Consider the following 176,257-nt stretch of genomic DNA (forward strand, 5'->3'; position numbering starts at 1 on the left):
GCAACATCGTCGTAAGAGTGTCCCGGATTGATGATATAGGCCGCAAGGAGAACGTCAAATTCTGCGCCTTTCAGTTCGATGCCCCGCCAGCGCAAAGCGACCGCCGCGCGTTTTGCATCAAACACCCATTTCTTTTTCGACTCGTCTTCGGCCCACTCTTTAAAACGGTCCGACTGAACAGCTGTCTCTTCCGGGATGAAGAAAGCGCCATGTTCGTTGACGATCGAAAAACCGAGGATCGGCGCCTCATGATAATTGTCGCCGAGCTGTTCGACAACGAGTGAAGCCGGTGACGCAAACAAATCATCCGTGATGTCTGTTTTGATCGTGACGTTGATCTCTTCAAACTGTTCTTCTTCTTTTTCTCCCGGCTCTTCGCCAATCCTTTCGAGCAAAGAGTTAAAACCGAGATCTTTAAAAATCTTGACGACCGCTTCCCTGTCAAAACCTTCGTATCCGAGGGAATCGAGGGTGACTTCAAGCGGCGCTTCTGTCGTAATTGTCGCAAGCTCTTTGCTCATCAATGCCTGTTCTTTAAATTCTTCAAGCTTTTCTTTCAGTTTTTTTCCGCTGACTTCGTCTATTGACGACAGCAGCTCCTCTACTGTATGGAACTGTTTCAAAAGCTTGATCGCCGTCTTTTCGCCGACGCCCGGCACACCTGGAATGTTGTCTGATGAGTCTCCCATCAGCCCTTTCATGTCAATGATTTGTTCAGGTGTAAGTCCGTACTTTTCCCGGACATGTTCCGGCGTATAGTATTCAACATCTGTAATGCCCTTTTTCGTGATGGCGACCGTCGTTCCTTCTGTAGCCAGCTGTGTCAGGTCTTTGTCGCCTGAAAAAATCTTCACTTCAAATCCGTCTTTTTCCGCTGACTTGGCAAGGGTGCCGATAATATCATCGGCCTCGTAGTTTTCAAGCTCATACCTTGAGATTTGATAGGCGTCGAGGAGCTCGCGGATAAACGGCAGCTGCTCGGACAGCTCGGGCGGCGTTTTTTGTCTGCCGCCTTTATATTCTTTAAACGTTTTATGTCTGAATGTCGTTTTCCCCGCATCAAAAGCAACGAGCATGTGGGTCGGTTTTTCTTCTTCAAGCATCTTCATTAAGATCGTGGTAAAACCGTACACAGCGTTTGTATGTATCCCTTTTTCATTGCTGAGAAGAGGCAGAGCGAAAAACGCGCGGTAAGCCAGGCTGTTTCCGTCAACCAATACTAGTTTTTTTCTTTCAGTCATCTTTATCCTCCTAAGGAGCCGATTCGTCAGCTTCCATTCAACTTCGTGATCATATTTGCTTATTTTATTTTAGCAAAGTTCATTTTGAAAGGAAAATGAGAGTGATTTCGCAGAAAAATAAAAAAAGGGACGCGCTGTTGATCGCGTCCGTCCATATGGCTCCTTGGATGAAGGGGTTCACTAATGATCCTATCAGCCAAGTTTTAACCATATATATAAAAGTTGTTAAGCCTTTGTAAAGTTTGCTAAATGAAGCTACTCGGATGCGCGTTTTAAGCGGACCGTGAATTCGGTGCCTTTCCCCCGCTCGCTTTCGACGTCGATTTCACCGTCGTGGGCTTCGACTAAATGCTTGACGATCGCAAGGCCGAGACCGGTTCCTCCTGAATTTCTGCTCCTGTCTTTATCGATCCGGTAGAAGCGTTCGAATATTCTCGGGATTTCGGACCGCTTGATCCCGATGCCCGTATCCTTCACTTTGACTTGCACTGCATTTTCCAGTACATCAGCCGAAATCGTTACGTTTCCATCTTCAGGCGTATATGTGAGGGCATTGTTCACCAAATTTAAAAAGATCTGCTTTAGTCTGTGCGGATCCCCAGAAGCAACGGCTGGCATCTCCGGCTTTTCCAGGGTCAAGGTGATTCCTTTTTCCTCCGCTTTATTCTTCAAAAGCATCCCAATTTCAGCGAGGATTTCACCAATATTGCAATTTTGAATATTCAAGGTGAAGTTCTGCTGTTCGATTTTCGACAGATCCAACAGGTCCTGGATCAACGTTTGCAGACGGCTGCTCTCTTTTAAGATGATCGATAGAAATTGCAGCAGCGTCTCCCTTTCGTTCATCGCTCCGTCTAAAAGCGTCTCGGTGAACCCTTTGATCGATGTAATCGGCGTTTTCAGCTCATGGGAGACATTGGCGACAAAGTCCTTCCTCATTTCTTCAAGCTGCTTTCTTTCCGTCATATCATGGAACACGAGAACGATGCCTTTCCACTCATCATTGATGCCGATAATTGGAACTCCGTCGACTTCAAAATACCTTCTTTCAATTTTGATCGGCAGTTTAAACATTTTGCGGACCTTTGTTTCCGTCATAAAAATTTCTTCGATGAGATTAATGATTTCTTCGTGTTCGAGCACTTCGTGATAGAAATGGTAAAGAAGCTGATCGGCTTCTACGTGAAATTGCTTTTGATAAGCGCGGTTCACAAGGTGAATATAACCCTTTCCATCGATTAAGATCAGACCGGAGTCGATATTTTCGATGACGGTTTGCAGACGGTCGCGCTGCATTTCCTGTGCTCTTGTCATGTCCTGCAGGTTCTGCGCCAGCATATTGATGGACTGGCTTAGCATCGTTTCATCTTCGTTGAAAGTTCTTGCTTTATAGTTTCCTTTGGCAAGCTCAATCGCTACTTGTGTCGCAGACTCAATCGGATTCGTATATTGAGAGGTTATTCTCGCCCCAAGCCCGGCGATGATTAAAAAGGCCGTTCCAAGGCTCACGCCGAGGAGAATCCAGATCTTTTGATTGATATCTTGCAATGAATCGACAGGAGTGCTGATCAGAATATATCCATTCACATTCCCGTCTTCTTTCAGCGGCTGCACGTAACGGTAAACGGACTCGTCATCCGGATTGATTCTGAAGCCTCCTCCTTCACCGTTTAAATCCGACTCAAGCGCTTCTTTGATAACGGATTGATCTTCTGCACGGCCCCCAAAATGAAAAAGAACCTGACCTTTTGTATCAACCAGCGATACATGACTGTCCAGTTCACGGCTTGCCTTCTCTAAAATGGCTCCTTGCTCCGAAGACTTCATGTTTTCACGATTTGCCAATGAAGCGACCAAAGCGGCTTCTTTTTCAATATGGCTGCTCAGTTTGGCATCGTATGAGGAGTGAAACAAGTGAACGAGCAGAAAACCGAGTGAAGCAAATACGAGAATCAAAAGCGTCAGCAGGGCAGCTAAAAGCCGGGTCCGGAATTTAATCATTCAGCTTCGGCTCCTCCATTTTGTAGCCAAGACCTCTGATTGTTTTAATGTATTCCGGTTTTTTCGTATTTTTTTCGATCTTATCGCGAAGATGGCTGATATGGACATCGACGATGCGCGTATCGCCCGCGAAGTCGTAGTTCCAGACAGCGTTGAGGAGAAGGTCTCTCGTCAGCACCCTCCCTTTATGCCTTCCCAAATATAAAAGGAGTTCGAATTCCTTAGGCGTTAGCTCGAGGCGTTCGTTTTGAAAGTAAACCTCATAATGTTCTGGAAGTATTTTCAATTCTCCTATGATCAGCTCGCCTGCATCCGGTTCTTCCGTCTCCTCCGGATGAACGGACAGCGTCTGTGTTCTTCTTAAAATCGCTTTGACCCTTGCCGTCACCTCTCTCGGGCTGAACGGCTTCGTCATATAGTCATCGGCACCCAGCTCGAGACCGAGCACCTTATCAAATTCATCATCCTTAGCGGTCAGCATCAAAATCGGATACATCAGCTTCTTCTGTCTGAGTTCCTTGCATACTTCAATGCCGTCCATTTTAGGAAGCATCAGATCGAGCACGATCAGATCCGGCTTCTCTTCAATCGCCTTTAATAAGCCGGCCTCTCCGTCCATGGCCGTCACCACATGATAGCCCGACCGTTCAAGGTTATATTTTAGAAGGGTAACAATCGATTCCTCATCATCTACAACTAATATCTTTTTGCTCATGACATGCCTCCAGGCTTCAGATTTCCCCGACATCTCTTTCTCTATCTTTTGTTAAATAAACGTTTTCACTCCTATTTTAACGAAAGCCTATCCGTTCGACAATTTGATTTTTCAGTGTTTTGCATAAAATCTCTCTTTTTCGGCAATAAACCGCTGTTTTAAGCGATGGAATGCTTCCAGAAAAAAGAATGAAAATGTCCGGGCAGATGATTATGATTAGGTATATGCTGACAGCCCGTGTTTATGTCTTGATTTTCATATGGTTTTATGTAAAAAAAGATCGCATTCAAAAACAGGAAGGCTTGTATAAAGCCTTCCTGCTGTTTTCATTATGATAATACTTTCATGACGTTTTTGACTGATTCAACGGATCGATCAAGCTGACTTCTTTCTGTTTCAGTCAGTTCAAGTTCAATGATCTGTTCAAGACCGTTTCCGCCGATAATCGTCGGAACGCCGAGGTAAATGCCTTCATAGCCGTATTCGCCTTCAAGGTAGGCAATAGTCGGCAGCACGCGGCGCTGGTCTTTTAAGATTGCTTCAACCATTTCTGTCAGGGAAGCGGCTGGCGCATAATACGCACTTCCGTTTCCTAACAGGTTGACAATTTCTCCCCCGCCTTTTCTCGTTCTTTCAACAATCGCATCGATCCGGTCTTTCGGAAGAAGCGTTTCAAGCGGAATGCCGCCTGCATAAGAGTAGCGAACGAGCGGAACCATATCGTCCCCGTGTCCGCCCAGTACAAAACCTGTAATGTCTTTGACGGAAAGGTTGAGCTCCTGAGCGACAAACGTTCTGAATCTTGCCGTATCCAAAACTCCCGACTGGCCGATGACCCGCTCTTTCGGGAAGCCCGATTCTTTATAGACGGCGTATGTCATCGCATCCACAGGGTTTGTCAGAACGACGATGATACAATCAGGTGAGTATTTAACAACTTCCTTCGTTACGCTCCTCATGATCTTTTCATTTGTAGCCACGAGGTCGTCCCGGCTCATTCCCGGCTTTCTTGCGATTCCCGCCGTGATGACGACGATATCTGAGCCGGCCGTATCTTCGTAGTTTGCCGTTCCTGTAATATTCGCATCAAATCCTTGGACAGGGCTCGCTTCCAGCATATCGAGCGCTTTCCCTTTTGTAGGGTTTTCAAGCTGCGGAATGTCGACTAGCACGACGTCAGCCAATTCTTTTTGAGCCGTTAAAAACGCAGTTGTTGCACCTGTAAAGCCCGCTCCGATGACAGATACTTTATTTCGCTTCTTTCCCATGTTTTCTACCCCTTTTAATTGTTGTTGTTTTACCCCAAAACAGCCGTTTAAGACATATTTTTGATAAGCTCATCACCGAATTCAGAGCATTTAACTTCAGTCGCGCCGTCCATCAAACGAGCGAAATCGTATGTGACGACTTTGGATGCGATTGTTTTCTCCATAGATTTAATCACAAGGTCGGCAGCTTCATTCCAGCCCAAATGCTCAAGAAGCAGCACGCCGGATAGGATGACTGAAGACGGGTTTACTTTGTCTAGGCCAGCATATTTTGGAGCTGTACCATGTGTCGCTTCAAAGATGGCGTGTCCTGTCTCATAGTTGATGTTTGCTCCAGGAGCGATGCCGATTCCGCCGACTTGGGCAGCAAGCGCATCTGAAATGTAGTCCCCGTTCAGGTTCATTGTCGCCACAACATCAAACTCGGCAGGGCGGGTCAGGATCTGCTGAAGGAAGATGTCAGCGATGCTGTCTTTGATGATGACTTTGCCGGCCGCTTCAGCTTCGCTTTGCGCTTTGTTTGCAGCGTCTTTGCCGTCTTTTTCAGCGATGCGGTCGTATTCGGCCCATGTGAATACTTTATCGCCGAATTCTTTTTCAGCCACTTCATAGCCCCAGTTTTTAAAGGCGCCTTCCGTGAATTTCATGATGTTTCCTTTATGGACGAGCGTTACAGATTTGCGGCCGTGCTCGATTGCATACTCGATCGCAGCTCTGACAAGCCTTGACGTTCCTTCTTCAGAAACCGGCTTGATACCGATGCCTGATGTTTCAGGGAAACGGATTTTGTTAACGCCAAGCTCGTTTTTCAGGAATGAAATCAGCTTTTGAACTTCTTCAGAGCCTTTCGCGTATTCGATGCCGGCATAGATATCTTCAGTATTTTCGCGGAAGATGACCATATCCGTATCTTCAGGGCGTTTAACCGGTGAAGGAACGCCTGTGAAATAGCGGACAGGACGCAGGCATGTAAACAGGTCAAGCTCTTGTCTTAGCGCTACGTTTAATGAGCGGATTCCGCCGCCTACAGGAGTTGTTAAAGGACCTTTAATCGCGATCAGGTATTCGCGGATCGTATCAAGCGTTTCTTCAGGAAGCCATTCGCCTGTTTTGTTGTACGCTTTTTCCCCGGCGTAGACTTCTTTCCAAGTGATTTCCTTTTCGCCGTTATACGCTTTCTCCACAGCCGCTTCAAGAACCCTTGAAGCCGCTCTCCAAATATCAGGACCTGTTCCGTCCCCTTCAATAAACGGGATAACCGGGTTGTTTGGAACGTTTAATACTCCGCCGGAGACTGTAATTTTTTCGCCTTGTGCCACAATAAAACCTCCCATAATATGTAATTCTTCAATATAGAAAAACATTTGTTTCCCCCGTTTGGCGGGGGACAAACATGTTTTTTCATAGATTCATGAAATCGTTGTTTCCTAAGAAAGCCGTTAAGAGGCCGGCCGAACAAAGCTCGAACAGCCTCCTTTCAAACGGTCAGCTTCTGTCTTCAATCGGAATGAACGTCTGCATGTCAGGGCCGGTGTAATCAGCCCGCGGACGAATCAGTCGGTTATTTTCATACTGTTCGAGAATGTGAGCGAGCCAGCCTGATACCCTGCTGATCGCAAAAATCGGCGTGAACAGATCATGGTCGATTCCTAAGCTATGATAAACCGACGCAGAATAAAAGTCTACGTTTGGCGGCAGTTTTTTCTGAGACGTGACGATTTCCTCAGTCCGCTCTGAAATCTCATACCATTTGCTTTCACCCGTTAAATTCGTCAAACGTCTGCTCATTTCCTTCAAATGTTTTGCGCGGGGATCTCCCTGGCGGTATACGCGGTGGCCGAACCCCATGATCTTTTCTTTCTTTTCAAGCTTGGCGTGAATATATGAATCTACGTTTTCAACCTCGCCAATCTCTGAAAGCATTTTCATAACTGCTTCGTTTGCTCCGCCGTGAAGCGGACCTTTCAAGGCCCCGATTGCGGCCGTGATCCCTGAGTAGACGTCTGAAAGCGTCGCGACGCATACTCTGGCTGTGAACGTAGATGCGTTCAGCTCATGATCCGCATGCAGAATCAAGGCTTTGTCAAACGCTTCCACTTCAACAGGTGAAGGTTCTTTTCCATTCAGCATGTAGAGAAAGTTGGCGGCAAAACCGAGTTCCGGATTCGGCTCAATCGGCTCGAGCCCTTTGCGGATTCTTGAAAAAGCAGCGACAAGCGCAGGCATCTTCGCTTGGAGACGCACCGCTTTTCTGTAGTTTGCTTCCGCATCCATTTGATCTGCTTCTTCGTCAAACAGTCCGAGTAAAGAAACGGCTGTCCGAAGAGCTGCCATCGGGTGGACTTTTCCATTCGAGTAGGATTTGAAATGGTCAATCACTTCTTTGGGGATACCGGCATTTTCAGAAAGCTGTTTTTTAAGCTCTGCGAGCTCCTCTTTGTTCGGCAGCTTTAAATGCCAAAGCAGATAAACAACTTCTTCAAAGCTAGCTTTTTCTGTCAAATCATCGATGTTATACCCTACATATGTAAGAGTATCATCAATAATTGAACTTACTGATGATGTAGTGGCGACTACCCCTTCAAGGCCGCGTGTTGCTGTCATACTCATCTCTCCCTTTTTTTAAAAATTTCCCCTTTTAAAATTAAACCAAAACCTAGGAGCAAAAACAACGCATGTTGTATACATCTTCTTCAACCCAAAAAGAAAATGCTTACATTAAATCGTTTTTCAAATAAAACAATCGTGCGTTTCTATATACCGTTCGATACTCCGATATGCTTAATAAAGATTAAGCATATTTATATTATAAACAATAATCTGATAAATTTGTAGGTTTTTGATCAAAAATGCTTTCAAAGCCTTATAAATCAAGGGTTCGTAGTTATTTATTATCAATCGACAGCTTTGTAGAATCATGTATTCTTCTGTATCTATTTGAGGGAGGTTTTGGGAAGGGATTTTTATTAAAAGTGGACAGACGTATTCCTCCAGTTCTTTCATACTAATCGGTTTATGATTTTCACCTATAATAAATTTATAAACAAAAGAAAAAGAGATAAAATCTTTTACTTGTTACTTTACAGGAAATCCCCTTCATCCGTTTTAAAACAAACGGGGGGAGTTTTTATGAATGAAAAGTTATTATCATTATTTTGACTGATGTTCCCTTTTAAAAGAATCAGGTATGATCGATAAAGAAAACGTTTTCAAAGAAAGGGGAATGCCACATGCCTTATCGTATGAAACGAGTGTTGCTGCTTCTTGTCACTGGATTGTTTTTGAGTTTGTCTGCAGTCACTTCTACTGCCTCGGCTCAAGCAGGCGGATCGTTTTTTGACACTTTTAACAGCTATAACTCCGGTGTATGGCAGAAAGCAAATGGTTATTCGAATGGAGGTGTGTTCAACTGCACTTGGCGTGCAAATAACGTATCAATGACATCATTAGGTGAAATGCGTTTGGGGCTAACAAGTCCATCTTATAACAAGTTTGACTGCGGGGAAAATCGCTCTGTTCAAACATATGGATATGGACTTTATGAAGTCAGAATGAAACCAGCTAAAAACGTAGGGATCGTTTCATCGTTCTTCACTTACACAGGTCCAACAGATGGAACTCCTTGGGATGAGATTGATATCGAATTTTTAGGAAAAGACACAACAAAGGTTCAGTTTAACTACTATACGAATGGTGTAGGAAACCATGAGAAGCTTGTGGATCTCGGATTTGATGCATCCAATGCCTATCATACGTATGCGTTCGATTGGCAGCCAAACTCGATTAAATGGTATGTCGATGGGCAATTAAAACATACCGCGACGAGCCAAATTCCGACTACGCCAGGAAAGATCATGATGAACTTGTGGAATGGTATTGGTGTCGATGACTGGCTCGGTTCCTACAACGGTGTAACACCTCTATACGCTCATTACGACTGGGTGCGTTATACAAAAAAATAATGTCAAAAATGATAAGAGCCTGCAGCCTCAACCTAACCAGGCTCTTATGATTGTAATGAGGAGTTGTTGGCATGATTAGTCTTTTATACAATCTTATCGAGATGATGACAGCCCTCTTCCTGGGTTTGCTTTTTTTGCTTCTTTAGTTCTCTTTCTTTTGTGAAAATGACATCTCATATCCTTCAATTTTTTGATGGTTTCCTCAATTTCTTTCTGTTTTCTATCAATTTTTCTTTTTCGTTCATTAAAATCACTTGCTGTCGTCCGCGCCGCAATCATATCCGACGTCTCAGTTAGCAGAAAAAATAAACTCTCCGGCACTGAACAGCACTCGCAATTCGACAGCCATCATAATAAAGGATGCGATAACTGATGCAAGCGTTTCAGCCCGAAAGAGACGATAGATCATTTTTTCTTTTTATCCAAGCTTACCTGCTGAAGACTCCACAAATAAAAACCCACAAATTCGAAATAAACGGTCATATTTCCCCACACAGGTTTTTGACAAACTCAGCCCTCTTTTATAGAGGGCCTTATTTTTTTGCACCAGCTGACGTCTATTTACAGATTTTTAGGAGTTTTAACTGCGTTATGTATGTTTATTTTTAGTTGCGAACGTTTTTTTCAAACTAAAAAACCCCCTGAAACAGGGGGAGCTGGCCCGCATTTCTAAGATGTAAAATGCTGGACGGCCTGCATGACAAGATAGGCGATCCCGGCACCGATGAGCGGGCCGACGGCAACGCCTTTGAATAAAGCGACCGCTAAAATCGTTCCAAATACAAGAGCGGTGGTGATATGCGGGTCTTCCGCGAGCAATGTGATCCCGTTTTTGGCGATCAATGCTACGAGAATGCCCGCCCCGAGTGCGATCCATGCGTAATATGATTTCATCGCTTCGCCAAGCTGTTTAAAGCCGATCTCTCCAGTGGCAATCGGCACAAGGACCGCTATTGTAATAACGGTAACTCCCCAGTTAATCCCTTTGGATTGGATGGCCGGAAACAGCTTTTGATCGAGGCCGGTCAGCTTGATCAAAAGCAGGACGGATACCGCGATGATCAACGACTGATTTTTCGCGATTAATGCGATGGCCAAAAGCAGGATCAAAAATAAATTAGCTTGAGTAAACATGCTGTATTCAACTCCATTTTTTTATGACCTTTCTCATAATAACAGGACTCAAGAATAAAATGAAATAAGGACATGCTTTCTAATATCAGGAGGATGCAGAATTGAATCAATCCTATCTCACAGCTGCGCTTCGGGCAGTGTATGTGCTGTTTTTGACCGCTGCTTGCGGAGCGGTCGGCTACTACTCTTTTCCGTTAACCTATCCTTTTGTGATTGCGCTTATTCTCGCCATCATGATCAACCCTTTTGTGGAATGGCTCGATAAGCGGACCGGGCTCCCGAGAGGCGTTAATGTCGGCATCGTGCTATGCGGCTTTTTGATCGCCGGAGCCGGCTTTTTGACACTGGTCGTTGCCGAGATTGTCTCTGGAACGGCTCATTTGGCTAAAATACTCCCCGTCCAGTTTAATAAAGCCGCTCTTTATATCGAATCGTTTTTTACGAATCAAATCATGCCGCTGTATAATCAGCTTGCCGCTTTTTTTGACGGGCTCGAAGCCGCCCAGCAGGAATCGATCATTACACAGGTCCAAAATTTGGGCAGTGAACTCGCATCAGGCACCGCTTTGTTTCTTTCAAAAATTCTTGAGATGGTGCCCCTCTTTTTCGCCTTTCTGCCGAATATGGCGGCCGTGCTGATCTTTTCGCTCCTGGCCACTTTTTTTATCAGCAAAGATTTGCATAAAATACAAAACAAGGCGCGGTCTGTTCTTCCTGATCGGCTGATCTCGGGTGCAGCGGCTGTCTATGCGGAATTGAAAAGAGCGCTGGCAGGCTTTGTGAAGGCCCAGCTTACCCTTGTGGCGATGACGATGGTGCTGGTGTTGATCGGGCTTTCTGTGTTGAAGGTTAATCATGCTGTCGCCATCGCTTTTCTCATCGGGCTGGTCGACCTGCTGCCGTATTTGGGAGCGGGGTCTGTATTTGTGCCGTGGATCGTCTATTTAGCAGCGTCCAAGCAGCTGCCGCTCGCGATCGGCCTCGGAGTCCTGTACATCGTCGTGCTCGTCTTCAGGCAGCTGGCCGAACCGAAGATTTTGAGCCGGTCAATCGGACTTCACCCTCTGGGAACATTGATCGCGCTGTTTGCCGGTTTCAAATTGTTTGGCTTTCTCGGATTGATCATGGGTCCCGCCCTTCTCGTTCTCATTCAGGCTCTCTTTACAACAGGTATTTTTAAAGACGTATGGCAGTTTATTAAAGGAAATGAAAAATAAGCGGCAGCCTGCTTTTTCCAATGCGGGCCGCCGCTTATCGGGTTATTTGATGATGTTGATCCGCCTGCCTTCAGACATCCTCTTCAGCTTGCGGGATATGAACGGTTTGAAACGGCTGCGCGTTGCCGGCAGCAGCAGCAGTAAACCGATGATATCCGATAAAAAGCCGGGCAGCAAAAGCAGCATGCCGCCTATGAAAATACAAAGCCCGTCCAAAATCGCATCCCCAGGCATTTTTCCGTACTGAAGATCGCGCTGAACTTTGTAGTAAACTTCGATTCCTTGTTTTTTGGCGAGAGCGGCCCCGAGAAATCCCGTCAAGATGATCAGCAAAACGGTCGGCAAGACACCGATCCAATTAGCGGACAAGAGGAACAGACCGATTTCACTCGCTGGAAAAATGACGAGAAATAATAAGAAAAACTTCATTGTCTTCACCTCATAATTCTAATATGGAAGCGAACGGCCGCCCTGTTTTGCTTGTGCCGCCTGCAAAAAAAGAAGGGAAAAGCTTCCCTTCTTCTTCAATAAGCGATTAAAGTACGCTTGCACGTCCTTTGTAAACAGCTCCGCGGGCGGAGTCGACCGTAATGTCTTCTCCCTCTTTGAGAATGGAAGTCGCATTTTCCATTCCGACGATGACAGGGATGCCGAGGCTCAAGCCTACGACTGCCGCGTGGCTGGTTAAACCGCCTTCTTCAGTAATCAGCGCAGCCGCTTTTTCAAGGGACGCCATCATGTCACGATCCGTGCTTTTTGTAACCAAAACGGCGCCATCTTTCATTTTTTTATCCGCTTCTTGTGCATTTTGAGCGATGACCACTTCACCAAACGCGGATTTGCGTCCGATTCCCTGGCCTTTTGCGACCACGTCTCCGACAACATACACTTTCATCAAGTTTGTTGTGCCGGCTTCACCGACAGCTCCGGCCGTGATAACGATCAAGTCGCCGTGGCGTACGATGCCTGTGTCGAGAGATTTTTGCACTGCTTTTTCAAGCATTTCGTCAGTGGAGCTGTGGTTTTGTCCGCTTGTTGCGAAAACACCGAAGACTAGAGACAGTTTTCTTGAAACCGCATCATTTACCGTAACTGCGACAATCGGCGCCTGCGGGCGATATTTGGAAATCATTCTCGCCGTATGACCGCTTTCTGTCGGTGTGACGATGGCATTCACGTCAAGGTTGATTGCCGTATGCGCCACAGACTGGCCGATGGCATCTGTAATTGACATGCTGACTTGCTTGCTTCGTGCAGAAAGGATCTTTTTATGGTTGAGCGCTTCTTCTGAACGGGAAGCGATATTGTGCATCGTCTGAACGGCTTCAACAGGGTAATTTCCCGCAGCAGTTTCACCTGAAAGCATAATCGCGTCAGTTCCGTCAAAGATCGCATTGGCAACGTCGCTCGCTTCCGCGCGTGTCGGACGCGGATTGCGCTGCATGCTGTCGAGCATTTGGGTAGCCGTGATAACAGGCTTGCCAAGCGCATTGCATTTTTTGATCAGTTCTTTTTGAACGAGCGGCACTTCTTCAGCAGGGATTTCAACACCAAGGTCTCCACGTGCGACCATCAGACCGTCTGATACTTCAAGAATGGCATCGATGTTGTCAACGCCTTCCTGGTTTTCGATTTTTGGAATGATTTGAATATCTGCCGCATTGTGCTCTTCAAGAAGTTCGCGGATTTCAAGAACATCCGACGGACGGCGCACAAAAGATGCCGCGATAAAATCAACACCCTGCTCGATACCGAACACAATGTCGTTAGCGTCTTTTTCCGTAATTCCCGGAAGATTGACGCTGACGCCCGGCACATTCACGCCTTTTTTGTTTTTCAGCGTTCCGCTGTTCATTACTTTCGTGACGATTTCACGCTTGTCCTTGTTGACATCTGTGACTTCAAGTCCGATCAGTCCATCGTCAAGCAAAATCGTTGAACCAATTGATACATCGTGAATCAACCCATCATATGTAACTGAGATTTTTTCAGGCGTACCGATGACTTCTTCCATTGACACGATCAGCTGAGAACCCGCTTCCAGTTCGATTGAACCGCCTTCCATTGTGTGCGTGCGGATTTCCGGACCTTTCGTATCAAGAAGGATACCGATATCTTTTCCCAGCTTGCCGGCTGCTTCGCGAATGTTTTTAATTCTTGCGCCGTGCTCTTCGAAATCTCCATGGGAAAAGTTCAAGCGCGCCACGTTCATTCCGGCTTCCATCAGCTGGGTGAGCTTTTCAACAGTTTCGCTGGCCGGCCCAATTGTACAAACTATTTTAGTCTTTCTCATATTGCTTCCTCCTCGGGTTTTACACTAGATTGACAGTTCTTGAGACAAGCGGTACATGCTTTGATCAATTGTATGTTTATGATCGAGTATTTCAATGATATCATGATGCACAAGCTGGTTATTTTGAATTCCGACACAGCGTCCGCCTTTTCCTTCAAGAAGCAGTTCAACCGCAAATGCCCCTAGACGGCTTGCCAATACACGGTCTGCTGCAGTCGGAGAACCGCCGCGCTGGATATGTCCAAGCACCGATACTCTAGTTTCGAGATTTGTGGCTTCTTCAATTCTTTTGCCGAATTCAACGCCGCTTCCGACGCCTTCCGCCACAATGATGATGCTGTGTTTTTTGCCGCGCTCATGCCCTCTTTTCAGCCTTGCAATAATTTCTTCCATATCGTAGTCAGCTTCAGGGATCAAAATGGATTCCGCGCCTCCTGCCAAACCTGACCATAAAGCAATGTCCCCGGCATGGCGGCCCATTACTTCAATCACGTATGTACGTTCGTGGGATGTAGCTGTATCCCTAATTTTATCGATGGCATCGATAACGGTATTTAACGCCGTATCAAATCCAATCGTCAAATCTGTTCCAGGGATGTCATTGTCGATTGTTCCCGGCACTCCGACACAAGGAAAACCGTGTTCTGTCAGCTTTTTCGCTCCCATATAAGAACCGTCTCCGCCAATGACGACTAATCCTTCTATACCATATTTTTTTAAATTCGCTATTCCTTTTTCCCGTCCTTCTACCGTTTTAAACTCAGGACACCTTGCTGTATATAGCTTCGTTCCTCCGCGGTGAATGATATCTCCGACAGAACCGATTTCAAGCTTTTCTATTTTTCCGCTGATTAAACCTGAATACCCGTTGTAAATTCCGTATACTTCTACGTCATGGTAGATCGCTTTCCTGACAACCGCGCGGACCGCCGCGTTCATTCCCGGGGAATCTCCGCCGCTCGTCAATACTCCGATACGTTTCATCTTTTTCACCTCGAAAACATATATAATTTACCTTAACACGTTCATTGCCGCTAAAACAATGAAAAAGGGATGAAAATTTTCCGAAAATCCCTATAAAACCTTACTCATTATACAATTAAACAAAAAGTTTTTAAATAAATTTTAAGCAAACTCTTTGAAAAATCGCGGGTGAAAGACACAATCCTTTCACTTTTCACCTTTATCCATAAAAAATAAACGTGAGCCAAAGGCCTCACGTTTATTTATTTTATCCAACAAATTGGTTTTCAGTCGAAATTTTCCCAATTGATTTATACTTGTTATATCTTTGTTGAATCAGCTCGTTCTTATCCAGTTTCAACAAGGGTTTAAGCTCGCTTTTCAGCGCTTCATCGATGTAGGCGGCCTGCTGCTCTACATCGCGGTGTGCTCCGCCTCTTACTTCTTTTATAACATGATCTATAATATCCAATTCTTTAAGGTCCGGAGCGGTGATTTTCATTGTTTCTGCCGCTTTTTTCGCGAGTCCTGAATCCTTCCAGAGGATAGCAGCCGCTCCCTCGGGAGAGATCACCGAATAAGTTGAGTTTTCCAGCATCAATAAGCGGTTTGCGACGCCGAGCGCAAGCGCTCCCCCGCTGCCGCCTTCCCCGATGACGATCGAGATGACCGGCACAGAGAGTCCCGCCATTTCAAAAAGATTCTTGGCAATTGCTTCGCTTTGCCCCCGCTCTTCAGCTGCTTTTCCAGGGTATGCTCCTTTTGTATCAATAAAGCAGATGATCGGCCTGTTAAATTTATCGGCCTGCTTCATCAGCCTGAGCGCTTTGCGGTAGCCTTCCGGATGCGGCATTCCGAAGTTGCGGCGGATGTTTTCTTTTGTATCCTTGCCGCGCTGTTGGCCGATCACTGTCACAGGAAGGCCCCGGAACTTGGCAATTCCGCCGACAATCGCTTCATCATCACCGAAATATCGATCTCCGTGGCATTCAAAAAAATCGGTAAAAAGATGTTCGATATAATCGAGCGTTGTCGGACGGTTCGGATGCCTTGCAATCTGGACTCTGTCCCAGGCTTTCAGATTTGTATAAATGTCTTCTTCAAGCCTTTCAAGACGAGCTTCAAGCTTCGTAATTTCAGAGCTTAAATCCATATCGGAATCCTGTGTGAACCTTTTCAATTCGGCGATCTTTTCACGCAGTTCGACCACCGGTTTTTCAAATTCTAATTCTCCAGCCACTCGAGATCACCTCCAGTTTGGTGCATTTTCAAAATGCTGCCGAGCGTTTTTTTCATGTCTGCTCTGTGAACGACGGAATCAAGCTGTCCGTGCTTTAACAGAAATTCCGCAGTCTGAAAATCCTCAGGCAGTTCTTCACGGATGGTTTGTTCGATAATTCTTCTTCCGGCAAAGCCGATCAGCGCGCCCGGCTCGGCAAGGTTGTAATCGCCGAGGGATGCGAAGCTTGCGGATACACCGCCTGTTGTCGGATGTGTCATCACCGAAATGATCAAGCCCTGCTCTTCACTGAACAGCTTTAAAGCGGAGCTTGTTTTAGCCATTTGCATCAAGCTGAGAAGGCCTTCCTGCATTCTCGCACCGCCTGATGCGGTAAAAATAATGAAAGGCACTTTTTCTTCTCTTGCCTTTTCGATCGCCAGCGTAATTTTTTCGCCTACGACAGACCCCATGCTTCCCATTCTGAAAGATGAATCCATCACGGCAACGACTGCCGGAGATCCGTCAATCGTCCCTTTTCCGGTGACAACCGCTTCATTCAGCGATGTTTTTTCCCGGTCTTTTTGCAGTTTCTCAAGGTATCCTGGGAATTCCAGCGGGTTTTCAGACATCATATCCTGATTGAATTCTTCAAAGGAGCCATCGTCCAGCAGGCTTTTTATACGCTGCTTCGCGTTCATTTGAAGATGGTAACCGCAGTTCATGCAGACCCTTAAGTTTTTATCCAGCTCTTTTGTGAGCATGATTTTTTTGCAATCCGGGCATTTTGTCATGATCCCTTCCGGTACATCTTGCTTTGCTGATTCCGCGGGAACGGAAGCGTATTTTTTTTTCTTTTTGCTGAATATATCTTTTAACAAAAGATTACCTCCCTTTTCTGAAGGGTTTTCTTCATGTATGCCTGTCCTGTTTATAGACTAGAACATCACTATACCGAAACTATTGTACTTTTTTTGTCAAACGGTGTCATCCTCAATTCGACATTTTTGACCGGCAAACAGCCGAATCGCACTTGATGCGGTTAGAGACTGACAAATTGATATATCAGCCTTGAGAGCGGATACAAAAGTCCGGAAAAGCGATTTGAAAAAATTTTTTACAGCCCGCATATTCCCTTACAAGTGTCCCCAATAAGAGGAAAAACTGTACATCATATTCGAGAAACAGCGCGTGACGGCTCTTTAGGCCAGAGCAATCACGCGCTGATCACAAAAATGGAGTTTTATTTTCCTTCAATTACTGCAAGCTTTCTTGTCTTTTCAGCGACTTCTTCAGGATCGACATCGATTCGTGCAACACCTGTTTCCATCGCGGCTTTCGCTACCGCTTTGGCAACGGCCGGTGCGACCCTTGGATCGAACGGAGCCGGAATGACATATTCGGGGCTCAGCTCTTCGTCGGAAACGAGTGATGCGATCGCCTCAACCGCGGCGATTTTCATTTCTTCGTTAATATGTGTCGCGCGGACGTCGAGCGCCCCGCGGAAGATGCCGGGGAATGCGAGAACGTTGTTCACTTGGTTAGGGAAGTCAGAGCGTCCCGTTCCAACGACGCTTGCTCCGGCTTCATGCGCTTCAGCAGGCATGATTTCTGGATTTGGATTCGCCATGGCGAAGATGATCGGTTTGTCAGCCATGCTTTCAACCATTTCTTTTGTCAAAGCGCCTTCGACGGAAACTCCGATAAAGACATCGGCGTCTTTGATCACATCTTTGAGCGATCCGTCTATGCGGTTTTTGTTCGTATATTTTGCGACTTCATCTTTAACAGCGTTCATGCCGTTCGGACGGCCTTCGTAAATCGCGCCTTTCGTGTCGCACATGATGATATCGCGCACGCCGAAATGATAAAGAAGCTTGATAATGGCAATTCCCGCTGCTCCGGCGCCGTTTGCCACGACTTTGACGGAAGACATCGATTTGCCGGACAGCTTAAGCGCATTGACGAGACCGGCTACCGTAACGATTGCAGTACCGTGCTGGTCATCGTGAAACACCGGGATTTTTGTTTCTTTTTTGAGGCGTTCTTCAATGACAAAACAGTTCGGCGCTGCAATGTCTTCAAGATTGACGCCGCCGAATGTCGGCTCAAGCAGCTTGACCGTCTCAACAATTTTGTCGACATCAGATGTATTTAAACAGATTGGGAATGCGTCCACACCGGCAAAGCTTTTGAAAAGAACCGCTTTTCCTTCCATAACCGGAAGGGCGGCTTCAGGGCCGATATTGCCGAGACCGAGTACTGCCGTTCCGTCCGAGACGACTGCTACCATGTTTCCCTTCATTGTATAATCGTATACTTTGCTGTTATCATCGTAAATCGCTTTGCAGGGCTCAGCCACACCCGGAGAATATGCAAGGCTTAAATCATCCGCATTGCGAACCTGCACTTTTGATTTTGATTCCAATTTGCCCTGGTTTACTTTGTGCATATGCAGCGCTTTTTCTTTCAATGACATGTTAACAAACACTCCTTCAAGGGAATTTTGCCAAAAACTTTGCTTCGTTTTCTGCTTAAGATTCTTGTAAGACGAACCCTAGAATCTTAAAAATGATAACACAATTGACCGCCTTTTTGATCAAAAATGCTCAAAATACCTGCTATCTGAGCACAACATTTTTCTCACCTACAACGCTTTTCAGCCTGTAGAGGGCAGAGTGGTCAGCCTTGATGTTGTAGCTTTCCGGCAGCTGCATCGTTTGTTTCCGTTTTTCATAATAGACGCAGACCGGCGTTTCCCCTTTGTGTTCAAGCAGGATGCTGCTGATTTTCTTAAAGATATCGTGGGTGTGCTGACTTTCCTCCACTTTAATATAGACGGACGGCTGCTTTTTAGCATGAAGCGATTCGACAAGCGATGCCCCGGCGATGATCAGCTGGCGCTTTTCATTCCTTGTCTCAAGACGTCCTTCTGCAAAAAGCGATACGCCTTCTTCCAGGATCGGGGAAAGCTGTCTGAACTGTTCAGGAAAAACAACCGCTTCGATTTCCCCGCTTTCATCGCTCAGCTCCAGAAAAGCCATCGTCTGTCCCGTTTTTGTACGGATCGTCTTCATCTTCGTCAAAAGTCCGCCCAAAGCCGCCTTTTTACGGTTGGAGGCGAGCAGCTGAATAATCGGCAGCGCACCTGCACGGTCCAGCTTCTTGCGGTGAACGCTCAGCGGATGGTCAGAAAAGTAAATGCCGAGCGTCTCCTTCTCGTGTGCCAGCAGGTCGACGAGCGGCATTTCTTCCGTCTCGGCGTACTTCGGCTTAATTGTCAAGCCTTCATCGAGAAAGAAGCCGAGCTGATCATTGTCTCCTGCAAACAATTCGGCATGCTCCAGCGCGACATCGACAGAAGCGAGCAAAGTGGCCCGGTTTTCACCGAATTCATCCATTGCTCCGGCAAAAATTAAAGCTTCAATCGTTTTCCGGTTCACGCTTTTCACAGAAGTCCTGACACAAAAGTCAAACAAATCTGCGAACGGCTTTTCTTTTCTCGCCCTGTAGATTTCTTTCACAGCCGAAATACCGACGCCTTTAACAGCCCTTAAACTGTAGCGCAGCGCCCCGTTTTCCACGACGAACGGATAGCCGCTCTTATTAATGGAAGGACCTAAAACATGCAGCCCTTTCCCTTTCGCTTCATAGATGTACTGAGCAAGCTTTTCCTCATTTCCGATCGCACTCGTCAAGAGGCCGCACATAAAGTAGAGGGGGTAATGCGCTTTTAAATAAGCGAGCTGGTAGCCGATCATGCTGTATGCAACCGCATGACTCCGGTTAAAACCGTAATTGGCGAATTTTACAATCAGATCGTATACTTCATTAGCCGCTTGTACGGAATACCCTTTTTTCAAGCATCCACTAATAAAATGATTTCTCTCTGTATCGAGAATTTCCTTGTTTTTTTTGCCGACCGCCCTTCGCAAAAGATCGGCTTCTCCAAGCCTGAAACCCGCCATCCGCGATGCGATCATCATGATCTGTTCCTGATAAACGATCACGCCGTATGTATCTTTCAAAATCTCGGCCAAATCCTCGTGCGGATAAGACACGGCAACCCGTCCGTGCTTTCGTTCGATATACAGCGGGATATTTTCCATCGGGCCCGGGCGGTACAAGGCATTGACAGCGACAATGTCTTCAAGGCTTGATGGCTTGAGCCTTTTTAAAACGTTTCTCATGCCGGCTGATTCGAGCTGGAAAATACCTGTCGTATCTCCTTCTGACAGCAGCTTAAACGTCTGTTCATCTTCATAGGGAATCGCCGAAAAATCGATGGTGACCCGCTCGCTTTTTTCGATCAGCGTTTTGATCGATTCAATGAGCGTTAAATTGCGCAAGCCGAGAAAATCCATTTTCAATAGTCCCAAGTCTTCGAGATAGCCCATCGAATATTGCGTTAAATATACACCGTCATGTCCTTCCTGTATCGGTATGATATTCGTCAGCGGCTCCTCGCTCAACACGACGCCCGCCGCATGAATGGACGTATGCCGCGGAAGCCCTTCGATTTTCTGAGCCGTTTTAAATATGTCCTGAAGCTTCTTGGACCCGTTCAGGCGCTTGTCCAGTTCAACAGAAAGAGCTCTCGCCTCTTTCAGCGTCACTCCAGGTTTGGACGGAATCAATTTCGCCAGCTGGTCGGCTTCTTTCGGACTGATGCCCATCACCCTGCCGACGTCCCGGAGCGCCGCTTTTGCGGCCAATGTACCAAACGTGATAATTTGCGCTACGTGCAGTGCCCCGTATTTATTTTTCACGTATTGGATGACTTCATCCCTTCTCGTATCGGGAAAATCGATATCGATATCGGGCATGCTGATGCGCTCCGGATTTAAAAACCGTTCAAACAGCAATTTGTGCTTGATCGGATCGACATCTGTGATAAACAGCGTATAAGCGACGAGAGAGCCGGCCGCCGACCCCCGCCCCGGCCCTGTGATAATGCCGTTGTCGTGGGCGAACTTCATGAAATCCCAGACGATCAAAAAATAGTCGCTGAACGCCATGTCGCGAATCACTTTCAGCTCATACTCAAGCCGTTCGACATACTCCCTCGGAGCGGCATCGAACCGTTTTTCCAGTCCGAGAAAGCAAAGCTCAGCCAAATAATCGTCAGCATTCTTGCCGGAAGGCGCCGGATATTTCGGCAGGCGCGTCTGGCCAAGGCTCAGGTCCACCTGGCACAGATCCGCGATTTTGACTGTATTCTCCAACGCGTCCGGACGATCCCTGTAAATGTCAAGCATTTCAGCGGGCGGCTTGAGCTCAAGATGCAGATCTCCTTCGGCCTTCATGTCTTCGTTCAGCTTCTCGCCCGCTTTAATCGCTTTTAAACACGTATAAGCTGCCGCATCCTCTTTTTCGATGTAGCGTACATCGCCGGTTGCGGCAATCGGAATTCCCGTATGTTCGCTGAGCTCCAGAATGCGTTCAGAAAGAAGCGGGTCGCCCTTGTACGGCTGATACGACAAATAAAAGCTGCCCTCTCCGAAGATCGAAAGACAGCGGAGGGCGGCGTTCTTCGCCTCTTCGATCAGCCCTTCTTTCAACAGCGCTTCAACATGGCTTGTCCCGCCCGTTGTCAGCGCAATGAGCCCTTCATGATAACTTTTGAGCCATTTTTCTTTGATGCCGGTTTTTGATTTCGACTGCAACACGCTGCTGATTTTCAGCAGGTTTTGGTAGCCTTTGTTTGTTTTCGCCAAAAGAACGAGCGGATATGAAAGCTGTTCTTTTTCATCTGTTAAAACTGAGGCTGTAAGCCCGATAATCGGCTTGATGCCGCGTTTTTTGCATGATTTATAAAATTCCACCGCCCCGTACATGACCTCATCATCCGTCAGCGCCATTGCGCTGTAGCCCAGCTCTTTGGCTTTAGCCGTGAGGTCCTCTACGGAAGCGGCGCTGTTTAATAAGCTGTAACCGCTGTGTACTTGCAGGTGAACAAAAGGCATTTCTGTCACCCCTTCCTTTTTCGAGCCGTCTCTTTTCATTATATGATGGGATCGAATGAGAAACAAATGTTCTTTCTTTGATCAACAATCATACTTGTCTTTCTTTATCCATATAGTGTGATAAGGTGAGGTGATCGGAATGGATCCTGAACAGCCCTTTTTTCCAAACTTTATCAGCTGTTATTTTATTGCGCTAGGAGTGCTTCTCGGCGGTTGCTTAATCGGAGGGATCGGCGCCTATCTGTCGGGACAGCCGCCTTTAACGATTATTACAAGCCTCGCAAACCGTCTAAAAATCTGGGCGCTGGTTGCGGCAATCGGCGGCACGTTTGACGCGGTCTACAGCTTTGAAAGGGGCATTATCGAAGGCAATACGAGAGACATCGTAAAACAGCTTCTCCTGATTCTTTCGGCGATGGGAGGAGCGCAGACCGGTTATCTGATCATCAATTGGCTCACACAGGAGCATATTTCCTCATGAGAATCCCTCCTTATTATAAAAAACCGGGTTGGCAGCGTTTTTTTGCGGGAATGATGTGCGGAGCCATCATCAGCTGGGTCGTGTTCCTGTTTACATACGGCACCTTTCAGGAGAAGCAGGTCGTCTTGATAAGAGAACAGAAAGAGCGCATCAATGATTTAAATGACCAGATCACCATTTACCGGGAGGACCTTCATAAGCTGAATGAAGACAATAAAAGAAAACTGCTGATTCAAAGCGTCGACGTCAAGCTGATCAACGGCAAGCAATACAAATTGTCACAGCCCGACATGATGAACTTTGAAGAGCATATCCGGGATAATATTTCCGATGTCATCACAAAGGATATCGAAAGCGTCTACCGGACGAAGGAGCTTTTAAAGCGGACGATTGAAAATAAAGAGTATACGATAAACGATAAAACGTACAAAGCGAAAGTCACCGAACTGACGATTTATACACGGCTTTCCGTTGAAATCAAAATCTCTTTTTCCGAATAAAATTATGGATTTTTTTTTACGATTTACATGCATTCGTCGCTTTTTTCCATATTTTAATTTAAACTGACAGTAAGCGATATGTAAGTTTTTTTAAAAAGGGAGGAAAGCAGAATGTACATTTACAGTTACCATCAGCTGGCAAGAGATAAAGTCAACCGGATCAAGCTGGGCTACTCGGCTTATGCGGAAACCGAAAGTCTCGCGTCCCTTATCAAAAGAGAGTTAAGAGCCCAAAACATCCATGTTTATGAGGATGTAACAGATATCGGATCATGGTTTATACCTGAATAAGCAGCAGCTGTGATGCGTAAAATGATCTGCTTACACTTTGCTGCTTACTTTTTCGCAAAATATAATGCAAACGCTTGCAGTTGAACTGCACAAAAAAAGAGGGACTTCCCCTCTTATTTGTTTTCTTTGCATATGCGCTCCAAGTCAGCGATGACAAGATCGGTGTCTTTCCAGTCATAGATGGAAGCACCGGCTGCGAGCGGATGGCCTCCGCCGTTGTATTTTTTAGCGACTTCATTGACAATCGGCCCCTTTGAACGAAGCCTAACCCTGATCTGGTCGGCTTCCTCCACAAAAAACACCCATGCTTTGATTCCTGAAATATTGCCGAGCGTGCTGACAAGCTGTGAAGCTTCAGACGGCGTAATATTGTATTGATGCAAAATGTCACGGGTGATGAATACCGACGCCACACCGTTTTCGGACAGAGAAACATTCTGGTAAATGTAACCGTTCAGCCGCACAACATTTAATTTCGTCTCATACAATTGATTAAAAAGCGCCTGAGAATTAAAAGGATACTCAATCAGCTCTCCGGCATATTTCAATGTCTTTTTTGTCGTGTTCGGAAATAAGAAGCGCCCTGTATCCCCCACAATGCCGGCATAGATCAGTTCGGCACCCTTTGTCGGAAGCGTCCATCCCGCTTGTTCTTTACCCGCTAAATACAGTTCGTAAATCATCTCGCTCGTCGAGCTCGCATTCGTATCCACCCATAAAAGGTCGCCGTATTGGTCTTCATTCGGATGATGGTCGATTTTGATCAGCTTGTCGCCCATGTTGTAGCGCGAATCGGAAATTCTCGCTTGATTGGCCGTGTCACAGACGATGACAAGTGCATTTTCATACACCGGGTCTTCAATCGCATCCGGGGTGTACAAAAAAGCGAGGGAAGGCTCGGGCGTTCCGACCGCGAAAATATTTTTTTCAGGATAGGTTGCCCTCAGGATTTCCGCAAGGCCGCATTGGGATCCGTAGGCATCGGGATCCGGTCTCACATGTCTATGTATAATGATCGTGTCATATAATGATATGGTTCTGATGATTTCTTTTTTCATGACGCGCCCCTTCTTTACTTTGTTTTTAACCATTAAATCATAATCTGTTGTTGGTGGAAAGTGAAAGTTATGACTTTTTATTGTAGAAAGCGAACCCGATTATGTATACAATGGGTTTGTAAAACTTACAATGGAGGATGTCGATTATGCCGTTTTTTGTTTTTTTCATTGTGTTTTCAGCGATAGCTTATGGGTACTTCAAAGTAAGGTATGTGCGCACCAAAAAAGCGATTGAACGGGAATACTATTCGGCCAAGTCAAGCATGAGTCTGGGCCTGTTTATCATGTTCTTCGGCGCCAATCAGCTGCTTTTAAACCGCGGCACGCTGGCTGTCGTCATCGGCGTTATTTTTATGCTGACCGGGCTCGGGAGCATGTGGGCCGGCTACAGAGCCTATAAGCACTATGTCCCTTTGCTTGCGAAAGAAAACGAACGGGAAAACGCATAAGCGAAAAGAGGGACACTGGCCGCGTCCCTTAGCTTCTTTCCATCAGCTGAACCATCATCATCGCTTTGCCGACGAGAGCACCCTGGTGAAAAACTTCTATATCCATTTTTCCGAACTTTCTCCCGGCTTCGAGAATGTTCGGTTTTATTTCAATGACAGACTCCATTTGCACAGGCTTTAAAAAATAAATCGTCATGCTCTCTATCACGAGTTCGCCTTTTTTGCGCGACCGCAAAAAACGGTTTGCAGCTTCGGTCAAAATCGTCGTAAACACGCCGTAGGAAATCGTTCCCAAGTGGTTTGTCATTTGCGGCGTTACTTCGTATTGATAAACCGGATCCGGCTTGTTTTTGTCATTGTCCGATTCTTTGAAACCGCCGGTCACAATGTCATCGAGTTTTTCGCCGACCTGAGGCTGCTTCTGAATCATTTGAAGCGCCTTTAATACGTCCTGCCTGCTGATCATGCCGATCAGCTTTTGCCGCTCGTCAACGACGGGAAGCACTTCGATTCCTTCCCAGACCATCATCTGCGCCGCTGAAGCGACTGACGTTTTGCCGATTACTGTAATCGGGTTTTTCGTCATGACTTTTTCAATCAATACAGAGCGGTCATATCCGGCAACATCTTTTGAAGTTAAAATGCCGTGGATTTTCATCTGCTCGTCAACGATGGGAAAACGTCCATGCCCCGTTTCAAAGTTTTTCTCATACCATCTTTCGAGCTTTTCATGAGGGGATAAGCAGACCGTTTTTTCCAAAGGGGTCAAAATATCCTCGACAAGCACGACCTCTTTTTTGATGAGCTGGTCATAAATCGCTCTGTTGATCATCGCGGCTACAGTAAACGTGTCATAGCTTGTAGAAATGACCGGGAGCTCGAGCCTGTCGGCAAGCTCAATAATCTCCGGCTCCGTATCAAAACCGCCGGTCACCAGCACGGCAGCACCCGCTTCCAAAGCCTGGCGGTGCGCATCGATTCGGTTGCCGACAATCAGCAGGTTGCCCGCCCCGGTATATCTCATCATCGCATCAAGCTTCATCGCTCCGATGACGAATTTGTTGAGCGTTTTATGAAGCCCTGCTTTTCCGCCAAGCACATGGCCGTCAATGACATTGACCACTTCAGCGTATGTCAGTTTTTCAATATTCTCTTTTTTCTTTTGCTCGATCCTGATCGTTCCGACCCTTTCGATCGTGCTGACAAACCCTTTATTCTCGGCTTCTTTTATCGCTCTGTAAGCAGTTCCTTCACTGACTTTCATTTCCTTCGCAATCCGCCTGACGGAGATTTTTTCGCCGACGGACAAAGAATCAATATATTTTAAAATCTGTTCGTGTTTTGTCGCCAATCGTTTCACCTTCATCCTCTGACTGCTAGATATATTTATTATAAATGGTTGTGCAATTGAACCGCAATCCGCCTTCGCAACATCATGTCCGTCTAAGAGCGATCATTCTCCATCAGAAGAAGCGCTTTTTCAAGCCATGAGCAATAGCCGTTTTCCCGCTCCAGCGCCCGGGTCAATACAAGGTAATGGCCGAAATGAGGCGAGCGGAAAGTTATCGATTCACCCGCTTCGCGCTTCAATTCTTCGAGCTTATTTTTTAAAAAAACGGCTTTCTCCTCCCGCTTTTGAAGCTGATCGGCAAAAAGCCTTTTCGCTTCATCACGTTCCATCGAAGAGATAAAATAAGCTTTCAGCATAAATTCATCTTTTACCGTATCGGGGACCGGTTTGAATTCCGTAAGCCATCCGTGAAGTTCACGCTTTCCGGCCTCTGTGATGGAATACATTTTCTTTTCTAATTTTGAGCCTTGGATCACCGTTTCATATTCAATAAATCCTTCATCAGTCAGCTTTTTCAGCTCGGGATAAATCTGACTGTGCTTGGCGCTCCAAAATTGGCCCAATTCGGCTTTAAAGCGGCTTGTCATATCGTAGCCGCTCAAACTCCCGTGATCAAGGAGCCCCAAAATCGCGTATTTCAATACCCTCATAATATCCTCCCAAGAACAATCCGATTCCTATATTATATCATCATTAACATGTTTTGATAGACATATAACCGGTTCAACCGAAAAAAGGACCCGGATTCGGGTCCTCTAAAAACAAGTTTATTTAAATTCGATTGACTCACCGACCTCAAGCACTTTTCCGACGCCGCCGGGAAGGCTGTCCGCAAATGCATGCGGGTCCTGTTCGATGACGGGGAACGTCGAGTAGTGAACCGGTACAACCTGTTTCGCCCTGAGCCATTCTGCGGCCAGTTTGGCATCCTCCGGGCCCATCGTAAAATTATCGCCGATCGGCAGGAAAGCGAGGTCGATATGATTTAATTCACCGATCAGCTTCATATCTGAGAAAAGCCCGGTGTCTCCTGCATGAAAAATCGTCCTTCCTTCCACAGTCAAGAGGATTCCCGCCGGCATGCCGGTATAGACGATCTTTTGGCTGTCTTCTTCCGTATAAGCCGATCCGTGGAAAGCCTGCGTCAGCTTGACTTGGCCAAAATCGAACTGATGGGAGCCGCCGATATGCATCGGATGGACATTCAGGCCTTTCCATCCCAGATAGACCGCGAGTTCATTCGGAGCTACAACGAGCGAATGATTTCGCTTGGCGATTTCGACGGTATCGCCGACATGATCGTTATGACCGTGGGTCAGCAAAATAACATCCGCTTTAACCTCTTCCGGCTTTAAATCGGTTAAAGAATTTCCTGTAATAAACGGATCGAAGATCAACTGATGATTTCCCGTTTCAACTGTTACCACTGAATGACCATGATATGTCACTTTCATCATATCCACCCCTGTTTTTTAATTTCGCACGTCTAAAGAGAATGACGGTTAATCACATTCAAGCCGCCTGTCGCTTCAATGACTGTTCCCGTAATGTAGTCGGAATGTTCATCGCATAGAAAAGTGATGATCCTTGCGATATCTTCACCGGTTCCCGACCTGCCGATCGGCGTTTCCTCATCAAGTGACGCCCTCGCTTCTGAAATCGAGGCCTCTTTCATATCCCCGACGATGTTGCCTGGACAAACCATGTTGGCTGTGATGCCGGAGCCCGCTTCTTCAATGGCGATCGTTTTTGTTAAAGAAGCCAGCCCCACTTTCGCCGCTCCAAAAGCGGAACGATGCAGCCAGCCCGGCGCATGGTCGGCCCCCTGAAATCCGTATGTGATGATGCGGCCGAACCGCTGGCGCCTCATCACCGGAACAACCGCTTTAAACAGATGGAAGACAGAGCTTAAGTTTCCTTCAAGCATGTCATACCATTCATCATCAGTATAATCTGCAAGCTTTTTTCGTTCAAATATGTATGGGCCGGCATTATTGATCAGAAGATCAATTTTTCCAAATCGCTCAAGTGCGGCATTCACCATCCGGAGCAGGTCTTCTTTCTTGGTGACATCTCCCTTTACAAACTGTAAACGGTCAAGGGATGACCGCCATTTTTCTTTTAGGCGGCTGACAGCTTCTTCGTCCTGCCTGTAATTCACCGTCACTGAGTAGCCTTTTTCAAGCAGGGCTTCCGTCACTTTACGCCCCAAACCTTTTGAACCGGCAGTAATTAACGCATGGCGCACATCTTTCCCTCCCAGGCATTGGTTCTCGGTATTCGCAAATGATTGCATGTATCTACCTATACTTTACTACAAAAGCCAGAGTATATCACATGTGGAGCATCGGGAAATTTGCAATCGCCGCTGGACAGAAGAAAGCTGAAGCCCGCTGTTACGGGCTCCAGCTTTCTATTGTTTATCTGCATCAGCTAACGGCTGTGCGTCATCGTGCGCGACAAATCCGCTGAAATAGGCATCAGAGATTTGCTGAACGGTTTCTTTATCGCCGTCGGCATCATACATGTATGCGTGTTTTGACTGATCTTGTTTCATTGCCACACCCCTTTTCGATTCACAAATCTATTTTGCGTATGAAGCCGCACAGTTATGAATCGAATCGGGAAGTGTTAAAAATTGTTCAAACAATGCTTCGCCTTTTGAATGGCTTCTTCCACCTTTTTGAATCCCGTCCCGCCTTCACTCATCCTTTTTTCGACGGCATGGTGCGGGTCGAGCACGATGTAGACGTCTTCTTCAAACAGTTCGCTTGCCTTTTCGAACTCTTCAAACGGCAGGCCGCTGAGATAAATGCCTTTTTCGATACAAGTGTAGACAAGCTTCCCGACGACTTCGTGCGCCTCTCTGAACGGCATGCCCTTTTTCGCCAGATAGTCGGCAAGTTCGGTGGCATTTGAAAAATCCTGCTCCGTTGCTTTTTTCATCATATTTTTGTTCACTGTCATCGTTTTCGTCATGCCGGCAAAAATCTCAAGGCTTCCTTCGACCGTTTTCACAGTATCAAACATACCTTCTTTGTCTTCCTGCAAATCTTTATTGTACGCTAACGGGAGCCCTTTCATAATCGTCAGGAGGCCGATCAGATCACCGTATACGCGTCCGGTTTTCCCGCGGATAAGCTCTGCCATGTCCGGGTTTTTCTTTTGCGGCATCATGCTGCTCCCCGTAGCATAAGTGTCATCAAGCTCAATGAATTTAAATTCCTGCGAACACCAAAGAATGATTTCTTCGGAGAATCTTGACAGATGCATCATCAAAATGCTGCTCGCGCTTAAAAATTCAAGGATGAAATCCCTGTCGCTGACGCCGTCCAAGCTGTTTTCATATATCGAGTCAAACCCGAGCAGACCTGCTGAATATTCACGGTCGATCGGAAATGTCGTTCCGGCGAGCGCCCCGCATCCAAGGGGGGACTTGTTAATCCGCTTGAATGAATCATGATAGCGTTCTTTATCGCGCTCAAGCATCCAGAAGTAAGCGAGCAAATGATGCGCGAACGAGATCGGCTGCGCCCGCTGCAGATGGGTGTATCCCGGCAGTATCGTCTCCACATGTTCTTCCGCTTTTTCGATAAGCACGTGTTGAAAAGCCGTAATCAGCTCGATGATATGCTCTGTGTGCCCTTTTAAATACAGGTGCATATCCGTCGCCACCTGGTCGTTTCGGCTTCTGGCCGTATGAAGCTTTCCGCCGAGTGGCCCGATTTCGTCAATGAGCATTTTTTCAAGGTTGAGGTGAATGTCTTCGTAATCGACTGAAAAATCGAGTTCGTTTTTTTCCGCTTTGTGCAAAAGGGATGTCAGGCCTTCTTTTATTTTGACCGCTTCTGCTTCGGTTAAAATGCCGCATTTTTCAAGCATGGAAGCATGAGCGAGAGACCCTGCGATATCTTCTTTCACGAGCGTTTTGTCAAAGTGGATCGATGCGCCGAACTCATCGACCCATTTTTCCGGTGTTTTTTGGAACCGGCCTCCCCACAGCTTTTTCATGCTTTAATCTGCTCCTTTTTTTGGACGATGCTGTTTACTTTCGTCGGCAGTCCCCACAGCTCGATAAAGCCGACGGCAGCGTGATGATCGAACGCATCGTCTTTTGTATACGTCGCCAGTTTTTCATCATACAGGGAGTATTCGGATTTACGCCCTTCAACGATCGCATGGCCTTTGAACAGCTTGACGCGGACGACGCCCGTGACATGCTTCTGCGTTTCTTTCAGGAAACCGGAAAGCGCGTCTTTAAGCGGAGAAAACCACAGGCCGTTATAGATCACTTCAGCCATTTTTTGTTCGATCAGAGGTTTGAAATGCGCCACTTCTTTTACTAATGTCAAATCTTCAAGCTCTTTGTGCGCCTTAATCAAAGTCATCGCGCCCGGGCATTCGTACACTTCGCGTGATTTGATGCCGACAAGGCGGTTTTCAACATGGTCGATGCGCCCCACTCCATGCGCGCCCGCCAGTTCATTAAGCTTTAAAATCAAGTCTGACAGCGAGTAATGAGCGCCGTCAATGGAAACCGGAATGCCCTCTTCAAAAGCGATTTCGATCACATCGGGGGTATCCGGTGTTTTTTCAAGCGGCTTCGTCAAATCATAAGCCCCTTCAGGAGGCGCCGCCCATGGATCTTCCAGAACTCCGCATTCATTGCTTCTGCCCCACAGGTTCTGGTCAATTGAATACGGGCTGTCAAGATTGATCGGAATCGGAATGCCGTGCTTTTCTGCATACGCGATCTCTTCGTCGCGCGACCATTTCCATTCGCGCACAGGTGCCAGCACCTCTAAATCCGGATTGAGCGATTTAATGGACACCTCGAAGCGCACTTGGTCATTTCCTTTGCCTGTGCAGCCGTGAGCCACGGCTTGGGCGTTCTCTTTTTCAGCCACTTCGACCAGTTTTTTGGCGATCAGCGGTCTGGACAGAGCTGATACAAGCGGGTACTTTCCTTCATAAAGCGTATGGGCCTGGAGGGCGGTCAGTGCAAACTCTTTCGCAAATTCTTCTTTTGCATCGATAACATATGAATTAGAAGCCCCGACTTGAAGCGCTTTTTGCTGAACAAATGCGAGATCCTTCCCCTCCCCGACGTCAAGGCAGCAGGCCACTACATCATATCCCTGTTCCTGCAGCCATTTTATCGCGACAGAAGTATCAAGTCCTCCTGAATATGCTAAAACCACTTTTTTCTTTTGCGTCATTTTGAAAAACTCCTCTCATCTCGGTGCTCTTTTTTGTATAAAAATAAATTTTATTTAATAAAAATACATTTAATATGTATACACTTTAACAAGGAAGTCTGGTTTTTTCAACCTTTTTATAAAAAAAACTTCATTCATTTTTTATGAATGAAGTTCAGTGCATATTCAGCGTTCAGCCGGAGGGCTTTCCGGCTTTATTTTTTCATATCTTTTCTCAGTTCTCTGATGACATGGGCAAGCTCAGGCACAATCAGCTTTGACATTGCAAGCTTAACCGCCCCGCTTGAACCCGGTGTTGCAAACACGGCTTTATTTTGAATAACACCCGCTGCAGCTCTTGAAAGGATCGCAGCCGCTCCGATATCCTCTGTATAACTCAGCATGCGGAATATCTCCCCAAATCCCGGAATTTCTTTCGAAAAAAGAGGAACGATCGACTCGATTGTTACATCTCTAGAGGCAATGCCCGTCCCTCCGTTTAATAGGATGGCATCGATACGGTCATCAAGACAGCCTTCCAGCACGGCTTTTTGAATCATTTCCTTTTCATCCTTTACAATCTCATAGGAAACGATCTCATGACCGTCTTCCGCTAAAAACTCTTTCATAAGCCGGCCGCTTTTATCTGTGTCTTCCGTTCTTGTATCGCTGACAGTAATAACTTTGCAGTTGACGCGGTCCGGCGCTTCTTTTTTATGTTCCTCAACACTCATGGCTAAATAGCCTCCTTTATACAGTCTTTTTTCATTATAAAGGGGAAGATGCATAAAAAAACAGCCTTCCTTGTAAAGAGAAGGCTGTTTTTTTATTTTTAGTGAGCCAGTCTAACGACGTCTCTTGCAATCATCACTTCTTCATTCGTCGGGATGACGAGGACTTTTACAGGTGAATGCGGATAGCTGATAAACGCTTCTTTTCCACGGACGTTATTCAACGCAGGATCCCAATAGACACCCATGAATTCCAAACCATGAAGAACGCGCTCTCTGACTTCAACGCTGTTTTCCCCGATGCCGGCAGTGAAAATGATCGCGTCTACTCCGCTCATTCTCGCTGCATAAGAACCGATGTATTTATGAATTCTGCTTGCGAATACTTCAAGGGCTGTTTCCGCACGTTCATTGCCTTCTTTAGTTGCTTCGACAATATCGCGCAAATCGCTTGAGAATCCGGAAATACCTAAAAGACCGCTCTTTTTATTGAGTGTGTTCAGGACTTCGTCAGCTGTTTGACCCGTTTTTTCCATAATGAACGGGATAAGCGCAGGATCGATGTTTCCTGAACGCGTACCCATCGCCACACCTGCAAGCGGTGTGAAGCCCATTGATGTATCGATTGATTTGCCGCCTTCAACAGCTGCGATGCTCGCGCCGTTTCCAAGGTGGCAGGAAATCAGGCGAAGTTCTTCAATCGGACGGCCGAGCAGCTCTGCCGCGCGTTCAGTCACATATTTATGAGATGTGCCATGGAAACCGTATTTACGGATGCCGAATTTCTCATAGTATTCGTATGGCAAACTGTACAGATAAGATTGTTCCGGCATTGTTTGGTGGAATGCCGTATCAAAAACGGCCACGGCAGGAACATTTGGAAGTACTTCTTTAAACGCTTTAATTCCGACAATATTAGCCGGGTTATGAAGCGGTGCGAGTTCTGAAATCTCCTCGATCTCATGGATCATTTCATCCGTCAATAAAACGGAGTCGCTGAACTTTTCGCCGCCGTGTACGACGCGGTGTCCGATTCCGTCGATTTCATTTAAATCTTTGATAATGCCGAATTTTGTGAGTTTATCCAGCAGCATTTTTACGGCTACGGAGTGATCCGGAATATCTGTTGTTTCGGTCTTTTTTTCGTCGTTGACGGAAATCGTGAAGATGCCGTTATCCAGCCCGATTCGCTCAACAAGGCCTTTTGTTAGTACTTTTTCGCTGGGCATTTCGAACAGTTGAAATTTCAATGATGAGCTTCCAGCATTGATTGCAATAATTTTGGACATAAAATGACGCTCCTTTTTACCTATAGTCCGGTGACATTATGTTCAACCCGGATCATAAAAAATATGTATAAAATCGTTCTTAGTAAATTCAAAAAATATCTGCCTTTCTCATTTAAACACTCAAAAGAGTGCATTTCAAGTCACGATCCGACATGTTAACGCTTTCACAAAGAAATTATTATTTTCTGAATATAAAAACAGATCAGAGAATATATCTTCTCTGATCTGCTTATCTTTTTTCAGCTTGAAACCAGTTGTCGAGTTTGGCTGTCATTTTCAGCATCGCATCCTGATTGGCGAATGACGGAACTTGTGCAAGCAGAACTTGTTTAGGCGCTTTCGCCTGTTCGCCATGCTTTTGTAAAACCAAAATGCTCTTCGCGTGTGCCTCATCTTTGAAAATCGACAGCGGAAGCTGAAGCACTGCATTAATATACGCATTGTCCTTTAAAAAGGTACGCAGCTTTTCGCTTTGGCTGCTTTCGAACAATTGGTTCGGAATCATAAAAAATAAATAGCCGCCCGGTTTCGTATAGGTCAAGCTTTGCTCAATAAACAAATGGTGTGAAAAAGAATGGCCTTCATCTGCCTTTAATTCGAAAGCGCGCGCGCTTTCGTCATCAGGATAATATCCGACGGGAAGATCGCAAATGACCGCATCGGCAGGCTCCATAAAAATCGGCTGCAGGCTGTCCTGGTTAAAAAGCTCGATTTCCTTTTCCTGCAGGTTTGCCTGGACATAGGCGAGCTTGATCAGAACGTCATCAATCTCTGAGCCGAACGCTTTTCCGGCTTCACCGGCAAGCTGGTTCAAGACGGCAAGCAGCAGGTTTCCAGTGCCGACCGCCGGATCAAACAGCGTCAATTCTTTTTTGGGTCCGATGAATTTGTTCACCAGATATCCGATAAATAAACCGATTGTATCGGGCGTCATCTGCCGGTTCGGATGGGGAATATCTTTCTGGCCTTTCAGGATGGCAAGCTGGAAGGCTTTTCGGATCGCCTCATGGCTGCATTCTGAAAAACGCGCACGGCCGAGCAGATCCTTCACCTTTTGTTCGGCTTTTTCGGAAAGCCCGCGGTCCGCGGACCCTGTAAAGAATGCCTCTCCTGCTTCCGCCAATCCTTCTATGTAAGGGATCTGCAGGTCACGTGCGATGATTTCCGCTCCTTTGTCAAGCCATTCATAAATCGTTTCGACTGGATAGTTTTGCATGATGATGTCTCTCCTTATCAAAAAATCAAAGCCATGAAAAGAGCTCCGGCAAGATGATCACCTGGAGCCCTTTTATGAGTTGAATTTACTTAACGAGTGATTTGGCAGCTTCGATGGCTTTGTCATAGTCCGGGTGGTTTGTCGCTTCGCTGACGTATTCAGTGTAGACGACTTTTCCGTTTTCATCTAACACAAATACGGCGCGGGCAAGCAATCTCAATTCTTTAATGTAAAGCCCGAATGCTTCCCCAAAAGACATTTCCCTATGATCTGACAATGTTTCCACATTTTCAATTCCGTTTGCTCCGCACCAGCGAGCCTGTGCAAACGGCAGATCCGCGCTGATCGTATACACTTTCACTGAACCGAGGCCTGCGGCTTCTTCGTTAAAGCGGCGGGTCTGCGCGTCACAAACACCTGTATCGATAGACGGAATCACCGAAATAACGGCTGGTTTGCCTTTAATGTCTTGAAGCGTGACTTCCTCAAGCGAATTGGACAAAACAGTGAAATCAGGCGCCTGGTCTCCGACTTTCACTTCTGAACCTACCAGTGTCACCGGGTTTCCTTTAAATGTAATTGAAGCCATCATCATTCCTCCTTCATTTATGTATGACTCTACTATAAAAGAGTTTAGGACAAACTGCAAAGCTTAAGTCCGGCCGAGACAAAAAAAGTTAACTGCTGCAGGAACAGTTAACTTCTGTGGCCGGAAAGCCGAAGCTTTTAAAATGGAGGCGTCTGGTTTTGGCGGTTCATATTTTGCTTTTGCTTATCGTTTTTCTTAAACATATGCTGAATCCGTTCGATCGTTTGCGGGGCTGCGTCTAAAATCTTATCGATGACGTGCGTGTTTTCATCCAAATGCAGGATTTTAACGCCTGATGATCCGACAATCAAAAAAGCAATCGGCGTAATCGATACGCCTCCCCCGCTTCCCCCGCCAAACGGGAGCTTCGATTCTTTTCGTTCACGATCTCCATCGCTCGCTTTGGATTCGGCCGGTTTATTTCCGCCGAACTCGCTTCCGCCAGCCGCAAAACCGAATCCCACTCTGGAGACGGTTAGGATGACGCTGCCGTCAGGTGTTTCTACAGGATCTCCGATAATGGTATTGACATCGATCATTTCCTTTAAATTTTCCATTGCGGTTTTCATCAAACCTTGAATTGGATGTTCAGCCATATTCCATTCCTCCTATACTGATGAATCATTCTTTGTTGAACCTGACAGATTTTTTGGCAGCTTAAATAAGCCGCGCATTTTCCCTTTCCAGTTCATCACGATTCTAAATGCTGCGGTTATAGCATGGCCAACGCGAAAATGGAATATACATGTCAGATGCGTTTTAGAGGAGCGACTGTTAAAGACTGGAATCACTTCGTATTCCGGCTGGCTGTCAAAGCAAAAAATCTGATGCAAGAGAGCCATCGTGCCGGCTTTCAGAGACCAGGCGCCTCCCGTGACGATTCCGGTTAAAGCGGCATCAGGAAAGCCGAGGACTGAGGTCCATTCGAGCTTCGTGATGTGAATCCGCTTCATAAATCGGCGGATAAGCGGCTGCAGATTGATGACCTGTTCCACCAATTTTTTGATTTGCTTCGTATTATCGAACACTTCCCGATAGCCGACTTTTCTCCTCTTTTTATCGTTTTTTAGAGCCGTATTCGTCTGTTCTTTTACATCAACGGTCATATCCTGCTGATTGATTTTAATCACCGGAATTTCCTTTTTGAAGCGCAGAAGCCCAAAACCTGTTCGAACTTTAAAGGTCAGCCGGTCGTCATCGTCTGTATGAAGATATTCGATCGCGATGCGGATTTTCATCATCATTAACGCTGCCAAAAGAAGGAATACTCCCGCAATCCATATGTAAATCATGATTTCACTTCCTCTTATACTAATCATTATAGGAAGAAATTTGAAAAAATAAACATAGACGGAGCTTATTCCAGGCAGCAAAAAAACCCGGCTGTCTTTCAGCAGCCGGGTTTGATACGCTCAGTCTTTTTTTCGATACAGCTTTTCATGAATAACCGCCGTGTCCGCAAAGAAATCGTGAATCCCCTGTTTCTTTGGCGAAAATGCAGCAACGAGATACGTAATATACAAACTGTTGATATAGCGGCCGATAAGCTCCCTAAACAAGATCACATCCCATGTCAGCCCTTTTTCCGGGACAAGCGACACGACCCTCAGCCCGAATACCATCTTGCCCAACGTCTGTCCGAAATACTTCGTCATCAGGACGAAATAAGCGAAAAATACTGCCGCCGTTACAAAAGAATAAAGCGAAAAGGTGAAAAACCCTGATTCTTTAGGGAGATTCAGCAGGCTGAAAACAGGTGAAACCGCTAATTTGTTGATGCTGCCGACAACAATCCCGTCAAGCAGAAAGGCAAACAGCCTGATCCAAAAACCGGCATATGCATGCTCTACATGCGGGGCCGATTCTTCCCTGGAAACACCGGCGTCCGGTGATAATTCATTATGATCCTTTCCATCATAAGTCACATCCATTTTTTCGGTCCCCTCCTATTTAGCGTATAAATACATGAGTCTCGGTGCGCCGGATTGAGAAATTGCTTCTTTAATGTTTAAGAAATCGGCTTCGCTTTTAAACATCTTATTTGCAGTCATCGAAAAGAGCGACGCAAGGCCGGCCGATTCTTCATAGCTGACAACAGACGCTCCGGCAAGGTTTTTGTGGTCTTTTTTCATCGCTTTGACCGCATCCTCATAGTAGCCGAGCTCATCAATGAGATGGTTCTGTTTCGCCTGGCGGCCGTCATAAACGCGTCCGTCGGCAATTTTTTTCACGTCATTTTCGGACATGCTGCGTCCTTCGGCTATAACATCGACAAATCCTTCGTACGCGTCATCGACCATTGACTGCATGATTTCTCTTTCTTTTTTCGTCATATCGCGCGTCGGTGACATGATGTCTTTAAACTCACCGCTTTTGATCGTTTCCGTTTTCAATCCAAGCTTTTCTGCAAGCTTGCTGTAGTTAAGGCTTTCCATGATGACCCCTAGTGAACCCGTCAGCGTGTCCGGCGCTGCAAAGATTTTGTCGGCAGGCGTTGAAATGTAATAGCCTCCAGATGCAGCCATCGAGCCCATTGATACGTAAATCGGTTTTTTCGTATCTTTTTTGATCTCTTCAAGCTTCTTATGTATTTCGGCGCTTTCGTATACTCCGCCACCCGGAGAATTGACGCGCAGAATAATGCCCTTTACAGCAGAGTCGTCTTTTGCTTTTTCAAGCATTTGCAAAAACGATCTGTGGTTATAGCCTTCAGAGCTGAACAAGCCAGAAGCGCCGCCATTGTCGGAAATCGTTCCGTTCACTTCAAGCACGGCGATTTTTCTTGAGCTGTTTCCTTCTTCAAGCACCGTTTCTTCCTGGGTGTCATTAAGGCCAAACTGCATCTTTCCGTCATTCCCCATCGTGTCAAATACTGCTAGCAAAAGGCTCACCACCGCAGATAACGCAAAAACGCCCAGCGCGATGACAAGTGCGATCCATCTTTTCGCATTCATTTTGTCTGTTCTCCTCCTTTGAATAAAAAAAGCTGCATGTCTTAGTACGTATATGAAGAGAAAAAGTTCAGTATGATGCCGCTTCATATACAAGAAGTTTTTGGACATGGTAAACTAAGGGTCACAGGTCATTTTAACATACATGTTAGATGGCAGAAAAATCTAAACTTAACAGACAAAGGGGAGAATGATTGTGACAGACCGCCGGAACATTTATTTCTTTTACAAAAAAAGCGAAGAAACCGACGAGCAGTGCAAAAAACTGAAACAACTTGCAGAAGAACACGGATTTCGCGTCGTTCACCATCACAATGAAGCCAATATTATCGCAAGCATCGGCGGGGACGGGACATTTTTGCAGGCGGTTCGAAAGACGAATTTCAGGGATGACTGCCTGTACGTTGGCGTGGCCAAAAAGGGGAAAGCTCATTTGTATGCGGATTTTAATATACATGATACCGATAAAATGATTGAAGCGACAAACTCTGAACAAATCGAGGTCAGAAAATATCCGCTGATCGATGTAACCGTTGACGGGACAAGCTTTCGATGTCTGAATGAGGTATCCATCCGTTCAAGCATTATTAAAACATTTGTGATGGACGTCTATATTGATGATCTTCACTTTGAAACATTCCGCGGGGACGGAATGATCGTGTCCACTCCGACCGGAAGCACCGCGTATAACAAATCGGTTGAAGGGGCCGTCGTTGATCCGCTGCTTCCATGCATACAGGTGACAGAGCTCGCTTCATTGAACAACAACACATACAGAACGCTCGGATCTCCGTTTATTTTAAGTGCGGATCGAAAGCTGACATTAAAAATCGTCCAAGACGGGAACGACTATCCGATCATCGGCCTTGATAACGAAGCCTTCAGTACGATGCATGTAAAAGAAGTCGAAGTCAGCCTCTCAGGCAAGATGATCAAAACCATTAAATTAAAAGACAATTCGTTTTGGGAAAAAGTAAGGCGCACATTTCTATAATTTTGAAAACCTTTTCATTAATAAAGAGCGGGATGTTCTTCCTGCTCCTTTTTGCGGTTGTTTATCACGAAATTTTCATTTCCGCATTCATGCCGGGCAGCAAGCACTTTGGCGGACGAATTTAATATCGACACATCGGATTGCCTCAAAAGTGCTCCTCCTTCCGGTTTTTATATATCGTATTACAAGTTGTATTACGCATCCTTTTTTCTATAAATCAACAGATTAAAAAGAAAAAGGCTGGTGATCGTCTGACCAACAGCCTTTAGCCGATTATTTGCTCCACTTTTTAAAATCCTGATTCAGTCTGATCAAATAAGTTTCCAATGTGCTCAGTTCTTCTTTTGTCCAGTCTTGAAGAACCTCCGTGTATACATGATAGCGAGCCTTTTGCACTTTTTTCAGAGTATCAATGCCCTCCGAAGTCATTTCTACAAGGCTGATCCGGCCGTTGTTGGGATCGGGAAAACGCCTGATGAGCTTTTTCCGTTCCAATGCTGCAACCTGTCTGCTCGCTGTCGAAAGATTCAGCATTAAGGTTTCAGCCAGCGAGTTGATGGCAAGAGGACTTTGCTTATCAAGCTCGCTTAACAGCAGATATTCCGAGCGGTCCAGACTTCCGAACCGCGGACTGTAGGCCGTCGTCAGACGGACTAAAAGCGCGATTTCCTTCTCGATGTTTCGGAGTGAGTCATGCCCCAAAGGATATTCCCCCCCTCTTGTGTGGTTATTCAGCTTTTGTTTTAAGAACGATTTCCCGTTGTCTTAGTTCAAAGCGCTTAATTTTCGCCGATGGCGTTTTCGGCAGTTCTTCGATGAATTCTATCTCCCGGGGATATTTATAAGGGGCCGTCATGGCTTTTACATGGTTTTGCAATTCCTTTGTCAGTTGTTCATTTCCGCGGGATCGATCCTTTAAGACAACATATGCTTTCACGATCGATCCCCTGATTTCGTCAGGGCTTGCCACCACAGCACATTCTTTGACCTCAGGATGCTTGATCAGTGCATCTTCAACTTCAAACGGGCCGATTGTATATCCTGAACTGATGATCACATCGTCATTGCGGCTTTCAAACCAGAAATAGCCGTCTTCATCCTTTCGCGCCTTATCCCCTGTTATAAAGTAATCTCCTCTTCTTTGGCGGAGCGTTCGTTCTGGATCTTTGTAATATTCTTTAAAGAGTGCCGGCGTGCTTAAGTGGACGGCGATATCGCCCGTTACGCCCGGCGGACAGCTCTTTCCATTCCCGTCTATAATATCAACCAGGTTTCCAGGCGTCGGTTTTCCCATGCTTCCAGGCTTGATTTTCATTCCTTTTAAAATCCCCACCAACAGCGTGCTTTCCGTTTGTCCGTATCCGTCCCGCACATCAATATGAAAATACTTTTTAAATGTATCAATGACTTCCCTGTTCAACGGCTCCCCGGCCGAAACAGCGCTGTGCAGAGAAGACAGGTCAAAGCGAGACAAATCATTGACTTTCGCAATGAATCGATACTCTGTCGGCGTACAGCACAGCACATTGATTTGATGGCGCTCAATCAGCTGCAAATACGTTTCCGGCGTAAATTTCCCGTGATAGATAAAGCCGGCTGCACCGCTGCCGAGCACTGCTAAAAACGGGCTCCATACCCATTTTTGCCAGCCCGGCCCCGCTGTTGCCCAGACGAGATCCCCTTCTGAAATGTCAAGCCATGCGGAAGCTGTCGTTCTTAAGTGAGCATAAGCCCAGCCGTGTGTATGTACAACTCCTTTTGGCTGACCGGTCGTGCCTGATGTGTAAGATAAAAATGCGATGTCATCGCGAGAGGTATCAGCCGCTTGAAAATCCGCGGCAACGGCCTGATTCATTTCTTCAAGCAGGTTGATCCACCCTTCTCTGCTTTCTCCGACGGCAAATAACGACAGCTCATCTTTTGCTTGAACATCTAGAAAAGCATCAAGAAATGCTGAATATACGACGGCTCCTTTGACGCCGGCATGCTTGATCCTGTAATCCAAGTCTTTCGCCCGGAGCATTTCGGAACATGGGATGACCACCATTCCGGCTTTTAAAATGGCCATGTAGACGGCATACGTCTCCGGGATCCGCGGCATCATCACGATAAGCTTGTCACCTTTTTTCAGTCCAGAACGGGTCAATATGCTGCCGATTTTGTAAGCCCTTTCAATTAATTTTTCATAAGTCCAAGACACTTGACGTCCTGATTCATCTTCCCAGATCAAAGCGGTTTTATCACGGGAAGATTTAAATTTTTCAATTTCATCAACCGCGTTATACTTCTCCGGCGCAATCAAATCTTCTCTTCTCAACCCATCCATCTCCTTGTCTTGTGCCATCTTTTTATTATACATAATCCTTTCATACAATTGTATTCCGAAATGCCTATTTTGCAGAACATAAAAAAGAGTGGGGATTAAACCCCACCCATTATCCATTGCTTTTTAATTTTAATTATTGTTGTGTTCCACCCATTTGCTGTTGAGCGAAAGAAACTAAACGCTTAGTGATTTCTCCTCCAACTGAACCGTTTGCACGAGAAGTAGTTTCTGCTCCAAGGTTAACGCCAAATTCAGAAGCGATTTCGAATTTCATTTGGTCGATAGCTTGAGCAGCACCAGGAACCAATAGTTGGTTAGAACTGCTTTGTCTGTTGTTTTGAGCCATGTGTTCTCACCTCCTTGTGAGTATAGATTGTGTAAAAACACATGACTTCATACAAAGAATGTTTGGTAATTGTATGCAAAAACAGACAAAGGCGTTTGATCGAATATTCCTTTAGAAAAAGTCCGCAAATTGATCTTTCGTTTCCGCTTTGCTGCTCAAAACAATCGTTTCTGTGTTCTCCACAGCTTCGTTGATGAGCGGTTCGAAATCTGTGTAGCTTTCAAAGTGTTCGATTTTTTCTTTTTTCGGACGCGTTTTCGGCGCAGAAGGCGTGAAGATCGTGCAGCAGTCTTCGTACGGACGTATGCTGATATCGTACGTATCGATTTCCTTCGCTTTTTCGATGATTTCCGTCTTATCCATGCCGATTAAAGGGCGCAAAACCGGCGTGCTCGTGACCGCGTTGATGGCATACATGCTTTCGAGCGTCTGGCTTGCCACCTGGCCGAGGCTTTCTCCTGTAAAAACGGCAAGCGCGTTATGTCGTTCGCGCAGTTTGTCGGCGATCTGCAGCATCAGCCTTCTGGTCGCCGTCATGGAATAGTTTTCGGGAATCTGCTTTTGAATGAGCTCTTGGGTTTTCGTAAACGGAACGATATGAAGCTTGATGTCTCCGCCGAAAGCCGTAAGGCGTTTAGTGAGATCAATCACTTTTTGCTTGGCCCGTTCGCTTGTATATGGCGGGCTGAAAAAGTGAACAGCTTCGATCTCAAGCCCGCGCTTCATGGCATAGAACCCGGCAACAGGGCTGTCAATTCCGCCGGATATCATAAGCATCGCTTTTCCTCCGCTTCCGACCGGCAGTCCGCCCGCACCTTTTTCATCCCGGAATGTCAAATACGTAGCATCTTCCCGAATTTCGATCCGCAAATGGATGTCCGGGGAATGAACGTCAACGGTAAGATCATCGGTGTTGCGCAAAATGTGTCCGCCGATTTCGGCATTCATCTCATTTGTATTTAATTCAAACTGCTTGTAAGCCCTTTTTGTCGATACTTTAAAGGTATCTCCGGGCTTGTATTGTTCTTGAACAGACGCGAGCGCCGTCTCTTTAATGCTTTCCAGATCTGTCCGGCACTTCACGGCAAGACTGAACGATTGGATGCCGAAAACGTTTTTCAGACGGGCCATTACGGCTTCCGCGTCTTCTCCGTTTAATACGAGAGTCATTCTGTCACGTGTTGACTCATAACGGACGTTGCGGAAATCGCGCAAGACCATTTTGATATTTCTTTTCAGGCGATCGACAAAAAGCTTTCTGTTCTTTCCTTTTGTTGAAATTTCGCCAAATCTGATTAAAATATAGTCTTCATTCATTGTGTCTCTACCTCATAATTCCTTTTAGTTTGTGTAAACTTTCTTTTAAGGCCGTCATAAACGGGCCGACAATCTCCTGATTGTCCCGGTATGTCATACTGATTCTGATGCTGCTTGCCGCTGCATCTTCACCTTTTCCCATTGCTAAAAGCACCTTGCTCGGCTTATGCTGTTTTGAAGAGCATGCTGATGTCGTCGATACGAAAATACCCCGCTCTTCTAGCATATGCAAAAGGACCTCGGCCTTCAATCCCGGCACGGAAAAATTAATGATATGCGGCGCGCTGTTTTCTTCCGGCGTATTTAATATAACACCTTTTAGCTCTTTTAGCTCCTTGATAAAAGCCAATTTTGCCGCCTTTATTTCTTCTATATAATGGTTATAATCCTGTTTTGACATATTGATCGCTTTTGCAAGCGTAACAGCGCCGGCGGTATTTTCAGTTCCGGCACGCCTGTTGTTCTGCTGTTCTCCTCCGGAAATCAAAGGAAAAAGCGAAATCCGTTCGTTCAGAATGAGCGCTCCTGTTCCTTTTAAGCCGTGAAATTTATGGCCCGATATCGTACAAAGGTCAATGTCCGCCCCGGAGATGTCCAGCGGAACCTTGTTAATGCCTTGAACGTGATCAACGTGAAAGTATGCCCTTGTGTTTTCTTTTACGATTTTGCCGATGTCTTCCACAGGCTGGATGACACCTGTTTCATTGTTGACGTGCATGATGCTCACCAGAATCGTGTCTTTGCGGAGCGCTTGTTTCAGATCTTCAAGCGAAACAAATCCGCGGCTGTCGACAGGAAGATATGTAACCTCAAAGCCGAAGGCTGTCTTCAGCTGCTCCAAAGATTCCGTCACAGACGGGTGTTCAATGGAGGAAGCAATAATATGTTTTCCTTTTTGCATATGTGCCAAAGCAATGCCTTTCAGCGCCATGTTGTTGGCTTCTGAAGCCCCGGACGTAAACACGATATCATGACTTTTTAGCGAAAGCGCCGTTTTGATCTGTTTCCGCGCTTCTGAAAGCAATTGATCCGCTTCAATGCCGTGGCGGTGCAGTGACGACGGGTTGCCGAAGAAGCGCTGATTTACTTGTTCATAAATTTGTAATAATTCAGGATATGGTTTTGTTGTTGAACTATTATCAAGATAAATCATGATCTACTCCTTTAAAAATGAACGTTCTTTTTCATGACTGTATATGTTATCATATCAACTTGTAATTGAAAATTAAAAATAAATGTTTGACTTCTCTGATTTTTAAAATATAATAGTCTTTGGACTTTTGTCATATTATATCACGAAAATAAATTGACAGAAAATTTAAACAACAAACCAGGAGGTTCTTTTTAATGAAAACTTCACTATCCGCTAAGGAAACGACGGCGATTGGACTTATGCTGTTCGCCCTCTTTTTCGGAGCGGGAAATATGATTTTTCCTCCCCAGCTCGGTCAAGCTGCCGGAGAGAATGTTTGGCCGGCTATCATCGGATTCTTGCTGACAGGCGTCGGTCTTCCGCTGCTCGGCGTCATCGCGGTTGCTCTAAAAGGGAGTGCAAAAGGCCTAGCTGACAAAGCCCATCCGGTCTTCGGCACGATATTAATCGTCAGCATTTATTTGACGATCGGACCTTTGTTTGCTATTCCGAGGACAGGAAATGTTTCATACGTGATAGCGGTGGAGCCGTTTTTAGGGAAACATTCATCAAGTCTTTATCTGTTTATCTTTACCCTGATATTTTTCGGAATCACTTATTTCCTGGCTTTAAACCCAAGCAAGCTTGTTGACCGCATCGGTAAAATTTTAACACCGATATTATTGACTGTAATCGCAATATTAGTCATCAAAGCGTTTATCACCCCGATGGGCAGCATCGGCTCTGTGACAGAGGCCTATCAATCCGCACCTCTGTTTGTCGGATTTTTAGAAGGATATAAAACGATGGATGCGATCGCTTCAATCGTATTTGGAATTGTCGTTATTACCGCGATTAAAGACCGCGGCGTTACAAATCCAAAGTCAATCGCCGCTTCATGCATCAAAGCGGGGATCGTCGCTGCAGTCGGTCTCGGACTCGTTTATGTTTCTCTCGCTTATTTAGGGGCGACAAGTGTTGAAACCGTCGGTTCGCTCAACAACGGCGGCGAAATATTGTCCAAAGCTTCCGCGTATTTATTCGGCTCGCTTGGAAATGCCGTGCTCGGTATCGCGATCTTGTTCGCCTGCCTGACGACGAGCGTCGGACTCGTTTCCTCTTGCGGAGAGTATTTTTCAAAGCTGATTCCGAAGCTCTCTTACAAAGCTGTTGTCATCATCGTGACGCTTTTCAGCCTTGTGATTGCCAATTTCGGACTGACAGAAATCATCTCGTTTTCAGTTCCGATTCTGTCGGCGATTTATCCGCTTGCGATCGTCGTCGTTTTGCTCTCTTTCATTGACAAGCTGTTTGCTGAACGACGCGAAGTCTATATCGGTGCCCTTATCCCGACTGGAATTTTAAGCATCATCGACGGATTAAACGCGGCGAAAATTCCGCTGGGTCCGGTAAACGATATCTTAAAAGCGAACATCCCGCTGTTCAGCATGGGTGTCGGCTGGGTCATTCCGGCTGTTATCGGCGCGGTGATCGGTTACATTGTGACATTTTTCATCGCTTCGCCGAAAGACAAATTAAAGAAAGTCAGCTGATCTTTGAAAAACCGGCTCTGTTTTTAAACAGGGCCGGTTTTTTTATTTTTCATTGCAGCTATAGACAAAAAAACCCGACACGCCTTTTCACGTGCCGGGTTTTTGCTCTATTCAGGCTGCTTCGCGTCCGCTGCAAGCCGGGCAACTGCTCCCGGCGATGCTTTTTCGACCGCTCTGGCGGCAATGTCGTAAGCCTCTTCATACTGATATGCATAAAAACTTTTTTCTGCTTCTTTGAGCTGTTCGGAAAGAATCCGGTCCTGGCTTCTGAAGCGGTTGCCATATTGGATGATGCGTTCGATCAGCAAAACCATTTCAACCAGTTCATCCGTCTTTGTTTTCACTTCTGTGACAAGCTGTTCCGCCTCTTGAAGGCGTTCGTTCACCGCATCCATGTTCAGCGGCAGCTCATTCAGCTGTTCTGTCACTTTCTGCACAGTCGTCTGCGACTGCCGGATCTTTTCGGTTATGGCTTCCGGAATCCCTGGAACATTGCTTTTCTCCAGGCTCCGAGCCGTATCCTTGATCGTCTGCTTTAATTGCTTGAGAAGCTCTCTTGCCTGAAGCTCTTCTTTTCTCAGCATTTGCAGCATGTCCCTGTATTCGTCATGCTCCCGTTGAGCGGCTTCCATCTGCTTTTCGATATCCGCAAGCTCTTCCTTTAACAGCGAGTAGGCGACATGTTTCTGATCAAGCCTTTCTTTCACTTGTTCGAACTGCTTTTCGATCATTTCAAGGCGCTTTTCGTATGACTGCTGTTTCTCCAGTTCTCCGGTTGTCAGTCTGTAGCCTTTCTTGACGAGTTCGGTTTCAGCTTCGGTATCCTTTTTGGAGGCTTCAAGCTTTTCCAATGCAGCGGCAAGCTCAGGCACTTTCCCCAAAATTTCCTGCCCTGCTTCGACTTCATGCTCCAGCTGGTTATACAGCGTCTGGATCGTTTCATCAATCATCTGCACGATTGCGGCGGCTTCTTCTAAATCAAGTTCGTCCAAAAGCGCACCTTCAGCACGCTTCAATTCTTTCAAAAGGTTTTCGAGCTCCTTCTCCACTTGAATATGATCGAGCTTGTACCCTTTATCGATCATTTCCTGATAGCCGGCTTTCAATTTGGCGAGTTCCTGCGGAACGGTCTGCTTGCAGCTTGCAAGCAGTTTCGGCACATCGTCTATGTATGATTGAAGCTCTTCAAGCAAACGGTCTTGGGCGAGCAGCACCTTTCTGGCTTCTATATAATTTCCGCCTTCTGTTTCCTCTTCAAACTGTTTAATGCCTTCCCACACGGTATCGAGGTCGGTTTCAATTTTCTCATAGAGGTCTCCGTACAGGTGACTGTATGCCAAAAGGTTTTTCCGCACTTTTGTATACCGTTCTTTTACCTCTTCGATTTCTTTGCGGTTCTGCTCTTCGCTCGAGACAAGATCGGCGATTTCCTTTAAGATGTCTTCAATGTTGGATTCAGCCGCTGATAAAAGATTCTCAATATGCGCGAGCACCTGTTTCGATTTTTGAAAACGGTATTTGTCGGCGCAATCCTCGGCTTCAAACAGAAGCTCTTCGACTTTGGGCATATGCGAGGTGACGATTTCATCCCATTCCCGGCGCCACCTTTCAAAGAATTCCTCAGTCTGCCCCGTCATTTTCAGATGCTTGATTTTTGACATCTCTTCCACGATCGATCGGTTCATGATTTCGATTTTCCAAGCTTCTAAACGGTCGATCTCTTTATATATATTTTTTCTGAATAAGTAGCCCGTAGCGAATAAGATTAAAAATAACGCCAGTAAGCCAATGACAAACTCCATAATGAGCCCCCTTGCTGTTTATCTGTTCTGTCAGGGTATGTATTTGAAATTGTTATGTAAAAATGAAGTTAAACTATCGTTTTCATTGTTCTTATGATACCATGTAACCAACATTTTTTGAGCAGAATTTTTAATTTTTTTACATCAAAGTGACAACATCTGACTATTTTTTTACGGGGTGACATCATGCTGAAACGAGACGGTCATGTTCATTCTCCCTTTTGTCCGCACGGATCAAAAGACGAATTCAGATATTATATAGAAGAATTATGCAAAAAAGGCTTCCGATCCGTATCCTTCACCGAGCATGCGCCGCTTCCGCCTTCATTCATGGATCCGACCCCGGAGAAAGACAGCGCCATGCCGATCTCCGAGCTGGACCGCTATATTGAACGGCTGACCGAACTGAAGGAAGAATACAAAGGACAGCTCGACGTTTTAATCGGTCTTGAAGTCGATTATATCCGCACCTTTGAACACGAAACGAAAGCTTTTCTCGATCAATACGGCACGCATCTTGACGACAGCATTCTTTCCGTTCATTTTTTGCCGGCCGGATCATCGCACATCTGCCTTGACTACGATGAAAAAGCGTTTCAGCAGCTGATCGGCTGCTACGGCAGCACAGAACAGGTCTATCTCGCCTATTATGACGAAATTTATTCTTCTATTGTATCACCGCTGGGAGCATTTAAGCCAAAACGAATCGGCCACATCACGCTGGCGAAAAAATTTGTGAAGCTGTTTCCGTATTCGATGTCAGAAAGCGTCAGAAAATCGGTCTCCTCCTGTTTGGATGAAGCCGCAAAGCGCGGATACGAACTTGACTTTAATACGTCCGGCCTCCGCAAGCCTTATGCAGGCGACGTCTATATGGAAGAATGGATGATAAAAGAAGCGGAACAAAAAAACATCCCGCTTGTCTTTGGGTCTGATGCCCACCAAGCAGAGGATGCCGGATTTGGTTACGAACATTTTGAGAACCGCTTGGCTAAATAACGGCGGCTTGCCAACCTTCTCTGTACAACAGACTGAGAAGCCATGTTTTGACTTCCTTGTAATACGCCTGATAAAAGTACGGCTCGTGCGGCTGTACATACAGCACTTCTGAAATATATTGAGGCTGCAGATAAGGCATCATTAAAAGCGACTTCAGCTGAATCATAAAATGGGAAAGGGGAAAACGGGAAAATTCGTTGTCCTCATTTCCCTTTTCAATGATCAGGTGGAGAATGTACTTTTCTTTTGTTAAATATGTCGACATCACTTCGCGATTCAGTGTGGAATCAATCGTGACTTCGCGATAAACAAACCGAGTTAATTGACGGTGCTCATGCTGATACGATAGAATATCAAAAACCAATTGAAGAAGGCAATCCGTTGCACCTGCATCCGGAAGGCGTTCATAACCCTTTTCAAGGACTCTTAAATAGCCTTCATAAAAACGGGATATCAAATGCTCCATTAAACCGCCTTTTCCATTAAAATAATAGGAGATGTGGGCGACATTGACATTGGCTGCTCGGGCAATTTCGCGGACGGATGTTCCTGAAAAACCTTTTTGGTTGAACAGCTCCACGGCAGATTCGATGATCCTGTCCTTCGTGGTTGAAATAGCGTTTGATCCCATCTTGTTTCACCCCTTCTTACTTAAAACAATTCCACTTCAAGCGGAATTGTTCCTGTAAAAAGTGCTCGACAAATAGCATCACGGCAAGCGTGTTTTTGCCATTTCAAAGAAAAAGCGAGGGAAATTATCATGTTTCATGTCGAAAAAACAGAAGGCAGCAAAGAAAAAAAATACGAGCTTCTCCTCAAACAGATCGATGCGCTGACAGAAGGCGAACCTGATATGATCGCCAATACAGCAAACGCCTCCGCTCTTTTATATCAATCATTGGAAGACATCAACTGGGCGGGTTTTTATTTTGCCAAAGACGGCGAGCTTGTGCTCGGTCCGTTCCAGGGACTTCCTGCATGCGTAAGAATCCCGTTCGGGAAAGGCGTCTGCGGCACCGCTTATACAAACGGCCGGGTCGAGCGCGTTGAAGATGTGAACGCGTTCCCCGGACACATTGCGTGTGATGCGGCATCCCAATCCGAAATCGTAGTTCCGCTTGAAGTTGACGGGAACATCATCGGGGTGCTCGATATCGACAGCCCGATTAAAAACCGCTTCGATGAAACAGATGAGTATTATTTGAAAAAGTTCACAGAGATGCTTGGAGAGCGTTTAAGCGAAAAGAGCCGGTAAATCCGGCTCTTTTTTAATGTGTCATAAACCTGTTTTTCCCGTTTCGCTTTGCATTGTACAGCGCGACATCCGCCTCTTTAAAAAGGCAGGTTAAAGATTTCGGACGATCCTGAGACCAATTGGATACCCCGCACGAAATCGTCACCTTTGGATCAGTGCATTCCCTGACAAGCGTAATCAGCCTCTCAGCAAGCATTTCACCGGTGTTCAGCCCTGCTTTCGGCAAGTATACCGCAAGCTCTTCTCCTCCCCACCTTGCTGCGACGTCCTGGTCGCGGATGTTTCGCTGGATCACCCTGGCGACTTGAATGAGAATATCATCGCCTTTCTGATGGCCGTACGTATCGTTAATCTGTTTAAAATCATCGATATCAATCAATACGAGTACGCCGCTCTCATCCGCTTTCATACTGTACCCGATTTTTTCATCGAAATAGCTTCTCGAGTAAAGCTCTGTCAAACGGTCTGTTTGAACAAGATACTTCAGCCGGTCACGCAGCATCAAATTCGACACGGCGAGCGTGGAATGCCTGATCAGCGTCTGAAACAACTTAAACATTTCAAATGAAAAAGAGCAGACGTTTTTTTTCAATACGATGACAAATCCTTTGTTTTCATTATTCTCCAGCATCGGAACGCCCATTAATGAAGCATAACCGTCATTTCCAAAAAACGAAGAACCGTTTCCGACAAATACCCCGTTTTCCTCTGAAATCTTTTCTTTAACATAGCGGATGTATGGAAGGGCCGCATCCGTCTGAAAAAAACTGGTGCTTCCCGGCAGCAGGGTTTCCTCGTCCAAATGATTTTTATAAAAAAAGCCCACCTCTTCGGCGCCAAATGAACTGATCAGCCTTTCGGACAAACTCTTCATCATATCAGGGAGGCGTTTCGTCCGGTTCAGCTGATGCGATGTTTCATTAATCAGCTCCAAATTTGAAATCATATTCTGCGACTGTTCGTAAAGCCGGGAATTTTCAAATGCTTTCCCTGCCGCATTCGAAATAATGCATATATCCGCTGCCGTATCGGCAGCCCCTGGTCCAAAAGCCTTCAAAACGCCATACGTTCCCTGCCGGCCTTTAATCGGAATGTAAACTTCCGATTCATTTTTGCTCTTCGCCTGTCCTGATAAGTATGCCTCTAAGGCGAAAGAATCGGTCGATTCGCTTTGCACATCTAACTCTATCGCAGGAAGGCTGATGTATTGGTCCTCGTCGTATGACAAGAAAAGACAATATGCCAAAAAAGGAAAAACATCCCTTAAACTTTCAACCATTGTCTTGAGCACCTGCTCCTGATCCATCAGCTCATGCAGCAGCGCCGTCTTTTCATAAATCTTTGTTTTATTGAGCTCCTCATGAAATAATGCATCAAGTTTCAGACAATGCATTAAAAACAGGCGGATGGATTCAGCAAGACGTTCTGGTACTTTATAATTCTTTAGACACAAAAGTTCTATATATTTGCTGTTTTCTTCTATTGTTATAATGATATAATAATCATTTACTCTGCTGATCTGGCCGCTTTGGCCGTTCGCTCCCTGCGGTCTTGAAGAAGGACGCAATGTAAGTGATATAAACGAAAAAAATGACTCTGCTGCCGCTTTTAGCCAGGCAACAGAGTCATCGTACGAGACGGCCGGCTTTTTTAAAAGAAATTGGAACAGCTTCTGATGAAAAGACAGATATAGGTCTTCAGTTTGTTTGTTCATGGTCATCACCTTAAAAAAATCCGTTTTATGTATTTTATTTTTCTGATTATATCATAAAAAACAGGACTTTATACTTATTAACGATTCGGGCTCTTTGGGACAGTCCAAGAATGGTTGACTTTGCACAGCGGACATTATATAATCTTCTTTGTGTGAAATAATGCAGCCTTTTTGTTCTGCTTCTGTGTTTCATTTTGTTCCTTATCTATTAAGGTGTATCGTGTAACTCTTTGCTGCTGGAGCGAGGATACATGAAAACAAAATGGACATGGCTGAATTGAACAGATGGGTTTTATTTTCACAAAAATAAAACCAAAGGAGGAGTCACATTATGGCTCGCTATACAGGTCCAAGCTGGAAATTATCCCGCCGTTTAGGCATCTCTTTGAGCGGTACGGGTAAAGAATTAGAAAAACGTCCTTACGCACCAGGTCCTCACGGTCCGGGACAGCGTAAAAAACTATCAGAATATGGTTTGCAATTGCAAGAAAAGCAAAAGCTTCGCCATATGTACGGTGTGAACGAACGCCAATTCCGCAACCTTTTTGACAAAGCTGCGAAAATGGCTGGTAAACACGGTGAAAACTTCATGATTCTTCTTGAAGCACGTCTTGACAACATCGTTTACCGTCTTGGCCTAGCGCGCACTCGCCGCCAAGCACGCCAATTGGTAAACCACGGTCACATTCTTGTTGACGGAAGCCGCGTTGACATTCCGTCTTACCAAGTTAAACCTGGCCAAACGATTTCACTTCGTGAAAAATCTCAAAACCTTTCTGCAGTTAAAGAAGCGGTTGAAGTGAACAACTTCGTTCCTGAATACCTGACTTTTGACGCTGAAAAGCTTGAAGGTTCACTAACTCGCCTTCCAGAGCGTTCTGAGCTTCCTGCTGAGATCAACGAAGCATTGATCGTTGAATTCTACTCTCGTTAATAGAAAATGCTCTTTAAAGAGCATTGGCAAAAACCCTGGAATTGTTGATATATCAGCGATTCCAGGGTTTTTTGTTGTATTCTTCTTCCCCCGTTGATTCGGGGAGATTGCGGGCTGTTGATAAGCCGGGAATAAAACGGACCCAGCTCATAAGCGTCAAGTTTTTAATAGATGATTTTTCTTGCAAGATACCTCCTCACAAGCAAGATATGACAAACGTCTCCTTTTCTCTTATGCATATATTCGGTAAAATCAAATCGTTGGTTAAAGAATGAAAACGGAGGAGTGACCAACAAATGCTTATGTTTTTTGGTAAGTTTCTCTTGTTCTACTTGTTCTGTTTAGCTGCATTCGCCATTTTCAAAGTCATGTACTACAATATCAGCAAAAAATGGGTTGCAAAGACTGAAGATGGCACTAAACTGAATTGGGCTTTGAATGTCTTTGTTAAACACGGTAAGAAAATGGACAGCAACGACTGCTTTGTGATGGGGGTGTTAGCGGGATGGTGTGCGATTTATTTATAAAAAACTCCCGGAAGGCTTCGATGAGGGCCAAGATCCGTCTCGCGATACGAGGGGCATGAACTTCAGTGACTGCTTTTGTTTTAGCCTCGCCCATTTGACTGTCTCCGGTATCTCAAAACCATCTTGAATCGTCACTGAAATTGATATGCCAAACAATCTTCGGAAATACGGGCATCTCTCATTAAAAATCAAGTTAACAGTCGTTCCCCTTCGGTCTTCTTCAGACTATAAAAAACCCCAATCGCCAGATGATTGTCTAACAATTGGGGTGCAATTTACGATACATTTACTTTTGGATCTGGTCCATATTGATTTTCTTTTGTTTCGCCAGCCTGACAGTAAAAAATCAGCAGAATGACAGCACCGATAATCGGCAACAAGCCAATTAAAATCCACCAGCCGCTTCTTCCGGTATCATGCAGCCTGCGGACATTGACAGCCAAAGAGGGCACCAAAACAGCCAACTGATAAATTAAGATCAGGACGTACCCGAGGAATCCACCGCCATACCCGATGATATATCCTACTTGATATCCATCATATCCTTCCGCTGTCATGATTCCTGAAATAAATAAACTTACGATCATTACTGTTAAGATAAATAAAATAAAACATATGATACCGTTAAACAAATGAAACAACCAATATTCCTTTCGTCTTGCTCTCCCTTCAAAATTCGCATAATTCCTCAAGCCTTTCCAAAACCACTTCATACAAGTTACTCCATTGTCAAATCTATAAATTTGCGAAAAACATATGAATTATACCATAAAATATCATTATCGACCATTTACTTGAAGGATGCTCCCAAGTCATCTTAGAGGAACATTTTTTTAATTGGAATTTGAGCTTGTGCCTTTTCAAAATTTCAGTTCTCATTTCACCATTGCTTCTGTATAATATGAATCATCCATTTCGCCTCTGTAGCTCTAGAAGGGAAGAGCGCCGTAAAACATTGTAGGAACGGGTCGCAAGGCAAGGGTTTCAGAAGCACCGAAAAGCAAATAGCTGAGACAGGTGGAATTCCTGTCGGTGAAAGTCCGTAGGGAAGCGTGTTCTCCCCTAGCCTATGCTTACGAGTGAGTGCGGGTTCGAATCTCGACGGAGGCATTGATCTTTGTTCTCGAGGAAGAAGTCAAAAAACAGACAGAAGTTCACTGTCTGTTTTTTACGGCTTTGACCTGTCATATATTAAAATGTGTAAGATTCGCCGTCATCCGGCACAAAAACACGTGAAGACATTCCTTTTTCCTGAATGAAACTCTTCAATTCTTCCCGTGATAAAGTCCAATGGTTGACAGCTTCCATATGACTGGAAATGATTGTGGCGTCAGGAGCGGCTTGATAGACTTCAGCAATATCCTCTTTCCCCATGACGAGAGACCCTCCTTCAAAGAATTGATTGTCTCCTCCGTTAACGACTATGATGTCCGGCTGATGCGCAGCGATTTCTTCCCGGACACCTTCATACCAAACCGTATCCCCTGCTACATACAGCGTTTTCTCCTTTGAGTGCTTGAAGACAACGCCGCACACTTCTCCGGCAAGCTTTTTTATCTCTCCTCGTCCATGCTCGCCTTTTGTCTTGATTAATTGAATCCCCTCAAACACCGTATCTTTTGTTAAAACCACTGTATTTTGAAAACCTGCTTTTCTCACTTCCTCAGCATCTGCTTCATTTTGGACAAACAGTTTGATTTCTTTCGGCAACAGATCTTTGGCAGCATCGTCAAAGTGATCTAAATGCAGATGAGTGACGATGACTGCGTCGGTATTCTTGACGAGCTCGTCGGTTGGCACAGGCAAGGTGACTAAAGGGTTGTTTTGATCTTGTCTTGCTGAGTTCGGAAAAGGAGGATAAGTGCCTTTCTCAGCCAGCATCGGATCTATTAAAAATGTTTTGCCAGCATATTTAACGGTTAATGTTGCATTTCGAATTTGTTGAATATCCATGGTTATCATGCCTTTCCTTTTATTTACGATTAGTTTATACTATGACCGATCATCATTTAAATAGATATAGTCAAGTCTTTTTAGCATTTGACTTGATTTTTGAAAAACGTTCTTTTGAGAGGATTTGATGAAATGCTGGATCATACAGACAGGCAAATCATAGAGGAATTATCAAAAAACAGCCGGATGACCATGAAGGAATTAGGAGAGAAAGTTCATTTGACAGGGCAGGCGGCTTCCTCAAGGGTTGCAAAATTAGAGGATCAAGGAGTGATTGAAGGTTATACCATAAAAGTGAATCAAGACAAACTCGGGTGTTTTATTCACGCTTTTATCAATATCTATACAAAAAGCACTTATCATAAGCCTTATCTTTCGTTTATCAAAGCACAGCAGAAATACATCATTCAAAACTATAAAATCAGCGGGGACGGCTGTTATCTTCTCGAATGCAAGTTTCCGTCAAATCAACTGTTGGATCAATTTTTAACAGACTTAAACCATCATGCAAATTATAAACTGTCGATCGTTATTAATAAAACGGGCGTGTGAAGAATCCGCCGTCCGCTTTTTTCATAAAAAAGAGGGCCCTAAAGACCCTCTACTTCAGCCGCTTTGCTGCATTTTCCGTCTGATTCAATTGATTGTATCCGTCAGCTGACTGCTGCGCCTCTTGTTTTCGTTCCGTTTCCAGCTGCTTGTTGTAATCTTCCATAAACTTTTCTTTCGCCGCAATGAACAGGTTCATGCTACATTCCTCCCTCTTCAACGATGGAAATGCTCTACCTATTACATCTATATTTTTGACATTTCCTGAATGAACATACATGAAACATACGGACACAAAAAAACCCTTGCCGTTTGGCAAGAGCTTTTTGATTATTTATAAGTCAGCAGGAAGTATTTCTTTTTACCGCGGCGAATGACGGTAAACTGTCCTTCGATGCGGTCGTCGCCGGTGAGGACGTCCGCAACATCGGTGCGGCGCTCGCCGTTAACGTATACCGCGCCGTTTGTGATATCTTCGCGCGCCTGGCGTTTAGACGGAGACAGCTTGGATTGGACGAGCACCTCAACAAGAGGCAGTTCATCCGCTTTCTCAAGTTCCATGGAAGGAACCCCTTTAAAGCCGACCTTCACTTCTTCAGCAGTCAGCTGTTTAATATCTCCGCTGAAGAGTGCTTTTGAGATGTTGACGGCCTGCTCAAACGCTTCACGGCCGTGTACAAGAACGGTCACTTCTTCGGCGAGGCGCTTTTGCGCTTCGCGTTTTTCAGGCGCCGTCTCTGCTTTTTCAGCGAGATCTTCAATTTCTTCTTTGGACAAGAAAGTGAAGTATTTTAAGTATTTCACGACATCCCTGTCGTCGGTATTGATCCAGAACTGATAAAACTCATATGCCGATGTCTTCTCTTTATCAAGCCAGATCGCGCCGCCTTCCGTTTTTCCGAACTTCGTGCCGTCTGCTTTTGTCACAAGCGGAATCGTCAATCCGAAAGCTTTTGCATTCTCTTCAGATTTGCGGATAAGCTCGAGGCCTGACGTGATATTGCCCCACTGGTCGCTTCCGCCGATCTGCAGCTTGCATTCCTGGTTTCTGTACAAATTCAAGAAATCGAGAGACTGTAGGATCATGTAGCTGAATTCAGTATAAGATATGCCCGTCTCGATTCTGGAGCTTACCGTATCTTTGGCAAGCATGTAATTGATTCCAAAGTTTTTGCCGACATCGCGCAGGAAATCAATGACGTTCATTTTGCCGATCCAGTCATAGTTGTTCGCCATAATCGCCGGATTTTTTTCAGCTTCAAAATCCAGGAAACGCGAAAGCTGGTTTTTGATTTTCTGCGACCATTCGCGGACGATTTCTTCATTGTTCAGCGTGCGCTCCGCTTTCTTTCCGCTCGGATCGCCGATCAGGCCCGTCGCTCCGCCTACGAGCGCAATCGGACGATGTCCGGCCAGCTGAAAGCGGCGAAGCATTAATATCGGCAACAGGTGTCCGATATGCAGACTGTCAGCTGTCGGATCAAATCCGGAGTATAAGCTGATTTTTTCTTTATCCAGCAGTTCTCTCAAGCCTGCTTCATCGGTTTGCTGCTGAATCAGTCCCCTGAAGGACAAATCATCAAGTAAGTGTGTCATCATCATTTAGCTCCTTTTTTCCAAAAATAAAACGCCCCTTCGCAAAAACGAAGGGACGATAAAAATCGCGGTACCACCCTGCTTAAAAGAACGCATGGCCGCGCTCTTTTCACTCTCAATGATAACGGAAAAGCTTCCGTTCTTCTGCTACACAAAGCCCGGGAGGCTTTTTTCGCAAAAGCGGTTCGTGAGTGTAATTCAAACCATCCATATGTGCTGATTTTCACCGGCCATCAGCTCTCTAAGACAGGGAAGGATGCGTTTTACTGATCTCAGTCTTCACCTTTTGAATATTCGACTAAATCTTTTTTAACATAATATTTTTGCATTGTCAATGAGACATCAGTCTTCCATCGATGAGAGATCGCCTGCCGGAAGGTTCAGCTCCCAAGCTTTCAGGACGCGTCTCATGATCTTTCCGCTTCTTGTTTTCGGCAGTTTATCCTTGAATTCGATTTCCCTTGGCGCGGCGTGTGCGGCCAAACCTTGTTTCACGAACTGCCTGATTTCTTCTTTTAACGAATCTGACGGTTCATAACCGTCCCTCAAGGCGATAAATGCTTTAATAATTTCACCGCGGACGGGATCCGGTTTGCCGATGACGCCTGCTTCAGCGACAGCTTGATGTTCAACAAGCTTGCTTTCCACTTCAAACGGGCCGACGCGCTCGCCCGATGTCATGATGACATCGTCGATCCTTCCCTGGAACCAGAAGTATCCGTCTTCATCCATGTAGGCGGAATCTCCTGACACATACCAATCCCCCGGCATAAAATAGGAGCTGTATTTTTCAGGATTGTTCCAGATTGAATGCATCATCGACGGCCAGCCTTTTTTAATGGCGAGATTTCCCATTCTGTAAGGAGGCAGTTCATTTCCCTGGTGATCGACGATTGCAGCCTCTACGCCTGGAATCGGCTTGCCCATCGATCCCGGTTTAATTTCCATGCACGGGTAATTGCAGATGAGCTGCGCTCCTGTTTCGGTCATCCACCATGTATCATGAATCCGGTTGCTGAAGACTTTATGCCCCCATCTGATGACTTCAGGATTTAACGGCTCCCCTACGCTTAAAATATGCCGTAATGAGCTCAGATTATATTTGTTCACGAGATCGTCGCCAGCACCCATCAGCATCCGAAAAGCCGTTGGCGCGCTGTACCATACCGTCACTTCCATTTTTTCAATCGTTTCGTACCATGCTTCGGGACTGAATCTGCCGCCTACGACGACATTCGTTGCTCCATTCAGCCACGGACCGAAGATCCCGTAGACCGTTCCGGTAACCCAGCCTGGATCAGCCGTGCACCAATAAATGTCATCATCGTGCAGATCAAGAACCCATTTGGCTGTTTGATAATGCTGAATCATTGCTTTGTGGACGTGGAGAACCCCTTTTGGCGCGCCGGTCGAACCCGATGTATAGTGAAGCAGCATCCCGTCTTCCTGATCCATCCATTCAATCTCAAGATCAGTATCTGCTTCCGCCGCTTTCGCGTAATAATCGATGACAGACCCTTCTTCCTTTACGCCTTCTCCAACGACAATGATTGATTCAAGATCCGGAAGTTCGCCGGCCGGCACCCGTTCAAGCAATTCCGGCGTCGTCACGATAACCTTCGCTCCGCTGTTTAAAAGCCTGTCTTTGACAGCGCCTTCCATAAATGCTTCAAACAACGGCCCGACGATCGCTCCCAATTTGACAGCGCCGAGAAGAATAAAATAAAGCTCGGGTGATCTCGGCATAAAAACAAACACACGGTCTCCCTTTCCCACATTGGCATGCTGCTTTAAGACATTCCCGGCTTTATTCGTTTCATTTTTCATCTCTCTGAAGGTGTACTTTTCTTCGCGGACCGGATCTTTGTAGTAAAATGCCACTTTATTTTTCAAATTTGACTCAGCGTGGCGGTCGATCGCTTCATAAGCTGCATTGATTTTTCCCGTTTTGTGCCATGAAAAATGTTTTTCGGCATCCTTCCAGTCAAATGTCCGGTATGCTTCATCATAGTCTTTCAAGTTGTAGTTTCCCTTTTCTGCTGGCAACGCTTTCAATTCCATGCCCATCCCCCTTTGTTCGCTCATCAAAATATATTATAGTATAGATTTTTTATTTTCTCAATTTTTAAAAAATACTCTTCCATCCTATGAAAACGCTTAATATTTTGGTATGTTATGTATAAAAGACTTCAACTAAGATGTAAGGCGGTGGATACGTGGAGCATCACAAAACTTATCATGCCAAAGAATTGCAGACCGAGAAAGGCTCCGTGCTGATAGAGGGCCCTATCAGTCCCGAAAAACTCGCACAATATGAATTTCACAACGAGCTTACAGCCTTTCGCCCATCTCAAAAACAACATGAAGCATTAATCGAAATCGCAGGGCTTCCCGAAGGACGGATCATCATCGCCCGTTTCCGGCAAACCATTGTCGGCTATGTGACATATGTTTATCCAGACCCGCTTGAAAGATGGTCTGAAGGAAACATGGAAAATTTAATTGAGCTTGGAGCCATCGAAGTCATTCCGGCGTTCAGGGGTCACTCTGTCGGGAAGACGCTGCTTGCGGTCAGCATGATGGATCCACAGATGGAAAAATATATCATCATCACGACTGAATATTACTGGCATTGGGATCTAAAGGGGACTAATAAAGATGTTTGGGAATACAGAAAGATGATGGAGAAAATGATGAATGCCGGAGGGCTTGTCTGGTTTGCGACAGACGATCCGGAAATCAGCTCCCATCCCGCCAACTGTTTAATGGCCCGCATCGGAAAAGAGGTCAGTCAGGAGTCGATCGAGCGTTTTGACAGACTCAGATTCCACAATCGTTTTATGTATTAAGGGAGCAAAGGGGACCTGAATATGATTGTTGAAAAAATCATGAAACGGGATGTTGTGACACTTTCCAGAACGGATACGATTGAAGAAGCGATCAAACGCATGCGAACATTTCATATTAAACACCTTCCCGTCATCAATGAACGGGGAACGGTCATAGGCATCGTCACGGACAGGGACGTCAAAACAGCAAGTCCGAGTATTTTTGCCCAAAACAGATCTCACGAAGATTTAAAAAAGCCGGTGGAACTGATTATGTCAAAAGAAGTGATCACCGGTCACCCGCTTGATTTTGCCGAAGAAATATCAGCTATTTTTTTCGAACACGAAATCGGCTGCCTCCCGATCGTAAAAAACGGGAAGCTTGTCGGCATTGTGACAAAATCCGATTTGCTTCATACGTTCGTCCAGCTGACAGGAGCCCATTTTCCAGGCTCCCAAATCGAAATCAAAACCGATCATATCGCCCGTAGCCTCGCTGATATCAGCGCCATTTTCAGCAGGCGCCAAATCGCCATATTGAGCGTGCTCGTATATCCCGGTGATGAAGATGATTCGAAAATACTCGTGTTTCGCGTTCAAACGATGAATCCCGCCTCTATCATCAAAGACGTGAAGTCCAAAGGGTATCAGGTTCTTTGGCCGGCTGTTCAAAGGGATTTGCCATGAAGGACAGCGTATTTATTTTTTCTCCCTCTTACCAAACCTATCAATTTCATCAAGATCACCCGTTTAATCAGCTGCGAGTCTATGTAACATACGATCTTTTGAATACGGTCGGCGCATTTGAACCGGGAGAAACGATTGCTCCGCGCATAGCGACAGAAGCCGAGCTCGGCCTTGTTCACACAGGCGATTATATCAAGGCTGTCCAGCTTGCAGGGGCGGGAAAACTCCCGGCAGCCGAAAGCGAAAACTACGGGCTTGGAACAGAAGATACCCCTGTCTTTGCCGGGATGCACGAAGCCGCCTCCCTTTTGGTGGGCGGAACACTGACAGCTGCAGACTATGTCATGACGGGCAAAGCAAGACACGCCCTCAATCTCGGAGGCGGGCTTCACCACGGATTCAGAGGAAGAGCTTCAGGATTTTGCGTCTATAACGACAGTTCAGTTGTGATACGATATTTGCAGAAAAAATATCATGCGAAGGTTTTATATATTGATACGGACGCCCATCACGGCGACGGGGTGCAGTTTACGTTCTATGATGATCCTTCCGTGTGTACCGTCTCGATTCATGAAACCGGCCGCTACCTTTTCCCGGGAACGGGGCAAGTACAGGAAAGAGGTCATGGCGAAGGCTACGGCTACGCTTTTAATATCCCGCTCGATGCCTTCACAGAAGATGAGTCTTTTCTTGAATCCTACCGGACGGCTGTTTCTGAAATAGCCGAGTTTTTCAAACCGGACGTTATTTTGTCGCAAAACGGAGCTGACGCGCATTACTACGATCCGCTGACACACTTGTGCACGACGATGAAGATTTACGAAGAGATTCCAAAGCTCGCTCACGAACTTGCACACACCTATTGCAACGGAAAATGGATCGCTGTCGGCGGAGGCGGGTACGACATTTGGCGCGTCGTACCGAGGGCATGGGCAAGAATCTGGCTTGAAATGAAAGGAATGAAACCTGAGGATAAGATGCCTGAAAAATGGCTGAAAAAGTGGGGGAAGCAGGCATCTGTCCGACTTCCTGCCAACTGGTCCGACCCGGCAGATTTGTATCCTTCGATTCCAAGAAAATCCGAAATAACGGAAAAAAACGCCCAAACCGTTGCCAAAGCTCTTTATCCGATTCGCTCTGCCAAGCGCGCCACTTAATGCAAAAAATCCCGGCGTACAGAAAAGGCCTTGCTTTTATGCAAGACCTTGCTTTCTTCTCACTTATTTTTTTGCGATGACAATTTCGACGCGCCTGTTTTCCTTCATATGGCTCTCTGTGCGGTTGTCCTTGACCGGTTTTGTATCGGCATAACCGATGGCAAGAAAACGTGAAGAGTCGAGCTTTTCTTTCGACGTAAAGTAGCCGATCACAGTGCTCGCCCTTGCCGCAGAAAGCTCCCAATTGGATGGAAAACGGTAAGTCGAAATCGGGCGGCTGTCCGTATGCCCCTCCACACGGATCGGGTTGGACACTGATTTGAGAAGGACGGCGATTTTATGCAAAAGCGGGTGAGCCTGGTCTTTCAGATCCGCTTTTCCCGAATCAAACAAAACCGCTTCCTGAAGGACGAGGATGATGCCCCGTTCATCACGCTTGGCCGCTATCAAACTTGACAGTTCATTTTTTTCAATATAGTCGTTGATTTTCTTTAATAAATCTTCTTGGCTTTTAGCCGTTTTTTCAGCCTTCTGATCGTCCGCGTTTTCTTTTTTCAGCTCTGCGGCGGATTTGCCGTCGGCCCTGTCTTGAAATGAACCGACTGCTGCTTTAAATTTGTTTAAATCGATTTGCGACATCGAAAACAGTAAAATAAAGAACACGAGGATGAGCGTAATCAAATCCGAAAACGTGATGATCCAGTTTGACGATTTGCGCCCCTGCTCGCGCTTTCTTCGTTCATGTCTAAGCTTCATGAGCCCTGTCCTTTTGTTTTATATGATCCGCCCGCTTTTTTGCCCATTCTTCTTTTGAACTGAAAACGACAAGCTGGCTTTCCAGATTTCGCGGATTTCTTCCCGACTGGATGCCGATGATGCCTTCGATCATGACCTGCTTCTTAAAGATTTCATTCTCAGTCTTTTCTTCAAGCTTTGCGGCGATCGGTATAAACAGCATGTTGGCTAAAAGGGATCCGTAAAGCGTCGTCAAAAGGGCGATCGCCATATTCGGACCGAGCGTTTCCGGCTTGTTCAGGTTTTTGAGCATCATGACGAGTCCGACAAGGGTTCCGATCATTCCCCATGCAGGGGCAAATTCCCCCGCTTTTTCAAAGATTCTTCTTCCCTTTCTGTGCCTTTCTTCCATCGCGGCGATTTCCGAGTTCATCACATTGCGGATCGTCTCCTCGTCCCATCCGTCGATGGCAAGAAGCAGACCTTTTTTCAGAAACGGGTCTTTCATTTCATTGATATTGGCGTCCAATGATAAAATTCCTTGTTTGCGCGCCTGTTCAGACAGGCTGACAAAGGTTTTGACCAAGTCGCGTACATCGTCTTCTTCCGAAATAAAGACCTGCTTCAGCACAGCCGGCGCTCTTTTTAAATCTTTCGGGGAAAAGCTGATGAAAACAGCTGCACACAATCCGCCCGTCACGATAAAGAAAGACGTCAAATCGATAAATGAATAAAAACCGGAAAGCCCCGCTCCAGAGACAACGCCGATTACTAAAATGAAAATACCCAAAATCAAACCGACCGGTGTCAGATAATCAAATCGTTTCATTTTTTCATAATCTCTCCAGCTCATGGAAAAGAAAGCAAGCAATTCACGAAAAAAGCTGTGAACACTTGCTTTCTTTCTCGTTTATTTAATCATGATCATTTTGTTGATTGTCTGAGTTCAATGCGATGCGGCAGCTGGACAATATGCTCTTCGACTTCCTCTTTGTTCATCAGCTTTGTCAGAAGTCTCATCGCTACGGCACCGATATCATACGTCGGCTGGACGACAGTCGACAGCTGCGGCCGAACCATTAATGAAAGCCTTGTATTGTCAAAGCCGATCACTTCAAGGTCATCCGGAATAACCAGTCCTTTATCCTGTGCTGCGTGAATAACGCCGAGTGCCATTTCGTCTGTCGCTGACAGGACGGCCGTCGGTTTTTCATCCAGCTTCATTAGCGCCTCCAGCGCTTCCATTCCTGAATCGTACGTATAATCGCCTTCTGCGACATACTCTTCTTTAAATGTCAGCCCCTTATCCTCAAGCGCTCTTTTAAAGCCTTGAAGTTTTTTCGCTTGATTGACCGGCTCAGTCATAGGTCCTGATACAAACGCAAGGCGCTTATGGCCTTTTTCAATCAGCATGGTAGCCGCATCATAAATCGCCTGTTCATAATCGATCGCAACGGACGGCGTTTCCCCTTTTTCTTCAACAGATGCCGCAAGCACGATCGGAACTGGTGACCGCTTAAACTCCTCCACATGCTCTTCAGTGACATTTCCGCTCATAAAGACGATACCGTCAACTTGTTTTCCCAGCATCGTATTCAAAAGATGAAGTTCTTTGTCCATATTCTGGTCGGAGTTGCTCAAAATAATATTGTACTTGTACATCGTTGCGATATCTTCGATTCCCCTCGCCAGCTCTGAATAAAAGATGCTGGAAATATCGGGAATGATCACGCCGACAGTCGTCGTCTTTTTGCTTGCAAGACCCCTTGCCACGGCATTTGGACGATAGCCAAGACGCTCGATGGCTTCAAGCACCTTCTTTCTCGTCGTCGGCTTGACGTTCGGATTTCCGTTCACAACCCTGGAAACGGTTGCCATACTTACATTTGCTTCGCGTGCTACATCATATATTGTCACATTACTCATTTTTACCACTCCTTCAACTGGGTACACTTTTCTTTTCCTATAGCATAAACATTTTCATGTAGAGAAATGTCAAAATGTAAAACTTTATGTAAAATAAACAGAACTCAAGTTTACATTATTTTTCATAACCTGCCAAAACAAAAGGGGCTCTCTGAAATTATACACGGTTTTACCTAATATGAAAACGTTCCCTTTATTTTTATAATTAATTTAAATAAGAATAAACAGCTTTTTAATTAAAAATAAGACATTTTTTCGACAATTTTTGATGACAACTAAAAAAAGGACCGCTCGAAAGCGGTCCATAAACGAATCTTATGCTTTTACTTGAACGAGCGGCTTCAGTTCATTTAACCATTTTTCAAATGTCGGGATATCCATTTGCTGAGCAGAGTCGGAAAGCGCGACAGAAGGATCAGGGTGAACTTCGGCCATGACGCCGTCAGCTCCGATCGCAAGCGCTGCTTTTGCTGTCGGAAGCAGCAAGTCGCGGCGTCCGGTAGAATGAGTGACATCCACGAATACAGGAAGGTGAGTCTCCTGCTTCAGGATCGGCACAGCTGAGATATCAAGCGTATTTCTAGTCGCTGTCTCATACGTTCTGATTCCGCGTTCGCAAAGGATGATTTGATCATTGCCCTGTGACATGATGTACTCCGCTGCATTGATGAATTCCTTCAGCGTTGCGGCAAGTCCGCGCTTCAGCAGAACCGGCTTCTTCACTGAACCGGCGGCTTTTAAGAGCTCGAAGTTTTGCATGTTGCGGGCGCCGATTTGGATAACATCAATGTAATCAATGGCTTCTTCAATATGCTGCGGATTCACGATCTCACTGATGACGGCAAGATCATACTCATCAGCAACACGCTTTAAGATTTGCAGGCCTTCAACACCGAGGCCTTGGAAGTCGTACGGGCTTGTACGGGGTTTGAAGGCTCCGCCGCGAAGCAGTTTCAAGCCTTGCTTTTTAGCTGCGGCTGCAACTTCGGCTACTTGCTCATAGCTTTCAACCGCACACGGACCGACGATAAATCTTTGTTCTCCGTCGCCGATCTTTTCGCCTTTCAAATCAACGATCGTATTTTCAGGCTTTTTCTTGCGGGAAACGAGCAGTGCTTTGCTGTGATCGTCTTCCTGAAGCTCAAGTCCAGCTTTGAAAATCTCTTTGAAAATATGCTGGATCGTCGAGTTTTCAAACGGTCCGTCATTATTTTCAATAATTTCGTTCAGCATCGCTCTTTCTCTGACTGGATCGTAGCGGTTGATGCCTTGCGCTTCCTTCGCTTTTCCAATCTCCTGAACGATTCTTCCTCGCTCATTAATCAGCTTTAATATTTGCAAGTTTAATTCATTCGCCTGCTGCCTCAGCAAATCAAGTTCAGTGTTGCTCATGTTATCCATCCTTTCTTTTTAACTTCACCCTCTATGAGAATAAGAATGATTCAATTGATTAGGGTTTATTATAAACAATGTTTCTTAAAATGTCACGAAAAAATTCTTTATTACCAAAACGCTTTTAAGCGATAAAGCATTATATGCGGTTTATCCCTTGCTGTGCGGGTGTTTGTCGGAAGAATAAAAAAAAAAGAATCTCGTTTGATTCTTTAACTTGATAACCTGTATATTCTCTGTATTGCGGTTTCGACGCTAAAAACCCTGTCATTCAAGGCAGCCGCCTTATCATCGGCATGTTCGACAATGTTCTCCGTAAATTGTCCGATGTTCTCGATGATCGTTTTCGGGAGCCTCTCCTGCCCTCTTTTCAGTTCATCTATATCTGTTTCAAGCCGATTCAGCCGCTTGTCCATTGCGTTTAAGCGGTTTTCTACTTTGTTTAAGCGCCCGTCTATTTCTTTGAAGCGCTTGTCGATTGCGTTAAAGCGCTTATCTACTTCAACGAAACGTGCGTCCACTTCATCGAAGCGCTTGTCGATCTCAACGAAGCGTGCGTCCACTTCATCGAAGCGCTTGTCGATCTCAACGAAGCGTGCGTCCACTTCATCGAAGCGCTTGTCGATCTCAGCGAAGCGTGCATCCACTTCATCGAAGCGCTTGTCGACCTCAACGAAGCGTGCGTCGATTTTGTCTAAGCGCTTGTCGATTCCATCAAGACGCTGATTGATCGGACTCAATTCTTCTTTTAGAACGGATTGAAGCATGTCCTTTAATTCAGTGTTCAACTCATCACCTCCTGTTTTATTAATTATAACGTACAACCATGGATCAAACGATACATTATCCTAAAAAGGCATTTCCATGAGGCAAAAGCATCATAACAACATAGAAAACGGCCAAAACGCTATACGTCTTGGCCGTTTTTACCTGCGGATTATCTGCTGTTTTCCGCAAGTGCTTGAGCTGTAATTTGCGAATGGGAGGCGTGCCATTTCACGTTCCCGTTTGTAAAAATGAAGGCTTGAGGACTTTCGTGTTTAATTCCGTACTGCTCAGCGATATAGTTTGACAGCGGTCGGCTTTCCTGCACTTTTAGATAATAAGCCGGTATGTCTTCATGCTGATTGGCGAATGATTCAAATTCTTCAAACGCGCGCCTGCTGATCGGGCATGTCACACTATGTTTCAAAAAGATAAATGTATCGTTGTTTTTTGGAAGCTTTTTAAATTCATCCTCTGTTTGAATGAGCTGTTTCGACACGGTGATCTCCCTTTCCTCCATTATTTCTGGACGGTATCCGCTGTTTCCCTTGCTTCATCTTCTATTTCATTTTTGGCTTCTTCAGCCTGTTCTTCGATTTTAGTCGATGCTTCTTCCTTTAGTTCATCAGCTTTTTCAGCACCTTTGTTTCGCAAGTCTTTGACTTTATCCATGATCTGTGAAGACTGGTCGGCAACAAGCTGTGAAATCGAAGATGTCTTCTCTTTGGCGATGCTGACGTACTCAGAACCTCTCTCCCTCGCTTCGCTTGTGAGCTTTCCGGTCTTATCTTTTAAAACGACAGCCTGATTTCCGAGGTCATCGCGAAGCTCTTTCCCTGACTTCGGTGCTAAAAATAAAGCTGCGGCTGCCCCGATGATTCCGCCTACAAACGTGCCGATTAAAAAATCTTTAGTATTCATTCCATCTTTACTCATAAATTATTCCTCCTTCATCTTCTTTTGTTTCCATCTATTCCAAATTTCCAAAGCTGCATTGCTCCAGCTGACAACTTGAGAAATTTTTTCACGGTTTTGCTCTGCGGCTGATGTGACGGACTCTGAAACCTGCTGAATGGAGCTGTTAAACTGCCTGACCGATGTGCCGACTTCCTGAACGGCATCCACGACCGTATTCAGCTTCAAAGATTTTTCCTGAATATCATCAGCGAGCCGGTTCGTCTTATTCAGGAGCTCCGTTGTTTCAGCTGTGATGCCTTTCATTTGTCCTTCAACACCTTCCAGCGTTGCGGCAACATGATTGAGTGTGACTTGAAGCGATTTTAATGTTTTTGATAAATAGATAACCAGAATAAGAAAGCTGACAGCGATGAGTGCGGCGCTTAAATATAGAATAATAATCATCTTATCCTCCTCGAGCTAAGGTCTTACAATTGATGTATACCCAATTGTTTAAATCGTAAACCTTTATATTTACTTTTTCTACACGCACAGGAGAATTCCTTTAACAGAAACTCCCGGCTCCATATGTACAAAAAAGCAGCGGATTGACTCACACTGCCTTTTTCTCATTATGCTAATACATTTTCATATGCTTTTAAATACTTTTGAATGTCACCTGCGCCCATGAAAATTAACACTGCATTTTCATGCTCCTTTAAAATCGATGTGTCATTTTCATCGATCAGCTTCGCCTGCGGGATTTTCTCCTGCAAATCGCCGATCGTCAGCTTTCCTGCATTTTCCCGGGCAGATCCGAATATATCGCAAAGATATACGTAATCGGCTTTCTTGAGGCTTTCGGCAAACTCATTCAGGAACGACTGCGTACGCGTAAATGTATGCGGTTGAAATACTGCGACAACGTCCCGTTCCGGATACTTCTGTCTGGCTGCTTCAATCGTCACCGTGATTTCAGTCGGATGATGGGCATAATCGTCAATCAACACTTGGCTGCCGGCATGTTTTTCGTTAAATCTGCGTTTAACGCCGCCAAAGGTTTGCAATCCTTCTTTAATGATATCGACATCGACCTGTTCATAATGGCAGAGTGCAATAACGGCCAAAGCGTTCAGAACGTTATGGCTGCCGTATGCCGGTATATAGAAGGTATCGTAGAATGTGTTCCTGACGAAAACATCGAACGTTGTGCCCTCGGTATTTTTGATGACATTTCTCGCCTGAAAATCGTTTTCCTCGGCAAAGCCGTAGTACACGACTGGAACGTTCGCATGGATTTTCATCAAATACTCGTCGTCGCCGCATGCGATAATTCCCTTGTTCACCTGTAATGCCATCGTTTGAAATGCGTCAAATACATCATCGATATTCGCGAAATAATCGGGATGATCAAAATCAATATTAGTCATGATCGCATAATCAGGCTGATAGCTCAGAAAATGCCTTCTGTATTCACAGGCTTCAAGCACAAAGTACTCGCTGTTTTCGCAGCCTTTTCCAGTTCCGTCTCCAATCAGATAAGATGTCGGTTTTGCTTTCTGGATGACATGGGATAAAAGACCCGTCGTTGACGTTTTGCCATGTGCCCCTGTCACGGCAATACTCGTAAATTTCTTCAGATAGTCACCGAGGAATTTATGATACCGCACGACTTGCAGGCCTTCCGCTCGCGCTTTTTCAATTTCAGGATGGGTGTCGGGAAAAGCATTTCCGGCAATAACAATCATTCCCGGCTTGATATTTTCCGGATTAAACGGATATATCGGGATATTTCTCTCCTCTAAAGCGGTTTGTGTAAAAATGTACTTTTCGATATCCGATCCTTGGACATTATATCCATTATCATGGAGAATTTGGGCAAGCGGACTCATACCTGTCCCTTTTATTCCGACAAAATGATAAACAGTCATAATTGTACCTCCAACAAACGTCTATCTGCTTCCCAGTATATGACGCTTATTTCAATTTGCAACCTAAGCTCGGCCGCATCGTTTTCTTCAAAGTCATCATTATATTCAGTATCAGACATTTTCAAGAGTGAATAAACCTCCTGCGTAAAGGATTTTTTTGAACCCTTTCACGGAAGTGCTCTTAAAAACGGATTAAAACGCCGCTGCCGGCGCTTTAATATGCGGCGCTCTAAAAAAAACACGCCCATCTGCTATCATACCATGTTTAGCCGAAAAGTGAACTACTTTCTATTAACTGTTCCAGCTCGGCCTTTGTAATCAGGACTTCTCTCGGCTTACTTCCTTTCGCCTCAGAAATCATGCCTTCCCTTTCCATCATATCGATTAATCTGGCAGCTCTGTTATAGCCGATGCGAAAGCGCCGCTGCAGGCTTGAAGTGCTGGCGCTGTTTTGTTCCACGGCAAATTCGCACGCTTCCAGAAACAGTTCATCCTGATCAAATCCGGCCGGATTTTGTCTGACCAATTGTTCTTGTTCAAATAAATAGTTCGGCTCCTGCTGCTGTCTGACATGTGAAACGACACGGTCAATCTCCCGGTCGGAAACAAAGTTACCCTGCAGGCGGACCGGTTTGCCTGAACCGTTCTCCAGGAACAGCATATCCCCTTTTCCAAGCAGCTTTTCAGCTCCCGCCATATCGATAATCGTTCTTGAATCGACGGCGCTTGATACAGAAAACGCTATTCTTGTTGGTATATTGGCTTTAATCAAGCCGGTAATGACATCAACTGAAGGCCGCTGCGTCGCGATCAGAAGATGGATACCGCACGCTCTTGCTTTTTGTGCGATTCGGCAGATGCTTTCTTCCACTTCATTCGGAGCGACCATCATTAAGTCGGCAAGTTCATCAATCACGACAACAAGATAAGGAAGTTTTTCACCCATGTTCTGTTCCCGGACTTTTTCATTAAATCGTTCAATTTCCCGAACACCGGAATGGGCAAATAATTCATAGCGCCGCTCCATTTCTTCGACAACCCATTTTAATGCAGCAGTTGCCGCTTTGGCATCTGTGATGACAGGACTGACGAGATGAGGAATTTTATTATACGGAGCAAGCTCCACCATCTTAGGATCGATAAGCAGAAGCTTGACATCCCTCGGCGCCGATTTGAACAGCAGACTGACTAAGATCGTGTTGATGCATACGCTTTTCCCTGATCCCGTAGCCCCGGCAATCAACCCGTGGGGCATTTTTTTCAGATCTGCCACGACGGGCTTTCCGGAAATGTCGAGTCCGAGGGCTGCGGTCAGAGGGGACGGATTCGTTCTGAATTCCGAACTTCTGATCATTTCGCGCAAATAAACCATTTTACTATGCAGATTCGGCACTTCAATTCCGATCGTATTTTTTCCCGGAATCGGCGCTTCGATCCGAATATCTTTCGCTGACAGGCTGAGTTTAATATCATCTGACAGATTTGTAATTTTGTTGACTTTCACTCCGGGTTCAGGATGCACCTCAAATCTTGTCACAGAAGGCCCCTGGGTGACATGAACGACATTTGCTTTGACATTGAAGTTCTCAAGCGTGACGTCCAACAGCTCGCGCTGCTCGTGTATCCAGGCCTGATCATCCTGCTTTTGCGCCGGAGGCACATCAAGCAAAGACATATTCGGGAACTGATACCCTTGAGGCGCTTTTTCTTTTTGTTTATCTGATGCAAGCATCATGACATTAAACGGAACAGAGCCTTTCTTCGATCCCGGAGAAGCTCCTGTTTCCCGTTTCCGCGGAGCCTCAGGCCGCCCCTCAACTGTCCCTGTACTCTCCCGGTCCTGTTCGCTGTTTTCGGGTTCACCCGCGCTTGACGCTGTCTCTTCCGGTTCCGGTGAAAATGATGCATGCTCATGTCTCCAGCCAGCCTGGCTGCTTCCGCTTGTTTCTTCACGAGCGTCAGCCGGCGTGTTGGAATCTGTCCGGTTTTTGTTATCGGAAGGACCATCGCTCTGGTCGGATACTTCAGAACTGCGGCCAGTGTACTGCTTTTCTGGAATTGAAGCTTCCGGGTCAGGCAGCATTTCGTCCGAGCCGTTAGTCTCCCCATGTTCTTCTACGATGGTCTCTGCATCCTCTGCAGTTTCCTTCTCTTCTCCGGTTTCCTCGATCTGATCCAAAAGCTTTTCGATTTGTTCCGGCGTTTGCTCGGCGGGAATTGCTTCTTCTTCCGTTATGTTCCATGATGCGGTGGCTGTCTCTTCTTCAGCTTCATACCGCAGCGCTTTCTCTTCGGCAAGCCCGCCGCCTTCTGTCATTCGCTCTCGGCGGATTTCCGTTTCTTCCGGAATATGTGTTGAGACAGAGGTTTCCGTTCGTTCGGATTCATGCCGCAGCGCTTTCTCTTCGGCGAGCCCGCCGCCTTCTGTCATTCGCTCTTGGCGGATTTCCGTTTCTTCCGGAGTATGTGTTGAGACAGGGGTTTCCGTTCGTTCGGATTCATGCCGCAGCGCTTTCTCTTCAACGAGCCCGCCGCCTTCTGTCTTTTGCTCTGGGCGGAATTCTGTTTTTTCCGGAATATGCGTTGAGACAGGGGTTTCCGTTCGTTCGGATTCATGCCGCAGCACTTTTTCTTCAGCGGCTTCGCCACCTTCTGTGATTTGCTCTCGGCGGAAATCCGTTTCCTCCGACATATGTGGAACATCTTCAAATTCGGCTCGCCATGTCGGATTGCGACTCTCGCTTTTAGTCAGCGGACGGCCGTTCTTTTCAGTTTGCAAGGAAGGTTCTTCTCGTACCGGCTGCTTATTTCCGGCAACCTTCTGCTCTTTTTCAATTTCTTCGTTAAACAGCGTGACACGCGCTTCCATTTGTTTGTTTGCACGATATGTATAATTTTCCGGTTTGACTCTTTTCTGTTCATGAAAGCCGTAAACCGGTGACGGGATGACGGACGGCCTAAAGGGTTTTTTCGCCGCTTTCTCTTCATGATGATAGGAATTTCCGGGTTTCGGCTGAGAAGCTGTGTGCCGGCCTGCCGGGCGGCGGGTCCTTTGTTCGCGGCTGTCATCCTTTTCCCGCGGCCGCGAGTTTTGATCAGGTATAACCGGGAAGCGGAATTTCCCTTTTGGATATTCATATAAGACTTTTGCGTCGGAAATTTGCGGCATTTCTTCGTCTTTCTCTATAAATGAATCCGCCTCAAACTCTTCTATGTGCTTTTTTTGTTTTTCATTATCTTCATCATCGCCTAAAAACAGGCTGAACATTTTATTAAACCAGCTCATGAATCATCACTCTCTAACTCCCTTAAATTTTTCGGGGACGGTTTTAAGTATACCACTGCTTCCCCACCCAGAAAAGGACAAGTCCTTCTCATGTGTCCGCCCTCCGAATAAAAAAGCCGCCAAGTTTGTCTACCCAGCGGCTTCTTTTTTACATCTATTCGAAAGTTTTGTTCATTTTATGCCGTTAAAATGTAAAAGCTTCTCCTGCTTTACGGCTGTCATCAAGGACAAGAATGCCTTTTTCCTTCGGCGCGTCTGGGAGGTTCAGTTCCTTGGCAGAACAAATCATACCGCTTGACGCCACTCCGCGAAGTTCCGCATCTTTAATAATCATACCGCTCGGCATCACGGCTCCAACTTTGGCTACGACGACTTTTTGGCCGGCTTCAACATTAGGAGCTCCGCAGACGATTTGCAGCGTCTCGCTCCCTGCATTCACTTTGCAGACACTCAGTTTATCGGCATTCGGATGCTTTTCTTTTTCTTCGACATATCCGACCACAAACTTCGGAGAAAGATCGACGGTCAGCTCATCTTTCAAACCGTTGCGGACCAGGATTTCATTCACATCCTGGACAAAGGATTCGGAAAGCGCAACAGCTCCGCTTTCCTCAATGCTTAAATATGAGGAGACATTAAAAATGTTATAGCCTCCTGTTTCCTTTGTGTCTTTATGAAAAATTTTCACGACGTCTCCGCAGCGCTCAAAAGCGATCTCTTCGCGCGGAATATCGTTCAATGAGATGAGTAGCGTATCGCCTACGCCTTCTGGATTATAAAATGCGTTCATGAGAAAAATTCCTTTCTATCATTTCTTTTTAGGGCGGTTTTTAGCCAGAATAAAGATCGGTTCAAGCTTTCCATCCTCATAAAGGAAAGAAAGCGCAGTGATCGGCACTGTTCCGTTTGCAAAAAAGCTCATCGACATTTGCCCGAGAATATCGTATCCGGCATTGTTGCGGATGTCGGCAATAATCAGCACATCCTGGTGCGGGATTGACACCGCCAGTGTCCCTTCCGCGCTTTTCTCATACTCTGCGAGAATCGATTCGTTCAACACCCTGCTGGCGTCATAGCCGTCATTTGCTCTGAAAAAGTAGAAGTGATTGCCGGCGACTGCGTCTTCTTTGACAACGGTTTGGAGCGAGCGAAGGTTAAAGGAAGCCGTTTCCCGAATCCTTTCCTTTGTCCAGCCCTCTTTTTCAAGCATTTTTTCGTCGATCAGCCGGTATGTGTTGCCAAGATCGAGCGCGTAGTATATTCGTGTTTCAGCCGTGTGGCCGTCAAAAATCAAGGGAACGCCTGCGCTGGATTTCTCGGGAAAGGAAGTCGAGCGGATGACGGGATAGATGAGACTTTCCCGCCCTTCCATTTCCTGCGACTGGCCTTTCATGGCATTGAGTGCTTCCTCAGTATAATAGACGACTTCGTCAATCGCATCATCTTTTTTCTGCTCCCATTTGGCGATGATCCCCGGGAGTTCGAGTGTAATGCCTTTTCCTGTATTTTTATCCTCGATTCTCAAGGTGTCTTTTTCCCTGTCGAAATGAAAGGACCAGTTGTCATTTTGCAAACGTTTTTTTAATATATCGGAAAGTTTCCTTGACGTCATTTTCATAGAGGAACTCTCCTTTCGGCTACTTATTCAGGGAATCTGTCAAAAATTGCTCGATTTCCTCTTTCGTTTTTCGGTCTTTGCTGACAAAGCGGCTGATTTCGTTTCCTTCTTTAAATACGAGGAAGCTCGGGATTCCGAAAATGTCCCACTCCGCGCACGTATCAATAAATTTGTCACGGTCAACATAATAGAATGTAAATTCCGGATAGTTCGCCTCAAGCTCGGGCAAAAACGGTTCTACAAAACGGCAGTCCGGGCACCAGTCAGCCGAAAACATCAACAAGGATAAATCGTCTTTCACAACTTTTTGCAGTTCTTCATTCGTCTCGATCGTTTTCATCACTCAACGCCTCCAATATATGTTCTTATCATCCATTCGGATCATACCAGACAACCGGCTCCATATCCAGCCTTTTGCTGTCCACCTGCTTTTTTAAAAGATGGACGATTCTTTATGTATCTTACCCGTTTTAAAAAGGGAAAATCTTAACGATCCGATCCTCTTTCATATCATAAGCATAATTTTTTTGCTTTATCAAGCCATTCTCGTTTAACATGGTAAGTAATAGGGTAAAAATATCCGTTAAGGCGCCTTGCGCCGTGATCCCATGACAGTCAGGAGGAGCATGTATGGAATTTATCGTTTATCTTGCCGGAGAAATACATAGCAATTGGCGTGAAGAAGTGAAGGAAAAAGCAAAATCGCTCAAGCTGCCGATCACGTTTGTCGGACCGATGGAAAATCACGACCGCTCCGACAACATCGGTGAAGAAATTATGGGCAAGCAGGCTGATTCGATCGCGAAAGATGATGCAGCCTCGGATTTGAATAATTTTCGAACTTCCGTTTTAATGAACAAAGCGGATGTGGTCATCGCTCTTTTCGGGGAAAAATACAAGCAATGGAACACGGCGATGGATGCTTCATACGCGATTGCCAAAGGCAAGCCGCTGATCATCATCCGTCCTGAGTCACTCCATCATCCGTTAAAAGAACTGTCAAACAAAGCGAACATTACCGTAGAAACTGTCAATCAGGCGATTAAATCGTTGTCGTACGTATTTGAAAGCCGGTAGCTGTATCATCAAAAAGAGACCCTGTGCGTAAAGCGGCACAGGGTCTCTTTGTTCAATCATTTCGTAAAATCGACTGTACGGCAGAACTGTCGCAAGCTTTGACAAGCTTGAGCAGCAATTCTTTTGCAGCAAGGTAGTCATCAACGTGGATAATGGAAGCAGATGTATGGATATATCTTGAACAAATGCCGATCACGGCCGAAGGAACGCCTTCATTTGAGATGTGAACACGACCGGCATCGGTTCCTCCAGGGGAAACAAAATATTGATACGGGATGTCATGAGTCTCTGCCGTATCCAGCACAAAATTTCTCATTTCGCTGTGCGTCACCATCGTCCGGTCGAAAATCCTTAACAACACCCCTTTGCCGAGCTGGCCAAATTGATTTTTGTCGCCGCTCGCATCGTTTGCCGGACTTGCATCAAGCGCGAAAAACAAGTCAGGCTGTATCATATTGGCCGCAGTTTGCGCGCCTCTTGTGCCGAGCTCTTCCTGAACGGTCGCGCCTGAGTAAAGCGTGTTCGGAAGTTCTGCTCCTTGCAGTTCTTTCAGCAACTCAATGCTGAGTCCGCAGCCGTAGCGGTTATCCCATGCTTTCGCCATGATCTTCTTTTCATTTGCCATCGGGGTAAACGGACAGATCGGCACGATTTGCTGGCCTGGTTTGACACCGATGCGTTCGGCATCTTCCCTGTCATCCGCACCAATATCAATCATCATGTTTTTGATATCCATTGGACGTCTCCTCTGCTCATCTGTTAAAAGATGAGGAGGCGTGCTCGCGATGACGCCGGGGATCGGCCCGTTGTCCGTATGGATTTCCACCCGCTGAGCCAATAAAACCTGGCTCCACCAGCCGCCCAGTGTTTGAAACCGAAGCAGTCCGTTGTCTGTGATTGATGTCACCATAAATCCCACTTCATCCATATGGCCGGCCACCATAATTTTCGGACTGCCTTCAGGTCCATGTTTAACGCCGAACACACTTCCCAGTCTGTCCTGGAGGATCTCATCAGCATATTTTTCAAGCTCTTTTTTCATGAAACGGCGGACTAGATGTTCATTTCCCGGGGCGCCGGGGAGCTCCGTCAGCGTTTGAAAAAGCGTTCTCGTTTCCTGATTCATCTGTTTCCCTCTTTTCTTATGTATCTCTCTACATTTTACATAAGTGTGCGATGTGTTTCCAGAAGAGAGCCCATCCTTAACACGGACGGACATGTTCTGTATAATGAAAAAAACAAGCTTTGGAGGTGCTGAAAAGATGAAACTGCGCCATTTTCTTCTTGGGGCCGGCATCGGCATTGCCGCGGCCGTTGTTGTCAAACAATATGTCATGCAGCCTTACATTTCTTCTGAAAAAGCGCTGCGCATCGTCAAGTCCGCTTTTAAACAGAGAGGCCCGATCGACGGTTCATGGATATATACCGTTCCGGAAGCCTATACCGTAAACGGCGAAACCGTCATGGTGTACAAAACAGGCATTACACGTTCTGCTTTCGGAGAGCTTGAACAGTACGAAGTCATGGTTGATGCGAAGACAGGCATGATCGTAGATGTGATTGATACCGCAGCATAGCATCAAAAAAATGCGGCCTGAAATGGCCGCATTTTTTATATGGCGCGAATCGGCCGGTAGACCGGATGCCACATCGCATCCTGCACAGCTTGAATCACATCGCCCGGCTCATTTTCTGCAACTCCGTCTTTTATGGCTGCTTTAATGACAGCCGTTGCTACTGTTGCGGAAACCGTGCGCAAATCCTCAACCTCCGGAAGGAGCGCTGCGCCGGGCCGGCCGGTGTCAACCATACCCGCGATCGCAGCTGCGCTGGCGTAAAACATGTTGTCCGTAATCAGCCTTGCTTTTGATACGAGCGTTCCGAGACCGAGACCGGGGAATACAAAGGCATTGTTCGCCTGGCCGATCGCATAACGGGTGCCGTTGTAATCGACAGGCGCAAACGGGCTTCCTGTGGCGACGAGCGCCCGCCCTTCCGTCCATTTGATCAAATCTTCTGGTCTTGCTTCAGATAACGGCGTCGGATTGGACATCGGAAATATAGCCGGCCGTTTCACATGCTTTGCCATTTCTTTTACGATTTCTTCTGTAAATGCGCCCGATACAGTAGAGGTTCCAATCAAAATGGTAGGCTGCACTTGTTTTACCACCTCAAGCAGATCGATTGTATCCCCCGGGCCGTTCCGGCTAAAGTCTTTGACCTCGTCGGCAGGCCGTGCATACGGCTTTTGAATGTCCTGCAAGTCGTTCATATCATCTGTCAGCAAACCGTTCCGGTCAACACACCAAAAACGGCGGTATGATTCCTCTTCCGACACCCCCTCTTGAACAAGAGCGGCGCGAATTTGCTCTGCGTTGCCGATCCCGGCCGTCCCCGCTCCGAATATGACCACTTTATGATCTTTCAGGGGCATTTTCGATATTTTGACGGCCGCAAGCACCGCTGCAAGGGTGACTGCTCCTGTGCCTTGAATGTCGTCATTAAAGGTGCAAATTTTGTCTTTGTATTTTTTTAAAATCTGACGTGCATTTTGCGTTCCGAAATCTTCCCAATGCAGCAAAACGCCCGGAAACGTCTCGGTTGCGATTTGAACGTATTGATCAATAAACGATTCATAACGCTCGCCTCTGATTCTTGAATGCTGATTCCCGACATAAAGCGGATCATTGAGAAGCCTTTCCTGGTTCGTCCCCGCATCAATGACAACGGGAAGGACCCTGTTAGGATCGATGCCCGCAGCCGCAGTATAAACGGCAAGCTTTCCGATCGAAATGGCGATGCCTCCGACTCCCCAATCCCCGATTCCGAGAATCCCTTCAGCATCAGTGGCCACGATCAAATCGATCCGGCTTTTTTTAGCGGCCAGATTTTCAAATGCCGTTTTCATGCCTTCAGGGTCATTAACCGACAAAAACAGCCCCCGCGGCTTTCTGTATTCATGGCTGTATTGCTGGATTGCCGTTCCGACAGTCGGGGTATAAACAATCGGCAGCATTTCTGTCATATGGTCGTTCAGAAGCCTGTAGAACAGCACTTCATTTCGGTCATGAAGCGCCGTTAAATAGACGTTTTTGCTCAAGTCATCAGGTTGTGATTGGAACTGTTTATACGCCCGTTTTGCCTGTTCTTCAAGCGTCAGCACCTTGGGAGGAAGCAATCCTGTCAAGCCGAGAGCTTCCCTTTCCTCCGGAGGGAAGGCAACCCCTTTGTTCAGCAGGGGCGTTGCAAGGACTTCAAATCCTCTTAATTGCGTCTCGATCACTTGTTCATTCAGATTATTGTGGCTCACCCGTCGTCTTCCTTTCAAAAGTTAGTTATCCTTAGGATGGATAACTACAAAGCAAACCATTCACCAAAATAGCTTAGCGCCTTTCTCTCTTTACTGACTCTGCAATCTCGCCGTTTTCATCCCATTTTAATGCCCTATAAATGGCGTCATGGTAAAAAATGTACCAGGCGTTTTTCTCGGCGGCTTTCGCCTGCCATGCTTGCTTCGCCGCAATCGATGTCATCGGATAATCGTCGTACGCCAGCACCCAGAGAGGATTCTGATGGGCATGCGTCGGCATAATATCAGCCATATGAAGGGCCGTTTCGCCGGCATCCTCAAGAACGATCACGGAATGACCGTCGCTGTGGCCGCCTGTATGATGCATCGTAATTCCCGGCAAAACTTCAAGCTTCTCATCGAAGGTCCTCACTTGATGCTGAACTGCTTCCCAGTTTTCTTTCCAATATGTATTTTTCGAGCGGATATTCGGATTTCTCATCTCTTCCCATTCGATCGCAGACGTGTAAATCGCTGCATTCGGAAACACGGAAACAAGGCTTTCTCCCTCATAGCGCGTCAATCCGCATGCATGGTCAAAATGGAGATGTGTCATCAGAACGGCGTTGATATCTTCCGTTGAGAGCTCGAGTGCTTTTAACGAGTCAGCAATTGACGATTCTTCGGTGACCCCGTAATTTCGTTTCTGCTTATCCGTCAGTTTGCCGCGTCCGATACCGGAATCGATCAGCAAATTTGTGCCGTCTTTCTGAACAAGTATAGGGTCTGTTCTCAGTTCGATCTGATTTTTCTCATTGGCCTCATACTTTTTAGACCAAAGCGGCTTGGGCACAACGCCGAACATGGCGCCTCCGTCCATATGTGTAACGCCTCCGTTCAGCCATGTCAGCTTGATTCGTCCGATTGTTAAAGTTTCCATGATCATCCCTCCTTCTCCTATCGTAGCAAAAAACGCAACCCGAAGCTTCATTTGAAAGCAAAAAAACAGACCGCCGGAAGCAGTCTGTTTTTTATGTTCGCCATTCAGCTTCTACTCTGTAGATCGGCTGGCCTTTAGCGGCGAACTTTTCTTCGTATTCGGTCATCACGTTTCCTTGAAAATCGCTTTGATGCAGATCAAGGCTGACGAACGTCAAAACGAGTCCGTATTCGGAAAAACTGGTAAGGGAGTACTCAAATAATCCTCGGTTATCGGTTTTGAAATGAATCGCTCCCTTGCCTCCGAGCACCTGCTCATACTTTTTCAAGAACGCTTGATTGGTCAGACGGCGCTTTGCATGGCGTTTTTTCGGCCACGGGTCGGAAAAATTCAAATAGACCCGGTCGACCTCCCCATCTGCAAAAACGTCTGAAAGCATATTGGCATTAATGTTCAAAAGCTTTACATTCGGCGCCTCTGTCTGCTTTACTTTATCAACAGCGGTTACGATGACGCTTTTAAATAATTCGATTCCGATATAGTTTACATCCGGATTTTGCAGGGCCATTCCTGAAATAAATTGCCCTTTTCCGGTTCCTACTTCGATGTGGATCGGGTTGTCATTTCCAAAAATGGAATGCCATTTCCCTTTACATTGAGACGGCTCGCTGATCACAATATGAGAGTTTTCAGCCAGGTAGTCATCCGCCCAAGGCTTGTGACGCATTCGCATGTACTTACACCTCTATTTGTTATATCGTCTTACAACATACCATGAAATCCCGGAATCCCGCAAGGCCTCTTCCAAAGCAAAAAAGACCGAAGATCGGCCTCCGGGTCTTTCGCGTATAAATTACAGCTTTCTGAACATTTTAATCCATATACTCCGAGAATGAAGGGAAGTGCCAATATTATGGGCTTAAATCAGCAAAATCAGATTCATCTATTAAAAGATATTCTCTCAGACCATCAGGCAGACTGCACCGGAACCGTCGCTGAGTGCGAACAGATGGAGCGGATTATCAAGTCTTTAATGGCAAATACGAATCTTGACGCCGGCCTAAAAGGCGTCCTCGAAGACATTTATTTGTACAGCCAGAGGGGAAAATCGTCCGCTTCAATCAACAGCCACATTCAGGAACACCAGGATCATCTCACACAATGGGTGGAAGATATCGGCTCATTTTCATGAAGCTCCGGCGAGACGCTTCATTAATGCGTGAAGCTGTTCCAGCCCTTGGTGAAAGCCTTCCTGATTGCCTTTCGCTTCTTGCCAGAGTGTTGTCATTGCTTTTTCCGCCAATACGTACCAAGCCATTCTCAGCCTGAGATTGTCCGTTAACGAAGAGCCGTAGCGTTCGAGCCAGCTTCCCCATTCCCGCTCTTCAACGTAATGATAAAGAAGTGGCCCCAGATCGATCGCGGGGTCTGCAATCATCGCTCCATCCCAATCGATTAAATAAAGCTGGTTCTGATCTGTAAGAAGCCAATTGTTATGATTCACATCGCAGTGACAGACGACCTTTTCTCCGGACTGTACATCATCGAGATGGTGCTCCAGATACAAAAGGGCTTGGTCAAGCTGCGGTATCGGATATTGCCGGGCCTGGATAAACTGCTTCAATTGAGTGATTACAGAGCTTGGCTGAAAAGGCTGCTTGCCGAGTCTCTTCAGCATGTCTAAAAGCTCTTTGGAGCTGTGAATTTTCCGAAGCATCTCAGCCACCGCCTGGCTGTTCATATCCTTCGGCTTCAGTTCTCTTCCCTTGAGCCAGTGCTGTGCTGTAATCACATCCCCGTTTTCCATTCGTTTTGTCCAAACGAGCTTAGGAACAATTCCTTCCGCGGACAGGACAGCCAAAAAAGGAGAGCTGTTGCGCTTTAAAAAAAGCTGCTGTCCATTATGTTCTGCATAATATGCGTCTCCTGTAGCTCCTCCTGCGGGGGAAATCTCCCATTCGCTACCTAGTAATTGTCCCAACCAGTTCATATCGATTTTCAACCCATCATTTCATTAAAAGATTTTAAAAAGCATCTGCTCCCTAGAGCGGGCAGCAAACCGCTTGTATTGTCGTCTCTTTATATTCAAATAAAAAGACGGCTATTGAGAGTCATTTGTGCTAAACAATAGCCGTCTTTTAAATTTTAGCGCTAGACGCCAAACTTCGTCAAGCAAAACTAAAAAATCCCTTTTGGTTCGTATAGAACATAGGTTCCGATGCCGTTTAGCCGAAGCCTTTTTTCCGCTTGAACCTTCCCATTGAAGAACGTAAAAGGATCGCAGTGCAGCAAGTACTGTTTCTGGGCGGGCAGCTCAAGCGTTTCCTTTTTTGCAGACGGACAATGCACCACTATGATTTCGTTCCAGGGATCAAATGCTGCAATGTTCTTCAGCTTGTAGGCCGTCACTTCTCCTGTACCGCTCATAAAAGAAAGATGTTCCTTGACTTCCTCCTCTTTTTGCAGACGAAAAGCGGGATGGCTTCTCCGCAGCCTGATCAGCTGGCGCACATATTCGACGTCCTCGCAAAGCTCCGCCCGCTTTTCCCAATCGAGCCTGTTGATGCCATCTCCCGACCTGTAGCTGTTGCTGTCCCCATTCTTTGTTCGGCAAAATTCCTGCCCGGCATGAAGAAATGGAACGCCTTGCGAAAGCAGGACGATCGACAGCGCGAGCCTTTGCCTGAGCCGTTTTGTGCAGGCATCTTCTTCCGAACAGAAGGCCATCTTATCCCAAAACGTATGATTGTCATGGCACTCCGCATAATTGATTGACTGTGGCGGCAGCAAGAATCCCGGTGAGCCGGCAATTCCATGTTGAAGCTCAGCTTTTTTTCCAGTGTCCCCTAAAGCATATCCACGGTCACCGAGCTCAAATGTACTCCCTTTGACTGCGTTTCTGAACCGATCATTAAAAAAGCCGACCGCCGGAACTTTCCCGGCATTTTGCAATGTTGCTTTTTGCCCGCTTTCAAGCGGGGTATTTAAATCCCAGCCTTCTCCGAACAGGAGCGCGCCCGGCTTCACATTCTCGGCAAGCTTACTGATTTGGCGGACGGTTTCAATATCAAGAATGCCCATTAAATCAAAACGAATTCCGTCGACATCATATTCTTCAAGCCAATAGCGGACAGAATCGAGAATATATTTTCGCACCATCAGCCGCTCAGATGCAATGTCATTTCCGACGCCTGTTCCGTCGGCTGGAAAACCGTATTCATTATGTCTGAAAAAATACCCGGGAACCGTTTTTTCAAAAGGGGATGTTTCCCTCTTGTACACATGATTATATACGGCATCCATGATCACGGAGAAGCCGTGTTTGTGCAGCGTCTGAATCATCGTTTTCAGCTCGGTGATTCTGCTTTTGGGGTTCTGCGGATCGAGCGAATAGCTTCCTTCAGGCGCATTAAAATGAAGGGGGTTATAGCCCCAATTATAGGATTGGTCCGGAGACAGCTCGTCAACTCCGGCAAAATCGTGAAAGGGCAGAACCTCGATATGGGTGACGCCGAGCTCTTTCAAATAGGCAATTCCCGTTGAGAAGCCGCCGGACGTTTCAGTTCCGTCCTCTGTGAAAGCAAGATATTTGCCTTTATGGCGCATACCGCTGTCTTCATGAATCGAAAAATCGCGGATGTGAACCTCATATATAATCGCATCACACGGACTGTGAAGGCTTGGCGCACGGTATTTTTTCACTTTGACTTCCTCAGGATCTATTACAACGCCCTTTTCCCCGTTTACCGTAACAGCTTTCGCATAAGGATCGACTGTCAATAACGGCGTCCCGTTTACATAAAGCTTATATAAATAGGACCAGCCGTTCAGATCGCCTTCGACCGTTACCTCAAAAACACCCTTTTCTCTGCGCATCATTTGAAAAGTATTTGTTTGAAGCGAATCAGGGCTCTCCAGCTTGATCGCTGCCGTACTCGCGGTCGGCGCCCATACCTTAAATAAAGTACGCTCTTTTGAATAAAAAGCACCGAGACGGCCGTCATAAAAAAAAGCCTTGTCAAACGCCGCACTTCGGGTAACAGAACCAATTTGCAGGTCTGTCCAGACGCTTTCTTCACAGCATACTTTATGAACTCTTCCGAATGGAACGGGGCGGCTGCTTTCGAGAACATACTTGAATTTCTCCTCAAGCTCCTCCGTCGCTTTTACCGAAAGCTCTATCTTCCCTCCTTGATCATCTTCAAGCAGAAAAGGGGGGCTGCAGCTTGACGCGCGGCTCTTCGGAACTAAAACAGTGATCGTTCTCATTTCATCGAGATAAGCTTCAAAGGGGCGGCTGATACCCGGCATATCAGTCTCTCCTTCATTCGAAAGATTTATGCTCTTAACCGAAGAGATTCGGTCCCTGTTTTTATGAAAACGGGCGCCCAGCCGATCACCTCTCCATCCGCTTGAAAGAGCACCCGCTCATTCGTATGAAAATAAATTTCTTTCGTCTTAAACGCCGTAACACCGTTTTTACCGATGTGTTTGCCGAATATCATTGCAAACAAGAGGCCGGCTTTTTTCAATACGGAGCGGTCTTCAATAATGATCACGTCTAAAAACTCATCCCGCGGATTCGCGTTCGGTGCAATCTTCATGTCTCCGCCATAGTAGGGGTGATTTGAAACCGACGCAAACCAGATTTTTTTAAACGTACGCTTGTCATCCCCATTCTCATACGAAAGAACAAACGGTTTAAACGTAAACGCCGTAACAAAGAAAATCAGCGGCTGAATCAAATGATTCAGCCTGAGAGCAGCCGTCCATTTCGGCAAAGCAGTCATCTTTTTGACGGCGCAGGCATCAAATCCTAGGCTGAGATGATTGGCAAAATAGAGTTCGTTTTCACTGTCTTTCGTATGAAAGCTTCCGAGGGCATAGGTCCGGGTCAGCGATTGCCCTTTTCGCTTCATTTCTTTAATGACATTCGATTTTTTCACGGCAAAGCCGCGTTTAAAATCATTATTTAAGCCCGACGGGATGACGCTCAGCTGAATATCCCGCAAGCTGACTAAGCCGTTGAGCACTTCATGGACGGTTCCGTCCCCGCCGATCACCAGCAGACGCTTCAGCCTGTCATCCTGCATCGTTGATATTTGCCTTGCCAACACTTCAGCATGCCCGGGATGCTGGGTCATAAATGAGCGGTACGATATATTTGCCTTTTGAAGGTCTTTCTGCAATGATTTCCATACTCTGAAGGCCGTCGCATTTCCCGCCTTTGGATTTATGATGATATACCAATCGCTCATGATTCCATTCTCCATTTTATAGTATGAAAAAGCCGGGATAACGTTCTGGCGGTCAGCTCAGCCATTCCTGTCTCCGCATCGAGTCGGAGACGCCGTGCGACAACAGAATTTTCGCCGTTTTCAGCTGCTGGCTTTTAATCGGGGCGAAGTTCTTTTGCTGCTTCTCCAGCCACTCTTTCCAGTGTCTTTTGTCGCAAATGCTGATACCGTAAGGAGGTTCCGGATAATCGATATACGATGTCCGGCTGACAACGACTTTGCGCACAGGCAGTTCAATCCCCGATCCCTTTAACAAGCCGGAAAGAACCGTGCCTGTCCTGAGAAGCTCAACAGCCGGATTTAACAGGGACCGTTCTCTTCCTCTTACCGTTTTTTCTTTCCAAAAACGATCTTTGGAACCGATAAATGCGCTGTCCTTCTCGCCTTCGAGAAATGATATACAGTAGATCTCAAGAGGTGTGAGAATCAAGACGCTGAGCTCTACCGCAGCCTGATTCACCTGCAGCACCGGCCGATACATGATGAAATATGAATCCGGCAGCTGCTGTGCCAAAATGTGCAGGATTTTATCGCTTTTTATTTCCCGGGAAAGCCTGGATATGTCAGAGATTGTCGAGCTTGCCCATTTCAGCTGAAACTCGTACACGTATTCTTTGAAAAACGACACGAGTTCCTCCCCTGCCGCAGGAATTCTTGCAATCAAGCTTTCATCCGTTTCTCCATCCAGTCCGTTAAACCATTCATCGGCTTCTTTTCCTTTATTAATATCGGATGCTTCTTTTTTTCTCTTTAATGTAAATGTCTTCTTTCTTTTTCCGACCGCTTCATCATCGGCGGCTTCTTTATCGTAATGAAGGCTGTCTTTCTTTTTCTCAGCCATCTCTTTAATTGACTGCCAGCGCTGCTTTTTCAAGCGGATAAACTGGTTGATATAATGATAAGGATCCTGTTCATACCTTGAAATGCAGTCCTGTATTTTAATAATCTGTGCCATCTGCGTTCATCTCCGAATCTTGCTTTTCTGCAGCCGGCCGTTCACCGAAATGGAAAACGGCTTGATGCTCATATTTGGGAAGCCTGTCTAAATGAGTTTGAAAGATGGTGAAATGCCCGGCCGTAAAAGACACCGCGTCTTCAAGAGGCTCCAGGCGGCCGTTAAAAGAAGCCGATCCATTCCACTTTCTAGCAACCGTCATATGTGGATGAAAAGGCCGTTTTTCAATTTCAAATCCCGCCGCATCTGCAGCATGCTTCACCCGTTCCCTCACTTGAAAGAGAGCGTCTGAGTATTCCGGTTCCGCATGAAGAATTCTCGGCTCCGACGGCTTGCCGAAGGTTCCGAAACGTTTCAAGGCAATCTGAAACGGAGCCGTCTCAGCGGAGATCAGCTTGAGGCTGTCAGCAAGCATAGCCAGCTGCTCTTCTTCAGCGGAGCCGAGGAACACGAGGGTGATGTGGTAGTCCAAAGGATGCACCCATCTATGAAAAGAAAATTCCGGACGGCTGCTGACTGTTCGATAAAGCGGCTCACTAAGCTCCGCCGGAATTGGAATTCCAATAAAGTAATGCGGTTTGACTGACATATGTATGGCTTCCTCCTCATTCGTCTTCTCTATATTTTAACAAAAAATATAAGGACTTATAACCTCTCTATTTTCCACTTTCCGAGGCCTTATGATAGGATAATGACAGAATCATGTTTTTTGGAAAGGGTGCACAGCCGTGAAAGCCGTTCACAATATTGCAGAATTAATCGGGGAAACGCCCCTTGTCAAGTTGAACCGCGTTCAGCCCGAAAACGCAGCCCAAGTTTATATCAAGCTTGAATCTTTTAATCCGAGCGGAAGCGTGAAAGACCGCGCGGCCTACCAAATGATTGTGGATGCCGAAGAAAAAGGCCTGCTGAAACCGGGTTCAACCATCATCGAACCGACGAGCGGAAACACCGGCATCGGCCTTGCGATGAACGCTGCGGCAAGAGGCTACAAAGCCATTCTTGTTATGCCTGATACGATGACAAAAGAGCGGATCAACCTTCTGAAAGCGTACGGAGCTGAGGTCGTCCTGACGCCGGGGGATGAAAGGATGCCGGGCAGCATCAAAAAAGCGCAGGAGCTTGCTCGGGAAATTCCGGGCAGCTTTATTCCGATGCAGTTTGATAATGAAGCCAATCCGGAGGCTCACCGGAGATCAACCGCTCTGGAAATTGCCCGGGCAATAGAAGAAATCGGCAAACCGCTTGCCGCATTTGTTGCAACAGCAGGAACAGGGGGAACGATTACCGGAACAGGCGAAAAGCTGAAAGCGTTATTTCCGGGGATAACCGTTCATGTGGCAGAACCTGCAGGGTCGCCTGTTTTATCCGGGGGCAAACCGGGAAAGCACAAGCTTGTCGGGACAAGTCCGGGATTTATTCCAAACATTTTAAACGAAAACGTCTATGACGAAATCTTAAAGATCAAGGACGAAGAAGCCTATGAGATGACGCGCAGATTGGCGCGGGAAGAAGGAATCCTTGTCGGCCCTTCTTCTGGGGCCGCTTGCTTCGCCGCTGTTGAAACAGCTAAGAAGCTCCCTCCCGACAAAGTGGTCGTCTGTATGACAGCCGATACAGGAGAACGCTATTTATCAAGCGATTTATTTCAATTTGATTAAGAGAGAAAAGCCTGGTTTCTGTTGTGAAATCAGGCTCAGATTGTTGAAAAAATCCCAAAGCTAAGAGACGTTTTGGGATTTTTTCATCTTTTTAGCGTGAACCGCAACCCTTGCAGTCTAGGAAGGCCGAGCATTGGAGCTGGTTTTCACAGGATTGTGATGACGGCAGTGTTCAGGCAGGACGACGCCTGCTCCGTTAGCCGCCGTTTCTCTTTTGTTCGTGAGCACCGACTTAGCAGGCCTGACAACGAATGCGAGGGTCTGACGACACGGAAAGAAGCGGATAAAACGCCCGTAACCGAAAAAGAACAAAAAATAAAATGAATAAAACCGTTTCCTCACATGCAGCAATTCCTTTTCCTGCTTCAAAAAGCCCCTCTCCTGAAAACAGCAATGTTTAACAGCAAAAAAGCCGCTCTAGAGAGCGGCCGTCTTCGTTATGCTACACATGCATTCCTGTCCTGGCATCGTTGTGATCCGTTATATATTCAATCCGCTTGAAACCGCAGTCCTTTGCATTTTGATATAGAAGCTCCAGTTTTTTTTGATCTTTGCAGTATATCGTGACAAAACTCGAATCGGCTGTAAGCACAATCAGCTCGCAGCTGCTTTTCATATATGATTCATATGTGCTGACATCTTCAGGATGGCCATCCTTCGGAAAAGCCTTCAGATCGGCGAAGATGAGATAGTACCTTGCGTCTTCCAGCCTTTTTTTAAATGCTTCTCCTGTCATCACCTGCGGATCTTGAGGAAAAAGATTTTCATCTGACAATTCACCGTTTTCTACGAGATAGCATTCGCCATCGGCAAGCAGCCAATTGAAATCGGCCGGTTCAACCGGCTTCAGCATATCGAGAAGAAAGCGCCCGTACCCGTTCGGGATTTCAAATAAAACGCCTCGCTTATGACTCATGTCATCACTCTCTTTGCTACTTCGCCAATTCATAAATGGCCTGTGCATATATCGATACAGCCTTCAGCAGATCATCAATTTCCATATACTCGTCTTTCTGATGGGCAACGTCGGGACGGCCTGGAAACAGCGGTCCAAATGCCACGCCGGCTCCCAGTGACCGTGCATATGTCGCCCCTCCGATCGAAATTAATTGTGCCGTTTCCCCTGTCTGCTCCTCATAGACCCGCTGCAGCGTTTGGATCAGCTCATGGTCTTTTGCTACATGATGGGGCTTGCTGTCTTTAAAGCTCACCAGCCGGGCGCCCTTTATTTGCGAAAGCCCGGATTTCACCCGATCGCTCTCTTCAGTCACAGGATAGCGGATGTTAATATGGGCTTCTCCGCCTTTTTCCTGTTCATACTGCAGCCGGCCGACATTCAACGTCAACTCTCCACTGATGTCATCGCGGCAGCCGATGCCGATTTTTTTCCCTCTCGTATCTCCGGCAAAAGCCCCGCTAACCGTTTGAACAAACTGGAGCCCGGCTCTGTCAAGGGATTGGGTATGTAAAAACTCGGACAAAATGAGGCCGGCATTGACACCGTTATTAGGCTCCATGGCGTGAGCTGATTTGCCGTACACGGTTAATGTCAGTCTACTGTCTTCTTGAAAAATACGCCCTTCTGCACGCTTTTCTTTTACAAACCGGACAAATGACTCTTCAAAACCTGATGGGGCAGACCCCTCCAGGACGGCTTCGGCGTCATCAGGCACCATGTTCAGACGCCGGCCGGACCGGAAAGTCTCCAATGTTAAGTCCGCACCTGTTTCCGCTTGATCAGTTTCAATTTTTAAAGCCGCGTCAATCAGGCCTTTTTCCGCATAGATAATCGGAAAATCAGCATCAGGCGCAAAACCGGCCGAAGGCATCTCTTCGTGTTTAAAATAATGCTCCACACAGCGCCAGTCGCTTTCTTCATCAGTGCCGATAATCATTCTGATTCGCTTTGATAATGGGAGGCCGGAGTCTTTGACAATTTTTAATGCATGATACGCGGCCATTGTCGGCCCTTTATCATCAAGCGCTCCCCTTGCATAGATGCGGCCGTCTCTAATTTCTGCAGCAAACGGATCGCTCGTCCAGCCATCTCCGGGCGGAACGACATCAATATGGCAAAGCACGCCGATGATCTCCTCGCCTTTCCCCCATTCGATATGGCCTGCATACCCGTCAAGATTTTTGACCGTAAATCCGCTTTCTTCCCCTTTATTCAAAAGCGCTGTCAGGCATTCTTGAATTCCTTTTCCAAACGGCCGACCCGGACCCGCCGTCTCTTCATCAAGGACGCTGTTGATTTTTAAAAAACCTTGAATATCCTCTACGATCTCATTCCGTCTTTTTGACACTTTCTGTTCCCAGTTCATAATTTCGCCCCTTCTTTTTTTAGTTTAGCCAAAAACCCTTGCAAAAACACCCGATAACGAATAATATAGATATTGTTTTGCTATAATGTTCGTTATTGGAGGAAATGATGTTTAACATAAAAGAAAACCAAACCACAGTCAAAAAAGAAATTCTCGCCGGTATTACAACCTTCTTTACAATGGTTTATATCGTCGTGGTCAACCCTAGTATCCTATCCGGTACAGGCGTCCCGTTTGATCAAGTGTTCACTGCCACAATCATTGCTGCCGTCGTCGGAACGCTTTGGATGGCGCTTTCCGCCAACTTTCCGATCGCGATTGCACCCGGGATGGGGCTGAATGCGTATTTTGCAGTGTCAGTCGTCGGCTCGTCCAACGGCGAAATTTCTTACCAGACAGCGTTCAGCGCTGTTTTCGCGGCCGGTATCCTCTTTATTATCTTATCGCTAACACCTCTTAGAAAACAACTGATCGAAGCCATTCCGGCTAATCTAAAATACGGGATTACCGCCGGAATCGGCTTGTTTATCGCTTTTGTCGGTCTGAGAGGAGCCGGAATCATTACCGCCAATGAATCCAATTTGGTCGGACTCGGCAATCTGCACTCGCCCGGAGTGATCCTGGCACTAATCGGCTTGGCTTTCTCCGTCGTTTTGATGGTCATGAATGTGAACGGCGCTCTATTTTTCGGTATGATCTTAACCGGCCTGATCGCCTTTTTTACCGGCCAGCTTGAGTTTACCAAAGGGATTCTGTCAATGCCTCATCTGCCGGAAAAACTGATCGTCACAAACCCTTTCGCCGCTTTTGGAGATGTCGTCCACTACGGCCTTTATTCGGTTGTCTTCTCGTTCCTGCTCGTCACGATTTTTGATACGACAGGAACGATGATCGGTGTCGCCGAACAAGCCGGACTCATGAAAAACAACAAACTGCCGAATGCAAGAAAAGCCCTTCTTGCCGATTCGACAGCAACGACGATCGGCGCAATGTTCGGGACAAGCCCGACGACCGCTTATATCGAATCATCCGCAGGGGTGGCCGCAGGCGGAAGAACAGGGCTTACGTCTTTAACAGTCGCTGTGCTTTTCGGAGCGGCGCTGTTTTTCAGCCCGCTTGTGAGCGCGGTCTCCGGGATCTCAGCGATTACGTCGCCGGCATTGATCATTGTAGGAAGCATGATGATCGGCGCTGTCACCAACATTCGCTGGAAAGAGCTTGACGAAGCATTCCCGGCCTTTCTCGTCATTTTGACAATGCCGCTGACATCATCTATTGCGACAGGCATTTCCCTCGGGTTTATTTCTTATCCGATTGTCAAAGCCGCGAAAGGCAAATGGCGCGAAATTCATCCGCTTGTCTTCGTGTTTGCCGTTCTCTTTTTCATACACCTCTTCTTTTTGGAAGGGCATTAAACGACTGAACCCCGTCTTTTTTAAAAAGACGGGGTTTTCAGCATCAGGCTGAGCGCGATGACGAGGCAGCACCAGATCAACCCCGGATAGAAAAACCAGTCAATGGAATTCCGCCTGGCTTCATAAAAAGCGTCGCTTTCTTTGTCTGCCCCCAGCAAAAAAACGCGTTCCATCACCTTGTCAAAATGGACGGACAACAGACTTCGATAAGCGAAGGCAAAAACCAGGAGAGCGCCCGCTTTCATCCAGATCGGTCCAACCATGATCAGCGCCGTAAAAATGCCGATCATTTGCATAACCTGTCTTTTATAGTCCGGATGGCGCAGCATCACTTTAAAAAAGATTTCCTTAAGGCCATTTTGCACTGTACGGGCTTTAAAGATGTTCCGAGATTTTTTAAAGAACAACCGCGGCCTTTTTGCCCCTCGTTTCCCCTGCTTCGGCACGCTTCCATCCAGGTTCAGCGACAGGAAAAATTTTGCGAGTCTCAGCTTTCTTCTGTTATCAAATTCAACCTCTTCATAAAATAGATACATGTTGCCGAGAGTGCCGCAGGCGGTCTTCAGCGCGGCCACAGACAGCACCATGCCGCTCAAGATTACAACCGGCCAGGAAAACAACAAAACAACTGCACAAGCCGACAGCCACACGAAAAAGATCAGTCCGGCGTTCAGCACCCGGTGTTTCAGCTTGTACTGCCATCCGATGTTCCGCCTCTTCAAGACGGTGATCAAGGAATTGAGACAGAAATAAAAAAAGAATACGGCGAGACAAGCGGGCAGTTCAATCCCAAATTGTCTGACGAACAGAGGAGTAAACACGGCCGCCGCCAACAGCCATTTGCAAAACTGGATAAACAGACAATATAAATAGCCGCACCTTTTCATGTCCAGCACGAGTGTCTTTTTTTGCAACAAATAAAGCTGATCAGCTTCCATTAAAAATGTCCTCACAGACCCAAACAGCGTAAAAACGGCCGGAGCAAGCACAATCAATCCGGCCTGCCATCCGTTATCAAACGACCCTCCATTCAGCCATTTGATATATTGATAAACGCCGATTCCAGCCGCAGGCAGTACAATATACAGCGCAACCGTCCAATCGATGACCAGTTTGATGATCCGGAGCTGATAAAGACAGTCCGCTTTCAGCCTGCTGATAAACAGAGCCCGGCCGCTCATGCGGGCGCACCTTTTACAGCAAAGTAAAAGCAGTCAAGCAGCGAGCCACCCGAAAGGCCGGTTTTCTCCTGCAGCTCTTCGAGCGTACCTTCCAGCATCAGACGGCCATTTGAAATCAGCAAAAAACGGTCACAGATCTTCTCGGCGGTATCCAGCACATGCGTACAAAGCAAAATACCCGCTCCCCGCTTCTGCTCTTCTTTCAGCATATCCAAAAAGAGGCGGCTTGCGATCGGATCGAGCCCGATAAACGGTTCATCGATAATATATAGATCAGGCTGCATGAGAAAAGCATGGATCAGCATCAGCTTTTGCTGCATCCCTTTCGAAAAGCTCCCCGGATAATCATGAAGCGCATGCTCCAGCGAGAATCGCTCGATGAGCCGATTCGCCCTCGGCAAAAACGAGGACTCGTCCTCCTGCAAAAACGTCCCTAAAGCCGTGATATGCTCCCATAAAGTCAATTCGTCGTAAAAACTGGGCTGTTCAGGTATGTATGCATAGTTTGACGTTTCAGCCCATTCAACCTGCCCGGCCATATGCCTTGTTAAACCGAGTATCGTTTTAATTGTCGTGCTTTTCCCCGCTCCATTCGGTCCGATTAATCCGACAAGCTCGCCTTCCCCCACAGTAAACGATATATTTTCGATCGCCGATTCCTTTTCTTCATAACCGGATTTCTCAATATGCACTTTTAATTTCATTATCTTTACCACCTCTCTTTTACTACGTATGAAGCTAGAAAAAGTTTAAAATTTTTTTGGCAAAAAAACGTGATCGTACTGCATGTTCTGCTCACGATTTTCATTTTTTCATTAATTTGGCTCCGGCTTTTTTCTGGATATTTGGCAAAGAGATCGTGTATAATATTTATTGATCATTTTCAAGAAATGGTCGCTAACCGTCCATGCTGCATTTTGGAGTCGTAAGTTGTGGTAGTCAAGTCCATTCGATCATACGATAGGGAGTGGTTGTTTGAAACCTTCAACAAACCGAATGCTAACCAGGATCAAATCAGTATACATGTTCATTCAAGAAAAAGGACTCGTTACAACCCAGGAACTGGTTGATGAATTTGGCACTACACCGAGAACAATCCAGCGTGATCTGAATGTGTTGGCATACAACGATCTAGTACACAGCCCCAGCAGAGGCAAATGGGAGACTACAAGAAAAAAAGTGAAAATCTCCTCATAGTAATATTCTGAAAAATTGAACTTTAGCGCTGAATATCATATAGGACAGCCATCAAACATAAAAAGCATCAAACCCGATGAAGTTTGATGCCCCATAAACCAGCTCTACAGGCACTCGACGAATCAGAGTGTCTTTTTGTTTTGCAATGCGGCAAGCTCGTGCTCAGAGAGCTCTCTGTATTCCCCCGGCAAAAGCTCTCCATCAAGATCGACATCCCCCATTTTCAGCCGCTTTAAATAGATGACGTCACGGCCGACCGCCTTCAGCATTCTTTTAACCTGATGAAATTTTCCTTCCGTTATTGTCAAAAGCAGACGTTCCACGCCGTTTTTGCTTGCCAAAAGCGACGCTTCAGCCGGTTTTGTGACATATCCTTCACCGATATCGACCCCTTTTTCAAGCTGATCGAGAGCCGCCTGATCAATCGGCTTATCGACATGTACTTCATACGTTTTAGGCACGTGTTTTTTCGGCGATAGAAGCTGGTGTGCCAACTGGCCGTCATTCGTTAAAAGCAGCAGCCCCTCGGTATCCTTGTCAAGCCTTCCGACCGGAAACGGCTCAAACCTCAGCAGCTCCGGATCGAGCAAATCAACAACCGTTTCCTGGCGGCTGTCTTCTGTCGCTGACAGCACGCCTTGCGGCTTGTTCATCATCAAGTAAATAAATTCCTGATAAACGACGGGTTCGCCGTAAACCGTGATGTCGTCTGATTCCGGGTCTACATGCTCTTTTGCGTCTTTGATCAGTTGATCATTCACGCGTACCGCCCCGTTTTTCAGCATTTTTTTGACTTCTTTTCTCGAACCGTAGCCGCTGTTTGACAACAGTTTATCCAATCTCATGAAGACACTCCCTTTTTTTACATAAAAAGAAAAGCCCTTTTTAGGAGGCCTTTCTTTTGAAAAAGCGATTCAACCGCTGACCGAACATTTTTTCGAGTAGTTTCACACGGTAAGCCAAGTACAGATAAACCGATCCACCGACCGCGGTTGTGATGAAAATGACGACAGCAGATTTGATCTGCCCGCCTTCATATGAAATAAACAGACTGAGTAGCGCCTGAACAAGCAGCAACATGATGCCCATGACCGCCGTCAGGATCAGCATCAGCAAAAACCGTTTAAACAGTTTGCGATACGAATAGCCGGCATGACGTTTAATCATAATAAATCCGTACAGGAGTGACGCTGAATAGCCGAGCGCCGTTGCCAAAATCGATCCGCTTCCTTGAAACAGCTTGATGAGCGGAACGTTAAGCCCGATTTTGATTACAATCCCGATCATCAGGCTGACAACCGCAAATTTCTGCTTGTTCACCCCCTGCAAAATCGCAGCGTTGACGGTGAAGAGCGAGAATAACAGCGCCACGGGCGCGTACCAGAACAAAATATCTCGTCCCATTTCAGGGAGCAGGCTTTCCGAGCCGTAAAAGAACGTGTAAACCGGACCCGATAAAAGAGCCATACCGACTGATGCAGGAAGAACGATAAAAAGAATGATCTGCATCGCCTGATCAATCTGTTTATTTAAAGCAGGGAAATCTTTGTTGGTAAAGTTTTCAGTCACCGCCGGGATCAATGTCAGGCCGAATGCCGTCGCGAGAGATACCGGTATCATCACAAGCTTTGGCACGTACAGCGTCACGATCGCCATCAAATCCTGGCTGATGTTTTGATAGCCGGCTGCAATCATCGCTTTATTAAACGTATTCGTATCAATGTACTGGTAAAGCGGTATCGCCAATCCGACAAAGATGTATGGGGCGGCATAGCTGAACAGCTCCTTAAACATTTGCCGATACGTAATATTGGCGGAAGGAACCAGGTTCGGCTTCAGCGCCAAAAGCGCCCCTTTTCTTTTCTGCCAGGAAAAATAAAGCGTGAACAGCCCCGCGAATGCGCCGATCAAAGCCGCAAAAGTCGCATAGCCGACAGCTACGACAAGCCCTCCGTCTAATACTTTGATCACCAAATAAGTAGCCGTTAATAGAAAGACGATTCTGGCAATTTGTTCAACGACCTGTGAAACGGCTGTCGGCCCCATCATCTGGTGACCTTGGAAAAAGCCTCTGATCAGCGCCAGGATCGGCACAACAAGTAAAGCGAGACTGACCATGCGAATGACATACACGACATGTTCAATCGTCAGCCCGTTGTTTTCTGTTCCGCCGAGGGCCATCTCCGCAAAAAACGGGGCAGACAAATATAGAATGGAGAAAGCAATGATGCCTGTGACGAGCATCATCGACATTCCGGCGCGCAGCATCCTTCTCGTTGTTTCATAATCGCCCATCGAGTTATATTTTGAAACAAATTTGGACACGGCCGCCGGAAATCCCATGGTCGCAATGCTTAAAAAAATCGTATATTGATTATAACCGTACTGGAACAGGGCACCGCCGGTGGCACCGACCATGGCTCCGAACGGAATCAAGTAAATCATTCCGAGGATCCTTGAAATATAGGTACCAAGCGTTAATACAAAGGTGCCTCTTAACAGTTTGCTTGACATGTTCCCAATCACCATTTTTCTTCAATAGATTCAACTTTTCTATTTTAACATACAGGCGCATTACTCAGGTAATAATAACATGGCTAAATTTTAACATCCCCATGTTTTAACGTTTTTTCATCCAGCCGATCTTTCGTTATAATAAGAAGATGGAGCGCGGATATTATCTGATGAAATCCCTCCCGCCTGCACAGAATGCAGGCTCTACAAGACAGGAAAGTTGAGGATATTGGTATGAAGTATTTTGATGTCATCGTCATCGGCGGAGGCCCCTCCGGGCTGATGGCCGCCATCGCGGCCGGTGAACAGGGGGCGGACGTACTTTTGATTGACAAAGGAAACAAACTCGGCCGCAAGCTGGCCATTTCGGGAGGCGGACGGTGCAATGTGACGAACCGCTTGCCGGTTGATGAGATCATCCGGCATATTCCCGGAAACGGACGCTTTTTGTACAGCGCTTTTTCTGAATTTAACAACGAGGACATCATCAAATTTTTTGAGCGCCTTGGCGTCAAGCTGAAAGAGGAAGATCACGGAAGAATGTTTCCTGTCTCCGACAAGGCGCAGAGCGTAGTGGATGCACTTTTAACAAGGCTTGAACAGCTTCATGTAAGCGTGCGGACAAACGAAAAAGTGAAAACAGTCCTATACAATGAAGAAAAAGCGTGCGGGATCGTGACAGGCAGCGGCGAAGAAATTGGAGCGGGCTCTGTCGTTATCGCTGTCGGCGGGAAAAGCGTCCCGCATACAGGATCGACCGGAGACGGCTATGAATGGGCGGAAAAAGCTGGCCATACGATTACGGAACTGTTCCCGACAGAAGTTCCGGTTACGTCTGACGAACCTTTTATCAAGCAGAAAACATTGCAAGGCCTATCATTGAGAAACGTCGCTCTCAGCGTATTGAACAAAAAAGGAAAACCGGTCATCACCCACCAAATGGATATGATTTTTACCCATTTTGGACTTTCTGGGCCCGCTGTCCTCAGGTGCAGCCAATTTGTCGTTAAAGAGTTGAAAAAGCAGGAAAAAGTCAGGCTGAAAATCGACTTGTTCCCTGACATTCATGAAGAACAGCTTTTTCAAAACATGCATAAAGAATTAAAGGACGCTCCGAAAAAATCACTCAAAAACATGCTGAAGCCTTGGATGCAGGAAAGGTATCTGCTGTTTCTTCTCGAGCGCAACAAGATTGATCCTTCTGAAACGTTTTCATCCCTTTCCAAAGACCGTTTCAGAGCTTTCGTCAAAGACTGTAAAGAGTTTACCGTCAACGTGAACGGCACTCTTTCGCTTGACAAAGCCTTTGTGACCGGCGGAGGGGTTTCCGTAAAAGAAATCGATCCTAAAAAAATGGCGTCCAAAAAAAAGGAGGGGCTTTATTTCTGCGGGGAAATCCTCGATATTCACGGCTATACGGGCGGGTACAATATCACATCCGCGCTTGTCACAGGCAGACTTGCAGGCATGAATGCAGGCGAATTTTCACTTTGCCGAAGAAAAAAATAAAATTGCTCCAAACCCTTGACAAATGTGGAATGGCAGAGTTTCAGCGCAGTGCTGAGACTTGTGCCTTTTTTGAAAAGTATGTTACGGTTAAAGAGTTTTGTTTCACCTGATTGTGGGGTAATAGGGGAAGCTAGGTCAAACTTCCTGAGAGAGAATGAATTTTATATGTGCAACTCATACTAAACATAATGATGGGAGTAAGGACGAAAAATGATTAGAGGGTGAGGATGATTTTGAAAAATATTTCAAGCGTTTTTTGGATTGTGATTGTTATCACAGCAGCAGCTGTATTATGGGGAATCGTTGCTCCTGATAACCTTCAGGCGTTAACGACTTCGATTCAAGGTTATGTTACGAACACACTCGGATGGTATTATTTATTGGTGGTTTCTCTGTTTGTGGCATTCAGCATCTTTTTGATCTTCAGTCCGATCGGAAAGATCAAATTAGGGAAACCTGAAGAAAAACCTGAATTCTCTCGATTATCTTGGTTTGCCATGCTTTTTAGCGCAGGTATGGGCATTGGTCTCGTATTTTATGGCGCGGCTGAACCGATCAGCCATTTTGCCATTAGCTCTCCATCAGGTGAAACAGAAACAGCCCAGGCCTTCAGAGATTCTCTGAGGTATACATTTTTCCACTGGGGATTGCATGCATGGGCGATCTATGCGATCGTTGCTCTTTGCATCGCGTACTTTAAATTCAGAAAAGACGCGCCTGGCTTGATCAGCGCGACGCTGTTTCCGGTCTTCGGCGACAAAGTCAACGGACCGCTTGGAAAAGGGATTGACTGCATCGCTGTCTTCGCAACCGTCGTCGGTGTAGCAACAAGCCTCGGAATCGGCGCCACGCAGATCAACGGCGGACTCCATTATCTATTCGGAGTGCCGAACAGCTTTCAAGTGCAGCTGGCAATTATTGCAGTCGTTACCGTGCTGTTCTTAATTTCCGCATGGAGCGGTATCGGAAAAGGCATCAAGTACTTGAGCAATACGAACATGGTGCTGGCCGGCATCCTGATGATCTTTATGCTGTTCGTGGGACCGACAGTGTTGATTATGAACTCGTTTACGGACACGATCGGAACGTATATCTCCAACGTGGTGCAAATGAGCTTCCGCCTTGCGCCTAATGATCCGGACAGCCGTGAATGGATCAATTCATGGACGATTTTCTACTGGGCTTGGTGGATCTCCTGGTCGCCGTTTGTCGGTATTTTCATCGCCCGCGTATCAAGGGGGCGCACAATAAGGGAATTTTTGATTGCCGTATTGTTTGCCCCTACTGTGCTGGCGTTTCTATGGTTTTCAATTTTCGGGGTTTCAGCGATGGATCTTCAGCAAAAAGGGACTTTTAACGTTGCAAAACTGTCTACAGACACGATGCTGTTTGGCATGTTTGACCACTATCCGCTGGCGATGATTACATCTATCATTGCCTTGGTGCTCATTGCCGTATTCTTTATCACTTCCGCAGACTCGGCAACATTTGTTCTCGGCATGCAAACGACTTACGGTTCACTGAATCCTGCGAATTCGGTCAAGGTATCATGGGGCATCATCCAGTCAGCAATGGCTGCGGCGCTTCTGTATTCAGGCGGACTATCGGCCCTGCAAAACACCGCCATCCTGGCCGCACTGCCGTTCTCAGTCGTCGTGATTTTCATGCTTGTATCGTTGTATAAATCTCTGTCACAAGAGCGGAAAGAAATTAAACAGGCTGAGAAATTCCAGAAGCCAAGAAGCCCGAGGGTGAAAAAAGCATAAACGAAAACAGCTCTTCCTTTGAAGAGCTGTTTTTTTATGTCCTGTATAAAATTAACGCAGAAAAACAGTAAAGCTGTTCGCCTTGAGGATCGCATGCGGCTGATACGTCATATTTTATATCGACCAGCTGGTCTTCCGACAGCTTTTTTAAGAATTCATTGATCTCATGCTGCAAATCTTTTTCGTGTTCTTCATCAAATACGGCTACCTTCAGCATACGCTCTCTCCTTTCTATAATGAAAGGTATTCGCACACAACCGAAGTTATGCTTAAAATCCTGATCGAAAGAACCTTGAAGGTCGCCGGCAGGAGGCTCCGAGCGTTTCCTGACATGTGATAAATAAAAAACTTCTTATCTGTACAGATAAGAAGCCGGACCCGCTTATTTTGTTTTCGGCTTTGTGTTTCCGGTCCATTCGAGCATGCCGCCGACCATATTGGTGACATCAAAGCCTTTATCCTGCAAATAGAGGCAGACATTTTCGCTGCGCTTGCCTGATCGGCAGACAAAAATATAAGGCTGCTCCTTTTGGAAGACATCGAGTTTTTCAGGAATATCCCCCATTTTAATGTGAACGGCTTCAGGGATCATTCCTTCAGCCACTTCTTCATCTTCTCTGACGTCAATAATGTTCAGCGTTTCTCCTTTTGCAAGCCTGTCTTTCAGTTCATCAGCCGAAATCTCTTTTATCGTCATCGTTACTGCTCCCTTCAATTGCCTTTAGGTGAGACTATTATAGCAAAAGTCGGGAGGCAATTTCTATTTCAGCAGGTTTTCTCTATCGTCCACTGTCAGGAAACACTGATTTTCCCAATGTCTGGAACGATCCGTCCTGTGCTGCAGAATCGCCTGTGAAGCTTCCCCCTATCAGACAAACAAGCATGACGGTGAAAAAACAAATGGATTTTTTCATATGAGCCCCTCCTTCATTTTATATATTTGATTCTTGGCATGCTGCGATTTTTCCAGGTAAAGCGCGCTTTTTTCATGGTCGCCGGACTTCATGTAGTAATCGGCTATATCTTTTGTCAGTTCGGCAACATGCGGCCATAGCCGTTTATCGCTCATGTATTCAAGCGAAAGTTCAATATCGAGCGGATGGCCCGCGTCATACAGGGCGAAAATCAGCCTGAATTTCGCCGCGTATTCATCCTCTCCTTGTTCCGCCGCTCTGGTAAATCCCTCTTTGCAGAGACGTCTCGCTTCTTCGGGAGAACCGTTTTTGTACAAGAGGTGGGACAGCTCAAAAAGGGTGTTAATGCCAAAAACCGATTGCTCATGGACACCGATTGAAAGAGCTTTTCTATAGTGCTCCTCCGCCAAAAGCGGCATGCTGCATTTGGCGTAGTTCAGACCCATATTATGATAGATCAGCCCGATGATTCGCCGGTTTTGGAGGGAAACGGCCTGATCAAGCGCCCGGCCGTAGTGTTCCTCGGCTTGTTTGATGCGGAACAGTTCAAACTGAACCGACCCGAGAATCATTTCGCACCCGATCGTTTTGTCTATGTATTCTTTATGCTTGCTGAAAAGTGAGAGCGCTTTTTCGGAGTAGTTCAACGATCTGAAATGATCATCTATTTGGTAGTAGGCAGTCGCGATCTTATAGTAAAATTCCGCTTTTTCAATTTCATCGGTCAGTTTATGCAGCTTCATTTCCGCTTTTTTGTAACAGCTGATCGCCTCAAGATAGTTTTTCTCATAAAACTCATACATGCCTGAAAAAAAGAAAAAATAGTACTGAATGATGTCATCCGCGTTCTTAACCGTTTCCTTCTGCCTTTTAATCTTCCGGAAGAGCTCGGCTGATTCTGCAAACTGCTCCATCATCAATTTGCAGCGGTAGTCCAAAAGCTGAAAATAGAGCTCCAAATCTCTGTTTTTCTCCATTTTAGAGAGCAGGTTTCGGATCTCGTATCTCAAAGATACAGCCTGGAGCGCTTCATGGCGCTTGATCATGGTGTACCACTGATTCAAGAGCCCGGCCGCTTTTTCGTATGCCGCTTTCGCTTCCACTTCTTCATTCATCCTTTCTTCTTTTTAAAAACACAAAAATTACATTTATTAACTTTATTTTACAGAAAATAATTGTTATTGGCAATTATTTTTATGAATAAGTGCAAGGAGTGGCATCAGCTCCAATATTTGAGCTGGCTTTCGAGGTTTTTGGCTGAAACAAGGCCTTTTTGGAATTGGTTCGGACAGGTGAGGTTGTATTTTTTAATTTTTAGGTTGATGGCATCGATCAGCGCTTCGCGCTGATTCGATTTGATCGCTTTTTCAATCTCTTGTTTAATTTCCTTTTGCAGCTTCAGCCACTCCGGCAGATAACGGGCGTTTTTAAGAGTTGACGAAAGCGCATCCCCTTCGAGCGCCTCTTTACTGAGCGGTCTTCCAAAACCGGGGAGGGACTTGAAGTCGTCTTTCTTTTCGCTTTCCTTTACAGCTTGATCAATCCAGTGAAGATATCGTTTTTCAAATTCTTCACTCATGTGGGCCATCTCCTCTCATCACACCTGAAGCAAAGGTTCAGGTGTGTCTTGTCGTTACGACAGTTCCCCTCTGTTCTACGGCCTCCGCTTTTTTCAATACTTGATATGCCAGCCACATGACCGCATAGCTGAGCAGGCTGACGCTGAAAAAAGGAACAATTCCGGGCAGAAAGGCAAAAGCGATATAAAGCACGGCAGCAACCGCCATCATTGTTAATGTATACTGTAAATACGATATGCCCAGAATCAGCGAAAACTTAAAATACATCCGCTTCTTCCAATCGAAATGGGCGAGCAGCGGGAACATATAAAACAGCATAATTAAAAACAAAAACCCAAAAATCATAATGACGAACCGGAGAACGTGCAATAGGAAATGCTCCGGATAAATAAAAGCAAGGTCAACATAAATGATGATGCCAACTGCCGCCAGAATAAGACCGATGACGTTGGAACGAAAAAACTCGCCGCGGTACGCCTGCCAAAACGTTTTACATATCGGAATATCGGTTTTGCCCATAATCCATTTTCTCATCACGGAAAACAATGCAGTCGTCGCCGGCATAAACCCGAAGACGCCAAGGCCTAGCAGCGTAAAAACAAACCACAGCAGATTGGCGTAAAAAAACTTCAGCACCCATTCACAAAAACTCAGCACCCTTCCCATGGAGACGCTTTGTTCCACGAATTCCCCCCCTTTATGTATATTGCCGGGTATACAGAAGTTCACTGATTCCTATCGGCTTTTTTTCTTTGATGGAGCGCCATAATGCCTCGCCGGCTGCAATTGAATAGGCGCCTGCTTCGGCACCGGCCAGAATGTCGTAATTCCTCAACGGGTCTTCTCCGCCAAACAGCTCTTCCAAAAGCAGCGGATCTCCTCCGCCATGCCCGCCGGGCTGCCTGACGACGCGAATCGTTTCTTTCGATTCAAACAGCGGATAATAATCGATGGTCTGTTCGGGAACTTCAAATGGAACCCTTGCCGGCGCATGATATTCCTGCGTTTCAAGCCTTCCCTTTGTCCCGTTGATTGCAAGCCGGTAGCCTTCATACGGGGCTGAAAAATGGACGGAGTAATTCAGCAGCGCCCCTTTGTCGTATTTCAAAACGGCTGCATACGTATCCTCGATATCGATTTCCTCATCGAAAATACACGCGTCAGGCCTGTAATCGGTATAGAGCAGCTGCTGGCTTTCGTTGGTCTTGACATGGTCGTCCTGCGGGTCGCCTGCCTGCCACCTCATATAATAGCGGCACTTCTTCTTGACATGGCATGTTCCGCAATAGCGTTTTTCCCCTTTTTCAGGATTCATTTCGCCGCCGGGTCCGTAGTAGTACAGGCCTCCATAGGCAAAAACCTCGCGAGGCGTTTGAGCAAGCCACCAATTGACAAGGTCGAAATGATGGGTTGACTTATGGACGGAAAGCCCGCCGGAGTATGCTCTCATCCTGTTCCAGCGTTTAAAATAGCTTGCGCCGTGATACGTATCGATGTACCAGTTCAAGTCAACCGACGTAATCTTGCCGAGCTTTCCTTCAAGTATCAGCTCTTTGATCTTGCGGTGGTACGGATTGCAGCGGTAATTAAACGAAACGGTCACTTTTCCTTTGCTCGCGGCTTCAGCTTTTAATACGGCTGCCGCATCCCGTGCTGTTGTCACCATCGGCTTTTCAGTGACCACATCGATATCCGCCTGTAAGGCGCCCAATATATAGCGGACATGCGTATCATCACGGCCTGCTACAATAATGGCGTCCGGCTTGATTTTATCAAGCATTTCGGTAAACGCTTTCTCCTTGAAAAACGGGACAGGACGAAGCGCCGGAAACCTGTCTTTGCAGACTTCTTCCCTTAGCGGATCGCTGTCCAGGAGCGCGGTGATGCGGTGTTCTTCCCCGTATTTTCCCACTAGAGGCTCGATAAACATGTTAAAAGCGCGGCCGCTCAGACCGCATATCGCATATGTTTTCATCGGTTCCTCCCCCTTTCATTTTCAGCGAAGCGCTTCGATGAGTTCCGTCGCTTCAGGGGTTTTCTTCGCATAGACCGGTATGAAAGCTGCCATGTCTGTATTCAGCTGAAACGTATAGCCGTTCAAACGTTTTTCTCCTTTTTCAATGACAGCCGCATACAGCTGTACGTCCCCGTTTTTGCCCGGAGCGCTGTACGGCTCTTTTTCTTCCGAAGCAACATTCAATGGCTGAAGTCCTTCAGGATCGTAAAAAGGTTTAAACATGTCTTCTGGAACGATAAACAGATCTCCTTCTTTCGCCGCAATTTCAACTAGAAGTTTTTCCGGTGCAGCCGGGAAAACGGTGATGTTGAGCTGTTCTTTCCCGGCTGCGCGCTGGACGTTTTCCTTTATTTCAGCCGGTGCATCCGAAAAGATCAATACGTCTGTTCCCCCGCCCCCATCCTTTCCGCATGAGGAAAAAAGAAGCACTGCTGCAAATAGAAGGACGGAGAAAGCGAAGTTCTTCACTTCACTGCCTCGCGGGAAAAGCGGCCGGTCTTTTCAAGTTCTACAAGAGCCATGATCAATGCGCCGACACCGTGAAGATCGTTGGTGCTTTTTTCCCGCCCGACATAATAATCGTATGTCCCTGCAGAAGTTCCGACGCAAATATCTTTTAAAAGCAAGCCTTCTTTTGCGCTCAGCTCGATTTTCTCTTCGACGAGTCCTTTGAAAGCCTTTGCGGCTCTATCAATATATGATGAATCGATATAGCCCATGCGAGCTCCTTTCGTCATCGCGTACATATATAAACACGAGCAGGAGCTTTCAAGCCAATTGTCCGGAAGTCCGCCTTTATCGACAACCTGGTGCCATAACCCTGTGCGTTCATCTTGAAAATTGGCAATGCTTTTGACCATCTCTTGAAGCACCCGGGTCCACTCCTGTCTCGTGTCATGCCCCTGCGGGAGCAGTTCGATCATATCGCTCAGTGCAAGCGCGTACCAGCCGATTGACCTTCCCCAAAATTCGGGAGAACAGCCTGAAACGGGGTCGGCCCAGGGCATTTCCCTCTTTTCATCCCACGCATGATAATACAATCCCGTCCGGCAGTCTTTCGTATGTTTTCTCATCAGTTTTTCTTCGAGGATGACCACATCGTACATTTGAGGCTCATTGAACGCTCTTGCATACTTAAGTGCGAAAGGCCCTCCCATGTACAACCCGTCAAGCCACATTTGGTAAGGATATTTATCTTTATGCCAAAACCCGCCTTCTTCTGTTTGATTCAGCGTATCAAAAAGGCCCTTCAGCTTTTTGGCGGCTTTACGGTAGCGTTCATCGCCCGTTTCATCATACAAAGGATAAAGGATAAGTCCGGCTTGTATGGCGTCCAGTTCATCCCTCCTGAAATAAAAATTCCCGCAGCCGTCAATGAGCTCATTGGCGTATTCTTTTACATAGTTGAAATATGCTTTTTTCCCCGTTTCTTCCCAGAGGCGAATCAAGCCGCACAGAAATACACCCTGATGGTAGTGCCAGCGTCCGGCCGGCGGCAGCTCCTTTGGTGTATACGCTTTCATTATTGTTTTGGCCGCTTCTTCGGCAATGTAAAGAGGCGTTTTTGTGATGAGAGATTGATTCATGTCATTCAATTCCTTTCATCAAAAAATATTAATATATTCCTTCTTCTCCAAACTTCTTCGCCATCCTGTTTGCAAATATGACAAGAATGAGACCGACAGCTGCTTTAAATAAACCGACGGCTGTACTGTAGCTGAACTGCCCCTGCTTTAATCCGGCCGTGTATACATACGTATCAAAGATCTCGGCCACTTCGCGGTTCGTTGCATTTAAAAGCAGATACACATGCTCAAAGCCGAGTTCGAGCGTATCGCCGATTTTCAAAATAAGTAAAACAACGATGACGCTTCTGATCGCAGGTAGTGTGACATGCCACATCCTCCTCAGGCGATTGGCCCCGTCCATTTTCGCCGCTTCGTAAAGCTGCGGATCGACAGCGGTAATCGCCGCCAAATAAATGATCGTCGACCAGCCGGCTTCCCTCCAGATGACCTGGAGAATGTACATCGGCCTGAACCAGCTTTCATTCAGCAAAAAGTTGATCTTTTCTCCGCCGAAGTAGGCGATGATCTCATTGATCAATCCTCCGTCAACCGTCAACAGAACGAATGAAAGCGATACCACAATGACCCATGACATAAAATGCGGAATATAGATCAGCGTCTGGACAAACTTTTTGAACAATGCGACTCTGACTTCATTCAATAAAAGCGCCAAAATAATCGGTATCGGAAAGAATACAACAAGGTTGAGGAAAAACAAAATCAATGTATTCTTCAGAAGCATAAAAAACGTCGGTTCGGTGAACAGCCTTTCAAAATGCTTAAAACCCACCCATTCGCTCCCCGTTATGCCGAGAAACGGCTGGTAATCCTGAAACGCTATGACAATCCCCCACATCGGCACATACTTAAAAAGCAAAAAATAAATCAGTCCCGGCAGAATCATCAAATATAAATATTTTTGCTGGAGAAGCTTTTCCCAAAAACGCGTCTTTCGTTTTTTTTCAACAATATGGGCCGGATTTTTTCCGGTCTGGACATCGGCTGCTTTCATAAACGGCCTCCCTTCGTGATGTTTGCTTTCACTTTATCCCACCATGAAAAAATAAATCTACAATCATATCATCACATCGGCCGCACCTCGCCCGGCAGCCGGCAAAACCTAATAAAATGAAACGATGGTTAGAAAATGATTATTGACAAATTCACACAAAAGTCGGATTAATTATATATGAACAACTCAAACGAAGATTTGTTGGGGGGGAATTTATGAAGAGAAAACAATATAAGTTTTACTATAAGCTGGTGACCTTCTTTCTCGTTCTGAGCACCATTCCGGTCATCATCGTCGGCTTTTTTTCCTATCAGAGATCAGCGGAAACCATTGAACAAAACGTTACAAACGAAAAGCTCCAAACCGTTGGCCAGACACAGCTAAATATCGAGCATATTTTAAAAACGGTTGACCATTCCTTCACCAATTACGTCCGTTCCTATCCTTTAATTCAGACACTCAGCCGCACCATTACACCAGAACGCTTTCAGCTGTATAACCAAATCAACAAGGAATTAAACGAACTGCAGACATTCGATACCGATCTGTCGGATATCACGCTGATCAGCCAAGAAAAAAAGTGGTATATCAACAATTCCGGTTTATATCCTTTAGATCAGGGAAAACAAGCCATCACGATCTCGCTTTACAACGCCTTAAAAAGCCGCTCCAGCTGGGTGCTTGAAAAAAACAACGACCTTGTCGCCACAAAAGAAGGGACTTCGGGCAACTGCCTGTACAACGTCAATCTGGTCAAACAGCTTCCGCTGAACAGCATGGAAAACAGAGGCCTTGCGATCGCAAGCATTCCTTCTTGTTCGCTTGTCAAGCGCATGCCGCATCATTCAAAAACAAACAGCATGATGGTGCTTGATGACAACGGACGGATCATCCTTCACTCAGACCCGTCAATGATTGGGCAATCGATCAAACAAGACGATTATTTCAAAACGATCCGCCGGCATCAGGAAAAAAACGGCCAGTTTGATACAACAGTCAACGACACCGCCTATAACATTACATACCAGAAATCAGATTACAATAATTGGATATACATTTCGTTAACGACCATTCCGGAACTCTATCAGCAGACGGCATCAATCGGCTGGTTTACGTTTACGATCTGCGTCATTTTGTTAGCGCTTTCATACCTATTTTCCTGGTTTGGTTCTCGTCATTTTTACAGGCCAATCAAGGTTTTGTACGAATCCGTCTCAGGCTTTTCTGCGGGGGCCGCTTCCGGCCAGGAGAAACCGAAAAACGAATTTGAACTGATTGAACGGAATATTAAAGAGATGAAAAATAAAAACCATGATCTGAAGGTGCGCGTCGAACAGCAGGTCACCCAGCTGAAGCAGTATTTTTTAACAAGGCTTTTGCTCGGCAAGCTGAGCGAAGAAGAAATCAAAGACCGCTTTACAGGGCTCGGCTTCCCTGAAGATTGGAGCCACCTGTCCGTTTTTGCCTTGCAAATTGATACATTGAAAGACACATCATATGATAAAAAGGATCTTGATGTCCTGCTGTTTGCGATCAACAGCCTTGTCGAACGATCTGTGCCCAAGAATAAGCGCCTCCCGCCGGTTGTCATTGATAAAACGCAGACCATCATCATGCTGAACCGCGGACAGCCGCTGGACAGGTTTCAGGAGGACTTGGAGCATACAGCATCATCCATCAGGGATAAAATTCATGAGGAGCTTGGATTGTTCGTCAGCATCGGCATCAGCCAGCCGTTTACAAGCCTTGCAATGTCGAAGCGCGCTTATTTGGAAGGGCTTGAAGCGCTGACATACCGTCTGAAATCAGGAAAACACGCGGTGATTTTCTATGAGCATCTTGACCGTAACAAAGCGTTTTTAACCCAGTTTCCAAAGCAGATCCAAAATGAACTGTTTGAAGCTATTAAAACGTGCAACCGTAAACAAGCGGCCGAACAGCTTCACCTTCTCCTTGAATCGATTTGTTCTGAAAACATGAATCCGCATCACTGCCAGGTAGCGATTGCAAGGCTCTTGAACAACTTGATTGAATTTATGCATTTGCTTGGAATCGAAATTTTTGAACCGAACGAAAATACGATGCTGTACGACGACGTCTTTGAGCTGACGACCATCGAGGAGATCGAAAGTTGGCTGAACGCGCAGATCATCGTCAAAATGATCGATACCCTCAGCATCAGAGAAGAATCGCAATACAAAAACATCTCAGAAAAAATCGTCCATATTATCCAGCAGGAATTCGACACGGACTTGACGCTCGAATCGATCGCAGGAAGGCTTCATTACAACCCCAACTATTTAAGCAGCATCTTCAGGAAAGAAATGAAAATATCGTTCAGCGAATACTTGTCATCCTACAGGCATCATATCGCGAAAAACTGGCTGACAGAAACGACGCTGTCCGTAAAAGAAATTTCTGAAAAACTGAAATACAAAAATCCGCAGAATTTCATCCGCTCATTTAAAAAGCTGGAAGGAATCACGCCCGGCAAATACCGCGAGCTGAAAACTCATTCGGCATAAAAAGACAATCCCGGCTTCCCGGGATTGTCTTCTATTTTTCTGCTTTTTTAAATGACTCTTCATATTCTTCTATTACTTGATCTCCGCCGTTCGTTCGCCATTTTTCAACCGCTTTCTCGAACTGGCTTTCATCCGTTTTGCCGAGGATGAATTGATATGTGGCATCATCAATGATCTTTTGCAGTTCATCGCCTCTTTCAGATGCGGCCGGTGAGTACAAACTTTCGGCCGGATTTGAGACGATGATCTCATTATTGTCCTCTGTCAGCTCTTCATATTTTGTGCGGAGCGGATCTCCCGTATTTTTCAAATATTGTTTATCAATGCCGACGAGAGAGACGAGCGGCTGAATTTCCGCCTGCCAGTCTTTCAGTTTTTCATCAATTCGTTTGAATTGTTTTTCCCCTTCTTTTTTATAGTGAACCCCTTCGATCCCGTAAGTCATCAGGCTGTAAACATCCTCTTCGGCGATCCGGTCGAAAAAGGCCAGAATCCTCTTCAGCTCTTTTTCTGTTTTGACGCTTGTTTTCGGAAAGGCAAAGATTCCGTTATGCCCGCCTGATGCCCAGACGCGTTCCTTTCCGTCCGGTCCTTTGATCCGATTGATGATCTCAAGCTCCATTTTATCATCGACAGACTGGTCTCTTAAATTGACGGCATCGACCATATTTCCTACATAAATGCCGGCTTTCCCTTGTGAAAACATCTCCTGCTGCTGCGTTTTGCTCGTAACCGGGAAGTCTTTGTTGATCAGCCCTTCATCATACAGTTTTTTCATATATTTCATCGTATCCATGTACTCTTTTGTCATGAAGTCAGGCGTGAACTTGCCGTCTTTTTCCTCCCAGTCAGTCGGCATGCCCATATAGGACCCCAATGTTTTAAAGGCGCCGTAGATCAAATCGTTTCTGTCGGTAAAGCCGATCGTATCGTTCTTTCCGTTTTGGTCAGGATCTTTTTCTGTAAATGCCTTCGCTGTTTCGTAAAGTTCATCAACCGTCTTTGGCATATCGAGCCCAAGGTTGTCAAGCCAGTCTTTACGGATGACAACCCCCTGTCTTGATAACGGGCGCTCCCTGTAGATGCCGTAAAGCTTTCCGTCGATTGAAGCGTTTTTATTGATCAGCTTGTTCATCTTGCTTAAATTCGGATAATCCTTTAAATAAGGACCAACCTCCCAAAACATCCCCGATCTGAACGCATTCATGACAGATGAATTTTTAATGTCCTGAATGGTGACGACTTTCGGCAGGTTTCCGGCGGCGAGCGCTGAGTTTAAGCGGTCTTCTTTTACTGCATCAGGCACCCACATTAAATCGAGCTTTGTATTGGTGAGCTCCTCGATTTTTTTAATCGCCGTATCCTTCGGCGGCTGCTGATGATAAAGGATTACCATCCAGCTCAAGTCCAAAGGCGAGTTCAGATCGACTTTCTCATCCTTTGTAGAAGCCTGATCTGCTCCGCTGTTCGAACAGCCAAACAGTCCGCCGGCCAAAAGCGCGAACGCAAAAATCGCGATCAGCCATTTTTTCCCCATATTGTCCCCTCCGTTTTTATCCTTTAATTGACCCTAAAAGAGCGCCTTTTGCAAAGTGCTTTTGAATAAACGGATACACGAGCAGCACCGGTATGGTTGCAACGACAATGACCGCCATTTTGATCGTTTGTTCCGGCGGCGCCGCGGCTGCTCCCATCTCCGTCATATCCCCTTGCATACCGCTTGATACAATGACAATCTGGCGAAGCAAAACTTGTATCGGCCATTTTGTCGCATCGCTCAAGTACAGAATCGCTTGCATGTACGTATTCCAATAGGTGACGGCGTAAAACAGCGAAATTGTCGCAATCGCCGGCAAAGACAACGGAAGAATGATGCGGAAGAAAATTCCGATGTCATTGCAGCCGTCGATTTTGGCTGATTCCTCGAGGCTTGACGGTATGTTTTGAAAAAAGTTCTTTAAAATGATCAAGTTAAACGCATTGATGGCCGTCGGAAGAATCAGAGACCAATAGGTATCGAGCAAGCCGAGCGATTTTACAACGAGAAAGGTCGGGATCATCCCTCCGCTGAACAGCATCGTGAACACGACCAAGAACATGAGGACGCGCCTTCCCATCAGCTCCTTTCTCGACAACCCGTATGCCATTAAAGAGGATAGAAACATGCTGACCGCCGTCCCTGCGGCTGTGACAAGAATAGAAATGATTAAGCTTCTGTACACAATGTCAGTTGAAAAAATATACCTGTACGCATCCAGCGAAAAAGTTGTCGGTATTAAGATAAACTTTTTCGAAATGACCTCCTCAACTGTCGCAAAAGAGGCTGCGATAACATGAATGAACGGCAGCACACAAACCAATCCGAACCCTGTTAAAAATGAATAATTCAATATGTCAAACACGCGGCTTCCAGCAGAATGCCTGATCGTCATTTCCCCCTCCTTGTAAGCGCTGTCAAAATATTACGATATCGTGTCTAAAATGTAGCAAACAGAAAGGAGAGCGTCTATAATCATTTTTTAAGCAGGATCAGAAAAGCGGAGAAAAAGATCATCACCTTAGAAGATGATACGTCAGTCTTCATCAAGGATGTCTGAGGTGCTGACTTTCGGCTTGAACCCCAGTTCCCGAATGGCGGAATCGATCGACCACGGCCGCCCCTTATTGTCGCTGACAGCATAATATGTACCGTATGTTTTGCCGGATTCGATTGCGGCTTTAAAGATTTGGACGAGGTCGGGGTGGGATAACAGCGTTTTTTTGCTCCTCGGTTTTGCGCGCAGCGTTTCTTGCTCATTTTCAGCGGCTGTCCCGATCCGCAGATTGATCACGGAAACCTTGGCGTCTGATTGGTGCGAGAAAAGATAGCCGAGATTTTCGGACGCCAATTTTAGCAAGCCGTACAAGCTTTTGGAATGCGGGTAGTCATCCGTGTTGATCTTCCTCCCCAGCAGAGAATCGCCGTTCTTTTCATACACATCTGTCACATGGTTGCTGCTTGCAAATACCACCTTCGGCACGCCGAGCTCCGCCGCCGCCCGCAAAATCGTATATGTCGCTTTAAAAAAGATATCCGTCATTTTCTCAAACTCCCGCCGGTCAAGCAAATCGCCTGTAGGCTTGACAGCCAAAAGGTTGATCACCGCATCCGTATTCAGAGGAATGCTTTTCACGACTTCATTGTAATCTGCCGCATCCACCCGGACAAAGCGGACAGCCGGCTTTTCATCCGGTTCTTTTAAATCCAGCACTGTCACCTCGTATCCTTCGCCTGCCAATCCGCCCGCTAACACGCGGCCGACCGTGCCGTTCCCTCCGATGATCGTCACCTTTTTCACAGTGATTCACCTCCTGTTTTACAGCCATGTTTTTAAGAAACCGATCGCTTTATGCCTCATTCCGGCTGTCTCGAAGTGCCCTGAATGAGAGCGAAACACTTCATAGCGTTCACCGGCGCCTTTTTCTTTATACACATCGGACAGCTTTTCTTCAATGAGGTCAATTCCTTGAACTGGCGTTAGTTTATCTGCGGTTCCGACCAGGCTTAAATGGGGCCTTGGAGCGATCAGGCTTTCGATTTGAGCGGTTGAAAAGTGCTTGACCAGCCCTGGAACATACGAATAGAGATTGTGACGGTCCAAATTCTGCGTCTTGATTAATGTTTCGCTGTCCACCTGCGCGCATATATCAACGCATACGCTGACCCGTTCATCCAATGCAGCGGTCCACCAGGCCATCAGACCACCCATCGACATGCCGAATAAAGCGATGCGGCTTTCGTCTGTGTCCTCACGCATGCTCAGGTAATCGATGGCTCTGATGCTGTCGAAGACCATCATTCCCCACATCACCCGTCCTGTCCAAAGCATTTCTTTAAATATCTCACTCTCCGTTTTGCCCCGCCTGTCTCCGAAAGCCCAATGGTCAATCGCAAGCACGGAAAATCCCAAGGCCGTCAATTCCTCGGCGAACGGCGGCGTTTGCAAGTAATCCGCTCCTTCAATCAGCTCCTCCTTTCCCCTTTCGTAACGTCCTCCGTGTGAATGACAGTAAAGCACGGCCGGCCGCTTGCCGTTCATCTGTTTCGGTTTTGCAAAATAGGCCGGTACCGCTTCAATTCCGTTTAAATCAAACAAAAGCGTTTCAAGAATAAAAGATGACTTTTCTTCAATTTTAAGAGTGCTCACATCAATGCTTTTTTTCTCCGGCAAATCGCCGAGCAGTTTGAAAAGTTGACTGCGCATCGTGTTCCCCTTTCTTTTTTCCGTTTGATTCATTAATACGATTTGAAAGGGCGTTTTACCTTTTTCCAGATGATAAGTTGACGGAAGTTCACCATAAACAAGGCGCTGGTCAGCATGATAAACAGTAATATCCAAGGTGATGAAAACAAAAGAAGCAGCGAGAAGCACCCCATGAGAAAGAGGCAGCCTATTTTGTAAACGCGACCGGATAGCAGCTTGTAAGCAGCGGCAAGACCGCACAGCGAGTTGCAGATGAAAAAGGCGTTTGCGATCAGGACCAGTGTCTCAACATTAAGAAAGTGAAACATCAGGCAGACAAAAACGACGGTATGAATGAAAAACATAAGCCCCAGTGCTGCCATCGGCTGATTTCCCCTTGATCTGCGGGCAAACAGCCCGCCGGCCTGCGATGCCACCAGCCTGGCTGCTCCGCCTGTCACCTGAAAATAAGCGCACATACAGAGAACAGCGGTGAGCACTGCGATTACCGGCAATGCAAAAGATCCGATCAACGGCGTCAGCATCATCGCCAGCTTCAATTGTCCGTTTGCAAAGAACCCCGGATCAATCCATTGAACAGCTGCCGCAGTCGCCACATATATGAGCGTTACCGTCAGGCTGCTGATCACGACGGCCCGGGGAATCGTTTTCCCGCGGTTTTTCACTTCCATGCTGTAGTTGCCGACGATTTCCCATCCGACTAATGCCCAGAACAGCAGCAGCAATCCGCGGCCAAAATCGGCAAACTGAAATGTTCCGTCTACGAGCGGCCCCTCACGAAAGTAAGGCACAGAAGCCGCGCTGCTTCCAAACAGAATGAGGGCCGCGGCAGTGGAAAAAATGAGTGCAACCATGCCGACAAATGAAAGATTAAAGCAAAGGACTACCATACAAAAGATAAAAAAAATGAAGCCGTACAGTTCAGCAGGAAATGCCGTGCCGGCCGCAAGAGAATGAATATATTCGCCGGCCGTCATTAATACGGCGGCGGGGCCGAAGCTCGCAGCCATGATAAAATAAAAGACTGCCAACTTTTTAACACGGGAACCGAACGCTTTTTCAGCCGCATAAGCAATCCCGGCATCATTCGGATACTCGACGCTCAATCTGGCAAAAATCCAGGCAAATAAAAAACCGATTCCCAACATCAACAGCCATGCAAAAATCGCATAGTCCCCCGCTGTCTGATGAATCATCGGCGGCAGCAGAATGATTCCCGACCCTAAAATAGGCCCCGTCATCAGCCCGCTTAATAATAAAGGGCCAAGCTTTTTTTCTCTCATACTGATACAATCCTTTCGCAAAGTCGTTTAAAATGATTGTAATCTTGTTTAATTCATCAGTAAAATAGATATTATCGATCTGCAACTTCGAATTTTTCGATATAAGATAAAAAAGGGGGATGACGAGATGGAGATCCGACATTTGAAAACATTCAAAACCATCGTGGATATCGGCGGTTTTACCCGTGCTGCCGATTATTTGGGATATGCGCAGTCCACTGTGACTTCGCACGTTCAAGCAATCGAACAAGAATTAAGAAAGCCGCTGTTCTACAGGCTGGGGAAAAAAATGATGCTGACAGAAGCAGGAAAACACCTTCTCCCTTATGCCGCAGAAATGGTCGAACTGTATGAAAAAGCGAGGCACATTCCGGAAAACGACCAGGAGCCGTCGGGAAACTTGATCATCGGCGCCTCGGAATCTTTAACGGTTTACAGATTGCCTGCCATTCTTCACGAATTTACTAACAAGTATCCGCAGGTCACGGTCACATTAAAGTCTTCCACGTGCTGGCAGCTGAGAGATGAATTGAAGCAGGGAAAAATCGATGTCGCTTTTCTCTTGGACAACGATCGGAAAGAAAACGACCTTCATGTTGAAAAGCTGGTCAATGAGCCGATGGTGTTCATCTTTCCCAAGGAACACCCGGCAGGACAAAAGGCCCTTGATGATTTGACTTTTACCGCAAATGAAACGTTTTTATATACGGAGCACGGCTGCAGCTACCGTGATTTTTTTGAGGAGTATTTACGTCAAAGGGGAGTCATTGCCGACCATACGATGGAATTTTGGAGTGTCGAAGCGATTAAACAGTGCGTGATGTGCGGTTTGGGCGTATCCCTTCTTCCTTTGATCACAACGCGCACTGATATCGAAGAAGGAAAGCTTCAGGGCACGCTGGTCCGCGACGCCCTGTTTTCCACTCAAATGGCTTATCATAAAAACAAATGGCTTTCTCCTGCAATGGCGGCTTTTACAGATATCGTCCGCACGAAAGCAAGAGACTGGGCACAGGCATAACGTTCCTATATCTAAATGCCTTCGGTATTCATCAGCACGATCCGCCAGCCGTCCGGATCTTCCACTGTTGCCCCTTTGTCCTTCCAATACGGATTTTCTGGCGGCACTTCGTGATGGCCCATGTCAGCGAGCCTTTTTAAAATACTCTTGATTTCCTTCTGATCAGGAATATAAAAAACGAGCAGATTGTCTTTGGTCGGTGCCGGACAAGGGCTGCCTCCGATATGGGAGGTGAATTCAAGGTGATATTGGACATTCGGCAAGCCGAACATGACGCCATGATACCCTTGATGTCCTGAAAAACCGCCAAGCTTTTTCAGGCCCAGCCCCTTTTCGTAAAACGCAACGATTTCGTCAAAACGGTCTGTAGGCCGGGCGATTCTGACCTGTACGGCGGAAAAATCGGAAAAATGCATCTTAATCATCTCCTTTTTTCCCATTTTAAGCGGTCATGGATCATTTGAAACGAAGCGAACGGCTGAAATATTTTCATCCTTTCGGCGGAATGACAGAGCTTTCAGATTATTAACAAAATCCCAAAACGGCTTATAGTTTTGGGATTTTGTCATCCTTTGTCCCGCAATCCTTGCAGTCTGGGAAAGCCGAGCATCGGAGCGGTCTTCCACAGGATGTGGTGACGGCGGTGTTAGGCGGTTAGCCGCCTGATCTTTTCTCCTATCGTAAGCACCGGCTTAGCAGGCCTGCCAACGAATGCGCGGGTTTGTCGGCACGCTGAAAAGCCCCTTCGGATTGAAGGGGCTTTTCCATTAATTTGCGACAATATTTACAAGCTTTCCAGGTACAGCAATCACTTTTCTGATCGTTTTTCCTTCGAGCTGTTCTTTTACTTTTTCATTGTTTTTCGCCAGCTCTTCAAGCTGTTCTTTGTCGGCGTCGGCTGGAACGTTCAGTTTCGCTTTCACCTTTCCGTTCAGCTGAACGACGATTTCGACTTCGTCATCAACGAGCTTTGCTTCATCATAGACAGGCCATGCTTCATACGTGATCGTTTCCTCATGTCCAAGTCGGCTCCACAGCTCTTCAGCCAAGTGAGGCGCGACAGGAGACAGCAATTTCACGAAGCCTTCCATGTATTCTTTCGGAAGCTGATCAGCTTTATATGCTTCATTGATGAAGACCATCAGCTGAGAAATACCTGTATTGAAGCGCAGACCTTCGAAATGGTCTGTTACTTTCATGACTGTTTCGTGGTAGACGCGCTCAAGCGTTTCGCCGGCTCCTTCAACGATCTTCTCGTTTAACCCGCCATTGTCATCGATGAACAGACGCCATACGCGGTCAAGGAAGCGGCGGGCGCCGTCAAGTCCTGTCGTTGACCAGGCGATCGATGCATCCAAAGGCCCCATGAACATTTCGTACAGTCGGAGCGTGTCCGCACCATGAGTCTCCACTATTTCGTCCGGATTGACGACATTGCCTTTAGATTTGCTCATTTTTTCGTTGTTTTCACCAAGAATCATTCCTTGGTTATAAAGCTGTTTGAACGGCTCTTTCGTCGGAACGACCCCGATGTCATAAAGGAATTTATGCCAGAAGCGCGCATACAATAAGTGAAGAACGGCGTGTTCCGCCCCTCCGATATACATATCGACAGGAAGCCATTCCTGTAATTTTTCAGGGGAAGCCAGTTCGTTCGGGTTTTTCGGATCGATGTAGCGCAGGAAGTACCAGCAGCTTCCCGCCCATTGCGGCATCGTATTCGTTTCGCGTCTTCCCTTTTTGCCTGTTTCAGGGTCTGTCACTTCCACCCATTCTTTAATGTTCGCAAGAGGGGACTCACCCGTTCCGCTCGGTTTGATTTCCGACGTTTTCGGCAAGATCAGCGGCAGCTCTTCTTCAGGAACAGGAGTCGATGTGCCGTCTTCCCAATGGATGACCGGGATCGGCTCGCCCCAGTAGCGCTGACGGCTGAACAGCCAGTCGCGGAGGCGGTATGTTACCTTTTTCTCGCCCTTCCCGTTTTCCTCAAGCCACTGAATCATTTTTTCGATCGCAGCCGCTTTATCAAGGCCGTTCAGAAAATCTGAATGGATGTGTTCGCCGTCGCCTGTATAAGCTTCTTTCTCAACATCTCCGCCTTTGACGACTTCTTTGATCGGCAGCCCGAATGCTGATGCGAATTCGTGGTCCCGCTCATCATGGGCAGGGACGGCCATGACCGCTCCGGTTCCGTATGTAGCCAAGACATAGTCCGCGATCCAGACCGGAATTTTTTCCCCGTTTGCCGGATTGACGGCATAAGAACCTGTGAAGACGCCTGTCTTTGTTTTGGCAAGGTCTGTCCGCTCCAAGTCGCTCTTTGATTGAACTTCTTCGATATAGGCGTCGACCGCGTCTTGCTGTTCAGGCGTCGTGATTTTTTGAACCAAATCGTGCTCCGGAGCCAAAACGGCATATGTGGCACCGAATAATGTATCAGGCCGCGTTGTGAAAACCGTAAACGTTTCGTCTGTGCCGTCGACCGCAAAATGAACATGCGCCCCTTCGGAACGGCCGATCCAGTTGCGCTGCATCTCTTTGATGCTTTCCGGCCAGTCGAGTTCTTCCAGATCTTCAAGCAGACGGTCGGCATAAGCGGTAATCTTCAGCATCCACTGCTTCATTGGACGGCGTTCTACAGGATGGCCGCCGCGTTCGCTTTTGCCGTCGATGACTTCTTCATTGGCAAGAACGGTTCCAAGCGCAGGACACCAGTTTACAGGGACTTCATCTACATAAGCGAGACCTTTTTCGTAAAGCTTTAAGAAAATCCACTGCGTCCATTTATAGTAGTCCGGATCTGTTGTATTGACTTCTCTGTCCCAATCATACGAAAAGCCGAGCGCTCTGATCTGGCGGCGGAAGTTGTCAATGTTCTGTTCGGTAAAGACGGCAGGATCGTTTCCCGTATCCAGCGCATATTGTTCCGCAGGAAGCCCGAATGCATCCCAGCCCATCGGATGGAGGACATTGTACCCTTGCATCCGTTTCATGCGGGACAAAATGTCAGTTGCCGTATAGCCTTCAGGGTGTCCGACGTGAAGGCCTGCGCCTGACGGATACGGAAACATGTCCAATGCATAAAATTTCGGTTTGGATTTATCTTCACGCGTGGCGAACGTTTTATTTTCAAGCCAATAGTCCTGCCACTTTTTCTCGATTGTTTGATGGTCAAAACTCAATTGTAAAAACCTCCTTTGAATATGAGTACGGCTTCTTTGTCTTCAAGTATGGACGGGACTGGCAGCGTTATATTCAGATTATTCTAAAATCAAAAAAACTCTCCCATCCCTAAGAAGGGACGAGAGATTTCCCGCGGTACCACCCTTGTTAGTGTGCATGGGGCACACTCACTTGATATCTGTAACGCAGATACGCGGCAGCAGCTCATCACTGCTGCAACTCTGAGGCGAGTTCGGAAGCTCATTTGATTGACTTTCACCAGCCGTCAACTCTCTGAAACAAAATGGGCTTCTTACTGCTCCTCTTCACTGTTCTTGCCGTAACCGTAATCTTATCTGTATTTTATAGAATTCTGTTCATAAGTGCAAGCAGGTTTGTATACAATGGGAATGTGCTGAAAAAAGGGTAAGAGTGAGGATCTTAATCGTGTGGAGATTTGTTTTGCCGTTCGGAGTTCTGTACATTTGCCTGCTGTTCTCTGACAAAGTCAAAGCTTCTCAATACAGCTTCACCACCGTAGCCGGCAATGATCGATAACACGACAAGCTGAATTCCAGAATCAGGTTCCGCAGATAAAACAAGCAAAATAGAAGCAACCATTCCGACAAGAATATCTTCAAAAAATCCAAGGTAAATGAATCGTTTCGTTGTTCTCGGTTTCTCGAGGCGCCCTCTTTTTTTAACGTGCCCGAGAACCCCCATAATCCCTCCAATCAAACAAGCAACCAAAACTTGATGCAGCATCTTCATCACCTTCCTAAAGCCCTTAGTTTAGTCAAGCGACTTCAGGCCATCGAGCAGCCCCCCTAGACCCCTTGCGATGATATTCGATACTACCATACAGAAAATGTGTTCTGTCTGAGAAGAAAAAAAGCTTGTTTCTTCCATTATATGTGAAGATTTGGTTGATAATCTTGATTCCTTCGATTCATTTTCATATAATTACAATTACCTATTTTTTCTATATCACTTATGCATCTGATTGAGCGGAGAGCTGCTTTTCCTTCCTGTCGTATAAAAACGCCGTTCCTATTGCGAACAGCAGCAATACGAGCAGAACCGCGAGCAAAAGCTGCATATTGAAATAATCAACCAGCATTCCGCCAAAAAGCGGCCCGATCATTCTTCCGCCGGTCGCCATACTGTTGACAAACCCTTGATAAAACCCTTCTTTTCCCCTCGGAGCGAGACGGTTGGCGATTGTCGGCACAGCCGGCCATACAAGCATTTCGCCAATGGTTAGCACAACCATCGCGGCAAGAAACGCCGGAAACCGTTCAGCGCCAAACAAAATTCCGTATGCCATCATAAAAATGACAAATCCGATCACGATTTGGTTTTTCAGCGATTCGGCAAACCGTTTCACAAAAAAACCGATCAGCGGCTGACCGAAAACAATGAGCGCCCCGTTCACTGTCCAAAGTACGCTGTACTGCCCAAGAGATATCCCCAGCTCCTGGGTGTGTGAAGCGATGGTCGAGGACCATTGCGAATAAGCGACCCAGCCGAGCAGGTAGCCCGTACATATAACCAAAAGCGCGGAGAATCTAGATTTCCCGCTGACTGAATCGGCATGATCCAAAACAGAAGACTGCATGGCTTTTTCAGACCGGATGCGTCTAAATCCGAAAATTGCAATCATGAAAAAGACGGCATACAGCATTGCATTCGCCAGAAAAACATACGTAAATGAAAAAGACGCGACAATTCCGCCGAGCGCTGAACCAACTGCCACCCCTGCATTTTGCGCCACGTATACAGCATTGAACGGCTTTCTGCCGCCTTCCGGCCAAACCGAGCCGGCCATTGCATAGCATGCCGGAAACACGATCCCTGATCCGAAACCGGCCAGTGTTAAGAAAAGAATGTATTGGAACCACTCGTGAAAAAAGACGAGGCCTGAAAGGCTCGCAAACGTGATCACAATTCCAAGTACGACCGTTTTAAATCCGCCGATTTTATCGAATAGATATCCCCCGAACAGGTTGCCCAGCACATTTGCCCCTGAGTTCAGCATCAGCACAAATCCGGCCGCTGTCAGCGACTTTCCCAAATGCTGATGGATATAGATGGTATTCAGCGGCCATAAAAAAGATGCCCCTGTGACATTGATAAACATTCCGATGACCAATAGCCATAATGTGCGCGGCATAGCGTTTCCTTCTTTCTCTTTAGCATTCCCTCTAGATTCTATTCGTTTTGCCCATTTTTTTCAATTGACACGATTTCGATTTTCAACATAAAAAACCCCCTTTTTAAAGGGGGAATTTTTTTATGATTGCGTCATCCATTTTGGCTTTCCGAAACCGGCGAATTCCCGATCGATCGCATCTTCGAAAGCTTTGGATTTTACCGCTTCTTTGAGATCTTTGGCGAATGGCTTGTCTTTGTTTTTTTCATCCACTACCACTTGATTGCGGTAGCGGTCAGGCATGTTCTCAAGCGCCAGCGCGTCCTGCAACTTCATATTAGCGGAGAGAGCGAAATTACCCGGGACAGCCGCGATATCCAGGTCATCGACCGCTCTTGGAAGATTGGCGGATTCAAGCTGTTTAAATGTCAGCTTTTTCGGATTTTCCGCAATATCCTGCACAGAGGCTTTCAATGTGTCGACATCGCTTTTCAGCCGAATCAGCCCCTGATCCTGGAGCGTTAAAAGTGCCCTGGCGGCATTGGCCGGATCGTTTGGAACAGCCACTTCCGCCCCGTTTTTGACATCGTTCAAGTCGTTATATTTGGCAGAATAGAGACCCATCGGAGCGGTCGGCACAGAAATGAGTGCAGCAAGATGTTTATTGTTTTCTTGATTGTATGATTTCATAAAAACCTCATGCTGAAACAAATTGGCGTCGAGTTCGCCTTCGCTTAACGCCGTGTTCGGCTGTACATAGTCGGTGAATTCGACCACTTCAACTTTGTAGCCTTTTTTCTCAAGTTCAGGCTGAATCGCTTTTTTGACCATATCGTAATACGGTCCTGCAGTAGCGCCTATTTTGATCGTTTTACCATCGCTTTCGGCATTGTTTCCGCATGCGGCCAGAAGCGCCATGCTCAAGGCCAGTCCCAGCACGGAAGTCCATTTTAATATCTTGTTCATGTACATCTCCTCCTCCAAAATAAAAAAAAACTCTTTCGGCGCCTGAAAGAGTTGTTCAACTTATCTTTCAGAATGCGCCTGACATTCTGCTGGATTTAGCACCTTGCTCTGCTGCAGGTTGCTGAGATTTCGCCGGGCCAGTCCCTCCATCTCTCTTTATAAGCTGCATATTCGGTTTTTTAAATGATTTCTTTATTTTACGTTTGAATATTTAGATTTGCAAGAAGTTTTTTGGTATAAACATTTTTTTCTTTTTAAGCTAAAATATAGTTATCAAACACGAAAGGAGACGAATCATGGAATCTATCATGCTGATCGGGTTTTTATCCTTTATTTTTTCCATCTGCTATCTTGTATTTCATTTGATCAGAAGAATCTTTTCTCCAGGCAAAAGTTTTTCCAGAAAACTCTTTTATCCTTGTTTTGCAGGCGGACTTCTCCTCCTGATCATCTCTGCGCCTTATTACAGTGAGGAAACATATGCCATCGATGAGACAAAAACAGAGGACCTGACAACCGAGCTTCAGGAACTGAAAACTGAACACAGCGCTGTACAAAAGGAGCAAACCGCATTAAAGCAGCAGCTCAATCAAGCAAACGAAAAACTGAAGGCAGCCAAAACGGAGAATGACACATTAAAAAAAGAAAATGAAAAACTGACAAAAGAAAAAGACTCGCTTACGAAAAAAACAAAATCACTGTCAGAAAAACTGGCTAAGGCTGAAGAAAAAAGCGGCAGTACCGAAGCCACTGTAAAAGAAAAGAACACCACCGCTCAGGCCGGAACGTCACACAGCGCGCCCTCCCCTAAGAAAAACAGCGGTGAAAGCAAACAGGAGTGCAAAATCAAAGGTAGCGTCAACCATATTTATCATACACCGGGAAGTACATATTATGACCGCACGAAAAACGTCGCCCGCTGGTTCTGCACAGAACAGGAGGCGCGTGATGCGGGGTACAGACCTCCGAAACGTTAAAAAAGCCGGCATACCGCCGGCTTTTTTCTTACAGCTCTCTTCTTAATGCTGTCAGCACGTTCGTTCTTGTCGCTTTAATGGCCGGATTCAGGCCTGAAAGAATGGCGACGCCTGCACTGATCAAGGTGGCGATGAGTACAAGGCTGACCGGAATATGCGAGAAGGTGATGCTGAGCTCTGCCGCACTCGCTTCTCCTTCTGAAACCGATGATAAAATGACAGGAATAATCTTGTTCACTAAAAAGCTGACACCGTATGAAATGATAATACCTAAAACAGATCCTAAGATGCCGATATAGGCACTTTCCAGCAGGAACATTCGGCGGATCACATTCGGGCTTGCCCCGATCGCTTTCATAATCCCGATTTCCTGCGTCCGTTCTGTAACCGCCATTGTCATCGTGTTGAAAATCCCGATCGCTGAAATCAAAACGGCAATGACTCCGACAAAGATCAGACCGATTTTAAAAGCCATGAAAAACAGATTGATGCTTTCGAGTTTTTTCGTTATTGAATCGACGTAGTAGCCTTCATCCTCCAAATCTGTTGTCAGCTGTCCGACATGTTCAAAATTATCCGCGTAAACAGAAAGCTTTTTTTCGATCGTGCCGTTGTCTTTGTCCGCCTTCAGAAATCCGGTGATGTCTTTTTGCATGTCGTTGCTGACATAGACTGTTGAATCGCTTGCCCATTCATAAGAAGGTTTTTTCGTCACTCCGACAACTTTCAGATCATATGTTTTCGCTTTCCCTTCTTCTCCTGTTTTTTCATCCATTTTTGAGATCTTTAATTCAATTGTTTTGCCGAGAATATCTTCTGCGTATCCTTTTGGTTCTTTTACTTCCTCAGCATTATTTTCCATCTGCTTTTCATAATCTTGGGCTTCTTTTTTCGTCCAGAGATTCTTCCCGAAATGGTAGCCGACGACGATTTCATTCGGTGTTTTCGCTACGCGGCCGCGATCGAGTTTAATATTGGCTTTTTGTTCAGCAGCCATGTCAGTAATCGTGATATTCGACATTTGATTGTTTGTCCTGTTGCCCAACTTTGCTTCAGCAGGTGCGAACACCTGCGTGCGCTCGATAATCGCGGACACATCTTTGCGATTTTCGAATTCTTTCAAGTCTTTCTTTTGAACTTTCTGATCGCTTTGCCCTTCTTTTCCGACAACATTTATCTCAGTCACGATTTGCTCTTTCATCAGCTGTTCAGTCAGCGATTTTTGCAGGCCGAACCCGACCGATGCGAGCACGATTAAGAATGCGCAGGCCACCGTTGTTGCGAGAATGGTCATGAATACACGCAGGCGGTTTTTCTTCATATTTCTTCTAATAAACTTCAACTGATCCTTAAACTTCAACAGTCTCTTCCCCTTTCTCTAACACGCCGTCAGATAACTGAAATTTCGTATTGGCGATCGATGCCACTTCGTCATCGTGCGTGATGATGACAAATGTAATCCCGCGTTCCCTGTTCAGCTGCCGAATGAATTCGAGAATTTCCTGTTCTGTTTCGGAGTCCAGGCTTCCTGTCGGTTCGTCGGCTAAAATGATTGACGGATTCAAAATCAAAGCGCGGGCGATGCTGACGCGCTGCTGCTGTCCGCCTGAAAGCTCATTCGGATAGTGTCCAGCGTGGTTTTCAAGGCCGACGCGGTGAAGCATCTCATTGACGCGCTGCTTCCGCTCAGACGGATGAACACCTTTTAAAGTCAGAGGCAGTTCGATGTTTTCGTAAGTCGTCAAGCTCGGAATCAGCTGAAAACTTTGAAAGATGAAGCCGAAATGTTCAAGCCTGAATGCCGCCCATTCTTTTTCGCTGTACTTTGTGACATCCGTACCGTCAATGACGATCTTACCTTTTGTCGGGGCGATATAGCCGGAAATCAAGTTCAACAGCGTCGATTTTCCGGAACCGCTCCGTCCGACAATGCAGGCAATTTCGCCTTTTTCGACGGTAAGCGAGACATCCTTTAACACTTTAATTTCATTTTCTCTCCCCTTTTTACCGACTTTAAATGAGTGGTGAATATGCTCTACACTGATCATTTGTAAATCTCCTCTCCATTATGGATTACAGCTGTTTTATTTTTTTAAAAATCAAGAAGTAACTGATTAAAAACCCGACTGCCGAACCGATCAACATACCGAAGATATAGCTGAACAGGCTAGAAGAAGTGGCTGCGCCGAATCCCCAGATGCCAAATAAAATCACGAGAATCTGAATCGGGCGATCCATTTTTCTCCAGAGAAAAAAATGTCCGTTCCGTTCAAGCTGCTGTTTGATAAAGCAAAAATAGCCGATTATATAAAACAAGATCCCCATGACCAGCGGAATCAACAGCGTAAAGGCCAAGCCGCCGTTATGGACGCCGAAACCGTCGAGGTACACAATCGGCGTTATATAATTTAAAAAATATGAATCCTGAGAAAATAAAGCAGAATTAACCCCAAAGAAACTCATGATAATCTGCAAGTTTGCCACCGGAAGGCCGATCAGCAAATAAGGCAGAATCGACGTTGAAAAAGCAACAATCATCTGGGCCAGCGGATTGCCGGTCATCGCGCCCGCCGCCATGACAAGCGAGTAGACCATAAAGCAGAATATGACCGATCCGATAAAATACTCGTGAAAGTTGACGACGTCAACCTTATACAAAACAACTAAGGCATAAGATAACAAGTAAGATAATAGCTGGGCTGTTAAAAGAATTGTAATACCAAAGAAATATTTCGTATTGAAAATGATGCCTCGCCTATAAGGGAGCCCGAGTGTGAAATCAAGCGTTCCTCTGCTCCGTTCAAACCCGATCTGGCTGAGTGCAAGCGCGACTCCGCCAATCCAGAACATTCTCATGACCCCGCTTATCTCATAATCTTTATATAAAACGCACTCTATATCGGGAAATTTTTTCTGTTCCGCAAGACATCCTTGATACTGAAAATAATCATTTAAAATCGAAAACGGTTCACTCAGCATCACCGCTGCAAACACAACTAAAAAAATCCAGAAATGCTGTTTCCACTCTTTATATAAAAGTCCGCGGTCTACCATCTTCGCTTACCTCCATACTTTGCGATGAATACTTCCTCAAGACTGACCGGAAGCTCGTTCCAAACTTTCGGAGACAAACTTTTTAGAAATTGTTTGCTCACATCGTCTGCTTTCGGAATCAACACCGTATAAAACACGCCGGTGTGATCCAAAACAGGGATTTCCCTTTCCCTGATTTTCAAATTGACATCTTCTTCAAATGCCATTTGGATTTTAATAAAATCGCCTTTCAGTTCATCAAGATCCATGATGTTCGACAATGTATTGTCTTCGAGAAAACCGATTCGGTTGCACATTCTTTCAATATCCTCAAGCCGGTGGGATGTGATGAGAATCGTCGTGTTGTTTTCAGCCACTTCATCGACCATCAGCTGGAGAACATCTTGTCTTGTGACGGCATCAATGCCGTCTGTCGGTTCATCGAGCAGGATGACCGCCGGCCGGATCGCAAATGACAAGATCAGCGACATTTGCTTTTTCAATCCTGTAGACAATTCCCTGTACTTTTTTGTTTCGGGAATATCGTAGCGGTTCATTAATTCATTAGCGTATGTAACATCAAAGTCAGGATAAATGTTTCGCAAAATATTGACGAGCTGTTTGTAATTGTATTTTTCGAAATAGGTGTTTTGAACGGGCATATAGACGATATTGCGCTTGACGAGCGGATGGTCCTTCACCTTGACGCTGCCGAAGTAGATATCTCCCTCATCAGGCAGCAGGATTTGCTGAATCAGGCGGAGAAGCGTCGTTTTCCCTGAGCCGTTTCTGCCGAGCAGTCCGAAAATCTCTCCTTCCTCAAGCTTAAAGGAGATGTTTTTGAGTATTTGTTTTCCGTCAATGGTTTTTGATACAGATTTGAGCTCAATCATTCACTTCCCCTCCTCTCACTTCTTTGTCGATTTCCGCCATCCACTCCTGCAGCTTTTTAGTGTCGATCCCAGCGTAATGCGCATCGATGATCAGCTGCTTTAACTGCTCTTTAATCATCGCAATCTTCCCTTCATCAAGCGTAACTTTCGCGTTTTCTGAAATATACGTTCCTCTTCCCCTCAACGTTTCAATTATTCCTTCCCGTTCAAGTTCTTTATAGGCTTTGCTGACAGTATTCGGGTTTGCAATGATAATGGTTGCAAGCTCTCTGACAGAAGGAAGTTTATCTCCAGGCTTGATTATCCCTTTTAAGCAAAGCTCTTTCATCTGCTGGATAATCTGCTCATAGATCGGGGTAGAGCTTCTCGGATCGATTTGAATCATCTATCTCCCTTCTTTCTCGTTCAATCTCAGGTCATTCACTTTTAAAAAAACACGTATCCCAAATTTTCTTGAATTATAAAGCCCAGCTTCGCAAGAACAAACAAGAACGAACAGGCAATGATAAACGCCACGACCACCATCGGCGTTATTTTTTTATGTTTATCACTCATGAGTATTACTCCTTTACATGTGTGTGTTAATTGTATTACTCGATATAGTACACCTAATACATTAAATACATCGTCCTTTTTTGTCAATCACTTTTTTCAAAAAAATGAACCCTTTCAAAAAGGGTTCATCTTTCATACGATCTCTGCAGAATCATATTGTTTTGAAGGGTTTGCAGCTGAAGCCTTTTGCGGTGAATTTCCTCCCTTTGTTGCTCATTGGCAAACAGCGAAAGCTTGTTTAATTCATTGACCGCGTTTTCAAGCATCAGCTGCGCATCGCTGTACTCTGTCTCATTGTAATGTTCCTGCCTGCTTGCAGTTTCAAATTGAGATAAAGCATAATCATAAGCATCTTCGCTTCTTTGGATGTGCTCTCCGACGGATTGTCTTGTAGCCAAAGAAAACCCCTCCTTAATGGAAAAATCCATCGTGATTAGTTTGGCCATCACAGCCGTGATCATTGAAGAAAATAATTGGGAATCGGTTTGTTCTTATCGTGTTTATTTGCTACAATTTTAGGATGCGTAATACTAAAAGGAGGTCCTTTTGTTTGCATCAGAACAACCCTTTTCCATATACGAACAGTGAAAAACGATATCATACATGGAATTATCATTTACGAAATCATTTCGGTCATAAAGTGTTTAAAGTCGCCCTTGACGGAGGCTTTGACTGCCCGAATCGCGACGGCACGGTCGCACACGGCGGATGCACATTTTGCAGCGCCGCAGGGAGCGGAGACTTTGCGGGAAACCGAGCCGACGATCTGCTGACCCAATTTAATGAAGTCCGCGACAGAATGCATGAAAAATGGAAAGACGGCAAATACATGGCGTACTTTCAAGCATTTACGAATACGCACGCTCCTGTCAGCGTTCTTCGCGAAAAATACGAAACGGTCCTCGGCCTCGACGGCGTAGTCGGCCTTTCAATCGCAACCCGGCCGGACTGTCTTCCTGACGATGTTGTCGAATATCTTGCCGAGCTTCATGAACGAACATACCTCTGGGTGGAACTCGGCCTTCAAACCGTTCATGAACGGACGGCTGATTTGATCAACCGTGCCCATGATTTCGACTGCTATGTAGAAGGCGTGAACAAGCTGAGGAAACACGGTATCCGCGTCTGCTCTCACATCATTAACGGGCTGCCTCTCGAAGACCGCGGCATGATGATGAAAACCGCAAAAGCGGTCGCCGATTTGGATGTGCAGGGGATTAAAATCCATCTGCTTCACCTGTTAAAGGGAACGCCAATGGTGAAGCAGTATGAAAAAGGAAAATTAACGTTCCTTTCGCAAGATGATTATGTCCAGCTTGTTTGCGATCAGCTTGAAATTCTTCCGCCGGAAATGATCATTCACCGGATTACGGGTGACGGACCGATCGAATTGATGGTCGGACCGATGTGGAGCGTCAATAAATGGGAAGTCTTAAATGCCATCAATGGAGAACTGGAAAGGCGCGGCAGCTATCAGGGGAAATGGTTCAACAAAGAGAAAGAAGGCATCGCCACATGAAGCTCAAAAAGATCCTCCCGTATGCGAAAGAACTGCTGAAAACAGCCGCAGGCGAAGGAGACATCGTCATTGATGCGACAATGGGAAACGGACATGATACGTATTTTTTAGCAGAACTTGTCGGTGAAAACGGACATGTCTATGCCTTTGATATTCAAGAAACAGCTCTTATGAATACTGCCGAAAGACTTGGAAACGAGTACAAAGACCGGGTGACATTGATTCAAAAAAGCCATGATGAGCTCATCACTTCGCTTCCTGACGACATCTCAGGCAAGGTGGCAGCAGCTGTGTTTAACCTCGGGTATCTTCCGGGAAGCGACAAATCGGTGACGACAAAAAGCGATTCAACCATCGCCAGCATCAAGCAGCTTCTCAAAATCCTGAAAAATGAGGGGCTGATCGTTCTGGTCGTCTACCATGGCCATCCCGAAGGAAAGCGGGAAAAGGACGCCCTGCTCGAATTTTGCACATCACTCGACCAAGATACTGCCCGCGCCCTCTGTTACCAATATTTAAACCAGCGAAACGATCCGCCTTTTATCATTGCGATTGAAAAGAAAATAGCGGCTCAAAAATGATATCTTGAAAATCCTCCATTAGGAGGATTTTTTTCATCCAAACATAATGTAAGCGATATCAAAATAAAATATAAGAAATTTTTCGCAATTTTCTAAAAAGAAAAGGTGTTTCACTCTTTGTCACGAAATTATTGAAAACTCATGTAAAATACGGAGGGATTTCGCTTTGAAAAAATTTATCGCTTATCAAATTTTGATCGCACTCGCCATTGGAGCAGTGATCGGACACTTTTTCCCTGATTTCGGAATGGCGCTGCGCCCCGTCGGAGACGGATTTATCCGCTTGATTAAAATGATCGTCGTTCCGATCGTTTTTTCTACAATCGTCATCGGAGCGGCCGGAAGCGGAAGCATGAAAAAAATGGGCAGTCTCGGCATCAAGACGATTATTTGGTTTGAAGTGATTACGACGTTCGTGCTCGGACTCGGGCTGCTTTTGGCTAATGTGCTAAAGCCCGGCGTCGGCCTTGACCTCTCCCATTTGGCCAAAAAAGATATCGGCGAGCTCTCAGGCTACACGGAAAAAGTGGTCGATCTTAAACAAATGATCCTCGATATTATTCCTACCAACATCGTTGACGTCATGGCCAGAAATGATTTGCTTGCCGTGATCTTCTTTGCGATATTGTTCGGCGTCGCAGCTGCCGGGATCGGCAAAGCCTCAGAGCCTGTCATGAAATTTTTTGAGTCTGTTGCCAATATCATGTTCAAACTGACGCAGATGGTTATGGTTACAGCCCCTATCGGCGTGCTTGCTCTTATGGCCGCATCCGTCGGGCAATACGGCATCGAACTCCTGCTTCCTATGTTAAAATTAGTCGGCACTGTTTTTCTCGGACTGTTTCTCGTTCTTTTTGTTTTATTTCCGATTGTCGGTCTTATTTTTAAAATTAAATACTTCGAAGTCCTGAAAATGATTTGGGATTTGTTTCTGATCGCGTTCTCCACTACGAGCACAGAAACAGTCTTGCCGCAGCTGATGGACCGCATGGAGAAATACGGCTGCCCAAAACGGGTCGTTTCCTTTGTGGTTCCTTCAGGCTTATCGCTGAATTGTGACGGCTCCAGCCTATATTTATCTGTCGCTTGTATCTTTTTGGCGCAGGCTTTCAATATAGACATGAGCATTTCACAGCAATTGCTCATGATGCTCGTGCTAGTGATGACAAGCAAAGGGATCGCCGCCGTTCCATCTGGCTCGCTCGTCGTCCTTCTGGCTACCGCCAACGCAGTCGGCCTTCCCGCTGAAGGAGTCGCGATTATCGCGGGAGTGGACCGCGTGATGGACATGGCGCGAACAGGCGTGAACGTGCCGGGTCATGCTGTCGCCTGCATCGTTGTTTCAAAATGGGAAAAAAGCTTCCGGTATAATAAGCGTTTTGTACTTGAAAAACAATACCGGATGGAAAGCTTGTAAACGGCAAAAGCTCAAGCCGATGAACGGTTTGAGCTTTCCTTTATGAACTTTTCATCCACGGCATTTTTTGAATTTTGCGGTAGGCCCTTCCGTTGATATAGAAGAAGTAGGAAGTTTTTCCGCTCGCTTTAATAAGGCGCTTCGCCAGCCGGCCGATTTCCTTTTGACCCGCGACCTTATCGTCTGATAAATAAACACCCAGAAGACCTCTGTTGATCAAACGGTGAAAGTTTTCGTGCGGAATCCCGCGCAAATGTTCATCCGCCATTTCGATGAAATATTCGAGCCTTTCCATCATATCTGAATGTGATGGGTAATACGTGCAGAAATTCAAATCTCCGCCGATTAAGTCTTCCTCCTGGTCAATTAAATAATCGAGCAGGATGTGCAGTCCCTGTATGTACGGAAAATAGCTGTCGCGGATCTTTCCGGCCATCGATTCAGTAAAATCGGAACGGACGGAATACGATACGAGGCAGAAGATGCCGAGCGTTGAACCCGCACAGGCTGAGAACTCGTACCATTCCATTTTCGGCAAGGCCGATCTATAATTCTCAAACCACGCTTCGAGCCGGGGGACACGCTCATGCTCCACAACGTGTTTATGAACTTGCAGATCGCAGTAATAGCTGCAAAGCTCAAGCAGGTGCTGCTTGATCAGATCATAGTTCTCAATTTCCGCAAGCACGTCTTGGCACGTTTTCACTAAGTCGTGCAAATAGCCTTGATCATCCTGGTCTTCCCTGAACCGGTAATAGTTCTTCAATTCAGCCCCGACGGTCAGCGCGTCTTTCATTGACTGATGAAGCATGGAAAAATCATCCGGGTCAAGCGAGGTGCTCCGGTCGCATAGATTGTCGAGATAGTCGCTTATCGTCTGATACGCCGTAATAAACCGGATCGACTGCTCGATTTTGTCGCCTGAAAGGAGGGCCATAATGCCGCCGCCTTCACAGTGAAAGGTTTTATCCCTGATGCTGGCTTTCGCCTGCGTTTTCAGCTCGGGATTTTGAATCGTTTCAGCTTTTCGTTTCCACTTGTCCAACTCCTGATGAACAAGGGGAAAAACTTCTCTGTATACTTTAGCCATTAATCCAAAAGGATGCTCCGGTACTGCCAAAGAATGCACCTCCATTATGTCATATACTGTTCCACAAACGCTCTGGCCGCTTTAAAAACGTCTTCCCGCTCAGGCTCATTAAAAATTTCGTGGTATAAGCCCTCCCATTCCCTGTACGTCTTATTGTGAGAAGCAAGCTCGTTAAACCACTTGACGACCATTTTTTTGTCGACAAGCCAGTCTGTGCCCGCCTGCATGACAAAGAGCGGGATGTTGAGAAAGGCGTCCGTCGGCTCCATCGCGCTTTTCAACGCTTTTAACATTTCTTGATACCATCTGACAGAAACTTTTGTGATATATAATGAATCGTTGATGTCCATTTCGATGACTTCTTTGTTTCTCGTCGCTTTATCAGGCGTGATCCCGGATTCAAACCGCATGGACGGAGCCAAAACGTTTAGCCCTTTGGAAATCCAGTCCAAAAATTTGTTCGGCTTTAATTGCAGCCCGAGACAAGGGGATGATAAAATGAGACCGGCAATGCCGCTTTGCTGCTGCTTAAACCACTCGATCGCGATCAGGCCGCCCATGCTGTGCCCGAGCATAAATACAGGCAGTTCAAATGCTTTCGCCCTGGCGACCCATTTGTCCACTTCATCAATATATTCTTGAAACGAGCGTATATGTCCTCTTTCTCTTGTCGAAGTTCCCTGTCCGGGCAAATCCCCCATGACGACATTAAACCCGGATGAACGCCACATTTCGGACAGCCATTTATACCGCCCGTGATGCTCACATGCACCGTGAATGATGACGATTGAAGCAACAGGTCTTTCCGCTTCCATGCACCACATGCTGACCACCTCACACAATTTTATAAATGAAAGGATGAAACCAATGATCTACCCTTATAAAAAAACGGAACCCGTTATTCATGAAACGGCGTTTATCGCCGACAACGCGGTCATCACCGGAGATGTAACAATCGGAGAGCAATCAAGCATCTGGTTCTCTTCGGTTATCCGCGGCGATGTCGCCCCGGTCAGGATCGGAAAAGGCGTGAACATTCAAGACCTTTCTTGCCTGCACCAAAGCCCTGAGCGCCCTCTTGTGATTGAAGACGGTGTGACGGTAGGCCATCAGGTTACACTGCACAGCTCCGTGATACGAAAGCATGCCCTTATCGGAATGGGGTCGGTTATTCTTGACGAAGCGGAAGTCGGGGAAGGCGCTTTTATCGGGGCAGGCAGTCTTGTCCCGCCTGGCAAAAAGATCCCGGCCGGGCACCTCGCATTCGGCAGGCCCGCTAAAGTCATCCGCCCGTTAACCGACAAGGATAAACAGGAAATGGAAAGAATTCGCAAAGAATATATTGAAAAAGGACAATACTACAAATCCTTGCAAAAAAAAGATTAGCTTTGCTACAACTTTACCATTTTTCCACCGATAATTTAAGCAATAACCTTTTCGGCCGCACGCGTCTGCGGCTTTTTTCTTTTCCGAAATCTTTACAAATACTTATCATTTGCTAAACATTCATTTTTTACAATAAACATGAAGCAGCCATTCATGTAAAGGGGGTTATGACATTTGAATAAACTGATGGTCGGCATCTACAACTTTGAATGCCGGGTCTTCCTCGGTATGAACAGCTTATTTCACCAAAAAGCACTAAACCGTTACTTTCGTTCCTCAACACATCTGGGAGGGGCATTCTGCACGATTTCCGCTAGCCTGTCTCTCTTGCTGTTCGGATCCGGAAGTGTTCGTACAGCGGGGATCGCCAGCGCCATTGCACTTTTGGTCAGCCACCTTCAAGTCATGCTGATCAAAAAGCTGTATCCAAGAAAGCGGCCGTATTTAACGCTAAAGGAAACACAGGTTTTGCAAAATCCGCTCAAGGATCATTCTTTTCCATCCGGCCATACGACCGCGGCATTTTCCGTCATTACACCGCTAATGATATTCTTTCCGATACTCGCGCTTTTATTAATTCCGGTAGGCATCAGTGTGGGACTCTCCAGAATTTATCTCGGTCTTCATTATCCTTCGGACGTTCTGGCAGGCACGGCCCTCGGGGTATCAGTCGGAACTTTGTCGGCGCTGGTCTTCTAAGCCGGCCGTTTCTTCCAAAGCGTCACTGATTTTTTACATCACAGACAGGAGGGGAAACGATGAAAATTGCGATATTTACGGACACTTTTACACCGGATGTGAACGGATGCGCCAGAACGCTGAAAAGGTATACGGATTATCTTGAAAAAAACGGGATGTCCTATAAAGTATTTGCGCCGGAAAGCACGCATGAAACACAATTTTCGAGCCGCATCCGCCGTTTTACGAGCATGCCGTTCTTCTTATACCCCGAGTGCAGAATCGCTCTTCCTAATCTCATCAAAATGAAATCAGAACTCCGCGAATTCAATCCCGATCTCATTCACATCGCGACTCCTTTTAATATCGGCCTGGCAGGGCTCAAGCTTGCGAAGAAATGGAACATCCCTGTCGTAGGCTCTTACCATACCGATTTTGACCAGTACCTTTCATATTATGATCTTCAAATGTTTTCCAAACTATTATGGAAATATATGCACTGGTTTCATAAAGATTTTCGAAAAATTTTTGTCCCTTCGCGCGAAACGTTTATGCAGCTCAAAGCCAAACAATTCAGGAACCTCTCCATCTGGAAGCGCGGCGTGGACTGCTCGCTGTTCAGTCCGGCGCATCAAACCGAACACATCCGCAAGCGATACGGCATAAAGGAAACCTATATCCTCAGCTATGTCGGAAGGCTTGCACCTGAGAAAGATTTGGAGACGCTGCTCAAGATCGCAAGTCACCCCAATTTGAAAGATGGCGTCCACTGGCTGATCGCGGGAGACGGCCCGTTAAAAAAAGAGCTTGAGAAGCGGGCTCCCCTCAATATGACTTTTGCCGGCTATGTCAAAGGAGAAGAGCTGGCAAGCATTTATGCAAGCTCAGATTTGTTCGTCTTTCCTTCTCCGACGGAAACCTTCGGAAATTCCGCGCTTGAAGCGCTCGCCTGCGGGACGCCTGTTATCGGGGCAGATTCCGGCGGCCTGAAAGACTTTATACAAAACGGAAGAAACGGTTTTCTTTCCGAACCTGGAAATCCGGATGCATTCACCGAAAATATATTGCGCGTCCTCTCCAATGTGCCGTTAAAAAAACGGATGTCATACGATGCGAGAAGCTATGCCCTTACCCAGTCGTGGGAAGTGATTTTTGACAATCTCTTCTCCGAATGTGAACGTGTGCTAGCAGATTTATCAGCTGAAAAACCGGCATAAAAAAAGAAGGTTTTCGATTAACGAAAACCTTCTTTTTTCACTTAAACGATAATGACTTCTTTTGGCTGATGGTTCAGTTCTTCCGGTACAAAGCGCTTTTCAACGAAAATGCTGTGCCAGATCATAAAGATGAGAACCGTCCAGATTTTGCGGCTGTTATCCGCTTTGTTGGCGCAGTGGTCTTCAAGAAGCTGAAGCACGTAATCTTTATGGATATATGCGTCTGTCTCGCTCTCTTTAATGATGTTCACGGCCCAGTCATGCATTTCGTTTTTCAGCCAGTGGCGGATCGGCACAGGGAACCCTAGCTTTTTGCGGTTTAAGACATGATCTGGAACGATGCCTTCCGCCGCTTTTCTAAGCAGATATTTTGTCGTGCCGTTTTTCGTTTTCAGCTCTTCCGGAATTTTGGAAGCCGCTTCAAATACGACTTTGTCCAAAAACGGAACGCGGAGTTCCAGTGAATTGGCCATCGTCATTTTGTCGGCTTTCAGCAAAATGTCACCGCGCATCCATGTGTGGATATCGACATACTGCATTTTGTTAATTTCGCTGTAGGACTTGCTTTCTTCAAAATATGGCTTTGTCACGTCACAGTAAGAGAGGTTGCTGTCATACTGGCGAAGAAGTTTTGATTTCATGCCTTCTTCAAAAATCTTTGCGTTGCCGATATATCTCTCTTCAAGAGGTGTACAGCCCCTCATTAAAAAGCTTTTCCCTTTCATTCCTTCCGGCATCGCTGAAGCTACGTGCAGAAGCATCTTTTTCAGCGGGGACGGAATTCGTTCAAACGGCTTTAATGAAAGCGGCTCCCGGTAAATATTGTAACCGCCGAACAACTCATCTGCTCCTTCTCCGGACAAAACAACCGTAACTTGCTTCTTCGCTTCCTTCGCGACAAAATACAAAGGAATTGCAGCAGGGTCTGCCAACGGATCATCCAGATGCCAGACGATCTTTGGAAGCTCGTTCATATATTCTTCAGGGGAAATGATCGCGCTGAAGTTCTCCACGCCGACCCTATCAGCGGTTTCTTTCGCAACGTCAACTTCGCTGAAGCCTTCATGTTCAAAGCCGACAGAGAACGTTTTTAAGTTGGGATGAAATTGCTTTGCCACCGACACGATAAAAGAAGAGTCGATGCCTCCGGAAAGGAAGGAACCTACAGGTACATCGCTTCGCATATGGACTTTTACGGAATCAAAGATCGCGTCTCTTACTTCCTGAACAAGCTTGTCTTCTTCGGTCTGAACAGGCTTGAATTGAACTTTCCAGTATGTTTTAAATTGAATATCCTCGCCCGGGCGGACAGTAAACTGATGGCCCGGTTCTACTTTTTGCACCTTTTTGTCAAGCGTCTCAGGCTCTGGTACAAATTGGAATGACGTATACTGCTGAAGCGCTTTTTCATTCAATTCCAAATCGGCATCAACAGCCATCAGGCTCTTTCTTTCTGACGCAAAATAAACATGGCCGTCCGTTTTCGTAAAATAGAGCGGCTTAATGCCGAACGGATCGCGCGCTCCGTATAGGAGCTGTTCTTTTTTATCCCAGATTAAAAAAGCAAACATTCCGCGCAGCTTGGAAGCAGCTTCCTGTTTGTAGTGGCGGTAAGTCGCAAGCAAAACTTCCGTATCTGAATCGGTTTTGAACTCGTATCCTTTTGAAATAAGTTCGTCTTTCAGTTCTATATAGTTATAGATTTCTCCATTAAAAATAATCCAATAGGAATCATCTTCATAAGACAGAGGCTGTCCTCCGTTTTCCACATCGATGATGCTGAGCCTTCTAAATCCGAAGCCTACATGCTCATCATGATAGTACCCATCATCGTCCGGACCGCGGTGTACAATCATTTCATTCATTTGTTTAATCAGTTCTTCCTGGGCTGCTGTCTCGGATGATGGGCGATGATTGAATACCCCTACAAATCCACACATAGTATTGCCTCCGATTTTTTAAATTTCGTGCAGAAATCAAAGTCTGCTTCTTGATTAGACAAGTGTTTAAAGAAAAACGTTTCACATCCGCCCGCTTTTTGCCATCGAAAAACAAAGCCGCTTATGAAAGCGGCTATGCGGTTGTTATTCTCCTAATGCATCTTTCTTCAGCTGATCTGCTTTGTCTGTGCGCTCCCAAGGCAGATCGAGGTCGAGGCGGCCGAAATGTCCGTAAGCTGCCGTTTGTTTGTAAATCGGACGGCGAAGATCGAGCATTTTAATAATGCCGGCAGGTCTTAGATCAAAGTTTTTGCGAACCACTTCGATCAATGTTTCTTCACTGGCTTTGCCTGTACCGAATGTATCGATTGAAATGGATACCGGCTGTGCGACACCGATCGCGTAGGCAAGCTGCACTTCACAGGAATCAGCAAGGCCTGCGGCGACGATATTTTTCGCTACATATCTCGCAGCATAAGCTGCAGATCTATCAACCTTTGTCGCATCCTTACCGGAAAACGCTCCGCCGCCGTGACGGGCATATCCGCCATAGGTGTCAACGATGATTTTGCGTCCTGTTAAACCGGCATCCCCCTGCGGTCCTCCGATAACAAAACGGCCCGTAGGATTAATGAAGTACTTCGTGTTTTCATCGATCAGCTCTTTTGGCACTACCGGGTTGATGACGTGCTCTTTCAGATTGCGCTGAATTTGTTCAAGCGAAATCTCAGGGTGATGCTGAGTCGAAATGACAATTGTATCGATGCGAATCGGCTTGTTGTTCTCATCATACTCAACAGTTACCTGTGTCTTTCCGTCCGGACGAAGATACGGCAGAATTTCCTCTTTGCGGACTTCTGTCAAACGGCGAGACAATTTATGAGCAAGCGAAATCGGCAGAGGCATAAGTTCCTTTGTTTCGTTGCAGGCAAAACCGAACATTAAACCTTGGTCTCCGGCTCCGATCGCTTCAATTTCAGCGTCGCTCATTGCTCCTTCACGCGCTTCAAGCGCCTGGTCGACTCCCATTGCAATATCTGGCGACTGTTCATCTATAGACGTTAAGACCGCGCAAGTTTCGGCATCAAAACCGTATTTTGCACGTGTGTAGCCAATTTCTTTAATCGTTTCGCGGACTGTTTTCGGAATATCGACGTAAGTGGACGTCGTGATTTCACCGCTTACCAGCACCAATCCGGTTGTCACAGATGTTTCACAGGCAACGCGGGCATTCGGATCTTTCTTTAAAATTTCGTCTAATATACTATCCGAAATCTGGTCGCAAATTTTGTCCGGATGTCCCTCCGTAACTGACTCTGATGTAAATAACCGACGGTTTTTGCTCATTTATGTTTCCTCCTGTATATGAAGATCAGCCGTGATCTTAAGTATGATACGGATCTCGTCCCTCTTGATTATATGACGATACTCGGGCTTCATACGCTCTCGTTTTGAAACAATTTCCATATGCTATTCTTGACGAGATTCTAAGTCAAAATTCCTCTTAATAGAATTTTTCCTGACTGGCTGCCCGGCTAGACCTTTCACGTCCTGTGAAAAACGCCCAGTACCTTCCTCCTGCTTGATACTCGGCTAAAACCTTTCACGTCCTGTGAAAAACGCCCAGTACCTTCCTCCTGAAGGCAGTTTTTTTAGCAATTTTTGGATCTCGATTTATGCAATAAAAAAACCTTTTCCTATTCGCTGAGGAAAGGGTCTGGTATTGCGTGCCTTTCACTCTTATCGCTCAAGGTATTGAACACCTTGCATCAGGTTAGCACCGTAGTTGTCTCAGAAACTGTTTTTTTCCATTAATAAGAGAAACCGGTTGCTGGGTTTCATTGGGCCTGTCCCTCCACCAGCTCGGGATAAGAGTATCCGCTCAATGAAATATCTTATCTTAAAATGGCTTGTTATGTCAATATCGGCCGCAATAAATTTAAACTTGTCTTTCGAGAAAAAACCCGAACGAAAAATGAAGAAACGGTATAGACTATAAGAGTAAATGTGTTATACTAATTCTACATTAATGTTATACACATTAAAAAACACGCAAAGGAAGGTTTTTTATGAATTCTGTAGATTTAACAACTGACTTACAAACGTTATTAATGGGCGAAAACGTTCAGCTGAACTTATCCGTTCCCCTTTTGGTTGAAAAAGTCCTTGAACGCAAAGAAGGAGTCTTAACATCTTCCGGAGCCGTGCGGGCTACAACCGGTACATACACCGGCCGCTCGCCAAAAGACAAATTCATTGTGGAAGAAGCGAGCACAAAGGACAAAATCGATTGGGGCGCAGTAAACCAGCCGATTTCAGAATCCGCCTTTGACCGGCTGTACACAAAAGTGCTCAGCTATTTAAAGGAACGCGATGAATTGTATGTATTTGAAGGGTTTGCAGGAGCAGACGAAAAATACCGGCTTCCGATTACAGTTGTCAACGAGTTCGCCTGGCACAACCTGTTTGCAAGACAGTTGTTCATCAGACCTGAAGAACATGATAAAAAACCTGAAGAACAGCCGTTTACGATTCTTTCCGCTCCGCATTTCAAAGCCGATCCGCTCATTGACGGGACCAGATCTGAAACATTTATCATCGTGTCGTTTGAAAAGCGTACGATTTTAATCGGAGGCACCGAATATGCCGGAGAGATGAAAAAATCGATTTTTTCTATTATGAATTATCTTCTTCCTGAACAAAACATTTTACCGATGCACTGTTCGGCAAACATTGGCGAGGAAGGCGGAACAGCTCTCTTCTTCGGATTGTCAGGCACAGGCAAAACGACGCTTTCCGCCGATCCGAAACGGAAGCTGATCGGTGACGACGAACACGGCTGGTCCAGCACAGGCGTTTTCAACATTGAAGGAGGCTGCTACGCCAAGTGCATTAACTTAAGCAAAGAAAAAGAACCGCAGATTTACAATGCGATCCGCTTCGGTTCCGTTCTTGAAAATGTCGTGGTTGACGGCAAAACCGGGGAGCCGGACTATTCCGACGCATTCTATACGGAAAACACGAGAGCGGCTTACCCGATTGATGCGATTGACAACATCGTCAAGCCGAGCATCGCAGCACACCCGCAGACCATTGTATTTCTGACGGCAGATGCTTTCGGCGTGCTTCCTCCGATCAGCAAGTTAACGAAAGAACAAGCCATGTATCATTTCCTGAGCGGATATACAAGCAAGCTCGCCGGCACCGAACGCGGGATCACCGCTCCTGAAGCCACATTCTCGACCTGCTTCGGTTCCCCGTTCCTTCCGCTCCCTGCACATGTGTACGCTGAAATGCTCGGAAGAAAAATCGATGAACACGGCGTCAGCGTCTTTCTCGTCAATACAGGCTGGACCGGCGGCGGATACGGAACAGGGGAAAGAATGAGCCTTGCTTATACGAGAGCGATGGTTCAGGCTGCGATAGAAGGAGAACTGGATAACGCCGAAATGAAGACTGACCGCATTTTCGGACTTCATTCACCGGTCCATGTTCCGGGTGTGCCTGATCAAGTGCTTGACCCGGCTAAAACTTGGACAGATGAAAACGAATACGAGGAAAAAGCGATCCACTTGGCGAATGCATTCAAAAAGAATTTCAAAAAATTCTCTAATACCGAAAACATTGAAAAAGCCGGAGGACCGCTCGTATAACTCAACCCGCTTGCAGCAGCGCAGGTATTCTGCGCTGCTGCAGTTTATTAAAAATCCGCTTCGCCTGTCAGCGGCCGATGCCATTTTCTGGACAATGATTAAAACGACAATCAAGCACGGCCTGTGATAAAACGCTTCCAATTTGCGGCTGTTATTATTTGAAAATACAGACTTTTTTTATTTTTAACAAAAGAAATCTTTCATATGATAATATGATAAAAACATTTGTATATATCAGGAGGACACATCTATGAAATTTGGATTACTGCCGAGAATTATGACGGCAATTGTTCTTGGTGTTATCGTCGGAAGCTTTGCTCCGCTTTGGTTTGTCAAAACAGCCGCTACTTTCAATGATATTTTTGGAAACTTCATTAAATTCGTCATTCCTTTTATTATTATCGCTTTTATTATTCCCGGCATCGGACAAATCGGCCGCGGCGCCGGAAAAATCCTTGGCATTACAGCAGGTATCGCCTACACGTCAACCATTTTTGCCGGCCTCCTGGCGTACCTTGTCGGATCAAATCTTCTCCCCGCGATCATTTCCGGCCATCAGCTGCAGGAATTTAAAAATCCGGAAGAAGTTTTGCAAGCAGGATTTTTCACCATTGAAATGACGCCGTTTATGAGCGTGATGAGCGCACTGATTTTTGCTTTCATCATGGGAATCGGAATCGCTTATCTGCCCGGAAAAACATTAAAAAACGCATTCGATGAATTTCAAACGATCGTTGAAAAGCTGATATCATATATTATTATTCCGTTACTGCCTGTTCATATTTTCGGTATTTTCACCAATATGACGTTCGGCGGTCAGGTGCAGACAATCTTATCCGTATTTGCTAAAGTTTTCGTGATGATTATCGTGCTTCACCTCGTCATACTTTTGATTCAGTACTCCGTTGCGGGCGCTGCAAACGGCAGAAATCCGCTGTCGCTGTTGAAAATCGTGGCGCCGGCATACTTCACTGCGCTCGGCACACAATCGTCAGCGGCAACGATTCCCGTCACGTTGAGACAAGTCAGAAAAACGGGAGCAAGCCAAAAAGTGGCTGACTTCGCCGTTCCGCTCCTGGCCAATATTCATTTGTCAGGTAGCACGATTACACTGACGAGCTGTGCAATGGGCGTAATGATTCTAAACGGTCAAACACCGACTTTTTCGATCATGATGCCGTTCATTTTAATGCTTGGCGTCACAATGGTCGCAGCGCCCGGTGCCCCGGGGGGTGCCGTTATGGCCGCGGCCGGACTGCTGCAGTCGATGCTCGGCTTTAATGAAACCAGCGTATCATTGATGATCGCACTTTACCTTGCTCAGGACAGCTTGGGTACAGCAACGAACGTGACAGGAGACGGCGCTCTCACCATGCTGATTCACAGGCTGACTTCCAAAAAAGGAATCGGAAAAGAGGAAGATGTGCCTGCATAATACAGAAAAGCCAAGGACGCTATCCGCGCCTTGGCTTTTTTTAATTCGTCGAATTTAATGATACGAGCCTGTATGTTAAATGAGTCCGTCCGTCTGACCATTCAAGGCGCTCCGCCTGCGCGGTGCCGGTAATGTCGCCCCGCTTAGTCTTTCTGACTTCAAGCGGCACATGAAGAGGGTAAACCCGATAACCTTCTTTTTCAAGTGTAAACACATTTTCCTCAACCCGTGTTTCTTTTCCTTTTGTCACAATCATTGTATTAAATTCAACTGGCATTCCCACCTAAAGTCCCCCTCCTTTTCTCTTTTCTTTTAGTTTACCATAACTTGTCCAAGGCCGGCTTTTCATCCATTGAGACAATTCTCTTACAATCCGCCTATTTTCCCGCGGAGGAAAATAGTGGGTATATCGACTGAAATACCACGTATCCACAGACTTGTTTCTTTGCAGAAGTTCGCGTTCTAGACGCCGCGCATGCTCGATGGAGACATTTTCATCGTTTGCTCCGTGGATCAAAAGCACGGGCGCTTCGATCTTCTCCAGCTCGTCAAAAGGCGTCCTCCATTCGTACGCTTCAGGAACCTTTTCAGGCGTCCCGCCGATGACCCGCTTCATCATCCGCCGCAAATCTTTGCGTTCGCGATAGGTCATAACCATATCGCTGACACCGCCCCAAGACACAAACGAAGCTGCAGCTTCTTTCATTTCGATTGCCGTTAAGATACCCATGATCCCGCCGCGGGAAAAGCCAAAAATGTGTACGCGTCCATCTTTTACCAGGTCATGCTTCTGCAGAAGACGAAAAGCGGCAAAAGCATCTTCCCGGTCATCACCCGCAAAGTCTTCATCGCCTTCTCCTCCTTGATTGCCTCTGTAAAACGGAGCAAGAACGACAAAGCCCTGTGAAGCGAACTGGACGATTCGGCCCGGTCTGACCATCCCGACGTTTTTAATTCCGCCGCGCAAATACAAAAATCCGTCATAATGTCCGGGAGCGGCCGGTTCCGCCAAGAGCCCCTTAACCTTGAGTCCTTGTGAAAGGTATGTGACGGAAAACAGACGCACCTTTTTGTTCGGCGATGGAAACCTTCTTTTTTCTAACCACATTCATCACGTCACCTCTTTTTTAATCCGCAGCTGCCCCTCACACCTGTTTAGTATATAACATAAACTATTTTATGCCGAAAATAACCGAAATCAAAGGAGGGAAATCGGTTTGAAGCGTTTCTTTTTTACCATATTATCCTTCATTATGATGCTGTTTATCCTCGCTTCATGCGGCGGTCAAAAGCCCGAAAAGATCCGTCTCGCGGAAGTGACCCGTTCCGTTTTCTATACGCCTTTATATATCGCCTTGTCTGAAGGTTTGTTTAAAGAAGAAGGCCTTGATGTTGAACTGAAAACGACATGGGGTGGAGATAAAACGATGACTGCCCTTCTGTCAAACGGTGCCGATATTGCGCTTGTCGGCTCGGAAACGTCAATATACGTGAATGCCCAGGGCGCAAGCGATCCGGTGATTAATTTTGCACAGCTTACCCAGACGGACGGAACATTCCTCGTCGCCAGGAACGATGCGGGGCATTTCAGCTGGGATGATTTGAAAAACAAAACGTTCCTTGGCCAGCGCAAAGGCGGAATGCCGCAGATGGCGGGCGAATTTGTCCTGAAACAGAAAGGCATTGATCCCAAAAAGGATGTGGACCTGATCCAAACGATTGATTTCGCGAATATCGCAAACAGCTTTGCATCTGGTACAGGCGATTATGTTCAATTATTTGAACCCCAGGCCTCCATTTTTGAAAGAGAAGGCATCGGCCGCATTGTCGCCTCCTTCGGAAAAGAATCGGGCCGAATTCCATATACGACATTCATGGCTAAACAAAGCTACTTAACAAAAAACGAAGAAGCGGTCGAAAAGTTCACCCGCGCGGTTTACAAAGCGCAGCAGTGGGTAGAGACGCACTCTGCAAAAGAAGCTGCCGAAAGCATTCAAGATTATTTTAAAGATACCGAGCTTTCAATCATTGAATCTTCAATCGAACGGTATAAACAACAACGGTCTTTTGCCCTTGAGCCTGTTTTGGCTGAAAAAGAATGGAACCAGCTTCAAACCATCATGGATGAAGCCGGCGAGCTGCCGAAGCGCACCCCTCATCAAGAGCTGGTCAATACAAGGATCGCCGAAAAGGTCACAAAAAATCACTAGGAGGTGGCCGCAGTGTCTTTTTTGCAAGTTCAGGATGTCACACATACTTACTTTTCATTAAAGGAAAAAACAGCAGCGCTGGAAAACGTCAGCATTGAAGTCGAAAAGGGCGAATTTGTTTCGTTTCTCGGCCCAAGCGGATGCGGCAAAACAACACTTTTATCGATCATCGCCGGCATCGTTTCCCCCACGGAAGGACGCATCTTGGTGGAAGGGCGCACGCCTGACGAAGAGGATCGGCACATCGGTTATATGCTCCAGCAGGATTATTTATTTCCCTGGAAAACCATTGAGGAAAACGTCTTAATCGGTTTGCATATTTCCAAAAAATTCGGACCTGAAACAAAGGAGACCGCTCTCGGCCTGCTGAAAAAATTCGGGCTTTACGAGGTTGAAAAAAAGTATCCAAAAGAGCTCTCAGGCGGTATGAGACAAAGGGCGGCGCTTGCCCGCACACTCGCTGTCGACCCCGATATCCTCCTGCTTGATGAACCTTTTTCAGCCCTTGACTATCAGACAAAACTAAACCTCGAAGATTTGGTGTTCAACACGTTAAAGACGTATCAAAAAACAGCGGTGCTCGTGACTCATGATATCGGTGAAGCGATCGCGATGAGCGATCGGATATTGCTATTTTCAAAGCAGCCGGGCACCATCCATAAAACATTTGCCGTTCCTGAAGCGATCAGGAAGCTGACACCGTTTGAAGCGAGACAGGAACCGGAATTTCAGCCCCTCTTTCAGAACATATGGAAGGAGCTCAATGACCTTGAATAACAAACATCTGAAATCAAAAATTGACTTCCTTCATGAGGATTTTTTAAAGGAGCAGCAAGCCGAAAAAAGGCGGGTCCGCTTTTATCAAATCGTGATTTTCATCGTTTTCTTTTCACTGTGGGAGACCGCAAGCCGTCTGGCGTGGATCGATCCGCTGATCTTCAGCTCTCCTTCAGCCGTCTGGGCGCTTTTCCTCGAAAAGATGGGAGACGGATCATTGCCGGGGCATATCGGTGTCACCGTATTTGAAACCATCCTCGGCTTTCTGGCCGGAACATTGCTTGGAACTTTTCTGGCCGCCCTCCTATGGTGGTTCCCGAGGCTCTCCAAAATATTGGATCCGTATCTTGTCGTCTTAAATGCGATGCCGAAAGTGGCGCTAGGCCCCATTCTCATCGTGGCGATCGGCCCCAGCTTGACGAGTATTATTGCAATGGGCGCCATCATCAGCGTTATCATTACGACAATCGTCGTCTACACGTCCTTTCAAGAAATCGATGAAAACTATTTAAAAGTCATGAAAACATTCGGTGCAACGAAACGCGAGATTTTCAAAGAAGTCATTCTGCCCGCTTCCATTCCGACAATCATATCTACACTGAAGGTCAATGTCGGCTTAAGCTGGGTCGGCGTCATCGTAGGAGAATTTTTAGTGTCGGCTCAAGGCCTCGGCTATATGATCATCTACGGCTTTCAAGTCTTTAATTTCAACCTCGTCATGCTGAGCCTCCTGATCATCGCCGTCTTTGCAACATTGATGTATCAGGGTGTCGAGCTGTTGGAAAGAAAGTGGATGAAAGGCAGAGTATAACATGAAAAAACCCTGCAAATGCAGGGCTTTTTATTTGATGATGCCGGCCTTTTTCAGCTTTTCAAGACTGATCGTCAGGACGGAATCTTTCATTATAAAACTGTAATTTCTGTTTTTAGCGATATCTTTCGGGAGGCTCTTCAGCAAAACAGGGCCATTTGTCTCATAGTATGTCTGCTGTTTTTCGATCTTTTCGATATCGGCAAAATAAATATTTTTGACGATCACTTTCTCTCTGCCAAGAACTTTATATTGTCCGAGATAGGTCAGCTTTCTTACGACAGCGCCTGTTTCTTCCTTTACTTCCCGCAAAGCCGCTTCCTCAGCATTTTCGCTTGGTTCGACTTTGCCGCCTGGGAATTCACGGCCCCTGTCTTTATGATTTGTCAACAGCCATTGATCTTCGTAACGGCAGATCACCCATACATGCTTTGGTTCTTTTGAAAAAGGTTCCTTTTCAAAAGAAAGCTGAACCGTATTACGGTAAAAATCTTTAAATTCGTACATCCTAATCCCTCTTATCCGTTTCCTTGCTTCTTCCACTCATCATATCATATATTGGTTCTTTCGGTAGAGTTTTTGTCCAGTTCAGCTCAGTAATTTTATCGTTCCCTCGGGAACTTCAGTGTCCATTTCTGAGTGAGAAGGCGGCAAGGCTGGGTAACTCCGTGCTTAATGGTGCTTCGTTTAATCTGCTGAATTGAGTTCGGCAAGGCCGTTTTCACTGATAAACGACTTGGTTTCTTCATTGCCCAGACGGTAAAGCATCGAGTAAATGTCTTTGCGCAGTTCGTCCATTTTGTCATTTGCACTGTCATAATGGTATTCGACTGCCGGCACGTGAGCTCTGAAAAAGTTTATCCAGTCTTCTGAATACAGCTGATCAAAATATTCCCTTAATATAATGATGTCATCATCTGTCGCTGAAATTTGAAATTCCCACGGGGAAGCGTCTGAGCTCTGTGAAATCATTCCATCTTGCACCGAAACATAGTATGTCCTTTTTTCCAAGGCCAATCATCCTTTTTCGTGTTAGTATGACCAGTTGTGTTAAAATGTTACGGCTTTCCCCGGAGTTTTTCCTTTATGGTATTTAAAATATCCAATAACATCTGCGGCACGGGGATTCCTAACGAATGAGCCGTGCTTATGATTTGAAACGCTTCATATAAAATATAAAACATAATAGAAAAATCGCGGATCGAACTGCCTGTTTGCAGCATCTGATCAAAAAGGTGGGCAACGGATATAAGAAAGAGCGTCACCAATTTTTTCGCCAGCCTTGTAAACAGCCTCTTCATTGTAAAGCGATCTTCCACACATTCGTTCAAGCTTTTGCTGACAAATTCAATTCCCATGAGCGTTATTAAGATCATAAATAAATATTCGATTCGGCCAAACAAAAATCCGATGGCTGATAAACCGATTGTAAAGAGCGAAAAGATGCTTAAGTCCTTAAACATATGCTTCAACATCCTTTCAAAAAAGACTTTTCATAGCTTATCCTATGAAAAAAGACTTTGAAAGGCTTGGATGAATTGTTTGACAATTTCTAAAAAAGGCTTTAAAAAGAACGAAAATAAAAAAAGCTCAGGCATTGCCCGAGCTATTCTTACCCTAAGTAGGCTTTCAGCATCCAGTTGTGTTTTTCGATCGATTGATGAATCGCGAGCAGCATGTCTCCCGTCGTTTCATCATTGACTTCATCGGCAAGCTCCATTCCGCTTTTCAGCTCCTCAGCCACCGTTAAAAAGTCATTATAAATATTTTGCACCATTTGTTCAGCAGACTCGCTTCCGTCCGCTTCTTTAATCGCGGACATTTCCAGGCATTCCTTCATCGTTCCGACCGGGGAGCCCTGTATAGCCAAAAGGCGTTCAGCCAAATCATCGATATGCTCTGCAGCTTCTGTGTAAAGTTCCTCAAATTTTTCATGCAGCGTAAAGAAATCTTTCCCTTTCACATACCAATGATAATTATGTAGCTTTACATATAGAACGGTCCAGTTTGCGACTTGTTTGTTGACGGTTGCTTTCAATTTTTCAGACATAAGGTCGTCCTCCTTTTCGTTTACTTTTGATTTACCCGTTTAGCTTGTGCAGGAAACATTTCTTTTACTCTTTATCATGATTTTCTTTGCCTGATATGGTAAACTGTTGGAAAAAGCTATTCGGAGGTAAGTGATGATCCTCTTTTGGATTATTGTAGGAATTCTGATTACAGGCGCCGTTCTGGCCGTATCGCTTGTCACAACATCAAAAGCTTATGACTACAAGCATGAAGTCGATCCCCTTCCGTCGCGGGAAGAAGAACAGCCTCATCAGTGATGGTGGGCTTCTTCTTTTTCATCTTCATCAGTCACATCCGTTGCTTTCCCTACCTTAATGTCTGCAACCGGCATTGTATGCTGTTTTTTCGCCGTGACATGGACTTGAACTTTGTAATGGCCATCTTCAGGAAACGCTTTTTCAATGCTGTATACGCCTTTTCCTTCATTCTTCGCTTTGATTAGCTCGCTATCTTCCTTGCTCCCGGCCTTCCAGCATTCAAACTCCACATCATCGGCATCTGCAACAGGCTCGTCCCCATAGCGCACGGTCGCTTTTATGACAGCCTTTTCATTTTTGGCCGCCGCTTCTGGAGCCGCCAGTTTTGCCGTCAGCACTTTGGGCTCCTCATCCGATGCCGCCTGCTTGTCCCCCTGGCTGCAGGCTGAAAGACCGACTGCTAAACATAAGAGAATAAACCATTTTCCCAAACGCATCCTATCACCCTTCTTCTATGATATGTATTACAATATAAAGTGTAGCAAAGTTCAGGGATATATGGCATTATTTTCTTTGTGAACAAAAAATGAAAACCGGCTCTTTTCTGAGCCGGTTTTTTTCAAACGTTTTATCCAAACACTTTGAGCAGATCTTCTTTATTTTGCGAAAGCCAAAAACGCATCATGCGCTTTGCGCCCTCTAGATCGTGAAGCTTTGCCTGGCCGCACTGTTTTTCGTTAGCCGCCGGAATTTCAGTCACTTCAACGGCTTCTTTGAACGTATCCTCAAGCAAATCAACGATTTCTTCCACTTTCGGTTCACCGCTCACCACCAGGTAATAGCCTGTTTGGCAGCCCATCGGCGAAATGTCGATAATATCAAAGTGGTCATATTTTTCCGCATACGTGCGGATCGTAAATGCAAGAAGATGCTCCAAAGTATGAATTGTATCAGGTTTCATCGCCTGTTTATTCGGCTGGCAAAAACGGATGTCAAACTTGTTGACGACGCCGTCCGATCCCACTTTATGGACGCCGCAGTGTCTGACGTAAGGCGCTTTTACTGCATTATGGTCAAGTTCAAAACTTTCAACTGAAGGCATGGTTCCTCTCTCCCCTCTAATCGGTCTTTTTGTATTATATCATACTTTACCGATAAGTTTTCAGGTCAATGCTTTTCCTTTTTATGAGTTTTTTGCTTATATTATAATAAGATCAAAACAAAAAAGGTGCGAAAAACATGAAAACCTTATTCCTGCTGCTCATCCGCTTTTATCAAAAATGGATATCACCGGCTCTTCCGCCGACATGCCGTTTTTATCCGACATGCTCCAATTACGGCCGTGAAGCGATCGAAAAGCACGGCGCATGTAAAGGCGGATGGCTCACCATTAAGCGGATTCTGAAATGCCATCCGTTCCATCCCGGCGGGATAGATCCCGTTCCGGAAAAAAAGCAAAAGGATTAACGCTCTTCCGGATATCCGTTGACAATAAGATCCAGTCTGCCTGTTTCCGGATTGATGACAAGTCCGTGAACAGGTACTTCCTCCGGCATCAGCGGATGGTTTCGAATCACGCTTACACTATCCCTGACGCTGTCCTCTACAGAATCAAAGCTTTTCAGCCATTGTTCAAAATCGACGCCGGAGTACTCAAGCGTCTCAATCCGTTCTTTTGGAATGCCTCGCTTAACGACTTTATCCAAAAAGCTGTCGCAGCTCAGCTTGCTCATTCCGCAGTCATGGTGGCCGATCACGCATACTTCATCAGCGTTCAGTTCGTATACCGCAACGAGAATGCTCCGCATAATACTCCCGAAAGGATGAGCCACGAGTGCACCCGCGCTCTTAACGATCTTCACGTCCCCGTTCCGCATATTCATGGCATGAGGAAGCAGCTCGACAAGCCTTGTGTCCATGCAAGACAGAATCACCATTCTCTTATCGGGAAACTTGCTTGTTTGGTATTTTTGATAGTCCTGCCGCTCAACAAACTGTTGATTGAACTGTAGAATGTTCTCCAAAAGTTTCATGGCTCATTTCCTTTCTAAACGCTTTTTATATCTAAATATAACATATTTCTTGTATTTTTTTCATAAGTCAAGTAAGATTCCCATTGTGCAAATCGAAATAATTACGTTTTAAAGGAAGTGAAAACATGACGCAAAACCTGATTCCTGTCACTGTTTTAAGCGGCTATCTCGGGTCCGGGAAAACGACGCTGCTGCAGCATGTCCTGCATGAAGCGCACGGCATGAAAATCGCCGTGATCGTCAATGACATGAGTGAAATTAATATCGACGGCTCCCTCGTGAAAAAAGGGGATCTTATCCGCACGGATGAAAAGCTTGTCGAAATGCAGAACGGCTGCATTTGCTGTACGCTGAGAGACGATCTGCTCATCGAAGTCCAAAAGCTGGCGGAGAACGGCGGAATCGATTATATTCTCATCGAATCTTCCGGTATCAGCGAGCCGATTCCCGTTGCCCAAACCTTTACTTACAAAGATGAGGAGCTGGATATTGATTTAAGCAAATATTGCAGGCTTGATACAATGGTCACCGTCGTCGACGGCAGCCGTTTTTTTGAGGACTTCGCTTCGGGGGAAAGCCTTTTGGAACGGAAACAGGCGGCAGATGAAACAGACAGCCGTGAAGTGGCCGATCTTTTAATTGAGCAAATCGAATTTGCCGATGTCCTCATTTTGAATAAAACTGATTTACTCAATAAAGAAGAGCAAGAAAAGCTTTTCTGGTCTCTGACAAAACTGAATCCGGACTGCAGAATCATTTCCTCGACATTCGCAAAAGTGCCGCTTTCGGCCATCATGAATACGAAATCGTTCGATTTTGAAAAATCGAGTCAATCAGCGGGGTGGATCAAAGAACTGAATGAAGAGCACACACCTGAAACAGAGGAATTCGGAATTTCTTCCTTCGTCTATCAAAAACAAAGGCCTTTCCATCCTGAAAGACTGAAGCGCTGGCTTGAAAACTGGCCGCCTCATATTATCAGAGCAAAAGGCTTCTTCTGGCTTGCTTCTCGAAATGACACAGCAGGCCTTCTGTCCCAGGCAGGCTCTTCTCTGATGATCCAAAGCGCAGGCCCCTGGATTGCAGCGTCTCCCGAGGAAGAACAAAAGCTCGTGTTTGAAGAGGATCCCCATTTAAAAACGGACTGGGATGAAACATACGGAGACCGAAAAACGGAAATCGTTTTTATCGGCATTGACATGAATCAGGAAGACGTGATCCGCTCCCTGGATCAGACCCTTCTTACAGATAAAGAAATGAATTCAGACTGGTCGGCCTTCCATGATTCACTGCCTGAGTATATTTAACTATCATTTCCTCTTTTCAAATCGTAATTATTACGATACAATGATACAGGACCATTAAATCGGAACCATTACAGTTTTACATTGAGAGGAGAAATACCATGAAAAAAACATTCGGATTAGCATCTGCATTCATTCTTGCTGCCGGATTAGCAGCCGGTTGTTCAAGCAACGGCACTTCCAGTGAACAAAAAGAAAATAAAGACACGCTGGATATCTATACAACCATTTATCCGCTTGAAGACTTCGCCAAAAAGGTCGGCGGAGAATATGTGAACGTCAAAAGTGTTTACCCGCCAAACGTTGAAGCGCACACTTACGAGCCAAGCTCAAAAACGATGGCGGAAATTTCCGACTCGGATGCCTTTATATACTCTGGAGTCGGTGTAGAAGGATTCGCAGACAAAGCTGTAAACACATTAAAAAACAGCAACGTCAAAATCGTCAAAGCCGGAGAGGGCATTGACCTTCTGTCACGTGAAGAAGAAGGCGAACACGATGACCATGCACATGAAGAAGAACATGGTGACCACGATGAGCATGCTCACGAAGAAGAACATGAACACGGAGAAGCCGAAGGCCATGATCATCATCACGACCATGGAGATCATGACCCGCACGTATGGCTTGATCCTGTCCTTGCTGAAAAAATGGCCGAAAACATTAAAGACCAACTCGTAAAATTAGATCCGGAACACGAAAAAACGTTTACGAAAAACTATGAGTCTCTAAAAAAAGATTTGGAGCAGCTTGACAAAGACTTTAAACAAACCGTTGACAGAGCTGATAAAAAAGAAATTCTCGTCTCACATGCCGCCTACGGCTACTGGGAAAAACGCTACGGCATTAAACAAATAAGCGTTCTCGGCCTTTCGCCTACTGAGGAACCTTCACAAAAGCAGCTTGAAAACATTGTTAAAACAGCGAAAGAACATAATATTAAATACGTCATTTTTGAAAGCAATGTCAGCAGCAAAATCTCCGAGATCATCAAAAAAGAAATCGGAGCCGAAAGTCTGACGATGAAAAACCTTGAATCTGTAACAAAAGAAGACATTGAAAGCGGCAAAGATTATACCACCATCATGAAAGAAAACCTGACCGTCTTGAAAAAAGCTTTATCAAACAAATAACAAAGAACAAGCGCATGAGACCTCATGCGCTTGTTTTTTGTTATGGACGAAAAAAGACCGGAAACATCCGGTCTTTTTCATTTAATCCATATTAAATCTTTTCTTGAACTGTTCGACCCTTCCGCCTCTTTCGTTGAATTTCTGTCTTCCGGTATAAAACGGATGGGTGTCTGAGCTTACCTCAACTTTTATAACGGGATACGTCTTGCCGTCTTCCCACTCGGCCGTCTCATCGGAAGTTTTAGTTGAGCGGCTTAAAAAACGGTACCCGCTGTTTACATCCTGAAAGATCACTTGATAAGTTTTCGGATGAATATTTGGTTTCATATGCCATTCCTCCTAACAAAACGTAATAATTACGTTTTATTATATACCTTTCATATGCTTGTGTCAAAAATGAATGTTCATTTGCCATGTTTTGATCACCTTATCCATTTTAACCGCTCACAGGAAGAATAATCTAAAAAAGGCGGTAAACAATAAAAAGCAAAATGGTGTAAATGAAAGGTGGTTTTCCGGATGAATGACTTGATTTTTGCAAGAAGCCTTTTCGGAACAACGATGGGGTTCCATATTATTTTCGCCTCGCTCGGTGTCGGAATTCCTTTAATGATTTTGCTGGCCGAGCTGATCTATCAAAGAACGAAAGATCCCCACTACGCCATTATGGCCAAAAGATGGACGAAGGCACAGGCCGTGTTGCTCGGGGTCGCCATACCGACAGGAACCATTGCCGGAACGCAGCTCGCCTTGCTTTGGCCGGGATTCATGGAAGTGATCGGGAAAGTCATGTCCCTCCCATTTCAAATTGAAATCTACGCTTTTTTTATTGAGGCATTATTTATGTCCATTTATGTTTACGCAGCCGATCGGCTGACTCCCCTTATGAGAATTACAGCCGTCATTTTTATCGTTATCGGAGCAGCCGCATCAGCCATCTTAATTACAAATGTGCACGCTTTCCAGGGAACGCCTGAAGGCTTCAAAATCGTAAACGGCGAAATTACAGATGTTCAGCCGTGGACGGCGTTCTTCAACAAAAGCTTTGTGGCTACAGCAGGACACGTTGTCGTCTCCGCTTTTATGACGGGCGCGTTTATTATTGCGACGATAGCCGCCTACAAAATGCTCCGAAACCGCGGTGATGAAAAAGTCTACGCCCTTCATAGAAAAGCGCTGCTGCTCGGGCTGATTGTCGGAGGAGCGTTTTCTCTGGTCACGGCTCTGAGCGGACACGAATCCGCACAGCTTCTTCACCGCTACCAGCCTGAAAAACTGGCGGGCGCAGAAGGGCTTTTTGAAACTCAGTCCCACGCTCCACTTGCGATCGGCGGATTTACTGATGAAAAGACGCAATCGGTCAAATGGGCGATTGAGATTCCTTGGGCTTTAAGCTTTTTGGCCGACAACCGCTTTGACACCGTTGTAAAAGGACTGAATGACTTTCCAAGGGATGAGTGGCCTCCTCTGTTCATTCATACTTTGTTCAACGGCATGGTTTTTATCGGCAGCCTTTTGATTGTTTATGCCGCTGTCGGTTTTATTTGGAGAAAAGTCATGAAAAAAGACCGCTTTCCCCGCTGGATGCTGGCCGTGTTTATAACCGGCGGCCCGCTCGCTTTGCTTGCAATCGAATTGGGCTGGGTGTTCGCTTGCACCGGAAGGCAGCCTTGGGTTATTTACCATATGCAGAAAACGTCCGAAGTAGTGACATCCTCCGGCTCGATCGGCATATTGTTTCTTTTGTTCTTTATCGTCTACATCATTTTAGGAGCAGCGGTGGTGTTCGTATTGCAATATTACTTTAAACGCCACCCTGTCGAAGAAGATTTAAAAAGCAGCTGAATGCACAAAAAAACAGAAGGGAAGTCATATGATGCAACTGGATGGAACAACAGATGCCCTGCTGGCTATTTCGATCGTCTGGGGATTTATATTTATCTACGCTGTGATGGCGTCAATGGATTTTGGAGCGGGATTTTGGTCGATGATCTATATGAACAAAAAACAGCTGAAAGCAACCAATATTGCAAACCGCTACCTTTCCCCGACCTGGGAAGTGACCAATGTTTTCATCGTCGGAATCGTCGTGGCCCTTTTCAGCTTTTTCCCGGGCGGCACTTTTGTGCTGGGAACGGTGCTTTTGCTTCCTGGCAGCATTATTTTATTGCTTTTGGCGATTCGAAGCGGATTTTTGGTCTTTTCGCACGCTGCAAAAGATTATGAAAGGGCGTTGACTTACGTTTCAGGGATCAGCGGCTTTATCATTCCGGCTGTTTTAATCCTTGTCTTGCCCGTGACACACGGCAACTTCGTATATCAGGTAGACGGAAACCACCAATTGGATTTTATTAATTTGTTTTTAAGCCCTCATGCCTATTCTTTTATGGGCTTTGCCATTTTCAGCACGCTGTTTCTGTCTTCATTGCTGCTGGCTGATTTTTCAAATGTAGCCGGAGAAAAAGACGCGTATCAGGTCTACCGCCGAAACGCTTTAATCACCGGCCCGCTCGCTTTGCTTATGTCATTCAGCATCATGATGACCATGAGGACGGAAGCCCGCTGGCTTTATACAAAAATGATGGACGGGCTTCCGTGGCTGATTTTATCGTTTTTGCTGTTTCTCGTCGCATTTGCGGCTTTGTTTCTGCCAAACAGACATAACAGCGACCGGCAGGGAAAGCCTCGCCTCGCCGTCATCGCCATTACGCTGCAGTATTTTACGGCGAGCTATGTGTACGGGAGAGCGCACCTTCCTTACATGGTCTATCCTGATGTCACGATTCAATCAGGCTTCACCGCGCCGGAGACATTCAGGGCGCTGTTCATCTCCTATATCGTCGGTTTTATTATTTTATTCCCCGGCTTTTATTATTTCTGGAAATTGTTCATGAAGGACAAGAGGTACATCAAACAGCATGAATAAGGTTAAGCTAAATGTGTACAACTTTTAAAGGGGGCCAAAATGATATGGAACAAAAAATACTGTGTGAAGTCAGCAACTGCACCTATTGGGGCCAGGGAAACAAGTGTACAGCCGACGCCATTTATGTCGTCAGCCATGCTGAAGGTGAAAAAGCTTCTAATAGCAAAGAAACGGATTGTAAAACATTTAAACCTGAACATCATTAAAGCGGATGAATGAAGGAGGGACAGTCATGAATAAAGAGTCGCTGCTACAGGCTTTTTATCAGGAAATCCACGGGGCGGACGAAACCGCATTTCAAAAAGCCGCCTGCTCCTTCATGAACTTATGGGATTATGAATACGGATGTCTGGACGGGCTGCCGGATCAAGCGGACCGGCTGATCGGACAGATCGTACACGAAGATTTGCTTTTGGGCGATTAAAGGAAAGGGCTGTCATAAAGGCAGCTCTTTTCATATTTTTAAAAAAACCGGCTTGAAAGCCGGTCCAAACGAGAAGGGAATAATGTACAGCTTTACTATACATGAGAGGCCGTCCATTTAACAAAGCTTAAAAATCTGGAAATCAGCGTTTAAAACAGCCTTTACTGTTTGAAAACATCTATTTTAGATGAATTCTTTCTTAAAACATGAGTATCCACTTCAAAGCCCATTCCCGGTCGGCTTGGAACCTGAATATAGCCGCCTTCGATGCGGATTTCCGGTTTTACGATATCCTCTTCCCAATACCTTGAGGATGAAGAAAGATCCCCGGGAATCAAAAACTGCGGAAGAGAACTCAGCGCAAGATTGTGTGCTCTTGAAATACCGGTTTCAAACATGCCGCCGCACCAGACAGGCATTTGATGTTCTTTGCAGATGTCATGGATTTTCAGAGCTTCTGTCAAACCGCCGACTCGGGACGGCTTAATATTGATAATTTTGCAGCTGCCGAGCTCGATTGCCTTTCGCGCATCATCAGCAGAACGGATGCTTTCGTCAAGACAAATTGATGTTTTGATATGTTTTTGCAGATGGCGGTGGTCTACGATATCATCATCCGCCAAAGGCTGTTCGATCATCATTAATTTAAATGCGTCAAGCTCTTTGATCCGGCTGATATCTTTTAATTCATAAGAAGAGTTGGCATCCGCCATCAGCGGCACCTTCGGAAAATGCCGGCGTATTTCCTTTAAAAGCTCTATATCCTGCCCCGGCTGAATTTTGATTTTTATTCTTTGATAACCTTCTTTTACATATTGTTCAATTTCCTCAAGCATATCATCCAATGGAGCAAGACCGACGACGACCCCGGCAGGAACTTCTGTTTTTACTCCGCCCAGCGCCTCTCTTAAAGAGATCCCTTTTTTCCTGGCGTAAATGTCCCAAAAGGCGGCTTCAAGGCCGGCCTTTGCCATTCTGTTGCCTTTGAATCCGCGAAGCGTCTCGGGCACTTCTGAAGGGTGTGTGAATGATTCGCGCAGCACAGCCGGAATCAAAAAATCTTTTAGCATGTGGTAACATGTCTCCGTTGTTTCTTCTGTGTACCACGGAGATGAAAAAGCGGATACTTCCCCCCAGCCTGTCACCCCTTCCCGGTCAGCAGCTTCTATGATGATAAACTTGCGATCCTGAAAGGTTTCCAAGCTTGATTTAAAAGGCTTTTTCAGCCGCATGCTGAGATGGTACAATGTCAGCTGTTTGATTTGAATCATGGCGCTCTCCTTCTACAATTGATGTCTCATCAGTTTATTCGAAGCATTTCTCGGCAGCTTGCCGACAAAATGAAAGGCTTTAGGCACTTTATAGGAAGCAAGCCGTTCTTTGCAAAAGTCGCTCAGCTCCTCTTCATCAACAGGGCTGGCGGCGACAAGATAGGCGTGGGGAACCTTTCCCCAAGTTTTGTCATCGACCCCTTTTACCCCCGCTTCCGCAACTTTGGGGTGTGACAGAAGAACGGCCTCGACTTCAGCCGGATAGATGTTTTCTCCCCCTGATATGATTAAGTCTGAACGCCTGTCCAGCACGTATAAAAATCCGTCAACGTCAAGATACCCGATATCACCGGTTTTAAACCAGCCATCATTGAATGAGGCTTTGTCTGCCGCCTCATTTTTTAAGTAGCCCTTCATAACGGTCGGCCCTTTTACGGTTATTTCTCCATGTTCTCCGGGTTGGCATTCCGTGCCGTTCTTTTCGATTTTAATGCTTGATGCAAACAGCGGCTTGCCGGCTGAACCGAGCTTTTCAATCGAGTATTCTGGGGCGAGGGTGGCAATCTGTGAGCACGTTTCAGTCATTCCGTATGACTGTACGACAGGCAGCCTCTTTCTTTTGCATTCCTCTAGGAGAGAAAGCGGGGCAGGCCCTCCGCCCAGTAACAGGCACCTTAATGATTCGGGGCAGCTGTCGACTTTTGCCGCAAGCCTTGACAGCATCGTCTGAACGACCGATGCAATCGTTACTTGATTGTCTTTGATCGAACGGAGAACTTCTTCCGCGTCAAACCTTTGATGTAAAACAACTGTCATTCCGTAAATGACCGATTTAAAAAGAGCCGATAAGCCGCTGATGTGGAAAAGCGGCAAGGCGATCAACCAGCGATCGTGTTCTTGGAGCCCCAAATTCAAAGCGGATGAAACCGCGCTAAAATAATGGTTGGCAAATGTCTGCATAACCCCTTTCGGCCGTCCTGTCGTTCCGGACGTATACATAATTGTGGCCGCATCGTCCAAATGAATGCTCTCGATTTCCGTAACCGAAGGGCCGGCGGCGTTTTGAACGTCTTCAATGTCAACAGCGCGGGCCGGCTTGCCCTCTCTATGCTCTTCCAGGAAAGGCTGTTCTGTAAGCAATAGCTTTGCTTCCGAGTGTTCAATTTGATATGTTCGTTCGGCCATTGACAGCTTCGTATTCAGCAAAACGATGCGAACTCCGAGAATAAAACAGGCATGGACGGCGATAACCATCTCCAGCCGGTTGGTGAGAAGTACAGCCGCTGTATCCCCTTTCCTCAGACCAAAGCTCTTCAGCTGCCCGGCCGTTTTTTTTGCTTCATGAAATAATTGATTAAAAGTCAGCTTGTGATCCCCCTGAATCACAGCCATCCTGTCAGGAGTCAGCTCTGCTCGCTGTTTAAGCCAATTCGGATGGTCCATCAGCATATCATCATCTCCAAAAAATATCTTGAATGATAAAAGAAACAGCTCAGTCGCACTAAGCTGTTTCTCTCTTCCGTCTTTTAAGGAAAACGCGGGAACTGTCCGAAATCTGGACGGCGTTTTTCTTTAAACGCATCGCGGCCTTCTTTCGCTTCATCTGTTGTGTAATAAAGCAGTGTCGCATCTCCGGCAAACTGCTGGATGCCTGCAAGCCCGTCCGTGTCGGCATTAAAGGCCGCTTTAAGAAATCTGAGTGCTGTCGGGCTTTTCTCAAGCATTTCTTCACACCATTGAATCGTTTCTTCTTCAAGCTTTTCAAGCGGTACAACCGTATTGACAAGGCCCATTTCCTTAGCTTCCTGAGCGTTGTATTGACGGCACAGATACCAGATTTCACGCGCTTTTTTATGACCGACGATACGCGCCAGATAGCCTGATCCGTAGCCTGCATCAAAGCTGCCGACTTTCGGCCCTGTTTGTCCGAAAATTGCGTTGTCTGCAGCAATCGTCAAATCGCATACGATGTGGAGCACATGGCCGCCGCCGATCGCATAGCCTGACACCATCGCAACAACAGGCTTCGGAATGACGCGGATCAGCCGCTGAAGATCAAGAACGTTCAGACGTGGAATCTCGTCTTCGCCAACATAGCCGCCGTGTCCTCTTACCTTCTGGTCTCCTCCTGAACAAAACGCTTTATCGCCGGCCCCTGCAAGGATAATGACACCGATATTGGCATCATCCCGCGCATATGCAAACGCATCGATCAGTTCCGAAACCGTTTTTGGACGAAATGCGTTATGTACCTCAGGGCGATTGATCGTGATTTTGGCGATGCCGTTATATGTTTCATATAATACATCTTCGTATTGACGTTCGCTTTTCCATTCTACAGTCATAGATGTGTACCTCCTATTTTAAAATAAATTCACTTACTATTTTACCAAAAAAATCGGGCTCTTCCACATGAACCGCATGACCGGTATGTTCAACAATCTCGAGGCGGGCGGTTGGAATTCGCTTTGCCATGCTTTCATTGATCGCGATAAATTTCCGATCCAGGCTCCCCGCAATGAGAAGCACCGGGTCATCGATTCCGCTCAATCTGTTCCACCAGGACGGCTGTGATCCGGTTCCCATTCCGATTAAGCTGCCTCGAAGCCCGACCGGATTGTTGTTCAGACGTTCTTCACGCACTTTTTTTCTTTTCGAAGGGTCCATTGACAGCTGGGATGCAAACAGCGGAATGCCTTCCCAATAATCTACGAAAGACTCGATTCCTTCTTCAAGTATCCGTCTGCTGAGCCGGCTGTCCTGCTCCCTGCGCATTTTTCTTTCTTCCGGCGAATCAAGCCCCGGAGAACTGCTTTCCAGCACAAGACCGGACACACGCTCCGGATGAATCATCGCCACTGATAAGGCAAGCCGGCCGCCCATTGAATAACCGATGAGGTAAGCCTGTTTCACATTTAACTGATCAAAAATCTCGATCAGATCGGCTGCCTGCTTCTCTGTTGTGTAGCGGCTGCTGTCTGCCGGCGAGTCTGTTCCGCCGTGTCCGAGCAGGTTCAGCTTGATCAGACGCAGCCCCTGAAAATAGCCGTCTATCCCGTCCCATGTTGCCGCACTTCCTGTAAAGCCATGCAAAAACACCGCCGTTTTTTCCGCAGACAGGCCATTGTCTTCTATTTTATAGGAAACGCCGTCTTTCAGTGTTAATTTCAAAACGGCCACTCTTTTCTTATTTCATACATTGCGGAATCAAGCAGTCGGCGATGCTGCTCTACACGATCATCGCGCTTCGTTTTCACCTCAATGATATCCAAGCCGCGGCGGTTGACGGAGGACAAATACGCATCGGCAAAATGAGCGGATGACTCAGGGCATACATAGCGTCCCCCATACAGCTTGGCGGCATGCTCGAATTCGAGCCCCGTCGGCGTTCCGAACAAGAGCTCGAAGTACCTTTCTTCAGCAGATTGGGGAAGAAATGAGAAAATGCCGCCGCCGTCATTGTTGACAAGAACGACAGTCAGCGGAATGTGGAGCGTTTTGCTGACAAGAAGGCCGTTTAAATCGTGATAAAAAGACAGATCGCCAATGACAAGAGTTACCGGTTCTTTCGTTGCGGCATATATGCCCAGCGCAGTCGAGACAACGCCGTCAATACCGTTTGCCCCTCTATTGGCGAAAATCCGAAATGATCGCTCCTGATTTTCAAAAAATGTATCCGCATCGCGGATCGGCATGCTGTTTCCGACAAACAGGGAACTGTTTTCCGGAATCAAATGCTGCAGGTTCCGGTAGATATTTCCTTCAAAGGTAAGATCCTCAGCTTCAAGATTTCTTAAAAGAGCTCGGAAGCGGCTGTTGGCAAACCGCCATTTCTCCAGCCAGCTGCCTGATCTTTTTTCTGAATGGACAGCGGAAGCCACAGCAGCCGCAATCTCTTCTTCCGCGCAATGCAGCATATGTGCACTGAGCTGAGTCGGATCGCGCCACCCTCCATCTGGGTCAACAACGATTTGCCTGATGCTCGGATTTTGCTTTAGCAGCTGAAAAAGCGGCTTTGAAACCGGCATCGCGCCGAAGCGGATGACTAGCTCAGGCATGAGCTCCCGTTTCAGCTGTTCTTCTTTCAATAATGAATCGTATCCATCGATGATGGTTTCTTTTGAATGGCTGCCGTTTCTCAAGTTTGAAAGCGGGTCAGCCAAAATCGGATATCCCGCTGCCTGAGAGAGGGATACAATATGTGCTTTGGCGTTATCATCTTGCAGCTCTCCGCAGACGATCATGCCTTTTTCCGTCTCTTTGATCAGAGCGCTCAGCGCTTCAAGCTGATGCCGGTCAGCGCGAAAGCGGCCGCTTTCAACCGCCACATGACTGCCGTTTCTCAACCTTTGAAACGGTTCATCCTCAAGGTTCGGCATGAGCGGCTCTCTCAGCGGAAAGTTGATATGCACGGGACCGCGCGGCGCTTTTTTGGCTTCTCCGGCTGCGCGTGCTGCCAAAGAGCGGATGTACGCCAGCATTTCGGGATGACTGTCAGGCAAAGCCGAGTCTGTGAAAAACTTAACAAAGTTTCCGAATAAGAATTGCTGATCAATCGCCTGAGGTGCTCCTACTTCTCTCAGTTCATGCGGCCGATCAGCCGTTAAGATGATAAGCGGTATTCTTGAATAATGAGCTTCGATCACAGCCGGGTAGAAATTCGCCGCAGCTGTTCCGGATGTACAGATCAATGCGACAGGCTTCCGCATAGCTTTTGCCATGCCCATTGCAAAAAACGCAGCGGATCTTTCATCCACATGAATATGAACATTGATGTCCGGATGACTCGCGGCCAAAATCGCAAGGGGCGTCGATCTTGATCCCGGGCAGATGACCGCTTCTGTCACGCCTGCAAGAGAAAGCTCATCAATAAAATTCCCTATATATTTTGTAATTGGATTTTCAGTCAACGGATATCGCCTCCAAGTGCAGACAGCATCGGCTTCATCTTAATTTGCGTTTCTTCGTATTCCATATGAGGATCGGAATCAGCCACAACCCCGCAGCCGGCAAAAATTCTGGCCTCTTTTGAATCGATAAGTCCTGACCTGATCGCCACCGCAAATTCCCCATTGCCGGACATGTCGATCCAGCCCGCCGGTGCCGCATACCAGCCCCTTGACATCGGCTCCAACACTCTGATGACCTCAATCGCTTTTTGCTGAGGCGCTCCTCCAAGTGCAGGAGTTGGATGAAGCTTCTCGATTAAATCAAAAAGCGAGGACTCCGCATTCATTTTGCCGACAATCGGCGTATACAAATGCTGCACATTTTTTGTTTTGTACAGTCCCGGCTTGGCCGGCTTTTTGATATTGCTGCAATTTGACAATAGCGCCTGATGAATCATATTGACGACAATGTCGTGTTCGATAAGGTTTTTTTCATCGTTTAACAGCTCAAGACCGAGCATCCGGTCCTCCTGCTCACTTTCGCCTCTCTTGATTGAACCGGCAAGGCAGGTCGACAGCACGTTGTCTCCGTCTTTTTTGACCAGTCGTTCAGGTGACGCGCCGACAAAACTTTTGCCGTTTTCTTCAATAGCGAAAATATAGCTCGTTTTTTGTTCAGACATCAGATTGAATAATACTCTGTGAAGTTCGACTGGCTGGTCGAACGTTAAAAGGATCTCTCTGGCGAGCACAACTTTATCGTACTTCCCGTTTTTAATGTCGTCAGTCGCCCGCCGGACCGCTTCAAGCCATTCAGGAACATCAAGCTCCTCCTTGGCGGTAAATCGCGCATGACCGTTTTCGGGATAACGGGAAGCGTCCGCCTTGATCAGCTGTGAAGCAGCACCCTTTATTTCTTCAAGTACTTTGCGCACATCCTCTTCAGGAGCCTTCCATCTATTGACCGTAATGAACGTTTCCTCTCCGTCCTGTGTCAGCATAGCGGTAGGAATAAAAAAAGCGCCTTCCTGGTAGCCGTTCCAATGCTGCTTGCGATCTTCCAGCGGATCAAATGAAAAACCGCCAAACAGCAATGGCCCCACCGCTGCCTGACTCGTGCATTGATCTTCGTGGAAGTGAAAGGTTTTCTCTTTTAAGCGCTCCCATTTTTCATGTACAGCCTGATAACGTCCGGCATCCTTCAGGTCTGTGGAAACCGAAATTTCCTTTCCCAATCCGACAAGCGTCAGTCCGCCGTCGGGATCAGACCAGAAGAACCGTTTCCCGGCAAATTGTTCTTCCCCATTTATGAAAAAGGAAAGAGCATCTATGCTCTCAATTTTTCTGGAATAACTTATTAAAACAGCATGGTTGACTTTTTTGACGATGTTTAATGCTTCAGGCGCTTCCCTTAGGAAAGTGCGCTGCACTGTTGTCACCATGATACATTCCTCCAAAATCCGTAAAATGCTTTTATAACCATACACCTGTGAACGGTATGTGTCAACAAAACGACACTTTATTAACAACTGCCCTTACCTATTATAAACGTAATCGGCCGATTGAAAAAGACAAGGTCATTTAATATTTTTGAATTGCTGGACGGCCGCTTTTTTTCTAACAATATCACCCATTATATTGACACCTTTTTTAACTTTTTCTAAACTTAGTATGGACGTGTACGTATTAAAACTAAAGGAGTCATACTATATGCAGCATCAATCACTTTCAGGGAGTGTTTCTGAAATAAAGCCGGAAAAATGGCGCGTATGGTGGATGTTAACAAGACCCCATACACTGACAGCAGCCTTTGTCCCTGTAACGCTCGGGACCGTAATGTCCCTTGAATCGGGAAAAATTGATATCTGGCTGTTTTTAGCTATGCTGGCCGCATCAATATTAATTCAAATCGGAACGAACTTATTCAACGAGTATTTTGATTTTGTACGAGGACTTGATAATGAAAACTCGGTCGGCATCGGCGGTGCTATCGTCCGCTATGGAATGAAGCCAAAGACGGTATTATACCTGGCATACGGACTGTTTGGAGCAGCCGTTTTACTCGGCCTGTACATCTGCGCTTCTTCAAGCTGGTGGCTTGCGTTGATCGGATTGGTATGCATGGCCGTCGGCTATCTTTATACGGGCGGACCGTTTCCAATCTCCTATACGCCGTTCGGTGAAATTATGTCGGGCGTTTTTATGGGAATGGTCATCATTCTGATTTCATATTATATTCAGACTGGCGGGCTGACTTGGAACGTCTTTCTGATCTCCATTCCGATTACGATTTTAGTCGGAGGCATCAATCTTTCCAATAATATCCGCGATATGGTCGGAGATAAAGAAAACGGAAGGAAGACGCTGCCGATTTTGGCTGGAAGAAAAAATGCCGTACAGATTTTGAGCTGGGTTTTTGCTGTTTCCTATATATTGATCGGTATATACATCGGCTTTGAGATCGTTTCTCTGTGGAGCTGTATTGTTCTATTAAGCCTGCCGAAACCGATTAAAGCCATCCAGGAGTTCAAGGAAAAAGAAAAACCGGCGGATCTGATGGTCGCCATGAAATCAACGGCGCAGACGAACACCTTTTTCGGCCTTTTGCTCGCCATTGCCCTGCTCATTCAGTATATTTTTTAAAAAAGGAGCCTTTACGGCTCTTTTTTTTGCTTTTATTTACAAGAAAGTTCTGTTTGAATTCGTTCATACTAAAAACGCGAGCACTTTAAAGAAACGAGGCGATGCATGTGCTAACAAAAGAACAGTTGACAAAACTCGAAAATGAACTGAAAGCCGGGAAAGAACAGATCGTCAGCCGCTTTAAAGAAAACGGACATTTTGGCATCGATGTGACGCATCCGTTCAACTCGACGGGCGATCTTTCGGCTTATGACAACCATCCAGGAGATGAAGGTACAGAACTGTACGAACGCGAAAAAGATCTTGCTCTTTTTGAACATGAAAGAGAGCATTTGCACGATATCGAACATGCTCTGGCTTTGATCGAAAAAGGAACATACGGCCGCTGTGAAGTATGCGGAAAGGATATCCCGTATGAAAGGCTGTCCGTACTGCCAACCGCAACGACGTGCAGCGAACATTCGTCAACCGTCTCCGTTTCAAAAGACCGTCCGATTGAAGAAGAAGTGCTGAACCCCCCGTTCGGACATTTTGAAAAAGACGAAGACGACGAAAACGTCGCATACGATTCAGAAGACGCTTACCAGGACGTCGAACGCTACGGCAATTCTGAAACACCTCAGGATCTGGCCGTTCCGCCGCTTTCATACAGCCAGATGTACATGGAATATGAAGAGCCGCTCGGATACGTCGAAGATTACGAAAACTATGCCGCAACAGACATTACCGGAAAAGAAGTAACCGTCTACCCGACGAAAGAACACGAAAAATATGAAGACCTTCTTGATGAAGAAGGCATCATGACCTCTTTCGGTGATCTCCCGGCTTATGAAAAGGATCCTTATACTGAAGAAGACTAAGCCCCGCGGGTCAGGGGCTTAGCGTTTTTAAATTCGGCGGTGATACGGCTCAATTTCCCAAATGTCTTCCGCATACTCCCTGATCGTGCGGTCACTTGAAAAATATCCGGCATGCGCGATGTTTGTGACGGCTTTTTCGGCCCAAAGACGCTTATTCAAGTAGTCTTTTTGAATCCGTTCCTGCGCTTCAATATAAGAAGCAAAATCTTTTAAAACAAAGTATTCATCATTATAAGCGATCAGCGAGTCATAAATCGGCTCAAATTCGCCGGCTTCCCCTTCGAAAAAACCATTGATCAGCTGATCGGCCGTCTGTCTGATCCTTGCATCATGCTGATAGTATTCCCTTGACAGATAGCCGCCTTTTTCAGTGTAGTTCAGCACTTCATCCGCCTTTAAACCGAACGTGTAAATACACTCGTGCCCCACCCTCTCAAGCATTTCAATATTGGCGCCGTCATGCGTGCCGATCGTCAAAGCCCCATTGATCATGAACTTCATGTTTCCTGTACCGGAGGCTTCTTTGCTTGCCGCAGATATTTGCTCGCTGACATCTGACGCCGGAAAGATACGCTCGGCGGTTGATACCCGGTAATTTTCCAGAAAGATGACATTGATCGATTGTCTGACATCCGGATCATGATTGATTTTATCTGCGACTGAATGGATCAGCTTGATCACCTTTTTGGCATAATGATAAGTCGGCGATGCTTTTGCCCCGAAAATAAATGTTTGCGGATAAATGGCAAAGCCTTTGTCTTCCTTCAGCCTGTTGTACAAGTACATGATATGGAGCACATTTAAAAGCTGGCGCTTATAAGCGTGGAGACGCTTGACTTGAACATCGAAGATGCTGTCAGGATTAATGGCGAATCCGATGCTGCCTTTCATCATGTCTGCCAAAAGCTGCTTTCGTTCCCTTTTGATGCGCTGAAATGCTTCAAGAAACGCGGAATCGTGCACAAACGGACGAAGATCCAAGAGGCTTTCCGGTTCTTTCAGCCACCTGTCTCCTATCGCTTCAGTTATCAGGTTCGCCAGCGGCGGATTTGCCTTTAACAGCCACCTTCTATGTGAGATGCCATTCGTTTTATTATTGAATTTAAAAGGGAATACAGAATAAAAGTCGTTCATTTCCCGCTCTTTTAATATGGTTGAATGAATGTTGGCTACGCCGTTAACACTGTAGCTTCCGACAATCGCCAGATGGGCCATTTTCACTTCGCCGTGGGCGATGACGGCTAGCTTTTCGATCCTTCCCCATTCACCCGGGTATTTTTCCCACAGCCAGCCGCAAAACCGCTCATTGATCTCCTCAATGATCATAAAAATTCTCGGCAGAAGCGGTTGAATTAAATCGATCCTCCATTTTTCCAGCGCTTCGGCAAGCGTCGTATGATTCGTATATGAAATCGTATGTACGGTAACATGCCACGCTTCATCCCACGTCATTTTTTCTTCATCAAGCAAAATTCTCATCAATTCCGGCACAGCCAGAGCGGGGTGGGTGTCATTGATATGGATCGCAACTTTTTGATGAAAATCATGGAGTGACGGGTGATTTTTCTTATAGCATTTCACAATGCTTTGCAGGCTTGCCGATACTAAAAAATATTGCTGTTTCAAACGGAGAATCTTGCCTTCGTCATGCGTGTCATCCGGATACAGGCATTCAGATACAGCTTCTGTCTCGCGCTTATACTTCAAAATATTCGGTTCATGATGGAGCGAGCAAGGCTCCGCATTCCACAGCCGGAGGGTATTGACCGTCTCGGTCTCATAGCCGATGATCGGAATGTCGTAAGGCACGGCTGTCATCACTTCCGCTTCTTCCTGCCAAAAGCGGAGGCGCCCTCCTTCCTGCGCCATCTTGACCCGCCCGCCGAAACGAACACAAACAGCCTGATCGGCGTTGCGGATTTCCCAGACGTACCCATGTTTGAGCCATTGTTCAGGCAGTTCGACTTGATGACCGTCAACGATTTTTTGTTCGAAAAAGCCATGCTTGTAGCGAATCCCCATCCCATGCCCGGGAAGGTCGAGCGAAGCCAGTGAATCCAAAAAGCACGCCGCGAGCCTGCCCAATCCGCCATTGCCAAGGCCTGCATCCATTTCGGCCTCTTCGATGTCTTCAAGACAAATGCCAAGCTCGGAAAGACCTTCTTGGACAACTTCACGGACGCCGAGGTTGAGCAGGTTTTGGCCGAGCAGTCTGCCCAGAAGAAATTCAATCGATAAATAATAGGTCTGTTTATTTTGGTTGGAGCGGCTCCTTTCATTGGTCCTGATCCAGTTTGCGCTGATATGTTCCCTGACCATGATGCCGAGCGTCTGATACTGGTCAAGCGTAGAAGAGTCCCGAAAGCTTTTTCCGCACAACCGTTCAAGACGCTTCAAAAAGCATTGTTTAAAGCTTTCTTTACACGAGAACATGGCGCTTCCCCCTTTATCTCCCGGCTGTATAACTGCTGATACTGACGGGCTGACAAAGCCCAGCTGACATCATGTGTCATGGCTTTTTGAACGATACTGCCCCATTCTTCTTTCCGGTGATATATAGACAGTGCTCTTTTAATCGTATACTTCATATCATGGGCGTTAAAATGGGCGAACGTAAAACCGTTGCCTTCACCGTTTGTTTCCTGGTAAGCGGTCACTGTATCGTGAAGCCCGCCTGTTTCCCTGACAACCGGAACCGCTCCGTATCTAAGGGCAATCAGCTGCCCAAGACCGCACGGCTCGAATTTTGAAGGCATCAGGAAAAGATCGCTGCCGGCATAAATCTTGCGGCTGAGCGGTTCATGAAAACCGATATACGCCTTGCACCGCTCCGGAAAAGCCTGCTCCATATAGCGAAAATAATTTTCATATTCCGCTTCTCCGGTTCCTAAAACGAGCAGCTGCATGTCTTCTTCTTGAAACAGTTCGTGCAATACCCGCTTGATCAAATCGATGCCTTTTTGCTTCGTCAGCCTTGTCACCGTGCTGATGAGCGGAATGTCTTCATTCACCGGCAGACCGAATGTCTTCTGGATCACAGCTTTATTTTTCCGTTTTCCGTCACGGTTGACGGCATCGTAATGATAATCGATGTGAGGATCATTTAAAGGGTCGTACAGCTCATCATCAATCCCGTTTAAAATGCCGGTAAGCACATCCTTCTTGTCTGCCAGCACCCCTTCAAGCCGCTCGCCGTAGTATGGAGTCAAAATTTCATTGCTGTACGTCGGACTGACCGTTGTCACCCGGTCAGCGGCAATAATGCCGCCTTTCATATAATTGATGTGTCCATAAAACTCGAGCTTTTCCGTTGTGAAGTGGGAAATGTCAAGGCCGAGCAAGTCATGGACCGCTTCCTTCGGAAAAATTCCCTGAAATTGAAGGTTATGAATGGTGAATACGCTTTTCATGCGCTGATAGAACGGTTTTTTTTGATATTCCTCTTTTAATAAATAATTGATCATCCCTGCGTGCCAATCATGGGTATGGATGACATCAGCATCAAAATTCAGCGCGTATAATGCTTCCAAAACGGCCCGCGAGAAAAAAGCAAACCGTTCTCCATCATCATAATGGCCGTAGAGGGAATCCCGGTTAAAATAATACTCATGATCTAGAAAATAATAAGAAATTCCGTCATGTTCAAGGTGTTCAATGCCGCAAAACTGCCTGCGCCACCCGACGCGAACTTCGCATTCAGCCGTTTTAACCATCCTTCTTCTGAAATCTTCCGCAATCAAGCTGTATTTCGGCATCATGACAGCCGTTTCTATTCCTAAAAGGGCGAGTTCTTTCGGGAGCGCACCGGCGACATCGGCGAGCCCGCCTGATTTAACAAACGGCACACATTCAGAGACAGCGAATAAGACTTTCAAGAGTTCATCAGCGCTCCTTGTACGGCTCCTTTTTTTATGATGAAAGGGAGGCTCATAGTGCCGGACATTTCGATATGATGGCCGACTTTGACATCCTTGTCGCAGATGACGTGCTCCAGTCGGCAGTTTTCTCCAATCCTTGTTTTTTGCATAATCACGCTGTTTTTAATGGTCGTTCCTTTTCCTACGTGAACTCCTCTGAACAAGACCGAATTTTCAACCTCGCCTTCGATGACGCAGCCGTTAGCGATAATCGATTGCTTTACCCTGCTGTTTTTAGCGTATTTTACTGGAGGATCGTTTTTTATTTTTGTGTAGACAGGCTGGCTCATATGAAAGACTTGCTCCCGAAACACAGGCTGGATGAGGTTCAAACTATGAAAAAGGTAGCTTTCAGGAGAGTCGATCACGGCGGTATACCCCGAATGCTCATAGCTGTTGACGGATAGCGAACCACGCTCTTTCCGGCAGACTTCCTCAAAAGATTGCGCTCCTCCGGCGCAATGCCCTTCAACCATCTCCCTCAACAGACTTTTTTTCGTGACATACAAACCTAAAGGTTTTCCTTCTTGACAAACTTCAGTCAGATCACACCCAGATTCAAGGTGCTGGTTGAGCACTTCTTGAAAAGGAATGTGACAGACCGTATAGCTGTTTGCCACAGCAGCATATGGCTGAGTACTTCTTTGAAAATAATCGAGATGCTCGGCAAATTGCCGAAACGAACCAAGCCCGACATGCTCATCATGGGGAATCGAAGACGGAAGAAAGAAAAGACCGTCCCTTTTCCTGTTTAAATCCCACTCTTTTCCCGATCCTAAATGATCCATCAAGGAACGGTACGGAGACTTGGAAAATACAGCGACACTCCGAATGCCTGCATGAACCATGCCTGACAACGCAAAATCGATCAGCCGGTACCTTCCTGCAAACGGAACGGCTCCGATCGAACGTCCGGCCGTTAAATCCTGAAGAGAGTGCTGGTTGACAGCTGCATCAATAATCCCCAGCATTTGTTTATTCATTGGCACCATCCGCCTCTCCGTGTTGTTTAAACAACCTTATGTTTTTTGACATATTCCTCTGTGATCAGCAGGATTTCGCCATCTTCCGCCTTCGCGTGAAATCCGTCCGGAATTCGTATTCCTGCCGATACAATAGCATTTTCGATCTCAACATGCTCTCCAATTGAAACGTCATGCATCACGACTGAACGTTTGATCGCGGAATGTCTGCCGATTGCAACGCGTTGAAAGATAACCGAACGGGTGACAGCCCCATATACGGCGCACCCTTCGCTAATGAGCGATTCTTTGATGTCCGCCTGCTCGGCAACAAACTGCGGCGGTAGGTTCGGAGCGACGGAATAAATCCGCCAGTTCCGTTCGAACAGGTCAAGTGGAGGATGATCTCCAAGCAGATCCATATTAGCTTCCCATAAACTTCTGACCGTACCGACATCCTTCCAGTACCCTTTAAACGGATAAGCGTTCAGCTTCTTTTTTTCCTCGAGAAGAGCCGGTATGATATCTTTACCGAAATCGTGGCTTGAGCCGGATTTTTTTTCATCGCGTTCAAGCGCCTCTTCAAGCACGCTCCATTTGAAAACGTAGACACCCATCGATGCCAAGTTGCTCTTCGGGTACTTCGGCTTTTCCTCGAAGCTTGTAATCTCCATCTTGTCATTCGTATGAAGAATACCGAAACGGCCGGCTTCTGCCCAGCTCACTTCGATGACGGCAATGGTGGCGTCAGCCTGTTTCTCCACGTGGTATTCGAGCATTTTTCCGTAATCCATTTTGTAGATATGATCTCCTGATAGGATGAGTACATGTTCAGGCTGAAGCTCTTTTAAAAAATGGCGGTTTTCATAAATCGCGCTTGCCGTTCCTTTGTACCACTTCACTTCTGACGCTTCTGCATAAGGGGACAAAATGGAGACCCCGCCGTCATTGCGGTCAAGATCCCATGGCTCGCCGATGCCGATATATGAGTTTAATAAAAGCGGTTGGTATTGAGTCAGCACACCGACATGATGAATTCCCGAGTTGGCGCAGTTGCTGAGGGCAAAATCGATGATTCTGTACTTGCCGCCAAATGGAACGGCCGGTTTTGCGAGGTTTTTCGTTAAGGCATTCAGCCTGCTTCCCTTGCCGCCAGCCAAAAGCATAGCCACACATTGTTCTTTCATCCCTTTTTCGCTCCTCTCTTTTTGACTGCTCTGAAAACCGCAGCTCCCAGCGGAGGGACTGTCATGCTGATGCTGTATGGTTTGCCATGCAGAACGCCTGCTTTTGCTTGAAGGCGTTTCGGGTTGATTTGGTGTGAACCTCCGTATTTTACATCATCGCTGTTAAGCACTTCGATATATTCGGTTTGAAAAGGGACGCCGACCTGATATTCGTGATAAACGGAAGGCGTAAAATTGCAGACGATAATCAACGCTTCACCGGGCTGTTTTCCATAGCGGATAAACGATACAATCGACTGTTCCGCATTGTTGACGTCAATCCACTCGAATCCTTGCTGCCGATGATCATTTTCATACAGAATACGGCTTTTTTTGTAGAGGTGAAGAGCCTCCTTTGTAAACATCCGGGCCTTGCAGTGCATGTCAAAATCGTCCAAGAACCAATCGAGCTCTTCTTCGTCTTTCCATTCATCAAATTGAGCAAACTCACCGCCCATAAAGAGAAGTTTTTTTCCCGGGTGCAGCGTAAAATAACTGATCAGCAGGCGGTACTGGGCGAATTTCTGCCAGTAATCGCCGGGCATCTTATGAAGCAGAGACTTTTTGCCGTATACCACTTCATCATGGGAGAACGGCAGGATGTAATTTTCTGAGTAGGCATACATTAAGGAGAATGAAACAAGATGATGCAGGTGTTTTCTTTGTTCTGGGGAAGCTTCCATATAGGTTAATACATCGTTCATCCAACCCATATTCCACTTATAATTAAACCCGAGACCGCCTGCATAGGTCGGATGCGTCACAAGCGGCCAGTCTGTGGAGTCCTCAGCAATCATTAAAAAGTGGGGATCTTTTGCAAAAACCTGTTCATTTAAAGTTTGAATAAATTCGACGGCAAAGCCGTTCGCTTCAGCCTGAGGACGGTTTGGCCAATACAGGAGGTTTGCAACTGCATCGACTCGAAATCCATCTATATGATACATCTCGATCCAATACAACGCATTCGAGATTAAAAAACTGCGAACTTCTCGTTTTCCGAGGTCAAAATTGGCGGTCCCCCATTCCCAATTTTCCCTGTCATGCTCATGTGAATATTCATACAGCGGCATACCGTCAAACAAATACAAGCCGTGGTCATCTTTGCAGAAATGGCCGGGAACCCAATCCATAATAACGCCGATCTCATGCTGATGGCACTGATCGATAAAATACATCAAGTCATGCGGTTCGCCATATCTGCTCGTTGGACTGTAGTACCCCGTTGTCTGATAGCCCCATGAACGGTCAAACGGGTGCTCTGTCAACGGCATCAGCTCGATATGTGTGAATCCGTGTTCTTTAACGTAAGGAATGACTGTTTCGCTCAGTTCCCGGTATGTGAAAAAACGCCCATCCGCTTTCTTTTTCCACGAACCGACATGAAGCTCGTAGATGGAAATCGGTTTTTCATATACGTTTTTTTGTTTCTTTTTCTTTTGCCACTTTCGGTCGCCCCATGGGTATCCGGCCAATTGATAAGTGATCGATGCCGTTTTCGGCCTGACTTCAGAAAAAAAAGCATAGGGATCGGCCTTCAATTTTGTTTCATTTGCGGCTGTGATCATTTCATATTTATACAGCTCCCCTTCTCCTATGCCGGGGATAAACAGTTCCCATATGCCTTCCTGATGACGCTCCATTTGATGCCGGGCACCGGACCAGCCATTAAACGTTCCGGCGATTCGAACTTCCTTCGCATGAGGGGCCCAAACACAGAAGCGAAAACCTTGGCGGCCGTCCTGTTCCATTTGATGAGCGCCGAAAAATCTGTAGCATTCATAAAGCCGACCGTCATGAAAGAGATGCGCTTTAATATCCGAGGCACTCACACCAGCCATTGATTTCATCCTTTCTGCCACTATATTTAAAGATTACTCTTTTATTCGCATAATATGGCTTGATCCCTTTCATGAAAGCGCTTCTTTTTATTGACAAAGTTCAACAATATCCTTTTTGAACATTGACTGAAGTCATACAGGCATAAAAAAACTCCGCATCATAATGATGCAGAGTTTAACATGATGACCCGTACGGGATTCGAACCCGTGTTACCGCCGTGAAAGGGCGGTGTCTTAACCACTTGACCAACGGGCCTTATTAAAAAAATGGCGGAGAAGGAGGGATTTGAACCCTCGCGCCGCTTACGCGACCTACACCCTTAGCAGGGGCGCCTCTTCAGCCACTTGAGTACTTCTCCATGGCTCCGCAGGCAGGATTCGAACCTGCGACCGATCGGTTAACAGCCGATAGCTCTACCACTGAGCTACTGCGGAATATCATGGTGGGCCTGAATGGACTCGAACCATCGACCTCACGCTTATCAGGCGTGCGCTCTAACCAGCTGAGCTACAGGCCCATGATATGCAAATGGAGCGGGTGATGGGAATCGAACCCACGACATCAGCTTGGAAGGCTGAGGTTTTACCACTAAACTACACCCGCATTTCGCATGGGGCGGTTGATGGGAATCGAACCCACGAATGCCAGAGCCACAATCTGGTGCGTTAACCACTTCGCCACAACCGCCGCAATATATAAAATTGTAAAATGGTGGCTCGGGACGGAATCGAACCGCCGACACACGGATTTTCAGTCCGTTGCTCTACCAACTGAGCTACCGAGCCTTTATTAAATGGCGGTCCGGACGGGACTCGAACCCGCGACCTCCTGCGTGACAGGCAGGCATTCTAACCAACTGAACTACCGGACCATTTTGGCAATAAATTTAAATTTGGTTGCGGGGGCAGGATTTGAACCTGCGACCTTCGGGTTATGAGCCCGACGAGCTACCGAACTGCTCCACCCCGCGATGATCAAAACAATAATATAGATATATGGCGGAGGAAGAGGGATTCGAACCCCCGCGGGCTTTGACACCCCTGTCGGTTTTCAAGACCGATCCCTTCAGCCAGACTTGGGTATTCCTCCGTAACAATGGTGGACCTTGTAGGACTCGAACCTACGACCGGACGGTTATGAGCCGTCTGCTCTAACCAACTGAGCTAAAGGTCCTTTAATAGCGGCGGAGGGAATCGAACCCCCGACCTCACGGGTATGAACCGTACGCTCTAGCCAGCTGAGCTACACCGCCATGGTGAATATTAAAGATAACAAAGTGGAGCCTAGCGGGATCGAACCGCTGACCTCCTGCGTGCAAAGCAGGCGCTCTCCCAGCTGAGCTAAGGCCCCAAATAATGGTCGGGAAGACAGGATTCGAACCTGCGACCCCATGGTCCCAAACCATGTGCTCTACCAAGCTGAGCTACTTCCCGTTATATAATGGCGCGCCCGAGAGGAGTCGAACCCCTAACCTTTTGATCCGTAGTCAAACGCTCTATCCAATTGAGCTACGGGCGCATAGATGATCAAGCGGAAGACGGGATTCGAACCCGCGACCCCCACCTTGGCAAGGTGGTGTTCTACCACTGAACTACTTCCGCAAAATAGATTGGCAATGCGGATGAAGGGACTTGAACCCCCACGTCTTTAAAAGACACTAGAGCCTGATTCTAGCGCGTCTGCCAATTCCGCCACATCCGCATGAAAATGGTGAGCCATGAAGGACTCGAACCTTCGACCCTCTGATTAAAAGTCAGATGCTCTACCAACTGAGCTAATGGCTCCAATACTGCAATGAAAACTGAAGACTTTTTCGAAAGCTATCTGTCTTTTTTCAGCAACTTTTATATTGTATCATAAAATCGTGGTGCCGGCAAGAGGACTTGAACCCCCAACCTACTGATTACGATTCAGTTGCTCTACCAATTGAGCTACACCGGCCCATTCCAAAATGAATGGTGGAGGATGACGGGATCGAACCGCCGACCCTCTGCTTGTAAGGCAGATGCTCTCCCAGCTGAGCTAATCCTCCTCGTCAGTTGTTGGAGTAACTCTCGATCTGACAAGGACTATTATATACGGGAATACACCCATTTGTAAAGGCTATATTAAAAAAATTTTATTTTCAGTTTATTCTATCATAACAAGACGAATGTGCACACATCGTTGCGCTTAATCCGTATATTGCATCAAAAGCTTCAGAGCAACATTTATCCCTATGTACTGCTTATAATAGGTTCTTCAGACGCTCCGTGAATTCCTGTCTTTTCCCCATAGCAAATTTGTATTCGAATTGATTTTTTCAAAACAATTTTAAGTCCTTTTCGAGCGATAAGCAATGTATTTGGCTTCTCGACTCTCTCTATCCCAACTCTTAATACCAAGCGGCGTGTTTTGAAAATGAGTGTTGTACGGCTCAAAATATATGCCTTCATTTGTCAATTTTAAAACTGTTCAATACCTCAAAATCCCTTTTCCGGAACATCCATCTTTTGCTCCTCTATTTGCATGAGTTTCACT

The 176,257-nt window shown here is 46.2% G+C and carries 174 protein-coding genes, 20 tRNA genes, 2 riboswitches and 2 other annotated features (1 of these 198 only partly in view); of the genes, 48 read left to right on the top strand and 146 right to left on the bottom strand.

The window, feature by feature from the left end; all coding sequences use genetic code 11:
* The 6 genes from polA to citZ all read right to left on the bottom strand — a co-directional run.
* Window positions 1-1,241, bottom strand: partial view of a DNA polymerase I gene (polA, locus tag MHB72_RS16100; RefSeq protein WP_020452550.1) — the beginning only. The gene continues 1,399 nt to the left of window position 1, outside the view; only the first 1,241 of its 2,640 coding nucleotides appear in the window; its start codon is at window positions 1,239-1,241; its stop codon lies off the left edge, out of view.
* A 255-nt stretch (window positions 1,242-1,496) separates the two neighbouring features.
* Window positions 1,497-3,242 carry a two-component system histidine kinase PnpS gene (pnpS, locus tag MHB72_RS16105; protein WP_216919799.1) on the bottom strand — a complete coding sequence of 582 codons (1,746 nt, stop codon included), beginning with the start codon at window positions 3,240-3,242 and terminating at the stop codon, window positions 1,497-1,499.
* Window positions 3,235-3,957 (bottom strand): response regulator transcription factor, encoded by a 723-nt coding sequence (locus MHB72_RS16110; protein WP_020452552.1) that lies wholly within the window; start codon window positions 3,955-3,957, stop codon window positions 3,235-3,237. The genes pnpS and MHB72_RS16110 overlap by 8 nt, the downstream gene beginning before the upstream one ends.
* A gap of 329 nt (window positions 3,958-4,286) precedes the next feature.
* Window positions 4,287-5,225 carry a malate dehydrogenase gene (gene mdh / locus MHB72_RS16115; protein ID WP_020452553.1) on the bottom strand — a complete coding sequence of 313 codons (939 nt, stop codon included), beginning with the start codon at window positions 5,223-5,225 and terminating at the stop codon, window positions 4,287-4,289.
* A gap of 47 nt (window positions 5,226-5,272) precedes the next feature.
* Window positions 5,273-6,544: an NADP-dependent isocitrate dehydrogenase gene (icd, locus tag MHB72_RS16120; RefSeq protein WP_144499094.1), complete on the bottom strand. Its 1,272-nt coding sequence runs from the start codon at window positions 6,542-6,544 to the stop codon at window positions 5,273-5,275.
* A gap of 166 nt (window positions 6,545-6,710) precedes the next feature.
* Window positions 6,711-7,829 carry a citrate synthase gene (gene citZ / locus MHB72_RS16125; protein WP_020452555.1) on the bottom strand — a complete coding sequence of 373 codons (1,119 nt, stop codon included), beginning with the start codon at window positions 7,827-7,829 and terminating at the stop codon, window positions 6,711-6,713.
* A 626-nt stretch (window positions 7,830-8,455) separates the two neighbouring features.
* On the opposite strand from citZ, the gene bglS reads away from it, so the two are divergent.
* Window positions 8,456-9,187 (top strand): beta-glucanase, encoded by a 732-nt coding sequence (gene bglS, locus MHB72_RS16130; RefSeq protein WP_197407188.1) that lies wholly within the window; start codon window positions 8,456-8,458, stop codon window positions 9,185-9,187.
* A gap of 669 nt (window positions 9,188-9,856) precedes the next feature.
* Here the strand turns inward: bglS and MHB72_RS16140 are convergent.
* Complete coding sequence (locus MHB72_RS16140) at window positions 9,857-10,321, bottom strand: DUF441 domain-containing protein (RefSeq protein WP_020452557.1); 465 nt, start codon at window positions 10,319-10,321, stop codon at window positions 9,857-9,859.
* A 101-nt stretch (window positions 10,322-10,422) separates the two neighbouring features.
* Here MHB72_RS16140 and ytvI point away from each other — a divergent pair, with 101 nt between their 5' ends.
* Window positions 10,423-11,538 (top strand): sporulation integral membrane protein YtvI, encoded by a 1,116-nt coding sequence (ytvI, locus tag MHB72_RS16145; protein WP_020452558.1) that lies wholly within the window; start codon window positions 10,423-10,425, stop codon window positions 11,536-11,538.
* 42 nt (window positions 11,539-11,580) lie between these two features.
* On the opposite strand, the gene MHB72_RS16150 is transcribed toward ytvI, so the two are convergent.
* From MHB72_RS16150 to dnaE, 7 genes are all read right to left on the bottom strand, one after another.
* Complete coding sequence (locus MHB72_RS16150) at window positions 11,581-11,967, bottom strand: FxsA family protein (protein ID WP_020452559.1); 387 nt, start codon at window positions 11,965-11,967, stop codon at window positions 11,581-11,583.
* A gap of 106 nt (window positions 11,968-12,073) precedes the next feature.
* On the bottom strand, window positions 12,074-13,831 hold the full coding sequence (gene pyk, locus MHB72_RS16155; RefSeq protein WP_020452560.1) for a pyruvate kinase: 1,758 nt from the start codon (window positions 13,829-13,831) through the stop codon (window positions 12,074-12,076).
* Between the two features lie 24 nt (window positions 13,832-13,855).
* On the bottom strand, window positions 13,856-14,815 hold the full coding sequence (gene pfkA, locus MHB72_RS16160) for a 6-phosphofructokinase (protein WP_020452561.1): 960 nt from the start codon (window positions 14,813-14,815) through the stop codon (window positions 13,856-13,858).
* Between the two features lie 247 nt (window positions 14,816-15,062).
* Window positions 15,063-16,034 carry an acetyl-CoA carboxylase carboxyl transferase subunit alpha gene (gene accA, locus MHB72_RS16165; RefSeq protein WP_216919797.1) on the bottom strand — a complete coding sequence of 324 codons (972 nt, stop codon included), beginning with the start codon at window positions 16,032-16,034 and terminating at the stop codon, window positions 15,063-15,065.
* A complete protein-coding gene (gene accD, locus MHB72_RS16170; RefSeq protein ID WP_003184337.1) occupies window positions 16,019-16,894 on the bottom strand; it encodes an acetyl-CoA carboxylase, carboxyltransferase subunit beta in 876 nt (291 codons plus the stop codon). The genes accA and accD overlap by 16 nt, the downstream gene beginning before the upstream one ends.
* A 362-nt stretch (window positions 16,895-17,256) precedes the next feature.
* Window positions 17,257-18,492 carry an NAD(P)-dependent malic enzyme gene (locus MHB72_RS16175; RefSeq protein WP_020452564.1) on the bottom strand — a complete coding sequence of 412 codons (1,236 nt, stop codon included), beginning with the start codon at window positions 18,490-18,492 and terminating at the stop codon, window positions 17,257-17,259.
* 142 nt (window positions 18,493-18,634) lie between these two features.
* A complete protein-coding gene (gene dnaE, locus MHB72_RS16180; protein WP_216919795.1) occupies window positions 18,635-21,979 on the bottom strand; it encodes a DNA polymerase III subunit alpha in 3,345 nt (1,114 codons plus the stop codon).
* 139 nt (window positions 21,980-22,118) lie between these two features.
* Between dnaE and MHB72_RS16185 the strand changes: the two genes are divergently transcribed.
* The 3 genes from MHB72_RS16185 to MHB72_RS16195 all read left to right on the top strand — a co-directional run bounded on the left by MHB72_RS16185 (window position 22,119) and on the right by MHB72_RS16195 (window position 23,251).
* A complete protein-coding gene (locus MHB72_RS16185) occupies window positions 22,119-22,460 on the top strand; it encodes a YtrH family sporulation protein (RefSeq protein ID WP_003184343.1) in 342 nt (113 codons plus the stop codon).
* A complete protein-coding gene (ytrI, locus tag MHB72_RS16190) occupies window positions 22,457-22,960 on the top strand; it encodes a sporulation membrane protein YtrI (protein WP_026579084.1) in 504 nt (167 codons plus the stop codon). Before MHB72_RS16185 ends, ytrI begins: the two co-directional genes overlap by 4 nt.
* 111 nt (window positions 22,961-23,071) lie before the next feature.
* Window positions 23,072-23,251, top strand: a complete 180-nt coding sequence (locus MHB72_RS16195) for a hypothetical protein (RefSeq protein WP_020452567.1) — start codon at window positions 23,072-23,074, stop codon at window positions 23,249-23,251.
* A gap of 113 nt (window positions 23,252-23,364) precedes the next feature.
* On the opposite strand, the gene MHB72_RS16200 is transcribed toward MHB72_RS16195, so the two are convergent.
* The gene (locus tag MHB72_RS16200) at window positions 23,365-24,309 is read right to left on the bottom strand and encodes a DHH family phosphoesterase (protein WP_216919793.1); all 945 of its coding nucleotides are present in this window, start codon (window positions 24,307-24,309) and stop codon (window positions 23,365-23,367) included.
* Window positions 24,310-24,455: 146 nt separating this feature from the next.
* Here MHB72_RS16200 and MHB72_RS16205 point away from each other — a divergent pair, with 146 nt between their 5' ends.
* On the top strand, window positions 24,456-24,758 hold the full coding sequence (locus MHB72_RS16205) for a YtpI family protein (RefSeq protein WP_020452569.1): 303 nt from the start codon (window positions 24,456-24,458) through the stop codon (window positions 24,756-24,758).
* Window positions 24,759-24,786: 28 nt separating this feature from the next.
* Here the strand turns inward: MHB72_RS16205 and MHB72_RS16210 are convergent, their stop codons facing one another.
* The 15 genes from MHB72_RS16210 to sppA form a co-directional block, all read right to left on the bottom strand.
* Window positions 24,787-26,109 (bottom strand): CBS domain-containing protein, encoded by a 1,323-nt coding sequence (locus tag MHB72_RS16210; protein WP_026579082.1) that lies wholly within the window; start codon window positions 26,107-26,109, stop codon window positions 24,787-24,789.
* Between the two features lie 92 nt (window positions 26,110-26,201).
* Window positions 26,202-26,759 carry a PadR family transcriptional regulator gene (locus MHB72_RS16215; protein ID WP_020452571.1) on the bottom strand — a complete coding sequence of 186 codons (558 nt, stop codon included), beginning with the start codon at window positions 26,757-26,759 and terminating at the stop codon, window positions 26,202-26,204.
* 117 nt (window positions 26,760-26,876) lie between these two features.
* Window positions 26,877-27,563, bottom strand: a complete 687-nt coding sequence (locus MHB72_RS16220) for a metal-dependent hydrolase (RefSeq protein ID WP_020452572.1) — start codon at window positions 27,561-27,563, stop codon at window positions 26,877-26,879.
* Between the two features lie 32 nt (window positions 27,564-27,595).
* Entirely contained in the window at window positions 27,596-28,357 is a 762-nt protein-coding gene (locus MHB72_RS16225) for an SDR family oxidoreductase (protein WP_023855495.1), read from the bottom strand.
* A 165-nt stretch (window positions 28,358-28,522) separates the two neighbouring features.
* On the bottom strand, window positions 28,523-28,666 hold the full coding sequence (locus tag MHB72_RS16230; RefSeq protein ID WP_020452574.1) for a hypothetical protein: 144 nt from the start codon (window positions 28,664-28,666) through the stop codon (window positions 28,523-28,525).
* 74 nt (window positions 28,667-28,740) lie between these two features.
* Window positions 28,741-30,120 carry an argininosuccinate lyase gene (gene argH, locus MHB72_RS16235; protein WP_020452575.1) on the bottom strand — a complete coding sequence of 460 codons (1,380 nt, stop codon included), beginning with the start codon at window positions 30,118-30,120 and terminating at the stop codon, window positions 28,741-28,743.
* Window positions 30,117-31,328 carry an argininosuccinate synthase gene (locus MHB72_RS16240; RefSeq protein ID WP_020452576.1) on the bottom strand — a complete coding sequence of 404 codons (1,212 nt, stop codon included), beginning with the start codon at window positions 31,326-31,328 and terminating at the stop codon, window positions 30,117-30,119. Before MHB72_RS16240 ends, argH begins: the two co-directional genes overlap by 4 nt.
* A 194-nt stretch (window positions 31,329-31,522) precedes the next feature.
* Entirely contained in the window at window positions 31,523-32,041 is a 519-nt protein-coding gene (locus tag MHB72_RS16245; RefSeq protein ID WP_023855497.1) for a MogA/MoaB family molybdenum cofactor biosynthesis protein, read from the bottom strand.
* A gap of 98 nt (window positions 32,042-32,139) precedes the next feature.
* Entirely contained in the window at window positions 32,140-33,327 is a 1,188-nt protein-coding gene (locus tag MHB72_RS16250) for an acetate kinase (protein ID WP_020452578.1), read from the bottom strand.
* Window positions 33,328-33,556: 229 nt separating this feature from the next.
* A complete protein-coding gene (locus tag MHB72_RS16255) occupies window positions 33,557-34,543 on the bottom strand; it encodes a class I SAM-dependent methyltransferase (protein ID WP_020452579.1) in 987 nt (328 codons plus the stop codon).
* Window positions 34,544-34,628: 85 nt separating this feature from the next.
* Window positions 34,629-35,132, bottom strand: a complete 504-nt coding sequence (tpx, locus tag MHB72_RS16260) for a thiol peroxidase (protein ID WP_023855499.1) — start codon at window positions 35,130-35,132, stop codon at window positions 34,629-34,631.
* Window positions 35,133-35,269: 137 nt separating this feature from the next.
* Window positions 35,270-35,728 carry a GerW family sporulation protein gene (ytfJ, locus tag MHB72_RS16265; protein ID WP_020452581.1) on the bottom strand — a complete coding sequence of 153 codons (459 nt, stop codon included), beginning with the start codon at window positions 35,726-35,728 and terminating at the stop codon, window positions 35,270-35,272.
* A gap of 12 nt (window positions 35,729-35,740) precedes the next feature.
* Window positions 35,741-36,424 (bottom strand): DUF2953 domain-containing protein, encoded by a 684-nt coding sequence (locus MHB72_RS16270; protein ID WP_020452582.1) that lies wholly within the window; start codon window positions 36,422-36,424, stop codon window positions 35,741-35,743.
* A gap of 120 nt (window positions 36,425-36,544) precedes the next feature.
* Complete coding sequence (locus MHB72_RS16275; protein ID WP_020452583.1) at window positions 36,545-37,063, bottom strand: RDD family protein; 519 nt, start codon at window positions 37,061-37,063, stop codon at window positions 36,545-36,547.
* A gap of 15 nt (window positions 37,064-37,078) precedes the next feature.
* Window positions 37,079-38,086 carry a signal peptide peptidase SppA gene (gene sppA / locus MHB72_RS16280; RefSeq protein WP_026579077.1) on the bottom strand — a complete coding sequence of 336 codons (1,008 nt, stop codon included), beginning with the start codon at window positions 38,084-38,086 and terminating at the stop codon, window positions 37,079-37,081.
* A gap of 193 nt (window positions 38,087-38,279) precedes the next feature.
* Here sppA and MHB72_RS16285 point away from each other — a divergent pair, with 193 nt between their 5' ends.
* On the top strand, window positions 38,280-39,077 hold the full coding sequence (locus tag MHB72_RS16285; RefSeq protein WP_216919791.1) for an NAD kinase: 798 nt from the start codon (window positions 38,280-38,282) through the stop codon (window positions 39,075-39,077).
* 17 nt (window positions 39,078-39,094) lie between these two features.
* On the opposite strand, the gene MHB72_RS16290 is transcribed toward MHB72_RS16285, so the two are convergent.
* The 6 genes from MHB72_RS16290 to MHB72_RS16315 all read right to left on the bottom strand — a co-directional run bounded on the left by MHB72_RS16290 (window position 39,095) and on the right by MHB72_RS16315 (window position 44,219).
* Complete coding sequence (locus MHB72_RS16290; RefSeq protein ID WP_261378146.1) at window positions 39,095-39,226, bottom strand: hypothetical protein; 132 nt, start codon at window positions 39,224-39,226, stop codon at window positions 39,095-39,097.
* 124 nt (window positions 39,227-39,350) lie between these two features.
* Window positions 39,351-39,779: a MarR family winged helix-turn-helix transcriptional regulator gene (locus tag MHB72_RS16295; RefSeq protein ID WP_216919789.1), complete on the bottom strand. Its 429-nt coding sequence runs from the start codon at window positions 39,777-39,779 to the stop codon at window positions 39,351-39,353.
* Between the two features lie 25 nt (window positions 39,780-39,804).
* Window positions 39,805-41,403, bottom strand: coding sequence for an acyl-CoA synthetase MbcS (mbcS, locus tag MHB72_RS16300; RefSeq protein ID WP_254122036.1), 1,599 nt, complete (start codon window positions 41,401-41,403; stop codon window positions 39,805-39,807).
* Window positions 41,404-41,536: 133 nt separating this feature from the next.
* Complete coding sequence (locus MHB72_RS16305; protein WP_003184396.1) at window positions 41,537-41,749, bottom strand: alpha/beta-type small acid-soluble spore protein; 213 nt, start codon at window positions 41,747-41,749, stop codon at window positions 41,537-41,539.
* Window positions 41,750-41,860: 111 nt separating this feature from the next.
* Window positions 41,861-43,066: a tRNA uracil 4-sulfurtransferase ThiI gene (thiI, locus tag MHB72_RS16310; RefSeq protein WP_023855502.1), complete on the bottom strand. Its 1,206-nt coding sequence runs from the start codon at window positions 43,064-43,066 to the stop codon at window positions 41,861-41,863.
* A gap of 7 nt (window positions 43,067-43,073) precedes the next feature.
* Complete coding sequence (locus MHB72_RS16315; RefSeq protein WP_020452589.1) at window positions 43,074-44,219, bottom strand: cysteine desulfurase family protein; 1,146 nt, start codon at window positions 44,217-44,219, stop codon at window positions 43,074-43,076.
* A 194-nt stretch (window positions 44,220-44,413) separates the two neighbouring features.
* Here MHB72_RS16315 and brnQ point away from each other — a divergent pair, with 194 nt between their 5' ends.
* Entirely contained in the window at window positions 44,414-45,751 is a 1,338-nt protein-coding gene (gene brnQ, locus MHB72_RS16320; RefSeq protein WP_020452590.1) for a branched-chain amino acid transport system II carrier protein, read from the top strand.
* Between the two features lie 107 nt (window positions 45,752-45,858).
* Here the strand turns inward: brnQ and ezrA are convergent, their stop codons facing one another.
* Window positions 45,859-47,553, bottom strand: coding sequence for a septation ring formation regulator EzrA (ezrA, locus tag MHB72_RS16325; RefSeq protein ID WP_216919786.1), 1,695 nt, complete (start codon window positions 47,551-47,553; stop codon window positions 45,859-45,861).
* A gap of 186 nt (window positions 47,554-47,739) precedes the next feature.
* On the opposite strand from ezrA, the gene hisJ reads away from it, so the two are divergent.
* On the top strand, window positions 47,740-48,552 hold the full coding sequence (gene hisJ, locus MHB72_RS16330) for a histidinol-phosphatase HisJ (protein ID WP_216919784.1): 813 nt from the start codon (window positions 47,740-47,742) through the stop codon (window positions 48,550-48,552).
* Here hisJ and refZ read toward each other — a convergent pair.
* Window positions 48,545-49,183 carry a forespore capture DNA-binding protein RefZ gene (gene refZ / locus MHB72_RS16335; RefSeq protein ID WP_216919782.1) on the bottom strand — a complete coding sequence of 213 codons (639 nt, stop codon included), beginning with the start codon at window positions 49,181-49,183 and terminating at the stop codon, window positions 48,545-48,547. The genes hisJ and refZ overlap by 8 nt on opposite strands.
* 129 nt (window positions 49,184-49,312) lie before the next feature.
* Between refZ and MHB72_RS16340 the strand changes: the two genes are divergently transcribed.
* Window positions 49,313-49,807 carry a GAF domain-containing protein gene (locus MHB72_RS16340; RefSeq protein ID WP_020452594.1) on the top strand — a complete coding sequence of 165 codons (495 nt, stop codon included), beginning with the start codon at window positions 49,313-49,315 and terminating at the stop codon, window positions 49,805-49,807.
* A gap of 13 nt (window positions 49,808-49,820) precedes the next feature.
* On the opposite strand, the gene MHB72_RS16345 is transcribed toward MHB72_RS16340, so the two are convergent.
* Window positions 49,821-51,521, bottom strand: a complete 1,701-nt coding sequence (locus MHB72_RS16345; protein ID WP_216919780.1) for a sensor domain-containing diguanylate cyclase — start codon at window positions 51,519-51,521, stop codon at window positions 49,821-49,823.
* A gap of 331 nt (window positions 51,522-51,852) precedes the next feature.
* Between MHB72_RS16345 and rpsD the strand changes: the two genes are divergently transcribed.
* Window positions 51,853-52,455, top strand: coding sequence for a 30S ribosomal protein S4 (gene rpsD / locus MHB72_RS16350; protein ID WP_020452596.1), 603 nt, complete (start codon window positions 51,853-51,855; stop codon window positions 52,453-52,455).
* Between the two features lie 52 nt (window positions 52,456-52,507).
* Here rpsD and MHB72_RS16355 read toward each other — a convergent pair whose 3' ends face one another.
* Window positions 52,508-52,642 carry a hypothetical protein gene (locus MHB72_RS16355; protein ID WP_268461664.1) on the bottom strand — a complete coding sequence of 45 codons (135 nt, stop codon included), beginning with the start codon at window positions 52,640-52,642 and terminating at the stop codon, window positions 52,508-52,510.
* 109 nt (window positions 52,643-52,751) lie between these two features.
* On the opposite strand from MHB72_RS16355, the gene MHB72_RS16360 reads away from it, so the two are divergent.
* Window positions 52,752-52,982, top strand: a complete 231-nt coding sequence (locus MHB72_RS16360) for a hypothetical protein (RefSeq protein ID WP_065643623.1) — start codon at window positions 52,752-52,754, stop codon at window positions 52,980-52,982.
* Window positions 52,983-53,257: 275 nt separating this feature from the next.
* Here the strand turns inward: MHB72_RS16360 and MHB72_RS16365 are convergent, their stop codons facing one another.
* Together MHB72_RS16365 and MHB72_RS16370 are read right to left on the bottom strand one after the other, a co-directional pair.
* Entirely contained in the window at window positions 53,258-53,695 is a 438-nt protein-coding gene (locus MHB72_RS16365; RefSeq protein ID WP_026579070.1) for a DUF805 domain-containing protein, read from the bottom strand.
* A 478-nt stretch (window positions 53,696-54,173) separates the two neighbouring features.
* Window positions 54,174-54,935 (bottom strand): MBL fold metallo-hydrolase, encoded by a 762-nt coding sequence (locus MHB72_RS16370; protein ID WP_186439855.1) that lies wholly within the window; start codon window positions 54,933-54,935, stop codon window positions 54,174-54,176.
* Between the two features lie 132 nt (window positions 54,936-55,067).
* Between MHB72_RS16370 and MHB72_RS16375 the strand changes: the two genes are divergently transcribed.
* The gene (locus tag MHB72_RS16375) at window positions 55,068-55,487 is read left to right on the top strand and encodes an Lrp/AsnC family transcriptional regulator (protein ID WP_144499104.1); all 420 of its coding nucleotides are present in this window, start codon (window positions 55,068-55,070) and stop codon (window positions 55,485-55,487) included.
* 49 nt (window positions 55,488-55,536) lie between these two features.
* Here the strand turns inward: MHB72_RS16375 and MHB72_RS16380 are convergent, their stop codons facing one another.
* From MHB72_RS16380 to acsA, 3 genes are all read right to left on the bottom strand, one after another.
* Window positions 55,537-55,683 (bottom strand): hypothetical protein, encoded by a 147-nt coding sequence (locus tag MHB72_RS16380; protein WP_176275258.1) that lies wholly within the window; start codon window positions 55,681-55,683, stop codon window positions 55,537-55,539.
* Between the two features lie 131 nt (window positions 55,684-55,814).
* Window positions 55,815-57,080: a tyrosine--tRNA ligase gene (gene tyrS / locus MHB72_RS16385; RefSeq protein WP_023855507.1), complete on the bottom strand. Its 1,266-nt coding sequence runs from the start codon at window positions 57,078-57,080 to the stop codon at window positions 55,815-55,817.
* Between the two features lie 48 nt (window positions 57,081-57,128).
* Window positions 57,129-57,369, bottom strand: a binding site (T-box leader).
* A gap of 53 nt (window positions 57,370-57,422) precedes the next feature.
* The gene (gene acsA / locus MHB72_RS16390) at window positions 57,423-59,141 is read right to left on the bottom strand and encodes an acetate--CoA ligase (protein ID WP_020452599.1); all 1,719 of its coding nucleotides are present in this window, start codon (window positions 59,139-59,141) and stop codon (window positions 57,423-57,425) included.
* Window positions 59,142-59,296: 155 nt separating this feature from the next.
* On the opposite strand from acsA, the gene MHB72_RS16395 reads away from it, so the two are divergent.
* The 3 genes from MHB72_RS16395 to MHB72_RS16405 are packed head-to-tail and all read left to right on the top strand — an operon-like array spanning window position 59,297 to window position 61,752.
* Window positions 59,297-59,929 carry a GNAT family N-acetyltransferase gene (locus MHB72_RS16395; protein ID WP_026579068.1) on the top strand — a complete coding sequence of 211 codons (633 nt, stop codon included), beginning with the start codon at window positions 59,297-59,299 and terminating at the stop codon, window positions 59,927-59,929.
* Between the two features lie 21 nt (window positions 59,930-59,950).
* Entirely contained in the window at window positions 59,951-60,595 is a 645-nt protein-coding gene (locus MHB72_RS16400) for an acetoin utilization AcuB family protein (RefSeq protein ID WP_144499105.1), read from the top strand.
* Window positions 60,592-61,752: an acetoin utilization protein AcuC gene (locus tag MHB72_RS16405; RefSeq protein WP_216919778.1), complete on the top strand. Its 1,161-nt coding sequence runs from the start codon at window positions 60,592-60,594 to the stop codon at window positions 61,750-61,752. Before MHB72_RS16400 ends, MHB72_RS16405 begins: the two co-directional genes overlap by 4 nt.
* Window positions 61,753-61,815: 63 nt before the next feature.
* Here the strand turns inward: MHB72_RS16405 and motS are convergent, their stop codons facing one another.
* The 13 genes from motS to MHB72_RS16470 form a co-directional block, all read right to left on the bottom strand.
* Entirely contained in the window at window positions 61,816-62,508 is a 693-nt protein-coding gene (gene motS, locus MHB72_RS16410; RefSeq protein ID WP_020452603.1) for a flagellar motor protein MotS, read from the bottom strand.
* Window positions 62,498-63,316: a flagellar motor protein MotP gene (gene motP, locus MHB72_RS16415; protein ID WP_020452604.1), complete on the bottom strand. Its 819-nt coding sequence runs from the start codon at window positions 63,314-63,316 to the stop codon at window positions 62,498-62,500. The genes motS and motP overlap by 11 nt, the downstream gene beginning before the upstream one ends.
* A gap of 95 nt (window positions 63,317-63,411) precedes the next feature.
* Window positions 63,412-64,413 (bottom strand): catabolite control protein A, encoded by a 1,002-nt coding sequence (gene ccpA / locus MHB72_RS16420; protein ID WP_216919776.1) that lies wholly within the window; start codon window positions 64,411-64,413, stop codon window positions 63,412-63,414.
* 315 nt (window positions 64,414-64,728) lie between these two features.
* Complete coding sequence (locus MHB72_RS16425) at window positions 64,729-65,805, bottom strand: bifunctional 3-deoxy-7-phosphoheptulonate synthase/chorismate mutase (protein WP_003184447.1); 1,077 nt, start codon at window positions 65,803-65,805, stop codon at window positions 64,729-64,731.
* A 212-nt stretch (window positions 65,806-66,017) separates the two neighbouring features.
* Window positions 66,018-66,593, bottom strand: coding sequence for a hypothetical protein (locus MHB72_RS16430; protein WP_197407192.1), 576 nt, complete (start codon window positions 66,591-66,593; stop codon window positions 66,018-66,020).
* Between the two features lie 149 nt (window positions 66,594-66,742).
* Window positions 66,743-67,069 carry a bacillithiol system redox-active protein YtxJ gene (gene ytxJ / locus MHB72_RS16435; protein ID WP_146873372.1) on the bottom strand — a complete coding sequence of 109 codons (327 nt, stop codon included), beginning with the start codon at window positions 67,067-67,069 and terminating at the stop codon, window positions 66,743-66,745.
* A gap of 20 nt (window positions 67,070-67,089) precedes the next feature.
* Window positions 67,090-67,506 (bottom strand): YtxH domain-containing protein, encoded by a 417-nt coding sequence (locus MHB72_RS16440; RefSeq protein ID WP_020452608.1) that lies wholly within the window; start codon window positions 67,504-67,506, stop codon window positions 67,090-67,092.
* 3 nt (window positions 67,507-67,509) lie between these two features.
* Window positions 67,510-67,932 carry a DUF948 domain-containing protein gene (locus MHB72_RS16445; RefSeq protein ID WP_020452609.1) on the bottom strand — a complete coding sequence of 141 codons (423 nt, stop codon included), beginning with the start codon at window positions 67,930-67,932 and terminating at the stop codon, window positions 67,510-67,512.
* 167 nt (window positions 67,933-68,099) lie between these two features.
* Window positions 68,100-69,398: a UDP-N-acetylmuramate--L-alanine ligase gene (gene murC / locus MHB72_RS16450; protein WP_216919773.1), complete on the bottom strand. Its 1,299-nt coding sequence runs from the start codon at window positions 69,396-69,398 to the stop codon at window positions 68,100-68,102.
* A gap of 265 nt (window positions 69,399-69,663) precedes the next feature.
* On the bottom strand, window positions 69,664-72,684 hold the full coding sequence (locus MHB72_RS16455; protein WP_216919771.1) for a DNA translocase FtsK: 3,021 nt from the start codon (window positions 72,682-72,684) through the stop codon (window positions 69,664-69,666).
* Window positions 72,685-72,868: 184 nt separating this feature from the next.
* Window positions 72,869-73,474: a YtpR family tRNA-binding protein gene (ytpR, locus tag MHB72_RS16460; RefSeq protein ID WP_020452612.1), complete on the bottom strand. Its 606-nt coding sequence runs from the start codon at window positions 73,472-73,474 to the stop codon at window positions 72,869-72,871.
* Between the two features lie 18 nt (window positions 73,475-73,492).
* Window positions 73,493-74,302 carry a DUF1444 domain-containing protein gene (locus MHB72_RS16465; protein ID WP_020452613.1) on the bottom strand — a complete coding sequence of 270 codons (810 nt, stop codon included), beginning with the start codon at window positions 74,300-74,302 and terminating at the stop codon, window positions 73,493-73,495.
* Between the two features lie 19 nt (window positions 74,303-74,321).
* Window positions 74,322-74,642 (bottom strand): thioredoxin family protein, encoded by a 321-nt coding sequence (locus MHB72_RS16470; protein ID WP_003184462.1) that lies wholly within the window; start codon window positions 74,640-74,642, stop codon window positions 74,322-74,324.
* Window positions 74,643-74,932: 290 nt separating this feature from the next.
* Between MHB72_RS16470 and MHB72_RS16475 the strand changes: the two genes are divergently transcribed.
* The gene (locus tag MHB72_RS16475) at window positions 74,933-75,379 is read left to right on the top strand and encodes a YtoQ family protein (protein WP_020452614.1); all 447 of its coding nucleotides are present in this window, start codon (window positions 74,933-74,935) and stop codon (window positions 75,377-75,379) included.
* A 52-nt stretch (window positions 75,380-75,431) separates the two neighbouring features.
* Here the strand turns inward: MHB72_RS16475 and MHB72_RS16480 are convergent, their stop codons facing one another.
* Complete coding sequence (locus MHB72_RS16480; protein ID WP_216919769.1) at window positions 75,432-76,505, bottom strand: M42 family metallopeptidase; 1,074 nt, start codon at window positions 76,503-76,505, stop codon at window positions 75,432-75,434.
* A 136-nt stretch (window positions 76,506-76,641) separates the two neighbouring features.
* Here MHB72_RS16480 and MHB72_RS16485 point away from each other — a divergent pair, with 136 nt between their 5' ends.
* Window positions 76,642-76,956 (top strand): PepSY domain-containing protein, encoded by a 315-nt coding sequence (locus MHB72_RS16485; RefSeq protein WP_020452616.1) that lies wholly within the window; start codon window positions 76,642-76,644, stop codon window positions 76,954-76,956.
* A 35-nt stretch (window positions 76,957-76,991) separates the two neighbouring features.
* Here MHB72_RS16485 and MHB72_RS16490 read toward each other — a convergent pair whose 3' ends face one another.
* From MHB72_RS16490 to trmB, 3 genes are all read right to left on the bottom strand, one after another.
* Window positions 76,992-78,689 (bottom strand): NAD-dependent malic enzyme, encoded by a 1,698-nt coding sequence (locus MHB72_RS16490; protein ID WP_186440062.1) that lies wholly within the window; start codon window positions 78,687-78,689, stop codon window positions 76,992-76,994.
* 73 nt (window positions 78,690-78,762) lie between these two features.
* Window positions 78,763-79,608 (bottom strand): YtnP family quorum-quenching lactonase, encoded by an 846-nt coding sequence (locus MHB72_RS16495; RefSeq protein WP_216919767.1) that lies wholly within the window; start codon window positions 79,606-79,608, stop codon window positions 78,763-78,765.
* Window positions 79,609-79,699: 91 nt separating this feature from the next.
* A complete protein-coding gene (trmB, locus tag MHB72_RS16500) occupies window positions 79,700-80,341 on the bottom strand; it encodes a tRNA (guanosine(46)-N7)-methyltransferase TrmB (protein ID WP_023855521.1) in 642 nt (213 codons plus the stop codon).
* A 180-nt stretch (window positions 80,342-80,521) separates the two neighbouring features.
* Between trmB and MHB72_RS16505 the strand changes: the two genes are divergently transcribed.
* Window positions 80,522-80,800: a YtzH-like family protein gene (locus MHB72_RS16505; protein WP_020452620.1), complete on the top strand. Its 279-nt coding sequence runs from the start codon at window positions 80,522-80,524 to the stop codon at window positions 80,798-80,800.
* On the opposite strand, the gene MHB72_RS16510 is transcribed toward MHB72_RS16505, so the two are convergent.
* From MHB72_RS16510 to thpR, 5 genes are all read right to left on the bottom strand, one after another.
* Window positions 80,795-81,598: a phosphotransferase family protein gene (locus MHB72_RS16510; protein WP_020452621.1), complete on the bottom strand. Its 804-nt coding sequence runs from the start codon at window positions 81,596-81,598 to the stop codon at window positions 80,795-80,797. The genes MHB72_RS16505 and MHB72_RS16510 overlap by 6 nt on opposite strands.
* A 188-nt stretch (window positions 81,599-81,786) precedes the next feature.
* The gene (pulA, locus tag MHB72_RS16515) at window positions 81,787-83,919 is read right to left on the bottom strand and encodes a type I pullulanase (RefSeq protein WP_145930104.1); all 2,133 of its coding nucleotides are present in this window, start codon (window positions 83,917-83,919) and stop codon (window positions 81,787-81,789) included.
* Window positions 83,920-83,945: 26 nt separating this feature from the next.
* Complete coding sequence (locus MHB72_RS16520) at window positions 83,946-84,866, bottom strand: YegS/Rv2252/BmrU family lipid kinase (RefSeq protein ID WP_025810988.1); 921 nt, start codon at window positions 84,864-84,866, stop codon at window positions 83,946-83,948.
* 52 nt (window positions 84,867-84,918) lie between these two features.
* Window positions 84,919-85,860, bottom strand: coding sequence for a hypothetical protein (locus MHB72_RS16525; protein WP_020452624.1), 942 nt, complete (start codon window positions 85,858-85,860; stop codon window positions 84,919-84,921).
* Entirely contained in the window at window positions 85,844-86,449 is a 606-nt protein-coding gene (gene thpR / locus MHB72_RS16530) for an RNA 2',3'-cyclic phosphodiesterase (RefSeq protein WP_039072923.1), read from the bottom strand. Before thpR ends, MHB72_RS16525 begins: the two co-directional genes overlap by 17 nt.
* Window positions 86,450-86,588: 139 nt before the next feature.
* On the opposite strand from thpR, the gene cysK reads away from it, so the two are divergent.
* On the top strand, window positions 86,589-87,521 hold the full coding sequence (gene cysK, locus MHB72_RS16535; RefSeq protein ID WP_020452626.1) for a cysteine synthase A: 933 nt from the start codon (window positions 86,589-86,591) through the stop codon (window positions 87,519-87,521).
* A gap of 117 nt (window positions 87,522-87,638) precedes the next feature.
* On the opposite strand, the gene MHB72_RS16540 is transcribed toward cysK, so the two are convergent.
* The 3 genes from MHB72_RS16540 to pepV all read right to left on the bottom strand — a co-directional run bounded on the left by MHB72_RS16540 (window position 87,639) and on the right by pepV (window position 89,845).
* Window positions 87,639-87,890, bottom strand: coding sequence for a hypothetical protein (locus tag MHB72_RS16540; protein ID WP_025810985.1), 252 nt, complete (start codon window positions 87,888-87,890; stop codon window positions 87,639-87,641).
* A gap of 73 nt (window positions 87,891-87,963) precedes the next feature.
* The gene (locus MHB72_RS16545; RefSeq protein WP_020452628.1) at window positions 87,964-88,437 is read right to left on the bottom strand and encodes a DUF2691 family protein; all 474 of its coding nucleotides are present in this window, start codon (window positions 88,435-88,437) and stop codon (window positions 87,964-87,966) included.
* A 16-nt stretch (window positions 88,438-88,453) separates the two neighbouring features.
* The gene (gene pepV / locus MHB72_RS16550) at window positions 88,454-89,845 is read right to left on the bottom strand and encodes a dipeptidase PepV (RefSeq protein WP_216919757.1); all 1,392 of its coding nucleotides are present in this window, start codon (window positions 89,843-89,845) and stop codon (window positions 88,454-88,456) included.
* 107 nt (window positions 89,846-89,952) lie between these two features.
* On the opposite strand from pepV, the gene MHB72_RS16555 reads away from it, so the two are divergent.
* Window positions 89,953-91,260: an NCS2 family permease gene (locus MHB72_RS16555; RefSeq protein ID WP_020452630.1), complete on the top strand. Its 1,308-nt coding sequence runs from the start codon at window positions 89,953-89,955 to the stop codon at window positions 91,258-91,260.
* A 20-nt stretch (window positions 91,261-91,280) separates the two neighbouring features.
* Here the strand turns inward: MHB72_RS16555 and MHB72_RS16560 are convergent, their stop codons facing one another.
* On the bottom strand, window positions 91,281-92,441 hold the full coding sequence (locus tag MHB72_RS16560) for an ABC transporter permease (RefSeq protein ID WP_105980035.1): 1,161 nt from the start codon (window positions 92,439-92,441) through the stop codon (window positions 91,281-91,283).
* Window positions 92,438-93,145 carry an ABC transporter ATP-binding protein gene (locus MHB72_RS16565; protein WP_020452632.1) on the bottom strand — a complete coding sequence of 236 codons (708 nt, stop codon included), beginning with the start codon at window positions 93,143-93,145 and terminating at the stop codon, window positions 92,438-92,440. Before MHB72_RS16565 ends, MHB72_RS16560 begins: the two co-directional genes overlap by 4 nt.
* Window positions 93,146-93,416: 271 nt before the next feature.
* Here MHB72_RS16565 and MHB72_RS16570 point away from each other — a divergent pair, with 271 nt between their 5' ends.
* Complete coding sequence (locus MHB72_RS16570) at window positions 93,417-93,638, top strand: DeoR family transcriptional regulator (protein WP_003184500.1); 222 nt, start codon at window positions 93,417-93,419, stop codon at window positions 93,636-93,638.
* 122 nt (window positions 93,639-93,760) lie between these two features.
* On the opposite strand, the gene MHB72_RS16575 is transcribed toward MHB72_RS16570, so the two are convergent.
* Window positions 93,761-94,483, bottom strand: a complete 723-nt coding sequence (locus tag MHB72_RS16575) for a pseudouridine synthase (protein ID WP_020452633.1) — start codon at window positions 94,481-94,483, stop codon at window positions 93,761-93,763.
* Between the two features lie 40 nt (window positions 94,484-94,523).
* Window positions 94,524-96,152, bottom strand: a complete 1,629-nt coding sequence (locus MHB72_RS16580; protein WP_020452634.1) for a putative polysaccharide biosynthesis protein — start codon at window positions 96,150-96,152, stop codon at window positions 94,524-94,526.
* Window positions 96,153-96,386: 234 nt separating this feature from the next.
* Between MHB72_RS16580 and MHB72_RS16585 the strand changes: the two genes are divergently transcribed.
* Window positions 96,387-97,661 (top strand): BaiN/RdsA family NAD(P)/FAD-dependent oxidoreductase, encoded by a 1,275-nt coding sequence (locus MHB72_RS16585; RefSeq protein WP_025810980.1) that lies wholly within the window; start codon window positions 96,387-96,389, stop codon window positions 97,659-97,661.
* A gap of 230 nt (window positions 97,662-97,891) precedes the next feature.
* Entirely contained in the window at window positions 97,892-99,427 is a 1,536-nt protein-coding gene (opuD, locus tag MHB72_RS16590; RefSeq protein WP_025810979.1) for a glycine betaine transporter OpuD, read from the top strand.
* Between the two features lie 34 nt (window positions 99,428-99,461).
* Here the strand turns inward: opuD and MHB72_RS16595 are convergent, their stop codons facing one another.
* The 10 genes from MHB72_RS16595 to MHB72_RS16640 form a co-directional block, all read right to left on the bottom strand.
* Window positions 99,462-99,644, bottom strand: a complete 183-nt coding sequence (locus MHB72_RS16595; RefSeq protein ID WP_003184510.1) for a sporulation protein Cse60 — start codon at window positions 99,642-99,644, stop codon at window positions 99,462-99,464.
* 165 nt (window positions 99,645-99,809) lie between these two features.
* The gene (locus MHB72_RS16600) at window positions 99,810-100,124 is read right to left on the bottom strand and encodes a rhodanese-like domain-containing protein (RefSeq protein WP_020452637.1); all 315 of its coding nucleotides are present in this window, start codon (window positions 100,122-100,124) and stop codon (window positions 99,810-99,812) included.
* 82 nt (window positions 100,125-100,206) lie between these two features.
* A complete protein-coding gene (locus MHB72_RS16605; protein ID WP_268461636.1) occupies window positions 100,207-100,341 on the bottom strand; it encodes a hypothetical protein in 135 nt (44 codons plus the stop codon).
* Complete coding sequence (locus MHB72_RS16610; protein ID WP_216919755.1) at window positions 100,338-101,456, bottom strand: response regulator aspartate phosphatase; 1,119 nt, start codon at window positions 101,454-101,456, stop codon at window positions 100,338-100,340. Before MHB72_RS16610 ends, MHB72_RS16605 begins: the two co-directional genes overlap by 4 nt.
* A gap of 104 nt (window positions 101,457-101,560) precedes the next feature.
* Window positions 101,561-101,920 (bottom strand): DnaJ family domain-containing protein, encoded by a 360-nt coding sequence (locus MHB72_RS16615; RefSeq protein WP_023855528.1) that lies wholly within the window; start codon window positions 101,918-101,920, stop codon window positions 101,561-101,563.
* A 37-nt stretch (window positions 101,921-101,957) separates the two neighbouring features.
* A complete protein-coding gene (locus MHB72_RS16620) occupies window positions 101,958-102,605 on the bottom strand; it encodes a YesL family protein (RefSeq protein ID WP_023855529.1) in 648 nt (215 codons plus the stop codon).
* Window positions 102,606-102,618: 13 nt separating this feature from the next.
* Window positions 102,619-103,896, bottom strand: a complete 1,278-nt coding sequence (locus MHB72_RS16625; protein WP_216919753.1) for a Gfo/Idh/MocA family oxidoreductase — start codon at window positions 103,894-103,896, stop codon at window positions 102,619-102,621.
* A gap of 21 nt (window positions 103,897-103,917) precedes the next feature.
* A complete protein-coding gene (locus tag MHB72_RS16630; protein WP_216919751.1) occupies window positions 103,918-104,406 on the bottom strand; it encodes a lipoprotein YteS in 489 nt (162 codons plus the stop codon).
* Window positions 104,403-105,524, bottom strand: a complete 1,122-nt coding sequence (locus MHB72_RS16635; protein WP_216919749.1) for a glycoside hydrolase family 88/105 protein — start codon at window positions 105,522-105,524, stop codon at window positions 104,403-104,405. Before MHB72_RS16635 ends, MHB72_RS16630 begins: the two co-directional genes overlap by 4 nt.
* A gap of 28 nt (window positions 105,525-105,552) precedes the next feature.
* Window positions 105,553-106,518, bottom strand: coding sequence for an ABC transporter permease (locus MHB72_RS16640; protein WP_020452644.1), 966 nt, complete (start codon window positions 106,516-106,518; stop codon window positions 105,553-105,555).
* 215 nt (window positions 106,519-106,733) lie between these two features.
* On the opposite strand from MHB72_RS16640, the gene MHB72_RS16645 reads away from it, so the two are divergent.
* Complete coding sequence (locus MHB72_RS16645; protein WP_216919748.1) at window positions 106,734-109,043, top strand: helix-turn-helix domain-containing protein; 2,310 nt, start codon at window positions 106,734-106,736, stop codon at window positions 109,041-109,043.
* A 31-nt stretch (window positions 109,044-109,074) separates the two neighbouring features.
* Here the strand turns inward: MHB72_RS16645 and MHB72_RS16650 are convergent, their stop codons facing one another.
* The 5 genes from MHB72_RS16650 to MHB72_RS16670 form a co-directional block, all read right to left on the bottom strand.
* The gene (locus MHB72_RS16650) at window positions 109,075-110,580 is read right to left on the bottom strand and encodes an extracellular solute-binding protein (RefSeq protein WP_216919746.1); all 1,506 of its coding nucleotides are present in this window, start codon (window positions 110,578-110,580) and stop codon (window positions 109,075-109,077) included.
* Window positions 110,581-110,596: 16 nt separating this feature from the next.
* Entirely contained in the window at window positions 110,597-111,475 is an 879-nt protein-coding gene (locus tag MHB72_RS16655; protein WP_020452647.1) for a carbohydrate ABC transporter permease, read from the bottom strand.
* Window positions 111,476-111,616: 141 nt separating this feature from the next.
* Complete coding sequence (locus MHB72_RS16660) at window positions 111,617-112,381, bottom strand: NAD-dependent epimerase/dehydratase family protein (RefSeq protein ID WP_216919744.1); 765 nt, start codon at window positions 112,379-112,381, stop codon at window positions 111,617-111,619.
* A gap of 18 nt (window positions 112,382-112,399) precedes the next feature.
* Window positions 112,400-113,287, bottom strand: coding sequence for a dienelactone hydrolase family protein (locus MHB72_RS16665; RefSeq protein WP_216919742.1), 888 nt, complete (start codon window positions 113,285-113,287; stop codon window positions 112,400-112,402).
* A 32-nt stretch (window positions 113,288-113,319) separates the two neighbouring features.
* Window positions 113,320-114,570 (bottom strand): APC family permease, encoded by a 1,251-nt coding sequence (locus MHB72_RS16670; RefSeq protein ID WP_340903364.1) that lies wholly within the window; start codon window positions 114,568-114,570, stop codon window positions 113,320-113,322.
* 127 nt (window positions 114,571-114,697) lie between these two features.
* Here MHB72_RS16670 and MHB72_RS16675 point away from each other — a divergent pair, with 127 nt between their 5' ends.
* Window positions 114,698-115,591 carry a LysR family transcriptional regulator gene (locus MHB72_RS16675; protein ID WP_020452651.1) on the top strand — a complete coding sequence of 298 codons (894 nt, stop codon included), beginning with the start codon at window positions 114,698-114,700 and terminating at the stop codon, window positions 115,589-115,591.
* An 11-nt stretch (window positions 115,592-115,602) separates the two neighbouring features.
* Here MHB72_RS16675 and MHB72_RS16680 read toward each other — a convergent pair whose 3' ends face one another.
* The 5 genes from MHB72_RS16680 to MHB72_RS16700 form a co-directional block, all read right to left on the bottom strand.
* Complete coding sequence (locus tag MHB72_RS16680; protein ID WP_020452652.1) at window positions 115,603-116,007, bottom strand: VOC family protein; 405 nt, start codon at window positions 116,005-116,007, stop codon at window positions 115,603-115,605.
* Between the two features lie 351 nt (window positions 116,008-116,358).
* On the bottom strand, window positions 116,359-118,773 hold the full coding sequence (gene leuS, locus MHB72_RS16685) for a leucine--tRNA ligase (protein WP_216919738.1): 2,415 nt from the start codon (window positions 118,771-118,773) through the stop codon (window positions 116,359-116,361).
* A 112-nt stretch (window positions 118,774-118,885) separates the two neighbouring features.
* Window positions 118,886-119,092: a binding site (T-box leader), on the bottom strand.
* 102 nt (window positions 119,093-119,194) lie between these two features.
* Window positions 119,195-119,524 (bottom strand): DUF4257 domain-containing protein, encoded by a 330-nt coding sequence (locus MHB72_RS16690; RefSeq protein WP_016885609.1) that lies wholly within the window; start codon window positions 119,522-119,524, stop codon window positions 119,195-119,197.
* Window positions 119,525-119,744: 220 nt separating this feature from the next.
* The gene (locus MHB72_RS16695) at window positions 119,745-120,926 is read right to left on the bottom strand and encodes an MDR family MFS transporter (RefSeq protein ID WP_020452654.1); all 1,182 of its coding nucleotides are present in this window, start codon (window positions 120,924-120,926) and stop codon (window positions 119,745-119,747) included.
* Between the two features lie 120 nt (window positions 120,927-121,046).
* Window positions 121,047-121,871, bottom strand: a complete 825-nt coding sequence (locus MHB72_RS16700; protein ID WP_216919736.1) for a MetQ/NlpA family ABC transporter substrate-binding protein — start codon at window positions 121,869-121,871, stop codon at window positions 121,047-121,049.
* A 57-nt stretch (window positions 121,872-121,928) separates the two neighbouring features.
* A riboswitch (SAM riboswitch) is annotated at window positions 121,929-122,036 on the bottom strand.
* Between the two features lie 131 nt (window positions 122,037-122,167).
* Here MHB72_RS16700 and MHB72_RS16705 point away from each other — a divergent pair.
* Window positions 122,168-122,848 (top strand): sunset domain-containing protein, encoded by a 681-nt coding sequence (locus MHB72_RS16705; RefSeq protein ID WP_216919734.1) that lies wholly within the window; start codon window positions 122,168-122,170, stop codon window positions 122,846-122,848.
* Window positions 122,849-122,876: 28 nt separating this feature from the next.
* On the opposite strand, the gene MHB72_RS16710 is transcribed toward MHB72_RS16705, so the two are convergent.
* From MHB72_RS16710 to MHB72_RS16740, 7 genes are all read right to left on the bottom strand, one after another.
* Window positions 122,877-124,208 carry an ABC transporter permease gene (locus tag MHB72_RS16710; protein ID WP_216919733.1) on the bottom strand — a complete coding sequence of 444 codons (1,332 nt, stop codon included), beginning with the start codon at window positions 124,206-124,208 and terminating at the stop codon, window positions 122,877-122,879.
* Window positions 124,198-124,896, bottom strand: a complete 699-nt coding sequence (locus tag MHB72_RS16715; protein ID WP_026579036.1) for an ABC transporter ATP-binding protein — start codon at window positions 124,894-124,896, stop codon at window positions 124,198-124,200. The genes MHB72_RS16710 and MHB72_RS16715 overlap by 11 nt, the downstream gene beginning before the upstream one ends.
* 25 nt (window positions 124,897-124,921) lie before the next feature.
* On the bottom strand, window positions 124,922-125,902 hold the full coding sequence (locus MHB72_RS16720; RefSeq protein ID WP_216919731.1) for an ABC transporter permease subunit: 981 nt from the start codon (window positions 125,900-125,902) through the stop codon (window positions 124,922-124,924).
* On the bottom strand, window positions 125,896-126,774 hold the full coding sequence (locus MHB72_RS16725) for an ATP-binding cassette domain-containing protein (RefSeq protein ID WP_023855837.1): 879 nt from the start codon (window positions 126,772-126,774) through the stop codon (window positions 125,896-125,898). Before MHB72_RS16725 ends, MHB72_RS16720 begins: the two co-directional genes overlap by 7 nt.
* Window positions 126,767-127,159 carry a GntR family transcriptional regulator gene (locus MHB72_RS16730; protein ID WP_079289567.1) on the bottom strand — a complete coding sequence of 131 codons (393 nt, stop codon included), beginning with the start codon at window positions 127,157-127,159 and terminating at the stop codon, window positions 126,767-126,769. The genes MHB72_RS16725 and MHB72_RS16730 overlap by 8 nt, the downstream gene beginning before the upstream one ends.
* A 41-nt stretch (window positions 127,160-127,200) precedes the next feature.
* Window positions 127,201-127,329: a hypothetical protein gene (locus MHB72_RS16735; protein ID WP_020452661.1), complete on the bottom strand. Its 129-nt coding sequence runs from the start codon at window positions 127,327-127,329 to the stop codon at window positions 127,201-127,203.
* 125 nt (window positions 127,330-127,454) lie between these two features.
* The gene (locus MHB72_RS16740; RefSeq protein WP_003184568.1) at window positions 127,455-127,727 is read right to left on the bottom strand and encodes a YtzC family protein; all 273 of its coding nucleotides are present in this window, start codon (window positions 127,725-127,727) and stop codon (window positions 127,455-127,457) included.
* Window positions 127,728-127,879: 152 nt separating this feature from the next.
* Here MHB72_RS16740 and MHB72_RS16745 point away from each other — a divergent pair, with 152 nt between their 5' ends.
* From MHB72_RS16745 to gltP, 3 genes are all read left to right on the top strand, one after another.
* On the top strand, window positions 127,880-128,848 hold the full coding sequence (locus tag MHB72_RS16745; protein ID WP_216919729.1) for a TIGR01212 family radical SAM protein: 969 nt from the start codon (window positions 127,880-127,882) through the stop codon (window positions 128,846-128,848).
* On the top strand, window positions 128,845-129,429 hold the full coding sequence (locus tag MHB72_RS16750; RefSeq protein ID WP_043054441.1) for a class I SAM-dependent methyltransferase: 585 nt from the start codon (window positions 128,845-128,847) through the stop codon (window positions 129,427-129,429). The genes MHB72_RS16745 and MHB72_RS16750 overlap by 4 nt, the downstream gene beginning before the upstream one ends.
* Window positions 129,430-129,595: 166 nt before the next feature.
* Window positions 129,596-130,846, top strand: coding sequence for a glutamate-aspartate/proton symporter GltP (gltP, locus tag MHB72_RS16755; protein WP_023855832.1), 1,251 nt, complete (start codon window positions 129,596-129,598; stop codon window positions 130,844-130,846).
* A gap of 40 nt (window positions 130,847-130,886) precedes the next feature.
* Here the strand turns inward: gltP and MHB72_RS16760 are convergent, their stop codons facing one another.
* A complete protein-coding gene (locus MHB72_RS16760) occupies window positions 130,887-131,966 on the bottom strand; it encodes a tetraprenyl-beta-curcumene synthase family protein (protein WP_020452664.1) in 1,080 nt (359 codons plus the stop codon).
* A 14-nt stretch (window positions 131,967-131,980) separates the two neighbouring features.
* Window positions 131,981-132,760, bottom strand: coding sequence for an alpha/beta hydrolase (locus tag MHB72_RS16765; protein WP_023855831.1), 780 nt, complete (start codon window positions 132,758-132,760; stop codon window positions 131,981-131,983).
* 43 nt (window positions 132,761-132,803) lie between these two features.
* Here MHB72_RS16765 and MHB72_RS16770 point away from each other — a divergent pair, with 43 nt between their 5' ends.
* From MHB72_RS16770 to MHB72_RS16780, 3 genes are all read left to right on the top strand, one after another.
* Window positions 132,804-133,322, top strand: coding sequence for a gamma carbonic anhydrase (locus MHB72_RS16770; protein ID WP_020452666.1), 519 nt, complete (start codon window positions 132,804-132,806; stop codon window positions 133,320-133,322).
* A gap of 174 nt (window positions 133,323-133,496) precedes the next feature.
* A complete protein-coding gene (locus MHB72_RS16775; protein WP_023855830.1) occupies window positions 133,497-134,021 on the top strand; it encodes a phosphatase PAP2 family protein in 525 nt (174 codons plus the stop codon).
* Between the two features lie 59 nt (window positions 134,022-134,080).
* Window positions 134,081-135,217, top strand: coding sequence for a glycosyltransferase family 4 protein (locus MHB72_RS16780; protein ID WP_023855829.1), 1,137 nt, complete (start codon window positions 134,081-134,083; stop codon window positions 135,215-135,217).
* Window positions 135,218-135,258: 41 nt separating this feature from the next.
* On the opposite strand, the gene asnB is transcribed toward MHB72_RS16780, so the two are convergent.
* The gene (gene asnB, locus MHB72_RS16785) at window positions 135,259-137,157 is read right to left on the bottom strand and encodes an asparagine synthase (glutamine-hydrolyzing) (protein ID WP_023855828.1); all 1,899 of its coding nucleotides are present in this window, start codon (window positions 137,155-137,157) and stop codon (window positions 135,259-135,261) included.
* 144 nt (window positions 137,158-137,301) lie between these two features.
* Window positions 137,302-138,504, bottom strand: coding sequence for a methionine adenosyltransferase (gene metK, locus MHB72_RS16790; protein WP_003184586.1), 1,203 nt, complete (start codon window positions 138,502-138,504; stop codon window positions 137,302-137,304).
* Window positions 138,505-138,894: 390 nt separating this feature from the next.
* Window positions 138,895-139,032: riboswitch (SAM riboswitch) on the bottom strand.
* 194 nt (window positions 139,033-139,226) lie between these two features.
* Between metK and pckA the strand changes: the two genes are divergently transcribed.
* Together pckA and MHB72_RS16800 are read left to right on the top strand one after the other, a co-directional pair.
* Complete coding sequence (gene pckA, locus MHB72_RS16795) at window positions 139,227-140,810, top strand: phosphoenolpyruvate carboxykinase (ATP) (RefSeq protein ID WP_043054444.1); 1,584 nt, start codon at window positions 139,227-139,229, stop codon at window positions 140,808-140,810.
* Window positions 140,811-141,060: 250 nt separating this feature from the next.
* A complete protein-coding gene (locus MHB72_RS16800) occupies window positions 141,061-142,245 on the top strand; it encodes a dicarboxylate/amino acid:cation symporter (RefSeq protein ID WP_020452671.1) in 1,185 nt (394 codons plus the stop codon).
* Window positions 142,246-142,285: 40 nt separating this feature from the next.
* Here the strand turns inward: MHB72_RS16800 and MHB72_RS16805 are convergent, their stop codons facing one another.
* Window positions 142,286-142,528, bottom strand: coding sequence for a DUF2584 domain-containing protein (locus tag MHB72_RS16805; protein ID WP_009329422.1), 243 nt, complete (start codon window positions 142,526-142,528; stop codon window positions 142,286-142,288).
* Window positions 142,529-143,353, bottom strand: a complete 825-nt coding sequence (locus MHB72_RS16810) for an alpha/beta hydrolase family protein (RefSeq protein WP_020452673.1) — start codon at window positions 143,351-143,353, stop codon at window positions 142,529-142,531.
* A 145-nt stretch (window positions 143,354-143,498) separates the two neighbouring features.
* On the opposite strand from MHB72_RS16810, the gene MHB72_RS16815 reads away from it, so the two are divergent.
* The 3 genes from MHB72_RS16815 to MHB72_RS16825 are packed head-to-tail and all read left to right on the top strand — an operon-like array spanning window position 143,499 to window position 146,043.
* Window positions 143,499-144,455 carry an ABC transporter substrate-binding protein gene (locus MHB72_RS16815; protein WP_043054601.1) on the top strand — a complete coding sequence of 319 codons (957 nt, stop codon included), beginning with the start codon at window positions 143,499-143,501 and terminating at the stop codon, window positions 144,453-144,455.
* Window positions 144,456-144,467: 12 nt separating this feature from the next.
* Entirely contained in the window at window positions 144,468-145,232 is a 765-nt protein-coding gene (locus MHB72_RS16820; protein WP_020452675.1) for an ABC transporter ATP-binding protein, read from the top strand.
* Window positions 145,219-146,043: an ABC transporter permease gene (locus MHB72_RS16825; RefSeq protein ID WP_031304951.1), complete on the top strand. Its 825-nt coding sequence runs from the start codon at window positions 145,219-145,221 to the stop codon at window positions 146,041-146,043. The genes MHB72_RS16820 and MHB72_RS16825 overlap by 14 nt, the downstream gene beginning before the upstream one ends.
* A gap of 30 nt (window positions 146,044-146,073) precedes the next feature.
* Here MHB72_RS16825 and ytkD read toward each other — a convergent pair whose 3' ends face one another.
* From ytkD to MHB72_RS16845, 4 genes are all read right to left on the bottom strand, one after another.
* Window positions 146,074-146,550, bottom strand: coding sequence for an RNA deprotection pyrophosphohydrolase (gene ytkD / locus MHB72_RS16830; protein ID WP_020452677.1), 477 nt, complete (start codon window positions 146,548-146,550; stop codon window positions 146,074-146,076).
* Window positions 146,551-146,730: 180 nt separating this feature from the next.
* Entirely contained in the window at window positions 146,731-147,054 is a 324-nt protein-coding gene (locus tag MHB72_RS16835) for a hypothetical protein (RefSeq protein ID WP_020452678.1), read from the bottom strand.
* A 47-nt stretch (window positions 147,055-147,101) separates the two neighbouring features.
* Window positions 147,102-147,506, bottom strand: coding sequence for a phage holin family protein (locus MHB72_RS16840; protein ID WP_020452679.1), 405 nt, complete (start codon window positions 147,504-147,506; stop codon window positions 147,102-147,104).
* Window positions 147,507-147,655: 149 nt separating this feature from the next.
* Window positions 147,656-148,093, bottom strand: a complete 438-nt coding sequence (locus MHB72_RS16845; RefSeq protein WP_003184609.1) for a Dps family protein — start codon at window positions 148,091-148,093, stop codon at window positions 147,656-147,658.
* 133 nt (window positions 148,094-148,226) lie between these two features.
* Here MHB72_RS16845 and ytzI point away from each other — a divergent pair, with 133 nt between their 5' ends.
* A complete protein-coding gene (gene ytzI, locus MHB72_RS16850; protein ID WP_020452680.1) occupies window positions 148,227-148,370 on the top strand; it encodes a YtzI protein in 144 nt (47 codons plus the stop codon).
* Here ytzI and MHB72_RS16855 read toward each other — a convergent pair.
* A complete protein-coding gene (locus tag MHB72_RS16855; protein WP_216919726.1) occupies window positions 148,364-148,807 on the bottom strand; it encodes a FixH family protein in 444 nt (147 codons plus the stop codon). The genes ytzI and MHB72_RS16855 overlap by 7 nt on opposite strands.
* 131 nt (window positions 148,808-148,938) lie before the next feature.
* The gene (locus tag MHB72_RS16860; protein ID WP_020452682.1) at window positions 148,939-149,412 is read right to left on the bottom strand and encodes an S-ribosylhomocysteine lyase; all 474 of its coding nucleotides are present in this window, start codon (window positions 149,410-149,412) and stop codon (window positions 148,939-148,941) included.
* A gap of 137 nt (window positions 149,413-149,549) precedes the next feature.
* On the opposite strand from MHB72_RS16860, the gene yidD reads away from it, so the two are divergent.
* Window positions 149,550-149,777, top strand: a complete 228-nt coding sequence (gene yidD / locus MHB72_RS16865) for a membrane protein insertion efficiency factor YidD (protein WP_020452683.1) — start codon at window positions 149,550-149,552, stop codon at window positions 149,775-149,777.
* Here the strand turns inward: yidD and MHB72_RS16870 are convergent.
* A complete protein-coding gene (locus tag MHB72_RS16870) occupies window positions 149,774-150,343 on the bottom strand; it encodes a beta-class carbonic anhydrase (RefSeq protein WP_020452684.1) in 570 nt (189 codons plus the stop codon). The genes yidD and MHB72_RS16870 overlap by 4 nt on opposite strands.
* A 125-nt stretch (window positions 150,344-150,468) precedes the next feature.
* Between MHB72_RS16870 and MHB72_RS16875 the strand changes: the two genes are divergently transcribed.
* Together MHB72_RS16875 and MHB72_RS16880 are read left to right on the top strand one after the other, a co-directional pair.
* Window positions 150,469-151,650 (top strand): GTP-binding protein, encoded by a 1,182-nt coding sequence (locus MHB72_RS16875; protein ID WP_216919724.1) that lies wholly within the window; start codon window positions 150,469-150,471, stop codon window positions 151,648-151,650.
* 98 nt (window positions 151,651-151,748) lie between these two features.
* On the top strand, window positions 151,749-152,780 hold the full coding sequence (locus MHB72_RS16880) for a metal ABC transporter substrate-binding protein (protein WP_216919722.1): 1,032 nt from the start codon (window positions 151,749-151,751) through the stop codon (window positions 152,778-152,780).
* A gap of 81 nt (window positions 152,781-152,861) precedes the next feature.
* Here MHB72_RS16880 and MHB72_RS16885 read toward each other — a convergent pair whose 3' ends face one another.
* The gene (locus MHB72_RS16885; protein ID WP_003184624.1) at window positions 152,862-153,107 is read right to left on the bottom strand and encodes a type B 50S ribosomal protein L31; all 246 of its coding nucleotides are present in this window, start codon (window positions 153,105-153,107) and stop codon (window positions 152,862-152,864) included.
* Between the two features lie 192 nt (window positions 153,108-153,299).
* On the opposite strand from MHB72_RS16885, the gene MHB72_RS16890 reads away from it, so the two are divergent.
* The 4 genes from MHB72_RS16890 to MHB72_RS16905 are packed head-to-tail and all read left to right on the top strand — an operon-like array spanning window position 153,300 to window position 156,130.
* Window positions 153,300-154,625 (top strand): cytochrome ubiquinol oxidase subunit I, encoded by a 1,326-nt coding sequence (locus MHB72_RS16890; RefSeq protein WP_023855818.1) that lies wholly within the window; start codon window positions 153,300-153,302, stop codon window positions 154,623-154,625.
* Between the two features lie 37 nt (window positions 154,626-154,662).
* Complete coding sequence (locus MHB72_RS16895; protein ID WP_025810962.1) at window positions 154,663-155,706, top strand: cytochrome d ubiquinol oxidase subunit II; 1,044 nt, start codon at window positions 154,663-154,665, stop codon at window positions 155,704-155,706.
* 44 nt (window positions 155,707-155,750) lie between these two features.
* A complete protein-coding gene (locus MHB72_RS16900; RefSeq protein WP_075212789.1) occupies window positions 155,751-155,912 on the top strand; it encodes a DUF1540 domain-containing protein in 162 nt (53 codons plus the stop codon).
* 26 nt (window positions 155,913-155,938) lie between these two features.
* Window positions 155,939-156,130, top strand: coding sequence for a hypothetical protein (locus MHB72_RS16905; protein WP_020452690.1), 192 nt, complete (start codon window positions 155,939-155,941; stop codon window positions 156,128-156,130).
* A gap of 161 nt (window positions 156,131-156,291) precedes the next feature.
* On the opposite strand, the gene menC is transcribed toward MHB72_RS16905, so the two are convergent.
* The 6 genes from menC to MHB72_RS16935 all read right to left on the bottom strand — a co-directional run bounded on the left by menC (window position 156,292) and on the right by MHB72_RS16935 (window position 163,732).
* Window positions 156,292-157,401, bottom strand: a complete 1,110-nt coding sequence (menC, locus tag MHB72_RS16910) for an o-succinylbenzoate synthase (protein ID WP_020452691.1) — start codon at window positions 157,399-157,401, stop codon at window positions 156,292-156,294.
* 12 nt (window positions 157,402-157,413) lie between these two features.
* Window positions 157,414-158,850 carry an o-succinylbenzoate--CoA ligase gene (locus MHB72_RS16915; RefSeq protein ID WP_216919719.1) on the bottom strand — a complete coding sequence of 479 codons (1,437 nt, stop codon included), beginning with the start codon at window positions 158,848-158,850 and terminating at the stop codon, window positions 157,414-157,416.
* Between the two features lie 77 nt (window positions 158,851-158,927).
* Complete coding sequence (gene menB / locus MHB72_RS16920) at window positions 158,928-159,746, bottom strand: 1,4-dihydroxy-2-naphthoyl-CoA synthase (RefSeq protein WP_020452693.1); 819 nt, start codon at window positions 159,744-159,746, stop codon at window positions 158,928-158,930.
* 13 nt (window positions 159,747-159,759) lie between these two features.
* On the bottom strand, window positions 159,760-160,581 hold the full coding sequence (gene menH / locus MHB72_RS16925; RefSeq protein ID WP_025810960.1) for a 2-succinyl-6-hydroxy-2,4-cyclohexadiene-1-carboxylate synthase: 822 nt from the start codon (window positions 160,579-160,581) through the stop codon (window positions 159,760-159,762).
* Complete coding sequence (gene menD / locus MHB72_RS16930) at window positions 160,569-162,311, bottom strand: 2-succinyl-5-enolpyruvyl-6-hydroxy-3-cyclohexene-1-carboxylic-acid synthase (protein WP_216919716.1); 1,743 nt, start codon at window positions 162,309-162,311, stop codon at window positions 160,569-160,571. The genes menH and menD overlap by 13 nt, the downstream gene beginning before the upstream one ends.
* A complete protein-coding gene (locus MHB72_RS16935; RefSeq protein WP_023855811.1) occupies window positions 162,308-163,732 on the bottom strand; it encodes an isochorismate synthase in 1,425 nt (474 codons plus the stop codon). The genes menD and MHB72_RS16935 overlap by 4 nt, the downstream gene beginning before the upstream one ends.
* Window positions 163,733-164,000: 268 nt before the next feature.
* On the opposite strand from MHB72_RS16935, the gene MHB72_RS16940 reads away from it, so the two are divergent.
* Together MHB72_RS16940 and MHB72_RS16945 are read left to right on the top strand one after the other, a co-directional pair.
* Window positions 164,001-164,933 (top strand): 1,4-dihydroxy-2-naphthoate polyprenyltransferase, encoded by a 933-nt coding sequence (locus MHB72_RS16940; protein WP_216919714.1) that lies wholly within the window; start codon window positions 164,001-164,003, stop codon window positions 164,931-164,933.
* 107 nt (window positions 164,934-165,040) lie between these two features.
* On the top strand, window positions 165,041-165,793 hold the full coding sequence (locus tag MHB72_RS16945; protein WP_023855810.1) for a TraR/DksA C4-type zinc finger protein: 753 nt from the start codon (window positions 165,041-165,043) through the stop codon (window positions 165,791-165,793).
* Window positions 165,794-165,820: 27 nt separating this feature from the next.
* On the opposite strand, the gene MHB72_RS16950 is transcribed toward MHB72_RS16945, so the two are convergent.
* From MHB72_RS16950 to MHB72_RS17070, 25 genes are all read right to left on the bottom strand, one after another.
* Window positions 165,821-168,226, bottom strand: a complete 2,406-nt coding sequence (locus MHB72_RS16950; RefSeq protein WP_105979991.1) for a glycogen/starch/alpha-glucan phosphorylase — start codon at window positions 168,224-168,226, stop codon at window positions 165,821-165,823.
* Entirely contained in the window at window positions 168,187-169,668 is a 1,482-nt protein-coding gene (gene glgA / locus MHB72_RS16955; RefSeq protein ID WP_023855808.1) for a glycogen synthase GlgA, read from the bottom strand. Before glgA ends, MHB72_RS16950 begins: the two co-directional genes overlap by 40 nt.
* Window positions 169,665-170,693, bottom strand: coding sequence for a sugar phosphate nucleotidyltransferase (locus tag MHB72_RS16960; protein WP_023855807.1), 1,029 nt, complete (start codon window positions 170,691-170,693; stop codon window positions 169,665-169,667). The genes glgA and MHB72_RS16960 overlap by 4 nt, the downstream gene beginning before the upstream one ends.
* A 26-nt stretch (window positions 170,694-170,719) precedes the next feature.
* Window positions 170,720-171,859: a glucose-1-phosphate adenylyltransferase gene (locus MHB72_RS16965; protein WP_216919712.1), complete on the bottom strand. Its 1,140-nt coding sequence runs from the start codon at window positions 171,857-171,859 to the stop codon at window positions 170,720-170,722.
* On the bottom strand, window positions 171,856-173,736 hold the full coding sequence (glgB, locus tag MHB72_RS16970) for a 1,4-alpha-glucan branching enzyme (protein WP_216919710.1): 1,881 nt from the start codon (window positions 173,734-173,736) through the stop codon (window positions 171,856-171,858). Before glgB ends, MHB72_RS16965 begins: the two co-directional genes overlap by 4 nt.
* Window positions 173,737-173,920: 184 nt before the next feature.
* Window positions 173,921-173,992 (bottom strand) — tRNA-Glu (locus MHB72_RS16975).
* Window positions 173,993-174,004: 12 nt separating this feature from the next.
* Window positions 174,005-174,095, bottom strand: a tRNA-Ser gene (locus MHB72_RS16980).
* Between the two features lies 1 nt (window position 174,096).
* Window positions 174,097-174,171: transfer RNA gene (locus MHB72_RS16985), tRNA-Asn, on the bottom strand.
* 6 nt (window positions 174,172-174,177) lie between these two features.
* Window positions 174,178-174,254, bottom strand: a tRNA-Ile gene (locus MHB72_RS16990).
* A 12-nt stretch (window positions 174,255-174,266) separates the two neighbouring features.
* Window positions 174,267-174,340: transfer RNA gene (locus MHB72_RS16995), tRNA-Gly, on the bottom strand.
* 8 nt (window positions 174,341-174,348) lie between these two features.
* Window positions 174,349-174,424, bottom strand: a tRNA-His gene (locus MHB72_RS17000).
* A gap of 22 nt (window positions 174,425-174,446) precedes the next feature.
* A tRNA-Phe gene (locus MHB72_RS17005) sits at window positions 174,447-174,522 on the bottom strand.
* Between the two features lie 9 nt (window positions 174,523-174,531).
* Window positions 174,532-174,608 (bottom strand) — tRNA-Asp (locus tag MHB72_RS17010).
* Window positions 174,609-174,630: 22 nt separating this feature from the next.
* Window positions 174,631-174,707, bottom strand: a tRNA-Met gene (locus MHB72_RS17015).
* Between the two features lie 26 nt (window positions 174,708-174,733).
* Window positions 174,734-174,826: transfer RNA gene (locus MHB72_RS17020), tRNA-Ser, on the bottom strand.
* 7 nt (window positions 174,827-174,833) lie between these two features.
* Window positions 174,834-174,910, bottom strand: a tRNA-Ile gene (locus MHB72_RS17025).
* Window positions 174,911-174,915: 5 nt separating this feature from the next.
* Window positions 174,916-174,989: transfer RNA gene (locus MHB72_RS17030), tRNA-Met, on the bottom strand.
* A 25-nt stretch (window positions 174,990-175,014) separates the two neighbouring features.
* Window positions 175,015-175,087: transfer RNA gene (locus MHB72_RS17035), tRNA-Ala, on the bottom strand.
* 6 nt (window positions 175,088-175,093) lie between these two features.
* A tRNA-Pro gene (locus tag MHB72_RS17040) sits at window positions 175,094-175,170 on the bottom strand.
* An 8-nt stretch (window positions 175,171-175,178) separates the two neighbouring features.
* Window positions 175,179-175,255 (bottom strand) — tRNA-Arg (locus MHB72_RS17045).
* A gap of 11 nt (window positions 175,256-175,266) precedes the next feature.
* Window positions 175,267-175,338, bottom strand: a tRNA-Gly gene (locus MHB72_RS17050).
* 15 nt (window positions 175,339-175,353) lie between these two features.
* A tRNA-Leu gene (locus MHB72_RS17055) sits at window positions 175,354-175,438 on the bottom strand.
* 7 nt (window positions 175,439-175,445) lie between these two features.
* Window positions 175,446-175,521: transfer RNA gene (locus MHB72_RS17060), tRNA-Lys, on the bottom strand.
* Window positions 175,522-175,602: 81 nt separating this feature from the next.
* Window positions 175,603-175,678: transfer RNA gene (locus MHB72_RS17065), tRNA-Thr, on the bottom strand.
* A gap of 15 nt (window positions 175,679-175,693) precedes the next feature.
* Window positions 175,694-175,769, bottom strand: a tRNA-Val gene (locus MHB72_RS17070).
* Between the last annotated feature and the right edge of the window lie 488 nt (window positions 175,770-176,257).

Source organism: Bacillus sp. FSL K6-1284 (genome assembly GCF_038002625.1).
GTDB classification, from domain to species: domain Bacteria; phylum Bacillota; class Bacilli; order Bacillales; family Bacillaceae; genus Bacillus; species Bacillus paralicheniformis.

What these genes read in the sequence shown, in the direction of transcription:
- MHB72_RS16215 (WP_020452571.1), bottom strand. Translation starts at nt 26,759, where the DNA reads ATGAGGGTATTGAAATACGCGATTTTGGGGCTCCTTGATCACGGGAGT.
- MHB72_RS16195 (WP_020452567.1), top strand. Translation starts at nt 23,072, where the DNA reads ATGTACATTTACAGTTACCATCAGCTGGCAAGAGATAAAGTCAACCGG.
- tyrS (WP_023855507.1), bottom strand. Translation starts at nt 57,080, where the DNA reads ATGACACACTTACTTGATGATTTGTCCTTCAGGGGACTGATTCAGCAG.
- rpsD (WP_020452596.1), top strand. Translation starts at nt 51,853, where the DNA reads ATGGCTCGCTATACAGGTCCAAGCTGGAAATTATCCCGCCGTTTAGGC.
- MHB72_RS16680 (WP_020452652.1), bottom strand. Translation starts at nt 116,007, where the DNA reads ATGCATTTTTCCGATTTTTCCGCCGTACAGGTCAGAATCGCCCGGCCT.
- MHB72_RS16730 (WP_079289567.1), bottom strand. Translation starts at nt 127,159, where the DNA reads ATGATTCAAATCGATCCGAGAAGCTCTACCCCGATCTATGAGCAGATT.
- MHB72_RS16610 (WP_216919755.1), bottom strand. Translation starts at nt 101,456, where the DNA reads ATGAATGAAGAAGTGGAAGCGAAAGCGGCATACGAAAAAGCGGCCGGG.
- MHB72_RS16655 (WP_020452647.1), bottom strand. Translation starts at nt 111,475, where the DNA reads ATGACGATCAGGCATTCTGCTGGAAGCCGCGTGTTTGACATATTGAAT.
- MHB72_RS16315 (WP_020452589.1), bottom strand. Translation starts at nt 44,219, where the DNA reads ATGATTTATCTTGATAATAGTTCAACAACAAAACCATATCCTGAATTA.
- mbcS (WP_254122036.1), bottom strand. Translation starts at nt 41,403, where the DNA reads ATGGATGGGTTGAGAAGAGAAGATTTGATTGCGCCGGAGAAGTATAAC.
- murC (WP_216919773.1), bottom strand. Translation starts at nt 69,398, where the DNA reads ATGACTGTTTATCATTTTGTCGGAATAAAAGGGACAGGTATGAGTCCG.
- MHB72_RS16560 (WP_105980035.1), bottom strand. Translation starts at nt 92,441, where the DNA reads ATGAGCGGCCGGGCTCTGTTTATCAGCAGGCTGAAAGCGGACTGTCTT.
- sppA (WP_026579077.1), bottom strand. Translation starts at nt 38,086, where the DNA reads ATGAATGCGAAAAGATGGATCGCACTTGTCATCGCGCTGGGCGTTTTT.
- pepV (WP_216919757.1), bottom strand. Translation starts at nt 89,845, where the DNA reads ATGAACTGGGAACAGAAAGTGTCAAAAAGACGGAATGAGATCGTAGAG.
- MHB72_RS16305 (WP_003184396.1), bottom strand. Translation starts at nt 41,749, where the DNA reads ATGGCTCAAAACAACAGACAAAGCAGTTCTAACCAACTATTGGTTCCT.
- MHB72_RS16885 (WP_003184624.1), bottom strand. Translation starts at nt 153,107, where the DNA reads ATGAAACCAAATATTCATCCGAAAACTTATCAAGTGATCTTTCAGGAT.
- menB (WP_020452693.1), bottom strand. Translation starts at nt 159,746, where the DNA reads ATGACTGTAGAATGGAAAAGCGAACGTCAATACGAAGATGTATTATAT.
- MHB72_RS16495 (WP_216919767.1), bottom strand. Translation starts at nt 79,608, where the DNA reads ATGGAAACTTTAACAATCGGACGAATCAAGCTGACATGGCTGAACGGA.
- MHB72_RS16110 (WP_020452552.1), bottom strand. Translation starts at nt 3,957, where the DNA reads ATGAGCAAAAAGATATTAGTTGTAGATGATGAGGAATCGATTGTTACC.
- MHB72_RS16875 (WP_216919724.1), top strand. Translation starts at nt 150,469, where the DNA reads ATGACGCAAAACCTGATTCCTGTCACTGTTTTAAGCGGCTATCTCGGG.
- menC (WP_020452691.1), bottom strand. Translation starts at nt 157,401, where the DNA reads ATGATTCAAATCAAACAGCTGACATTGTACCATCTCAGCATGCGGCTG.
- MHB72_RS16780 (WP_023855829.1), top strand. Translation starts at nt 134,081, where the DNA reads ATGAAAATTGCGATATTTACGGACACTTTTACACCGGATGTGAACGGA.
- ytkD (WP_020452677.1), bottom strand. Translation starts at nt 146,550, where the DNA reads ATGTACGAATTTAAAGATTTTTACCGTAATACGGTTCAGCTTTCTTTT.
- MHB72_RS16965 (WP_216919712.1), bottom strand. Translation starts at nt 171,859, where the DNA reads ATGAAAGAACAATGTGTGGCTATGCTTTTGGCTGGCGGCAAGGGAAGC.
- ytzI (WP_020452680.1), top strand. Translation starts at nt 148,227, where the DNA reads ATGATCCTCTTTTGGATTATTGTAGGAATTCTGATTACAGGCGCCGTT.
- MHB72_RS16815 (WP_043054601.1), top strand. Translation starts at nt 143,499, where the DNA reads ATGATGCTGTTTATCCTCGCTTCATGCGGCGGTCAAAAGCCCGAAAAG.
- asnB (WP_023855828.1), bottom strand. Translation starts at nt 137,157, where the DNA reads ATGTGTGGATTTGTAGGGGTATTCAATCATCGCCCATCATCCGAGACA.
- MHB72_RS16700 (WP_216919736.1), bottom strand. Translation starts at nt 121,871, where the DNA reads ATGAACAAGATATTAAAATGGACTTCCGTGCTGGGACTGGCCTTGAGC.
- MHB72_RS16455 (WP_216919771.1), bottom strand. Translation starts at nt 72,684, where the DNA reads ATGAGCTGGTTTAATAAAATGTTCAGCCTGTTTTTAGGCGATGATGAA.
- MHB72_RS16855 (WP_216919726.1), bottom strand. Translation starts at nt 148,807, where the DNA reads ATGCGTTTGGGAAAATGGTTTATTCTCTTATGTTTAGCAGTCGGTCTT.
- MHB72_RS16720 (WP_216919731.1), bottom strand. Translation starts at nt 125,902, where the DNA reads ATGGTAGACCGCGGACTTTTATATAAAGAGTGGAAACAGCATTTCTGG.
- pnpS (WP_216919799.1), bottom strand. Translation starts at nt 3,242, where the DNA reads ATGATTAAATTCCGGACCCGGCTTTTAGCTGCCCTGCTGACGCTTTTG.
- MHB72_RS16555 (WP_020452630.1), top strand. Translation starts at nt 89,953, where the DNA reads ATGTTTAACATAAAAGAAAACCAAACCACAGTCAAAAAAGAAATTCTC.
- MHB72_RS16750 (WP_043054441.1), top strand. Translation starts at nt 128,845, where the DNA reads ATGAAGCTCAAAAAGATCCTCCCGTATGCGAAAGAACTGCTGAAAACA.
- MHB72_RS16675 (WP_020452651.1), top strand. Translation starts at nt 114,698, where the DNA reads ATGGAGATCCGACATTTGAAAACATTCAAAACCATCGTGGATATCGGC.
- MHB72_RS16845 (WP_003184609.1), bottom strand. Translation starts at nt 148,093, where the DNA reads ATGTCTGAAAAATTGAAAGCAACCGTCAACAAACAAGTCGCAAACTGG.
- MHB72_RS16250 (WP_020452578.1), bottom strand. Translation starts at nt 33,327, where the DNA reads ATGTCCAAAATTATTGCAATCAATGCTGGAAGCTCATCATTGAAATTT.
- metK (WP_003184586.1), bottom strand. Translation starts at nt 138,504, where the DNA reads ATGAGCAAAAACCGTCGGTTATTTACATCAGAGTCAGTTACGGAGGGA.
- MHB72_RS16370 (WP_186439855.1), bottom strand. Translation starts at nt 54,935, where the DNA reads ATGGATATTCAACAAATTCGAAATGCAACATTAACCGTTAAATATGCT.
- MHB72_RS16695 (WP_020452654.1), bottom strand. Translation starts at nt 120,926, where the DNA reads ATGCCGCGCACATTATGGCTATTGGTCATCGGAATGTTTATCAATGTC.
- MHB72_RS16360 (WP_065643623.1), top strand. Translation starts at nt 52,752, where the DNA reads ATGCTTATGTTTTTTGGTAAGTTTCTCTTGTTCTACTTGTTCTGTTTA.
- MHB72_RS16185 (WP_003184343.1), top strand. Translation starts at nt 22,119, where the DNA reads ATGGATCCTGAACAGCCCTTTTTTCCAAACTTTATCAGCTGTTATTTT.
- MHB72_RS16960 (WP_023855807.1), bottom strand. Translation starts at nt 170,693, where the DNA reads ATGAATAAACAAATGCTGGGGATTATTGATGCAGCTGTCAACCAGCAC.
- MHB72_RS16950 (WP_105979991.1), bottom strand. Translation starts at nt 168,226, where the DNA reads ATGTTCTCGTGTAAAGAAAGCTTTAAACAATGCTTTTTGAAGCGTCTT.
- MHB72_RS16905 (WP_020452690.1), top strand. Translation starts at nt 155,939, where the DNA reads ATGAATAAAGAGTCGCTGCTACAGGCTTTTTATCAGGAAATCCACGGG.
- MHB72_RS16240 (WP_020452576.1), bottom strand. Translation starts at nt 31,328, where the DNA reads ATGACGCAAAAGAAAAAAGTGGTTTTAGCATATTCAGGAGGACTTGAT.
- MHB72_RS16600 (WP_020452637.1), bottom strand. Translation starts at nt 100,124, where the DNA reads ATGACGATAAAAGAGATTTCGGCTGATGAACTGAAAGACAGGCTTGCA.
- MHB72_RS16405 (WP_216919778.1), top strand. Translation starts at nt 60,592, where the DNA reads ATGAAGGACAGCGTATTTATTTTTTCTCCCTCTTACCAAACCTATCAA.
- MHB72_RS16735 (WP_020452661.1), bottom strand. Translation starts at nt 127,329, where the DNA reads ATGAGTGATAAACATAAAAAAATAACGCCGATGGTGGTCGTGGCGTTT.
- ytfJ (WP_020452581.1), bottom strand. Translation starts at nt 35,728, where the DNA reads ATGGCTGAACATCCAATTCAAGGTTTGATGAAAACCGCAATGGAAAAT.
- MHB72_RS16715 (WP_026579036.1), bottom strand. Translation starts at nt 124,896, where the DNA reads ATGATCAGTGTAGAGCATATTCACCACTCATTTAAAGTCGGTAAAAAG.
- tpx (WP_023855499.1), bottom strand. Translation starts at nt 35,132, where the DNA reads ATGGCTTCAATTACATTTAAAGGAAACCCGGTGACACTGGTAGGTTCA.
- MHB72_RS16605 (WP_268461636.1), bottom strand. Translation starts at nt 100,341, where the DNA reads ATGAAAAAATCCATTTGTTTTTTCACCGTCATGCTTGTTTGTCTGATA.
- mdh (WP_020452553.1), bottom strand. Translation starts at nt 5,225, where the DNA reads ATGGGAAAGAAGCGAAATAAAGTATCTGTCATCGGAGCGGGCTTTACA.
- MHB72_RS16245 (WP_023855497.1), bottom strand. Translation starts at nt 32,041, where the DNA reads ATGAGTGTTGAGGAACATAAAAAAGAAGCGCCGGACCGCGTCAACTGC.
- pyk (WP_020452560.1), bottom strand. Translation starts at nt 13,831, where the DNA reads ATGAGAAAGACTAAAATAGTTTGTACAATTGGGCCGGCCAGCGAAACT.
- trmB (WP_023855521.1), bottom strand. Translation starts at nt 80,341, where the DNA reads ATGCGAATGCGTCACAAGCCTTGGGCGGATGACTACCTGGCTGAAAAC.
- MHB72_RS16650 (WP_216919746.1), bottom strand. Translation starts at nt 110,580, where the DNA reads ATGGGGAAAAAATGGCTGATCGCGATTTTTGCGTTCGCGCTTTTGGCC.
- MHB72_RS16645 (WP_216919748.1), top strand. Translation starts at nt 106,734, where the DNA reads ATGAAGAGAAAACAATATAAGTTTTACTATAAGCTGGTGACCTTCTTT.
- MHB72_RS16770 (WP_020452666.1), top strand. Translation starts at nt 132,804, where the DNA reads ATGATCTACCCTTATAAAAAAACGGAACCCGTTATTCATGAAACGGCG.
- MHB72_RS16935 (WP_023855811.1), bottom strand. Translation starts at nt 163,732, where the DNA reads ATGGTGACAACAGTGCAGCGCACTTTCCTAAGGGAAGCGCCTGAAGCA.
- glgB (WP_216919710.1), bottom strand. Translation starts at nt 173,736, where the DNA reads ATGGCTGGTGTGAGTGCCTCGGATATTAAAGCGCATCTCTTTCATGAC.
- MHB72_RS16825 (WP_031304951.1), top strand. Translation starts at nt 145,219, where the DNA reads ATGACCTTGAATAACAAACATCTGAAATCAAAAATTGACTTCCTTCAT.
- MHB72_RS16525 (WP_020452624.1), bottom strand. Translation starts at nt 85,860, where the DNA reads ATGGCACAGATTATTAAAATACAGGACTGCATTTCAAGGTATGAACAG.
- pckA (WP_043054444.1), top strand. Translation starts at nt 139,227, where the DNA reads ATGAATTCTGTAGATTTAACAACTGACTTACAAACGTTATTAATGGGC.
- citZ (WP_020452555.1), bottom strand. Translation starts at nt 7,829, where the DNA reads ATGACAGCAACACGCGGCCTTGAAGGGGTAGTCGCCACTACATCATCA.
- MHB72_RS16665 (WP_216919742.1), bottom strand. Translation starts at nt 113,287, where the DNA reads ATGCGCAGTCAACTTTTCAAACTGCTCGGCGATTTGCCGGAGAAAAAA.
- hisJ (WP_216919784.1), top strand. Translation starts at nt 47,740, where the DNA reads ATGCTGAAACGAGACGGTCATGTTCATTCTCCCTTTTGTCCGCACGGA.
- MHB72_RS16690 (WP_016885609.1), bottom strand. Translation starts at nt 119,524, where the DNA reads ATGAAGATGCTGCATCAAGTTTTGGTTGCTTGTTTGATTGGAGGGATT.
- MHB72_RS16150 (WP_020452559.1), bottom strand. Translation starts at nt 11,967, where the DNA reads ATGAAGTTTTTCTTATTATTTCTCGTCATTTTTCCAGCGAGTGAAATC.
- dnaE (WP_216919795.1), bottom strand. Translation starts at nt 21,979, where the DNA reads ATGCCTTTTGTTCACCTGCAAGTACACAGCGGTTACAGCTTATTAAAC.
- MHB72_RS16345 (WP_216919780.1), bottom strand. Translation starts at nt 51,521, where the DNA reads ATGAACAAACAAACTGAAGACCTATATCTGTCTTTTCATCAGAAGCTG.
- MHB72_RS16580 (WP_020452634.1), bottom strand. Translation starts at nt 96,152, where the DNA reads ATGTCAAGCAAACTGTTAAGAGGCACCTTTGTATTAACGCTTGGTACC.
- MHB72_RS16725 (WP_023855837.1), bottom strand. Translation starts at nt 126,774, where the DNA reads ATGATTGAGCTCAAATCTGTATCAAAAACCATTGACGGAAAACAAATA.
- motP (WP_020452604.1), bottom strand. Translation starts at nt 63,316, where the DNA reads ATGAAACGATTTGATTATCTGACACCGGTCGGTTTGATTTTGGGTATT.
- brnQ (WP_020452590.1), top strand. Translation starts at nt 44,414, where the DNA reads ATGAAAACTTCACTATCCGCTAAGGAAACGACGGCGATTGGACTTATG.
- MHB72_RS16375 (WP_144499104.1), top strand. Translation starts at nt 55,068, where the DNA reads ATGCTGGATCATACAGACAGGCAAATCATAGAGGAATTATCAAAAAAC.
- MHB72_RS16365 (WP_026579070.1), bottom strand. Translation starts at nt 53,695, where the DNA reads ATGAAGTGGTTTTGGAAAGGCTTGAGGAATTATGCGAATTTTGAAGGG.
- MHB72_RS16870 (WP_020452684.1), bottom strand. Translation starts at nt 150,343, where the DNA reads ATGAAACTTTTGGAGAACATTCTACAGTTCAATCAACAGTTTGTTGAG.
- MHB72_RS16340 (WP_020452594.1), top strand. Translation starts at nt 49,313, where the DNA reads ATGTTTCATGTCGAAAAAACAGAAGGCAGCAAAGAAAAAAAATACGAG.
- MHB72_RS16810 (WP_020452673.1), bottom strand. Translation starts at nt 143,353, where the DNA reads ATGTGGTTAGAAAAAAGAAGGTTTCCATCGCCGAACAAAAAGGTGCGT.
- MHB72_RS16840 (WP_020452679.1), bottom strand. Translation starts at nt 147,506, where the DNA reads ATGTTTAAGGACTTAAGCATCTTTTCGCTCTTTACAATCGGTTTATCA.
- yidD (WP_020452683.1), top strand. Translation starts at nt 149,550, where the DNA reads ATGAAAACCTTATTCCTGCTGCTCATCCGCTTTTATCAAAAATGGATA.
- MHB72_RS16615 (WP_023855528.1), bottom strand. Translation starts at nt 101,920, where the DNA reads ATGAGTGAAGAATTTGAAAAACGATATCTTCACTGGATTGATCAAGCT.
- MHB72_RS16545 (WP_020452628.1), bottom strand. Translation starts at nt 88,437, where the DNA reads ATGAGTCATAAGCGAGGCGTTTTATTTGAAATCCCGAACGGGTACGGG.
- refZ (WP_216919782.1), bottom strand. Translation starts at nt 49,183, where the DNA reads ATGGGATCAAACGCTATTTCAACCACGAAGGACAGGATCATCGAATCT.
- MHB72_RS16445 (WP_020452609.1), bottom strand. Translation starts at nt 67,932, where the DNA reads ATGATTATTATTCTATATTTAAGCGCCGCACTCATCGCTGTCAGCTTT.
- MHB72_RS16670 (WP_340903364.1), bottom strand. Translation starts at nt 114,570, where the DNA reads ATGAGAGAAAAAAAGCTTGGCCCTTTATTATTAAGCGGGCTGATGACG.
- pulA (WP_145930104.1), bottom strand. Translation starts at nt 83,919, where the DNA reads ATGCCGGGTATCAGCCGCCCCTTTGAAGCTTATCTCGATGAAATGAGA.
- MHB72_RS16890 (WP_023855818.1), top strand. Translation starts at nt 153,300, where the DNA reads ATGAATGACTTGATTTTTGCAAGAAGCCTTTTCGGAACAACGATGGGG.
- acsA (WP_020452599.1), bottom strand. Translation starts at nt 59,141, where the DNA reads ATGGAATTGAAAGCGTTGCCAGCAGAAAAGGGAAACTACAACTTGAAA.
- MHB72_RS16510 (WP_020452621.1), bottom strand. Translation starts at nt 81,598, where the DNA reads ATGAACTGGTTGGGACAATTACTAGGTAGCGAATGGGAGATTTCCCCC.
- bglS (WP_197407188.1), top strand. Translation starts at nt 8,456, where the DNA reads ATGCCTTATCGTATGAAACGAGTGTTGCTGCTTCTTGTCACTGGATTG.
- MHB72_RS16635 (WP_216919749.1), bottom strand. Translation starts at nt 105,524, where the DNA reads ATGAATCAATCTCTCATCACAAAAACGCCTCTTTACATTGCCGAAGAA.
- MHB72_RS16470 (WP_003184462.1), bottom strand. Translation starts at nt 74,642, where the DNA reads ATGAAAACGATCGAGACGAATGAAGAACTGCAAAAAGTTGTGAAAGAC.
- MHB72_RS16230 (WP_020452574.1), bottom strand. Translation starts at nt 28,666, where the DNA reads ATGAAACAAGATCAGTCAAAACACGCATACATGTATGATGCCGACGGC.
- argH (WP_020452575.1), bottom strand. Translation starts at nt 30,120, where the DNA reads ATGAAAAAGCTGTGGGGAGGCCGGTTCCAAAAAACACCGGAAAAATGG.
- MHB72_RS16705 (WP_216919734.1), top strand. Translation starts at nt 122,168, where the DNA reads ATGGAATCTATCATGCTGATCGGGTTTTTATCCTTTATTTTTTCCATC.
- motS (WP_020452603.1), bottom strand. Translation starts at nt 62,508, where the DNA reads ATGAAGCTTAGACATGAACGAAGAAAGCGCGAGCAGGGGCGCAAATCG.
- ytpR (WP_020452612.1), bottom strand. Translation starts at nt 73,474, where the DNA reads ATGAACGCATTTTATAATCCAGAAGGCGTAGGCGATACGCTACTCATC.
- MHB72_RS16425 (WP_003184447.1), bottom strand. Translation starts at nt 65,805, where the DNA reads ATGAGCAACACTGAACTTGATTTGCTGAGGCAGCAGGCGAATGAATTA.
- MHB72_RS16565 (WP_020452632.1), bottom strand. Translation starts at nt 93,145, where the DNA reads ATGAAATTAAAAGTGCATATTGAGAAATCCGGTTATGAAGAAAAGGAA.
- ccpA (WP_216919776.1), bottom strand. Translation starts at nt 64,413, where the DNA reads ATGAGTAATGTGACAATATATGATGTAGCACGCGAAGCAAATGTAAGT.
- MHB72_RS16255 (WP_020452579.1), bottom strand. Translation starts at nt 34,543, where the DNA reads ATGCAAAACTATCCAGTCGAAACGATTTATGAATGGCTTGACAAAGGA.
- MHB72_RS16380 (WP_176275258.1), bottom strand. Translation starts at nt 55,683, where the DNA reads ATGAACCTGTTCATTGCGGCGAAAGAAAAGTTTATGGAAGATTACAAC.
- MHB72_RS16860 (WP_020452682.1), bottom strand. Translation starts at nt 149,412, where the DNA reads ATGCCTTCAGTTGAAAGTTTTGAACTTGACCATAATGCAGTAAAAGCG.
- thiI (WP_023855502.1), bottom strand. Translation starts at nt 43,066, where the DNA reads ATGAATGAAGACTATATTTTAATCAGATTTGGCGAAATTTCAACAAAA.
- MHB72_RS16205 (WP_020452569.1), top strand. Translation starts at nt 24,456, where the DNA reads ATGCCGTTTTTTGTTTTTTTCATTGTGTTTTCAGCGATAGCTTATGGG.
- MHB72_RS16270 (WP_020452582.1), bottom strand. Translation starts at nt 36,424, where the DNA reads ATGATTTACATATGGATTGCGGGAGTATTCCTTCTTTTGGCAGCGTTA.
- ezrA (WP_216919786.1), bottom strand. Translation starts at nt 47,553, where the DNA reads ATGGAGTTTGTCATTGGCTTACTGGCGTTATTTTTAATCTTATTCGCT.
- MHB72_RS16800 (WP_020452671.1), top strand. Translation starts at nt 141,061, where the DNA reads ATGAAATTTGGATTACTGCCGAGAATTATGACGGCAATTGTTCTTGGT.
- MHB72_RS16175 (WP_020452564.1), bottom strand. Translation starts at nt 18,492, where the DNA reads ATGTCATTGAAAGAAAAAGCGCTGCATATGCACAAAGTAAACCAGGGC.
- MHB72_RS16625 (WP_216919753.1), bottom strand. Translation starts at nt 103,896, where the DNA reads ATGAAAACATATGCGATATGCGGTCTGAGCGGCCGCGCTTTTAACATG.
- ytrI (WP_026579084.1), top strand. Translation starts at nt 22,457, where the DNA reads ATGAGAATCCCTCCTTATTATAAAAAACCGGGTTGGCAGCGTTTTTTT.
- MHB72_RS16480 (WP_216919769.1), bottom strand. Translation starts at nt 76,505, where the DNA reads ATGAATCAGGAAACGAGAACGCTTTTTCAAACGCTGACGGAGCTCCCC.
- MHB72_RS16505 (WP_020452620.1), top strand. Translation starts at nt 80,522, where the DNA reads ATGGGCTTAAATCAGCAAAATCAGATTCATCTATTAAAAGATATTCTC.
- MHB72_RS16400 (WP_144499105.1), top strand. Translation starts at nt 59,951, where the DNA reads ATGATTGTTGAAAAAATCATGAAACGGGATGTTGTGACACTTTCCAGA.
- MHB72_RS16640 (WP_020452644.1), bottom strand. Translation starts at nt 106,518, where the DNA reads ATGAAAGCAGCCGATGTCCAGACCGGAAAAAATCCGGCCCATATTGTT.
- MHB72_RS16485 (WP_020452616.1), top strand. Translation starts at nt 76,642, where the DNA reads ATGAAACTGCGCCATTTTCTTCTTGGGGCCGGCATCGGCATTGCCGCG.
- MHB72_RS16475 (WP_020452614.1), top strand. Translation starts at nt 74,933, where the DNA reads ATGGAATTTATCGTTTATCTTGCCGGAGAAATACATAGCAATTGGCGT.
- MHB72_RS16940 (WP_216919714.1), top strand. Translation starts at nt 164,001, where the DNA reads ATGCAGCATCAATCACTTTCAGGGAGTGTTTCTGAAATAAAGCCGGAA.
- pfkA (WP_020452561.1), bottom strand. Translation starts at nt 14,815, where the DNA reads ATGAAACGTATCGGAGTATTGACGAGCGGCGGAGATTCCCCGGGAATG.
- MHB72_RS16880 (WP_216919722.1), top strand. Translation starts at nt 151,749, where the DNA reads ATGAAAAAAACATTCGGATTAGCATCTGCATTCATTCTTGCTGCCGGA.
- MHB72_RS16575 (WP_020452633.1), bottom strand. Translation starts at nt 94,483, where the DNA reads ATGAGATTGGATAAACTGTTGTCAAACAGCGGCTACGGTTCGAGAAAA.
- MHB72_RS16140 (WP_020452557.1), bottom strand. Translation starts at nt 10,321, where the DNA reads ATGTTTACTCAAGCTAATTTATTTTTGATCCTGCTTTTGGCCATCGCA.
- MHB72_RS16595 (WP_003184510.1), bottom strand. Translation starts at nt 99,644, where the DNA reads ATGCTGAAGGTAGCCGTATTTGATGAAGAACACGAAAAAGATTTGCAG.
- MHB72_RS16765 (WP_023855831.1), bottom strand. Translation starts at nt 132,760, where the DNA reads ATGTGGTGCATGGAAGCGGAAAGACCTGTTGCTTCAATCGTCATCATT.
- MHB72_RS16585 (WP_025810980.1), top strand. Translation starts at nt 96,387, where the DNA reads ATGAAGTATTTTGATGTCATCGTCATCGGCGGAGGCCCCTCCGGGCTG.
- MHB72_RS16275 (WP_020452583.1), bottom strand. Translation starts at nt 37,063, where the DNA reads ATGGATGTGACTTATGATGGAAAGGATCATAATGAATTATCACCGGAC.
- thpR (WP_039072923.1), bottom strand. Translation starts at nt 86,449, where the DNA reads ATGTCAGTCAAACCGCATTACTTTATTGGAATTCCAATTCCGGCGGAG.
- MHB72_RS16465 (WP_020452613.1), bottom strand. Translation starts at nt 74,302, where the DNA reads ATGAAAATGACGTCAAGGAAACTTTCCGATATATTAAAAAAACGTTTG.
- MHB72_RS16900 (WP_075212789.1), top strand. Translation starts at nt 155,751, where the DNA reads ATGGAACAAAAAATACTGTGTGAAGTCAGCAACTGCACCTATTGGGGC.
- MHB72_RS16915 (WP_216919719.1), bottom strand. Translation starts at nt 158,850, where the DNA reads ATGCTGATGGACCATCCGAATTGGCTTAAACAGCGAGCAGAGCTGACT.
- MHB72_RS16440 (WP_020452608.1), bottom strand. Translation starts at nt 67,506, where the DNA reads ATGAGTAAAGATGGAATGAATACTAAAGATTTTTTAATCGGCACGTTT.
- MHB72_RS16520 (WP_025810988.1), bottom strand. Translation starts at nt 84,866, where the DNA reads ATGAGCGATTGGTATATCATCATAAATCCAAAGGCGGGAAATGCGACG.
- MHB72_RS16220 (WP_020452572.1), bottom strand. Translation starts at nt 27,563, where the DNA reads ATGAAAGTGACATATCATGGTCATTCAGTGGTAACAGTTGAAACGGGA.
- MHB72_RS16200 (WP_216919793.1), bottom strand. Translation starts at nt 24,309, where the DNA reads ATGAAAAAAGAAATCATCAGAACCATATCATTATATGACACGATCATT.